At 69.2% G+C, this 215,198-nt stretch carries 240 protein-coding genes, 2 tRNA genes and 2 pseudogenes (2 of these 244 cut by a window edge); 104 read left to right on the top strand and 140 right to left on the bottom strand.

Features of this window, described 5'->3' with window-relative positions:
* The 5 genes from NKG96_RS14140 to NKG96_RS14120 all read right to left on the bottom strand — a co-directional run.
* Positions 1 to 1,554, bottom strand: the 5' portion of a protein-coding gene (locus tag NKG96_RS14140) for a S8 family peptidase (RefSeq protein ID WP_254535629.1). Its footprint begins 315 nt before the window's first position; only the first 1,554 of its 1,869 coding nucleotides appear in the window; it begins with the start codon at positions 1,552 to 1,554; its stop codon lies beyond the left edge, outside the window.
* A 203-nt stretch (positions 1,555 to 1,757) separates the two neighbouring features.
* Entirely contained in the window at positions 1,758 to 2,447 is a 690-nt protein-coding gene (locus NKG96_RS14135; RefSeq protein ID WP_254535627.1) for a hypothetical protein, read from the bottom strand.
* 153 nt (positions 2,448 to 2,600) lie between these two features.
* Positions 2,601 to 2,855 (bottom strand): DUF7513 family protein, encoded by a 255-nt coding sequence (locus tag NKG96_RS14130; protein ID WP_254535626.1) that lies wholly within the window; start codon positions 2,853 to 2,855, stop codon positions 2,601 to 2,603.
* Positions 2,852 to 4,414, bottom strand: a complete 1,563-nt coding sequence (locus tag NKG96_RS14125; RefSeq protein ID WP_254535625.1) for a Na+/H+ antiporter NhaC family protein — start codon at positions 4,412 to 4,414, stop codon at positions 2,852 to 2,854. The genes NKG96_RS14130 and NKG96_RS14125 overlap by 4 nt, the downstream gene beginning before the upstream one ends.
* Before the next feature lie 86 nt (positions 4,415 to 4,500).
* A complete protein-coding gene (locus NKG96_RS14120) occupies positions 4,501 to 5,022 on the bottom strand; it encodes a DoxX family membrane protein (RefSeq protein ID WP_254535624.1) in 522 nt (173 codons plus the stop codon).
* 359 nt (positions 5,023 to 5,381) lie between these two features.
* Between NKG96_RS14120 and NKG96_RS14115 the strand changes: the two genes are divergently transcribed.
* From NKG96_RS14115 to NKG96_RS14100, 4 genes are all read left to right on the top strand, one after another.
* Positions 5,382 to 6,305: a helix-turn-helix transcriptional regulator gene (locus NKG96_RS14115; protein WP_254535623.1), complete on the top strand. Its 924-nt coding sequence runs from the start codon at positions 5,382 to 5,384 to the stop codon at positions 6,303 to 6,305.
* Positions 6,302 to 6,898 (top strand): response regulator, encoded by a 597-nt coding sequence (locus tag NKG96_RS14110; protein ID WP_254535622.1) that lies wholly within the window; start codon positions 6,302 to 6,304, stop codon positions 6,896 to 6,898. The genes NKG96_RS14115 and NKG96_RS14110 overlap by 4 nt, the downstream gene beginning before the upstream one ends.
* Positions 6,891 to 8,048 (top strand): sensor histidine kinase, encoded by a 1,158-nt coding sequence (locus NKG96_RS14105; protein WP_254535621.1) that lies wholly within the window; start codon positions 6,891 to 6,893, stop codon positions 8,046 to 8,048. The genes NKG96_RS14110 and NKG96_RS14105 overlap by 8 nt, the downstream gene beginning before the upstream one ends.
* Positions 8,049 to 8,352: 304 nt before the next feature.
* Complete coding sequence (locus NKG96_RS14100; protein ID WP_254535620.1) at positions 8,353 to 9,486, top strand: CopD family protein; 1,134 nt, start codon at positions 8,353 to 8,355, stop codon at positions 9,484 to 9,486.
* A 10-nt stretch (positions 9,487 to 9,496) separates the two neighbouring features.
* On the opposite strand, the gene arcD is transcribed toward NKG96_RS14100, so the two are convergent.
* Positions 9,497 to 10,963: an arginine/ornithine antiporter ArcD gene (gene arcD, locus NKG96_RS14095; RefSeq protein ID WP_254535619.1), complete on the bottom strand. Its 1,467-nt coding sequence runs from the start codon at positions 10,961 to 10,963 to the stop codon at positions 9,497 to 9,499.
* Between the two features lie 171 nt (positions 10,964 to 11,134).
* A complete protein-coding gene (locus tag NKG96_RS14090; protein WP_254535618.1) occupies positions 11,135 to 11,629 on the bottom strand; it encodes a DUF892 family protein in 495 nt (164 codons plus the stop codon).
* Positions 11,630 to 11,882: 253 nt separating this feature from the next.
* Here NKG96_RS14090 and NKG96_RS14085 point away from each other — a divergent pair, with 253 nt between their 5' ends.
* On the top strand, positions 11,883 to 12,314 hold the full coding sequence (locus tag NKG96_RS14085) for a hypothetical protein (protein WP_254535617.1): 432 nt from the start codon (positions 11,883 to 11,885) through the stop codon (positions 12,312 to 12,314).
* Positions 12,315 to 12,363: 49 nt separating this feature from the next.
* Here the strand turns inward: NKG96_RS14085 and NKG96_RS14080 are convergent, their stop codons facing one another.
* Positions 12,364 to 13,587, bottom strand: coding sequence for a sulfite oxidase (locus NKG96_RS14080; RefSeq protein ID WP_254535616.1), 1,224 nt, complete (start codon positions 13,585 to 13,587; stop codon positions 12,364 to 12,366).
* Between the two features lie 129 nt (positions 13,588 to 13,716).
* On the opposite strand from NKG96_RS14080, the gene eif1A reads away from it, so the two are divergent.
* A complete protein-coding gene (gene eif1A, locus NKG96_RS14075) occupies positions 13,717 to 14,001 on the top strand; it encodes a translation initiation factor eIF-1A (protein WP_256558090.1) in 285 nt (94 codons plus the stop codon).
* Positions 14,002 to 14,206: 205 nt separating this feature from the next.
* On the opposite strand, the gene NKG96_RS14065 is transcribed toward eif1A, so the two are convergent.
* On the bottom strand, positions 14,207 to 14,428 hold the full coding sequence (locus tag NKG96_RS14065; RefSeq protein ID WP_254535613.1) for a hypothetical protein: 222 nt from the start codon (positions 14,426 to 14,428) through the stop codon (positions 14,207 to 14,209).
* A 207-nt stretch (positions 14,429 to 14,635) separates the two neighbouring features.
* A complete protein-coding gene (locus tag NKG96_RS14060) occupies positions 14,636 to 15,595 on the bottom strand; it encodes a transcription initiation factor IIB (RefSeq protein ID WP_254535612.1) in 960 nt (319 codons plus the stop codon).
* Between the two features lie 424 nt (positions 15,596 to 16,019).
* Here NKG96_RS14060 and NKG96_RS14055 point away from each other — a divergent pair, with 424 nt between their 5' ends.
* The 4 genes from NKG96_RS14055 to NKG96_RS14040 are packed head-to-tail and all read left to right on the top strand — an operon-like array spanning position 16,020 to position 20,596.
* Positions 16,020 to 17,441: an extracellular solute-binding protein gene (locus NKG96_RS14055; protein ID WP_254535611.1), complete on the top strand. Its 1,422-nt coding sequence runs from the start codon at positions 16,020 to 16,022 to the stop codon at positions 17,439 to 17,441.
* 3 nt (positions 17,442 to 17,444) lie between these two features.
* Complete coding sequence (locus NKG96_RS14050; protein WP_254535610.1) at positions 17,445 to 18,419, top strand: carbohydrate ABC transporter permease; 975 nt, start codon at positions 17,445 to 17,447, stop codon at positions 18,417 to 18,419.
* A 1-nt stretch (position 18,420) separates the two neighbouring features.
* A complete protein-coding gene (locus tag NKG96_RS14045) occupies positions 18,421 to 19,401 on the top strand; it encodes a carbohydrate ABC transporter permease (RefSeq protein WP_254535609.1) in 981 nt (326 codons plus the stop codon).
* A 4-nt stretch (positions 19,402 to 19,405) separates the two neighbouring features.
* The gene (locus tag NKG96_RS14040) at positions 19,406 to 20,596 is read left to right on the top strand and encodes an ABC transporter ATP-binding protein (RefSeq protein ID WP_254535608.1); all 1,191 of its coding nucleotides are present in this window, start codon (positions 19,406 to 19,408) and stop codon (positions 20,594 to 20,596) included.
* Between the two features lie 15 nt (positions 20,597 to 20,611).
* On the opposite strand, the gene fer is transcribed toward NKG96_RS14040, so the two are convergent.
* Positions 20,612 to 21,304, bottom strand: coding sequence for a ferredoxin Fer (gene fer / locus NKG96_RS14035; RefSeq protein ID WP_254535607.1), 693 nt, complete (start codon positions 21,302 to 21,304; stop codon positions 20,612 to 20,614).
* A 94-nt stretch (positions 21,305 to 21,398) separates the two neighbouring features.
* Here fer and NKG96_RS14030 point away from each other — a divergent pair, with 94 nt between their 5' ends.
* The gene (locus NKG96_RS14030) at positions 21,399 to 22,508 is read left to right on the top strand and encodes an NAD(P)/FAD-dependent oxidoreductase (RefSeq protein WP_254535606.1); all 1,110 of its coding nucleotides are present in this window, start codon (positions 21,399 to 21,401) and stop codon (positions 22,506 to 22,508) included.
* Between the two features lie 59 nt (positions 22,509 to 22,567).
* On the top strand, positions 22,568 to 23,296 hold the full coding sequence (locus tag NKG96_RS14025; RefSeq protein ID WP_254535605.1) for a GIY-YIG domain-containing protein: 729 nt from the start codon (positions 22,568 to 22,570) through the stop codon (positions 23,294 to 23,296).
* Positions 23,297 to 23,335: 39 nt separating this feature from the next.
* On the opposite strand, the gene NKG96_RS14020 is transcribed toward NKG96_RS14025, so the two are convergent.
* Together NKG96_RS14020 and NKG96_RS14015 are read right to left on the bottom strand one after the other, a co-directional pair.
* Entirely contained in the window at positions 23,336 to 24,610 is a 1,275-nt protein-coding gene (locus NKG96_RS14020) for an MFS transporter (RefSeq protein ID WP_254535604.1), read from the bottom strand.
* Positions 24,611 to 24,974: 364 nt separating this feature from the next.
* The gene (locus NKG96_RS14015; RefSeq protein WP_254535603.1) at positions 24,975 to 25,121 is read right to left on the bottom strand and encodes a C2H2-type zinc finger protein; all 147 of its coding nucleotides are present in this window, start codon (positions 25,119 to 25,121) and stop codon (positions 24,975 to 24,977) included.
* A gap of 282 nt (positions 25,122 to 25,403) precedes the next feature.
* Between NKG96_RS14015 and NKG96_RS14010 the strand changes: the two genes are divergently transcribed.
* Both NKG96_RS14010 and NKG96_RS14005 read left to right on the top strand, forming a co-directional pair.
* Positions 25,404 to 25,841 carry a hypothetical protein gene (locus NKG96_RS14010; protein WP_254535602.1) on the top strand — a complete coding sequence of 146 codons (438 nt, stop codon included), beginning with the start codon at positions 25,404 to 25,406 and terminating at the stop codon, positions 25,839 to 25,841.
* Complete coding sequence (locus NKG96_RS14005) at positions 25,834 to 26,766, top strand: alpha/beta fold hydrolase (RefSeq protein ID WP_254535601.1); 933 nt, start codon at positions 25,834 to 25,836, stop codon at positions 26,764 to 26,766. Before NKG96_RS14010 ends, NKG96_RS14005 begins: the two co-directional genes overlap by 8 nt.
* Positions 26,767 to 26,988: 222 nt before the next feature.
* Here the strand turns inward: NKG96_RS14005 and NKG96_RS14000 are convergent, their stop codons facing one another.
* A complete protein-coding gene (locus NKG96_RS14000) occupies positions 26,989 to 28,149 on the bottom strand; it encodes a deoxyhypusine synthase (RefSeq protein WP_254535600.1) in 1,161 nt (386 codons plus the stop codon).
* 49 nt (positions 28,150 to 28,198) lie between these two features.
* Positions 28,199 to 28,612 (bottom strand): hypothetical protein, encoded by a 414-nt coding sequence (locus tag NKG96_RS13995; protein WP_254535599.1) that lies wholly within the window; start codon positions 28,610 to 28,612, stop codon positions 28,199 to 28,201.
* Positions 28,613 to 28,997: 385 nt separating this feature from the next.
* Here NKG96_RS13995 and NKG96_RS13990 point away from each other — a divergent pair, with 385 nt between their 5' ends.
* Complete coding sequence (locus NKG96_RS13990; protein WP_254535598.1) at positions 28,998 to 29,252, top strand: hypothetical protein; 255 nt, start codon at positions 28,998 to 29,000, stop codon at positions 29,250 to 29,252.
* A gap of 95 nt (positions 29,253 to 29,347) precedes the next feature.
* Here the strand turns inward: NKG96_RS13990 and NKG96_RS13985 are convergent, their stop codons facing one another.
* The 12 genes from NKG96_RS13985 to NKG96_RS13930 all read right to left on the bottom strand — a co-directional run bounded on the left by NKG96_RS13985 (position 29,348) and on the right by NKG96_RS13930 (position 41,506).
* The gene (locus NKG96_RS13985; protein ID WP_254535597.1) at positions 29,348 to 29,890 is read right to left on the bottom strand and encodes a DUF7504 family protein; all 543 of its coding nucleotides are present in this window, start codon (positions 29,888 to 29,890) and stop codon (positions 29,348 to 29,350) included.
* A gap of 1 nt (position 29,891) precedes the next feature.
* Positions 29,892 to 30,776: a GAF domain-containing protein gene (locus NKG96_RS13980; RefSeq protein WP_254535596.1), complete on the bottom strand. Its 885-nt coding sequence runs from the start codon at positions 30,774 to 30,776 to the stop codon at positions 29,892 to 29,894.
* Between the two features lie 130 nt (positions 30,777 to 30,906).
* On the bottom strand, positions 30,907 to 31,668 hold the full coding sequence (locus NKG96_RS13975) for a Nif3-like dinuclear metal center hexameric protein (RefSeq protein ID WP_254535595.1): 762 nt from the start codon (positions 31,666 to 31,668) through the stop codon (positions 30,907 to 30,909).
* 234 nt (positions 31,669 to 31,902) lie between these two features.
* On the bottom strand, positions 31,903 to 32,721 hold the full coding sequence (gene speB, locus NKG96_RS13970) for an agmatinase (protein WP_254535594.1): 819 nt from the start codon (positions 32,719 to 32,721) through the stop codon (positions 31,903 to 31,905).
* A 1-nt stretch (position 32,722) separates the two neighbouring features.
* Positions 32,723 to 33,097: a translation initiation factor IF-5A gene (locus tag NKG96_RS13965; RefSeq protein ID WP_254535593.1), complete on the bottom strand. Its 375-nt coding sequence runs from the start codon at positions 33,095 to 33,097 to the stop codon at positions 32,723 to 32,725.
* A 373-nt stretch (positions 33,098 to 33,470) separates the two neighbouring features.
* Complete coding sequence (locus tag NKG96_RS13960) at positions 33,471 to 33,644, bottom strand: hypothetical protein (protein WP_254535592.1); 174 nt, start codon at positions 33,642 to 33,644, stop codon at positions 33,471 to 33,473.
* Between the two features lie 114 nt (positions 33,645 to 33,758).
* Positions 33,759 to 34,826, bottom strand: coding sequence for an aminotransferase class I/II-fold pyridoxal phosphate-dependent enzyme (locus NKG96_RS13955; protein ID WP_254535591.1), 1,068 nt, complete (start codon positions 34,824 to 34,826; stop codon positions 33,759 to 33,761).
* A 41-nt stretch (positions 34,827 to 34,867) separates the two neighbouring features.
* On the bottom strand, positions 34,868 to 36,622 hold the full coding sequence (locus NKG96_RS13950) for an ABC1 kinase family protein (RefSeq protein ID WP_254535590.1): 1,755 nt from the start codon (positions 36,620 to 36,622) through the stop codon (positions 34,868 to 34,870).
* A 143-nt stretch (positions 36,623 to 36,765) separates the two neighbouring features.
* Positions 36,766 to 37,128, bottom strand: a complete 363-nt coding sequence (locus NKG96_RS13945; protein WP_254535589.1) for an Hsp20/alpha crystallin family protein — start codon at positions 37,126 to 37,128, stop codon at positions 36,766 to 36,768.
* Positions 37,129 to 37,225: 97 nt separating this feature from the next.
* Complete coding sequence (locus NKG96_RS13940) at positions 37,226 to 38,032, bottom strand: E3 ubiquitin ligase family protein (protein ID WP_254535588.1); 807 nt, start codon at positions 38,030 to 38,032, stop codon at positions 37,226 to 37,228.
* An 83-nt stretch (positions 38,033 to 38,115) separates the two neighbouring features.
* Positions 38,116 to 40,176, bottom strand: a complete 2,061-nt coding sequence (locus tag NKG96_RS13935; protein WP_254535587.1) for a bifunctional metallophosphatase/5'-nucleotidase — start codon at positions 40,174 to 40,176, stop codon at positions 38,116 to 38,118.
* Between the two features lie 130 nt (positions 40,177 to 40,306).
* Positions 40,307 to 41,506: a cytochrome P450 gene (locus NKG96_RS13930; RefSeq protein WP_254535586.1), complete on the bottom strand. Its 1,200-nt coding sequence runs from the start codon at positions 41,504 to 41,506 to the stop codon at positions 40,307 to 40,309.
* 84 nt (positions 41,507 to 41,590) lie between these two features.
* Between NKG96_RS13930 and NKG96_RS13925 the strand changes: the two genes are divergently transcribed.
* From NKG96_RS13925 to NKG96_RS13915, 3 genes are all read left to right on the top strand, one after another.
* Positions 41,591 to 42,823, top strand: coding sequence for a molybdopterin molybdotransferase MoeA (locus NKG96_RS13925; protein WP_254535585.1), 1,233 nt, complete (start codon positions 41,591 to 41,593; stop codon positions 42,821 to 42,823).
* A 171-nt stretch (positions 42,824 to 42,994) separates the two neighbouring features.
* Positions 42,995 to 44,923, top strand: a complete 1,929-nt coding sequence (locus NKG96_RS13920; protein WP_254535584.1) for a molybdopterin biosynthesis protein — start codon at positions 42,995 to 42,997, stop codon at positions 44,921 to 44,923.
* A gap of 60 nt (positions 44,924 to 44,983) precedes the next feature.
* Positions 44,984 to 45,196, top strand: a complete 213-nt coding sequence (locus NKG96_RS13915; protein ID WP_254535583.1) for a hypothetical protein — start codon at positions 44,984 to 44,986, stop codon at positions 45,194 to 45,196.
* A 12-nt stretch (positions 45,197 to 45,208) separates the two neighbouring features.
* On the opposite strand, the gene NKG96_RS13910 is transcribed toward NKG96_RS13915, so the two are convergent.
* The 6 genes from NKG96_RS13910 to NKG96_RS13885 form a co-directional block, all read right to left on the bottom strand.
* On the bottom strand, positions 45,209 to 45,859 hold the full coding sequence (locus NKG96_RS13910) for an HAD family hydrolase (protein ID WP_254535582.1): 651 nt from the start codon (positions 45,857 to 45,859) through the stop codon (positions 45,209 to 45,211).
* 27 nt (positions 45,860 to 45,886) lie between these two features.
* On the bottom strand, positions 45,887 to 46,354 hold the full coding sequence (gene lwrS / locus NKG96_RS13905) for an LWR-salt protein (protein ID WP_254535581.1): 468 nt from the start codon (positions 46,352 to 46,354) through the stop codon (positions 45,887 to 45,889).
* Between the two features lie 4 nt (positions 46,355 to 46,358).
* Positions 46,359 to 46,637, bottom strand: a complete 279-nt coding sequence (locus NKG96_RS13900; protein ID WP_254535580.1) for a 4a-hydroxytetrahydrobiopterin dehydratase — start codon at positions 46,635 to 46,637, stop codon at positions 46,359 to 46,361.
* Between the two features lie 223 nt (positions 46,638 to 46,860).
* Positions 46,861 to 48,396, bottom strand: coding sequence for a sodium:solute symporter family protein (locus NKG96_RS13895; protein ID WP_254535579.1), 1,536 nt, complete (start codon positions 48,394 to 48,396; stop codon positions 46,861 to 46,863).
* On the bottom strand, positions 48,393 to 48,629 hold the full coding sequence (locus NKG96_RS13890; protein ID WP_254535578.1) for a DUF3311 domain-containing protein: 237 nt from the start codon (positions 48,627 to 48,629) through the stop codon (positions 48,393 to 48,395). The genes NKG96_RS13895 and NKG96_RS13890 overlap by 4 nt, the downstream gene beginning before the upstream one ends.
* 122 nt (positions 48,630 to 48,751) lie before the next feature.
* The gene (locus NKG96_RS13885) at positions 48,752 to 49,096 is read right to left on the bottom strand and encodes a tRNA-binding protein (protein ID WP_254535577.1); all 345 of its coding nucleotides are present in this window, start codon (positions 49,094 to 49,096) and stop codon (positions 48,752 to 48,754) included.
* A gap of 197 nt (positions 49,097 to 49,293) precedes the next feature.
* On the opposite strand from NKG96_RS13885, the gene dnaG reads away from it, so the two are divergent.
* The gene (gene dnaG, locus NKG96_RS13880) at positions 49,294 to 50,700 is read left to right on the top strand and encodes a DNA primase DnaG (RefSeq protein WP_254535576.1); all 1,407 of its coding nucleotides are present in this window, start codon (positions 49,294 to 49,296) and stop codon (positions 50,698 to 50,700) included.
* A gap of 158 nt (positions 50,701 to 50,858) precedes the next feature.
* Here dnaG and NKG96_RS13875 read toward each other — a convergent pair whose 3' ends face one another.
* The 3 genes from NKG96_RS13875 to NKG96_RS13865 all read right to left on the bottom strand — a co-directional run bounded on the left by NKG96_RS13875 (position 50,859) and on the right by NKG96_RS13865 (position 54,098).
* The gene (locus tag NKG96_RS13875) at positions 50,859 to 51,464 is read right to left on the bottom strand and encodes a hypothetical protein (protein WP_254535575.1); all 606 of its coding nucleotides are present in this window, start codon (positions 51,462 to 51,464) and stop codon (positions 50,859 to 50,861) included.
* 182 nt (positions 51,465 to 51,646) lie between these two features.
* Complete coding sequence (locus NKG96_RS13870; RefSeq protein ID WP_254535574.1) at positions 51,647 to 52,693, bottom strand: FAD-dependent oxidoreductase; 1,047 nt, start codon at positions 52,691 to 52,693, stop codon at positions 51,647 to 51,649.
* Positions 52,694 to 52,757: 64 nt separating this feature from the next.
* Complete coding sequence (locus NKG96_RS13865; protein WP_254535573.1) at positions 52,758 to 54,098, bottom strand: DUF92 domain-containing protein; 1,341 nt, start codon at positions 54,096 to 54,098, stop codon at positions 52,758 to 52,760.
* 128 nt (positions 54,099 to 54,226) lie between these two features.
* Here NKG96_RS13865 and NKG96_RS13860 point away from each other — a divergent pair, with 128 nt between their 5' ends.
* On the top strand, positions 54,227 to 54,835 hold the full coding sequence (locus tag NKG96_RS13860) for an undecaprenyl diphosphate synthase family protein (protein ID WP_254535572.1): 609 nt from the start codon (positions 54,227 to 54,229) through the stop codon (positions 54,833 to 54,835).
* Between the two features lie 73 nt (positions 54,836 to 54,908).
* On the opposite strand, the gene uppS is transcribed toward NKG96_RS13860, so the two are convergent.
* Positions 54,909 to 55,832: a polyprenyl diphosphate synthase gene (gene uppS / locus NKG96_RS13855; RefSeq protein ID WP_254535571.1), complete on the bottom strand. Its 924-nt coding sequence runs from the start codon at positions 55,830 to 55,832 to the stop codon at positions 54,909 to 54,911.
* 107 nt (positions 55,833 to 55,939) lie between these two features.
* Here uppS and NKG96_RS13850 point away from each other — a divergent pair, with 107 nt between their 5' ends.
* From NKG96_RS13850 to NKG96_RS13810, 9 genes are all read left to right on the top strand, one after another.
* Positions 55,940 to 56,134, top strand: coding sequence for a cold-shock protein (locus NKG96_RS13850; protein ID WP_254535570.1), 195 nt, complete (start codon positions 55,940 to 55,942; stop codon positions 56,132 to 56,134).
* 2 nt (positions 56,135 to 56,136) lie between these two features.
* Complete coding sequence (locus NKG96_RS13845) at positions 56,137 to 56,331, top strand: cold-shock protein (RefSeq protein ID WP_254535569.1); 195 nt, start codon at positions 56,137 to 56,139, stop codon at positions 56,329 to 56,331.
* An 84-nt stretch (positions 56,332 to 56,415) separates the two neighbouring features.
* On the top strand, positions 56,416 to 56,859 hold the full coding sequence (locus NKG96_RS13840; protein WP_254535568.1) for a DUF5778 family protein: 444 nt from the start codon (positions 56,416 to 56,418) through the stop codon (positions 56,857 to 56,859).
* A gap of 130 nt (positions 56,860 to 56,989) precedes the next feature.
* Positions 56,990 to 57,349, top strand: a complete 360-nt coding sequence (locus tag NKG96_RS13835; protein ID WP_254535567.1) for a DUF7344 domain-containing protein — start codon at positions 56,990 to 56,992, stop codon at positions 57,347 to 57,349.
* A 69-nt stretch (positions 57,350 to 57,418) separates the two neighbouring features.
* Positions 57,419 to 58,477: a siroheme decarboxylase subunit beta gene (gene ahbB / locus NKG96_RS13830; RefSeq protein WP_254535566.1), complete on the top strand. Its 1,059-nt coding sequence runs from the start codon at positions 57,419 to 57,421 to the stop codon at positions 58,475 to 58,477.
* Between the two features lie 12 nt (positions 58,478 to 58,489).
* Positions 58,490 to 59,131, top strand: a complete 642-nt coding sequence (locus tag NKG96_RS13825; protein ID WP_254535565.1) for a precorrin-2 dehydrogenase/sirohydrochlorin ferrochelatase family protein — start codon at positions 58,490 to 58,492, stop codon at positions 59,129 to 59,131.
* A complete protein-coding gene (hemA, locus tag NKG96_RS13820) occupies positions 59,125 to 60,474 on the top strand; it encodes a glutamyl-tRNA reductase (protein WP_254535564.1) in 1,350 nt (449 codons plus the stop codon). Before NKG96_RS13825 ends, hemA begins: the two co-directional genes overlap by 7 nt.
* 196 nt (positions 60,475 to 60,670) lie before the next feature.
* Positions 60,671 to 61,732, top strand: coding sequence for a methyltransferase (locus NKG96_RS13815; RefSeq protein WP_254535563.1), 1,062 nt, complete (start codon positions 60,671 to 60,673; stop codon positions 61,730 to 61,732).
* 69 nt (positions 61,733 to 61,801) lie between these two features.
* Positions 61,802 to 63,055, top strand: a complete 1,254-nt coding sequence (locus NKG96_RS13810) for a DNA double-strand break repair nuclease NurA (protein WP_254535562.1) — start codon at positions 61,802 to 61,804, stop codon at positions 63,053 to 63,055.
* Between the two features lie 19 nt (positions 63,056 to 63,074).
* Here the strand turns inward: NKG96_RS13810 and NKG96_RS13805 are convergent, their stop codons facing one another.
* Positions 63,075 to 63,416, bottom strand: a complete 342-nt coding sequence (locus NKG96_RS13805) for a DUF7113 family protein (RefSeq protein ID WP_254535561.1) — start codon at positions 63,414 to 63,416, stop codon at positions 63,075 to 63,077.
* Between the two features lie 45 nt (positions 63,417 to 63,461).
* Positions 63,462 to 64,235 carry an inositol monophosphatase family protein gene (locus tag NKG96_RS13800; protein ID WP_254535560.1) on the bottom strand — a complete coding sequence of 258 codons (774 nt, stop codon included), beginning with the start codon at positions 64,233 to 64,235 and terminating at the stop codon, positions 63,462 to 63,464.
* 93 nt (positions 64,236 to 64,328) lie between these two features.
* Here NKG96_RS13800 and NKG96_RS13795 point away from each other — a divergent pair, with 93 nt between their 5' ends.
* The 5 genes from NKG96_RS13795 to NKG96_RS13775 all read left to right on the top strand — a co-directional run bounded on the left by NKG96_RS13795 (position 64,329) and on the right by NKG96_RS13775 (position 68,700).
* Positions 64,329 to 66,227 carry an ATP-binding protein gene (locus NKG96_RS13795; RefSeq protein ID WP_254535559.1) on the top strand — a complete coding sequence of 633 codons (1,899 nt, stop codon included), beginning with the start codon at positions 64,329 to 64,331 and terminating at the stop codon, positions 66,225 to 66,227.
* Positions 66,228 to 66,299: 72 nt separating this feature from the next.
* Positions 66,300 to 66,779 (top strand): universal stress protein, encoded by a 480-nt coding sequence (locus NKG96_RS13790; RefSeq protein WP_254535558.1) that lies wholly within the window; start codon positions 66,300 to 66,302, stop codon positions 66,777 to 66,779.
* Positions 66,780 to 66,850: 71 nt separating this feature from the next.
* Positions 66,851 to 67,267 (top strand): MoaD/ThiS family protein, encoded by a 417-nt coding sequence (locus NKG96_RS13785; RefSeq protein ID WP_254535557.1) that lies wholly within the window; start codon positions 66,851 to 66,853, stop codon positions 67,265 to 67,267.
* Positions 67,268 to 67,327: 60 nt separating this feature from the next.
* Positions 67,328 to 67,951: a helix-turn-helix domain-containing protein gene (locus NKG96_RS13780; RefSeq protein WP_254535556.1), complete on the top strand. Its 624-nt coding sequence runs from the start codon at positions 67,328 to 67,330 to the stop codon at positions 67,949 to 67,951.
* A gap of 74 nt (positions 67,952 to 68,025) precedes the next feature.
* On the top strand, positions 68,026 to 68,700 hold the full coding sequence (locus NKG96_RS13775) for a nitroreductase family protein (RefSeq protein WP_254535555.1): 675 nt from the start codon (positions 68,026 to 68,028) through the stop codon (positions 68,698 to 68,700).
* Between the two features lie 10 nt (positions 68,701 to 68,710).
* Here NKG96_RS13775 and NKG96_RS13770 read toward each other — a convergent pair whose 3' ends face one another.
* On the bottom strand, positions 68,711 to 69,643 hold the full coding sequence (locus NKG96_RS13770) for a DMT family transporter (RefSeq protein ID WP_254535554.1): 933 nt from the start codon (positions 69,641 to 69,643) through the stop codon (positions 68,711 to 68,713).
* 174 nt (positions 69,644 to 69,817) lie between these two features.
* On the opposite strand from NKG96_RS13770, the gene NKG96_RS13765 reads away from it, so the two are divergent.
* Entirely contained in the window at positions 69,818 to 70,459 is a 642-nt protein-coding gene (locus NKG96_RS13765; protein ID WP_254535553.1) for a ribonuclease H family protein, read from the top strand.
* Here the strand turns inward: NKG96_RS13765 and NKG96_RS13760 are convergent, their stop codons facing one another.
* The 5 genes from NKG96_RS13760 to NKG96_RS13740 all read right to left on the bottom strand — a co-directional run bounded on the left by NKG96_RS13760 (position 70,460) and on the right by NKG96_RS13740 (position 74,738).
* Entirely contained in the window at positions 70,460 to 70,732 is a 273-nt protein-coding gene (locus NKG96_RS13760) for a hypothetical protein (protein WP_254535552.1), read from the bottom strand.
* A 36-nt stretch (positions 70,733 to 70,768) separates the two neighbouring features.
* Entirely contained in the window at positions 70,769 to 71,728 is a 960-nt protein-coding gene (locus NKG96_RS13755) for a beta-ribofuranosylaminobenzene 5'-phosphate synthase family protein (RefSeq protein WP_254535551.1), read from the bottom strand.
* A gap of 66 nt (positions 71,729 to 71,794) precedes the next feature.
* Positions 71,795 to 72,490 carry a glycosyltransferase family 2 protein gene (locus NKG96_RS13750; protein ID WP_254535550.1) on the bottom strand — a complete coding sequence of 232 codons (696 nt, stop codon included), beginning with the start codon at positions 72,488 to 72,490 and terminating at the stop codon, positions 71,795 to 71,797.
* A gap of 67 nt (positions 72,491 to 72,557) precedes the next feature.
* Complete coding sequence (locus NKG96_RS13745; RefSeq protein ID WP_254535549.1) at positions 72,558 to 73,667, bottom strand: AI-2E family transporter; 1,110 nt, start codon at positions 73,665 to 73,667, stop codon at positions 72,558 to 72,560.
* 801 nt (positions 73,668 to 74,468) lie between these two features.
* Complete coding sequence (locus tag NKG96_RS13740) at positions 74,469 to 74,738, bottom strand: DUF7520 family protein (RefSeq protein ID WP_254535548.1); 270 nt, start codon at positions 74,736 to 74,738, stop codon at positions 74,469 to 74,471.
* Between the two features lie 257 nt (positions 74,739 to 74,995).
* Here NKG96_RS13740 and NKG96_RS13735 point away from each other — a divergent pair, with 257 nt between their 5' ends.
* Positions 74,996 to 76,234, top strand: a complete 1,239-nt coding sequence (locus NKG96_RS13735) for an MFS transporter (RefSeq protein ID WP_254535547.1) — start codon at positions 74,996 to 74,998, stop codon at positions 76,232 to 76,234.
* A 137-nt stretch (positions 76,235 to 76,371) separates the two neighbouring features.
* Here the strand turns inward: NKG96_RS13735 and NKG96_RS13730 are convergent.
* From NKG96_RS13730 to NKG96_RS13705, 6 genes are all read right to left on the bottom strand, one after another.
* Positions 76,372 to 76,444 (bottom strand) — tRNA-Pro (locus tag NKG96_RS13730).
* A 74-nt stretch (positions 76,445 to 76,518) separates the two neighbouring features.
* On the bottom strand, positions 76,519 to 77,616 hold the full coding sequence (locus NKG96_RS13725) for a succinylglutamate desuccinylase/aspartoacylase family protein (RefSeq protein ID WP_254535546.1): 1,098 nt from the start codon (positions 77,614 to 77,616) through the stop codon (positions 76,519 to 76,521).
* A 45-nt stretch (positions 77,617 to 77,661) separates the two neighbouring features.
* The gene (locus tag NKG96_RS13720; RefSeq protein ID WP_254535545.1) at positions 77,662 to 78,579 is read right to left on the bottom strand and encodes an RNA-guided pseudouridylation complex pseudouridine synthase subunit Cbf5; all 918 of its coding nucleotides are present in this window, start codon (positions 78,577 to 78,579) and stop codon (positions 77,662 to 77,664) included.
* Positions 78,579 to 79,157 (bottom strand): (d)CMP kinase, encoded by a 579-nt coding sequence (gene cmk, locus NKG96_RS13715; protein ID WP_254535544.1) that lies wholly within the window; start codon positions 79,155 to 79,157, stop codon positions 78,579 to 78,581. The genes NKG96_RS13720 and cmk overlap by 1 nt, the downstream gene beginning before the upstream one ends.
* A 36-nt stretch (positions 79,158 to 79,193) precedes the next feature.
* The gene (locus tag NKG96_RS13710; protein ID WP_254535543.1) at positions 79,194 to 80,105 is read right to left on the bottom strand and encodes a DUF106 domain-containing protein; all 912 of its coding nucleotides are present in this window, start codon (positions 80,103 to 80,105) and stop codon (positions 79,194 to 79,196) included.
* Positions 80,106 to 80,201: 96 nt separating this feature from the next.
* Complete coding sequence (locus NKG96_RS13705; RefSeq protein WP_254535542.1) at positions 80,202 to 80,834, bottom strand: adenylate kinase; 633 nt, start codon at positions 80,832 to 80,834, stop codon at positions 80,202 to 80,204.
* Between the two features lie 58 nt (positions 80,835 to 80,892).
* On the opposite strand from NKG96_RS13705, the gene NKG96_RS13700 reads away from it, so the two are divergent.
* From NKG96_RS13700 to NKG96_RS13685, 4 genes are all read left to right on the top strand, one after another.
* Entirely contained in the window at positions 80,893 to 81,486 is a 594-nt protein-coding gene (locus NKG96_RS13700) for a class I SAM-dependent methyltransferase (protein WP_254535541.1), read from the top strand.
* A gap of 103 nt (positions 81,487 to 81,589) precedes the next feature.
* Positions 81,590 to 81,952 (top strand): DUF7975 family protein, encoded by a 363-nt coding sequence (locus tag NKG96_RS13695; RefSeq protein ID WP_254535540.1) that lies wholly within the window; start codon positions 81,590 to 81,592, stop codon positions 81,950 to 81,952.
* Positions 81,953 to 81,989: 37 nt separating this feature from the next.
* Positions 81,990 to 82,694, top strand: coding sequence for a potassium channel family protein (locus tag NKG96_RS13690; RefSeq protein ID WP_254535539.1), 705 nt, complete (start codon positions 81,990 to 81,992; stop codon positions 82,692 to 82,694).
* Positions 82,694 to 84,376, top strand: a complete 1,683-nt coding sequence (locus NKG96_RS13685; protein ID WP_254535538.1) for a TrkH family potassium uptake protein — start codon at positions 82,694 to 82,696, stop codon at positions 84,374 to 84,376. The genes NKG96_RS13690 and NKG96_RS13685 overlap by 1 nt, the downstream gene beginning before the upstream one ends.
* Before the next feature lie 20 nt (positions 84,377 to 84,396).
* On the opposite strand, the gene NKG96_RS13680 is transcribed toward NKG96_RS13685, so the two are convergent.
* From NKG96_RS13680 to trkA, 4 genes and pseudogenes are all read right to left on the bottom strand, one after another.
* Entirely contained in the window at positions 84,397 to 84,531 is a 135-nt protein-coding gene (locus NKG96_RS13680; protein WP_254535537.1) for a transporter, read from the bottom strand.
* 193 nt (positions 84,532 to 84,724) lie between these two features.
* On the bottom strand, positions 84,725 to 86,263 hold the full coding sequence (locus tag NKG96_RS13675; RefSeq protein WP_254535536.1) for a TrkH family potassium uptake protein: 1,539 nt from the start codon (positions 86,261 to 86,263) through the stop codon (positions 84,725 to 84,727).
* A gap of 71 nt (positions 86,264 to 86,334) precedes the next feature.
* A pseudogene (locus NKG96_RS13670) lies at positions 86,335 to 86,517 on the bottom strand (TrkH family potassium uptake protein); the annotation flags it as partial.
* Positions 86,518 to 86,605: 88 nt separating this feature from the next.
* Positions 86,606 to 87,937, bottom strand: coding sequence for a Trk system potassium transporter TrkA (gene trkA / locus NKG96_RS13665; protein ID WP_254535535.1), 1,332 nt, complete (start codon positions 87,935 to 87,937; stop codon positions 86,606 to 86,608).
* A 148-nt stretch (positions 87,938 to 88,085) separates the two neighbouring features.
* On the opposite strand from trkA, the gene NKG96_RS13660 reads away from it, so the two are divergent.
* The 4 genes from NKG96_RS13660 (at position 88,086) to NKG96_RS13645 (ending at position 93,961) form a co-directional block, all read left to right on the top strand.
* Positions 88,086 to 88,499 (top strand): universal stress protein, encoded by a 414-nt coding sequence (locus NKG96_RS13660; RefSeq protein ID WP_254535534.1) that lies wholly within the window; start codon positions 88,086 to 88,088, stop codon positions 88,497 to 88,499.
* Between the two features lie 57 nt (positions 88,500 to 88,556).
* Positions 88,557 to 90,824, top strand: coding sequence for an amino acid permease (locus tag NKG96_RS13655; RefSeq protein WP_254535533.1), 2,268 nt, complete (start codon positions 88,557 to 88,559; stop codon positions 90,822 to 90,824).
* Positions 90,825 to 91,205: 381 nt separating this feature from the next.
* Entirely contained in the window at positions 91,206 to 91,748 is a 543-nt protein-coding gene (locus tag NKG96_RS13650) for an LUD domain-containing protein (protein ID WP_254535532.1), read from the top strand.
* Positions 91,745 to 93,961: an LUD domain-containing protein gene (locus NKG96_RS13645; RefSeq protein ID WP_254535531.1), complete on the top strand. Its 2,217-nt coding sequence runs from the start codon at positions 91,745 to 91,747 to the stop codon at positions 93,959 to 93,961. The genes NKG96_RS13650 and NKG96_RS13645 overlap by 4 nt, the downstream gene beginning before the upstream one ends.
* 7 nt (positions 93,962 to 93,968) lie before the next feature.
* On the opposite strand, the gene NKG96_RS13640 is transcribed toward NKG96_RS13645, so the two are convergent.
* Positions 93,969 to 95,219 carry a ComEC/Rec2 family competence protein gene (locus tag NKG96_RS13640; RefSeq protein WP_254535530.1) on the bottom strand — a complete coding sequence of 417 codons (1,251 nt, stop codon included), beginning with the start codon at positions 95,217 to 95,219 and terminating at the stop codon, positions 93,969 to 93,971.
* Positions 95,220 to 95,467: 248 nt separating this feature from the next.
* Between NKG96_RS13640 and NKG96_RS13635 the strand changes: the two genes are divergently transcribed.
* Positions 95,468 to 96,484 (top strand): FkbM family methyltransferase, encoded by a 1,017-nt coding sequence (locus NKG96_RS13635; RefSeq protein WP_254535529.1) that lies wholly within the window; start codon positions 95,468 to 95,470, stop codon positions 96,482 to 96,484.
* Between the two features lie 18 nt (positions 96,485 to 96,502).
* On the opposite strand, the gene NKG96_RS13630 is transcribed toward NKG96_RS13635, so the two are convergent.
* Both NKG96_RS13630 and NKG96_RS13625 read right to left on the bottom strand, forming a co-directional pair.
* Complete coding sequence (locus NKG96_RS13630) at positions 96,503 to 97,996, bottom strand: lipopolysaccharide biosynthesis protein (protein ID WP_254535528.1); 1,494 nt, start codon at positions 97,994 to 97,996, stop codon at positions 96,503 to 96,505.
* Complete coding sequence (locus NKG96_RS13625) at positions 97,993 to 99,891, bottom strand: asparagine synthase-related protein (protein WP_254535527.1); 1,899 nt, start codon at positions 99,889 to 99,891, stop codon at positions 97,993 to 97,995. The genes NKG96_RS13630 and NKG96_RS13625 overlap by 4 nt, the downstream gene beginning before the upstream one ends.
* 233 nt (positions 99,892 to 100,124) lie before the next feature.
* Here NKG96_RS13625 and NKG96_RS13620 point away from each other — a divergent pair, with 233 nt between their 5' ends.
* The 3 genes from NKG96_RS13620 to NKG96_RS13610 are packed head-to-tail and all read left to right on the top strand — an operon-like array spanning position 100,125 to position 101,303.
* A complete protein-coding gene (locus tag NKG96_RS13620; RefSeq protein ID WP_254535526.1) occupies positions 100,125 to 100,331 on the top strand; it encodes a hypothetical protein in 207 nt (68 codons plus the stop codon).
* Positions 100,318 to 100,560 carry a hypothetical protein gene (locus NKG96_RS13615; protein WP_254535525.1) on the top strand — a complete coding sequence of 81 codons (243 nt, stop codon included), beginning with the start codon at positions 100,318 to 100,320 and terminating at the stop codon, positions 100,558 to 100,560. The genes NKG96_RS13620 and NKG96_RS13615 overlap by 14 nt, the downstream gene beginning before the upstream one ends.
* Complete coding sequence (locus NKG96_RS13610) at positions 100,560 to 101,303, top strand: hypothetical protein (protein ID WP_254535524.1); 744 nt, start codon at positions 100,560 to 100,562, stop codon at positions 101,301 to 101,303. Before NKG96_RS13615 ends, NKG96_RS13610 begins: the two co-directional genes overlap by 1 nt.
* Positions 101,304 to 101,348: 45 nt before the next feature.
* Here the strand turns inward: NKG96_RS13610 and NKG96_RS13605 are convergent, their stop codons facing one another.
* Positions 101,349 to 101,612 carry a hypothetical protein gene (locus NKG96_RS13605; protein WP_254535523.1) on the bottom strand — a complete coding sequence of 88 codons (264 nt, stop codon included), beginning with the start codon at positions 101,610 to 101,612 and terminating at the stop codon, positions 101,349 to 101,351.
* A gap of 274 nt (positions 101,613 to 101,886) precedes the next feature.
* Here NKG96_RS13605 and NKG96_RS13600 point away from each other — a divergent pair, with 274 nt between their 5' ends.
* The 5 genes from NKG96_RS13600 (at position 101,887) to fdhF (ending at position 108,239) form a co-directional block, all read left to right on the top strand.
* Entirely contained in the window at positions 101,887 to 102,303 is a 417-nt protein-coding gene (locus NKG96_RS13600) for a hypothetical protein (RefSeq protein WP_254535522.1), read from the top strand.
* Positions 102,304 to 102,375: 72 nt separating this feature from the next.
* Positions 102,376 to 102,696, top strand: a complete 321-nt coding sequence (locus NKG96_RS13595) for a zinc ribbon domain-containing protein (protein ID WP_254535521.1) — start codon at positions 102,376 to 102,378, stop codon at positions 102,694 to 102,696.
* A 46-nt stretch (positions 102,697 to 102,742) separates the two neighbouring features.
* Positions 102,743 to 103,348: a TorD/DmsD family molecular chaperone gene (locus NKG96_RS13590; RefSeq protein ID WP_254535520.1), complete on the top strand. Its 606-nt coding sequence runs from the start codon at positions 102,743 to 102,745 to the stop codon at positions 103,346 to 103,348.
* A gap of 113 nt (positions 103,349 to 103,461) precedes the next feature.
* On the top strand, positions 103,462 to 105,012 hold the full coding sequence (locus NKG96_RS13585; protein ID WP_254535519.1) for an NADH-ubiquinone oxidoreductase-F iron-sulfur binding region domain-containing protein: 1,551 nt from the start codon (positions 103,462 to 103,464) through the stop codon (positions 105,010 to 105,012).
* Positions 105,009 to 108,239: a formate dehydrogenase subunit alpha gene (gene fdhF, locus NKG96_RS13580; RefSeq protein WP_254535518.1), complete on the top strand. Its 3,231-nt coding sequence runs from the start codon at positions 105,009 to 105,011 to the stop codon at positions 108,237 to 108,239. Before NKG96_RS13585 ends, fdhF begins: the two co-directional genes overlap by 4 nt.
* Here fdhF and NKG96_RS13575 read toward each other — a convergent pair whose 3' ends face one another.
* Both NKG96_RS13575 and NKG96_RS13570 read right to left on the bottom strand, forming a co-directional pair.
* Positions 108,240 to 108,743, bottom strand: a complete 504-nt coding sequence (locus tag NKG96_RS13575) for an SHOCT domain-containing protein (protein WP_254535517.1) — start codon at positions 108,741 to 108,743, stop codon at positions 108,240 to 108,242.
* 128 nt (positions 108,744 to 108,871) lie between these two features.
* Positions 108,872 to 109,150 carry a PadR family transcriptional regulator gene (locus tag NKG96_RS13570; RefSeq protein WP_254538150.1) on the bottom strand — a complete coding sequence of 93 codons (279 nt, stop codon included), beginning with the start codon at positions 109,148 to 109,150 and terminating at the stop codon, positions 108,872 to 108,874.
* A 614-nt stretch (positions 109,151 to 109,764) separates the two neighbouring features.
* Here NKG96_RS13570 and NKG96_RS13565 point away from each other — a divergent pair.
* Positions 109,765 to 110,469, top strand: a complete 705-nt coding sequence (locus NKG96_RS13565; protein ID WP_254535516.1) for a CPBP family intramembrane glutamic endopeptidase — start codon at positions 109,765 to 109,767, stop codon at positions 110,467 to 110,469.
* Positions 110,470 to 110,598: 129 nt separating this feature from the next.
* Here NKG96_RS13565 and secY read toward each other — a convergent pair whose 3' ends face one another.
* From secY to NKG96_RS13440, 26 genes and pseudogenes are all read right to left on the bottom strand, one after another.
* Positions 110,599 to 112,083: a preprotein translocase subunit SecY gene (secY, locus tag NKG96_RS13560; RefSeq protein ID WP_254535515.1), complete on the bottom strand. Its 1,485-nt coding sequence runs from the start codon at positions 112,081 to 112,083 to the stop codon at positions 110,599 to 110,601.
* Positions 112,084 to 112,253: 170 nt separating this feature from the next.
* A complete protein-coding gene (locus NKG96_RS13555; RefSeq protein ID WP_254535514.1) occupies positions 112,254 to 112,751 on the bottom strand; it encodes an uL15m family ribosomal protein in 498 nt (165 codons plus the stop codon).
* Positions 112,748 to 113,212 (bottom strand): 50S ribosomal protein L30, encoded by a 465-nt coding sequence (locus tag NKG96_RS13550; RefSeq protein ID WP_254535513.1) that lies wholly within the window; start codon positions 113,210 to 113,212, stop codon positions 112,748 to 112,750. The genes NKG96_RS13555 and NKG96_RS13550 overlap by 4 nt, the downstream gene beginning before the upstream one ends.
* Positions 113,212 to 113,847 (bottom strand): 30S ribosomal protein S5, encoded by a 636-nt coding sequence (locus tag NKG96_RS13545; RefSeq protein ID WP_254535512.1) that lies wholly within the window; start codon positions 113,845 to 113,847, stop codon positions 113,212 to 113,214. The genes NKG96_RS13550 and NKG96_RS13545 overlap by 1 nt, the downstream gene beginning before the upstream one ends.
* Positions 113,844 to 114,398 (bottom strand): 50S ribosomal protein L18, encoded by a 555-nt coding sequence (locus NKG96_RS13540; protein ID WP_254535511.1) that lies wholly within the window; start codon positions 114,396 to 114,398, stop codon positions 113,844 to 113,846. Before NKG96_RS13540 ends, NKG96_RS13545 begins: the two co-directional genes overlap by 4 nt.
* A 2-nt stretch (positions 114,399 to 114,400) precedes the next feature.
* Positions 114,401 to 114,844, bottom strand: coding sequence for a 50S ribosomal protein L19e (locus NKG96_RS13535; RefSeq protein ID WP_254535510.1), 444 nt, complete (start codon positions 114,842 to 114,844; stop codon positions 114,401 to 114,403).
* Positions 114,837 to 115,601, bottom strand: coding sequence for a 50S ribosomal protein L32e (locus NKG96_RS13530; protein WP_368409312.1), 765 nt, complete (start codon positions 115,599 to 115,601; stop codon positions 114,837 to 114,839). The genes NKG96_RS13535 and NKG96_RS13530 overlap by 8 nt, the downstream gene beginning before the upstream one ends.
* Positions 115,602 to 115,616: 15 nt before the next feature.
* A pseudogene (locus NKG96_RS21075) lies at positions 115,617 to 115,784 on the bottom strand (helix-hairpin-helix domain-containing protein); the annotation flags it as partial.
* A complete protein-coding gene (locus NKG96_RS13525; RefSeq protein ID WP_254535508.1) occupies positions 115,784 to 116,362 on the bottom strand; it encodes a 50S ribosomal protein L6 in 579 nt (192 codons plus the stop codon). The pseudogene NKG96_RS21075 and the gene NKG96_RS13525, both read right to left, overlap by 1 nt.
* The gene (locus tag NKG96_RS13520; protein WP_254535507.1) at positions 116,362 to 116,754 is read right to left on the bottom strand and encodes a 30S ribosomal protein S8; all 393 of its coding nucleotides are present in this window, start codon (positions 116,752 to 116,754) and stop codon (positions 116,362 to 116,364) included. Before NKG96_RS13520 ends, NKG96_RS13525 begins: the two co-directional genes overlap by 1 nt.
* Positions 116,755 to 116,756: 2 nt before the next feature.
* Positions 116,757 to 116,933, bottom strand: coding sequence for a 30S ribosomal protein S14 (locus NKG96_RS13515; RefSeq protein ID WP_254535506.1), 177 nt, complete (start codon positions 116,931 to 116,933; stop codon positions 116,757 to 116,759).
* A complete protein-coding gene (locus NKG96_RS13510; protein ID WP_254535505.1) occupies positions 116,933 to 117,451 on the bottom strand; it encodes a 50S ribosomal protein L5 in 519 nt (172 codons plus the stop codon). The genes NKG96_RS13515 and NKG96_RS13510 overlap by 1 nt, the downstream gene beginning before the upstream one ends.
* On the bottom strand, positions 117,448 to 118,224 hold the full coding sequence (locus NKG96_RS13505; RefSeq protein WP_254535504.1) for a 30S ribosomal protein S4e: 777 nt from the start codon (positions 118,222 to 118,224) through the stop codon (positions 117,448 to 117,450). Before NKG96_RS13505 ends, NKG96_RS13510 begins: the two co-directional genes overlap by 4 nt.
* On the bottom strand, positions 118,217 to 118,582 hold the full coding sequence (gene rplX, locus NKG96_RS13500) for a 50S ribosomal protein L24 (RefSeq protein ID WP_254535503.1): 366 nt from the start codon (positions 118,580 to 118,582) through the stop codon (positions 118,217 to 118,219). The genes NKG96_RS13505 and rplX overlap by 8 nt, the downstream gene beginning before the upstream one ends.
* Positions 118,583 to 118,585: 3 nt before the next feature.
* Positions 118,586 to 118,984, bottom strand: a complete 399-nt coding sequence (locus tag NKG96_RS13495) for a 50S ribosomal protein L14 (RefSeq protein ID WP_254535502.1) — start codon at positions 118,982 to 118,984, stop codon at positions 118,586 to 118,588.
* Positions 118,984 to 119,412, bottom strand: coding sequence for a 30S ribosomal protein S17 (locus NKG96_RS13490; protein WP_368409260.1), 429 nt, complete (start codon positions 119,410 to 119,412; stop codon positions 118,984 to 118,986). The genes NKG96_RS13495 and NKG96_RS13490 overlap by 1 nt, the downstream gene beginning before the upstream one ends.
* On the bottom strand, positions 119,403 to 119,711 hold the full coding sequence (locus NKG96_RS13485) for a ribonuclease P protein component 1 (protein ID WP_254535501.1): 309 nt from the start codon (positions 119,709 to 119,711) through the stop codon (positions 119,403 to 119,405). Before NKG96_RS13485 ends, NKG96_RS13490 begins: the two co-directional genes overlap by 10 nt.
* Position 119,712: 1 nt before the next feature.
* Positions 119,713 to 119,931: a 50S ribosomal protein L29 gene (gene rpmC / locus NKG96_RS13480; protein WP_254535500.1), complete on the bottom strand. Its 219-nt coding sequence runs from the start codon at positions 119,929 to 119,931 to the stop codon at positions 119,713 to 119,715.
* A complete protein-coding gene (locus tag NKG96_RS13475; protein WP_254535499.1) occupies positions 119,931 to 121,001 on the bottom strand; it encodes a 30S ribosomal protein S3 in 1,071 nt (356 codons plus the stop codon). Before NKG96_RS13475 ends, rpmC begins: the two co-directional genes overlap by 1 nt.
* Positions 121,001 to 121,462 carry a 50S ribosomal protein L22 gene (locus tag NKG96_RS13470; protein WP_254535498.1) on the bottom strand — a complete coding sequence of 154 codons (462 nt, stop codon included), beginning with the start codon at positions 121,460 to 121,462 and terminating at the stop codon, positions 121,001 to 121,003. Before NKG96_RS13470 ends, NKG96_RS13475 begins: the two co-directional genes overlap by 1 nt.
* 1 nt (position 121,463) lies before the next feature.
* Entirely contained in the window at positions 121,464 to 121,892 is a 429-nt protein-coding gene (locus NKG96_RS13465; RefSeq protein WP_254535497.1) for a 30S ribosomal protein S19, read from the bottom strand.
* Complete coding sequence (locus NKG96_RS13460; protein ID WP_254535496.1) at positions 121,889 to 122,623, bottom strand: 50S ribosomal protein L2; 735 nt, start codon at positions 122,621 to 122,623, stop codon at positions 121,889 to 121,891. Before NKG96_RS13460 ends, NKG96_RS13465 begins: the two co-directional genes overlap by 4 nt.
* A 1-nt stretch (position 122,624) precedes the next feature.
* A complete protein-coding gene (locus NKG96_RS13455; protein ID WP_368409259.1) occupies positions 122,625 to 122,876 on the bottom strand; it encodes a 50S ribosomal protein L23 in 252 nt (83 codons plus the stop codon).
* Positions 122,877 to 122,934: 58 nt separating this feature from the next.
* Positions 122,935 to 123,678, bottom strand: a complete 744-nt coding sequence (rpl4p, locus tag NKG96_RS13450; RefSeq protein WP_254535495.1) for a 50S ribosomal protein L4 — start codon at positions 123,676 to 123,678, stop codon at positions 122,935 to 122,937.
* On the bottom strand, positions 123,675 to 124,682 hold the full coding sequence (locus NKG96_RS13445; RefSeq protein ID WP_254535494.1) for a 50S ribosomal protein L3: 1,008 nt from the start codon (positions 124,680 to 124,682) through the stop codon (positions 123,675 to 123,677). The genes rpl4p and NKG96_RS13445 overlap by 4 nt, the downstream gene beginning before the upstream one ends.
* A gap of 4 nt (positions 124,683 to 124,686) precedes the next feature.
* Complete coding sequence (locus NKG96_RS13440) at positions 124,687 to 125,562, bottom strand: putative RNA uridine N3 methyltransferase (RefSeq protein WP_254535493.1); 876 nt, start codon at positions 125,560 to 125,562, stop codon at positions 124,687 to 124,689.
* A gap of 204 nt (positions 125,563 to 125,766) precedes the next feature.
* Here NKG96_RS13440 and NKG96_RS13435 point away from each other — a divergent pair.
* Both NKG96_RS13435 and NKG96_RS13430 read left to right on the top strand, forming a co-directional pair.
* Positions 125,767 to 125,837: transfer RNA gene (locus tag NKG96_RS13435), tRNA-Gly, on the top strand.
* 384 nt (positions 125,838 to 126,221) lie between these two features.
* On the top strand, positions 126,222 to 126,392 hold the full coding sequence (locus NKG96_RS13430; RefSeq protein ID WP_254535492.1) for a hypothetical protein: 171 nt from the start codon (positions 126,222 to 126,224) through the stop codon (positions 126,390 to 126,392).
* Between the two features lie 6 nt (positions 126,393 to 126,398).
* Here the strand turns inward: NKG96_RS13430 and NKG96_RS13425 are convergent, their stop codons facing one another.
* On the bottom strand, positions 126,399 to 126,605 hold the full coding sequence (locus NKG96_RS13425; protein ID WP_254535491.1) for a hypothetical protein: 207 nt from the start codon (positions 126,603 to 126,605) through the stop codon (positions 126,399 to 126,401).
* Positions 126,606 to 126,742: 137 nt separating this feature from the next.
* Here NKG96_RS13425 and NKG96_RS13420 point away from each other — a divergent pair, with 137 nt between their 5' ends.
* Together NKG96_RS13420 and NKG96_RS13415 are read left to right on the top strand one after the other, a co-directional pair.
* Positions 126,743 to 127,057, top strand: coding sequence for a hypothetical protein (locus NKG96_RS13420; protein WP_254535490.1), 315 nt, complete (start codon positions 126,743 to 126,745; stop codon positions 127,055 to 127,057).
* 619 nt (positions 127,058 to 127,676) lie between these two features.
* Positions 127,677 to 128,453: a helix-turn-helix transcriptional regulator gene (locus NKG96_RS13415; RefSeq protein WP_254535489.1), complete on the top strand. Its 777-nt coding sequence runs from the start codon at positions 127,677 to 127,679 to the stop codon at positions 128,451 to 128,453.
* Between the two features lie 13 nt (positions 128,454 to 128,466).
* Here the strand turns inward: NKG96_RS13415 and NKG96_RS13410 are convergent, their stop codons facing one another.
* The 3 genes from NKG96_RS13410 to NKG96_RS13400 are packed head-to-tail and all read right to left on the bottom strand — an operon-like array spanning position 128,467 to position 130,455.
* A complete protein-coding gene (locus NKG96_RS13410; protein WP_254535488.1) occupies positions 128,467 to 129,261 on the bottom strand; it encodes a helix-turn-helix transcriptional regulator in 795 nt (264 codons plus the stop codon).
* 27 nt (positions 129,262 to 129,288) lie between these two features.
* A complete protein-coding gene (locus tag NKG96_RS13405) occupies positions 129,289 to 129,759 on the bottom strand; it encodes a hypothetical protein (RefSeq protein WP_254535487.1) in 471 nt (156 codons plus the stop codon).
* A gap of 54 nt (positions 129,760 to 129,813) precedes the next feature.
* Positions 129,814 to 130,455 carry a DUF7344 domain-containing protein gene (locus tag NKG96_RS13400; protein WP_254535486.1) on the bottom strand — a complete coding sequence of 214 codons (642 nt, stop codon included), beginning with the start codon at positions 130,453 to 130,455 and terminating at the stop codon, positions 129,814 to 129,816.
* 309 nt (positions 130,456 to 130,764) lie between these two features.
* Between NKG96_RS13400 and NKG96_RS13395 the strand changes: the two genes are divergently transcribed.
* The gene (locus NKG96_RS13395; RefSeq protein WP_254535485.1) at positions 130,765 to 131,598 is read left to right on the top strand and encodes a GNAT family N-acetyltransferase; all 834 of its coding nucleotides are present in this window, start codon (positions 130,765 to 130,767) and stop codon (positions 131,596 to 131,598) included.
* Between the two features lie 12 nt (positions 131,599 to 131,610).
* Here NKG96_RS13395 and NKG96_RS13390 read toward each other — a convergent pair whose 3' ends face one another.
* From NKG96_RS13390 to NKG96_RS13375, 4 genes are all read right to left on the bottom strand, one after another.
* Positions 131,611 to 132,549 carry a hypothetical protein gene (locus NKG96_RS13390; RefSeq protein ID WP_254535484.1) on the bottom strand — a complete coding sequence of 313 codons (939 nt, stop codon included), beginning with the start codon at positions 132,547 to 132,549 and terminating at the stop codon, positions 131,611 to 131,613.
* Positions 132,550 to 132,727: 178 nt separating this feature from the next.
* The gene (locus NKG96_RS13385) at positions 132,728 to 133,825 is read right to left on the bottom strand and encodes a YihY/virulence factor BrkB family protein (RefSeq protein WP_254535483.1); all 1,098 of its coding nucleotides are present in this window, start codon (positions 133,823 to 133,825) and stop codon (positions 132,728 to 132,730) included.
* Between the two features lie 46 nt (positions 133,826 to 133,871).
* Positions 133,872 to 134,714, bottom strand: coding sequence for an alpha/beta fold hydrolase (locus NKG96_RS13380; protein WP_254535482.1), 843 nt, complete (start codon positions 134,712 to 134,714; stop codon positions 133,872 to 133,874).
* A 47-nt stretch (positions 134,715 to 134,761) separates the two neighbouring features.
* Entirely contained in the window at positions 134,762 to 135,658 is an 897-nt protein-coding gene (locus NKG96_RS13375) for a DUF4349 domain-containing protein (RefSeq protein ID WP_254535481.1), read from the bottom strand.
* Between the two features lie 123 nt (positions 135,659 to 135,781).
* Here NKG96_RS13375 and NKG96_RS13370 point away from each other — a divergent pair, with 123 nt between their 5' ends.
* From NKG96_RS13370 to NKG96_RS13360, 3 genes are read left to right on the top strand one after another with little or no spacing between them, the layout of a single operon-like run.
* A complete protein-coding gene (locus NKG96_RS13370) occupies positions 135,782 to 136,093 on the top strand; it encodes an MTH1187 family thiamine-binding protein (RefSeq protein WP_254535480.1) in 312 nt (103 codons plus the stop codon).
* Between the two features lie 45 nt (positions 136,094 to 136,138).
* On the top strand, positions 136,139 to 137,674 hold the full coding sequence (gene gpmI, locus NKG96_RS13365) for a 2,3-bisphosphoglycerate-independent phosphoglycerate mutase (RefSeq protein WP_254535479.1): 1,536 nt from the start codon (positions 136,139 to 136,141) through the stop codon (positions 137,672 to 137,674).
* Positions 137,675 to 137,719: 45 nt separating this feature from the next.
* Complete coding sequence (locus NKG96_RS13360) at positions 137,720 to 138,106, top strand: hypothetical protein (RefSeq protein WP_254535478.1); 387 nt, start codon at positions 137,720 to 137,722, stop codon at positions 138,104 to 138,106.
* 50 nt (positions 138,107 to 138,156) lie between these two features.
* Here NKG96_RS13360 and NKG96_RS13355 read toward each other — a convergent pair whose 3' ends face one another.
* Genes NKG96_RS13355 through NKG96_RS13345 form a run of 3 tightly spaced genes read right to left on the bottom strand, consistent with a single transcriptional unit; the run spans position 138,157 to position 140,211 of the window.
* On the bottom strand, positions 138,157 to 138,345 hold the full coding sequence (locus NKG96_RS13355) for a DUF8143 family protein (protein WP_254535477.1): 189 nt from the start codon (positions 138,343 to 138,345) through the stop codon (positions 138,157 to 138,159).
* Positions 138,346 to 138,369: 24 nt separating this feature from the next.
* Positions 138,370 to 139,929 carry an amidohydrolase gene (locus NKG96_RS13350; protein ID WP_254535476.1) on the bottom strand — a complete coding sequence of 520 codons (1,560 nt, stop codon included), beginning with the start codon at positions 139,927 to 139,929 and terminating at the stop codon, positions 138,370 to 138,372.
* A 57-nt stretch (positions 139,930 to 139,986) separates the two neighbouring features.
* The gene (locus tag NKG96_RS13345) at positions 139,987 to 140,211 is read right to left on the bottom strand and encodes a hypothetical protein (protein ID WP_254535475.1); all 225 of its coding nucleotides are present in this window, start codon (positions 140,209 to 140,211) and stop codon (positions 139,987 to 139,989) included.
* Positions 140,212 to 140,285: 74 nt separating this feature from the next.
* Here NKG96_RS13345 and NKG96_RS13340 point away from each other — a divergent pair, with 74 nt between their 5' ends.
* Both NKG96_RS13340 and hmgA read left to right on the top strand, forming a co-directional pair.
* Positions 140,286 to 140,834: a GNAT family N-acetyltransferase gene (locus tag NKG96_RS13340; RefSeq protein ID WP_254535474.1), complete on the top strand. Its 549-nt coding sequence runs from the start codon at positions 140,286 to 140,288 to the stop codon at positions 140,832 to 140,834.
* A 31-nt stretch (positions 140,835 to 140,865) separates the two neighbouring features.
* Positions 140,866 to 142,098, top strand: coding sequence for a hydroxymethylglutaryl-CoA reductase (NADPH) (hmgA, locus tag NKG96_RS13335; protein ID WP_254535473.1), 1,233 nt, complete (start codon positions 140,866 to 140,868; stop codon positions 142,096 to 142,098).
* Positions 142,099 to 142,116: 18 nt separating this feature from the next.
* Here hmgA and NKG96_RS13330 read toward each other — a convergent pair whose 3' ends face one another.
* The 4 genes from NKG96_RS13330 to NKG96_RS13315 all read right to left on the bottom strand — a co-directional run bounded on the left by NKG96_RS13330 (position 142,117) and on the right by NKG96_RS13315 (position 144,480).
* A complete protein-coding gene (locus NKG96_RS13330; protein ID WP_254535472.1) occupies positions 142,117 to 142,545 on the bottom strand; it encodes a hypothetical protein in 429 nt (142 codons plus the stop codon).
* A gap of 106 nt (positions 142,546 to 142,651) precedes the next feature.
* Positions 142,652 to 143,446 (bottom strand): enoyl-CoA hydratase/isomerase family protein, encoded by a 795-nt coding sequence (locus tag NKG96_RS13325; protein ID WP_254535471.1) that lies wholly within the window; start codon positions 143,444 to 143,446, stop codon positions 142,652 to 142,654.
* A gap of 60 nt (positions 143,447 to 143,506) precedes the next feature.
* Positions 143,507 to 143,959 (bottom strand): hypothetical protein, encoded by a 453-nt coding sequence (locus NKG96_RS13320; RefSeq protein ID WP_254535470.1) that lies wholly within the window; start codon positions 143,957 to 143,959, stop codon positions 143,507 to 143,509.
* The gene (locus NKG96_RS13315) at positions 143,956 to 144,480 is read right to left on the bottom strand and encodes a DUF5817 domain-containing protein (protein ID WP_254535469.1); all 525 of its coding nucleotides are present in this window, start codon (positions 144,478 to 144,480) and stop codon (positions 143,956 to 143,958) included. Before NKG96_RS13315 ends, NKG96_RS13320 begins: the two co-directional genes overlap by 4 nt.
* Before the next feature lie 69 nt (positions 144,481 to 144,549).
* Here NKG96_RS13315 and NKG96_RS13310 point away from each other — a divergent pair, with 69 nt between their 5' ends.
* Both NKG96_RS13310 and NKG96_RS13305 read left to right on the top strand, forming a co-directional pair.
* Positions 144,550 to 144,888 carry a cupin domain-containing protein gene (locus tag NKG96_RS13310; protein WP_254535468.1) on the top strand — a complete coding sequence of 113 codons (339 nt, stop codon included), beginning with the start codon at positions 144,550 to 144,552 and terminating at the stop codon, positions 144,886 to 144,888.
* Between the two features lies 1 nt (position 144,889).
* On the top strand, positions 144,890 to 145,801 hold the full coding sequence (locus NKG96_RS13305; protein WP_254535467.1) for a hypothetical protein: 912 nt from the start codon (positions 144,890 to 144,892) through the stop codon (positions 145,799 to 145,801).
* A gap of 67 nt (positions 145,802 to 145,868) precedes the next feature.
* Here NKG96_RS13305 and icd read toward each other — a convergent pair whose 3' ends face one another.
* Positions 145,869 to 147,131: an isocitrate dehydrogenase (NADP(+)) gene (gene icd, locus NKG96_RS13300; RefSeq protein ID WP_254535466.1), complete on the bottom strand. Its 1,263-nt coding sequence runs from the start codon at positions 147,129 to 147,131 to the stop codon at positions 145,869 to 145,871.
* A gap of 128 nt (positions 147,132 to 147,259) precedes the next feature.
* Between icd and NKG96_RS13295 the strand changes: the two genes are divergently transcribed.
* A complete protein-coding gene (locus NKG96_RS13295; RefSeq protein ID WP_254535465.1) occupies positions 147,260 to 148,150 on the top strand; it encodes an isoaspartyl peptidase/L-asparaginase in 891 nt (296 codons plus the stop codon).
* Between the two features lie 270 nt (positions 148,151 to 148,420).
* Here NKG96_RS13295 and NKG96_RS13290 read toward each other — a convergent pair whose 3' ends face one another.
* The gene (locus tag NKG96_RS13290) at positions 148,421 to 148,846 is read right to left on the bottom strand and encodes a hypothetical protein (RefSeq protein ID WP_254535464.1); all 426 of its coding nucleotides are present in this window, start codon (positions 148,844 to 148,846) and stop codon (positions 148,421 to 148,423) included.
* A 161-nt stretch (positions 148,847 to 149,007) separates the two neighbouring features.
* On the opposite strand from NKG96_RS13290, the gene map reads away from it, so the two are divergent.
* On the top strand, positions 149,008 to 149,904 hold the full coding sequence (gene map, locus NKG96_RS13285) for a type II methionyl aminopeptidase (protein ID WP_254535463.1): 897 nt from the start codon (positions 149,008 to 149,010) through the stop codon (positions 149,902 to 149,904).
* A gap of 84 nt (positions 149,905 to 149,988) precedes the next feature.
* On the opposite strand, the gene NKG96_RS13280 is transcribed toward map, so the two are convergent.
* A complete protein-coding gene (locus NKG96_RS13280) occupies positions 149,989 to 150,189 on the bottom strand; it encodes a DUF7835 family putative zinc beta-ribbon protein (protein ID WP_254538175.1) in 201 nt (66 codons plus the stop codon).
* Positions 150,190 to 150,427: 238 nt separating this feature from the next.
* Here NKG96_RS13280 and NKG96_RS13275 point away from each other — a divergent pair, with 238 nt between their 5' ends.
* Positions 150,428 to 150,973, top strand: coding sequence for an HIT family protein (locus tag NKG96_RS13275; RefSeq protein WP_254535461.1), 546 nt, complete (start codon positions 150,428 to 150,430; stop codon positions 150,971 to 150,973).
* 94 nt (positions 150,974 to 151,067) lie between these two features.
* Positions 151,068 to 152,036: a cation diffusion facilitator family transporter gene (locus NKG96_RS13270; RefSeq protein WP_254535460.1), complete on the top strand. Its 969-nt coding sequence runs from the start codon at positions 151,068 to 151,070 to the stop codon at positions 152,034 to 152,036.
* Between the two features lie 11 nt (positions 152,037 to 152,047).
* On the opposite strand, the gene NKG96_RS13265 is transcribed toward NKG96_RS13270, so the two are convergent.
* The 4 genes from NKG96_RS13265 to NKG96_RS13250 form a co-directional block, all read right to left on the bottom strand.
* Positions 152,048 to 153,076: a DUF7972 family membrane protein gene (locus tag NKG96_RS13265; RefSeq protein WP_254535459.1), complete on the bottom strand. Its 1,029-nt coding sequence runs from the start codon at positions 153,074 to 153,076 to the stop codon at positions 152,048 to 152,050.
* A 70-nt stretch (positions 153,077 to 153,146) separates the two neighbouring features.
* Positions 153,147 to 153,662: a hypothetical protein gene (locus NKG96_RS13260; RefSeq protein WP_254535457.1), complete on the bottom strand. Its 516-nt coding sequence runs from the start codon at positions 153,660 to 153,662 to the stop codon at positions 153,147 to 153,149.
* 7 nt (positions 153,663 to 153,669) lie between these two features.
* Complete coding sequence (locus NKG96_RS13255) at positions 153,670 to 154,623, bottom strand: acetamidase/formamidase family protein (RefSeq protein ID WP_254535456.1); 954 nt, start codon at positions 154,621 to 154,623, stop codon at positions 153,670 to 153,672.
* Positions 154,624 to 154,680: 57 nt separating this feature from the next.
* Positions 154,681 to 155,931 carry a tRNA (N(6)-L-threonylcarbamoyladenosine(37)-C(2))-methylthiotransferase gene (locus NKG96_RS13250; protein WP_254535455.1) on the bottom strand — a complete coding sequence of 417 codons (1,251 nt, stop codon included), beginning with the start codon at positions 155,929 to 155,931 and terminating at the stop codon, positions 154,681 to 154,683.
* A 103-nt stretch (positions 155,932 to 156,034) separates the two neighbouring features.
* Here NKG96_RS13250 and NKG96_RS13245 point away from each other — a divergent pair, with 103 nt between their 5' ends.
* Positions 156,035 to 157,201: an outer membrane protein assembly factor BamB family protein gene (locus tag NKG96_RS13245; protein WP_254535454.1), complete on the top strand. Its 1,167-nt coding sequence runs from the start codon at positions 156,035 to 156,037 to the stop codon at positions 157,199 to 157,201.
* 13 nt (positions 157,202 to 157,214) lie between these two features.
* Here the strand turns inward: NKG96_RS13245 and deoC are convergent, their stop codons facing one another.
* Together deoC and NKG96_RS13235 are read right to left on the bottom strand one after the other, a co-directional pair.
* A complete protein-coding gene (gene deoC / locus NKG96_RS13240) occupies positions 157,215 to 157,850 on the bottom strand; it encodes a deoxyribose-phosphate aldolase (RefSeq protein WP_254535452.1) in 636 nt (211 codons plus the stop codon).
* 94 nt (positions 157,851 to 157,944) lie between these two features.
* Positions 157,945 to 158,946: an orotate phosphoribosyltransferase gene (locus NKG96_RS13235; protein WP_254535451.1), complete on the bottom strand. Its 1,002-nt coding sequence runs from the start codon at positions 158,944 to 158,946 to the stop codon at positions 157,945 to 157,947.
* 159 nt (positions 158,947 to 159,105) lie between these two features.
* Here NKG96_RS13235 and NKG96_RS13230 point away from each other — a divergent pair, with 159 nt between their 5' ends.
* From NKG96_RS13230 to NKG96_RS13205, 6 genes are all read left to right on the top strand, one after another.
* Positions 159,106 to 159,972, top strand: coding sequence for a DUF63 family protein (locus NKG96_RS13230; protein WP_254535450.1), 867 nt, complete (start codon positions 159,106 to 159,108; stop codon positions 159,970 to 159,972).
* Positions 159,969 to 160,478: a hypothetical protein gene (locus NKG96_RS13225; RefSeq protein ID WP_254535449.1), complete on the top strand. Its 510-nt coding sequence runs from the start codon at positions 159,969 to 159,971 to the stop codon at positions 160,476 to 160,478. The genes NKG96_RS13230 and NKG96_RS13225 overlap by 4 nt, the downstream gene beginning before the upstream one ends.
* Before the next feature lie 50 nt (positions 160,479 to 160,528).
* Positions 160,529 to 161,173 carry an HAD family hydrolase gene (locus NKG96_RS13220; RefSeq protein WP_254535448.1) on the top strand — a complete coding sequence of 215 codons (645 nt, stop codon included), beginning with the start codon at positions 160,529 to 160,531 and terminating at the stop codon, positions 161,171 to 161,173.
* Between the two features lie 65 nt (positions 161,174 to 161,238).
* The gene (locus NKG96_RS13215) at positions 161,239 to 161,964 is read left to right on the top strand and encodes a guanosine phosphorylase (RefSeq protein ID WP_254535447.1); all 726 of its coding nucleotides are present in this window, start codon (positions 161,239 to 161,241) and stop codon (positions 161,962 to 161,964) included.
* Between the two features lie 73 nt (positions 161,965 to 162,037).
* On the top strand, positions 162,038 to 163,549 hold the full coding sequence (locus NKG96_RS13210; protein ID WP_254535446.1) for an HPP family protein: 1,512 nt from the start codon (positions 162,038 to 162,040) through the stop codon (positions 163,547 to 163,549).
* A gap of 81 nt (positions 163,550 to 163,630) precedes the next feature.
* Complete coding sequence (locus NKG96_RS13205) at positions 163,631 to 164,233, top strand: hypothetical protein (protein ID WP_254535445.1); 603 nt, start codon at positions 163,631 to 163,633, stop codon at positions 164,231 to 164,233.
* A 6-nt stretch (positions 164,234 to 164,239) separates the two neighbouring features.
* Here NKG96_RS13205 and NKG96_RS13200 read toward each other — a convergent pair whose 3' ends face one another.
* Positions 164,240 to 165,460 (bottom strand): NAD-binding protein, encoded by a 1,221-nt coding sequence (locus NKG96_RS13200; protein ID WP_254535444.1) that lies wholly within the window; start codon positions 165,458 to 165,460, stop codon positions 164,240 to 164,242.
* Between the two features lie 103 nt (positions 165,461 to 165,563).
* Here NKG96_RS13200 and NKG96_RS13195 point away from each other — a divergent pair, with 103 nt between their 5' ends.
* The 4 genes from NKG96_RS13195 to NKG96_RS13180 are packed head-to-tail and all read left to right on the top strand — an operon-like array spanning position 165,564 to position 168,820.
* The gene (locus tag NKG96_RS13195; RefSeq protein WP_254535443.1) at positions 165,564 to 166,805 is read left to right on the top strand and encodes a TrkA C-terminal domain-containing protein; all 1,242 of its coding nucleotides are present in this window, start codon (positions 165,564 to 165,566) and stop codon (positions 166,803 to 166,805) included.
* Positions 166,802 to 167,965, top strand: coding sequence for a DUF8167 domain-containing protein (locus tag NKG96_RS13190; RefSeq protein WP_254535442.1), 1,164 nt, complete (start codon positions 166,802 to 166,804; stop codon positions 167,963 to 167,965). Before NKG96_RS13195 ends, NKG96_RS13190 begins: the two co-directional genes overlap by 4 nt.
* A 54-nt stretch (positions 167,966 to 168,019) precedes the next feature.
* Positions 168,020 to 168,301: a ubiquitin-like small modifier protein 1 gene (locus NKG96_RS13185; protein ID WP_254535440.1), complete on the top strand. Its 282-nt coding sequence runs from the start codon at positions 168,020 to 168,022 to the stop codon at positions 168,299 to 168,301.
* Between the two features lie 42 nt (positions 168,302 to 168,343).
* Positions 168,344 to 168,820: a hypothetical protein gene (locus NKG96_RS13180; protein ID WP_254535439.1), complete on the top strand. Its 477-nt coding sequence runs from the start codon at positions 168,344 to 168,346 to the stop codon at positions 168,818 to 168,820.
* 3 nt (positions 168,821 to 168,823) lie between these two features.
* Here NKG96_RS13180 and NKG96_RS13175 read toward each other — a convergent pair whose 3' ends face one another.
* Complete coding sequence (locus NKG96_RS13175; protein WP_254535438.1) at positions 168,824 to 169,741, bottom strand: GNAT family N-acetyltransferase; 918 nt, start codon at positions 169,739 to 169,741, stop codon at positions 168,824 to 168,826.
* Complete coding sequence (gatD, locus tag NKG96_RS13170) at positions 169,738 to 170,979, bottom strand: Glu-tRNA(Gln) amidotransferase subunit GatD (RefSeq protein WP_254535437.1); 1,242 nt, start codon at positions 170,977 to 170,979, stop codon at positions 169,738 to 169,740. Before gatD ends, NKG96_RS13175 begins: the two co-directional genes overlap by 4 nt.
* A gap of 103 nt (positions 170,980 to 171,082) precedes the next feature.
* Here gatD and NKG96_RS13165 point away from each other — a divergent pair, with 103 nt between their 5' ends.
* Positions 171,083 to 171,568, top strand: coding sequence for a DUF8526 domain-containing protein (locus NKG96_RS13165; RefSeq protein ID WP_254535436.1), 486 nt, complete (start codon positions 171,083 to 171,085; stop codon positions 171,566 to 171,568).
* Positions 171,569 to 171,763: 195 nt separating this feature from the next.
* Here the strand turns inward: NKG96_RS13165 and NKG96_RS13160 are convergent, their stop codons facing one another.
* The 3 genes from NKG96_RS13160 to NKG96_RS13150 form a co-directional block, all read right to left on the bottom strand.
* Positions 171,764 to 172,444, bottom strand: a complete 681-nt coding sequence (locus NKG96_RS13160; protein WP_254535435.1) for a metalloregulator ArsR/SmtB family transcription factor — start codon at positions 172,442 to 172,444, stop codon at positions 171,764 to 171,766.
* A gap of 42 nt (positions 172,445 to 172,486) precedes the next feature.
* Positions 172,487 to 173,515, bottom strand: a complete 1,029-nt coding sequence (locus NKG96_RS13155) for a hypothetical protein (RefSeq protein ID WP_254535434.1) — start codon at positions 173,513 to 173,515, stop codon at positions 172,487 to 172,489.
* Positions 173,516 to 173,611: 96 nt separating this feature from the next.
* On the bottom strand, positions 173,612 to 174,298 hold the full coding sequence (locus NKG96_RS13150; RefSeq protein WP_254535433.1) for a DUF1405 domain-containing protein: 687 nt from the start codon (positions 174,296 to 174,298) through the stop codon (positions 173,612 to 173,614).
* A 147-nt stretch (positions 174,299 to 174,445) separates the two neighbouring features.
* Here NKG96_RS13150 and NKG96_RS13145 point away from each other — a divergent pair, with 147 nt between their 5' ends.
* From NKG96_RS13145 to thrS, 7 genes are all read left to right on the top strand, one after another.
* On the top strand, positions 174,446 to 174,787 hold the full coding sequence (locus NKG96_RS13145) for a DUF5802 family protein (protein WP_254535432.1): 342 nt from the start codon (positions 174,446 to 174,448) through the stop codon (positions 174,785 to 174,787).
* Positions 174,788 to 174,810: 23 nt separating this feature from the next.
* On the top strand, positions 174,811 to 175,695 hold the full coding sequence (locus NKG96_RS13140; RefSeq protein WP_254535431.1) for a Vms1/Ankzf1 family peptidyl-tRNA hydrolase: 885 nt from the start codon (positions 174,811 to 174,813) through the stop codon (positions 175,693 to 175,695).
* 44 nt (positions 175,696 to 175,739) lie between these two features.
* A complete protein-coding gene (locus NKG96_RS13135) occupies positions 175,740 to 176,210 on the top strand; it encodes a universal stress protein (RefSeq protein WP_254535430.1) in 471 nt (156 codons plus the stop codon).
* 38 nt (positions 176,211 to 176,248) lie between these two features.
* Positions 176,249 to 177,274, top strand: a complete 1,026-nt coding sequence (locus NKG96_RS13130; RefSeq protein WP_254535428.1) for an N-acetyltransferase DgcN family protein — start codon at positions 176,249 to 176,251, stop codon at positions 177,272 to 177,274.
* Complete coding sequence (locus NKG96_RS13125; protein WP_254535427.1) at positions 177,271 to 178,320, top strand: dipeptide epimerase; 1,050 nt, start codon at positions 177,271 to 177,273, stop codon at positions 178,318 to 178,320. The genes NKG96_RS13130 and NKG96_RS13125 overlap by 4 nt, the downstream gene beginning before the upstream one ends.
* A 227-nt stretch (positions 178,321 to 178,547) precedes the next feature.
* The gene (locus tag NKG96_RS13120) at positions 178,548 to 179,030 is read left to right on the top strand and encodes an HTH domain-containing protein (RefSeq protein ID WP_254535426.1); all 483 of its coding nucleotides are present in this window, start codon (positions 178,548 to 178,550) and stop codon (positions 179,028 to 179,030) included.
* Positions 179,031 to 179,105: 75 nt separating this feature from the next.
* A complete protein-coding gene (thrS, locus tag NKG96_RS13115; protein WP_254535425.1) occupies positions 179,106 to 181,040 on the top strand; it encodes a threonine--tRNA ligase in 1,935 nt (644 codons plus the stop codon).
* A 27-nt stretch (positions 181,041 to 181,067) separates the two neighbouring features.
* On the opposite strand, the gene NKG96_RS13110 is transcribed toward thrS, so the two are convergent.
* Together NKG96_RS13110 and NKG96_RS13105 are read right to left on the bottom strand one after the other, a co-directional pair.
* Complete coding sequence (locus NKG96_RS13110; RefSeq protein ID WP_254535424.1) at positions 181,068 to 182,120, bottom strand: DUF7972 family membrane protein; 1,053 nt, start codon at positions 182,118 to 182,120, stop codon at positions 181,068 to 181,070.
* 52 nt (positions 182,121 to 182,172) lie between these two features.
* Entirely contained in the window at positions 182,173 to 183,009 is an 837-nt protein-coding gene (locus tag NKG96_RS13105; protein ID WP_254535423.1) for a PspA/IM30 family protein, read from the bottom strand.
* A gap of 164 nt (positions 183,010 to 183,173) precedes the next feature.
* On the opposite strand from NKG96_RS13105, the gene NKG96_RS13100 reads away from it, so the two are divergent.
* From NKG96_RS13100 to NKG96_RS13075, 6 genes are all read left to right on the top strand, one after another.
* The gene (locus NKG96_RS13100; protein WP_254535422.1) at positions 183,174 to 183,701 is read left to right on the top strand and encodes an HTH domain-containing protein; all 528 of its coding nucleotides are present in this window, start codon (positions 183,174 to 183,176) and stop codon (positions 183,699 to 183,701) included.
* Positions 183,702 to 183,746: 45 nt separating this feature from the next.
* Complete coding sequence (locus NKG96_RS13095) at positions 183,747 to 184,340, top strand: dienelactone hydrolase family protein (protein WP_254535421.1); 594 nt, start codon at positions 183,747 to 183,749, stop codon at positions 184,338 to 184,340.
* A 144-nt stretch (positions 184,341 to 184,484) separates the two neighbouring features.
* Positions 184,485 to 186,128, top strand: a complete 1,644-nt coding sequence (gene pyrG, locus NKG96_RS13090; protein WP_254535419.1) for a glutamine hydrolyzing CTP synthase — start codon at positions 184,485 to 184,487, stop codon at positions 186,126 to 186,128.
* The gene (gene guaA, locus NKG96_RS13085) at positions 186,128 to 187,045 is read left to right on the top strand and encodes a glutamine-hydrolyzing GMP synthase (RefSeq protein WP_254535418.1); all 918 of its coding nucleotides are present in this window, start codon (positions 186,128 to 186,130) and stop codon (positions 187,043 to 187,045) included. The genes pyrG and guaA overlap by 1 nt, the downstream gene beginning before the upstream one ends.
* Positions 187,042 to 187,368 (top strand): DUF7126 family protein, encoded by a 327-nt coding sequence (locus tag NKG96_RS13080; protein WP_368409258.1) that lies wholly within the window; start codon positions 187,042 to 187,044, stop codon positions 187,366 to 187,368. The genes guaA and NKG96_RS13080 overlap by 4 nt, the downstream gene beginning before the upstream one ends.
* 154 nt (positions 187,369 to 187,522) lie before the next feature.
* On the top strand, positions 187,523 to 188,194 hold the full coding sequence (locus NKG96_RS13075; RefSeq protein WP_254535417.1) for a helix-turn-helix domain-containing protein: 672 nt from the start codon (positions 187,523 to 187,525) through the stop codon (positions 188,192 to 188,194).
* 6 nt (positions 188,195 to 188,200) lie between these two features.
* On the opposite strand, the gene NKG96_RS13070 is transcribed toward NKG96_RS13075, so the two are convergent.
* The 3 genes from NKG96_RS13070 to NKG96_RS13060 all read right to left on the bottom strand — a co-directional run bounded on the left by NKG96_RS13070 (position 188,201) and on the right by NKG96_RS13060 (position 190,227).
* The gene (locus tag NKG96_RS13070) at positions 188,201 to 188,551 is read right to left on the bottom strand and encodes a hypothetical protein (protein WP_254535416.1); all 351 of its coding nucleotides are present in this window, start codon (positions 188,549 to 188,551) and stop codon (positions 188,201 to 188,203) included.
* 79 nt (positions 188,552 to 188,630) lie between these two features.
* On the bottom strand, positions 188,631 to 189,347 hold the full coding sequence (locus NKG96_RS13065; protein ID WP_254535415.1) for an MBL fold metallo-hydrolase: 717 nt from the start codon (positions 189,345 to 189,347) through the stop codon (positions 188,631 to 188,633).
* Positions 189,348 to 189,408: 61 nt separating this feature from the next.
* Positions 189,409 to 190,227, bottom strand: coding sequence for an aldo/keto reductase (locus NKG96_RS13060; protein ID WP_254535414.1), 819 nt, complete (start codon positions 190,225 to 190,227; stop codon positions 189,409 to 189,411).
* Positions 190,228 to 190,317: 90 nt separating this feature from the next.
* On the opposite strand from NKG96_RS13060, the gene NKG96_RS13055 reads away from it, so the two are divergent.
* Together NKG96_RS13055 and NKG96_RS13050 are read left to right on the top strand one after the other, a co-directional pair.
* Positions 190,318 to 190,632: a cupin domain-containing protein gene (locus NKG96_RS13055; RefSeq protein WP_254535413.1), complete on the top strand. Its 315-nt coding sequence runs from the start codon at positions 190,318 to 190,320 to the stop codon at positions 190,630 to 190,632.
* Between the two features lie 66 nt (positions 190,633 to 190,698).
* Positions 190,699 to 191,109 carry a hypothetical protein gene (locus tag NKG96_RS13050; RefSeq protein WP_254535412.1) on the top strand — a complete coding sequence of 137 codons (411 nt, stop codon included), beginning with the start codon at positions 190,699 to 190,701 and terminating at the stop codon, positions 191,107 to 191,109.
* Here the strand turns inward: NKG96_RS13050 and NKG96_RS13045 are convergent.
* Positions 191,075 to 191,911: a sugar nucleotide-binding protein gene (locus tag NKG96_RS13045; RefSeq protein WP_254535411.1), complete on the bottom strand. Its 837-nt coding sequence runs from the start codon at positions 191,909 to 191,911 to the stop codon at positions 191,075 to 191,077. The two genes, NKG96_RS13050 and NKG96_RS13045, sit on opposite strands and share 35 nt — an antisense overlap.
* A 4-nt stretch (positions 191,912 to 191,915) precedes the next feature.
* Positions 191,916 to 192,527: a MogA/MoaB family molybdenum cofactor biosynthesis protein gene (locus NKG96_RS13040; protein ID WP_254535410.1), complete on the bottom strand. Its 612-nt coding sequence runs from the start codon at positions 192,525 to 192,527 to the stop codon at positions 191,916 to 191,918.
* 102 nt (positions 192,528 to 192,629) lie between these two features.
* Between NKG96_RS13040 and NKG96_RS13035 the strand changes: the two genes are divergently transcribed.
* From NKG96_RS13035 to NKG96_RS13025, 3 genes are all read left to right on the top strand, one after another.
* Positions 192,630 to 193,676, top strand: a complete 1,047-nt coding sequence (locus NKG96_RS13035) for a zinc-binding dehydrogenase (RefSeq protein WP_254535409.1) — start codon at positions 192,630 to 192,632, stop codon at positions 193,674 to 193,676.
* Entirely contained in the window at positions 193,669 to 194,049 is a 381-nt protein-coding gene (locus NKG96_RS13030; protein WP_254535408.1) for a DUF7977 family protein, read from the top strand. Before NKG96_RS13035 ends, NKG96_RS13030 begins: the two co-directional genes overlap by 8 nt.
* Positions 194,050 to 194,120: 71 nt before the next feature.
* Entirely contained in the window at positions 194,121 to 194,627 is a 507-nt protein-coding gene (locus tag NKG96_RS13025) for an amphi-Trp domain-containing protein (RefSeq protein ID WP_254535407.1), read from the top strand.
* Positions 194,628 to 194,632: 5 nt separating this feature from the next.
* Here NKG96_RS13025 and NKG96_RS13020 read toward each other — a convergent pair whose 3' ends face one another.
* A complete protein-coding gene (locus NKG96_RS13020) occupies positions 194,633 to 196,222 on the bottom strand; it encodes an acetolactate synthase large subunit (protein ID WP_254535405.1) in 1,590 nt (529 codons plus the stop codon).
* A 120-nt stretch (positions 196,223 to 196,342) separates the two neighbouring features.
* Here NKG96_RS13020 and NKG96_RS21185 point away from each other — a divergent pair, with 120 nt between their 5' ends.
* Positions 196,343 to 196,453, top strand: a complete 111-nt coding sequence (locus NKG96_RS21185; RefSeq protein ID WP_438267355.1) for a DUF7129 domain-containing putative zinc-binding protein — start codon at positions 196,343 to 196,345, stop codon at positions 196,451 to 196,453.
* Positions 196,454 to 196,521: 68 nt separating this feature from the next.
* Here NKG96_RS21185 and NKG96_RS13015 read toward each other — a convergent pair whose 3' ends face one another.
* The 5 genes from NKG96_RS13015 to NKG96_RS12995 form a co-directional block, all read right to left on the bottom strand.
* Positions 196,522 to 197,898, bottom strand: a complete 1,377-nt coding sequence (locus tag NKG96_RS13015; RefSeq protein ID WP_254535404.1) for an NAD-dependent succinate-semialdehyde dehydrogenase — start codon at positions 197,896 to 197,898, stop codon at positions 196,522 to 196,524.
* Between the two features lie 256 nt (positions 197,899 to 198,154).
* Positions 198,155 to 198,862, bottom strand: a complete 708-nt coding sequence (locus NKG96_RS13010) for an SDR family NAD(P)-dependent oxidoreductase (protein WP_254535403.1) — start codon at positions 198,860 to 198,862, stop codon at positions 198,155 to 198,157.
* 51 nt (positions 198,863 to 198,913) lie between these two features.
* Positions 198,914 to 199,525: an NUDIX hydrolase gene (locus NKG96_RS13005; RefSeq protein ID WP_254535402.1), complete on the bottom strand. Its 612-nt coding sequence runs from the start codon at positions 199,523 to 199,525 to the stop codon at positions 198,914 to 198,916.
* A gap of 23 nt (positions 199,526 to 199,548) precedes the next feature.
* Complete coding sequence (locus tag NKG96_RS13000; protein WP_254535401.1) at positions 199,549 to 200,496, bottom strand: diacylglycerol/lipid kinase family protein; 948 nt, start codon at positions 200,494 to 200,496, stop codon at positions 199,549 to 199,551.
* A gap of 55 nt (positions 200,497 to 200,551) precedes the next feature.
* A complete protein-coding gene (locus NKG96_RS12995; protein WP_254535400.1) occupies positions 200,552 to 201,469 on the bottom strand; it encodes a diacylglycerol/lipid kinase family protein in 918 nt (305 codons plus the stop codon).
* 52 nt (positions 201,470 to 201,521) lie between these two features.
* On the opposite strand from NKG96_RS12995, the gene NKG96_RS12990 reads away from it, so the two are divergent.
* The gene (locus NKG96_RS12990) at positions 201,522 to 202,232 is read left to right on the top strand and encodes a CehA/McbA family metallohydrolase (protein WP_254535399.1); all 711 of its coding nucleotides are present in this window, start codon (positions 201,522 to 201,524) and stop codon (positions 202,230 to 202,232) included.
* A gap of 2 nt (positions 202,233 to 202,234) precedes the next feature.
* Here the strand turns inward: NKG96_RS12990 and NKG96_RS12985 are convergent, their stop codons facing one another.
* Positions 202,235 to 202,648, bottom strand: a complete 414-nt coding sequence (locus tag NKG96_RS12985; protein WP_254535398.1) for an Lrp/AsnC family transcriptional regulator — start codon at positions 202,646 to 202,648, stop codon at positions 202,235 to 202,237.
* Between the two features lie 104 nt (positions 202,649 to 202,752).
* Here NKG96_RS12985 and carA point away from each other — a divergent pair, with 104 nt between their 5' ends.
* Positions 202,753 to 203,823, top strand: a complete 1,071-nt coding sequence (carA, locus tag NKG96_RS12980; RefSeq protein ID WP_254535397.1) for a glutamine-hydrolyzing carbamoyl-phosphate synthase small subunit — start codon at positions 202,753 to 202,755, stop codon at positions 203,821 to 203,823.
* 54 nt (positions 203,824 to 203,877) lie between these two features.
* Here carA and NKG96_RS12975 read toward each other — a convergent pair whose 3' ends face one another.
* The 4 genes from NKG96_RS12975 to carB all read right to left on the bottom strand — a co-directional run bounded on the left by NKG96_RS12975 (position 203,878) and on the right by carB (position 209,759).
* The gene (locus NKG96_RS12975; protein ID WP_254535396.1) at positions 203,878 to 205,002 is read right to left on the bottom strand and encodes a carbon-nitrogen hydrolase family protein; all 1,125 of its coding nucleotides are present in this window, start codon (positions 205,000 to 205,002) and stop codon (positions 203,878 to 203,880) included.
* A 54-nt stretch (positions 205,003 to 205,056) separates the two neighbouring features.
* The gene (locus tag NKG96_RS12970; RefSeq protein WP_254535395.1) at positions 205,057 to 205,779 is read right to left on the bottom strand and encodes an SDR family oxidoreductase; all 723 of its coding nucleotides are present in this window, start codon (positions 205,777 to 205,779) and stop codon (positions 205,057 to 205,059) included.
* A 121-nt stretch (positions 205,780 to 205,900) separates the two neighbouring features.
* Positions 205,901 to 206,467 (bottom strand): HD domain-containing protein, encoded by a 567-nt coding sequence (locus NKG96_RS12965; RefSeq protein ID WP_254535393.1) that lies wholly within the window; start codon positions 206,465 to 206,467, stop codon positions 205,901 to 205,903.
* A gap of 130 nt (positions 206,468 to 206,597) precedes the next feature.
* Entirely contained in the window at positions 206,598 to 209,759 is a 3,162-nt protein-coding gene (gene carB, locus NKG96_RS12960) for a carbamoyl-phosphate synthase large subunit (protein WP_254535392.1), read from the bottom strand.
* Between the two features lie 158 nt (positions 209,760 to 209,917).
* Between carB and NKG96_RS12955 the strand changes: the two genes are divergently transcribed.
* Positions 209,918 to 210,250 carry a VOC family protein gene (locus tag NKG96_RS12955; protein ID WP_254535391.1) on the top strand — a complete coding sequence of 111 codons (333 nt, stop codon included), beginning with the start codon at positions 209,918 to 209,920 and terminating at the stop codon, positions 210,248 to 210,250.
* Here the strand turns inward: NKG96_RS12955 and NKG96_RS12950 are convergent.
* The 5 genes in view from NKG96_RS12950 to NKG96_RS12930 are tightly spaced (at most 23 nt apart) and all read right to left on the bottom strand, a layout consistent with a single transcriptional unit that may run on beyond the window.
* Complete coding sequence (locus NKG96_RS12950) at positions 210,247 to 211,317, bottom strand: ABC transporter ATP-binding protein (protein WP_254535390.1); 1,071 nt, start codon at positions 211,315 to 211,317, stop codon at positions 210,247 to 210,249. The genes NKG96_RS12955 and NKG96_RS12950 overlap by 4 nt on opposite strands.
* Positions 211,310 to 212,530: an ABC transporter ATP-binding protein gene (locus tag NKG96_RS12945; protein ID WP_254535388.1), complete on the bottom strand. Its 1,221-nt coding sequence runs from the start codon at positions 212,528 to 212,530 to the stop codon at positions 211,310 to 211,312. Before NKG96_RS12945 ends, NKG96_RS12950 begins: the two co-directional genes overlap by 8 nt.
* Positions 212,527 to 213,543, bottom strand: a complete 1,017-nt coding sequence (locus NKG96_RS12940; RefSeq protein WP_254535387.1) for an ABC transporter permease — start codon at positions 213,541 to 213,543, stop codon at positions 212,527 to 212,529. The genes NKG96_RS12945 and NKG96_RS12940 overlap by 4 nt, the downstream gene beginning before the upstream one ends.
* Complete coding sequence (locus NKG96_RS12935) at positions 213,540 to 214,523, bottom strand: ABC transporter permease (RefSeq protein WP_254535386.1); 984 nt, start codon at positions 214,521 to 214,523, stop codon at positions 213,540 to 213,542. Before NKG96_RS12935 ends, NKG96_RS12940 begins: the two co-directional genes overlap by 4 nt.
* Positions 214,524 to 214,546: 23 nt before the next feature.
* Positions 214,547 to 215,198 carry the end of an ABC transporter substrate-binding protein gene (locus tag NKG96_RS12930; RefSeq protein WP_254535384.1) on the bottom strand. 1,076 nt of this gene lie beyond the right edge of the window, so 652 of the gene's 1,728 nt are visible here — the last part of the coding sequence; the start codon falls outside the window, past its right edge; the stop codon is at positions 214,547 to 214,549.

Raw genomic sequence — 215,198 nt, 5'->3', positions numbered from 1 at the left:
GTTCGGCTCGTCCGGTTCGTCGGGGTCGTCGGGGTCGTCGGGCTGGTCGCCGCCGTCCCCGCCGGTGGTGAACGTCCGGGCCTCGCCGCGGTCCTGGCTGTCGTCGTCGCCGACGGCGGCGGCGTTGAACACGTAGGTGACGTTCGCCTCCAGCCCGTCGACGTCGAGGCTGAACGGCCCCGGCTCGTCGAGCTGGTCGGCCTTGACCGTCTCCTTCGAGTCCTCGTCGCCCTGCGGCCAGTACTCGAAGCCGACGGCGGCCTCGCTCGCGCTGCCGAGGCTCGTGAGTTCGCCGGGGAGGGTCGCCCCCTCCTCGGTGACCGCGGTGGCCTCGCCGGTCGTGACGCTGAGGCCCTGCGGCGGCTCGTCCGGTTCGTCCGGTTCGTCGGGGTCGTCCGGCCGGTCGCCGTCGTCGGCGCCGACGGCCTTCGCCACGTCGAGCAGGCCGTAGCCCTGCTGGGTGTCGCGCAGGCCGACGTCCTCTGCGGTGTCCCGGAGTCGCTGGCGGGCCTCGCTGTTAGAGAGGCCGTTGCCCATGAGGACCCCGACGGCCCCGGCGACGTGCGGCGTCGCCATCGAGGTGCCGGAGTACCGGCGGTAGGCGCCGCCGACGACCGTCGAGAGTACGTCGCTACCCGGTGCGGCGAGTTCCACCTCCTCGCCGACCGACGAGAACCCCGCGAGGCCGTCGTCGTCGTCCGTCGCGCTGACGGCGATGACCTCGGGGTACTTCGCCGGGTAGCGGACGCAGTCAACGCAGGGACCGCTGTTGCCCGCCGCGGCGACGATGACGGCACCCTTCTCCCAGGCGTACTGCACCGCGTCCCGGATGACCGACGACGAGGAGTCCCCGCCGAGGCTCATGCTGATGACGTCGTGGCCCTGGTCTGCGGCCCACGTGATGCCCTCGGCGACGCCCGAGGCGGACCCGCTCCCCTCCCCAGTGAGTACCTTCACCGAGTGGAGCGTCGCGCCCGTCGAGACGCCGACGACGCCCCGCGAGTTGTCCACGGCGTCGGCGATGCCGGCGCAGTGAGTGCCGTGGCTGTGGTCGTCGTCCCAGTCGCTCGTACAGTCGGGCCCGTCGCACTCCTCGACGGCGTAGCCCTCCCCGACGTTCGCGCGCAGGTCGGGGTGGTCGGCGTCGATGCCGGTGTCGAGAATCGCGATGTGCGCCCCGCCGCCCGTCGCCCCCTTCGCGTGGGCGGCGAGCGCGCCGACCCGGTCGACCCCCCACGGCTCCGACTCGGCGAACGCCTGCACCTCGTAGTCCGGTTCGACGTATCGGACGTTCGGGTCGGCTTCGAGTGCCCGCGCGTCCGAATCGGAGAACTGCCCGGCGACTGCACCCCCCTCCTCGCCGAAGTCGATCTCCCTGTCGACGTTCTGTGCGTTGTGCTTTGCGGCGAGCGCCCCGCGGCGCGCTGCCGTCCCCACTACGTACCGTTCCCCGTCGACCCGACCCGACGCCTGCCCAGCGGCGAGTCCGACCCCGACGGCACCGACACCGACGGTGCGCAGTAGTCTCCGTCGCGATATGTTTCCGCTTGCCATACCTCCGGTCGGGGTCTCGGTGTCATTGTATATTAAAGCATCGTATTTTTACGGCAAAACGGCTCCAAAAACATCCAAATAGGCTATAATATGGCTAGATTTCGTGAGATTGTATTCGAAAAGGTCGTCCTACACGTTTCTATCACAATCTGACCCGTCCGGCGGCGGGTCGGTCAGTCTCGATGTCCGAACCGACTGGACTATCAGGTCACGCGGCGGGCGTCGAAGTCCCGGGTCCGGCGGTCGAACTCCAGGTCGAGCAGTCGACTCCGACAGCGGAACCTGCGGGCGTCGGACCTGAAGCGAACCTCGCCGTCCCGGAAGTCCACGTCGTCGCGCCCGTTGAAGTCGAAGCGGAGCGCCCCCCGAACGCGGATGCGCCGGTCGCGCCGCAAGTCGAGGGTGAACGTCCGACCGCGGTACTGGATGCTGTCGCGTTCGCCCTGCCCCTCGTCTTCGACCTGCGTGCTGCCGCCCTCGACCGAGAAGTCGTGGCGCAGGCCGTCGAAGTCGTTGTCGACGCGTTCGCCGCCGATGTCGGTCCGGAACCGGAATCGCGGGTCGCGGCGCTGGAACCGGACCGTGTCGGGGAGCCCCGGCAGGTTGCGGCGCGTGAAGTCACCGCGGAGGCGATCCGGTCGCTCGCGACAGCGCACGCCCACGTCGTCGAAGTCGAGGTCGTCGCCGCGCGTCTCGAATCGCGTCCCCGTCCGCGGGTCGACGAACGTGATGTCGTCGTTCTCGTCGCGTTCGTACTCGAGGAACCGCGAGTCGGACTGGACGACCTGCCCCGTGACACCGCCCGCGGGGATGCCCGAAGCACCCACGGATACCGGCAGGAGCACCGCGGCCGACCCGACTGCGGTCAGGTAGTGTCGTCGTGAGAGACCCATGATTCGTCACCGCGTGAAGTAATGACTCGGAGGGAGATAGGTCGTCCCTGACCCCGGTGTGACCCGACGACGGGCCGGTAGGAGCCTTACCAGACGAAGGGAGACGACTGGTCGGTGCCCGGGACGTGTCGGAACGAAAGAACTCGGAGGCGGTCAGAACGCGCCGTCACCCTCGACGCCGAGGAGGTCGGCCTCGCCCTCGTGGGTGGACGCATCGAAGCGCGTGACGCGGATCCGGACACGGGTGTCCGGGTCGACGGACTCGCCGGGGAGGTACAGGACGCTGTCGCCGACGCGAATCAGCGGCGTCCCGCCGTCGTGTCCCGTGACGAACGCGCTCATCTCCTCGCCCTCCTCGAAGGTGGGCGTACTCGTCCGGAAGCGGATACCCGCGAGGAACTTCCTCATACGCGGCTCACCTCCTCACTCTCGCGGTCGGGGACGTACTCCAGGCCGAACCCGGTGACCGCGGCGAACACGAACACGAAGAACAGGAACCAGCCGTGGAAGACGAACGGCCAGACCTCGACGGGCGAGACGACCATCGACTCGCTGAACCACTGGAAGGTGTCCGGCAGGTCCTGAATCTGCGTGTAGCCGACGAGGACGCCGCCGGCCCACGGGAAGATGTACCCGAGCGCCGAGGTGTTCGCGTCGAGGATGTTCGCCCGGCGGTAGCCGTTGATGTTGAAGCGCTGGCCGATGCGAGCGATGTAGGGTGCGATGGCGATCTCGGCGGCGGTGTTGATGGTGATCATCGCGTTGACCATCGCCGTGCCGAGGACCATCGTCAGTTCTGCCCGGCGGACGCCCGTCGCCACCCGGTTCAACAGGAAGTCCTGGATGGCGGCGAAGCCGCCGCCGCGAATCATCACCTGCGCGCCCGCGACGATGAGCAGCGTCAGGACGATGAGCGGGAAGAAGCCGACGGCTCCGGAGTACAGCGACCCGCCGGCGGTGCCGACGAGGTCGGCGTTCTCCGGGACGACGACGAACGGGAGGCCGGTGAAGCCGCTCCCCTCACTGACGTAGAAGACTATCATGTCGCTGACCGGTGCCCCCGCGTCGACGGGCAGGGCGTCGAGGACGACGTTGAAGACGAACGCGACGATGAGGCCCCACGAGATGGCCTCGATGATGTGCCGTCCCGCCACGGCGGTGACGATGACGACGAACATCGAGATGACGTGGACCAGACCGAACGGGTCGGCCTCCTCGACGAGGAGGCCGCCGGCGCCCTGCAGGGGTTCGCCGGCGAGGGCGCTCCCCGCGACGAGGTAGGCGACGAGTGCGAGGCTCGCCGCGACGAGCGCGTACTTGAGCCGTGAGGCGACGACGCCGCCGATGTCGGAGTCCTGCGTGACGGCGCTCACGATGGTCGTGTCCGAGACGGGCGCGAGGTTGTCGCCGAAGACGGCCCCCGAGAGGATGGCCCCAAACAGGAGGACGGGGTCCGCGCCGAGGGCCACCCCGGCGGGGAAGAACAGCGCGGAGAACGCGACGGTGGTCCCGTAGCCGGTGCCGATGCCCGTCGCGAGCAGCCCCGCGAGCAGGAAGGTGGCGGCGGGGAACAGTGCCGCGCCGACGTTGAAGGTGTCCGCGGCCCAGACGAGGCCGCCGACGAACCCGCCCGCGCGGATGGTGGCGGCGAACATGCCGGCCCAGAGCCACGCGACGATGGCCGTCGCCGCGACGCGCTGGGTCATCCCCTCGAAGATGACGTCCGCGTACTGCTTCCAGTTACCCTTCACGAACAGCATCCCGACGGTGAGCGAGACGAGCATCCCGGCGACGAGGCCGGAGGTGTCGCCCACGCGCAGGACGCCGGACTGGAAGATGGCCCAGACGATGAACAGGGCGATGGGGAGCGCGCTCACCAGTCGCCCCCCACGGAACGTCAACTCGGGCGTGTCGCCGCCGATACCGGGGTCGAGGTCCGCCGGCGGGTCGGTGTCTTGGTCGCTCATGGATAGCTCTCGTACGAGCGAACCGGATTCGTCCGCATAAAGACGACGCTTCGTGCCCACCGTCGGCGGGAGAAAGGGACGTGTGGTCAGCCGAGGAGGTACCGCAACCGCGGATAGCGCTCGACGAGGCTCGAAGACTCGATGAAGGCGTCCACGCCGGCGACGCGGCCCGCACCGAGCGCCGCCAGCCCGGCGAGTGCGGCGATGTAGATGATGTGGTTGTCGACGAGAATCGCCCGTTCGAGCGGGAGACTGCTCGCCCAGAACATCAGCATCATGAACGACGCCCAAAAGGCGTTCCAGCGGACCAGTCCGCCGACCATCAGCCCGAGGCCCGTCAGCAGCAGGCCCCACTGGACCAGCACGTCGATGAGGGGCACGCTCGCCAGCATCGGCCACACGGACGCGAAGGGGTTCGTGGGGGCCACGGCGTTCTGGAGGTACCCGGAGGCCGTCCAGGTCGGGTCCATGACCTTGGTCACCCCCGAGTAGAAGAACGACCACCCGAGGACGACGCGGAGGGCCACCACCGCGGCGGTGGTGACGCTGGAGACGTTCGTGGCGGCCTCGTGGGCGAAGTTCGTCGCGCTTGAGGTCTTACTCGACACGCGCGCTCACCTCCTCACCACTGGCTTCGTCGGTCGGTTCGATACGGTCGGTTGTCCGGTCGCGAGTTGCGTTCATACGTGTTCGTCGGGGCCAGCCATCCCACTGTCTGCGCCCCTCACCTCCCCGTCGGGTCGGAGATGTTCTTACTTTCGCGGCGGAGAAACAATCGGATCGACTGGACGCGTCTCGGCACCCCGGACGGCTGTCATGACGGCGGACGTCGTTCGCACGCTCGGACACGTCTCGCGCGCTCGGACGTGTCCCGAACGGGCAGTGTTCGGGTTCTTCGGTGGGGAATTGTACACGTCCCGTGCGCGCGAGCGTGAGATTCTAGAGTTTATTACTAGCAATCATATTTATGGTCGTCGGGAACACAACCCTGCTAATCACGATGGAAGGAACCGGGGAACGGACGAATCCGTGGGACCGTATCGATGGGGCGGGCACCCCCGACCCGTCGGGGGGAGACGACGGCGCGACCAGTCCGGAGGCGTCAGTCGACCCGAGGGAGGCCATCGACATCGTCGCCCGGCGCTTCGACTTCCTCATGGCGATGGTCGACGGGCCGGTCCACCGACCGGTGTTGCAGGAGGAACTCGACATCTCCCGCTCGACGGCGTACAAGGGCATCCGCGAACTGGAGGGGCTCCGACTGGTCGAACGGACTGACCGGGGCTACCGGCTCAGTCTCCTCGGAACGCTGTTGCTCGACCAGTACGACCAGTTCCGGACGAACGTCGACGCGGTCTGTACGAAGGGGCCGCTGCTCTCTGAACTCGCCGCCGACTGCGACCTCGACGTGGCCGTCCTGCGCGGCGCGGAGGTCATCTACGCCGAGCGACACGCCCCCCACCACCCGCTGCGCGCGCTGGAGGCGATGCTCGAGGAGGCCGACACGCTCTACGGGATGACCCCCGTCGTCCTGCCGAGCTACATCGAGATGTTCCACGAACGGCTGACGGTCGACGAACTGGTCGCGGACCTCGTCATGACGCGGCCGGTCGTCGAGTGGCTCGTCACCCACCAGCGCGAGGCCTTCGAGGACGTCCTCCGGACGGGGAACCTCGTGGCCCGCCGCACCGAGGAGTGGCTCCCGTTCGGTCTCGTCTTCTCCGACGACCCGACCACGCAGGTGGGGGTCCTCGTGTACGACTCGAAGGGCGACCTGCGCGGGTTCGTCGTCAACGACACCGAGGACGCACTGGAGTGGGCCGAGAGGACGTGGGACCAGTACCACGCCGACTCGTCGGTCGTCTCGATGGAGGTCGTTCGGGAGCCATGACCCCGGAGCGACCGACCGTCCTCGTCGTCGAGGACAACGAGGAACTCGCGGACATGTACTCCGAGTGGCTCACCGAGACGTACACGGTCCTCACGGCCTACGACGGCGACGAGGCGCTGGCGCTCCTCGGCGACGAGGTGGACGTCGTGTTGCTCGACCGCCTCATGCCCGACTGCTCCGGCGACGAGGTGCTGGCACGGCTCGTCGACGAGGGTATCGACTGCCGGGTCGCCCTCGTGACGGCTGTCGAACCGGACCTCGACATCGTCGACATGGCCTTCGACGAGTACCTCACGAAGCCCGTCAGGAAGGGCGACCTCTACCACGTCGTCGAGAGCCTCCTCACGCGCGGGACCTACACCGAGTCCTACCGGCAGTACCACGCGCTCACCGAGAAGCGCTCGCTGCTCGAAGAGGAGGTCCCCTCCGAACGCCTCGCGGCCAGCGAGGAGTACGACCAGCTGGTCTCGGTGCTCGACTCGCTGCGCGAGTACGTCGACCACGCGGGGTCACGCTGGCGCGGGCGCGAGGAGGGGTCGACGGTGTTCCGGCGGCTCGCACACCACCTGCGCTCGCCCCGGAAGGATGACTGACCGCTTCGCCGCCCGGCACCCCGGCGTCGCCCCGGCGCTCATCAGCGGGCTGGGCGTCGCGATGGCCGCCGTCGAACTCGAACACGTCTCGCAGATGGACACCACCATCGGGATGACCCTCGAGGCGGGCGTCCCGCTGGCCCTCGCCTGCCTCCTGGTGGTCGCGGGGGGCTGGCTCGCGCGCAGCGGGTTCGACCCCGAGGGGACCTTCCGCATCCTCTCGTGGGTCGTCGTCGGGACCATCGGGATGTTGCTCGTGACGGTGTGGGTCATCGGCCACCAGCTCATCCGCGGCGAGACGTTCCACCACACCACGTTCGTCCTGACGAACACGGCCATCGTCGGCAGCGTCACCGGGTTCGTCATCGGCGTCTACGACGCACAGAGCAAGCGCCGTCGGGCGGCGCTCGTCGAGGAACGCCGCAAGCTCACCCGCGAGCGCGAACGGATGTCCTTTCTCAACCACCTGCTGCGCCACAACGTCCTCAACGGGATGAACGTCGTCCTCGGGCGAGCGGACTCGCTCCGGAACGAGGTGTCCGACGAGGGGCGCGGCCACCTCGACGCCATCCACCGCTGTAGCGAGGACGTCGTCGACCTCATCCGGGACGTCAGCACGCTCACCCACGTCGCGAGCGAACAGCGCGACGCCCAGTTCGGACCCGTCGACCTCGCGTCCATCCTCGACCGGCAGGTCGAGGGACTCCGGGTCGCGTTCGACGACGTCGTCGTCGAGACCGACGTGCCCGCGGGCGTCTCGGTCTGCGGCGACGACCTGCTCTCGGAGGTGTTCGAGAACGTCCTCTACAACGCCGTCCAGCACAACGAGGGCGTCGCACACGTCACCGTCGACGCCGATCTGGCCCCCGACGGCGAGACGGTCACCGTCTCCATCGCCGACGACGGCCCCGGCATCCCCCCGGAGCAGCGCGACCGCCTGTTCCGCGTCACCGAGGCCGACGTGGGTCGCGACGGCCACGGCATCGGCCTCGTCATCGCCCGCGTGCTCGTGACCCGCTACGGGGGCGACATCCGCGTCAGGGACAACGAGCCGTCCGGCACGGTCTTCGACATCGAACTCCCCACCGCCTGCGCCGCCACCGTCGACACCCCCGACCCGGTCGTCCAGCGCCCGACGTCGACCCGGTGAGGGCCGGTCGGTCGCCTGTCTTCGCCGACGACAGTCCCCGAGCCGTGCCTGTCCGAGCCGCTCGGACGGCGTTCGCCCGCCGACACTGATCCGCCGGCGGACGACGCGCACACGGCCCGGAGAGCGGTGTTGCGAGGAACAGTAAGGGCTCGCGACCGCCGTGTGGAACCTGTATGCACACGAGTCGACACACAGAGTCCGGCGGGTCCGTCGGGTCGCCGACGGACCGCCGGTCCGGCCACGTCCCGCCCGCGGGAGGCAGAGTGGGAGCGCAGCCAGACGCGGTACCGGAGGTGCGTCGAGAGTGACGCCCGTCGAACCCCTCCTGCGCGGCGTCCTCGTCACTGCGCTCATGGTCCTCGTCGGCGCGCCCCCGGTCTTCGGGTTCGCCGTCTTCCCCGAACTGGCCCGCCGGGGGCTGGATACGGCCCCCGCCGCCCGCGTGGCGCGGGGGGCCCTCGTCTGGACGCTGCTGGTCGCCCTCGCGTCGGGCGCCGGCCTCGCCGCCGTCCGCGCGGGCGGCATCGGCGCGCTCGGCGGGTGGTCGGTCGGCACCGCCGCCGGAGGGGCGTGGGTGGCGCTCACCGCCGTCGGCGTCGGCCTCATCGCCGTCACCGTGGCCCGGCGGAGCGCCCCGGACGCGCTCTCGCGCCGCCGGTGGCTCTGTACGGTCCTCGTCGGCGGGTCGGCGATGCTCCTCGCGTTCTGCTGGACGCGCTACTCGTCGGCCGTCGACAGCGCCGCCCTCGCCATCAGCGTGAAGTTCCTGCACATGCTCAGTGCGGCCGTCTGGGTCGGCGGTCTGGGCGTGCTCGCGGCGCTGCCGCGACTCGTCCCGGGGGAAGGGGGCGACGACGCGGCGAGCGTCGCGGCGGCGCTCGTCCGCCGGTTCTCGCTGCTCGCCGTCGCGGCCGTCACCGTCGCGTTCGTCACGGGCGTGCTCATCGTCACCTGGCACGTCCCCTCGGCCGTCGCGCTGGTGACGACGCCGTACGGTCTCGCGCTCTCGCTGAAGGTCCTCCTCGTCCTCGGCGCGGCGGGTCTCGGCGGGTTCAACCGCTTCGTCGTCCACCAGCACCTCCAGCACGCGGGCCGCGAGGGCGGCGCGCTCCCGGGGCTTGCGGTGTTCGCGGCGCTCCACGGCGAGGGGGACGCGGTGGCGTCGCTCGTCCGCGCGGTGCGGCTCGAACTCGCCGTCCTGCTTGCGGTGGTGGCGGTGTCCGTCCTGCTCACCTCGACGTTCGCGCCCTCCTACGAGGCGCTCTCGGTGCCCGCGCCGACGGCCGGGGCACTGCTCGACGTCGGGCGACAGACCACGGACGCGGCGTTCGACGCCGTCTTCCGGTCGGCACTCGAGTTCGGGGCCATCGGCATCGCCCTGCTCGGGTCGCTGACGCTCGGCTACGAACTTGGGGAGTTCTCGGTCCGCAGGCAGTAGGGAGTGCGCCTCAGTCGGCGCTCCCCGGCGTCCCCGAGCGTCCCGGCCCGGGGGTGGGGAGGCCGACGCCGGTGGCCGCGACGGCGAACAGCACCAGCGGCGAGAGGAAGCCGAAGAGGTAGTACGGCGCGTACCCGCTCAGCAACGCCCCGAAGTCCCACGGGGTGACGCCGGTCACCTCGGCCATGTACACCGCGCCGGCGTGCCACGGGACGAGCGCGCCCGTCGGGGTGCCCGCCGCCTCGATGGACGAGGAGAGGTCCTCGGTGTCGAGGCCGTACTCGTCGTAGACGTCCCGGAGGGTCATCCCGGGGACGACGATGCTCATGTACTGCTGGGCAGTGAGGACGTTCGTGAGGATGGCCGCCGCGCCGGTGCCGGCGACGAGGCCGCCGACGCTCCGCACCGAGCGGGCGAGCGTGTCCGCGAGTACGGCCAGCACGCCCACCTTCTCTAGCAACCCGCCGAGTGAGAGGGCGGCGACGACGACGGTGATGGTCCACGCCGACCCGGTGAGGCCGCCGCTCGCCAGCAGGCCGTCCACGAGTTGGCTCCCCGTCTCGGGGGCCGTCCCGGACATGAACACCTCCCACGCGGCGACGAACCCCGTCCCCTGCAGGAAGAGGGTAGTGAGGACGCCCGCGAAGACGCCCGCGACGAGCGTCGGGAGCGCCGGGTACCGCCGGAAGGCGAGGCCGAACGTGACGAGGAGCGGGGCGAACGCCAGCGGCGAGAGGGAGTACGTGCCCGCGAGCGCCGTCTGTATCTCGGCGACGCTCCCGCCCGCGCCGCCCGCCGCCCGCAGGCCGAGGATAGCGTAGGCGACGAGGGCGAGGCCGAACGCGACCAGCGTGCTCGCGCGCATCGCCCGGATGTGCGCGTAGAGGTCGGTGTTGGTCACCGCCGCGGCGAGGTTCGTCGTGTCCGAGAGCGGGGACTGCTTGTCGCCGGCGTACGCCCCCGAGAGCACCGCGCCGACGGTCATCGGCGCGGGGATGCCGAGGCCCGCCCCGATGCCGACGAACGCGACGCCGAGGGTGCCCACCGTCGTCCACGACGACCCGATGGAGAAGGCGACGGTGAACGCCAGCAGGGCCGCGACGGGCAAGTACACCGCCGGACTCAGTAGTTCCAGCCCGTAGTACATCAGCGCGGGGATGGTGCCCGCACTGACCCACGTCGCGATGAGCGCGTAGATGACGAAGATGATGAACAGCGCCTGCCGGCCCATCAGCAACCCGCGCGCGAGGCCGTCGCCGATGGCCTCCCACGACCGGTCGAGTCCGTAGCGCGCCAGCAGTCCCACGGCGACGATGCTCCACAGCAGGGGGACGTGCGGGTCGAGTCCGAGGACGGCGGACCCGACGCCGAGGAACAGGACGACGGCGAGGACGGGCAACAGCGCCATCCCGACCGACGGCCGGTGCTCCGGGGCGACGTCCTCCAGCGACAGCGGCGTGATATCGAGCGTTCCCATTCACCGCTGTGTATTCTCGTGGCGCATAAGTATGTGGTGAAATATGCGCGATTTGTATGTCGGCCGGTGACGGGTGACGTGGGGGGCGGTGGCTCGTGAGACAGTCACACGGCGGCGAGCGCCGCCGCTGGCTGGTCGACGGTCGAAAGAAGTGGGGGTTCGGTGGGCGGCTTACTTGCGCGCGACCGACTCGAAGTCGTAGTTCTCGGCGAGTTGCGAGAGTTCGTCGAGCGTCTCCTCCTCCTCGCGGAGGTTCTTCTCGAGGAGGTCGGCGGCGTCGTCGTGGCCCAGTTCCGCGGCGAGCAGGGTGGTGTTCCCGTAGGCGGCTATCTCGTAGTGCTCGGTCTTCTGGGCCGACGCGAGGTTGAACAGTTCGAGGACCTCTGTGTCGGGGTCCTCCTCTGCGAACTCCTCCTGTTCCTCGATGAGGCCCTGGATGCCCTCGCACTCCTCTTTCTCGGGGGGTTCGCCGACCATCTCGAAGACCTCCTCGAGACGCTCGATGTGCTCTTCGGTCTCCTCGCGGTGCTCCTCGAAGGCGCTCTGGATCTCCTCGGTCTCGACCTGACTCGCGAGGTTCCCGAGCGCCTCGTGGAGTTCGTGTTCCGCGTGGTAGATGTCTTCGAGTTCGTGCTCGAACAGTTCTTCGAGGTTGGATGCTGCCATCTGTGTAACCCTCACCCGGAGCCACTCCCGGTACGTCGGTAAGTAGTCGGCCGTCGGAGGCAGGCCGCCCGCGCTCGCGGACGGTACCCACGGCCGGGACGACGCCCTGCGACTGCCGGGGTCGCCCCGCGGAGGCGCGACAGGGGGACGGACGGGTCGCGAGGACGGGCCGTCCCCTCGCAAGCCACGCTCCCATCCGTCCGCCGGCGCAATCCCCGGCCATGACGAACCTGACTATCCGGAGGCGGTCGCGATGAGCGACGAGGGCACGGACGACGCGGGCGGCGCACTGGACAGCGTGGAGTCCGGACTCGACGCCCTGACGCTCGTCGAGGTGGCCGCCGACATCCTGGAGGCCATCGACGTGGAGGCACTGCAGGGCGACGCGCCCATCACCGAGGCGATAGACGAGGAGCGACTCCGGGCGGCCCTCGGCGGCCCCGCGGGCCGCATCGTCGCCCGCGAACTCGCCGACCGGGTGACCGGCGGCGGCGTCACCGGCCTCGTCGGTCGAGAACTCGCCGGCCGAGTCGGGGCGAACCTCGTCGAAGCCGTCGTCGACAACGTCGACTCGGCGTCGGTCGCCGAGACGCTGGAGGAGATGGACGCGGAGTCCTTCGCCGACGCCGGTACCGACACTGGTGGCGACGACGGAACGGTCATCGACATCGACGACGAGGAGTGAGCGAGCGGCCGGCCGACGTCTCTTCTTCGGCTTCGTGGACGCTCTCCCATCAGCCGTCGGTTCGGCGCTCGACGGTGACGCTGGCGGCGTAGCTCCGGAACGCGTTGTTCCCGTAGCCCTTCCGGTTCCACGGGTAGGTCTCCCCGGTGAGTTCCAGACCACCCTCGTTGGGGGCTGCGACCCGGGAAGGCTGTGTCCGGCCCGCCCCGTCGGTGGCGCGCGTCACGAGGACGTGGCTGCCCGGTTCGGCGTCCCACCGGTACCGGAACCGACGCCACGCGTGGCGGCCGAGTGCCCCCGCACCGAGCGTCGCCTTTTGCCACGTCTCCCCGCCGTCGGTCGAGAGGTCGACCCGCTCGACGGGGTCCTCGCCGGCCCACGCGACTCCCTCGACGGTCACCGCTCCGGGTTCGAGCGACGCCCCGTCGGCGGGCGACCCGACCAGCGACTTCGGTAACTGGTCGAGGAGGTAGGGGTTGTGGACGGCATCGCCGTTCATCTGTGCCTGCGTGTCCGTCTCCCCCAGCGTCCGGTGGTACGTCGGGTCGTCCTCGCCCTCCGCGAGCAACCGGTAGGACTCCTGCTGGTAGTGAGCGTGGCCCGCGGGGAGTTCCTCGCCGGTCACCATCGAGTCCATGACGTGGAGCCTGTCGACCCACTTCACGCTGTTGTTGCCGAACCAGCCGGGAACGAGCAGTCGAACCGGCGCACCGTGTTCGGGCGTCAGCGGCAGGCCGTTCATCTCGTAGGCCAGCAGGCAGTCCTCGCGGACCTTCCCCATCGGAACCGACCGGCAGTAGGCGTCCTCGTCGGCCGGCGCATCGGCCCCGACGACGGAGAGCCACAGGTCACCGTCGGTCCCGGCCCCGTAGTCGTCGAGGACGGCGTCCAGTGGCGCGCCCGTCCAGACGGCCGTTCCGAGGGCACCCTCGGTCCACTGGTGGCCCTCCGCGTCCGGGTCGAACGACGACCGGCCGTTGCCGGAACACTCCATCGTGTGCGCACGCGAGACGGACGGGAAGTCCTCGCGGAGTGCCTCGACCGTGACCTCCCCCACGCGTTCGACCTGCCCGGTCACGGCGATAGCGTGGTCTCCGGCCTCGATGTCGGGGGTCGGGTAGTGGCTCCTGACGTAGTGGTGCGGGCGCGGCGTGAGCAGGTGGGTCGGTCGGCGCGACTGTTCGGCGTTCGCGGGCGACTCCTCGAGGACGGTCAACCCCTCGAACCGGGACTCGAGCGAGGCGTCCGTCGTCCGGGCGGGGCGTTCGGACATGCCCGGCGGTTCGTCGTTCGCACGGTTCGGTGCTGTCCCTGCACGGGACGGGCTATCGACGTACGAGGCCGTGTATCACGGTAGCACGTGTACCCGATGACTTAACCGTGTCCACCAGATAGATAACCCGTGAGTGAAGAGAGCGGGCGTCGAAACCTTCGAATGCCCAACGACGACGAACTGTTCGCCGTTGTCACGGAACACAACGGTGGGAACCACGTTCGCGTCCGCTGTGAGGACGGCAAGAACCGGATGGGCCGCATCCCCGGCCGCATGAAGTACCGCACCTGGATCAACGAGGGCGACGTCGTCCTCGTCGAACCGTGGGACTGGCAGGACGAGAAGGCCAACATCGAGTGGCGCTACTCGGGGCAGGACGCCGACCAGTTGCGCCGCGAAGGCCACATCGAGTAACTCGGTACGCCGCGACGCCGTCCGACGAGCGGAGCGCGTGTTTTCGACCCGATTCGACCCGGAGAGTGACGACGCCGTCAGTCGACGTCGGCCCCGCAGGCCGGACACTCGCCGCCGGCGTCGAGGTCGGTTTCAGTTCCGGTCCAGCCACAGATGGGGCACAGACAGGTCTCGGCCATCGGCTAGGGTGACTGCGGCCAGTCAGTTAACGGTGGTCCCGCGATTCCGCCTCGTCTTCGGGCATGGCGAACCAGTTCTCCTCGTCGGCGAGGTTGTGCAGGCGACCGGTCGAGCGCGCGTCGAACTGCGACTGACAGCGGGCGACCCACGCCGCGTGGGCGCCGGGGTCGGTGTCGGCGGGGGCGGTCCGGGTGGTCGGTCGGGGTGTCGGTGCGGTCGAGTCGGCCGTCGGTTGTTGGATGCTCACGTGTCTGGAAGTCGGGGGTGGTCGTACGGCGATACTGGTCGGAAGAGGGGGTCACCGAAGTACGCGTACGACGAGCATGGTACCCACTGCGCCCCGGTTGTTAATGAACGTTACTGAAGGAACGAGCGTTGCCGCCTGCCGGGGGGACCCGTCGCTGTGAGGGTGGCGACGCGAGAAGTGGGCGTCCGCGGAGTGAGAGCTCGGGAGTTACTGGAGGCCCATCGCTTCGATCTGCTCCTGATAGCGGTTGCGGATGGTGACCTCGGTGACCTGCGCGACGGCGGCGACCTCTCGCTGGGTCTTTTTCTCGTTGCAGAGCAGGGAGGCGGCGTAGATGGCCGCGGCGGCGTACCCCGTCGGGGACTTGCCCGAGAGCAGACCCTTCTCTGCGGTGACCTCGATGATCTCCTTCGTCTTCGCCTGCACCTCCTCCGAGAGGCCGAGTTCCGAGCAGAACCGGGGGACGTACTTCTGGGGGTCGACGGGCCGCATCTCGAGACCGAGGCTCTGCGAGATGTAGCGATACGTTCGACCGATCTCCTTTCGCTCGACGCGGGAGACCTCCGAGATCTCCTCCAGCGAGCGGGGGATGCCCTCTTTCCGACAGGCAGCGTAGAGGCAGGCCGTCGCGACGCCCTCGATGGAGCGTCCGCGGATGAGGTCCTCCTTGAGGGCGCGCCGGTAGATGACCGACGCCACCTCGCGCACCGATCGGGGCACGCCGAGTGCGCTCGCCATGCGGTCGGTCTCACTGAGCGCGAACTGGAGGTTGCGCTCGCCGGCGTCCTTGGTGCGGATGCGCTCTTGCCACTTGCGCAGGCGGTGCATCTGACTGCGCTTCTCCGAGGAGAGCGACCGCCCGTAGGCGTCCTTGTTCTTCCAGTCGATCTGGGTCGTCAGCCCCTTGTCGTGCATCGTCTGGGTCGTCGGCGCGCCGACCCGCGACTTGCTCTGGCGCTCCGAGTGGTTGAACGCCCGCCACTCGGGACCACGGTCGATGTTCGTATCCTCGACGATGAGGCCACACTCGTCGCAGACCAGTTCGCCCTGGTCGTCGCTCTTGACGAGCGTTCCCGTCTCACACTCCGCGCACACCCGCTTGCTGGATTCCTGCGCTTGCTCCTCCGACTCCTGCTCGCGCTCGCGCTCACGGGTGGGGTTCTTCATCGTGTACCGATAACGTCTTTCCGTCCCCTTAAGCCCTCGCTCCTGTTCCCCCGTACCGAGGTAGGTATTCGGCGGAAATCTATTGAAATTAGCGAAATTTTTATATACCGCGTCGGTCGAGGGTGTAGGTCTTTCTCCTTTACCTCGGTGCGTGCAGGTCGGTGCCACTCCGGCACTTCCCGCGCCACCCACGCGGCCGCGTCCTCGAACGCGTCTGTTCGGCGCCCTCGGCCGTCGACGCCGGTGCGCTTTCACCTGCAAGGCTAACGATTAATCAGATATGTGGAGTCGAATCCAAGGACATGTCGTCAGTTCCGAGCGCACGGGCGGCCGACGAGGCTGAGACCGGGAGCCCCGGTCGTGACCGTCTCTGCCGCGTCGGTCGCGGCGTGCAGCGAGTTCGTCGTACGAGCGTCGAGGAACCGTGACCCGGCGTCCGACTCGTCGGCGCTTCGTCGCGGGGGCCGCCACGGCGGGTCTCGCCGGCCTCGCGGGATGTACCCTCGGCCAGGTGGACACCGCCGGCGGGACCACCGTCCAGTTCGTCGCGGACTCTGCGGCGAAGGACGCCCAGCCGAAGATCAACCGCGCGCTCCACGAGGCCGGCCTGCCCGAGGACATCACGCTGGACATCCTCGCCGTCCCCTCCGGGACGGCCCAGCAGCAGTTCTCCCAGTGGCTCTCGGCGGGCCTCGAACAGCCCTCGTTGCTCCGGATGGACAACGGGTGGACGCTCCCGTTCATCGTCCGCGAGCAACTCGTGAACCTGAGCGAGGAGCTTCCGGACGTCGCCTCGTCGGTCAAGGAGAACTACTTCCAGGCCAGCGTCGACACGGCGACTGGCCCCGAGGGGGGGCTGTACGGGATACCGCTGTTCTCGGACTTCGGCCTCATGCTCTACCGGAAGGACCTCGTCGAGCAGGCGGGCTTCGACCCGAACGGGTGGGCCACCGAACCACTGACGTGGAAGAAGTTCGCGCAGGTCACGAAACAGACCAGAGACCAGACCAATACGACCTACGGGTTCTCGTTCCAGGCACCGGTCGCGGAGGCACTCGCGTGCTGTACGTTCAACGAGTTCATGACCTCGTGGGGCGGGTCGTACTTCGGCCCGCGCGAGAAACTCCTCGGGCACGCGGGCAACCGCCCGGTCACCGTCGATACTGAGCCGGTGGTTCAGGCGGCGAAGATGGCCCGGACGTTCATCCAGGGGGCCGACGACCCCCACGCACTGGAGGGGATGCCCGGCAACATCGCCCCGAAGGCGGTCCTCGGGTGGGGCCATCAGGCCTCGCTCAGCGCGTTCACGAACGAGAACGCGGTGATGCACCGCAACTGGCCGTACTCCGTCCTCGCGAGCGGTAGCGAGAAGGCCCTCGGAGAGCGCCTCGGGGTGATGCCGATGCCCTACAGCGTCCCCGAGTCCGAGGCGAGGTTCTCGGGCATGGGCGGGTCGCGCTCCGCCCTCGGCGGCTACCACGTCACCCTCAACCCCAACGGGAAGCACAAGGAGGCCGCGTTGCAGGTGCTGGAGGCGATGACCGCCGACAGCTTCTACCTCATGTTGATGGAGGAGATCGGCTACGTCCCGCCGAAACCGGCCCTCCTCGACTCACAGCAGGCACAGAACATCGACGTGGTGAGCCGGTATCTGGAGACGCTGAAGTTCGTCGGCCAGCGGGCGGTTCCCCGGCCGGTGAGCGTGGTCTGGCCCCGCGAGTCGCCGCGCATCTCCCAGAGCGTGAGCGCGGTGCTGAGCGCCACGCAGGCCCCCGAACCGGCGATGGCCGAACTGAAGGAGCGACTGGTACAGATCGAACAGACCGCGACGAAGTCGAGGCAGTGACAGATGTCGACCGACACAGGAACACGCAGTCGAACCGGGGTCGTACAGTCCGGGAGCCGGTGGATCGAGAACCTGAGCGAGGCGCAGTTCGCCTACCTCCTGCTCTCGCCGATGCTCCTGTTGATGGCGGTCATCGCGTTCTGGCCGCTCGCGCGGACGTTCACGATGTCCCTGCACGCAGACGCCCTCTACGGCGGAGACCCGCTGGGACGGTTCGTCGGGTTCGACCACTACGTCGCCCTCCTGACGGGGGCCATCGACGCCGAACTCACCCGGCCGTTCTTCGACCTGAGCCAGCCCTTCACGAGCGCGCTCACCGTGACGCTCATCTTCACCGTCGTGAGCGTCGTCTTCGAGACGCTCATCGGGTTCGGACAGGCGCTCGTCCTCGACCAGGAGTTCCGCGGGCGGCGGTGGGTGCGCGTCGCCATCATCCTCCCGTGGGCCATCCCCATCGTCATCCAGGGGATGATCTTCTTCCTGCTCTTCCAGCCGGGAATCAGCTTCCTCGTCGACCCGCTGCAGTCGCTGGGTATCGTCTCGGCGACGCCGACGGTCAACAGCGTGGACTCGATGCTCATCATCATCGTCGCCGACGTGTGGAAAACGTCCGCGTTCATGGCCCTGCTCATCCTCGCGGGCCTCCAGAGCGTCGACCGGAGCCTCTACGACGTGGCGCGCGTCGAGGGGGCGTCGACGCTCCAGCGCTTCCGGATGGTCACGCTGCCCATCGTCCTGCCGACGGTCATCATCGCGATGCTCTTCCGGACCATCCAGTCGATGCGGGTGTACGGGCTCATCGAGACGGTGTCGTCGTGTTCGACGGTGCCGTCGCTGTCCTGTCTCGTCGTCTCGACGTTCAGCGCACGTCAGTACGGGACCTCGGCGACCATCGCGTTCGTGACCGCGGCGGTCATCGCGCTGGTCGTCTCCGTCTACATCATCAAGTACGCCGACACCGACAGCGGGGGGTTCTGAGATGAGCACCGACACGAGAGACGAGACGGGGACCGACACGGGCGGCGGGGGCGACTCGGGGTCCGACTCCGACAGCCCCTTCCAGCGCTGGGTGGCCGACTCCATCAAGAACCCGCGGAAGGTGTACCGCGCGATGTTCGTCGTCGCCGCGGGCTTCTTCCTCGTGACGACGCTCTTCCCGCTGTACTGGCTGGTCGTCCTCGCGCTCACGCCCGCGGACGCCATGTCGAACGTGGGGTTGCTCCCCAACGGGTTCAATCCGACCGCCTTCATCACCGTCTTCGAGAAGGTGCCGTTCCACATCTACGTGTTCAACAGCGTCGTGCTGGGCCTCCTGACGACAGCCGTCGTCCTCCTGCTGGCGAGCATCGCAGGCTACGTCTTCGGGCGACTGGAGTTCCCCGGCCGAGCACCACTCATGTTGCTGTTGCTGGCGGTGTCGTACTTTCCGCCAGCGGCGTTCCTGCTGCCGCTCTTCCGTCTGTTCACGGCGAACGTCACCTTCCTGACGCTCCCCGGCGGCGAGGCGGTGACGAGTCCGATGCTGTTCAACACGCCGGGCGCACTCGTCCTGCCGTACAGCGCCCTCTTTCTCCCGCTGTCCATCTTCATCCTGACGACGTTCTACAGCCAGATTCCGGACGGACTGGAGAAGGCCGCCCGCGTCGAGGGGACGACGCGACTCGGGGCGCTCTTCCGCGTCATCATGCCGCTGTCGGCCCCCGGCGTGGCCACGGCGGGCGTGCTGACGTTCATCGCCGTCTACAACGAGTTCTTCTTCGGCTACCTGATGACCGACGGGCAGGCCCAGAACTGGGCGCCCGTCATCTGGGGTATCCTGAAGTTCCAGGGGCAGTACGCCGACCTGTACAACCTGATGGCGGCGGCGAGCATCATCGGTGTCATCCCCATCGCCATCCTCGTCGTCGTCGCACAGGAGAAGATCGTGAGCGGACTGACCGCGGGCGCACTCAAGGAGTAATCCAATGGGCAACGTAACACTCGACAGTCTGGTGAAACGCTACGAAGACGTGACCGCGGTCGACGGCGTCGACCTCGCCATCGAGGACGGCGAGTTCGTCACGCTGGTCGGCCCCTCGGGGTGCGGGAAGTCGACGACGTTGGAGATGGTCGCCGGCCTCACGACGCCCAGCGAGGGCACGGTCGAAATCGCGGGCCGGGACGTGACGAACCTCCCGCCGAAGGACCGGGAGATAGCGATGGTGTTCCAGAACATCGCGCTGTTCCCGCACATGGACGTCCACGACAACATCAGCTTTGGCCTCCGCCTGCGCGACTACGACGACGAGGAGATAGAGAGCCGCGTCGAACGCGCCGCCGAGACCGTCCAGATGTCCGGGATGACCGACCGGATGCCAGACGAACTCTCGGGGGGCCAGCGCCAGCGAATCGCCATCGCGCGGGCCATCGTCCGCGAACCTGAGGTGTTCCTGATGGACGAACCGCTGGCGAACCTGGACGCGGCGCTCCGGGTCCACATGCGGACGGAACTCCAGCGACTCCACAAGCAACTGGAGACGACCATCGTCTACGTCACCCACGACCAGGAGGAGGCGATGACGATGTCGAACCGCCTCGCCGTGATGAACGGGGGGCAGGTCCAGCAGTTCGCCAGCCCCCTCGTCTGCTACAACGAACCGGCCAACAAGTTCGTCGCCGGCTTCATCGGATCGCCGAGCATGAACTTCTTCGAGGCGGAGGTCACCGAGGACGGCGTCGAGACGAACTTCTTCGACGTGTCGTTCGACCCCAGCGCGTTCGACGTCCGCCCCGGCCAGTCAGTCACACTCGGCGTCCGGCCCGAGGACGTGGCGATAGAAGACAGCACGGAGAACCTCACGGACCCGACGGACGCCTTCGGGGCGACGGTGGACGTCGTCGAACCGGTCGGCGACGAGGTGTTCGTCTACTACCGCCTCGACGACGGGTCGGGCGGGGCGACGCCGACCGGCAAGGAGACCGGCGGGGAGTCCCAACTGCTGATGAGCGCTCCGCCGGACCCCGAACTCGCGGGGGGTATCGAGGGCGAGGACCACCGCGTCCAACTGGACCGCGCGGCGATTCACCTCTTCGACGAGTCCGGGGACGCACTCGTCCACGGCCTCGCCGGGCAGGAGTCCCCCCACCCGGAAGCGCGGGAGGTCGAGTCGAACTGAGCACGCCTCGGTCGGCTAATCGTTGAACCGCGCCTTGTCGAACCGACTGGGCGGCAGGCGGAGTTCGTCCAGTCCCGGCAGGTGCTTGACGTTGTAGACCACCTTCAGTTCGTCCGAGACTGGCTGGGTCACACACGACAGGCGGATGCCCTGGTCGATCATCCCCTGCGGGAGGATGTGGTTCGCCGGCGGGGGGAGTTCACCCTCGACGACGGCGACGGCGCAGTTCGTACACGCCCCGCCCCGGCAGGCGTACGGCCAGAGGTTGCCGTCGGCCTCCGCGGCTTCGAGGACCGACTCGCGCGGGCCGACCGTGAACTGCCCGTGGTCGTCCGGGTCGAGGTTCGCCGCCGCGGCTTTCTCGAAGAGGTCCTCGTCGTTGAGTTCCCAGCCGTGGTCCGCGAGGACGTCGTAGTTGAGGAACTCCGTCGGGACGCCGTCCGGTTCGGCGTCGTCGACCTCGCCGTTGCTCTCCGGGTCGTCGGCGTCGACGCCCGCGTCCCCGGCGTCCTCGCTCTCGAACTCGTCGGCCTCCTCGGGGTCGTACCCCGACTGGATGCGCTCGTAGGCCCGGCGGACTTGCTGGAACTCGCTCGCGGTGCCGCCGTGGTCCGGGTGTGCCTCCAGCACGCGCTGTCTGTAGGCGCGTTCCACCTCGTCGTCGTCGGCGTCCGAATCGACCGCGAGGACGTCGAACGGGGACTCCACACCGACCGGTTGGGGTCGCGGCGGGTAAAACCCTCTTTCTCCGGTAACATCGGTCGGGGGTAGCGTTATGCCCCCGTTGCTACTCCGTCGACACATGGACCCCGTCGTCGTGGTCGGCGGTGGTATCGTCGGGACGAGCGTCGCCGCCCACTTCGCCGAGGCGGGCCTCCCGGTCGCCTGTTACGAACGCGACTCGCTCGGCGGCGGGACGACGGCGGCCTCGGTCGCGATGTTCGTCTGGCACCAGTCGTCGCCCGACCCGACCGCCCACGCCCTCCGGGAACGCTCGTGGGAGACCTACGGGCCCCTCGTCGAAGCGGGGACACTCGATTTCGACCGCATCGGCGGCCTCTACCTCGAAGAACGCCCCGAGACGTGCGAGACCCACCGGACGACCGCGAGCGACCTCGAATCGCTCGGCGTCCGGACCGAACTGCTCGCCCCCGCCGACCTGGAGCGCTTCGGCCTCGCCACCGACCACCTCCACGGTGCGCTGTCGGTCCCCGACGAGGGCTACCTCGACCCGAACGAGGTCGTCCAGCACTTCGTCGGCGAGGTCCGGGACGCCGGCGGCACGGTGGAGACGGGTGCGGCGGTGACGGACGTGGTCGTCGAAGGGGGTCGGGCGGTCGGCGTCGACGTCGAAGGCGACCGCGTGGACGCCAGCGCGGTCGTGAACGCGGCGGGTCCGTGGGCCCCCGCCGTGGACGCGATGGCGGGCGTCTCCCACCCCCTGCGGAACAACCGCGGGCAGATACTGGTTCTCGACCACGGCACGGACCCGCCGCTCCCGTTCGTGGAGTTCGAAGACGGCCACTACGTGCGCGGGGAGGGGACGCGGCAGGTGTTCGCGGGCGGGTACGGCGCGCGCTACGAGGACGCCGCCCGCCTCGACCCGGACGCCGCCCGGAGCGTCGACGAGTCGTTCTCGCTCGCCGCCGTCGAACGCTTCGAGCGGTTCCTCCCGGCCCTCGTGGACGCCCGCGTCGCCACCGACTGGGTCGGCCTTCGGACCATCACCCCCGACGGCAACCCGCTGGTCGGAGCGACCGACCGCGAGGGCTACTACGTCGCGACCGGGCTGAGCGGCCTCGGCGTGACCCTCGCGCCCGCCGTCGGGAGCGTGCTCGCGGACGTCGTCGCACCCGACCGCGAGTGTGACCCCGCCGTCCGCGCGTTCCTGTCGCCGACCCGCTTCGGCTGAGCGGGTCGGAAGTCCGGGGACGAAACGCTTTGTGTGACGGGATGACCAGTACCACCGAGATGGCACGACGCGACGACGTCGACCGGTTCTACGCCCTGCTGGACCGTCTCGCGAGGCGGGTCGGCGGTCCTCGGCGGCTCAAACGCTGTACCGGGCGGATGGGCTGGCCCGACAGGGGCGTCTACTTCTTCCTCGAACCGGGCGAGACCCGGGCGTCGACCGACCAGCCACGGGTGACGCGAGTCGGGACGCACGCCGTCTCCGAGGGCAGTAGCTCGACGCTCTGGCAGCGGCTCAAACAGCACTACGGCACCGGAAGCCGGAGCTCCGACCACCCTCACGGCGGCAACCACCGGGGTTCGGTCTACCGCAAGCGCGTCGGCGAGGCCATCGTCGAGCGGTACGGCCTGCACGACGAGTACCCCGACTGGGACGCGCGCTGGTCGGCCATCGACCGCGACCGGTCGGTCGTCCGCGACGAGGAGTACCCCCTCGAACGTCGCGTGAGCGCCTACCTCCGCGAGCAGCCCGTCCTCTGGGTCGAACTCGACGACGAGCCGAGCGCCGACAGCGACCGGGCGTACGTCGAACGGAACGCCATCGCCCTCCTCGGCAACGTCGGGAGGGACCCGCTCGACCCGCGTCCACCCACGTGGCTCGGGCAGGACAGTCGCAGTCGGGCGATTCGCGAGTCGGGGCTGTGGAACGTCGACCACGTCGAGGAGGGGTACGACCCGGCGTTTCTCGACAGACTCGCCGAGGCGGTGGACGGGACCGACCCGCCGTGAGTGTGGAGGCCCACTGTTCGCCCGACCGGCGGGTTCCGTTCAGTCGTCCGCCGCGGCGGTCGCTCGCCGCTCGCCCGCGAACTCCGCGACGACGAGCGCCGTGACCGCCGTCGCCAGCACGCCCACGCCGGCGACGGCGAAGAAGGCCGTCTGGACGCCTGCCCGTTCGATGAGGTAGCCGAAGGCGGGCGGGGCGATTGCGCTCCCGAGCATGATGCCGATGGTGACGACGGCGAAGCTCTTCGCGACGGTGCCACGGGCGGCCAGCCGTTCGGTGAGTTCGTCGCGGGCGGGCCCCGCCATGCTCCGGACGCCGCCGAGTGCGAGAAAGAGGCCGACGGCGACGGCGGCGGGGACGACCTGTGCGGCGATGAGTCCCACGAGCGCCGTGAAGCCGACGAAACTGCCGAGCAGGACGGGGCTGCTCCCGAAGCGGTCGGTGAGCGAGCCGCCGACGAGGATGGCCACGGCGCCGACGACGAACAGGCCGGTGAGCGTGAGGTTCGCCGCGCCGAGCGAGAGGCCGTAGGCGTCGGTGAGGAAGACGACGGCGTAGGCGGTCACCCCCCAGTTCGCCGTCGACGCGAACAGCGCGAGCACCGCCAGCGCGAGGATACCGGGTTCGGCGACGAGCGCACGCAGGCCAGAGCGGACGCGGGCGGGAAGCGGGTCCGTGCTCGCCACGCGCTCGACGTTCGGCCCGGTGACGGCGTCGTCGACCCGCCACGCGAACACGGCGGTGACGACCACGGCGTAGAGCAGACCGACCGCACCGAGGAGGCCGACGGCGTGTCGCCAGTTCAGCCCCTCGACGGCGACGACGGCGGTGACGACGACGGGCGGCGTCGCGAAGCCGAGGCTCCCGCCGAAGTTGTAGACGGCGAACGCCCGCCCGCGCACGTCTTCGGCCGTGACGTCCGTCAGCAGCGGGTAGTGGGAGGGGTGGTGTCCCGCGACGCCGATACCGAGGACGACCTGTCCGGCGACCAGCGTCGGGAAGTCGGGCGCGAGGGCGGTGAGGAGCGCACCGACCGCGCCCAGCACCGACGAGAGACCGAGCGCGATGGTCCGGTCGTAGTGGTCCGCGAGGTAGCCGAACGGGAGCTGGAAGAGGGTGTTGACGAGCGCCCCCGCGCCGAGCGCGAGTCCGAGCAACGCGAGCGAGACGTCGAGGTCACGCGAGAGGACGGGCAGGATGGGCGGCAGAAGCACGAGGAAGGCGTGGTTGACGAACTGCGACCCGCTGACGAGGCCGACGACCAGCGCCGTCTCCCCCGGGACCGACTCGACGCCCTCGCGGATTCGTGTCGTCACGGCTCGTGGACACCTCCTCGACGGGGACCCGCATCGGTCTTTCGACCGGCGCACGCGTACCGTGTGACGGACTGCCCGTACGGGGTGGGAGCGGGGACGGAGACGGTCACTCGGAGAGCGGTGAGAGAATGTCGAGGTCGTACCGCACGGCGACTTCGGTCAGCGCCGCCACGTCGGGTTCCTCCCGTGGCGGGACGGCGAGCGACTCGGCCGGTCGGCCCGCCTCGACGGTGACTCTCCGAGACTACAGACGGTGCTACGCGGCTCACACTCGAAAGAGCGTACAGGAGGGACGACCGAACGCTCGGTAGCCCGAGCGGCCGTCCACGTCGTGGCCGCGTTACTCGTTTCCCGTTCGACGTTCCTACGGCTGGTGGGACTCCCGGTCGCCCTCTTCGTGTTCTTCGACCCCGTGCTCTTCCAGCGCCTGCTGGCTCTCGAACGTCTCGCCGCACAGCTGGCACTGGAACTCGTCCTCTTCCTCGACCTCGCTCTCGTCCCTGTGGGACATATATGGTACGTCGAACCCTACCTCACTAAAGGCGATGCAGGTGTGCGCAGGGCCCGTGACGATGCGGTTCCCACGATGGGGGGAGAACCGACGCGTAGGATCAGAGCCCCATCGTCCGAGAATACCGTCTGTACGCCTTCTCCCTGCATTCTGGGGGCGTTTGCGGGTGCAGGCCACACATCTACCCCTGCGCCGCCGGAGTCCAAACACGGACCGACCGACGCACGGCGCGACCGGCGTTCGGCCGGGTCGGCGTCGGTTCGATGGTTCGGAGAGCTACTCATGACCGAGGCAGAACTCGCTTCGAACGACTGGTGGGAGGAGTACAAAGCGGTCGTCAATCAGGACGACGAGATGCACGTCCGCGGTCACGACACGTTCGACGAGAACTTCTACGTCGAAATCGGGGACGAACGGTTCCTCATCGAGATGGACGAGGGTACCGTTGACGAGATCGTTTCGGACCCGGGAATGAACCATGCGTGGTCGTTCGGTGTCGAAGGTGACCGCGAGGCGTGGGAGGAGTTCGTACAGGAGGTGCCGCCGGCGTTCAACCACGAGGTCATCGCCTCTCATTACCGCACGGCAGTGAAGGACGACCCCGGCCACCTCCAGCTGACAGGGAACAACAAGAAGATATTCCAGAACCTGCGGGCGTTCCAACGAGCACTCGACCTGATGCGCACGACGCACAACGACGGGGTGAACTCCGATGAGTGAACACGAACACGGTGACATCGAGGAGATCGACGGACAGTACGTCCACGTGGACGTCGATGGTGTGGACCACCGGATATACTTCGAGGAGAGCGGCCCCGAAGACGGCAAGCCGCTGCTCCTCCAGCACACCGCCGGCTGCAACAACCAAGAGTGGAGACACGTCCTCGCAGACGACGAAATCACCGAGGACTACCGGGTGATAGCCTACGACCTCCCATTCCACGGCAAGTCCGTCCCGCCGACGAGTGAGGTGTGGTGGGACGAGGACTACACGCTGACCGCCGAGCGGTTCGCCGAGACGATCGTCAGCATCGCGGACGCCCTCGACCTCGAGGACCCCATCTACATGGGGTCGAGCATGGGCGGGAACATCACACTCGAACTGGGCGACTGGTACCCCGACCGGTTCCGCGCGCTCATCGGTCTCGAGACGGGAGCGCACAGCCCGGGGTTCTACATCGACTGGCTCGACCACGCCCACGTCAACACGACGGAGGTCAACGCGTACTCGTGTTGGGGGTTGATGGCCACACAGAGTCCCGAACCCGCACGCCGGGAGACGATGTACCTCTACGAACAGGGGGCGACGGGCGTGTTCAAGGGCGACCTCTACTACTACTCGGTCGACCACGACTACCGGGACGACCTCGACCAGGTCGACGCCGAAGAGTGCCCGCTGTACGTCGTCAACGGCGAGTACGACTACCTGACCGACCCGGAGATGGGGCGGGAGGTCGCGGACGGTGTCGGCGACGGAGCGACCGCAGTCGAGACCGCAGACATCGGGCACTTCCCGATGAGCGAGAACCCCGAACTGTTCAACGCCTACCTCAAGGAGATTCTCGCGGATATCGAGGGTGACCGCGAAGAACCACTCCCCGACGTCCTCTCCGGCGAGGACGTCGGCGTGGACGTCTCACGATAGGCACCCCTCCCTCCACCGCACTCTGCGAGACACTTCTGGTCCGTGTCGGTGGGGGTCCTCCCTGGTCGTACCTGTCTGCTGCCGAAGTATGCGAGGGAAACGGTGGCCTCGGCACTCATAGGGTTCCGCATCACCGGGTGCCTAGTCCGGTTCGGGACGGGTGCCTCGTCATCGGCCACCCGACGGTACTCCCGGTGGGCGTATGGACGCTTCGGGACGCCCTCACTCGGCGAGTCGGTCCAGCGCGCCCGCGACCACCAGCGGGAGGGTGATGGTCGCGTCGGCGTACACCGAGACGTTCCGGGCTTCCTTCTCCAGTTTCCCCCACGAGCGCGCCTCGTCCAGCGTCGCGCCCGAGAGCCCGCCGGTCTGGGGCGGGTCCATCGTCAACTGGACGGCGTAGTCGTACGCGCCGGGCGTGACGAGCATCGTCTGGAGGACGTAGTTCTTCGGGACGCCCCCGCCGACGACGAACGCGCCCGTCCGGTCGGCCTCGTAGGCGAGGTCGTTCAGCTCCGACATGTCCGCCAGTGCGTCGAGGCCGAACGGCGACACCTGCGAGCGGAGCCACGCCTGCAGGCCGAGGACGGAGTCCTGGATGGCGGGACAGTAGATGGGGACGTCGTGTTCGTAGGCGGCGGCCGCGATGCCGGCGTCCTCTTCGATGCCCTCGCGGTCGTTCACCTCCGCGTTCGCCCGGCCGAGTTCGCGGGTGAACGCGGCGATGCTCACGGTGCCCTCGCCGTCCTCGATGGGCGGGAAGACTTCGTCGAGGAGGTGTCCCTCGAAGGCGGCGAAGTGCTCCTGCGGGAGGTAGACGTTGTAGATGCGGTCGACCTGTTCGTCGCGCAACTGCTCGTCGTGCTCGCGGGCGGTCTTGCCCTCCGCCTCGTCCCGACCGTGTTCACGCGAGTCCTCGGACGAGTGTGAGCAGGGAGCGCCGGGTCGCTCCTCGTGTGGTCCGGCGCGACCGTGGTGGTGCTTCCCGCCGATGGCCTCGATGGCGTCGTGGGTGAGGTTCGCCCCCGTCGTGACCAGCGCGTCGACGTGGCCCTCGCGGACGAGGTCGGTGACGAGCGCTCGCATCCCGGTGGGGACCATCGCGCCCGCGAGGCCCATGAAGCAGGTCACGTCCTCGTCGAACATCGCGGCGGTGACGTCGACGGCCTCGTGGAGGTCGGCGGCCCCGATGCCCGCCCGCCCGTACTGCTCGACGAGGTCGGCGACGCTCATCCCCGCCCCGACGCTGGCGTGACCGACCGGGTCGTGACGGAACTCCTCGCGGCGTGGTGTCGCCTCGGCACCCTCCCCGTCTCCGTGGTCCGCGTGGTCGTCGTGGTCTCCCCGGTCCTCGTGGTCCTCGCGGTCGGCGTCGTCGCTCATACCCGCCGCTGGTCGGGACGGGATTTGAAGGCTCGGAAAGGCCGCCCGGTCAGTCGGATTTCAGTTTGAACACGCGGTACACCTCGCCGTCGTACCGGACGTACCAGGCGCTCGCGTCCTCGTACCGGGGGAGGCTCCGGAGGGCCTCGTCGACCGAGGCCGTCGCGTTCTCGCCGCGCACCTCGAGGCTGGCGTAGCCGTCACCGGACGACCCCGCCTTCTCCAGGACGGACTGTATCTGGCTCGCGTTCGCGAGTCGCTCGTCGTCCGCGTCGACGACTGTCGCGTCGCTCGGCACCTGTTCGACCGCCTCGGCACCCAGCGTCGTGCCGGGCGCGGGGTTGAGGTTCACGATGTCTCCCGCACCGCCGAGGTCGAGTCCCATACATCCGGACGACGCCGCGAGCGTGGCCACCGCGAGGACGACCGCCACCCGTCGGACCGAACTGTCTCCTTCGCTCATCGTGATTGTTGCGTGGAACGATGCCTGTGTATATACTTAGCCGTCCCCTACGGCCGCTCAGCGTGTCGATTCTCGTCCGAGTACCCCCTGCAAGCGGCCGCTAACCGCCCTCTCCGGTGTCCGGCACAGTCAGGTGTACCACCAGAGCGCCCCGAGGAGGACGACCGACGAGGCGAACAGCGCGCCGAGGACGACCACGAGTTTCCCCGACTGGACCATCCCGACGCCGAGGAGGGCGACGACCACCGTGAGGGCGACGCGCCGACCCCCACCACTCGAGAAGGTGGGCTGCTCGGTGAGCGGTGCGTAGACGAACTCGACGTCCTCGAAGCCGTGTCGACTCGCCGTGTGGTGGCGCTCTACGAGTCGCCAGCGGTCGGCGTGCTTGGGCGAAGCCGTAGAGGTAGACGAGGAGGTAGTCGTACACCGCGGCGTAGCCGTCGATGTCCCGCCCGAGGTTGGTCGTGCCGCCCTGACTGAACTGCCGGACGACGACGATGTCGATGTTCCCGTTGACGACGAGGTCGACGTCGCCCGTCGCGTACCCTCGTTCGACGATGTCGCGGTTCCAGGGGAGCCGTTGTTCCGGTTGAGCGCCCGGTTCAGGGCGACGCGTGTCTGGTCCGTGATGGGGACGTGACCGAACGACTCGACGTCCCACCGGTCGACGACGTCGACGACTCGCTCGAAGCACTCCGCCGACGGGTCGGCGGACCGATTTAGATCGGCCGGTGCTCATCCCACCGAGGACAGCGGAACGGGGTCGCCCGGCGGGACACTGCGGGCGTCGGCGACGTAGTCGAACACGCGCCGGTAGACGTTCAGGGACTTCGCGTCACGCCGGGCGCCGTCGAGGCCGAACACGCCGACGGCCCCGGTCCGGGCGACGGTCTCGGCGACGACGTGGAAGAACCGGTAGACGGTCTGGACGTCGACGCCGCGGAGCAACCTGCCGACGTCGTAGACGGCCAGACGGACCGGTCGGTCCGCGACGTCGAGCGACCGACAGACGCGAACGCCGACCTCGCGGAGGTCGCCCCGCGGGTCCGCCACCTCACTCCGACCGGGGGAGCGACAGTCGACGCTTCCCCCGTCGGCGGCCACTTCGGGGACGACGCCGTCCGTCACGGTGACGGGGTGGTCGTCGCAGTCACTCGGGCCGGCGAGGAACCGGTCGACGACCGCACGCTGTCTGTCGATGCCCGCGAGGAGGAGTATCGTCGTCCCCGCCGGGAGCGCGGACGGGTGAAACGCCTCGACGTCGTACGTATCGGTCATCTCAATTTCCCCCGACGAGGTCCCATTCGAGGTGACTGTTCTCCCTCAGGCTCTCGCGGAGGGCGCGTTCCGCAGTCGCAGCGGCTTCCCAGAGGGCCGTCCGCTCGTCGTCGGTGAACAGGCGCGGTTCCGTGTCGACGACACAGACGGCCCCCACCGGCATCCCGGACGGACACCGGATGGGGACGCCCGCGTAGGCACGAATCCCGGCTTCGACGAATTGCCCCGTCGCGAACATCGGGTGGGTCGTCAGGTCTTCGACGACGAACGAGTCGTTTCCAAGGAGCGTGTACGAACACACGGTGTCCTGCCTGTCGTACTTCAGCGGGTCGATCGGCTCGGTGAACGCGAGAAAGTGCTCCATGTGGGCGCCCATCAGCGAGACACCGGCGAACGGCGCCCCGACGGCCTCCGCGAGGTCCTCGGCAACCGTCTCCAGCCGAGGGTCCCCCACGAGCGACTCCACGTCGAACCGGCCGACGGATTCGAGACGTCGCTTCTCGTTCTCCGGGAGCGGGTAGGCCACGTGCGTCCGTTCGGTGACGGCGTACACGACGCGTTCGGTGAGCGTCGCCGTCGGCTCGGAGTCGGGGACGTACTCGTAGATGGGCGTCTCCGGGTCGGGTGCGGGGAGGGCGTCCGCGTAGAGGAAGCACGCGACGTCGGGCCACCGCTCGCGATACGGGCCGAAGAGCCGACCCACCGCCTCCGGTTCCGTCAGCACGACGGCCTCGTAGTAGGGCCACCGCCCGGCGGATTCGACGCGTTCGAGAGCTTCCTCGACCGATTCGGTTGCTGTCGTCGTCAGGGAGGAATTGTGATGTTCGAGGTGGCGGGCAACGTCGCGGGCACCTCGGCCGACGACGGAGACGGAAACCACGTTCATGAATTTTAAAATGAATTACTCTAATATAATAGTTTACTCATTTTGGACAACAGGAGATGGTCGCAGTCGCAGTGACGAAGGTCGGGTCGACGGGCGCGTAACCGTCGGCCCGCCCGGGCCGCTCCCGACGTTACAACCCCGTCGGGTGGTCGAGGAACGTCGTCTCGACGCCCCACGAGTCGACGAGGTCGCGGAGCGCCCGCACGCCGAACGTCTCCGTGGCGTAGTGACCCGCGAGGAACGCGTGGACGCCCGCCTCGCGCGCCTCGTGGTAGAGTTGCTGTTTCCCCTCGCCGGTGACGAGGGCGTCCGCGCCCACCGCCTCGGCCTCGGCCAGCCAGTCGGCCCCGCTCCCGGTGACGACGGCCACCTCCTCGATTCGGTCGGGGCCGAACTCGAGGTGCTGGACCGTCTCGCCCCCCGTGTCGAGCGACGAGAGCGCGTCGGCGAGGTCGTGGGGGGCGACGGGGTCGGTCCGGCCGCGCTGGCCGATGTACTCCCCCCCGTACTCGCCGAACGGTTCGCGCTTCTCCAGACCGAGGTGGTCCGCGAGACCGGCCGCATTGCCCAGTTCCTGGTGTCCGTCGAGCGGGAGGTGCGAGACGTACAGCGCGACGCCCTCGCGCACCAGCGGGGCGATGCGCTCGTAGTCCCGCCCGGTGAGGCGGTCGAACCCGCCCCACGAGAGGCCGTGGTGGACGACGAGGCAGTCCGCGCCCCGGTCGATGGCGGTCTCGATGGTCGCGCTCGCGGCGTCGACGGCGAACGCGGCGTGGTCGACCGTCCCCTCGTCCGGTCCGACCTGCAGGCCGTTGGCGCTGGCGTCGACGTCGGCGTAGGCGTCGGTTCGGAGGCGGTCGTCCAGTCGCGCACAGAACGTCGTGAGGTCCATGTCGGGTCGATGGCCGCCAGCGTTATGAACTCGGGTGGAGTATCGAGCCATCACCTGCTTCGGCAGGTGCGAGCGACCAACGACACGGTGATTCCAATGGGTAAGTTCAGGAAAGCCATGTTCGCTTGGCGACGACTGCCGCGCGGCGTAAAGCGCAGTATCAAACGCAAGGTGCGGCGTGTCTTCGGGCGGTAACCCCCGCCTCTGCTCGTTTTGCGGCCGAACCCCGACCGGTCAGCGCCCGCTGTCGTCTCCACCGGCCGCGTGCGCGAAGACGAACGCCCGCAGGAGCTTTCCGGCCAGTGTCGCCGCCTGCCCGTCGTCCCGGTCGTTGACCTCCACGACGTCGAACCCGACGCAGTGAGAGGCGACGGCTCTGACGACGCGGTGCATCTCGCGGGGGAAGAGACCGAACGGCTCCATCGTCCCCGTCCCCGGCGCGAACGCGGGGTCCGCACCGTCGACGTCCACGCTCAGGTAAACCGATCGGTCCCCGAAGTCGGGCGTCCACTCCCCCACCTCGCCGGGCGGGACGACGGTCACGTCCGCCTCGCTCGCCCGGTCCCACTCGGCCTCGCTCCCCGTCCGCGCCCCGAGGACAACGGCCTCCTCGGCCACGTCGAGGGCGTGACGGGTGACGGTGGCGTGGCTCAGCGGGTTGCCGTCGTACTCCTCGCGCAGGTCGAGGTGGGCGTCGAGACAGACGAACACGTCGGGGTCGCAGGCACGAACGCCCGCGACCGTGACGGTGTGTTCGCCGCCGAGCAACAGGGGGACCGCCCCGTCGCTCCGGGCGTCGCCGACCATCCCCTCCAGGAAGTCGAGGTACTCGCGGGCGTCGTCCCACGCCCGCAGGTCGCCGCCGTCGTGGACCGCGAGGTCGGTGAAGTGACTCCGCGTGTGGTGGTCGAAGTCGTCGAACGTCCGGGCGAACCGCCGGACCCGATCGGGGCCGAAGCGGGTGCCCGGCTGAAACGTCGTCGAGATGTCGAGGGGCGCGCCGAGGAGGACGTAGCGCGCGTCCTCGCGGTCCGCGACGGCCCCGGGGAACACGTTATACGATCTTCCGCTGGTCCTCGTACTGGAGGAACTCGATCTCGTCCTCGTTGGCGGCGTCGACGCCGTCGGGGACGCGCATCGTGAACGTCTCGTACGTCTCGAGGTCCATCACCTGCATCTCGCCGTTGTTGGCGGAGACGACCTGACCCTGCTTGCGGTCGATGATGGGGACCCACACCTTCGCGTCGACCGGCTGCGTGAAGTTGCGCTTCTTGCTGTCGAAGACGCCCTTGCCCTCGACGCGGGCCTTCGCGCTGCCGTGCTTGCCCGGCTTCGCCGTGCTGTAAGAGTTGATGACGCAGGGGACGTCCTCGATCATGACGTAGCTCCCCTCCTGCAGGTCGCGGACCTCGGTCTGCTGTTTCGCCATACGTCCGGGTTTCAACCCTGTCCAGATAAACGGTACGGAACCACTTTTTTCGTCGTCGGGTGTCCCCGCGGACGCCTCCGGCGTCCGATGTGGACACCACTCCTCGAAAAACCGCACTCAGTAAGCGCGCGGGACCGCCGGTCCCGCTGGCAACCAGGACGCGGAGCGTTCTGGTAACGAGGCTTCTGGGAGCCAGCGAGACGCGAAGCGTCTCGCAATGGGACTAAAAAGGCCGGACGTTCACTCGCGTTCGCTCGCTCACGTCCGGGGAATCGCGCCGCTTCGCGGCGCGAACGTCACCCTCACCAGTCGAGAGCCTCGGAGGCAACTCACTTCTCGTCTGTCCCGCCACGTCGTGCGTGTGACCGCTCGCCTACTGCGCTTCGGTCAGGTCCACGCAGTCGTCCGGGTGGATGCGAATCCACGCGCCCGACGCCTCCGTGTCCTCGCCCGGCCGTACGTCGTAGATGACGATGTCACCCGTGTCGGTCTGGAACGCCGCGAACTCGCCTTCCTCCTCCCCGTCGTCGATTTCTGGTGCGCTCATTTATCTCTCCTCTGTATGAATGTCTCTCTTCTATTGGTTTTGTTATCGGTGGGCTGATTGGCCGGTTCGCCGGTGGTAGGGACCGACTAGCGGGTCGTCTGGTGGACCGACGATTCAGCCGTGACGCGCGAGGAGGGCGTCCACGCGGGCGAGTCCCGCCTCCAGTTCGTCGGTGGCGAGGCCGAACCCGATGCGGAAGCGGTCGGGGTGGCCGAACGCCTCCCCGGGCGCGAGGACGACGCCCGTCTCCTCGACGACGTGCCGACAGAACGACTCGCCCGAGTCGAACCCCTCGGGGACGGTGACGAACCCGTTGACCCCGACGGGATCGAACCACGAGAGGTCGTGTCGTTCGACCCACTCGCGGGTGATGGCGCGGTTCTCGGCGGCGAGTTCGCGGTTGACCGCGAGGATGTCGTTCTCGCTCTCTATCGCCTGCCGGGCGAGGTGCTGGCCGAACTGCGAGGGCGAGATGGTCGTGTAGTCCTTCCAGTTCCACGCGGCGTCGACCACCTCCCGCGGCCCCGCCAGCCACCCGAACCGGAGTCCCGCCAGTCCGTACGACTTGGTCACGCTGGAGGTGGAGACGCCGAACTCGCCGAGCGAGGCGACCGGCGGGAGGGGCGCTTCCGCGAGCAGGCGGTACACCTCGTCACAGAGGAGGTACGCGCCCGCGTCGGCCGCGACGTCGTAGACGGCCTCCACGGTCGATTCGTCGAGGTACTTGCCGGTGGGGTTGTTCGGGTTGTTGAGGACGACGACGCCCGTCTCCGGGCGAATCGCCTCCTTCACCGCCTCGACGTCGAGGTCCCACTCGGGCGGGGTGAGGTCGACGGTGGTCACCTCCCCGAACGCGGCGGGGAGACTCACGAGCGACTGGTAGGTGGGCGTGACGACGACGGCGTGGTCGCCCCGCCCGACGAGTGCGAGGAAGGCGAGCAGGTTCGCCTCCTGCGCCCCGCAGGTGAACAGCACCTCGTCGGCGGGCCGGTCGTAGCGGTCGCCTATCGTCTCGCGGAAGGCGGGGTCGCCGTTCGTCGGGATGACGTAACCCAGTTCGCCGGGGTCGCGGTCGAACCGGGCGGCGTCCAGACTGCGGATGCCGCTCTCGGCGAGCATGATGTCGGCGTCGTGTTCGAACCGGGCGAACCACCGTTCGAGGGCGAAGGGTTCGACGTCCATGTCACCCGGTCGGCCCGCCCCGGGTTAACTGTGGCCGGCGGCTACGGGGCGTCCTCGCCGCCGACTCGCCCCGTCGGCGAGGCGGGCGGGGCGTCGTCCCCGTCGGAGCCGGTGGGGGTCACGTCGCCCGCGACCCCCGCCTCGTCCTGTCGCTCGCGCATCGCCTGCCGGGTGAACTGTGGCTGGGCGCGGATGCCCTTCTTCTCGCGGAACGAGCGATAGAGCAAGAACAGGCCGACGAGGGAGAGGGCCCCGGCGATGGCCGTCGCGTCGGGCTTCTCGAACGCCCACAGCAGGGCCGTCGAGAGGACCGTCGCGGCCACCAGCGCACCGAGGATGAGTCGCCTCGCGAGTCGTTCGGCGACCCCGTTGGCGTCGCTGATACGCGCCTGCACCGAGAGGTTGTCGCGCGTGACGGTGTCGAGGGTGTCCTCGAACTTCGGGAGGACGCGCACCGAGGACTGGACCGCCTGCCCCACCTCGTCCAGTCGGTCCTCGATAAACTCCTCGATGCCACGCTCGATGTGCCCCTCCTCCTGTAGGTAGCCGGTCGCTACCTCGATGAAGTCGAAGTCGGGGTCGAGGGTGACACAGACCCCCTCGACCACCGTCGCCACGCGCAGGACGAGCGCGAGGTTCGGCGGGAGTCGGAGGGGGAACTCGTAGATGGTGTCCTCGACCTGCGAGACGATCTGCTGGACGCGGTACTGCTCGATGTTCTCCCCGCGGGCGTCCGCGATGGCGAGTTCCATCACGTCGGCCATCGTCTGGCGGTCGGCCTGCGGGCTGAGGGTGCCCATCTCGACGAGGGCATCGAGGATGTCATCGATGTCCTGCCGGGCGATGGCACCGTAGAACTGGACGATCTTGTCCTGGATGAAGGGGTCGACGCGCCCGGACATCCCGAAGTCGTAGAAGACGAGGGTGCCGTCGTCCTGCACCGCGAGGTTGCCCGGGTGCGGGTCGGCGTGGAACACCCCGTCGTCGATGATCATCTGGAGGTACACCCGCTGGAGGTGTTCGGCGAGTTCCGAGCGGTCGACCCCGAGGTCGTCGAGGTCGTCGATGTCCGATATCTTCGTCCCGGGGACGTACTCCATCGTCAGGACGCGCCCCGTCGAGCGTTCGTCGACGACTTCGGGGATGCGGATGCGCCGGTCGTCGGCGAAATTCGAGCGGATCTCCTTCAGCATCGACGCCTCTCGGGCGTAGTCCATCTCCTGGCGGATGACGGTGGCGAACTCGTCGGCCAGCGTCTCCAGCGAGAACGACTGGGCCTCGCCCACGAAGCGCATCAGGAGCGGGATGGAGAACTTGATGACCCGGAGGTCGGCCTCCACCAGCGACTCGATGTTCGGGCGGCGGACCTTCACGGCAACTTTTCGGCCGTCGTACTCCGCGAGGTAGACCTGTCCGAGGCTCGCCCCGCTGATTGCCTGCGGGTCGAAGGCGGCGAACGCGTCGTCGATGGAGCCGAGTTCCGCGCGGACGACCTGTTCGGCCTCCGCCCACGGAGCGGCGGGGACGCTGTCCTGTAGCTGGGAGAACTCCTCGATGTACTCCGGCGGGAGGATGTCCGGTCGCGTCGAGAGCAGTTGGCCCAGTTTGATGAACGTGGGCCCGAGCGTGAGCATCGAGTCGAGGAGCTTGCGGGCGCGGTCCCGTCTGGTCGCACTCGACACCTGCCGGGGGCCGCCGAACAGCAGGAAGCGCCGCCGGTCGCGGGCGTACGCCAGCAGGATGGGCAGGAACTGGTAGGCGACGACGAAAAAGCGTCGGTACGCACGTACGTTCACGCGAAGCACCCCCGGTGCTGAGCGTGAGCGGGGAGCCACCCTGCTGCGACCGCGTTCACGCCCAGTGCCCCGCGATGCCGCTGTCGGCGCCTCGTTTCGCGCGGTGCCGGGGTCGGCTGACGGTGCGCGTCACGGGGCCGCGGTCACGCCTCGTCGTCGCTGATGGGAATCGACTCGTCGCCGGCCGCACTCGTCTTCGGCAGGCGGAGTTCGAGCACCCCTCGCTTCATCGTCGCCTCGGCGTCCTTGCCGGTGGCGTCCGGCGGGAGGGGCAGTTCGACGTCGAGGAACAGCGAGCGGTCCTCCTGCCGGTAGCGGAACTCCGGCGGCAGGTCCTTCTCGCGCTGGGCCTCCAGTCGGAGGCGACCGTTGTCGACGCGGGCGTCGACCGTCTCCGCGCTCGCGCCGGGCAGGTCCACGACGACGAGGTACGCCTCGTCCGACTCGAGGAGGTCCGCGAACACCGCGTCCGGCAGGTCCCGCAACGCATCGCGAAGGGCAGACATACTCCGACGTACTCCTGCGAGGGCGAAAAAGCCCCCGGTAGCGGCTCCGCTCACTCACTGTGCTTCGGTACCGATGCACACACCAACCGCCCCGCCCTCACAGGCCGGGGAGTCCGTTCACCCAGCCGAGGGAGAACCCGAAGAACAGCGCGAACCCGACGAAGAGGACGCCGATGACGAGCGGAATCAGCGCGCTCCGGACGAACCAGCGGACGACCCCCGAGTCGGTGGTGTCCGAGACGATGAACCGCCCGTCGCCGGGTTCCATCGTCGCGTTCACCTGTCCAACCGCGTCCCCGACGCCGGGGGAGTAGACCGGCGTCCCGTAGACGTACACCGGTTCGTCGGGGTCGAGGCGGGACTCGTAGTACCGGCGGTCGTCGCCCGTCGTGATGGAGAGCGGGCCGATGTCGAAGCTGGTGTCCTCCGGCCCGACGTCCCCGTTCGAGTCGATGAACCGCTGGATTCGCTCGGGCGGGCGCTTCCCGCCGTCGACGCGGATGGGCGACTCGTTCGCCAGTCTGAGGTCGACGCCGGCCGGGTAGACGAGGACGTTCGCGGTGTCGTCCTCGACGCGGAAGGGTACCGCCTCGGACCCGGAGGCGACGGTGACCCAGTGGGTGCCGTCGTCGTCGTGGCGTTCCTCCTCGACGCGCCACTCGCAGGCGAGACAGGGCGTCCCGGTGAACGGCGACTCGAACGTCTCCTCGTGGACGAGCGCCCGTCCCTCGATTTCGACGGGGCCGGAGACGTTCGGCAGGTCCGCGACGGGCGTCGGGTCCATCCGCGAGAGGCGGTAGGCGACGAACAGGTCGCGGCCGGCGTAGGCGACGAGCGCCAGGCCGACGAGGGCGAAGACGCCGACGAACAGCAGGCCGAACGTCTGGAGGGGGAGCGGGACCATGACCGGTACCGCGTCGTCGGACGTGATAAACGGTCGGGGGCGGCGCACGCTCGTCGGCGAGAAAAACAGGAGTTCCGGGTCGATTACGCGGCGACCGCGGCGAGCGACGCGCCGGTCAGCGCCTCCGCGTCGTCGGTCGATTCCTCTTCTCCGCCTTCTTCGTCTTCCTCGTCGCTCTCACCGTCGCCCTCGCTGTCCGCACCCGCGTCCTCGCTGGGCGCGTAGGTGAACACGTCGGCGTTCAGGCGGGCACCGTCGAAGTAGACGAAGTCGTACTCGGTGGTGGCGTACTCGCCGTACAACTGGAGTTCGGCGAACTCGCTGTCGACGAGCGACCGCACCTCCCCGTCGTCGAAGCGGACCGTCAGGCGGTTCCCGTTGGCGATCACCTGCTCGGCCTCGACGGTCTCACCGGCACCGTTGGCGAGGACGAACGTGCCCTCGCTGACGTTCTGGAGGCCGGCCGGGGCGTCGAACGTCAGCACGGCCTTCCCGTTGCCGTCCGCGAGGAGGAGTCGGCTGTCGAGGGTGGCGTCCACGCGCTGCATCCGACCCTCGACGGTCGGCGAGATGGTCTCCCGCGGGTCGACGTAGTCGACGACCGCCTCCGCGAGCAACTGGTCCGTCTCGCTGACGACCGTCGCGTTCTCGAGGGGGTAGCTGCTGCCGCCGCTGGCCATGTAGCTGTTGACCGCGACGGTGTACGTCGCCTCCTCGTCGAGGCGGACCCAGTTCGGGTCCTCGCGGGGGGCGTTGCGGTTCACGTACACGTCACGGATGGGGTCGCTGGCGTTCTCGTGGGGCACCCACTCGAAGCGGACGCCGGAGACCTGCTGGCTGACCTCCTCGCCGTACTGCTGGCCCGTCTCGCTCTCCAGCGTGACGAGTTGGCTCGCGAGCACCTCCTTCAGTTCCGCGCCCGTCAGTTCGACCGTGACGAGGGTGTTCGCGAACGGGAGCGTGCTGAAGACGTCGCCGCCCGTGATGGGGCCGGGACCGTACACCGCGTTCGAGCGAATGCCGCCGGCGTTCGTGATGGCCACCGTCGCGTTGCCCTCGGCGCGCATCGCGTCGGTGACGAGGTTGCCGTAGTTCGACTCCTCGTGGTAGTTCGTCGCGAACCGGGCGTCGAGCGCCACCGTCGAGTTCGTGAGGTTCTTGTCGAGGCTGGCGTTCGCGCGGTAGCCCTCGACGAGTCGCGAGGCCGTCTCGTCCTTCGGCAGGTCGTCGGTGACGTTGATGAGGCGGCCGTTCCACGCCGTCACGTCGCCGTTCTCCACCGTGAGGTTGAGTTCGCCGAGGAACTCCGCGCGGGCGACGGCCTCCGTGATGACGGTGTCGGACGTCTCCTGCGGCGGGTACTTCACCTCGTCGTCGCCGACTGCGATGACGTCGATGGCACCGGCGTCGGCCTCCGCGAGGTCCTTCGCCTCGGGGACGCCCGTGTGTGCCAGCGCGACGACCACGTCGACGTCCTTCTCTTCTTTCAGCATCTCAGCCGTCCGGGGACCGACCTCGCGGAAGTCCTCGACGGTGACGTTGCGCCCGGCGAAGTCGATGGTCGTCTTGCCGTACGTCGCGCCCTCGTCGACGAGGCCGATGAAGCCCACGCGGACGCCGTCCTTCTCGACGATCTCGTAGGACTCCGTGCCGTCGAAGGGTTCGCCGGAGGCGTTCTTGACGACGTTCGTCGCCAGCCACGGGAAGCGGGAGGCGTCCGTGACGTTCGAGATGGCCTCGTAGCCGTAGTCGAACTCGTGGTTCCCGATGACGTCGGCCGCGGGGTCCATCTGGTTCAGCACCGCGACGGGGAGTCGCCACTGACTCACCGGCGAGAGCGGGTGGGGTCCGATCTGGTCCCCTGCGCCCGCGACCACCACCGGATTGTCGATGGCGGCCCGGCGCTGTTCGACCAGTTCGACCAGTCGCGGGAAGTTCCCGTCCCGCGCCGCCGCGGTCTGGACGTCGTTGTACGTCAGGAGCGTGACCGTCGTGGAGTTGTTGGCGGCGTCCTGCGAGAGTGCCGGTGTCGATGTCGATGTCGATGCGTCAGTCGCCGAGTCGGCGGCCGCGAGGCCGACCGCCGGGACCGCACCGGCGGTGACCAGACAGCACACCAGGAGTAGGTGGAGTAAGCGTCGCATCCGTCGGAACGCTCGAACGCTCGTGTTTTAATGCTGTCTAATCCCGCGATGGTGGAGGACGTATCTCACGGGAGTCCAACGCCGTCCTTGGGCGAAAGATGTCGTACTGGAGGGCGACTCGTCTGCGGACCTACCGCTCGGTCAGACGGACCGGGAGCGACTCGACGCCGTAGATGAACGAACTCCTGACGGGCCGGAGTTCGTCCCACGCCGGGGTCACCTCGAAGCGCCCGAGCAGTTCCCGGAGGGCCACCGTCGCCTCCAGTCGGGCCAGTGGCGCGCCGAGGCAGTAGTGCGTGCCGTAGCCGAACCCGAGGTGCTGGTTCGGTCGCCGGTCCGGGACGAATGCGTCCGCGTCGGCGAACTGCGCGCCGTCGCGGTTGGCCGACCCGAGCCAGCAGACGAGGGTGTCGCCCTCCTCGACTCGCTGGCCCGCGAGGGTGACGTCCTCCCTGGCCACGCGGGTCATCGCCTGCACGGGCGAACGGTAGCGAAGCGCCTCCTCGACGGTCGTCTCCAGTCCCGACCGGGGCCAGTGGTCGGCGTCGGCGAAACAACGCACTGTGTTCGCCACGAGGTTCGTCGTCGTCACGTTGCCCGCGACGAGCAACAGCATACAGAAACCGAGCAGTTCCGTCTCGGTCATGTCCGCGTCCGCCTGCACGATTCGCGTCACGAGGTCCTCACGGGGGTCATCGCGCCGGTCCGCGATGAGGTCGCGGAAGTAGTTCGCCAGTTCCATCCCCGCCTCCATCTGTCGCTGCTGGAGGGCCTCCGCGTCGCCCTCCCCGTCACCTGCCGTCCCCTCGACGATGGTATCGGACCACTGCTTGAACTGCGCGCGGTCCTCGGCCGGGACGCCGAGCATCTTCGCGATGACGATGACCGGAATCGGGTAGGCGAGCGCCTCCACGAGGTCGACCTCGCCGCCGTCGGCGTCCGCCATGGCCTCGTCCAGCAGGCGGTTCGTCTCCGCCTCGACGAACGGTTCGAGGGACTTCACCGCGCTCGGGCGGAAGAACTCGTCGACCACGTCGCGGGTCCGGTCGTGTTTCGGTGGGTCCTGGAACAGCATCGTCTCCAGCATGAACGCCTCCTCGCCCCGTGCCTGGAACCCGGTCGCGTTACGCGGGTCCGTCGAGAACGTCTCGTCGTCGCCGAGAACCGCCTTCACGTCGGCGTACGAGAAGACGTCCCAGCACCCGCGGTCCGGGTCGCGGCGGACGGGCGACGTCGCACGCATCTCGGCGTACCAGTCGAACGGGTCGAGCCACGCGTCGCGAGAGGAGAGCGCGTCCGGGAACGTCTGCAGGGGGCCTGCGGAACTCACAGTATGTGAGTAGCTTCCTACTGACAAAACGGTGTCGGCCGCCCTGTCCCGCCCGTTTTTACCCGCCGAGACGAAGGACCGCCCATGACAGACGTCAGCGACTCCGGGTTCAAGGCCGTAACGCGGGTCGCGGAGGCACGGCAGCGCCTCCTCGACGCCGTGACGCCCCACGACCGGACCGCACGCGTTCCCCTCGAACAGGCCACGGACCGGGTACTCGCCGAACGGGTCGCCGCCCGGCGGAACGTCCCCCACTACGCCCGCGCCGCGATGGACGGGTACGCGGTCCGCGCCGAGGACACCTTCGGCGCGAGCGACCGCTCCCCGACCGTCCTCAGAGAGGGGGAGGCGATGGAACCCGGGACCGCCGTCCGCGTCCACACGGGGAGCGCCCTTCCCGACGGCGCGGACGCGGTGGTAATGGTGGAGTACACCGACCGCATCGGGGGCGAACTGGAGGTGTTCGACGCCGTCGCGGAGGGCGAGAACGTCGCCCCCGTCGGCGAGGACGTCGACGAGGGACAGACGCTGTACGACCCCGGCCACCGCCTGCGCCCCTCCGACCTCGGTCTCCTGAAGTCGACGGGCGTGACGGGAGTCGAGACGTACGACCGCCCCACAGTGGGCGTGATTCCGACCGGCGAGGAACTCGTGCAGGCTGACCCCACGCCGGGCGAAGTGATCGAGACGAACGGTCTCACCGTCTCCGAGTACGTCCGGCGCTGGGGCGGGGTCCCCACCTACCGCGACGTGGTGACGGACGACGAGGCGGCCCTCCGGGCGGCCATCCAGCGCGACCTGACGAAGGACGTCGTCGTCACCACCGGCGGGTCCTCCGTCGGTGAACGCGACCTCGTCCCCGACGTGGTCGAGGAACTGGGCGAGGTACTCGTCCACGGCGTGGCGCTCAAACCCGGCCACCCCTGTGCGCTGGGCGTCGTCGAGGACACCCCCGTCGTCATGCTGCCGGGCTACCCCGTCGCCTGCATCGTCAACGCCGTCCAGTTCCTCCGACCCCTCCTCAAGCACGTCGGCCACCTGCCCGCGGTTCCGCACCCCACGAGGCAGGCCCGCCTCGCCCGCAAGGTCCGGAGCGAACCCGGCGTCCGGACGTTCGTCCGCGTCTCCGTCGAGGAGTCGGGGGACGGCGCTCCCGAGGACGGCGCGCACCCCGAGGCCACCCCCACGCGGGCGGGCGGGTCGGGCGTCCTCTCGTCGGTCGCCCTCGCCGACGGGTGGGTCGTCGTCCCCGAGGCGCGCGAGGGCATCCCCGAGGGCGAGACGGTGCCCGTCGAGGACTGGGAGTACGCGCCGTGACGACCGCCGCGTCGGGGGTCCCGTCCTCGACGGGTCGGCGCGAGCGGGGGCGACGGCCCCCGCGAAGACACAAGTAGCGCCCGCGACGACTCGGGGACATGACGACTCGTCCCCCCGCGCACGCCGTCGCGGGAACGCGTGCCAGCCCCCGACCACCCCGACGGAGGGACCATGGCCGAGCGTAAGGAGTTCCGCGACCTCGCGACCCCCGAGGCCGCTCACGAGGCCATCGCCTCGCTGGACCTGACGGGCGACCCCGAGATGGTCCCTCTGCGGGAGGCGCGCGGGCGCGTCCTCGCGGAACGGGTGGACGCGACCATCGACGTCCCCGGGTTCGACCGGGCGAGCGTGGACGGCTACGCCCTCCGCGCCGAGGACACGTTCGGGGCGGACGAGGTCGACCCCGCCGTCCTCGAACTCGCCGGCGAGGTCCACGCGGGGACCGAACCCGCCGTCACCGTCGAACCGGGCACCTGCGCCGAGATATCGACCGGTGCGGTGGTCCCCGACGGGGCGGACGCCGTCGTGATGGTCGAGCGGACGGACGCCGTCGAGGAGGACGGGACGACGCGAATCCAGATACGGACGGGCGTCGCGCCCGGCGACCGCATCATGTTCGCCGGGGCGGACGTCGCCGCCGGGGAACGGGCGCTCGGACCGGGAACGCGACTCACGGCCCGCGAAATCGGCCTCCTGAGCGCGCTCGGCGTCGACGAGGTGTCCGTTCGGGGTCGCCCCCGCGTCGGCATCGTCTCGACCGGCGACGAACTCGTCCGGCCCGGAGAGGCCGTCGACAGCGGGGCCGGACAGATCTACGACGTGAACAGCTATACCGTCGCGGCGGGCGTCGAGGAGGCGGGCGGCGAGGCCGTCCTCTACCCCCACGCCGGGGACGACTACGACGCGATGGAGGACATCCTGCTCGAAGCGGCCGACGAGTGCGACCTCGTGCTCTCCTCGGGGTCCACCAGCGCCAGCGCCGTGGACGTCATCTACCGGGTCATCGAGGACCGCGGGGAGTTGTTGTTACACGGCGTCGCGGTCAAACCGGGCAAGCCGATGCTGGTCGGCCGACTGGACGACTCGGCGTACGTCGGCCTCCCCGGCTACCCCGTCAGCGCGCTCACCATCTTCCGGACGTTCGTCGCACCCGCCGTCCGTCGGGCGTCGGGCCTCCCGGAACCCCGAACCGCCACCGTCGAGGGACGGATGGCGACCGAGGAGCGCTACGCCGAGGGGCGACTGCGCCTGATGCCGGTCGGCCTCGTGGAGGCCGGTCCCGACGAGGAACTCGCCGGGCAGGACGTGGGTGGCGAGACGCTCGTCTACCCCGTCGACAAGGGGTCGGGCGCGACGACGAGTCTCGTCGAGGCCGACGGCATCGTCGAGATGCACCCGGACACCGAGCGACTGGACGCCGGCGAGCGAGTCGAGGTGCGCCTGTTCTCGCCGGACGTGCGCGCCCCGACGCTGTTCGCCGTCGGCGAGGACGACCCGGCGCTCTCGCGCCTCCTCGACCGCCTCGACCGACCTCGGTTCCTCGGTCTCGGGAGCCGCGAGGGCCTCCGCAGACTCCGGAACGGCGTCCCGGACGCCGCCGTGACGACCACCGGCGGCGACACCGAGTTCCCGGCCACCGACCTCGGCGCGTGGACCCGCGAGTGGGGCCTCGTCGTCCCCGAGGGCAACCCGGAGGGAGTCGAGGGGATCGACGACCTCGTGGACCGCGACCTGCGGTTCGTCAACCGCACCTCAGCGTCCGGCCTCCGGGCGAGTTTGACGGACGCGCTCGCCGAACTGGCCGAGGAGCGCGGCGAGACGCGCCACGACCTCGTCTCGGCCGTCGACGGCTTCGAGGTGGCCGTGCGGGCACACGAGAGCCCCGCCCGGAAGGTGCTCGCTGGCGACGCTGACGCGGGTCTCGGCCTGCGAGCCACCGCCGACCGCCTCGGACTCGGGTTCGCCCCCGTCGGCACCGAGACGGTGCGCGTCCTCGGGAACCCGGACCGAGCGGAGACGTCGGGCGTGCTCGCGCTGAGGAGCGCGCTCACGGCGATGGACGACGTGCTGGCGGACCTGCCGGGGTACGGCCGTCCCTGAGTGTCGCCGGCAAAGGCTTGAAACGGCGGGACTGCCTCCGCTCCGTATGGTGATGCCCCGATGAGTTGCGACCACGAACTCGACGCCGAGTTCCTCTACCCCTCCGACGCCGCCGTCCTCGACCTCTTCGAGGAGGACGACGACATCCACATTCGGTTTGCGGTCCCCTGCCCGGAGTGCGACCTGGCTCTGGAGCTGACCGCTCGCGTCGAAGAGATGGACGAGGCAGCACTCAGCCTACCGCTCGACGACGCCGAGGACGTCTACGACTGACGGCGCTCGCGCTCAGTCGCTCGCGGAGGCGCCGGTCCCGAGCAGGTCGTCGAAGCTCGTGACGCGGCGGTCCCCGAGGACGCAGGACCCTCGGCGCTCGTGGCCGTGGCGCTCGACGTGGATGCCGTCGAGACCGGCGTTCCACGCCGCACCCACGTCCTGCGGGCCGTCGCCGACGAGGACGCCCCGGTGGTCGGGGCCGACGCCGAGGTTCGTCATGGCCAACTGGACCGGCGCGGGGTCGGGCTTCCAGCCCAGTTCGTCGTCGCAGCAGACGACCGTGTCGAACCAGTCGCTGATGTCGAGAGCGTCGAGCGCCGCGTCCGCGAGACGCTGCTGTGAGTGGGTCACCAGCCCCGTCGGGCGGTCGAGGTTGGCGACGGACGCCGCGTCGTCGTAGACGAACGAGTGCTCGGCGCGGGCGATGGGGTCCTCGACGGCGTGGAACGTCGCCCAGAACTCGGTCGGCTCGAACCCCCAGCGGCGGAGGAGTTCGTCGCGCGACCCGCCGAGGCCGTGCCAGAGCAGTTCGGCCTCGCGTTCGGTGAACGGCCGACCGATTCGGTCACCGACCTCCCGCATCACCTCGTGGACGTAGTCCGGTTCCACGTCGATGAGGGTACCGTCGAGGTCCAGCAACCAGAAGTCGTAGGCAGTTCGCATTCGAGGGGCTCTCTAGTCCCTCTGGAATCAAGAACGTTCCGGGCGGACGTGGATGGAACTCCCGAGGTAGTTCTTCAGCACCTCGTCGGCGCTCCTCGCGTTCCCGAAGGTGCCGCCGTCAGCGTCGAGTTCGTCGCCGATGGCCGCCTCGAGTGCGTCGAGGTACGCCTCGGAGGTCCGGAGTTCGCTGAACGAGACCGACTCGACGGTGATGCCGCTCCCCTCACCGGTCGGGCGGGTGCGCGCACCGCGACCCCCGAGGGCCTCCTCCGCGAGGTCCCTGACGTGGGTAGCGTCATTCGCCTCGCCGCGCCAGAGGTTGTCCCGGAAGAAGAGCCACCCCTCCTCGCCGGGCGGGTCGGCGGCCCGTTCGAGCGTCGTCTCGAAGGTGTTCGGCGAGAGGCTGACGCCGGAGGCGGCCGGGTCGAGGCGGAAGCGCACCCGGAAGACGTAGGCGGCGTCGCCGGGGGCGCGCTCCTCGGTTCCGTCGGTCATCGTCCTACTCGCTGATGTCGTCGAAGCGCTCGGCGAGGTCGATGTCCTTGTCGGTGACGCCGCCCTCCTCGTGACTCGTCAGGCGCACCTCGACTTCCTTGTACCCGATGGTGATGGTCGGGTGGTGAAAGGCGTCCTGCGCGACGCCGCCCGCACCGGCGGCGAAGCCGACGCCCCCGAGGTAGCTGTCGAACTCGTAGGTGCGGACGATCTCGTCGCCCTCCCGTTCCCACCCGTCGGGCAACCGCTCGGAAATCTCGTCGTCGGACAGTAGGTCTGCCATGTCCGGCGGGACGCGCGCCGGTCGGATAAAGGTAGTCGCGGCGACGAGTGCCGCCGCTTCTCCGAAGTTGTGGCGAGCAGGCGACACGCCGCGGACCCACGGGCCGTCGTGTCGCGCTCCGGTCGCGGGGGACGCCCGCTCGCGGTCCGGGGTCGCCCCCGCGGCCCGGCCCGTGGCGTGGGTCAGGACACGGCGGGGGTGCCCCCGGCATCGTATATAAACCTCAGTCCGCCCGGAGGCTCTCGAAGTAGACCGCCCGTTCCTCGCTGCTCGCCGGGGAGGTGACGGCGCTGACCCCAACGGTGAGGAGGAGCGAGAGGGCCATCCCGACGAGTTGCGGTGCCCACCCGAGGTAGAAGGCGGCCCCGAGGCTCGCGAGGCTGGCCTCGCCGGCCAGCCCGAACAGGTCGCGGACGAGGGGAATCGTGACCGCGACGTGCGCGAGGTAAAAGGCCTGACTCCCGAGGACGCCCGCGAGCATCCCCGCCTTGGTCGTCCGCCGCCAGTAGAGGGCGACGATCACGGGGAGCGCGAGCTGTGCGAAGCCGCCGAAGGCCGTCTCGCCGATGACTCTGAGGGTGGCGCCGGTCGTGAGGCTGAGCGCGTAGGCGACCAGTGCGAACGCGGCGACGCCGAGACGGGCGACGAGTGCCTCGCGGTCCGGGCGGCCGAACAGCGGGCGGTAGACGTCCCGCGTGAGGTACGACGCCCCCGAGAGGAGCATCGAGTCCGAGGAGGACATCATGGCCGCGAGCGCGCCCGCGATGACGAGCGCCGCGAACCACGTCGGCGTGAACGCCTCCAGGAGGATGGGGAGGACGTTCTCCCCGGCGGGCACCTCGACGCCGAGGCCGCGCGCCCACGCGCCGAGCATGAACGCTGGGACGAACAGCAGGAGGACCAGCACGGGCCAGAGCGCGAACGTGCGCTTGAGGGTCTCCTTCGACCCGGCGGCGAAGAAGCGCTGGTTGATCTGCGGGAACATAGTGACGCCGAAGGCGATGTAGATGGCGGTCGAGATGACGTACTGCGGGGTGTAGAGACCTCCGCCGAGGCCGAGGAACTCGGGGGCGACGTCGCCGAGGCGGGCCGTCGCCGCGCCCGCACCGCCCACGGAGGAGAGGACCCAGAGCACGGCGATCCAGACGACCGAGAGCATGAACGCGCCCTGCAGGGTGTCGGTCCACGCCACCCCGCGCATCCCCGAGATGGCGACGTACAGTATCATGAACACGGTGATGGCCCCCGCGCCGGCCCACACCGGGACGGCGCCGTTCGTGAGGCCGCTGAGTGCGAGGCCCGCGCCGCGTTGCTGGAGCATCACGTACGGCAGGAGCCAGAACAGGGCGATGCCGGCGACGGCCATCCGCAGGGCCGTAGAGCCGAAGCGGTCGCCGAGCATCTCGCCGAGGGTGACGTACCCTCGCGCCCGCCCGACGAGCCACTGCTTGTAGCCGATGACGTACCAGAGGACGGCGAAGACGACGCCGTCCATCACGCCCATGACCAGTATCCACTCGGGTCCGGCGTTGTAGGCGATGTTCGGCCCGGCGAAGAACGTGAACGCCGAGAGGAGCGTCGCGAACGTCGTGAAGAGGAGGACGACGGTGCCGAGGGTGCGACTCGCGAGGTAGTAGTCCTCGGCGGTGTTGTCGGTGAGGCGGTAGGCGACGACGCCCACCGCGAGGGCGACGAGGAGGTACGCGCCGACGACGCCCAACTGGAGGGCGAGGTCGGACTGGAGCGGGAAGGGTGTCACGCCCGGTCACCTCCGACTCCCGACTCGGCGGGCGCTTCGATACCGACCCCCCACGCACGTGAGGCGAAGACGGCGAAGACGCCCGCGGTCACCACCATCCACCCGACGTGCCACCAGAGCCACACCGGGAGGCCGAACGCCACCGTCGCGTCCCCCCAGAGGAACCACGGGACCGAGAACACGACGAGAATCGTGAAGACGGCCGCCCAGCCCAGCGCGTGTCGACTGACCATTACCAGCTCGAATAGTATTCACAGCACCTAAAGATTACTGTCATTGCCAACGGTCGTCAGTATTGGAGAAGAAAGTTCTTCGAAAAGCGCGAGTGAGTGGCGGATGTCGGTCGATATCCGTCTCAGTACACCCGCGTCCCGTTCTCCACCTCGCGCTCGGGTTGGAGGTGGACGACGCCCTCCGGTCCATCGACGCCCGTGACGAGACATTGGCTCTCGAAGCCCGCGACGTTCACCGTCCCGAGGTTGACGACGGCCACCACCTGCCGCCCGACGAGTTCGTCCGGCCGGTAGCAGTCGGTCAGGCCCGCTGCCGACTGCCGCCGTTCGGACCCGAAGTCCACGACAAGCTTGTAGACGTCCTTGCGCGCCTCGGGGAACGGCTCCGCGGAGACGATCTCGCCGATCCGCATCTCGACGTCGTTCAGGAAGCGTCCGGGGTCGATGTCGGCCTCGTCGATACCCATGGCGGGCGCTCACACGCGTCGGGTATAGTCGTTCCTGCGCCGCGGATGGGCGACGGGACGACGGCGGGCCGCCTCGCGTCCGGCGCGGCCCGTACGACGTGGTCCGCATCCTTTATACATCGACCGGTACCATTTTATACCGTAGCCATGCGTCCGCGCGTGGCATTCACCATCACGCCCACACGGGCACTCACATCATGCAAGACACCGCGAAATACCTCATCCACGCCGACATCACCGCCGAGGGGGTGGTCGAACGCTCGGACGTCGTCGGCGCCATCTTCGGGCAGACCGAGGGGTTACTGGGGGACGACCTCGACCTTCGGGACCTGCAGGACTCCTCGAAGGTGGGCCGCATCGACGTCGAGATCGCCTCCGAGAACGGCCAGTCGTTCGGCACCGTCACCATCGCCAGCGGCCTCGACCAGGTGGAGACGGCCATCCTCGCCGCCGCCCTGGAGACCATCGAACGCGTCGGCCCCTGCCGTGCCACCCTCGAGGTCGCCCGCATCGAGGACGTCCGCGCCGCGAAGCGCCGGGCCATCGTCGACCGCGCGAAGAGCCTCCTCGGCGAGGCCTTCGACGGGTCGATGCTCACGAGTCAGGAACTCATCGAGGAGGTCCGCCGCTCCATCCGCATCGAGGACATCACCGAGTACGAGGGCTTCCCCGCCGGTCCGCGCGTCGCCGACTCCGACGCCATCATCGTCGTCGAGGGCCGGGCGGACGTCCTGACGCTCCTCCGATACGGCATCAAGAACGCCGTCGCCGTCGAGGGAACGAACGTCCCGCAGGCCGTCGCCGACCTGACGAGAGACCGGACCGTCACCGCCTTCCTCGACGGGGACCGGGGGGGCGACCTCATCCTGAAGGAACTCGCGCAGGTCGGGGACGTGGACTACGTCGCCATCGCCCCCGCGGGCCACAGCGTCGAGGACCTCGACCGCGCCGCCGTGATGCGTGCCCTCCGCGAGAAGGTGCCCTACGAGTCCATCGAGGGGGCCAACACGCCGCGCGAAGCCGTCGCCGCCACCGACGGGAGCGCCCGCCCCGCACCGCCGGAGACGACGGCCGAACCGGAGCCAGAAACGCCCGATGCCGGGACGGCCACGCCCGACTCGCCCGCCGGTGAGTCGGGGGACGCCGCGTCGGACGGTCCCGTCGTCACCGAGGTCCGGGAGTCAGTCGAGGACCGCGCGGAGACCGCCACGGACGAGGCGGCCGACGCCGAGAGCGAGGACGCGGAGACAGCCCCGGAGGACGCCCCGCCCCGCGACCCCGAGTCGCTCCGCGGGCACGTCGAACAGGTCGTCGACGGGGAGACTGGCCTCGCGCGCCTCCTCGACGACGAGGCCGCCACCCTCGTCGAGGGGGCCGCGGGAGAGGCGTTCGACCTCGTCCGCGACGCCGGGACCGTCCCCGACGCCGTCGTCGTGGACGGCGAGGTGACCCAGCGACTGCTCGACGTCTGCGCGCAGCGGGGGGTCGACCAGGTCGTCGGGCGCTCGCTCGGGGAGTTCGTCAAGCGGCCCACGAGCGTCCGGGTGCGGACCGCGGACCAGTTGCTCCGCCCGGAGACGGGCGCCGAGTCCGACGCCGACTGAGCCCCGAACCGTAGCCGCCCTCCGCTCGCGTCCGGGCGACCCGTCTAGCTGGCCGGTCGTTCGCCGACCGATACGGCGTGAGTTCCCACTCCGGCATCCTCAGCGACGTATCGGGGGCGTCTCCGAGACGGAGCGAGCCCGTCGCGCGACGGCGTCGGTCAGAGCGCGTACCCCTCCTTTCGGAGCGCGTCCTCGGCCGTCTGGTCGAACCGCTCTCGGAGGGCGGGTTCGAACGCTTCGGCGCGTTTGTCGGACTCCACCAGTTCGACGCGCTGGCCGTCGCCGTCGGTCCCGACACCGGTGACGCGGTACGTCTGGGTGAACTTCCGGCCGTCGCTCCCGTAGAGGATCACGACGACCGATTCCCTGCTCATCTCCCCCTCGTGGTCCGCGGTTTTCGTCCCCCCGACGACGTTCGTCCGCTCGAAGTCCGTGAGGGTCGTGCTGAGTCCGCCGGTCGCGAGTTGCCGTTCGAGCGAGTCGCGCTCCCACTCGCGTCGCTCACCCGTCTCCTCGTCCGTCCCGACGACCGTCTTCCGCCCGATTCGTTCTACCGTCCACCTCTTGAGGGTCGAGGAGTCGAGCTCCTTCTCCGCTCGCGAGCGGACGTCTCCTTCCCGGATGACGTCGCCCTCTCCGACGCGGATGTACTGCGGGGTCTCGGCGGGTACGTCGATGAATATCTCCCCCGATTCGGTGTTGACGAGTGCTTCGACCCCGTCGATGGTCCGGGAGATCAGTTTCCGGACGCTGTTGGTGCTCATTGGTATCAGCCATACCCATTGGTTCGGTAGCTATCTAAGGGTGGCGGCGCACGGCCCTCAACCGGGCCGAACCGGCACGGCACGACCGGACGGAGTCGAGACCGCTCGATGAGCGGCCCGCCGACGGACTGAACTCGGGTCGGTCGTTCGAGACACCGTGGACGGCTCCGCGTCCGGTTCCGTCACCCGTACCCTTCCACGTGGACGTGGCGCCCCGAGACGCCGATGCTCTCGGCGACGTCAACGAGGCCGTAGGCCATCGCGCTGAGGCCGCAGGCGTACACCTCCATCGTCGACGGGTCGAGGCGGCGGTCCCGGTCGGCGACGGGGTCCATCGCCGCGAACTCCCGCAGTTCCACGGGGGCGTCGTCGGCGAGTTCGCTCTCGTCGACGTACTTCATCAGCGTGTGCTGGACGTAGTCCGTCTCCCCGTCCCACTTCGAGAGGTACTCCTCGCGGCTGAGCGTGGGCACGAAGTGGAAGTTCTCGCGCTCGGCGTCGTACTCGCGGAAGGCCTCGCGGTAGGGCAGGTCGTCCTCCCACGCACACCCGAGGAAGAGCCACACGTCGCGTTCCTCGTCCTCGAAGACGTCGCGGCCCTCCTCGAAGGTGTAGTCGATCATCGACTTGAACGGCGCGACGCCCGTCCCCGTCGCGAGGAAGACGATATCGCGCGAGGAGGGCGATTCGAGGAGGAACTCCCCGTTCGGGCCGCGAATCTCCAGTTCGTGGCCGGGGTCGGCGTCCACGAGCATCGGGGTCAGCGTCCCGTCGGGGACGTGCCGGATGGCGAGGGCGGTGTCCTCGGCGGTGGGCGAACTGGCGATGGAGTAGGGCCGTGAGACGTCCTCGTAGCGAACGGTGACGTACTGGCCGGGCTGGAACTCGAAGCCCCCCTCGGTCTCGAAGCGGAGGTCGACCAGCATGGGATAGGGCCGTTCGTCGCGGTCACGGAGGCTCTCGACCTTCCGCTCGAGCGTGCTGCCGGACGCCGGGTCGAGCGCCGCCTCAACCTGTGGCCAGTCGATGGGGTCCGGGCCCCACTCCCCCGATTCGAGCAGGTGGTCCTCGTCGTGAGCGTCGAGGAGCGTCGCGACGGCGTCCGCCACGTCGGCGTGGCGACGGCGGTCCATCGGTTCGACGCTCGTCACCCGTGCCGTCTCGGAGATGAGCGGGAGCGACTCGGCGGCCTCCTGTTGGTTGTGCGGCTTGACCTCGATGCCCTCCATGCCCGGAGACGCGCGTGCCTCCCACATGAGGACTAGCCCCGTTTCGCTTCGGACCGTCCCCGACTCAGACCACGACCAGTCCCGTCGCGACGGCGAGTGCGCCCCCGACGAACGCGGCGGCCGTCGTCGCGGCGAAGTTGACCCCCTTGTTGTCGACGTAGACGCCCTCGACGGTCGCACCGAGGAGGCTGTCGACGGTCATCCCGGCGACGCCGGCGGCGACGACGACCACGACGCCCAGCGGCGAGAGCGAGAAGGCGACGACGGCGATGACGGCGACGACGGCCGCCCCCGCGATGCCGGCGAGTTCCCCCTGCCACGTGACCCCGCCGTCGGTTCCGGGGGGCACCCGCTGGAGGGTTGTGATGAGGCGCGGGTCGTCGTAGAGGCCGCCGATTTCGCTGGAGAGGGTGTCGCTCATCGCGGCGGCGACGCTCCCGACGAACGCGAAGAGGAACAGCCGCGAGGGGAGACCGAGCATGGGGCTGGCGGCGGCGGCGACGAGGGCGACCAGCGCCGCCGCGCTGTTGGCGAGGACGTTTCCGCTGCCGCGCGCGCCCTCGTTGTCCTCGGCGATGCCGCGCTCGCGTTTCTCCTCGTAGCGGAACTTCGTGGAGAGGCCGCCCACCGCGAAGAAGGAAATGAGGACGGCGAACCAGCCGAAGTCGCCGAGCACGACGCTGAGGAGGGCGAGCAACACGCCCGCGAGCATCCCCGTCACCGACGCCGTCTCCAGCGCGTAGGAGACGTAGCCGAGGGCGACGCTCACCCCCACGCCCGCGAGCACCCCCGTCGCCGTCAGCTCCAGCGGGAGGGTGGTGAACAGCCAGAGGACGAGCGCCACGGAGGCCATCACCAGCGGGTCGTCGCGCTCGAACAGCATCGAGCGCAACAGCGCGGCCAGCAACGCGCCGCTGGCGGCGAGGAAGACCGCCTGCGGGGGGTCGAACGCGCCGCCCGAGAGCAAGGCGCTCGCGAACTGGGCGAGGACGCCCGCACCGAAGCCGGCGGCGGCGAACGCCGAGATGGCGAGAAAGCGGTCGCCGACCACGTCCAGCGTCCCCTTCTGGGCGAGGTCGCCGTACGCGAGGACGAACACGCTGGTGACGAACACCGCGACCGGCATCCCGAACCGGAGGGCCACGATGGCGAGGCCCGCGGCGGCGAGCGAGAAGCCCGCCAGCCCGTAGAGGCGGCCCTCCTCGAAGTCGCCGGGCCGGGCGAACACGTCGAAGAGGTAGCCCTCGTCGTCGGCGAGGAGGGCGTAGAGGGCGACCAGCGCGAAGGGGACGGCGGCGAGTGCGGCCTCGACTCGCGGCTCGAAGCGGCCCTCGAGCGGGGGGGCGACCAGCGCGAGGAGGGCGACGACGCCGAACGCGCCCGCGCGTCGGACCGTGATAGACACGTGCCCCGATACCTTCGATGACCACTTAATCCCCTCGGGACGCGTCTACGGCCGGTTCGGCAGCGTACTCGCCGCGTTCGGGGGACCCTCCCGTGAACCTTACGTTCCCCCGCCGAGGAGAGTGGCCCGTGGGACTGTACGACCGATACCTCGCGGCGCGCATCCGGCGGAGTTCGGCGGCCGCGCCGCGGACCATCGCGCTGGTCATCACCGAACGCGACCTGCTCGAACACGACGCCTATCGGCGACTGGAGTCGTTCCTCGGGTGGGCGTTCGACGGCGGCGCCGAGCGCGTGATGGTGTACGTCTCGGTGCTCGACGAGGCGGCCGTCCCGACGCTCCGGCGGACCCTCGCCGACCTCGACGCGCCCCGCCCGTTGGCGGTCCGCGGTCCGGACGACGAGGAACGCGCCGACGCGCCCGTGCAGGTCAGCATCGGCCTCGGCGGGAAGGCGGAGTTCGCCAACGCGGTCCGCTCGGTCACCGAGGCCGTCGAGTCCGGGGAGTTACGGAGCGAGGACATCGACGAGAGCCACATCGAGTCGGCGCTCGTCTTCCCGACGGCCCCCGACCTCGTCATCAAGACGGGGGCCGAACGCCTCTCCGATTTCATGATCTGGCAGTCGGTCTACTCGGAACTGTACTTCACCGACGTGAACTGGCGGGACTTCAGGAAACGGGACTACCTCCGGGCGGTGCGGGACTATCAGGACCGACAGCGCAGATTCGGGCGGTAGGTCGAAGGGACGGTCGAACGGAACGGTGTGGTGCTCGCAGATGCTCGCCTCACAGAAGTCCGGTCGAGAGCGGTCAGTCGGCCAGCAGTTCCGACTCCGCCTCCTCGCCCTCCGCCTCCACGTCGACTTCCAGTTCCGGCAGGTCGCCGACCTTCTCGGTGAGTCTGCGGACGAGCGGTCGGTCCGCGCCGACGGCGCTGGCGAGTGCGAGTGCGCGTTCGCTCCGGGTGCGCCGCCAGGACTCCTGTCTGGACTGGTAGGTGCGGATGGCCCGCAGGAAGTCCACGCGCGAGAACTCTGGCCAGTAGGGGGCACAGAAGAAGACGGCGGCCTCGTTGCCGTTGGCGTGCCACGGGAGGAAGTTCGAGGTGCGCTCGTCGCCCCCGGTGCGGATGATGAGGTCGACGGCGCGGGCGGGTCGTTCGGCGAGGCGGGCCTCGACGGCGGCCACGTCGATGTCGTCGCTGGCGAGGCGGCCGTCCTCGATGGCCCCCGCGAGGTCGCGGGCCGCCCCGAGCAGTTGCGCGCGGCCGCCGTAGGCCAGCGCGACGTTCAGGTACTGGCTGTCGTAGTCGGCGGTCCGGGTCTCGGCGTACTCGATGGCCTCGCGGACCCGGGCGGGGAGCAGGTCCAGTTGGCCGATGGCGCGGATGCGCACCTCGTCCTCGTGGACCTTCTCGTCGTCGGCGAACTGGTAGAGTTTGTCCTCGATGAGGTCGAACAGTTCCTCGCGCTCCTCGGGGGGGCGCTCGAAGTTCTCCGTCGAGAAGGCGTACAGCGTCAGTTCCTCGATGCCGAGTTCCGCACACCAGTCGAGCATCGCCTCCGTCGTCTCCGCGCCCGCGCGGTGGCCGACCGCCGTTCCCGCGCCCTTTCGGTCCGCGTAGCGCCGGTTGCCGTCCTGGATGACCGCGACGTGGGCGGGGACGCCACCGAGTTCCCGTTCGAGTACCCGCTCGTAGAGCCGACGTGCCAGTCGACGGACCCGCCGTACCATGCCCGGGGGGAATCAGTCCGAAGTCATAGGTCTTGCGTCATCGCTGATAGTCTCTCCCCGAGACGCCCGGAGGGTTTTAATACGGTCGCGACGAAGAGAGGATTGCAATGGCGACCGGTACGGTTGATTTCTTCAACGACACAGGCGGTTACGGGTTCATCAAGACCGATGAGTCCGACGACGACGTGTTCTTCCACATGGAGGACGTCGGTGGCCCCGACCTCGAGGAGGGCCAGGAAGTGGAGTTCGACATCGAGCAGGCCGACAAGGGCCCGCGTGCGAAGAACCTGAAGAGGCTCTGACGATGGCGAAAGGAAAAGTGGCGTTCTTCAACGACACTGGCGGTTACGGATTCATCGAGACCGACGAGGCCGACGACGACGTGTTCTTCCACATGGAAGACGTCGGCGGTCCGGACCTCGAAGAGGGGCAGGAGGTCGAGTTCGACATCGAACAGGCCGACAAGGGCCCTCGCGCCAAGAACCTCCAGCGCCTGTAACACGGCACCTGACGGTTCGAGTTTTTTCAGGCACCCGTCCACGGAGACCGTGAGGTGTATGTCCGCTCGTGGAGAGGCACCTACATGGACACGGTCGACAGCGACCTCTACGAACGGACCAGAGCGCTCCTCGAACCCGGTGACATCGAACTGAACGGCCTCATCGTCCACACCGAGTTCGGGGGCGACGACGAGGCGCGCCTCCACCAGACGACCCTCGACGTGGGCGACGTCATCGCCGACCACGCCGGGAAGGGCGAGACGTACGTCTACTCGGGCAACGACGACTCCCGGTTCGGCCTGAACCAGCATCAGGGCCTGACCCTGAAAGGGGACGAGTTCGTCTGGGAGTGCCAGCAACTCGTCCGCGACGGGACGTTCGACGTGGTGTTCTACTACGAGGCGGACGCCGACCAGGACGCCATCGTCGCGGACGTGGAGGCCCTCGACGCCCCACTGCGCGTGACGAGCGTCCTCGGCGATCACGACCGTGACGGCACCGAAGGTCCCGACGACCGCGACGACTGACGGGGCCACCGGCGAAACCGGCGCGGTCCGCGGCACTCGTCGCCCAACTCGGGTCGCCCGCGCCCGAACATGATGGTAAGTATTATTGTCCACCCCCCTGCAACGGAACGACAGCGGACGGTGACGTGACGTGAGTGAAACGCGGGAATCAGACGACGGGCGTGTATCGTTTACAGACCAGCGTCGGCCGACCGATCCGACGACCACCGACGAGGCGTTCGAACTGCTCGGCGACTACCGGCGTCGGCAGGTTGTCACGTGGCTTCAGGAGGCGGAGCGGCCGGTGGCCGTCGCCGAACTCGCGAGGGGTGTCACCCAGCACGGCGGCGACACCACCCGAGTCAGGCTGGAACTCGACCAGCACCACCTGCCGAAACTCGACGAGGCGCTCGTCGTCGAGTACGACCGCGAGGCCGGAACCGTCCACGCGGGCGAGCGTCTCGGCGACCTCTCCGAACTCGTCGAGGCGGCGCTCGGGGCGCTCGAGTAGCCCACCGCCTCGCGGGGGTGCGACCGAGCGAACGCGGCCCTTATGCCCCGGTGGCCCCGATCCCTCGCCATGAACACGACCGAGGGGCTGGACCGCATCGACCGGGCGATTCTCAACGCCTTCCAGGGCGGGTTCCCGGTCGTCGAGCGGCCCTTCGAGCCCGCGGCGGCGGCCCTGCGCGAACGCGGGGTGGACGTCACGAGTGAGGAACTCCTCGACCGGGTCAGGAGGATGGACGAGGAGGGCGTCCTCTCGCGGTTCGGCGCACTCGTCAACGCACAGGAGATCGGCGGGACCGCGACGCTCGTCGCCATGCACGCCCCCGAGGAGCGGTTCGACGAGGTCGCAGAGCAGGTCAACGCCCACCGCGAGGTGGCCCACAACTACGAGCGCGAACACCCGCACCTGAACATGTGGTTCGTCGTCTCGGTGGCCGACGAATCGGAGGTCGAACGCGTCCTCGCGGACATCGAGGCGGAGACGGGCCAGCCGACGTACAACCTCCCGAAGGTCCGGGAGTTCCGCGTGGAGGCGAAGTTCCTCCTCGACGGCCCCGTCCCGGAGGGGGACGTGGACCTCTCGGACCATGGGCCGGACGTCGAACCCACCGACGAGACGGCCCTCACGCCCGCCGAACGCGACCTGGTTCTGGAGATTCAAGGCGGCCTCCCGGTGACGGCGACGCCCTACGCGGACGTGGCGGCCGCAATCGGGCAGGACGTCGAGTGGGTCGTCCGCACGCTCAAGCGCTTCGACCGCGAGGGGAAGATACGCCGGGTGGGCGTCATCCCGAACCACTACGCGCTCGGGTACACGGAGAACGGGATGACGGTCTGGAACGTCCCCGACGAACTCGTCGAGGAGGTCGGCCCCGCGATAGCCTCGCTCGACTTCGTCACCCACTGCTACCAGCGCCCGCGCCACGAGGGGGTGTGGCCGTACAACTTCTTCGCGATGACCCACGGGCGCACCGAGGCCGAGTCCCGCGAACGCGTCGAGCAGGTCCGCGAGCGCATGAGCGAGTTCTGGGACGTGGGTGACGAGGACTGGGACACGCTGTTCTCGACGCGCATCCTGAAGAAGACGGGCATCCGACTGGACGAGCGCGCGAGCGCGAACACCCGGTGAGGGCGTGAGCGCGTGATTCCGCTCCTCCACGACCTCCGGGGCGAACGCGTCCTCGTCTTCGGCGGCGGGCCCGTCGGCGCGCGGCGGGCGCGGACGTTCGCCGAGGAGGCGGCCGTCGTCGTCGTCAGCCCCGCGTTCGCCGACCGGTCGTTCGGGGACGCTTCGCTCGTCCGTGCCCGCCCCGCCCCCGAGGACGTCGCGGGGTGGGTCGGCCGGGTCGCCCCGGCGCTGGTCGTCGCCGCGACGGACGACGAGGCGGTCAACGACGCCGCGGCGAGCGCCGCCCGCGAACGCGGTCTGCCGTACAACCGGGCGGACCGCTCGGGCGGGCGCGACCACCGGAACGTCGCGGTCCCCTCCATCGTCCGGGACGGCGACGTCGTGGTCGGCCTCTCGACGGGGTCGCCCGCCCTCACGAGGGAACTCAGGAAGCGCGTCGAAGGCGAGGTGGAGGGGGCCGGCGAGTTGGCGTCGCTCACGGCTCGGCTCCGCGAGGATTTGCGGGAGGAGTACGGCCCCGAGGAGCGGCGAGAAGCGCTTAGGGCGGTCGTCTCCTCCGAGCGTGTTTGGAAGGCTTTAGGTTCCGGAGACGCTAAGGCGAAGCAGATAGTGGTCGAAATCGTCTCAGCACAGCTCGGGGACTCTCCATGGTAGGCACCAGCGTCATCGGCGGGGTCAGCGTCGCACACGAGCACGCGGACCTCGACGCCATCGAGGCGGCCTGCGGCGAGGGGCAGACCGAGACTGTCCAGTCCCTCCTCAGGCGGACGGACGTCACGGAAGCGTTCGCCCTCCAGACGTGTAACCGCGCGGAGGCGTACGTCGTCACCGACACCGAGGAGACAGGTCGGGCGGCGCTCGACCCCCTCGTCGCGGCCGTCGACGACGACGCAGTCGAGTGGTTCGACCACGAGGCCTCGCTCAGACACCTCATGCGCGTCGCCTGCGGGCTGGAGTCGCTCGTCGTCGGCGAGGACCAGATCCTCGGCCAGCTCCGCGACGCCTACGCCACCGCCCGCGAGAACGGAGGCGTCGGGCCCATCCTCGACGACGCGCTCACGAAGGCGCTCCACGTCGGCGAGCGCGCCCGCACCGAGACGGCCATCAACGAGGGGGCCGTCTCGCTCGGGAGCGCCGCCGTCAGGCTCGCCGCCCGCCGACTCGACCTCGCGGACGCGACGGCGCTCGTCGTCGGAACGGGCGAGATGGGAACGCTCGCCGCCCGCGCCCTCGCCGAGGAGGTGGACTCGCTCGTCGTCGCCAACCGAACGCTCGCCCGCGCCGAACACGTCGCGGACACGCTCGTCTGTGAGGCGGAGGCGGAGACCACCGCCGTCGGCCTCGCCGCCCTCCCGACGGCACTGGAGACGGCGGACCTCGTCGTCACGGCGACCGGTGCCGACGGCGCCGTCATCGACGCCGACACCGTCGCCACTGCCGGCGAGACGCTCCTCATCGACCTCGCCCAGCCACGCGACGTGGCCCCGGGGACGGAGGACATGGCGGGCGTCACCGTCCGCGATCTGGACGCGCTCCAGTCGGTCACCGACGAGACGGCCGAACGCCGGGCCGCGGCCGCCCGCGAGGTGGAGGACATCGTCGACGCCGAGTTCGAGCACCTCCTCTCGCAGTACAAGCGAAAGCGCGCCGACGAGGTCATCGGCGCGATGTACGAGGGCGCGGAGGGCGTCAAGCGCCGCGAGGTGGCCCGCGCCGTCTCGCAACTGGAGGCCGCCGGCGACCTGACCGACGAACAGCGAGAGGTCGTCGAGTCGCTCGCGGACTCGCTGGTCGGGCAGTTGCTCGCCGCTCCCACGAAGAGCCTCCGGGACGCCGCCGAGCGTGACGACTGGTCGACCATCCAGACGGCCATCCGCCTGTTCGACCCCAACTCGAACGGCACCGGCCCGCTGATGGCCACCGGCGTCTCCCCCGAGGACATCCCCGACGCGCGCGAGAGGATGCCACAGGCCGTCCTCGAACAGCTAGACGACTGAGCGCTCGCCCGAGTCCGTCACCTCACTCCGCGCCCTCCGCTTTCCGCGCCGTCCACTTTCCGCGCCCTCTCCGGCACTGTCTCTCCGGCCAGCACAACGCTCAAACGCTGAGCCGTCGTCTAGACGGCGATTCGACAGAATCGAAGACCATGATGTTCCCCTTCCGAACCGCCTTGACGCGGGCGGGTGAGTGCTGATGCCGGTCGTCCCGAACACGGTAGAGCGCCTCGCGATGCTGCGCCTGAACCGCGGGCCGGGTCCCGTCCTCGACCTGGTGAGCGCCGGCGCCTTCCACGCGGCCGCCCTCGCGGTGGACATCGGCCTGTTCGACGCACTCGCGGACGGCCCCCGGTCGGCGAGCGCACTGGCCCGCGACCTCGGGGCCGACGAGGCCGGCCTGGACCGCCTGCTCGCGTTCCTCGACGCGGCCGGGTACGTCGCGGACCACGACGGGCGCTACCGGAACACCGACATGACGACCCGATGGCTCACGGACCGCGACCCGAACGGGACGGACATCGGCGACTACCTCCTCGCGTGGGAGCGCGCGGTCTTCCCGTTCTGGGCGGCCAACATCGAGACGGCGGTCCGCGAGGGGCGGCCCCTCCGGACCATCTACGAGTGGCTGGACGACGACCCAGAACTGGCCCGCGTCGTCCAGCGCGGCTTCCTCGCGGTGGGTCGACTGGTCGTCGAGGACGTAGTCGAGGCTGTCGAGTTGCCGGACGGTGCGACGCGTATTCTCGACGTGGGCGGCGGCCACGGCCTCTACAGCGCGGCGCTCTGTCGCGCCCATCCCGGACTGGAGGCAACGGTGTTCGACCGGCCCGACGTGGAACCCGTCACGGCGGAGGTACTGGCCGAGGAGGGGATGGCCCACCGCGTCTCGTTCGTCGGCGGCGACTACCTCGTCGACGACCTCGGGACGGGCTACGACGCCGCCCTCCTGTTCAACGTCGTCCACGCGCACACCCCCGAGGAGGTGCGCGCGCTTCTCGACCGCGTGGCGGGGTCGCTCCGGATGGGCGGCCTCGTCGCCGTCATCGACCAGTTCGAGGGGTCGGCGCGCACCCCGGCGTGGCACGCGGCGCTCCAGTTCGTCTCGCTCAACTACCTCGCGACCATCGGCGCGTCGATTCACGAGTACGCGGACCTCGCCGAGTGGCTCTCCGAGGCGGGGTTCGCGAACGTCCGCCGAGAGACGGTCGGGCCGGGGACGAGCATCGTCCTCGCGGAGCGGGTTCCCCACGCTGGGTGAGGGGACCCGTCTGCCGTCGCACGCGGGCACCCCGACGGCTTTTTCTCTCGCGGCGCGCCGAGTCGTACCATGACCCTCGACCCGGTGCACTTCGACGGCATCACGCGCCTCGCCGGGCGGATTCAGCAGGACGTGGACGCGAGCGACCACCGGGCGTTCGCGGAGACAGTCTGGGAGGGGTGGCTCTCCCCACTGCGCGACGGGGACGACGTCATCGTCGAACCCCTCGGCGAACGGCGCCGCCGGCGTATCGACATCGAGGGCGCCGCCCTGATGGAGTCGCCCTTCGAGACCCAGCACGGGCTGGACTCGGGGACGGTCAACCCGACGACGTTCAAGAACGGCGTCGTCCTCGACGTGGCGCAGGCCGCGATGAGCGCCGTCCCCTCCGACCTCGACCTCCACCGGGCGCGCACCGTCGTCGCCACCGTCCACACCAACGACGCCGCCGTCACCCTCAACGAGGACTGGACGATGTTCGACGAGGGGTACACCCGCGGGCGCATCCTCCACGCTCCCCGGGTGTCGCGATACGAGACGGCCGTGGTCCACGAACTCGCCCTCTACCTCGCCGAGAGCGAACACGCCCGCACGCAGGCCGAGGTGGTGGAGGACCTGCTGGTGATGGACGGCCCCATCTACCCGAAGGGGTTGCTCAACTGGGCGAACCGGGAACCGGAACTCGCGGACCTGCTGGCGGAGGACGAACGCCCGCGCGACGTCATCGAGAACTACGTCCGCCTCGTGGAGTCGTTCGTCTCGCGGGAGGTGCCCCTCGTGGGCTTCGTGAAGTCGCCCATCACGCGCGCCATCACCCGGACGGTGCGCAACGAACGCGGGAACGCGCCGTGGGTCAACGACGCCTCGTTCTTCTCGCAGGTGCTCGAACGCCGCGAGGAGCGCGAGGAGGGCTTCGAGCGCCTCACGAACGAGTTGACGTTCACGAACTGGTTCGTCTCGCGCGGCGGCGCGGACCGTGCGCTCTCGACGCTGGGTGACGCCTTCGGCATCGACCGTCGCCTCGACCCCGAGGCCTACGAGGTCACGTTCGCGGCCATCTACGACCCCCGGACTGACCTCGTCTACCGCGTCGAGGCCCCCGCCGTCTTCACCCGCGACGAGGACCTGCGCGAACGCCTCCTGATGCAACTCCTGCAGGGCGTCGCCGTCCAGCGCGGGCCGCCGCCCGCCGTCCAGAAGGCCGACGACCTCGCCCGAATCGGCCGGGCGGAGACCAGCGCCCTCCAGACGGCGCTCGAACGGACCTTCGACACGGAGCGCGACACGGACTACAACGACGAGCGCTGGGGCGTGATGGACTGAGAGTGGTCCCGTCGCTCGACTACTGCGTGCCCGGTTCGGTCTTGATGACCTCGATCTCCACGTCGGCCTCGCGGACGCCGACGCGAGCGAACTGCGTGCGGATGTGCTCTTTCGCCGCCTCGACGGCCTGCTCTCGGGTCTCGAAGCCGCGGGGCATCGGGGTGTCGAACGCGATGTTCACGTCCTTCCCGTCGATTCGCTGGACCTGACCGCCGCTGTCCACCTCGTAGAACTCGTCGCAGACCCAGACGTAGGGGGCGTCCTCGTCGGGCGCACCCTTGAACTCGGGGGCGCGTTCGCCACGCTCGTAGAGTGTCCCCGTGAGCGCGGTCCCCCCGCCGTGTCCGCGGATGAGTAGCATAGGGGAACTACGGCAGGAAGCCGTAAAAGGGTGCGCAAACGGGAACTACTGGTCCTCGCCACTGTCTGCCGCTTGCCAACACGAATCACACAGCGACTCGTTCGCGGCGAACACCCCCAGCGGGCCGTCCTCGCGGGCCACCGCGCCCGCCTCGCGCGCCAGCAGTTCCCCCGCGTACTGCTCCTCCCGGTCGGGGGAGAGGGAGACCATCGCGTCGATGCGCCCGCGGGCGAGCAACCCCCAGTGGACCGTCGGCGACCAGGACTCGACGACCCGCTTGCACCGGTCTTCGAGGGCCGTCCGTACCGCGTGCGCCCGTTCGGCGCGGTCCGGGTCCAGTTTCACCCCGTGGCCGACGACGAACCCGACGGTGGCCTCGCTCGGGGCGCGGTCGCTTCCCGTCTCGACCGTCTCGCCGTCGTACTCGACCCCTCCACCCCACCGGGCGACGTACAGGTCGTCCGCGACGGGCGCGTAGACGCTGGCGACGACTGGGTCGCCCGAATCGAGCACCGTGGCGGCCGAGGCGAACGAGGGCATCCCGGCGACGAAGTTGTTCGTCCCGTCGAGTGGGTCGACGATCCACCGGTAGTCGCCCTCGCCACCGCCTTCGCCGCGTTCCTCGCTGTAGACGGCGTGGTCGGGGAACGCCTCCTCGACGACGCCCAGCATCCGCTCCTCGCTGGCGCGGTCGGCGGCGGCTTTCACGTCGTGGGCGGAGAACTCGCCGTCGGCGTCGTTCGCGCGGAACCGTTCGCCGAGGTGGCGGCCGCCGGCGAGGGTCGCTCTGACGGCCGTGTGTTCGATGGTGGGGAGCACGACCCGAACTCCCCCTCGACCGACAAGTCGATTTCCCTTCGACGGAGAGCGCCCGAGGGAAACGGGTTTGCCCCTCCGGTCCGAGGACCGTCCATGACCGACCTCGGGGACTTCTCGAACTTCTCGCGGGAGCAGGCGGACGCGGACGAGGGGGCCGACGCCGACACCGTCGCCGAGACGGGCGCGGACGCCGGGACCGACGCCGCCGCCGACTCGACCACGAACAACGGCACGGGGTCGACCGACGACTTCGAACGCGTCTCCGTGGACGACGTGGGCCGCGACCGGGGCATCGGGACGCTCTCCGCATCGGCGGGCCTGATGGTCAGCGAGGACGAACGCGACACCTGCCTGAAGGCGTACGTCACCGTCTCCAACCGGACGGACGTGCGCATCGGGTCCTACCTCGTCGCGCAGTATCCCGACGGGGCGGCGGGAGCCGCCAATCAGGAGCGTACCAGCGGGCACGCGGACGGGGAGCGTCTGTTCTGTCGCATCACGGCGCTGGAGTACGCCCAGGAGTTCCAGTCCGACGACGCCACCGAGATTCACGCCCGGCGGGCCATGCGCTCGCGGGGCATCGACGAACAGGACTACAAGTTCATGGCGACGCTCGACCCCGTCGCGGTGCTGTACGAACAGGACGGCGAACTGCGACGGCGGATGACCGACCGCGTCCCGAAACCCGAGACGGTCGTCAGGCAGGCCACCGACGCCACGGAGATAAAGACGGGCCTGAAGATGCCCGAGGAGGGCGTCTTCCTCGGGCACCTCGCCGTCGGAGGCCAGAAAGTACGGACGGCGGCCGAACCGCCGACCATCGACTACCGCCTGAAGGACGACTACGACTCGGGCGACCCCCTCGTGTTCCGCCACACCCTCGTCGCGGGGGGCACCGGGTCGGGGAAGACCCACGCCGCGAAGAACGTCCTCCGGCAGTACCTCGGGCGGACCTACGAGATGAGCGACGGGCGCTCTCCCGCCACTGCCGTCGTGCAGTTCGACCCGCAGGACGAGTACGCCCAGATGCACGACGACAACCCGGACGTCACCGCGGAGGACGAGACTCGCTACGAGCGAGAGGGCATCAGACACGGCGGGTACGACGACACCGTCGCGTTCGTCCCGAAGGTGGGGGACGCGACGTACGCCGCCAGCCACCACCGCGCCCGACAGGTGGAGTTCACCGTCCCGTTCTCGATGGTCCGGGACAACCCGTGGCTGGTCGCGGGGTCGAGTCTCAACGACAACCAGTACGGCGCGCTGATGGAACTGCTCAACCGGTTCTTCCGCCAGCACGGGGATTCGGGCACCTACCGGGAGTTCACGTCGTTCCTCGACGACCCGGGCCTGAAGGAGGAACTCGACGAGTCCGGGCGGGTCCACGAGGCCACCTACGACGCCGTCAAGCGCCGCGTCTTCGGGTTCAACGACGTGTTCGACCAGGACGCACCCGCCCTCACCGACCAGATACACGAGTTCGTCCGGCCGGGCGGCCTCACGGTGGTCCCGACGTACCACATCAGCAGTGCGCGAGCGAAGGAGGCCGTCGTCCTCGCCGCCTCCAGCCTCCTCATCGACCAGAAACTGTCGAACGACCCGCGCTACGACCGCATCAAGGACACGCCACTCGTCGTCGGGATGGACGAGGCGCACAACTTCCTCACGGACGCCGAGAGCGTGCAGGCCCGCAAGGTCATCTCGAAGTTCACCGAGGCGGCCAAACAGGGCCGCAAGGAGCGTCTCGGTCTCTTCCTCATCACGCAGGACCCACAGGACATCGCGGACCCCGTCTTCAAGCAGGTGAACACCACCGTCGTCCTCAACCTCGGCGACGAGGACGCCATCCGGTCGGTGAACATCCCCGCGACGCTGGAGTCGAAGGTGCCCTACATGGAGAAGGGCCAGATGGTCGTCTACTCGCCGGACAACTCTGAACCCGTCGAGATCATCGGCCTCTCGAACTGCCTGACCCGCCACGGACGGGACTGACCCGCTCCCCGACACCACCGCTCCCTCGCCCCCGCCCGAACCGTTTTGCCTCGTCGTGACATACTGTGACACATGACGAACGTCCTCGTCCCGCACGACGGGTCCGAGCAGGCCGACCGGGCGCTCTCGCACGCCATGGAGGTGTTTCCCCACGCCCGCCTGACGCTCCTGACTGTCATCGACCCGGCGATGGGCTTTACGGGCCCGAACGCGCCGGGGACGGCGGAGGTGTGGTACGAGTCCGCCCAGAAGCGGGCGGCCGAGTGGCTCGAAGCCGCCCGCGAGACCGCCGAGGCCGACGGGATGAACGTCGAGACGGTCGTCGAGACGGGCCGCCCCGCCCGCGTCATCATCGAGTACGCCGAGACCCACCCCGTCGACCACGTCGTGATGGGGAGTCAGGGGCGCGAGGGCGTCTCGCGGCTCCTGCTCGGGAGCGTCGCGGAGACGGTGGTCCGGCGCTCGCCCGTTCCCGTCACCGTCGTGCGGTGTACGATGCCGGTGGACGAACGGCGGGTCGGCGAGACCGACCCCTCGCCCGCGAAGCAGTGAGGAGGGGGCCCCGCCCCGTCCCGAACCTGTTCGGGGTATCGTTCACTCCCGTAGAGCGCGGAGGGTGAGCTATGCGTACCGACACCCCGGCCCCGCCGACGGCGGCAGACGAGGAGGAGTCCGAACAGCAGACGACCGTCGAGGTGCGGGCGACGGGACACGTCCGCAGGGAACTGGGGACCGGACGGTCGACGTACACGTTCGAGGGGACGACGCTCCGAGAGTTCCTCGCGGCCTTCTTCGACGACCACGAGGGACTGGAGGACCTCCTCATCGCCGAGACGGAGGCGGAGGCGACCGCCCACGGGTGGGCGCGCGTCGCCGACCCTCCGGGTGTGTGGCGCAAGAACCCTGAAGGCGAACAGACGCGAGCCTACGCCCGTATCATGATAAACGGGCGGTTCAACGAGCATCTCGGCGGGTTCGACGCCGAACTGACCGACGGCGACCGAGTCGCGCTGGTCTACCCGTTCATGTTCTGTTGCTGACCGGGCGTGTCGAGCGAGCGCGCGCCGGGAACTAAGTCGCTACCTCCCGACGGAGGAGGTATGCCACGGGCCCGGCTCCGTGTCGACCTCTCACCCGATACGTGGGTCCACGCCGTCTCGACGGCCCACCCCGAGGCGACGCTCCGTGTCCTCGCGGCCCTCTCCGAGGGGCGGACGGGCGTCGGGTTGCTCGACGTTCTCGGCGTCACGGACGCCCTCCTCGACGCGATGCGCGACCAGCGGGGGGTGACCGCACTCGACGTCCTCGCTCGCGACGACGAGCGCGCACTCCTGCGGTTCGAGACGTCCCAACCGCTCCTCCTCCAGTCCGCTCACGCCTCGGGCGTCCCCCTCGAACTCCCGGTGACGGTCCGTGACGGGACGGCGACGCTCCGAGTGACCGCCCCGCGCGAACGACTGCGCGCCCTCCGCGACCAGTTCGAACGGGACGGACTCGCGCCGCGGGTCGAGGCCGTCTCGCCGTCGACGCCGGACGGGTCGGTCCTGACCGACCGCCAGCGGGAGATTCTCGAACGGGCCGTCGAACTGGGCTACTACGAGACCCCCCGTCGCGTGACGCTCTCGGACCTCGCTGCCGACCTCGGCGTCGCCAAGTCCACGCTCAGCGAGACGCTCCACCGCGCCGAGAGCACCCTCGTCCGCCGGCACCTCGACGTCAGGTAGGCGGTAGCACACCCCTCTCGGAAGCGTTCGCCGGTGGTCCCGGGTTCATCCGTCTCGCGGCCCTCCTCCCGGGTATGGCAACGTCACAGTCGGAGATGGACGAGACGCGCCCCGACGAGTTCGAGACGGTCGTCCGCGACCGACGGTCGGTCCACGACTACAGCGACGAGGACGTGAGCGAGGAGACCCTGCGCGAGGTGTTCGACCTCGTCCGGTACACCCCTTCGGGGTACAACCTCCAGCCGTGGGAGTTCGTCGTCCTGACCGACGAGGACGACCGGGCGGCCCTCCAGGAGTGCGCCGGCGGACAGGAACACGTCACCGACGCGCCCGTCGCCGTCGTCGTCCTCGGCAACAAGGACCCGGCGGCGCACGCCGACCGCGTCTTCGACGACTGGCTGGACAAGGGCTACCTCCCCGACGAGGAGACCCGTGACGGCCTCGTCGACACCATCGAGGGCTGGCGCGACCGCTCGGAGGAACAGAACACGCTCTGGACGACGCGCTCGACCTCACTAGCCGCGATGACGCTCATGCACGCCGCCCGGAGCAAGGGCCTCTCGACGTGCCCGATGGAGGGATTCGACGACGGCGCTGTCCGCGACACGTTCGACGTCCCCGAGCAGTTCGAACCCGTCATGCTGGTGACGATGGGCTACGCCGCCGAGGACGCCAACGACCGGGAGAACGAGCGGAAGTTCCGCCGCTCGGTCGACGAGATAACCCACTTCGGCGGCTTCGAGCAGTAAGCAGCCCCGGCTAGTCGTCGCCGGGCACCCCTCGCGTCCGCAACGACCGCACCTCCGTCCTGATGGCCTCCCACTTGATGAGGACGAACCCCGCGACAATGACGAGGAACCCCCCCGCAGTGGCCGCGTCGATGACCTCGCCCAGCAGGGCGAACCCGACGACGGCGGCGACGATTGGCGCGACGTACGAGACGAGGTTGATCTCGATGGGGCCGAGGCGGTCCAGCAGGCGGAAGTAGACGAGGAAGCCGAGGGCACTCGCCACCAGCGAGAGGTAGGCGACCGACGCCAGCAGCCCGGGGGTGAGGTCGAGACCCGCCGCCGACTCCCCGAGGCCGAGACTGAGGCCGTGCATCAGGAGCGCACCGGCGAGCATCGACCACGCTTCCAGCGACTCGATGGCGATGCCCGAGTCGATGCGGCGGTTGAGGACGCTCCCGAGGGCGAACGAGAGCGCCGCCCCGAAGACGAGACCCTTCGCCACCACGTCGGCCGTCAGCAGGTCGTTCGGGTCCGGCCTGACGAGGAGGCCGACGCCGACGAGACCGAGGAGGAGGCCGAGAACGCCCAGCACGCTCAACCGCTCGCGGGGCAGGACCGCCCGCGCGATGGCCGTCGTCAGGACGGGCGACAGCGAGACGATGACGGCGGCGGCGGCACTCGTCGTGTTCCCCTCGCCGACGAAGAGGAGGGCGTGGTAGCCCGCGATGATGAACACCGCGCTCACCGCGACATCCGCGAGTTCTCGTCGGGTACGGGGGAACGGGTCGTCGAGGACGGAGAACGCGTAGGCGAGCATCAGGAGGCCCGCGACGTCGTACCTGACGGCGGCGAACAGCACCGGCGGGAACCCGTAGTCGAGACCGGCCTTGATTGCGACGAACGCGGATCCCCACATGACCGCGAGCGCGAGAAACAACAGCAGGTTCCGGTGGCGTGACACGGTGGGGGTGGTGTCGCGCCGCGCCTCAAGGTTGCGGTGTCGTCGTGTGTGGCTCGGTACCGAGTGGACCGCTGCGGGCCGCGATTGTGGCCTATCGAGCACTCCCAGGGAAATTTCGGCGTGGAACGCACACTCCGCCCGCAGATTTAAGTCCGATGGGGGGAAGATATCGATATGGCCGCATACGGCCGGCCGACCCTGCGAGACCTGTTCGACGAGTCCCCGACGCCGCACATCGCGCACCCGCCGCGCACCCACCACCGAGACTACTACATCGCGAGCGACGGCTCGTTCCGCGAGTCCGGCACCGGTGGCCTCGGCGTCGTCATCGAGACGCGCGACGGTGAGACCGTCGCGCGGCGCTCACTCCCCGACAGCGTCCCGGACAACAACGTCGCGGAGTACCGGGCACTCCACCTCGGACTCGACCTCCTCGCCGCGCGCGCGCCGCCGACCGCCCGCGTCGGCGTCCTCATCGATCACGACGACCTGGCGGCGAACGTCAACCGCGCCGCCATCGCCGCGCGCCAACCCGCCCTCGGCCCGCCCCACCCCTATCGCGTTCCACACACCTCCCGGAACCACTGGCGGGGGATCCGCGCCCGCATCTCCGGGTTCAACGAACTCAGGGCGGCGCGCATCGACAGCGCCGAGAACCCGGCGCACTGTCTCGCCAACGCTCCCGACCAGTACTCGTTCGTCAACCGCGAACCGGACCGCTGCGTGCTCCCGCCGCTCGGCGTCGAGGAGCGCAACCCCCAGTACCCGCCGCCGTCGCGGGCGAACCGCCACAGCGCGGGCAACGCGAGCGACTGACTACCCCAGTCGCTCGGCCACGAACGCCCGCAGGCGGTCGGACTCGGGGCCTCCCTCGGTTAGCCGTGCCGCGGCGACCGGGAGTTCCCACGCGCGTACCTGTCTCGTCGTCACCACCGTCAGGCGACAGTACTCGGAGAGATACCACCGGCGGAACGCTCGCCGGAGGGCCGCCGCCGCGACACTCGGGTCGCCCCCGACCCGGAGCAGGAGGCTCGTCCGGGCGAACACGTCCGCGATGTGGCCGCGTACGAGTGGCCGGTCGGTTCGCATGCTCCTTCGGTGGCCTCCGACCGGAAAACCGTTCGCTCACTCCACGACGCGCGCCCCGGCGTTCCGGGGTGCGACGACGCTGACCTCGCCGGCGACGCCGACGGTGTCGAGGGCGTCCTCGGCCGCCTCGCGCGCCGCCGCGGCGTCCCGTTCGTCGGTGACGCCGTACACCGTCGGCCCCCACGAGGACTGCCCGACGCCCGAGACGACGCGCGCGCCCCGGAGCGTCTCGATGAGTTCGCCCGCCGGGGGGCGGTAGACGCCGCCCTGTTCGTCGGCGTACCACGCTCCGTTGAGGCGGCCGAACTCGCCGACCGCGGCCCCGAAGCGCTCCCGGTCGCCCGTCGCGACGGCGGGGAGCACCCCGCGCAGGAGGAGCGCCGCCGCCTCGTCGGCGATGGCGGGGTCCGCGCGTTCGACCACCGCCCGCATGCTCTCGTCCTCGTCGTCCCCGTGTTTCCCCGTTCCCTCCGGGACGACGAGGAGGAACCGCCAGTCGGCGGGCACGTCGTGACGTGCGAGGACGGGCGGAACCGTCCACTCGCCTTTCGGGGGCGGTGCCGTGGTGAACCGCTCGGTGGGGTGGCCTGCGTCGACGACGAACCCTCCCGACTCGAAGCCCGCGACGCCGACGCCGCTCCGTCCACCCCGTCCGAGTGCGGGTGCGCGCTCGCGGACGCACGGGTCATAGTCGTAGGCGCGAGCGACGGCGGCGAGCGTCGTCAGCGCGTGCTGGGTGCCGCTCCCGAGGCCGACGTGCCGGGGGAGGCCCGCGACGAGGCGGACGCGGACGCCCGGCAGGTCGAGGAGGTCCACGGCGCGCGCCGCGGTCTCGCGCAGTTCCGGGTCGGCGTCGAGTTCGTCCGAGGGGGTCGCCTCCACGACCACCCGCGGCTCGGCGAGCGTGACCCCGACGCCCCCGTAGAGGCGTTCGTGGGCCAGCGAGAGGTTCTGGAAGCCGAAGTGCACGCGGGCACCCGTCTCGACGCGGACCATCTACGAGAGGGTTCAGCGGGGCCGTACAAGCGGGTTTCGCCACCGGAGAGACGTGCCTGTGTGGGGTTACCAGTCGCGGAAGTAGCCCTCGCCGGGGTCCTTCCCGCGGGCGTAGCGGGCGTAGCCGAGCGCGTAGGTGAGAAAGAGACCGAGGTAGCCCTCCTCCCGCTGGCGGCGGACGGACGTCTCGACCCACGCGTGGCGGTCGTACACCACGTCGCCGTACGCGCGCATCCGCAGCGAGCAGTCGGTGTCCTCCATGAACGGCAGGTCCTCGTCGAACCCGCCCGCGTCGAGGAACGCCTCCCGGCGGTACGAGCAGTTGTTCCCGCTGGCCTGGACGAAGCCCGCAGGCCACGAGACGCGGTACCACCAGTCCGAGAGCACCCGGAACAGCACCTCGTCGGTCCAGTCGCCGTCGAGGGCGCGGAGCGGGCCGCCGACGCCGACCACGCCCCGGTCGTGGTAGTGCGCGCGGTGGCGGGCGACCCACCCCGGGCCGACGACGGTGTCGGCGTCGGTGAAACAGACCACCTCGCACTCCGTCGCGCGTGCGCCCCGGTTGCGGGCGGCGGCGGGGCCGTCCTCGCGGTCGTCGCGCAGGACGCGGTCAGCGGCGGAGTGCGCGCGGGCGACGTCCTCGGTCCCGTCGTCGCCCCCGACGACGACGACCACCTCGGCGTCCTGCCCGGCGAGGGCGGAGAGCGCGCGCTCGATGCCCTCGCGCTCGTTGTACGCCGGGACGACGACGGCCGCATCCATGTCCGAGCGCACCCGGAGCGGGGGCAAAACGCTGGTGATTCGCGAGCGAGTCGCGGGCCCGAAGGACTCACTCGTCGGGGACGGGGTCGGACCCGGCGTCCCGCGCCGCGGTGGGTCGCGCGTGGACGTCCTCGCCGCGCAGGAGGTCGGAGACGACGTACCGGGCGAAGTGGAACGCGGCCACGACCAGCAGCGGCCCGAGGAAGATGCCGTACCAGCCGAACAGGAGCGGGCCGCCGATGTACGCGAACAGCATCAGCCCCCGGTGGAGGGTCCGCCCGGCGATGTACGGCAGGACGAACGTGAGCGGGATGAGGTCGAGGAGGAGGAACGCGCCGACGGTGAACGCGACGGGGTAGACGAGGAGGCTCTCGGGCGCGCGGAGCGCGTTGGCGAACAGGAACACCGCGATGGGGACGTAGACGATCTTCCCGACGACGATGGGGACGATGCTGGCGACGCCCGTCAGCACGCCGAGGACGATGGGAAGCGGGATGCCGACGGTGCTCGGCGCGAGGGCGTTGTAGAGCGTGTAGCCGACGACGGAGAGGACGGCGACCACCGTCATCAGGAGGATGTTGCTGAAGTAGACGGAGCTGAGGTCCTCGTCGACGGCCGCCACGTAGGCGTGGGCCGTGCTCTCCCCGCCGACCGACTCGCGGAACCAGTTCGCGATTCGCTCGTCGTCGCGCAGCAGGTAGTAGACCAGCGTCACCATCAGGAAGAAGTGGATGAGGGCGGTCCCGATGGACCCGAGGACGCCGAGCGCCTGCGAGACGACGCTCGGGACGCCCCCCTCCCGGAGTCGCTGGAGTATCTGGCGGGGGCTCTGGAGGAGTTCCGAGAGGTCCGAGAGCCGTTCGGGGTTCACGTAGGGCTGGAGGACGGTCGGGTCGAGGGTGCTGACCTGCTGGATGCCGACGGCGAGGACGTACCCGACGAGCGCGAGCAACGGGAGGACGACCACCACCATCGTCAGCGCCGCCGCGCGCCCCGACGACGAGACGTACCCCTCGAGTCGCCGGTTGACCGGGCGCACCGCGTAGTAGAGGAAGAGACCGGTGGCGAGCGTGCCGACGAAGACGTAGCCGACGAAGAGGAGGAGGAAGACGAACGCGACGACGGCCGCCCACCACGCCCGTCGCCGCCGGTCGCTCGGGAGGAGTGGCGACATCATCGACCCCCGTCCGCCCGGGCCGAGGGTGTCGACGGTCGAGTGGGTACTCGTTGGTGGTCCATACAGGGGCGACTCGCCCACCGTACTTCAGTCCGGGGCCTCTCCCTCGCGGGTCGAGACGTGGCAGTCGCTTCGGAGGTGTCGACTCGGATGCAGGCGACGTGGGGTGGTGGGCCCCACCGCCGTCCGCCACAGGTGGTAGTTCCCGACTTCGTCGGGGGCGTGCCCCCTCGCTCGCGTACTGAGAGGCAGCCACCTGTACAGAGCACTCTCTGTATGTTAGTTCGTGACGGGTTACAGCGAGAATTTCACGTATGGGTGACGTTTGCACGCTCGGGTCGCTCGCACGAAACAGTTGCTCGCGGTGTCCGAAACGCCCCGAAGCGGCGATGTGACGCGAAATCTCCTCGTGATGGGTCGCCGGACGCTGTAAGGCCCTCCTTAGCCCGCCGCGTCCCCGGCGTCTGCCGGGTGTCGACCGTGAGGTTCGGCCGGCGGGCGTCCGCGGACGCCGTCCCGCGGACGAAACCGGCCGGGGACCGGGGGCGCGCCGCGACCCGGATAGGTACCATCGGTGTTGCACCCATGGGGTGAACTATACCTGTCGGGCGCTTCGACTCGGCCGAATCCGGTCGCGCGGCCGGTCTTCCCCCTCTCGCCGGCCGCGCCCTACACCGGATTCGACCGTCGATTCGCAGGTTCTCGACGGTCCGTGGCGCGGGCCACTCCCCCTCCCCGGCCCGTGTCTCAGTCCACACGCCGCGAGCGACTGCACCCCTCGCCTCCGGGAGTGGAGTGCCGTCAGCGGGCGTCGGTGTCGAACCGGGAGACGACGTGGACGAGCGCGAAGAGCACGCCCAGTGCGGCCGCCGTCGCGAGCGCGCCGTAGGTCGCGAACCCGCTCGGGGTCGGACTGAACAGCGTGGTCCCGGCGAGTTCGATCTGGCCGAACACGCCCGGCGCGACGAGGCCGATGACGTACCCGAACACGGCACCGATGACGACGGCGACGACGGCGATGACGAGCAGTATCTTTCGCCCGGAGCGCCGTTCGTTCGGTCGGCTCACCATGGACTGGCTAGGGACGCCATCGGTATGACCGCTTCGTTACGCGGGACAGGGCGGTGCTCGCGCCGCCGTGACTCGAACGGAACTCTCCGAGTGCGCATGTGGTCACCACAGTCGGGACACAGATTCGGGGTCGAATCCCCGACGGCGTGTCCATCGCCGAACCTGTCGGCGTATCCCGTCGGGTTCCGAACCGGGAGTCGATGGACACGGCAAACTGTTTCGTACTGCGCGGTCAGGTTTGCGCTACCGACTGAAGGATGTCTGAACGGATACCCGGAGACGACCGACCGAGACGGTCCCCGAGCATCGGCGAATCGAGGGGGACGGCGCGATGGGGGCTCGTCGTCGGGGCGAGTCTGATATCGACCGGACTCGCCGCCTACGAGATCGCCCCAGCGAGCGTGACGACGGTCATCAGTGACTCGCTGGGCATCAGCGCGACTGCAGCGGGCCTCCTCGTCGGCGTGATGTTCGGAACCGCGGTGGTCACGAGCCTCCCTGCCGGCGCGGTGCTCGACCGAGCGAGCACGCGCGGTTCGATGGCTGCCGCCGTTCTCACGCTGTTCGTCGCGGGCCTCTGGGGCTGGCAGGCCGGGCGGAACGGCGACTACTGGGGGGTCATCGCGTCGCGAGCGGTCGGCGGCATCGCGTACGTCGTCGTCTGGAACGCGGGCATCGACATCGTGAGCCGAGCCGTGGACGCTTCGACGCGGGCGACCGCCGTCGGGATATTCACCGCCAGCGGACCCATCGGGTTCGCACTCGGGCAGGGGGCCGGGCCGCTGATCACGGCCCGGTTCGGCTGGCCGGCCATCTTCCTCGCGTTCAACGGTCTCGCGCTGGTCGGACTGGTCCTGTTCTGGCCGACGAGTCGGGGCCTCGGACACAGCGAGGGCAGCGCACCGACGCTCGGGGAGTTCGGGGACGTCCTGCGGAACCGGGACGTCTGGCTCGTCGGCGGTCTGGGCTTCCTCGGGTACTCGCTGTACCTGTTCGTCAACAGCTGGGGATCGGCGTACCTCACCAACGAGGTCGGCCTCTCGCTGAGCCTCAGTGGGCTACTCGTCGCGCTGTTCCCCGCCGTCGGAATCCTGTCACGGGTCAGCAGTGGAGCGCTCTCCGACCGCCTGTTCGACGGGCGGCGGCGGCCGGTCGTCCTCGGGTCGTTCCTCGTCGCGGCTCCCGTAGTGGCTGCCCTCCCCCGGTTTCGGTCGGTCGCCCTGCTCGTCGGGATGCTCCTCCTCGCGGGGTTCGCAGTCCAGCTCACGCTCGGGCTGTCGTTCACGTATGTCCGGGAGTTGGTGGACCCGCGCGTCGCGGCGACGGCTGTCGCGTTCCAGACGAGCGTCGGACTCTCCGGAGCGTTCCTCGCGCCGATCGCCGGCGGGGCCCTCGTGGAGGCGACGGGGTTCGACGCGGCGTTTCTCGCGGCGGGACTCCTCGCAGCGTGTGGCGTGGCGCTCGCGTGGAGAGCACCCGAACCGGCGACCTGGTAGCCATGTCGGTGAGCGCGGACCGAGAGTCGGACTGCGGTTGGACCGTCGAGAGTCGAACTCGGTCGCTCGCTGTTCGGAATCTCACCGGTCGTCTTCGCTACTTGCGGCGCTCGAACGTGAGCGCCGCGAGAAATCAATGGGACCGTTGAGATTCGAACTCAAGTCCGACGGACCCCATCCGCCGAGGATACCAGGCTACCCCACGGTCCCGCGCTGCGTATCATCCGAGGGTAGTCCCCGGATTAAGCGCTTCGCTTCTCTCGCGTCCGTGACACTGACTCGCGCTACTCCCTCCCGCTCCGCGAGACGACTAACTCGCCCTCGTCGCGCACCGCGAGGCTCGCCAGCGGGTCGTTCTCGTACACCGCGACGCCACCCTGCCGGGCGAGGACGTACCCCTCGCGGTCGACGGTGACGCTGGCGCGGTGCTCACCGGTCGGTGCGACAACGTCCGCGACCACCGTCCCCGACTCCACGACGTCCCCGGCGGCGACGCGGTGGCGGGCGATACCGACGGTCTCGGCGTGCGGCCCGACGTACCGGCGGACGGGGTAGTCGACGGGCGCCTCGACGTCCGGGGCGGCCGTTTCCACCTTCTCGGGGACCGATTCGAGCATCTCGAAGGCGACGAGCGCCCGACAGACGCCGGCGACACCTGCCGCGCGGTTGCCCTCCTCGACGACGCTCCTGCTCCCCAACTCGACCGTGCAGGCGGGGATGCCGGCGGCGTTGAGGGCGCTCCCGGCGAGCGAGCGCTGGAGGTTCCGCTCGGTGTACTCGACGGCCTCGAACTCGGTGACGACGGGGAGGGTGATGGCGTCGGCGAGCCGTTCGAGGTCGTCCGCGAGAGCGTGGGCCGCCTCCTCGTCGCGCTGTGAGCCGTAGAGCACGCGGTCGCGGATGGTGAAAGGCATCGAGCCGACCTGCGCGGTGTGGAGGTCGACCAGCAGGTCGGCCCGCGGGGCCTCGCCCTTCCCGACGAACGCCTCGTACAGTCGCCAGGCGATTCGCTCCTGGACGCGGGGCGGGCGCGAGGAGTCGCTGGCCGGGTCCGGGAAGTGGCGGTTCGGGTCGTCGCCGTGGTAGTAGGAGGTGCGCTCGGTCTGTCGAAGCCCGGCGGGGTTCACACAGGGGAGACAGACGACACACCCTACGAGCGAGTCGGGGTCGAGTGCGGCGCAGGCGTCCTGTGCGGCGGCCACGCCCGTCACCTCGTCCCCGTGGACGCCCGCCGTGAGCCACGCGGTCGGTCCCGCCTCGCTGCCGTTGACGACGACGACGGGGAGCCGTTCGGGGGTCCCCGTCGGGAGCGTCGTCGCGTCCCAGTAGCCCCGCGCACGCTCCCCCGGGGAGGCGCTCGCGGTGCCGAACTCGACTGTCATACCTCTCGACGGGACCCTCCCGACAAAAACCCGTAGGGCGGGAGGTCAGACGAGGACGCGTTCGAGTTCGACGACGGTCCCCGAATCGGCGTCGACGTCCCCGACGAGGTGCCCCAGACAGACCGCCGCCCCGTTCGGCGTGTAGCAAACGACGAGCGACCCACGTGCGGCGTCCGCCGCTGGGTCGGGGCGCAGGCCGTCGAAATCGACCGACTCCGGGGCCGTACCGTCGATGACGCCCGGCGCGTACACGGGGGCGCCCTCCGCGACCTGTTCGGCGGCGCTCGGCGCCACGGTCAGGCCGGGCAGGTGAACCAGTGCGCGTTCGGCGGGCGCGATACACTCGCGGAGGAGCGACTCGTCGCCCGACTCGGCCTCCGCGAGGGCGTCGGTCACGTCGTGCATCGTCACCAGCGACCGGTCGTCGAAGGGGTACGTCTCCACGCGCCGGAGCGCACCCATGTTCGCGCCCGTCCCGAGTGCGAGTCCGAGGTCGTGACAGAGCTTCCGGACGTACGTTCCGCTCTCACAGCGGATGCGCAGGAGCGCCCGACGGTCCTCGCGTTCGAGGACCTCCAGTTCGTGAACCGTCCGCGTCCGGAGGCGCCGGCTGACGGCGCTCTTGCGGGGTGGTTTCTGGAGGAGCGGCCCCTCGAACTCCGCGACGACGGCCTCGAAGTCGGCGGGTGCGGGGCGGTGGAGTTCCAGCACCGCGACGTACCCCTTGACGCTGTCGTCGAACACCTGCGCGGCGCGGGTGGCGTCCCCGAGCAAGACGGGGAGACAGCCCGTCACCTTCGGGTCGAGGGTGCCGGCGTGGGCCGCCCGATCGACGCCGGCGAGGTCGCGGAGCCACGCTGCCACCTGGTGGGAGGACGGGCCGGGCGGCTTGTCGAGGTTGACGACGCCGAACTCGCGGAGGTCGGAGAGCGTGCGGTCGGTCGGCGGGCCACGGAGCGCCATCAGAACTCGTAGCGCACGTGTTCGACGGGTGCCTTCCCCTCGTCGAGCGCCGGGTCGTACGCCTCGACGAACGCCAGCAGGGTCTCGACGACGCCCTCCGGACCGAGGCGGGCGGTGTTGAGCGCGAGATCGTAGATGGTGCGGTCGTCGATGTCGATGTTGTAGTACTCGTGGTACCGACCGGCCTCGCTGGTGGCGCGCGCCTCGGTCTCCTCGCGGGCCGCCTCGGCGGGTTTCTCCTCGCGGTCGGCGATGCGGGCCGCGCGGACGTCGAGGGGGGCGTCGAGCCAGATACGCACGTCGGCGTACTCGCCGGCCATCCACCCCGCCAGCCGCGATTCGAGGACCACGTCGTCGCGGTCGCGGGCGATGTCCCTGAGTCGGCGGTCCAGGTCGCGGTCGATCTGGTCGTCGTCCTCCGCCAACTGGTTGAACTCGACGAGCGAGACGCCGCGTTCGTCGGCCAGCGAGCGGAAGATGTCACCACCGCTGACGTGGTCGTAGCCGAGCGTCTCTGCGAGGGCCGCCGCAGCGGTGCTCTTGCCACTGCCGGCGGGGCCGGAGACGGTAATCAACATGTCCCCACTCACCGAGGGGGAGTAAAAGAGGTTGTCTTACGACGTCGTCGGCGACGTCGAGATGTTCAGCGCCTTGCGGATGATCTGGGTGAACCCCATCGAGCAGACGAAGTACCAGAGGATCCACGCCGGGAAGACGAACGTGGACGCCGTCCAGTCGACCTGCCCGATGAGCGGCATCGTGACCGTCCCCAGGTCGCCCGGGTTCTCGAGGATCATCCAGTAGAGCCAGAGGAACACGGGGATGGTCAGGAGCATGATCCACACCATCGGGCGGAACTGCTCTTTCATCATGCCCATCTGGTCGCCCATGGCGTCCATGCGCTCCTCGTTGATGCGTTCGACCTCGCTCTCGTCGCCGGACTCCTTGGCCGCCTTGTAGCGGTCCTGGATGTCCTTCATGCGCTCCTGATACTCGCCCATCTTCTCGGTGTCCATCAGGTTCGCCTGCAGGAGCGTCGAGTAGAGGCCGGTCACCATCGCGAGGACGAGGATGACGGCGTAGAAGGGCAGCGCGGCCTCGATGGGGCCGAGGACGACGTCGAGGGCGCTCCCGACGGCGTTCCGGACCTGCCCCACCGAGTAACCCAGAAAGAGTCCGAGGGCACCGAGGCCGGCCATCTTGTCGTAGGTAGACCAGCCCTTCCCCCCGTCGTCCGCGTCGGAACTCCCGGTCGCACTCGTCGACGACCCGGACCCGGTGTCGCCATCGAGCGCCGCGCGGACGGCCGCCGGGTCGCGGACCTCGAACCCGTCGCCGCTCGCGCTCCGCAGGACGCCCTTCTCGATGAGTCGGCCCCACTGGCCGCTCGAGAGGTCGTCGTCGACGTCCGCCCACTCGACCGTGCCGCCGTTTGCCTCGGCGCGGTCGAGGACGACCTCGAGGGCGTTTCGCATGGCGGGGTCCTCGCTGACGAGGTCCTCCACCTTCTGAGCAGTGCGTGGCATTGCACCGGAGTAGGAAACGGGTGGTTATCAACCCTGTGACCCGCAGTCGGGCGACAGGGGCGGTACGGGCCGGAGCGCGGGTCGAGGGGGACCGCCCTACTCGTCGTCCGCGACGGCGCCCTCGATGGCCACACGGAGGTCCTCCCAGACCTCGTCGGGCGTCTGGTCCCCCTCGATTCGCTCCAGCAGGCCGCGCTCCTCGTAGAACTCGATGAGCGGCTTCGTGTTCTCGTCGTAGACGTCGAGGCGGTCCCTGACCGTCTCCTCGGTGTCGTCGTCGCGCTGGACGAGGCGGTCCGCAATCGCGTCGTCCTCGGGCATGTCGTACTCGACGTGGTAGTTGTCGCCCGTCTCGGGGTCGACGCGCCGGCCCGTGAGGCGCTTGATGAGTTCCTCGCGGCCCACGTCGAGGAACGCGACGATGTCGAGGTCGGCGTGCTCGTCGAGGAACTCGGCCTGCGACATGTTGCGCGGGTAGCCGTCGAGGACGAACCCGTCGGCGTCCGCGAGTGCGGCGGTCACGATCTCGTTGACCACGGGGTCCGGGACGAGGTCGCCGGCCTCCATGAACTCGCGGGGCTTGCCGTACTCCGTCTCCATGTCCTTGTTCGCGCGCAGGGCGTCGCCCGTCGTGATGTGCTCGACGCCGTAGGTGTCGACGATGTTCTTGCTCTGCGTGCCCTTGCCGGCCCCCGGCGGACCGAGCAACAGGATGCGTGGGTTGCTCATACCGGGTCCACAGGGGCCGGAGTAAAAGGCTTGTAGGAAGCGTCCCCGCTTGCCAGACGTGCCCGAAGACCCCGTCAAACGGACGCTCGCAACCTACGAGACCGTCGCCGAGGAGTACCGCGACCGACACGCCGACCGCTCCGTCGTCGCCCACCTGGTCGACCGGTTCGACGCGTCCCTCGCACCCGGGAGCCGTGTCCTCGACGTCGGTTGTGGCCCGGGGTGGGAGTCCGCCACCCTCCTCGAACGGGGCCACGACGTGACCGCCATCGACCTATCGGCGTCGTTCCTCCGGGCCGCGGGTGAGGTGGCCCCGGACGCGGCCCGCTCCCGGATGGACATGCGCGAACTCGCCGTCGCGGACGGGCGTTTCGACGGCGTCTGGGCGCTCGCCTCGTTCCTCCACGTCCCCCGTGAGGACGCCCCGTCCACCCTCCGGGAGTTCGCCCGCGTCCTCGACGAGGGCGGAGTGCTGTTCTGCGGAGTCAAGCGCGGGTCGGGGGAGTGTCTGGGACGGGCGTACGATGGGGACGACCGACGGTTCACGCTGTACGAACCGGAGGAGTTCCGGGGACTCGTAGAGCGCGCCGGGTTCGACGTGTCGTCGCTCCAGTCGGAGGACGGCTGGTTGCAGGTGCTCGCACGGGTCTGAGACGTCCCGTCTACCGGCGAGACGCCCGCTCGGGGGCGGGGGCCGTGCCGACGTCGCCCGCGTCCGCAACCCATTGATTACCCCTCGCCCCTTCGTCCCCGTCATGACCCGCTTCGAGGCCAGCGACCCCCGCGAGCGACTCGGACTCGTCGTCGACGCCATCACGGCCCACCGCAAACGCGACAGCGAGGGCGTCGTCCTCGAATCCGACGGGGGGCGCGTCGAGTACGCCGACCGGACGCTGACGCTGACGCTCACCGACGACCAGCGAGGGCGTCTCGACGACCTGCTCTCCGAGTTCCCGGTGTTCAAAGTCGAACAACCGGCGACGCGGAAGGCCCCCGAGGGAGTGGTCCACGTCGCGGCCATCGCTGACCCCAAACACGCCGCCGACTTCGTCGAGGCGTGCTTTCGGCAGGTGTTCGGTGCGGACGAGGGCTACCAGTTACGCGTCGTCCGGGTATAGGTACATTTTCAACGGTGCCAGGGGTAGCCGGACGCAGATGTACATCGTCATCGTCGGGGCGGGAGATATCGGCAGACCCCTCACGGAGATCGCCACGCGGGGCGGCAACGAGGTGGTCATCATCGAACGCGACGAGGCACGGGCCGACGACGCGGCCACGGCGTTCGACTGTCTCGTCATCAACGCCGACGCGACGGTAAAGGAGACGCTCGTGGACGCCGGCGCGGACCGGGCAGACGCGCTCATCTCGACGACGGACCGGGACGCCACGAACATCATGGTCTGCCTGCTGGCACAGGAACTGACGGTCCCGGACATCGTCTCGGTGGTCCACGACCCCGAGCACATGGCGTTGTTCGAGCGCATCGGCGTCAACACCATCGAGAACCCCCAACGGCTCATCGCCGAGTACCTCTACCGCGCGGTCAAACGCCCGAGCATCGTCGACTACATGCCCGTCGGCGAGTCGGCCGAGGTGTTCGAGATCCGGGTCAGCGAGGACGCCCCCGTCGTCGGGAAGACCCTCCAGGGAGCCGCCGAGGAGGGACAATTCACCGACGACATGCTGGTCGTCGCCATCGAACGTGACGGGAACGGCGAACCCATCACTCCCCGCGGTGATACCACCATCGAGGTGGGCGACATCCTCACCGTCTACTCCGCCATCGGGGTGACCCCCGAGATCACCGACGTGTTCGGTCACTTCGAGGACCACGAGGGGACCCACCCCGACGTGCGCTGATGGCCCGGCGCCAGACTATCGGCGGTCTCCGTACCGACCTCGCCATCGTCCTCCGAGACGTCGGGTCGCTCGTCCTCATGGAGTCGGGACTGATAACGCTCTCGGCGACCCTCGCGCTCGCATTCGGCGAGTGGTACGTCGCCCTCGCCTTCCTCACCGCCGGGGGAATCACCGCGGCCGCCGGTGCGTTCGTACACCGCCGGTTCGACGCCGCCCCCGCTCCACGGATAAAACACGGGATGGTCATCGCGGCAGGTGGGTGGTTCTCCGTCGCCGTCTTCGGGGCACTTCCGTTTCTCCTGAGTGCGTACTTCGTCCCTCCCGACGTGATGGCGACGTACGTTCCCGCGACCGGAACCGAGGGGTGGGAGCCGATACGGGTCGGGTCGTCGACGACGCTGTCGAGCCTTGCGTACTTCCGGTCGCCCCTGCACGCCCTCTTCGAGTCGATGAGCGGGTGGACCGGGTCGGGCCTGACGATGGCCGTCCACGAACCCTCGCTTCCCCGGACCGTCCAGTGGTGGCGCTCGCTCATGCAGTGGGTCGGGGGCGTCGGCGTCATCGTCCTGACCGTCTCCATCCTCGCCCGTCCGGGGTCGGGGAGTTACGCCCTCTACCGCAGCGAGACGAGAGAGGAGAAGATACACCCGAGCGTCGTCTCGACGGTACGGACCGTCTGGAAGATATTCCTGCTGTACACGGTCCTCTCGGTCTTCGTCCTCTTCCTCGCGCTCCTGTTCAGCCCGAGCGCATACGCGGGGTCGCTCGCGCCGGGGGAGGCGTTCTGGCAGGCGCTCAACCACGCCATGACTGCCCTCTCGACGGGCGGATTCTCCGTCACCGACGGGTCCATCGGGACGTACAACTCACCGCTCGTCGAGACGCTCCTCCTGCCCATCATGACCCTCGGGGCCATCGCCTTCCCGATTCACTACGGCGTCCTGCGGAACCGCGACTTCGGTGTGCTCGTGAGCGACCTCCAGACGCGCTGGCTGTTCGTGCTGTTTGCCGTCGGCTCGACGCTGCTGGCGCTTCAACTCGGCTTCACGGTCGGTCCGGCGGGCTTCGGCGAGGTGGTCGCAGTCTCTAGTCTCGGCCTCTCGACCGGGCAGGTCGACGCCGTGCGCGACGCCGTCTTCCAGTTCGTCAGCGCCCTCTCGTGTACCGGGTTCCAGTCCTCACCCATCGGCGAGTGGGCCGACGGCGGGAAGCTCCTGCTCTCGGGCGCGATGGTACTCGGCGGGGCCGCCGGGTCCACCGTGGGCGGCATCAAGATCATCCGGGGCTACACCGTCGCCCGCGGTATCGGATGGCAGTTCTCACGCGTGTTCCTTCCGGCCAGCGCCATCGTCACCACCCGTATCGGCGACCGGACACTCAGACGCGAGGAGATGGAACGGGAGTTCTCCGAGGCGGCCATCGTCAGCCTGCTGTGGGTGCTCTTGCTCGTCGCCTCCAGTCTCCTCCTCGTGAACGTCGTGCCCGCGGAGTTCGGCTACGCCGACGCGCTGTTCGAGGTGGCGAGCGCACAGGGGAACGTCGGCCTCTCGACGGGTATCACCGGTCCGACGATGCACCCCGTCGCCGAGGGAATGTTCGTCCTGAACATGTGGGTCGGCCGCCTCGAGATCATCCCCATCCTCGTGTTCGCCCGGTCGGTCCTCTACGGGTTCGACCCCTGAGAGGGTGGGACGCTAGGTCGTCAGCTACTCGTAAAGAACCGCAGGCCCAGTCCGAGGGCCAACAGGACGAGACCGATGATGGTCGCCACAGGCGGGATGGGGATGAACAGGAACACGACTCCGGCGAGTATCACGAACGTCGACTTTCGAACCATGCGCTCTCTGCTCCCGGACACCAGATAGGACTGGTGCTTGTCTCGGTCGTCCAAGGGTCCGGTCGGGGACGAACTCACGAAGAAGGACCCGTCTAGACCCGAGGACGTACACTCGCAGGTCCGCGGTGTCTCCGTCGATGTGACCGCTTCGGCGCCCTGTTCGAACCGGCGACGCTCGAGCGTCCCGACCGTCTCAGGACCGCCAGTATGCGCCCGTCAACAGGACGAGGACAGGGAATATCTCCAGCCGACCGACCCACATGAAAAAAACCATCAGGAGCTTCGAGGTGGCCGGGAACCCTTGGTAGCTCCCGAACGGGCCGAGCGACCCGAACCCCGGCCCGACGTTGCCGAGCGTCGAGGCGGTGGCGCTCATCGCTTCGAGGACGTCGATGGGGTAGCCCACCCGTCCCGCGTCCACGATGACGATGATCGTCCCGACGAAGAAGAGGACGAAGTAGAGGAGCGTGAAGGCGTATATCCCTCGGATGGCCCGTTCGTCGATGACGGTGCCCGCGATGCGGACCGGGCGGACGGCCTCGGGGTGGACGGTGGTGAACAGTTCCCGGCGGAGGGCCTTCACGATGACCACCCAGCGGATGATCTTGATCGCGCCACCGGTGGACCCGCCGGACCCGCCGATGAACATGGCGAACAGGAGGAGGTACTTCGCGCCCTCGCCCCACTGGGCGAAGTCGCTGGTGGCGTACCCCGTCGTCGTCACCACCGAGACGACCTGGAAGGTCGCCTGTCGCAGCGAGTTCTCCGCGACGCCCTGCGTGGCCCCCCCGAGGTCGAGGACGGGTGCGCTCCCGGTGAACAGCAGACCGGTCAACACGGCGGTGATGACGGCCATGACGCCGAGGTACGCCCGGAACTCCGTGTCTCGAACGAGTCGCCGCGGGTTGCGGTCGACGAGTTGCCAGAACAGCGCGAAGTTGGTCCCAGCGACGACCATGAACGGGATGACGACCCACTGAACGGCCGCCGAGAACGCCGCGATGCTGTCGGCCTCCGGGGAGAACCCACCGGTGGGCATCGTCGTCAGGGCGTGGGCGACGGCGTTGTAGAACGTCATGTTCGGGGCCATCCCGACGAGGTGGAGCCCGTAGAGGAGGAGGACCTGGAGGACGGTGAAGCCCAGATACACCAGCCAGAGGACGCGGGCCGTCTCCGCGATGCGCGGCGTGAGTTTCTCGATGCCGGGGCCGGGCGCCTCCGCGTCCATCAGTTGCGCACCGCCCACGGAGAGTTCGGGGAGGATGGCGACGGCGAGGACGACGATACCCATGCCGCCGAGCCACTGCGTCAGCTGTCGCCACATCAGGAGCGCGCGCGAGTGGGTGTCGAACGAGATGTCGCCCATCACCGTCGCGCCGGTGGTGGTGAAGCCGCTCATCGACTCGAACAGCGCGTAGATCGGGTCGGCGAGCGTCGACTCGCTCCCGATCCCCGCCAGCAGGTAGGGGACGGTGCCGACGACGGCGACGAGCAACCACGTCAGCGCGACCATCAGAAACCCCTCGCGGGGGCCGAGGTCCGGGTCCTCGTCGAGCGATTCGAGGGCGAGACCGACGACGACGGTGAGTGCGATGGTCGCGACGAACACCTCGATGTCGTCGCCGTAGTAGACCGCGACGGCGAGCGGGAAGGCGAGCGCCACCGAGAGGTAGCGCAGGACGGTTCCGACGAGACTGAGGCTGGCCCGCCAGTCGACGCGGACCCTACTCATCGATGTCCCTCGAAATCACATCGGATGCACCCACGGCGACGACATGAATCCTCCGTCTCGCGGTCGGGGCAGGAGCGCCAGAACGCCACCGTGAGGAGGTTCAGGACGGGGAATATCTCGATACGCCCGATCCACATCATCACGACCATCACGAGTTTCGTCGAGTCGGGAAACGGCTCGTAGCTCCCGTAGGGGCCCGCGAAGTCGAAGGCCGGGCCGATGTTGAAGAAGGTGGAGGCGGCCGCACCCATCGCGCCGAGCAAGCGGGAGTGCCAGAATCTGGAGGATGGTCCCGAGGATGCTCGCGCTGGTCCGCCAGTCGACTCGAAGCCGCATCGCCGCTTACACCCGCGCCGCGATGTCGTCGATGTCCTCCGTCCGGGCGAACAGGACGACGTGGTCGCCGGCCTCGATGACCGTCTCCCCGCGCGGGGTGATGAGTTCGCCGTCCCGGGTGATGGCCCCGATGACCGTCCCCTCCGGGAGGTCCGCCACCGTCTCCTGGATGGGCCGCCCCGTGAGCGCGCTGTCGGCGTCGACGGTGAGTTCGAGCACCTCCGCCTGGTCGCCCTCGATGATGGCGACGTTCTCGGCGCGCTGTTCCCGGGTGAATCGCGTTATCTCCTCTGCGGCCACCTCGCGGGGGTTGACGGCCACGTCCAGTCCGACCGCCTCGAACAGTTCGACGTATTCGCCCGTCTCGGTGAGCGCGACGGCACGCCCCGCGCCGAGCCGTTTCGTGAGCAGGCCGGCGAGCAGGTTCTTCTCGTCGCTCTCCAGCGTGGCGACCACGGTGTCGGCCTCGCCAACGTTCTCGCGTTCGAGGAACGCCCGGTCGGTCGCGTCGGACTCCATCACCGTCGTCTTCGGCAATGCTTCGGCGAGTTCGCGCGCCCGCTCGGGGTCGCGCTCGATGAGTCGCGGGCGGAAGTCCCTCGCCTCCAGCAGGCGGGCGACCTGATAGCCCACCTCGCTCCCGCCGACGATGACGATGTCGCGCGGGCCGGCGTCGTCGGGCGAGATGTCCGCGCCGAACTCCCGGACGCTCTCGGGACTGCCGATGACGACGAGTTCGTCCCCCGAGTTGATGACGGTGTCACCTGACGGGATGATTATCTCGCCGTTCCGGATGATGGCGGCGAACGTCAGCGACGGGAACCGGTCGGCCTGGGCGACGGTCTGGTTGGCGACGGGGCTGTCCGCGGGAACCTCGAACTGGGCCATCCTGACCGCGCCGTTGGCGAAGGCGTCGACGTCCTGTGCGGCGGGCAGGCCGATGAGGCGGACGATGGTCTGGGCGGCGAGCAGGACCGTACAGACCATGAAGTCGATGCCCAAGGCCCCCTCGGTGCCCCGCCACGTGTCGAGGTACTGCTTGTCCTTCACGCGGGCGATGGTGAACGCGTCGCTGACGGTTTTGGCCGTCCCGCAGGTGACGATGTTCGTCTCGTCGTCGTCCGTACTCGCGATGAGCAGGTCGGCCTCCTCGATGCCCGCCTCGCGGAGCGTCTCGAGGTTGCCGCCGTCGCCCTGCACCGCGAGGACGTCGATGTCGTACGTGAGCGACCCCACCCGTTCGGAGTCGATGTCGACGACCACCACCTCGTGGCTCTGACACAGCGAGGCGGCGATGCTCGACCCGACCTCGCCAGCACCGACGACGATTACGCGCACGGCGACCCTCGCGTCATACCACGCAGGTGGACCGACGGGGCTAAATCCGTTTTCATCATCCGGTTCCGAGAACGAAGCGTTATGCGGGTACCGCTCATCGGTCGGTGCATATGCACTCGAGCGACGCCACTGGAGGGGTACCGCTACGATGAGCGGCCTGCTCGCGAACGTCCTCGTTCCGGTCGCGAACGTCGAGGACGCGCGGTCGACGGCCGCGGCACTCGCCCGCTACGACCCCGACCGCGTCACCGTCATCCACGTCGTCGAGAAGGGGGGCGGCGCGCCGGACAAGACGCCCGTCGAGCAGAGCGAGGGCATCGCCGCGGAGTCGTTCGATGCCTTCCGCGAGACGTTTCCGGACGCGGCGACCGAGATGCGCTACGACGACGACATCGTCGGCGCCGTCTTCGACGCGGCCCGCGAGATGGACGCCAGCGCCGTGGTCTTCCTCCCACGCGGGGGGAGCCGGTGGGTCCAGTTGCTCTCGGGCGACCGGACGCTCGCGCTGGTCACCGAGACGGACCGCCCGGTCGTAGCCCTGCCCGGAGGTGCGGATGCGTAAGCCACGACGCACCCGGTCCGGTCGTCCCGTAGCAGCCACTCGGTTCGAGTCACGACGATGAGCGACCAGGAACTCGCGAAGGACCTCGGCCCCCTCGCGGCGCTGACCATCGGCATCGGCACGATGATCGGTGCGGGTATCTTCGTCCTGCCGGGACAAGCCGCCGCCGCCGCGGGACCCGCCGTCGCACTTTCGTTCGTCGCTGGCGGAGTCATCTCACTGTTCACCGCGATGTCGGCGAGCGAACTCGGTACCGCGATGCCGAAAGCTGGCGGCAGCTACTACTACGTCAACCACGCGCTCGGTCCGCTGTTCGGTTCCATCGCCGGGTGGGGCAACTGGATGGGGCTGGCGTTCGCCAGCGCCTTCTACACGCTCGGTTTCGGGGAGTACCTCGCCACCTTCCTCCCGATTCCCGACCTCACCTTCTCGCTAGGTTCGGTAGGAACCGTTGGTCTCTCCTCGTTCCAGGTCGGGGCCCTCGTCGCCGGACTCGTGTTCATCGGTGTCAACTACGTCGGGGCCAAAGAGACCGGCCGTCTCCAGACCATCATCGTCGTCCTCCTCGTGGCGATCCTCTCAGTATTCTCGATTCTCGGGCTCCTACAGGCGAACTTCTCGACCCTTCGACCGTTCTTTCCGCCGGAGACCGGAGGTGCGAGCGCCATCCTTCCAGGGACCGCGCTGGTGTTCGTCTCGTTCCTCGGCTTCGCGAAGATCACGACGGTCGCCGAGGAACTCAAAAACCCTGGGCGGAACCTCCCGTTAGCAGTCATCGGGAGTGTCGTCATCGTGACGACGATGTACGCGATCATCATGGTCGTCCTGATGGGCGTCATCAACTGGAAACAACTGGCACCGGAATTCACGACGACGCCAGTACTCGACGTCGCGGAAGTCGCCTTCGGTGCGTTCGGTCTCGCGGCCGTCGGTGTCGGACTGTTGACGTTCGCCGGACTGCTCGCGACGGCCTCCAGTGCGAACGCCTCCATCCTCGCGTCCTCGCGCATCAACTTCGCGATGGGCCGGGACAAGTTAGTCAGTGCAGCACTCAACGACGTTCACCCGCGGTTCGCGACCCCCTATCGATCTATCGCAGTGACGGGCGTCATCATCGTCGCGTTCATCGTTCTCGGTGACGTGAAGACCCTGGCGAAGGCGGGAAGCGTCCTCCACCTCATCGTCTACGGACTGCTGAACGTCGCGCTCATCGTCATGCGTCAGGCGGATACTCCCGAGTACCAGCCAGCGTACCGGGTCCCGCTGTACCCGGTCGTTCCCGTCCTCGGCGCGCTCACGTCGTTCGGGCTCATCGCGTTCATGAACCCCATCGAAATCGCCCTCGCGGTTGGGTTCGTTGCCTTCGGAGTCGTCTGGTTCTTCGCGTACGCCCGCTCGCGGACCAGCGAGGGCGGCGTGCTGGGCGACTACATCCTCTCGCGGGCCGACGAGATGCCCGACCGTGCGGTGTCGGCGGCCGCCACCGTCCAGCCGGACGGCGGGGAGTACCGCGTGATGGTCCCCCTCGCGAATCCGGCCAACGAGACGGACCTCATCACGCTGGCGAGCGCCATCGCCAAACAGCGCGGCGGGACCGTCGAGGCGGTCCACATCGTCACCGTCCCCGACCAGACGGCGCTCCAGTACGGAGCGGACCACGTGGACAAACTCGATGCGGAGTCCGAACACCTGCTCGAATCCGCCCGGAAGGACGCCGAGACGTTCGGCGTCCCCGTCGAGACGCACACCATCATCTCCCACCGGAGCTTCGACGAGGTGTTCGAGACGGCGAAGAACCACAAGGCCGACCTCGTCGTGATGGGCTGGGGCGAGGACACCCACGGCTCGCCGGGGCGCGTCGAGAGCGCGATGGACGACGTGACCAGCGACCCGCCGTGTGACTTCCTCGTGCTCAAGGACCGCGGGTTCGACCCCGAACGCATCCTCGTGCCCACGGCGGGCGGCCCGGACTCCGAACTCAGCGCCGCCGTCGCCAAACTCCTCCAGCAGGAGTACGGCAGCGAGGTCACCCTGCTCAACGTCGACGACGACGAGGAGGCGGGGCGGGCCTTCCTCGCCGACTGGGCCGAGGACCAGGACCTCACGGACGTGGAACTCCGCGTCGAGTCGGGGGAGGTCGAGACCGCAATCGAACGGGCCTCGCGCGACGCCACCATGGTCATCATCGGCGCGACGGAACGCGGCCTGCTCAAGCGCCTCGTCTCCAGTTCCCTCGTCATGGACGTGGTCGACGACGTGGACTGCTCGATGCTGCTGGCGGAGAAACGGCGGACCCGGACCCTCCGCGAACGACTGTTCGGGTGACCGGCCCCGCCGGGCGCCCAGCAGAGTTGGCAAGCCGACCCCCACGGGAACGCATATAAAAGGCCAACTATCGTTGGCGTGATATTCATGTGTCGGTGTGGAGACACGCGAACGCTGTCTGTCAGAGGCACATTACGTGTCGTCCGGTCCTCGCCCCGCGTCGTGACCGTTCTCCTCCTCGAACAGTCGGGTTCTCTCTTAGAGCCGTCTCTCCGAACCGAACGGTGACGGCGCTCCATCCCGTTCGCCGCCCCGAACGTCGGAGGGTTCGGCGAACGGGTCGTCCCGGCCCCGGGGTTCCGCTTGCCCATCCGGTCCCCGCGTCGTGTCTCGATTGCGGGACTCGCAACCCTCTTGTCCCGCCGGTGAGGATGCCATCTCATGTCAAGCAGCCCGGTCTCCGCGTTCCAGTCCTCGCTGGACGGACTGGACGTGGGGTGGACGGAGACGGACGCCGCGGGGTTCCCCGCGGCGCTGGACGCGGTTCTCGACTCGCCGGCCGTCGGCGCCCCCCTGCCGTTCGAGGGGGTCGAACTGCCCGACTCGGTGGACACCGACCCGACGCCCGCCGCCCTGCGCGAGGCGGCCACCGGCGTCACGCCGGTCGAGTTCGCCATCGCCGACTACGGGAGCGTCGTCATCCGGGCCGAGGGGAACGTCGAACCCGTGAGCCTCTACGCCGACACGCACGTCGCGGTCCTCGACGAACGCGACGTCCTCCCCGACATGCCCGCCGCCTTCGAGCGGTTCGGGCCGCTCCTCCGGGACGGCGAGAGCGCCATCGTCGCGACGGGACCGAGCGCCACCGCCGACATGGGCGACCTCGTCCGCGGCGCGCACGGCCCGAAGGACGTCCACGTCGTCGTCCTCACGAGCGGTGACGAGGCGGGGACGGACGGGGACGAGGGAGGTGCGGACCGATGAGCGCCGACCGCGACACGAAGGCGGCCCACATCCGCCACCTGCTGGCGACGGAGGGGCCGGCCGTCTCCCGCGGGACGCGGGGGTTCAACGAGGGGCGCTACGAGTCCGTCGCGAAACTGGAGGACTACGAGGCGCTGAAGGAGGAGGCCCGCGGCATCAAGGAGGACGCCATCGACCGCCTGCCGGACCTCATCGAGGAACTGCGCGAGGCCGTCGAATCGCGCGGGGGGCACCTCTACATCGCCGACGACGCCGCGGACGCAAACGAGTACGTCGCGGAGGTCTGCGAGTCGAAGTCCGCCGACCGCCTCGTGAAGTCCAAGTCGATGACCAGCGAGGAGATCGAGGTCAACGACTACCTGCAGGAACGCGGCGTGGACGTCGTCGAAACCGACCTCGGGGAGTGGGTCCTGCAGGTGGCCGACGAGGCTCCCTCCCACATCGTCGCGCCCGCCATCCACAAGTCCCGCGAGGGCATCGCCGACCTGTTCAACCACCAGTTCGACCCCGAGGAACCGCTGGAGACGGCCGAGGAACTGACGATGTTCGCCCGCGAGCGACTGGGCGACCTCATCACCGACGCGGACGTGGGGATGACGGGCGCGAATTTCGTCACCGCCGACTCGGGGTCCATCGCGCTGGTGACGAGCGAGGGCAACGCCCGGAAGAGCGCGCTCGTCCCCGACACGCACGTCGCCGTCGCGGGCGTCGAGAAGGTGATTCCGGCCGTCGAGGACCTCCAGCCGTTCGTCGAACTCATCGGGCGCTCGGGGACGGGACAGGACATCACCTCCTACGTCTCGCTGTTCACGCCGCCGACGCCCTCGCCCGTCGTGGCGTTCGACGACCCCGACTCCCCGCTCGACCCCGAGAGCGCCGAGGACCGGGAGTTCCACCTCGTGCTCATCGACAACGGGCGGATGGCGATGCGCGAGGACGAGCAGTTGAAAGAGACGCTGTACTGCATCCGGTGTGGCGCGTGTTCGAACGTCTGTGCCAACTTCCAGAGCGTCGGCGGCCACGCCTTCGGCGGCGAGACGTACTCGGGGGGCATCGCCACCGGGTGGGAGGCCGGCATCGAGGGTCTCGACACCGCCGCCGAGTTCAACGACCTCTGTACCGGCTGTTCGCGCTGCACCGAAGCCTGTCCGGTCGGCATCGACATCCCGTGGATAAACACGGTCGTCCGCGACCGGGTCAACCGCGGCGAGGACGCGGAGTTCGACTGGCTGGTCGAGGGATTGACCCCCGACGAGGAACCCGGCGGGATGAGCCTCCAGAAGCGCTTCTTCGGCAACTTCGACACGATAGCGAAGGTCGGGAGCGCGACGGCCCCCATCTCGAACCTGCTCGCGGACGCCCGCCCGGCGCGCTGGCTCATGGAGCGGACCCTCGGCGTGGACCGCCGCCGGGACCTCCCCGAGTTCCAGCGCGAGACGCTCGTCGACTGGTTCGCCGCCCGCGAGGAACCGCCCGCCCCGAGTCGGGACGACGCGGACGACTCCCGGCGCGAGGCAGTAGTGTACGCCGACACCTACACCAACCACGTCCACGTCGAACGCGGGAAGGCGGCCGTGCGCGCCCTCGAAGCCCTCGGCGTCGACGTGGTCGTCCCCGAGGTGCCCGACAGCGGCCGCCCGCCGCTCTCGCAGGGGATGATCGCCACCGCGAAGCGGAGCGCAGAGCGCGTGACGGAGACGCTCGGACCGCACGTCGAGGCGGGCCGGGACGTGGTGGTCGTCGAACCGAGCGACCTCGCGATGTTCCGCGGCGAGTACGAGAAGCTCCTGCCGGACGACGAGTTCGAGGCGCTGGCCGACAACAGCTACGAGGTGCTGGAGTACGTCTACGGCCTCCTCGACAACGGGGCCGACGGGTCGCGACTGCGCGACGCTCGCGGCGAGGAACTCGCGTACCACAGCCACTGCCAGCAGCGCACACTCGGCCTCGAACCGTACACCGTCGCCGTCCTCGAGGGACTGGGGTACGACGTGGTCACCTCCGAGACGGAGTGCTGCGGGATGGCCGGGAGCTTCGGCTACAAGGAGGAGTACTACGAACTCAGCGTCGACGTGGGCGAACGCCTGCGCGGACAGTTCACCACGCCCGACACCCGCGACCGGGCCGTCGTTGCCAGCGGTACCTCCTGCTGTGACCAGCTAGCGGACCTGCTGACCCGACCGGTCCGCCACCCGGTCGAACTGCTGGTCTGAGGCGGAATCATCGTCGGGCGGCGAACAAGACCGCGACCAACCCGACGACAACGACGCCCACCAGGGGCACGTTGGCCGGCACGCCAAACCGCGGCCCCGTCGGCGGGCTTGGCGAGCCTGCCGACACTGTCACGGTCGACCTCGACCCCTCCGGCGAGGGTTCCGTCGCCGTCTCGGTGGGTGTTGCCGTTTCGGTGGGAATCGCCGTCCCGGTTGGAACCACCGTTTCAGTGGGTGTCGGCGCCTCGGTAGGCATCGGAGTCGTCGTCTGGGTCGGTGTCTGCGTCGGCGGCGGAGTCTCTACGGCGGTTTCGATCGGAGCGTCACCCTGTCCGTCGCCGTCTAAGACGGTGCTGGTGATCGCCGGGTCGCGGTCGACGTCGGGTGATATCGGTGCGGCCGCCCGGAGGTCGCCGGGGTCGGTCGGCGCATCCGTCTGTGTCGCCACTGTCACCTGCTCGCCGTCGGTGCGGACGACCGTGTCCCCATGGACCGCATTCCAGTATGTCGGGACGTCACGCTCGTCGAATCGGTCGAGTACGGACTCGTGCGGCCGGTCCGGATCGCCCTGGGTGCCGCCGACGACGACCGCCGCCGGGTCGACGACGTCGAGGAATGCCCCTGTCGTCCCGTCGCGGCTCCCCTCCTTGCTGACCTGCAGGACGGTGGCGTCGACGGCGTCCGCGTGCTTCTTGACGAGGTACCGTTCGGCGGCCTCGCCCGCATCACCCGTCAACAGGACGCTCGTCTCGCCGAACTCGATCCGGAGGACGAGGCTGTTCTCGTTGTATACGTTGGTGCTCTCTGGGTCGAGGGCCCGGTCCGGTGGCGAGAGTACCGTTACCTCGACGCCGTCGAGCGGGATGGAATCGCCCGCTCGGAGCTGCTCGCGAGGGACGTCGTGAGCCGACAGCGCGTCGAGATACGCCCTGTAGGCGGGCGTCCCGCGGTCGATGCCCGAATCGTAGGCCGTCCCGACCCCACCCTCGATGACCCGTGGGTGGCCCGCGATGTGGTCGCCGTGGGCGTGGCTGGCGACTAGGTGGTCGACCGTCCCGACGTCGTGTTCCCGCAGGTACGCGAGCACCTGGTCCTCCCCGCCGTGGGCTGCGGTGTCGTAGAGGAGCGTCTCGCCGGTCGGCCCGACGACGAGCACCGAGGTACCGGCGCCGGTGTGGATGAAGTGGACGGCGACCGTTCCCGGGTCACCGGAGCCTACCGGCGCACCGCCCGACCCGACGGCGATACCCGCGAGCAAGATGAGTGCGACGAGGACGACGGGGACGCCGCGACGGAGGGGGGGCATTGCGGGAAACCTACACCCACCAACACTTTGTTAATCACATGTATACGTCTTGACACCGGGGAGAGCCCCTCGGGAGGGGCCACGCGCCACCCGTACGTAGCCCGTATCGGCCCCCTTAACCAGCGTCCGCCCGCCACTTCGGTCCGTATCCACACTATAGTCAAAGGGACCGCTCCCCAACGCCCCTATCGACGCACCTCATGACTCTCACCAGGCGATTCCGGTCGGTCACGAGGGCACCCGCTCGGGTTCCCACTGCTGTCGGACTGGTTGCGCGCAAGTTCTATCGGCTCCTCTCGGCCGGCCGCTTCGCTCAGGCCGCCGGATACGCGAGCGAGTTCGTCGGCGGCGAGAACCGCTACTGGCGGCGGTACGCCGACCGGACCGACGGGCGATACGTCGTCGCCCCCGTTCACGACTACCGGATGTGGCTCGACACCGCCGACCCCGGCATCTCGCGGACGCTACTCGCGTTCGGGATCCACGAGTACGCCTCCTCGCGGGCGTTCCGCCGCGAACTCGAACGGCTGGCGGGGGAGACCGACCGGCCTGTCGCCCTCGAGATCGGTGCGAACATCGGCTACTTCAGCCTTCTGGAGGCGGCGGCGCTCGGTCCGTCGGCCCACGTCTACGCCGTCGAGCCGACCCCCGAGAACGCGGACCTCCTCGAACGGAACCTCCGGCTGAACGGCTTCGAGGACCGGACGACGGTTGCCCGCTGTGCCGTCGGCGACGTCACCGGTCCGGCGACGCTCTACCTCAGCGACCTCTCGAACCAACACTCGGTCCGACCGGAAGGGGGCGACGGTCGCGCTCACGAAGGGGGGTCGGTGTCGGTCGAGATGCTGAGCGCCGCCGATCTCCTCGGCCGCTTCGGCCTCGCACCCGAGGAGGTGAACGTCGTCCGCATGGACCTGGAGGGATACGAAACCGTCGTCCTCGACCAGCTTCGCCCGGTGCTCGAATCGGCCGGTCCGACCGTGGTGTACGTCGAGCTCCACCCCCTGAACCTCAGCGACGAGGAACTGCGTGCCGTCGTCTCCCTGTTCCGCGACAACGGCTTCGAGCCCGCGTCGACGGTCGTCCACGAGACGGCCGCGGGGCTCAACGACTGGAAGAGCTGGCACGGCCACCGCCTCAACCTTCCCGACATGGATGCCGTCGAGGCGTACCTCCTCCGGGCGGGCCACGCCGTCGAACTCATCGCGCGGAAGTAGCGGGTCAGTCGCCTCCGCTCACATCGAGGCGACGACCCGCCGCAGGAGTCCCCCGACACCGTACCCCGAGCCCCTGTCGACGAGCAGCATCGCGGCGACGTAGACGACGACTCCCGTCGGGACCAACACGGCGAGTTCCACCAGGGGGTTCGTCGTCGGGAGCGCGGACGCGAGCGAGACAACCGTCGCTCCCATCATCGCGCTCCCGAGAACTGGGAAGCCCAGCAGGCTGATGATGCTGCGCGCACGCGCACCCGTGAGCCGAAGGGCGAGGACGTGGGCGGCGGGAAGCGCGAGCACCTCCGTACCGACGACGACGAGCGCGACACCGGTCAGCCCCGCCTGGTCGGCCGCGGGGTAGATACACGCGGCGAGTAGGAGGAGCTTGCCGGTCTGGAGCTTCGCGAGCAGGTCCGGCCGCCCCACGGACTTGAACAGAGGCGTGGTCGGAGAACGACACGACCGGAGAATCCCGTAGAGCGTCAGCACCTGCAGCGGACGGACCATCGGCTCCCACTGTTCGCCGAAGACGGCGACGAACTGTGGGGTGACCGCGATGAGACCGACCCCGAACGGAATGGAGACGAACGTCGTCAGCTGGACCGTCGTGAGGAACCCCCGTCGAAGTCGCTCGATGTCGTCCTGTACCTTCGAGTAGGCGGGGAACATCACCCGGGAGACGAGCTGTGCCACCTCGGTCGCGGGGGCGTTCGAGACGCGATACGCGACCTGGTAGAGGCCGAGCGACGCGACGCCGAGGAACACACCGACGAAGGCGTCGTCACCCTCGCTGTAGAGGAAGTTGACGACGCCCGAGCCGAGTATCCACTTCCCGTAGCCGAACAGGTCGCTGGCGTGGCCGCGGTCGAATCCCGGTCGGGGTCGGTAGTCGTGGATGACGTAGGAGACGACCAGCATGACGGCGTTCGAAGCGATGAACCCCGCGACGAGCGCCCACACCGTCGGCGAGACGAGCGCCCACCCGATGGAGACGGTGACACGCGTGAGCGTCCCCGAGGCAGTGTAGACGAACTGGCGGTGGAAGGCGAGGTCCTTCCGCAGGTACACCATTCCGGGGTTCCGGAACGCGAGGATAGCGGGTGCGAGCGCGACGACGCGGACGAGGTCGACCGCCGCCGGCTCGTCGAAGAGGGTGCCGAGGAGAGGCGCGGCGAGGATGGCGACGGCCGCGATAGCCAGTCCCCGGACAACCTGTATCGTCCACGCCGTGTCGAGCATGTGGTCGACGTCGTCTTCGATTCGCTGGACGAGGGCATCCTCGAAGCCGATCTGGGAGAACCGCTGGAGCGCCGAGAGCGCGAGCAGGGCGACGCCCATCAGCCCGAAGGCGGCGGGCCCGAGCAGTCGCGCCAGTACGATAACCATCAGCAACTGGAGCACACGGTCGGAGACGTTGATCGCGCCGACCCAGATGCCGCTCTTGACGGTCCGTTCGCCAACGTCACCATCGGGGGTGAGTCGGGCGAGCAACCGCCTGACGACCCCAATCACGGTCTGCTGGTCAGCTCCTCTTCGACGACGGTGCTGGCGCTGACGAGGTGGTCGGTCAGGGGCATGGCGAGGAACGTCAGGAGGGAGTAGAGGTGCTGTGTGCGGTCCGCTCCATCGAGGTGTTCCCGGTACGTTCGGTAGATGCCGTCGACGTCGAGTTCGGCCATCTGCTCGGCGATCGCCTCGTGGGACGACAGCGCGTCCTCGACGAAACTGTGCGTCCGGATGAGGGCCGCGTTGTCGGGCCACGGCCCGTTCGAGAGGTGTGGCTCCGGCGGTGTGTCGGTCGGGAGGTACGTCCGCCGGACGTGTGTCCACAGCTTCCCCACGTAGTGGAGCAGGAAGGGATGACGCGGATCGACCCCCGTGTTGTTGTCGGGCACGTGGCCGAGTTCGGGCGCTAGTAGGCGCATCGCGCCCCCGATGAGGTTCCCCGAGACGAGGTACCGGCGGGGAATCTGCAGGTGGAGGTCGACGAGCCGGTTGTCCATGAACGGCTTTCGGAGAGGAAGGTACTGTTCGGTCGTGTACTCGAAGAACGGTTTCGCGTTCGAGCGTGGGTAGTACTGATCACAGAGGACGGCGTCGGCGACCGACCGATAGTGGACGCCGTGGTGGTCGATGCCGTCGTCGGTGTCGACGACGTTTCGTTCGAGTACCTCTCGCGGGATGGGGACGTCCTCGCTGAGGTACGGGGGAGCGGGCAGTTCCCGCTGGTCGATGAACTCCTCGATAGTCTCGACGTCGGCGGGAATCGGGAGGTCGAACGAGCCGAAGCCCGGGAGCGGAACCGACTGGGACTTGCGGGGGAGGTAGTTCGCCGCGAACAGCGTGTCCGAGAGGTGTCCGGAGAGCATCACGTCGACCTCCTGTCTGACCTGTTCGAGGAACCCGGTCGCGTGTCCCTCGTCGAACCCACCGATGTAGTTCGAGACGAACGGCGTCCGTTCGAGCGCACGTGCCTGGTAGTCCCGGTCGCGCCACAGTGGTCGGAACGGCCACCCGGCCAAGCGCGCCACCTCGCGAGCGGTCCTCGTCTCCTCGCTCTCCCACCCCGTGAGGTGGTAGGCGACGCCCGGCGACCCGACACCGACGAGCAGTCGCGAGTCGACTCCGCCGCTCAACATGACGCCGTAGTCCACACGATCGGCCATTCGGTCCGCCATCGCGGCCCGGAAGCGTCGTGCGAGTTCCCGCACGAAGTACTCCCGCGGGACGTTCTTGGGGGCGTACTCCGGATACCAGTACCGCTCGGTCTCGGTCGCCCCGGTCGCCGTGTGGATGGTGAGGACCGACCCGGGCGGTACCTTCTCGACGCCGGCCAGTGGTGTCTTCGTCCCGAACGCGCGTTCGTACGTGAGGTACTCCACGAGATAGTCCGTCTCGAACTCGAGGTCGAGGCGCTCGTCAAGCGCGAGCGACTGGATCGCGGTCGAGAACACCGTCGAACCGTCGTCGGCCGTCGCGTAGAAGACGGCCCGAGACCCGAGGCGATCGGTGACCAGTGAGACGGTTCCGGCGTCGTAGACGGCAGCGGCGAACTCGCCGTTCAACCCGGCGAGACAGCCGAACCCGTAGCGTGTGTACAGCGAGGCGAGATACTCGGCGGTCGTCGCTGTCGGGTGGCTCTCACGACGGGGGACGTACCGCCCGTCGCGTTCGTGGCCGTATAGGTCACCCCAGACCAACACCTCGACATCACCAGCGGCGCCGGGTCGGTCGCTGGTCCCCGGCCGCGTCTGGTGTTCAACGCTGTAGGCGTCCACATGCTGCCGGTGCAGCCCCGTGATGAGTTCGTCACCTCGGTAGGCGATTGATTGGGCGCTCAGGAGGGCATTCGATTCGGTCCGTCCGATAGTACCACAGAGGCCGACCATGTCTCTCGGTAGAAACATCTTACCATAGTTAGTGACCAAATGTAAAATCATTGATATTATGATGGTCACGAGCAAAGGAGGATTGAAAACCTCAAAGGACTGTTATATAATTCAACGAGTTGGGAAATTCTCCTCTAATTATATGTTATCTGGCTGATCATGAGAGGTCGAAGTATCACTATCACGTGGTCGCCGTTGCTGGTCCCGTAACGGGCAGAATTACTATTCGTTCGAAAGTGGTGTCGGTGTTCGTGAACGTATTCGCCTACCCCCTCGTTCGGGACGAGGTTGACCCCGCACCGGACAAGACGCCGACAAAGTTCGTCGTCGACGACAACATCGGCGAGGCCGTCCACCTCCATCTCAGGAACTTCCGCCTGGAGATGCGCGTCGAAGACTTCGAGACACTGACCGAGAACATGGCCGACGCACTGGAGGCGCTCGATGGGAATCGTTGAGGAGGAACTGGCGGCCTTCGAGTTCTCGACCGGGACCGCCCATCGCGTCGAGTACAACGCCGGCGGCACCATCCACTGGCACCTTGGCGACGTCCGCATGGACATGTCCGAAGAGGAGTTCCGGCACTTCGTTACCGTCCTGCTGGCCGCCCGCGACCGACTTCGGGAGGTGAAAGACCCCGACGGCAGCATCACGGACCCCGACGACATCCCGACAGAGGTGTGGTGATGGGTGACGAGTCTCGGACACTTCGGCGACTGTTCCGGGCGTTGGAGGCGGCCGACGTCGAGTACGTCGTCGGGCGGAAATTCGAGGACCTCCCGGACACCGTCAGAGGAGACGTCGACATCTACGCGCCACCCGGTGATTTCGCGACGATGCTCGACGTGTGTTCCTCCCTCGGGTTCGACGACGGGAACGGCTCGACCGTCCACAACGTCGCACAGATGGCCGTGCGCGCGGCCCGCCACCCGCGTGAGGCGGCTGCCATCGCCATCGCCAACCCGGAGCTGGTCGTCCGTCGGGGGAAGGGGGAACCGGCCTACAAACACGGGTATCGGAACGTCAAACGGTACCGCGGCGACCTGATGCTCGACCTGCGGAACCACCTCGCGTACGTCTCGCCGTCCAGCGGCGAACGCGTTCGCGCCCACCCCGACGTCGAGGCACAGTTCTTCGACCGCCGCCGGCGCTACGGGAACGACGGCTTCTGGGTCCCGGCTCGTCCCGACGAACTCGTCCACGTCGTCGCACACTGCGTGTTCGACAAGAGTGGGACATTCTCCACGTACTACGTCGACCGCTGTAACGACCTCTTCGAGGTGGTATCGGCGGATCCCGAGGCCGATGCGGCGTTGCGAGACCTGCTCACGGACACGTTCTTCGGAGCGAGCGCCCTCGTCTACGAGTCAATCGCCGAAGGCCGGTACGACGGTCTGCGTCGTCGGTTGTTCCAGTTCCGCAACTACTGAGGCGGTCGACGACGATTCACTCGTGGCCGGTCGCCAAGTGTCCGGTTACCGGGAGATGTCGTTCCCCTCGCAGTACTTCCCGCGGATGCCGTCGTAGTACGGGTTGGTCTCGTAGGTCCGGCAGTAGCCGTTGCCGGGCGACGAGGAGAGGACGACCATCCGCCGGAGGACGTAGTGCTTCCCGTTTCGCTTCGCGTAGAGCGGGTAGCTCCCCTTGTTCTGCTCGTCGACGTACTTGTGCTGGTTGCCGTCGCAGTCGACGTAGAAGCCCCACACCGTCTCGGCGTGGCTCTGCTTCAGGTTGCGCACCTTCGCCCGGTTCTTGTCCCGCTTGAACTCGAAGGTGGGCTTCTTCCGGGGCGTCTTCTCCCAGACGCACTCGCAGATGTCCTTATTGGCTGTGAAACATGACTGAAGTAGATTAGAGATTGTCCTAGAATTGGGCGTGACACGTCCCGCCGACTGCGACCGGTCAGCGGGTGGCTTAACGAATCGTTTGGCGCCGGTTTCGCACCGGTCGTGGAGGGGTCGGTTCCGGGGGACGAAGCCAAGGGTTATCGCGCCGCCGCGAGTCCCCCTGTGCATGCGAGAGACCGAAAGCGCCGACAGGCGGTTGTCCCGTCGCGCAGTCCTCGCGGGCGTGGCCGCGGCGAGCGCCGGCCTCGGCGGGTGTATCACGGTGAACCCGCGCGTCGAGGCCGACCTCTCGGGGTCGAACGTGTTCACGGACGTCTCGGTCAGCGAACCGTGGGTCAACGGACTCGTCGAGGCGAGCGTCTCGCTGACCCGGGAGTCGACCCGACAGGGGGCCATCCGCGAACTCGTCGTCACCTCCCAGAGCGGGAGCGGCGTCTGGGCGGGGAGGGTGGACCCGACCCAGACGACCGTCTCGGGCGTCCTCTTCCCCCAGCGGGGCACCGCGACGCTCGCCGCGGCCGACAACAACGGGAAGTTCGTCGAGGCGGTCACGGTCCGCGTCTCGGGGACGCGCGTCCCCTGACCGGTGGCTGTCCGATCCGAAGAAATACAAATTTCCCGAACATTCAATACGTCGGGCGTGTGTCTGACACTCATGTCGCGGCTCCCCTGCGTCGCGTGCGACGAACCCATCGGTCCCGACGTGTCGAACTGCCCGTACTGCGGGCAGCGCCAGCTCACGCGGGGGACGGCGGTCAGTTACATCACCGCGTCGCTCCCCGTCCTCGTCTTCGGGTCGGCGGGGCTCGTGCAGGTGTTCCTCCCCGACGTCGTCGCGTCGACGGTCGGGCTGGCGGGACTGGTGGCCGCGGCCGCCGCCGTCTACGTCCTCGCGTCGCTCACCTTCTGGTACGCCTACCAGCGGCGGCGGGCGGCGCTCGGCGACCGCACGGCGGACGAGGGGGCGACCGACTGACGGTCGGGCGCAAGCGCTTTCCCCGCCCCGCGGGTCGTCCCTCCCCATGGACGACCAGGTGTACGCCGGCCGCATCGACCTGCTCGAGTTCCTCTCCGCCCTGCTCGACGGCCCGCCCGACGAACGGTTCGTCCAGGGGCTGTTCGCGGGGGAGGTCGCCGGTCCCGCGCCGAGCGTCAACGAGTCGCTCGACCGGGGGTTCGACCTGCTGGCGACGTTCCACGACGACGAGGCGGGTTCCGACCCGAGCGCCGTCGCGGAGCGCGTCGGCGCGGAGTACGCCAGCCTGTTCGAGTCGGGGGCGGTGTCGACGCGCGAGTCCGCCTACCGGGAGCCCGACGCCGATGCCGACCGCGAACTCGCGGCGGCCTACGCCGCTGCCGACTGGTCGGCCCCCGACGGCCACCGGGACGCTCTCGGGACGGAACTCGCCTTCCTGCGCCACCTCGTCGCCCGCCAGCGGGCGGGCCACGCGGCCGCCCTCGAACAGGAACGGGCGTTCGTCGACGAACACCTCTCGCGGTGGGTCGACCCGTTCGCCCGCGACCTCGCGGAGGCGGCCGACTCGACGCTCTACCGGGGCGTCGCACACCTCCTGCGGGGCGTCGTCGAGTTCGAGGACGCACTCGTGACGACACAGCTCCTCGAGTGAGCGGCGACCGGGAGGCGTCCCCGAGCTACCGGGGTGGACTCCCGGCGCGTTCGACCTCCGGGTGAGTGTTTTTACCCGTCGGCCCTGTTGGTCAGGGTACTCCATCACATACCATGACACACGATCCTCCGACCCCACCGACGGTCCGCGTCTCGGGCGGCGAGACGGCGCGGACGCGGGCGGTCCTGAGCGCGGCGCGGGAGGCGGCCACCGACGCGACGGTCCTGTCGACCGGCCCAACGGGCCTCGCGGCGCTCACGCCGCTGGTCGCGCTGACGGACGAGGCGTGGACGGCCTACCTCGCCGACCCGACGCCGGAGGCGACGGCAGACGCCGTCGCTTCCCTCGAATCGGGCGACCGGCCGGCCGACGCCCATGCCGTCGTCCCGCACGAGGACCCGCCGACCGTACTCCCGGCCCCCGACGAGGGACCGCTCTCGGTCGGACGGCGGCGCGTCCTCGCGCGCTGTGGCTGGACCGACCCGACCGCCCCGACGACCGAGGCGAGCGCCGATGCCGACCCCGACGAGACGCTCGCGCGGGCGAGCGACCTCGGCCTCCTCGGACGGGGACGCGGCGACGCCAGCACGGACCGCCCCGTCGCGACCGACTGGGAGACCGCCCACGAGACGGACGGTGAGAGCGTCGTCGTCGTCAACGCCGCCGAGGCCGACCCGCACGCCGACGCCGACCGGACGCTCCTCGCGGGCGTCCCCGGCGAGGTGCTCGACGGTGCGCTCGCCGTCGCGGGCGCGGTCGGTGCCGAGGAGTGCGTCGTCGCGGTCAACGAGGCCCACGAGACGGCAACTCGCCGCGTCGAGGACGCCGTCGCCGCACTCGACGTCGACGGTCGGGTGCAGGTCGTCTCCACGCCCGACGAGTACACGGTCGGCGAACCGACGATGACCCTCGAGTCGCTGGAGGGGGCAGACCGCATCGAGGCGCGTCGCTCCCCGCCCGGCCCTGCCACGTACGGCCTCCACGGGCAGCCCACCGTGGTCCACACGCCCCGGACGCTCGCGCAGGTGCGCGAGGCCCTCCTGCGCCCCGAGTCGTTCGACGCGGACGACGCCGACCCCGGCACGCGCCTCGTGACGGTGGCGGGCGACGTTGCCGCCCCCGCGACGGTCGAACTCCCGACGAGCGGGTCGCTCGACACCGCACTCGACGCCGTTGACCCGACCGGCCGGCCGAGAGCCTACTGCGTCGGCGGCCGGTTCGGCGGCCTCACCCGCTCGCTGGACGTGCTCCCCTCGGCCCCCGCGCTGGCGGGTGCGCGCTTCGGGACGAACGGCGTCGTGGAACTGCTCGACGACACGCGGTGCGTGGTGGCGTTCGCGGGCCGGCGCTCCCGGTTCGCACAGGAGACGAACTGCGGGCGCTGCGGTCCCTGCCGCGAGGGGTCGAAACAGCTGACCGAACTCCTCCGGGACGTGTACGACGGCGACTACCAGACCGACATGTTACGAGAACTGACACGCGTGATGCGCCGGACCAGCCTCTGTGGCTTCGGGCGCGACGCGTCCCGACCGGTGACGACCGGGATGGACGAGTTCGACGGCGAGTTCCGCGCCCACGCCGAGGGGCGCTGTCCCAGCGGTGCCTGCGGGTCCGGGGCCAATCACGACCGCGAGGCGACCATCCGCCGGGGTGAGGAGGCGTGAGTTCCCACTCGGACCCGCCGAACCCGCTCCCCCGCGTCCCCGACCTGACGGACCCGCAACACGAGACGCCGCTGACCGAGGACTTCGAACCCGGCACGGCGAACGACCCGCCCGCCGGCAGTACGGCCGAGGCGACGGTGACCGTCGACGGCGAACCCGTCACCGTCCCGCCGGGGTCGACGCTCCTCGACGCACTGGAGGACGTGGAGACGGCGGGGAACGTCCCCGCGCTCTGTAGTTACGACCGGGAGACGGAGACGGGCGACCTCGTCGGCCCGCGGTCGATGTGCCGGACGTGCATGGTCGAGACGGACGACCACGGCCTCGTCCCATCCTGTAGCTTCCCGGCGGAGGACGGCCTCTCGGTGCGGACGGACGACCCCGAGGCGACGGAGGCCCGCGACGTCAACCTCGACCTGATCCTCTCGAATCACAACCTGCGCTGTACCACCTGCGGGAAGAACGGCCGCTGTGAACTGCAGGACACCTCCATCGAGAACGACGTCGAGGAGCCACGCTACGGCGTCTTCGAGGAGCGAAGCGAGTACGCCCCCCTCGACGACACCTCCTCGGTCATCCAGATCGACCGCAACAAGTGCATCCTCTGTAACCGCTGCGTGGAGGCCTGCAACGACGTGCAGGTTGCGGGCGTCCTCCGGATGAAGGGTCAGGGCGAGGACACCCACATCGGCTTCCAGAACGGCGCGGAGACGATGGCCGACTCGACGTGTATCTCGTGTGGTCACTGCGCGACGGTCTGTCCGACGGGCAGTCTCGTCGAGAAGGGCCTCACCGACAGCACCACCATCCCGGTCCCCGGGTTCAACCAGAAGAACTCCATCGGGACGGTCATCGAGTACGAACCCGCCGAGACGGCGGACGTGGCGGCGAAGCCGAACCGCGACGTGGACGACGAGGAACCATCGGGCGTCGCGGGATTCATGGCGCGGGCCAAGCGGCGAGCGACCGGCGCGGGGAGGCAGTTCACCAGCGACGCGCTCAAACCCGTCGAGCACGCGGCCGAGAAGGTGGCGAGCGAGACGTTCTCCATCGGCCACCTCTTCGACATCGCGACGACGCTCGCGGACGTCCGCCTCGCGCAGGTGGAAGTCGAGGACACCACCTGCGGGTACTGCGCCGTCGGCTGCCGGTTCGACCTCTACGGGAAGGACGGCGAGGTGCTCGGGGCGCGCGCCACCGACCCCGCGAAGGCCCCCGCCAACGACTTCTCGACGTGCGTGAAGGGGAAGTTCGCCTACGACTACCTCACGGCGGAGGACCGTCTGGAGACGCCACTCATCAAGGAGGACGGCGAGTTCCGCGAGGCGACGTGGGACGAGGCGCTCACGCGCGTCCACGACGAACTCTCGCGCATCCAGGCCGAACACGGCGAGCACTCGGTGGCCATGACCGCCTCCTCGAAGTGCACGAACGAGGAGGTGTTCCTCACCCAGAAGTTCGCCCGGCAGGTGCTGGGGACGCCGCACATCGACAACTGCGCGCGCCTCTGTCACTCCTCGACGGTCGCGGCGCTCAAACAGACCGTCGGCTACGGCGCGATGACCAACCGCATCGAGGACATCGCCAACGCCGACTGCATCCTCGTGTCGGGGTCGAACACCACCGAGAGCCACCCCGTTCTGGCCACACAACTGGTCCAGAACGTGCGTGACGGAGCGGAACTCATCGTCTTCGACCCCCGGAAGGTCGAAATCGCCGAACACGCCGACCAGTACGTCCGCACCGACGTCTCCAGCGACGTGATGTGGATCAACGGGATGATGCGCCACATCATCGAGGAGGACCTCCACGACCGGGAGTTCATCGAGGAACGCACGAAGGGCTTCGACGAACTGAAAGAGAAGGTACAGTCGTTCACGCCCGAGCGCGTCGAGGAGGTGGCGGGTGTCCCGCCCGAGGAACTGAAGCGGGCCGCCGAGTCGGTCGCCACCGCCGACACCTGCATCTTCGGGTGGGCGATGGGCCTCTCACAGCACGCCCACGGCACGCAGATGATAACCGCGATGGCGGACCTCGCGCTCATCACGGGCAACCTCGGCAAGCCCAACGCCGGCCTCTCCCCCCTCCGAGGCCAGAACAACGTGCAGGGCGGTGGCGGGGACATGGGCCCCGCCCCGCACAACCTGCCGGGCTATCAGGACCCCGAGGACGACGCCGTCCTCGACAAGTTCGAGGACATCTGGGGCACCCGCCCGCCGGGGGAGATCGGCCTCTACATTACCGAGATGTTCGGTGAGATCGGCGAGAACCTCCACGGGATGTACGTCGTCGGGGAAAACCCTGTCATCTCCGAACCCGACGCCAGGAACGTCGAGAAGCACATCGAGGACCTGGAGTTCCTCGTCGTGCAGGACCTCTTCGTCACCGAGACGGCGGAGTACGCAGACGTGGTCCTGCCCGCCGCGGCCGCCCCCGAGACGTACGGGACGTTCACCAACACCGAACGGCGCATCCAACTGGTGAAGCCGGTCGTCGACCCGCCGGGGAAGGCCCGCACGGACATGGACATCCTCACGGACCTCGCCGGTCGCTTCGGCGTCGAGTGGGAGTACGACTCGCCCGCCGAGGTGATGGACGAGATAAACGAACTGGTGCCCATCTACGCCGGTGTCACCCACGACCGACTTCACGCGAAAGGCGACGGCCTGCAGTGGCCCGTCGAGGACACCGACGACCCCGGCACGCCGTTCCTCTACGAGGAGGCGTTCAACTTCGACGACGGCCTCGCGCGCCTCGTCCCGGCGGACTACGGTGACCCGCCGGAGATGCCCGACGAGGAGTACCCGCTCGGTCTCACGACCGGACGGGTGCTCTACCACTGGCACACGGGGTCGATGACCCGCCGCGTGCAGGCGTCGATGCACCACGTCGGCGAGAGCTTCGTCGAGATCCACCCCGAGACGGCCGCGAAACTCGACGTGACGGACGGCGAGTACGTCCGCGTCGAGTCCCGGCGCGGCGACATCGTCGTCAAGGCGCAAGTCACCGACCGCGTCGCCCCCGGCACCGTGTTCATCCCGATGCACTTCGCCGAGGGCGCGGTCAACGAACTCACGCAGGAGGAACTGGACCCGACGAGTCGCATCCCCGAGTACAAACTGTCGAGCGTCCGCATCGAACCGGTCGGGCCAGACCCCGAGACGGAGACGCTGGGCGACGAAACGCCCGACCACGACGTGCCCGACGACGCGTTCGCGGACGACTGACTACTCGTACTCGCGGGTCCGGCCCCGGACCCGGTCACGCTCGCGCTGGGCGCGGGCCTCGCTCACGTCGTCGGTTTCCAGCAACCTGCCGAGGCGTCGCTCGAACTCCTCGTCGCTCACCTCGCCATCCGCGTAGCGTCGTTTCAGGGTGTCGAGTGCGTCCTCGCGCTTGCGCTCTGCCGAGGGTTCGAGCGCCGAGGAGAGCCCCAGCGACCGGGCCAGCGTGTTGTGTTTCTCCACCTGCTCTGCGAGCAGATGCAGTCGGCCGCCGCGTCCGCGCACGCTCAGGTCCGCCCGCTTGACGAGGAGGTAGGCGACGCCCGCCAACAGGGCGAACTCGACGACGCCGAGAACCGCAGCGCCGACGGCCCACGGGAGGACGTTCACGAGGAACTCCTGGAACGGTGCCCCGATGGAGAGCAGCGCGGTCCACGCGCCGATTCCCACGACGGCGACCAGCAGGCAGGTCACGAGGACCACTCCGACGACCAGTGCCCAGAGCATACCCACCCGTAGGCGGATGGGACTGGTATATCCTCCGCTGGGACGCGGAACGGGGTACTGTCGCGGTCGCTACCGGGTCGGGCCCGCGACTCGCCCCCACCGAACTGTCCGGGTCGACGAACGGGCGGTTACTGGCTCGGCAGTTGGTCGCTGCCCCACTGGTGGTACCGGTGGAGTGCGTCGACGCCGTGGTCGGTCGCGGCGTAGTAGTTGGTTCGACGGTCGATTTCGCCCTTCTCGACGAACTCGTTGGTCACGAGGACGTCGAGGTTCGGGTAGAGTCGCCCGTGCGTGATGTCGCGTCCGGTCCGCTTCTCCAGACGCTCTTTGATGTCCTGTCCCGACGGGCGCTCCAGTCCCGTGATGACGTACAGGAGGTCGCGCTGGAACCCGGTCAACTGGTGGATGTCTCTGTGCACGCCTTCGGACTCGCCGGCTTCTCCCTCTGTTGTGGATTTCGAACTCATGGCCGTTGGCTACGCTCACTGATGGACTGTGCGATGTTTGTTATGTGTTGAATTGTGGATGGAACAGTACGCAACAATCACCGTTTTGCCGGACTCACAGCCCGTCCGTCCTGGAATCCAGCGACGACCGTCGATAGGGAGAGCCGAACGGTCTGACACGTCCTGAGAGTCCGCTTCGCGTGTGAATTGCGCCATCCGAACGGTTCACAGAACGGACTGCTTACTTCCGATAGGTCCGGTTAAGGAGAGCCACACGACCCCTGAAAAAGTCATCATAGCGTGAGAGTCCGGGGTCGTCTGTCCGGGGGAACGCGGACCGCGTCGGTCCGCCGATGTGTATATCTCTCGCACGGCCGATTGTGTCCATGATCGGGCATGGCCTTCTCGACAGTTCGTCTCGCGGGACGAACTACCGCTCTTCTTCCTCGTCACCTTCGTGCTATCGTGGGGTGTGTAGTCGATCGAGGTGTTCGAATCGTGGGGGTTCGTCTCGAATCCCGCACCACCGGCCCTCACACGACTCTTCGGGGCGTTCTGGGCCGACTCTCGCAGCAGTGCTCCTCACAGCGGTACTGCGCGGTCGTGGCGGGCTTCGAACACTCGGAGGCAGGGTGCCTCGGTGGAGCGTCCCGCTTCGATGGTACGTGTTCGCGCTCTTCCCCCGGGGTATCGCGCTCCTCGCCACAGCGATTTCGGTTCTGCTGGGGTCTCCCCTGCCCAATTTCTCGCCACCACCCCTGCTGACTCTGTACCCGCTTCCGGAGGACGTACCTGCCGCCGGGCTTCCGGTCGCCATTGCGATCGTATTCGTCCAGGCGCTCCTCGTCGGGTCACCGTTGGCCGAGGAACTCGGCTGGCGTGGGTTCGCACTCCCCCGCCTCCAGTCGACGCACTCGGCGTTCCGAGCCAGTCTGGTCGTCGGAGTCATCTGGGGACTGTGGCATCTACCCCTGTATCTCGTCCCCGGAAACCCCATCTCCGAGGTGTCCGCTGGCGTGTTGCTGTTCGGAATCGTCGCCGATTCGGTGCTGCTCACGTGGCTGTTCAATAGTACGCGAGGCAGCCTCCTGTTAGCGCCGGTCTTTCACGCTTCGATCGCAGTCACCGAACTCGCCCTCGGTTCCGAGGAAGCGTTCCCCGCGATGACCCAAGTTCTCACGTGGGGCGTCGTACTGCTCGTCGCCGCCCATTTTGGAGTAGCGACACTCTCGTCCAACCGAAAGAAGGTGGTCACCCGGATGCGTTCCGTTCGCGGGTAGGGCCGCCGCTCGACATCGTCGGGAATCCGTCGTCCTAACCGTCCGTTTCGCTCGCCGGAGTCTCTCAGAGTCGGTCGAGCGCGAACGCTCGGGATCGTCGGTGGCTCCGGGAAAACGCGGGGCGACCGGTCAGTCGCTCGACTGGCCAAACATCTGGCGCATCATCGGGTGCATCTCCATCAACTGCTCTTCGGCGATCTCCTCGTAGAGCTTGTAGGTGATGGACACCGTCAGCAGCAGGCCCGTCCCGGAGACGGTGCCGATGGTACCGAGCATGTTCGCCGCGACGGCCAGCAGGCCGACGAGCGCGCCGCCGATGACCGTCACCTGCGGGATGTAGCGTTCGAGCACCTTCTCGATGACCCCCGGCGACTTCCGGAAGCCCGGAATCTGCATCCCGGAGTTCTGAATCTGCTTCGCGGTGGCGTCGGGACCCATCCCCGTCGTCTCCACCCAGAAGATGGCGAAGATGGCCCCGCCGGCAACCATGAACGTCAGGTCGACGCCGATGCGCAGGAGGATGTCGAGCGGGCGCGTGCCGAGCGCACCGAGCCAGTCCTGCGGCGAGTAGATGGGCGCGAGGTAGTAGAACAGCCCGCCCACCGGCTGGGCGACCCCCTGCTGGACGACGTACTCGCCGAGCCACCCGGGCATCCCGTCACCGAGCTGGGAGTGCAGGATGCGCCCGAGGAACTGCAGGTTCGCCTGCAGGGCGCGGACGAGGATCATCGGCAGAACGCTCGCGTAGATGAGCTTCACGGGGAAGCGCCCGCGTGCACCCTTCACCCGCGAGTGGCTGAGGGGAATCTCGACGCGGACGGACTCCGCGTAGACGACGATGAAGAAGATGAGCAGCGTCGTGATGAGCGGGATGATGGCCCCGGCCCCGAGCAGGAGGTCCTGGAGGCCGGTCAGCGTCAGCGGCGACCCGATGGGAACCGAGCCCGTGATGATACCGAACCAGGTCACGAAGAAGCCGTCTGTCGCCCCCTCCGAGAGACCGCTCCAAGAGAAGAACCCGCCGATGAGCCGCTGGCTCACGCCGGCGACGATGAACAGCCCGATACCGCTCCCGACACCCCACTTCGAGATGACCTCGTCCATGAACAGGACGAGAATGGCGCCGACCGCTATCTGCCCGAAGATGATCCACGAGAGGCCCCACGTGGGGATGCCCAGCTGCTGGGCGACCTGCGGGTCCGTCGGGAGGAAGTTCCCGAGGAACACCATCGGCAGGCCGGTCAGGAAGATCATCACGACCACCAGCAGCTTCTGGAGGCCCTGATAGAGCACCTGGTCGCGGGGGTCGTTCGTGTCGAGTCCCAGCAGGTCCGCCCCGCCGAGCAACTGCAGGACGATGCTCGCCGTGACGATGGGACCGATACCTAACTGGAGGATGCTCCCCTGACCACCCGCGAGGATGGACCGGAACTGCCCGTAGATGTCTCCGCCCCCCGTCCCGACGCCGTACAGCAGTACGTTCGTCAGGAAGAAGTACAGCACGAGGACGCCACCCGTCCACGCCAGTTTCCGGCGGAAGGGCACGTGGCCCTCCGGCCGGGTGACGCTGGGCATCCGCGTGAGTACCGGTGCGGCGGTCTCCTTCCAACTCATTCTGATTCGGCTTACCTTCGGGGGAAGGTAGTTCCTTCGACTCGCATGTTAGCCCGGCGGCGCGTGAACGCATCACATCGCCCGACGGCGCGGCCGTCGCTCCCGGGGAAAAGGTTCACTGATCGGTCGCTAATCGGCCGCTAAACCGCGGGTGAAGAGGGTGCGCTCGACTACTCGTCCGACTCGTCTTCGTCCTCGCTCTCCTCGAGCGCGGCGAGTCGTTCCTCGCCCTTCTCGGTGAGGACGGCCTCCCCGCCCTCGCCCTCGATGAGTTCGCGAGCGCTGTCGCTGAAGATGTCCGCGGTGATCTCCAGCTGGTTGAACAGCTGACTCGCGCCGAGGACCTTCACGTAGTCGACCTTGCTGGTCGTCTCCGCGAGGTCCCGGGCGTCCACCGCGTAGCCGTCGTCGGTCTCCTCTGCGACCCCCTCCTTGACGAGGACGGCGATGTCCTCGTCGAGCTTCTGGAGGTCGACCGTGGCGACGGTCGCCTGTGCCTTCTCCGGCCGGTTGAAGCCGTGTTTGCCGAGCGGTTCGTAGTTGTGGAACTCGTGTTTCGCGCGCCCTGCGCGACCACGGCCACCGCGGTTACCGGCACCGCGACGGTTCTTGTGCGTTCCACCGCCGTGCGTGCGAGAGCCACGCTGTCGTCGTTTCTTGCTCGTCATCGCATATCGTGGAGGAGTTCGTCTATCTCCTCTGTCGTGTGCTTGCCGAGCTGGCCGCCCTCCACCGCGGAGTGCTTGAGCCCCCGGTGGCCGCCACGCGGGGGGTGGAGACGCAGGACCGGGGAGAGCCCCTGCTCGCGCAGGGTCGTCTCCTCGGCCACCAGCGCCGAAGCCAGCGCGTCGATGCTGTCGTAGTCGGTGTTCTCCGAGACCCACTCGTCGGTGAGGTCCTCGCGACCCTCGGCAGCCTCGCCGCGGGTCCGCAGGAGTTTGGCCACGACGTCCTCGCTGGGCTCGCCGTGGGCGACCCAGTCGTTGACTTTCGTGATCATGCCGCGGTAGGTGTCGGTCTCGGGGACGAACACGCAGTGGTTCACCCGTCCGAGGTTGAGCATGTCAATGGTGTCTTGCACCTCGTAGCTCATGTCCACCTCGCCGCGAAGCTGAACGAGCGCCTGCATCACTCGATCACCTCTCGCTGTTCGGCGGCGCGCTCGGGCACCCGTGCCTCCGCCGTGTTGCGAAGCGCGTTGAACGTCGCCTTCGCGAAGTTGACGGTGGTGCGCGTGTTCCCGCTGGAGCGCGTCCAGATGTCCTCGATACCGGCGAGTTCGAGCACCGAGCGCACGGTCTCACCGGCGGCGAGACCCAGCCCACGCGGGGCCGGGCGGAGTTCGACCTCGACGCTGCCGGCCTTGCCCGTGGTGCGGAGCGCGACGGTGTGGGGTCGCCCACAGCCACACTCCCACGAGCCACAGCCACGCGAGACGTCGATGATGTTCTGCTTCGCGACACCGATGGCCTTCTGGATGGCACCGCCGACCTGGTCGTCACGCCCCTCGGCGTAGCCGACGAAGCCGTCGCGGTTGCCGACGACGACCGAGCAACGGAACTTCACCCGTCGCCCGGAGTCGGTCATCCGCTGGACCATGTTGATGTCCAGTACGTTGTCCTCGAGGTCCGGGATGAGGCGGTCGACGACCTCCTCCTCCTTCAGCGGGAGACCCGAGTCGAGGGCCTCGCGCATCGTCGTGATCTCTCCTTCGAGGACCTGTCGTCCGAGCCGTGTCTTCGGCTCCCAGCCGTTGTTACTCATAGTTCGTCCTCCAGTCGCTGTCGTACGTCGTCGAAGTGCTCGGGGAGCGTCGTCGCGTCGAAGTCGCCGCTGTACAGCGGTTCGTCGCGCTGTTCGGCGTACTCGGCGATGTCGCCACCGCGGGTGCGCTCCCAGTCGGCGAACACGCTCTCGTTGTGCGGGACGTCGAGGCCCGCGTCGATAGCGCCCTCCTGGACGGCGAACACCTTGCTGCCCGGCGTCGCCGTGTTCAGACCGATGTCGAGGACGGCCTCTTCGAGGCCCGCCTCGATGGCGCGCTTCCCCGCGAGGAAGCCGGTGAGGTACGCCGCGGGCAGGTTGCCCGTCGGTGCCTCCCAGCCGAACTCGCGCAGGTCACTGGAGTGCGCGCTCGCCAGCGTCTGGTCGCCCTGTTCGCCCATAGTCACCAGCTGCGCCCTGACGTGTTTGTTGCTCGTCCGAGCAACCAGGCGTGGCTTGCCGGATTTCAGCAGGCGCAACCGCTGATGGTAGTCCGTACGTGCCTCGCGGCGACGCCGCATCGGCACTTTGTATCGTGGTCCGGATGCCATTATCAGTAGTTGTTGTCGATGTACCGCTGCAGGTCGGCGACACTGTCGAACTCGCCACCGCTGGCCTTGCCGTAGAGGTCACGGTAGTCCGAGCGGTCGAGGTCACCCTCGTCGCGGAGTTCGCGCAGTCGTTCGCGCTGTGCGCGAATCCGACTCTGCCACTTCTTCTTCGATGCTTCCCGGGCGCCCTTCTTCCCCTTGCGGGAACCGGGGCCCTTCCGGTGGCCGTAGGCGCGCTTCTCGTTGCGCTCGCGGGCCCGTCCACGCGAGTTGCCGCGCTTCTCGGACTTGACGTCGATGACGCCGTCGTCGACGAGTCCACGGATGTCCTCGCGCGTGATGGCGTCCGCGATTTCGCTCTGCGCCTCCGGGTCGAACCAGACGCGGTTCTTGCCCACGTCCAGCACGTCCGCGGCCAGTCGCTTCTGTGCTTTCAGGTCACTCACTGTCGGTCACCTCGACTTCCACGTAGGTGGGGTTGAGGACGCGAATCCCGGCGTCCTCGGCTTCCTCCTCGATGGCCTCGCGCTTGCGCCCGCCGACCGTCGAGGCGATGCGCACCGCCTGCCGGTCGCCGTCGACGCCCTCCAGGTCGTCCAGGTTGTGGACGCGGACCTCCTCGAAGCCGCTCGGGTGGAGTCCCCGAACCGCTTCGGGCGTCCGGTAGCCGGCCTGCACCTTCGGGCCCTTGCCCTTGATGCCACGGCGCTGCTTCGAGAGCTGCCCACGGGGGCGACGCCACGACTCGGGCGTGCGCTTCTTCTTGTGGTAGTCCTGGCGGCGGAAGGCGGGTTTGCCCTCGCCCTTTCGCTGGGCCAGGAGTCGCTCGGTGTTCTCGTCGAGGTCGGGGGTCTTGTCGACGAGGCCGCGAGGCTGGAGTTCCGTCTCGACGTCCTCCCGCTCCTCGGTTTCCTCCTCGTCGGCTTCGACCTCCGCCTCGGTCTCCTCTTCTTCCTTGATCTCGAGGCCGCCGACGTCCGCCTTGATGCGGGCCGCCAGCGCGTTCCCGATGCCCGAGACCTCCGCGAGGTCGGACTGCGAGGCGCGTCGAACGTCCTCGACGGTCTCGTAGCCGGCCTCGCGCAGAGCCTCTGCCTTGCTCGGACCGACACCGCTGATGTCCTCGATGTCCTCGGGACCCGCCTCGGCGTCGTCGACCTCGACGTCCTCGTCCTCGTCGAGTTCCTCCGAGACGCCGCTCACGTCGGCCACGATGCGGGCGGCCAGCGACTCGCTGATGCCCTCGACCTCGGTGAGTTCCTCGGCGGTCGCTCCACGGACGTCCTCGATGGACTCGTAGCCGGCCTCGCGCAGGGCCTCTGCCTTGCTCGGACCGACACCGTCGATGTCTTCGAGTTCCTCGATCTCCTGTTCGTCGTCGGCCATCAGGCCTCACCTCGTTCCGGTTTCTGCGTGATGTACACGCCGTCCTGGAAGACGCGGGTGTCCTTGTCGGTCACGCGCGTCAGCTGTTCGATGTCGGCGGCGGTCTGCCCGACGTCCTCGATGTTCGGGCCGCTCAGGGTGAGCTCCTCGCCGTCGACCTGTACCTGCGTGTCGCCCCGGATGGGGGTGCGACGCGGCGACTTCTCCCCGAGGAAGTTCGAGATGACGACCTCGTCGCTCTCGACTTTCACCTGCATCGGGAAGTGGGAGTAGAACACTCCCATCTGGTACTCCCAGCCGTCGGTGACGCCGTGAACCATGTTGCGCACGTGGCTCGCGAACGTCCCGACCGTCGCGCTGGCTTTTCGGTTGGGGTCGTCGGTGGCGACGACGACGGCCTCGACCTCTCGGTCGTCCTCGTCCTCGTCGCCTTCGATGGTGACTTCCTCGACCGTGACCGTCACGTTCGGGTACCACAGCTTCCGCGTCACGGAGCCGTTGGGCCCCTCGACCGTCAGGTCGAGGTGGTCCAGGGAGGCGTCCACGTCGTCCGGAAGTTCGATTTCGGTTCGGGTCATTAGTAGACGTATGCGATTACCTGGCCACCGACGCCCGCCTCGCGGGCCTCGTAGTGGCTCATGATGCCCTCCGAGGTGGAGACGATGAGGGTCCCGTAGTCGCGTGCGGGGAGGAACCGCTTCTCCCACTTCTCGTACTCGCCGGCTCGGGCGGAGTACCGCGGCTTGACGGGGCCACACTCGTTGATGGCACCTTTCAGTTCGACCTCGAACTTCCCGGCTCGACCGTCCTCCACGAACTGGAAGCCGTCGATGTACCCGCGGTCGTAGAAGACCTCGAGTACGGAGCCGATGATGTTCGAGGCGGGCGATACCGTCTGACTCAGATGTCCGACGCTCTCGGCATTGTTGAGCCCCGAGAGTGCACTGGACAGGGGGTCGTTGTCCACCATGGTTAGCTGTACTTCTTGAATCCCATACCGCGGGCGATCTCGCGGAAGCACTGCCGACACAGCCAGATGTCGTACTTGCCGACGAGGCCCTGCTTGCGCCCGCAGCGCTGGCAGTCCTCGAGCTGGCCGGTTCGCTTCGCGGCGTGTTCGCCCGCGTCTTCGGTCTCGCTTTCGCTCATTATTGGACCTCCACGTCGAACTCCGATTCGAGGAACGCGATGGCGTCCTCGACGGTCAGTCGGTGTCGCGACGGGATCTGCTGGTTGGCCACGTCGCGCTTGTGGACGCGGTAGCCGGGGCGGACGAGGTTGACCGTGACGTCCAGCCCGTAGATACCGACGTTCGGGTCGTACTCCTGGCTCGGGAACTCGGTGTGTTCGTCGACACCGAAGCTGAAGTTCCCCGTCTGGTCGAACTGCTTGCGCCGAATCTCGACCAGCGGCAGGGCCGTCGCGAGGAACTCGCGGGCGAGGTCGCCACGGAGGGTGACCTTCGCGCCGATGGGGTCGCCCTCGCGGATGTTGAACTCGGGGACGGTGCGCTTTGCGACCGTCCGGACGGGTTCCTGCCCCGCGACCTCTTCGAGGATCTCCTCGGCGTTCGCGAGTTCGCGCCCGCCCTCGCCGACGCCCATGTGGACGACGACCTTCTCGACGACGGGTTCGCGCATCTCGTGGATCTCCTGTGTGGAGCTCATTCCTCGGTCACCTCCTCGTGTTCGTCGGTCTCGGCGTCGGCCTCGGACGTCTCGTCCTGAATCTCCGTCGCCTCGATGGCGTTGTCGCCGGTGAAGTTCTCGTCGATGACGACGACGTACTCCTCGATGGTCTCGTAGGAGTCGTCGTCCTGCGAGACGAGGACGTTGTTCGGGCCGCTGCCCGGCGTCTTCGTGATGGTGTCGACGGTGCCGATCTCGCCCGCGTGCTGGCCGCGGACGGCCGTCACGAGCGCACCCTCCTCGTAGGCGAAGTGCGCGACGACGTCGGCGTCCTCGTTGCCGACGACGACCGAGTCGTTACAGCGGATGGACTCGTCGTCGGTCAGCAGTGTCTGGCCGTCGTGCAGCGTGAGCTGCGTCCGGCCGCCGGCGACCTGCTGTTTGCCGACGACCTTGCCGAGCTTCGAGTCGGCGGCGTCGGCGTCGATGGGCGTCAGGGCGAGTCGACCGCCCTCGCCGGGGAAGACGCGGTAGTACTCGTCGCGCTCGACGAACGCCAGGATGTCGAACATCCCGATGGGGCGGCGCGCGTCGACGGACGAATCGCCGTTGACGAGCACGGAGCCCTGTTCGAGCGCGTAACGCGCCTCCTTCTTCGAGTCGACGTAGCCGAGGACGTCGCGCAGCAAGACGAGCAGGGGGACCCCCGCCTCGCCGTGCGGCCCGGCGCCTGCCTTGACGGTGTAGACGCGGGTCTTGCGCTCGACCGGCCACGAGTTCGGTACTGCGAGTCGCTTCTGGTGCTTACTCATCGTTCTCCTCCGTGGATTCGAGTCGCGCCTCGCGCCGCTCGTCCTCGAGGTCGAGGTCGGTCACGCGGACGTTCGAGGCGTCGAGGGCCTTGGGAATCTCCTCCCCGTCAGCCTTCTCGACGACGACGCCCTCCACGAAGATGACGGCATCCGAGAGGTCCACCCGCTGGACCTCGCCGGTCTCGCCCGCGAAGTCGCCACGGAGCACCTCGACGGTGTCCCCGGCGTTGACGCGGACGCTTCGCTGGCCGTACTCCTCGCGGAGGTCACCCGAGAGGGTCGCACGGACCTGATTGTGCCGCTCGTGAAGCGGTGCGCGAGCGCGGCGGTTGCGCTGTTTGCGTGGTTGTTTGCTCATTGGTTAGACGATCATGGTCGCCGTGCTGGCGATGCTCCCGAAGCGCTCTGCGACCTCGCGAGCGATGGGACCCTTGATCTCGGTCCCGCGGGGGTCCTCGTTCTCGTCGACGATGACCGCCGCGTTGTCCTCGAACTTGACGCGCGTCCCGTCCGGACGGCGGATCGACTTCCGCTGGCGGACGATGACGGCTTCGAGCACCTGACGGCGCATCTCCGGGGTCCCCTTGGTCACCGAGACGGTGACCTTGTCACCGAGTCCCGCCTTCGGGTGGCGGTTCTTGGTGCCGTGGTAGCCCGAGACGCTGATGACCTTGAGTTCGCGCGCGCCGGTGTTGTCGGCGCAGTTGATGAGCGAACCCTTCTCCAGGCCCTGGGTGACGTCGGCGTTGAGCGCCTGCATCAGTTCTCACCCTCCGTGCTGCGGTCGTCGGATGCGCCCTCGGTCACTGCACCCGAGGTGTTCTCTGCGGCCTCCGTGGAGGGGGCGGTGATGCCACCCGACACTTCGGCCTCCTCGACGAGCTCGACGACCACGTGCGATTTGGTCTTCGAGAGCGGTCGAGTCTCTGCGATACGAACCGTGTCGCCCTCCGAGAGGTCGAGACAGTCCGGGTGGTGCGCGGAGATGCGCGACCGTCGCTTCATGAGACGGTCGTACTTGGGCACCCGAACGTCGTACTCTCGCTCGACGACGACGGTCTTGTCCATGGATGTGGAGGCGACGCGCCCCTCGACCAGCTGGCCGCGCACGGAGAGCGTTCCGTGGAACGGGCAGTTGGGGTCGGAGCAGGTCTCCTCCGGTTCCGGTACGTTCAGTCCTATTGCCATCGTGAATCACCTGTGTGCTCGGTCCGTCGGGCCGGTCGCGCGACGAGTCGCTCGCCCTCGACGACGACGTACTCCGTGTCGCCGTCCTCCGAGGGGAGTTCGAACTCGAACGTCGCGACGGCCTTCGGCACCTGCACGAGCCGAGACCCCGTCTCGCCCTCGCGGGCGACCGAGAGGGTCTTGGTCGTCTCGTCGACGACCTCGCCCTCGACCCCGACGAGCGTCGGGTCCGACGACTCGACGACCCGCACGCGCAGGCCGGCGAGTTCGTGTCGAGTGAGGGTCTCGGCGGTCAGCATGCTATTCGTCGTCCTCCTCGTTGTCGCCTTCCTCGCCCTGAATCGTCTTGATCCGGGCGATGGTCCGGCGAAGCTCCGTGATGCGACCCGGATCCTCCGGGGCACCACCCGCCGCCTGCACCGCGTTGGCGTTGAGCAGTTCCGTCTCGAGCTCCTCGAGTTCGGCCTGCCGTTCGGCGGGCGTCATGTCGCGAATCTCGTCGACGTGCAGGATGGCCATTACTCCTCCACCTCCTCGTCGTCGTCGGACTCGTCGTCCGCCTCGTCGGCGGATTCGTCCTTGACGTCGGTGGTGGGGGCGTCGGCCTCCTCGTCGGCGCCGCCGGCGGACTCGTCGTCACCCTCGACCGTCTCCTCGACGGGGGCTTCCTCGGTGTCCTCGGCCTCCATCTCCTCCATGAGGTCCTCGGCCGCTGCCTCGGTGTCCTCGGAGAGTTCGCCCTCGACGGCCTCTTCGAGGTCGTCGAGTTCCTCCTCGATGTCCTCGTCGCCCTCGGGGGTCGCGATCTCCTGCTCTTCGTCGAGGACCTCCTCCTCGACGACCTCCTCTTCGGCCGTCGGGGGTGCGTCCTCGTCGACCTCCGCCTCGGTGACCGGTTCGGTCTCCTCGGCGTCGGCCTCGCCGGGTTCGGACTCGAGGAGTTCCTCGACGCCCTCGCCCTCCTCGGGCTCGACGATGAGCTCCGAGATGTCCGCGTCTTCCTGGATCCGGAAGTCGTCGGGGAGTTCGGCCTCCGGCGGGATGATCTTGACCGTCACGCCGATGGTCCCGAGTTTCATCACGGCGACGCCTTGCCCCTCGTCCACGATGGACTCGGCGGGTTCGCCGTTGTGCTTGATGTAGCCCCGGTTGAACTTCTCGACGCGCGAGCGCGCGCCCGTGACCTTCCCGCTCAGGACGATCTCGGCGCCCAGCGCGCCGGCGTCCATGATGCGGTCGATGGTCGTGTGACCCGCCTTGCGGAAGTACCAGCCACGCTCCAGTGCGTTGGCCAGTCGGTCCGCGACGATCTGTGCGTTGAGGTCGGGTTCGTCGACCTCCTGCACGTCGATCTGCGGGTCGTCCAGGTCGAAGCGGCTCTCCAGTTCGGACGTGATCTTGCGGATGTTCTTCCCGCCCTTGCCGATGACCATCCCGGGCTTCTCGGCCTTGAGGACGATCTGAACGCCCATCGGGGTCTTGGCGACCTCCATGCCGCCGTAGCCCGCGCGGGCGAGTTCGTCGCCGAAGAACTCGTCGATCTGGGTCCGCTGCAGACCGTTCTCGATGAACTCGTGTTCGTCGGCCATCAGTTCTCGACCTCCTGGAGGATCATCTCGACGTCCACCTGCGGCGTGTTCCACGCCGTCGCGCGACCGAACGCGCGGGGCTTTCGCCCGGGGGACTCGCCGACCTTGTGGGCGGCGACGTGCATGATCTCCATCGAGTCGCCGTCGAACCCCTGGTGGTCGGCGTTCGAGACGACGTTCTCGATGAGGTCGAGGAACGCCTTCGTCGCCTTCTCGGGGTACCGTCCGGCGTCCCAGCCGTCGATGTCGGAGCGGTGTCCGACGCCGGAGTTGTGGGACTTGAACGGGACCGAGCGCTCGCCGTCGAGCACCGCTTCGAGGTACTCGACTGCGTCCGCCGTGGTCATCCCCTTGATGGCGCGGGCGATCTCCTTGCTGTGCTTGTGGGACATGTGACGCTCCCGGAGCATGGCTTTCGCCGTCGTGTCCGGGTCGGCGTCGACGCTGTAACTGATTCCCATATTATTTGAGTGGGACGAACTTCGAGGAGCGCGTCGCCCCGATGCCCGCCTGACCGTGCTCGACGGACGTGCGCGTGAGGACGAACTCGCCGAGGTAGTGCCCGAGCATCTCGGGCTCGATTCGGACGCGTTCGAACTCCTGCCCACTGTAGACGGCGAACGTCTTCTCGACGAACGCCGGAACGACGGGCATGTCGCGCAGGTGCGTGCGAATCGGATTGTTCGCGGACGTCTGCGCGTCGCGCTTGTCAGCCTTCTCGAGCAGTTTCTCCTGCTCTGCGGTCAGGCCGCGCTCGATGGTTCGCCGCTTGCGGGCGGGAAGCAGTTCCGCGAACTCCGCGAGGTCCATCTCGCGCAGTTCCTCCAGGGTGTGGCCGCGGTACGTGAACTCCTCGTCCTTGTCGCGACCGAGCTGGTAGTCCGTGCTCATTTGTCCCTTCCTCCTTTACCCCCGCGGCCGGTCCGGCGGGACGCGATGTCACCGACCTTCCGGCCGGGCGGGGCGTTTCGCGAGACGCTCTTCGGCTTGCCGGGGTGCTGGCGGCCGCCGCCACCGAACGGGTGGTCGACGGCGTTCATCGCCACACCGCGGACGCGCGGCCACTTCGTCCCGCGGGCGCGCATCTTGTGGTGCTTGTTCCCGGCCTTGACGAACGGCTTCTCCGTCCGACCGCCACCGGCGACGACGCCGATGGTCGCCCGGCAGTCCGGGCTGAGGCGGCGAATCTCGCCGCTCGGTAGCTGGACGACCGCGGCCTTGCGGTCGTGGGTCAGCAGCGTGGCCGAAACGCCCGACGAACGGGCGAACTTCCCGCCGTCGCCGGGCTGGCGCTCGACGTTACAGACGGGGACGCCCTCGGGGATCTCCCGCAGTGGGAGCGTGTTCCCGCGAGCGATTTCGGCGCTCACGCCGACCTGAATCTGGTCGCCGACCGCGATGCCCTCGGGCGCGAGGACGAGACGCTGGTCGCCGTCGTCGAACTCGACCGCGGCGACGGGCGCGCTGCGGGCGGGGTCGTGTTCGATGTCCACGACGGTCCCGCTGACCACGTCGGCGTCCTCGACGTTCCGGTGGGACAGGTTAGCCTTGTAGCGGTGCGACGGTGCACGGAACGTCGGCGTCCCGCGACCACGTCGCTGGCCCTGGATTCGGCGTCCCATCTCAGAACACCCCGATGCGGGAGGCCACTTCCTGTGCGTCGTCGTCCTCCGACAGGCGCACGGTGGCCTTCTTGGTCCCTCTCGGCGTGACCTGCGTGTTCACGCTGACGATGCTGATGTCGAACTGCTCTTCCAACGCCTCCCGAATCTCGGGCTTGTGGGCGTCGGCGGCGACGACGAACTCGAGTTTGTTCTCGAAGTCCATGCCGTTCATCGCCTTCTCCGTGACGTTGGGGTACTTGATGATGCTCATCAGTTCTCACCTCCGGTGGACGTGATGAGTAGAGAGCGCGCGGAGCGTGCTCGCGTACTCATCGGTTTGCGACCTCCTCGAGTGCAGACTCGGTGAAGACGGTCAGGCGACCCGCGTGGGTGCCCGGCGCGAGGTCCTCCGCGTTGACCTCGCGTGCGGTGGCGACGTCGACCCCCGCGAGGTTGCGGGCGGCCTTCGACGGCTCGCCGCTGGTCACGAAGAGGATGGACTTGGGGCGCTTGTACTTGCGGCCGCGGGTCGTCCCGCGCCCAGCACGTACCTTCTTTCCGTCGTCCGCGCGCTCGATGTCGGCGTAGACGCCGAGCTCCTCGAGCAGGGAGACGACCTCCTTCGTCTTGACGAGGTCCTCGAAGTCGTCGGAGACGACCAGCGGCAGTTCGAGCTCGTCGTCGAACTGGTGGCCGCGCTCGCGGACGAGTTCGGGGTCCGCGGTGGCCGCGATGGCCGAGCGGACGGCGAGCTTGCGCTCCTTCTTGTTGACCTTCTCCGTGCGGTCCTTCTCGGCTTTCGGCGGGTGGGCGCGGCGCCCCTTCACCGTCTGGGGGACGCGGCGGCCCTGCCCGTTCTCACGGGGGACGTGGGCCATGCCGCGCCCGCTGCCGAACGATTCCGCGGGGGTCCGGAACCCGGCGAAGGGGTCCGACCCGTAGTCCTGCTTGCGGTTGGCCTGGGCGGCACGAACGGCCCGCCGGATGAGGTCCGGGCGGTACGGCGTCTCGAAGACCTCCGGGAGGTCCACGTCGCCTGCCTCGCCGCCGTCCAGGTCGTGTACTCGTGTCATCCTTGGTTACTCTCCGTGGAGACGTAGCGCACCTCGGGGTCGAGGCGCGGCTGCTCGTTCGGCCGGACGGCCGGGCGGAAGCGCAGGAGGCGCTTGTCGGGCCCCGGCAGGGAGCCCTTCACGAGCATGTACGGCCCACCGACCTCGCCGTAGTTGACGAAGCCGCCCGACGGCGAGACGTCCTCGTCGCCGATGGCGATGATGCGCTTGTTGAGCTCGGTGCGCTGGTGGTAGCCGGTCTGCCCCTGCTGGGGGACCGTCGAGCGCACGCGCGAGGGGTTCCACGGGCCGAGGTTACCGATGCGGCGCCGCCAGCCCTGACGGGCGTGTTTGCCCTTGCGCTTCTGGACGCCCCAGCGCTTGACGGGACCCTGCGTCCCCTTCCCTGAGGTGACGCCGGCGACGTCGACGAACTCGCCGGCCCGGAACACGTCCGAGGCCGAGTGTTCGCCGCCCTCGCCGACGAGGTCGAAGGCGTGGTCGACGCGCTCTTGCAGCGACCCGCCGCCGACGCGCGTCTCCATCACGTCCGGTTTCTTCTTCGGGATGCCGGGCACCTCGCTCGGGACGGTGTGCGTGATGAGACGCACGTCCCCGAGGTCGCCGGATTCCGCCGCATCCCTGATGAGCTGTTCCTGGCCGTCGCCCTGCTCGGGGAGGTCGATGGCCCGTTCGAGGTCCTCGTGGAACTCGTCGGTCCAGACCTCCGTCAGCGGTCGCAGGCCGTACGGCGTGTCTTCGTAGGCTCGAAGGGCCACCGCCCGCATCGGCGGGGTCTCGACGACCGTGACAGGGACGGTCTCCTCCATCCCCTCGCGGGGCGAGTTGGGCTCGTCGTTGATGAGAACGACGTGGGACATCCCGGCCTTGTAGCCGGCGAAGCCCTGAACCCCCGATTGTCCGTCGTCGTCGGGCCAGGTGCTGATCCGTGGCACCTCGCTCGACGCACGGACGCGCGGGCTAAAGCCCATCGAGCCTTTGCGTGGTCTGCTTGGTTGTGGCATTGTGTTACTCCAGGTTGAGCGGCGAGAGCGTGGCGAACAGAGCCTCCTCCGTTCGTATCACCTCGCTGCCCTGGTGTGGAACCGTATTCAGCCAGAGGTCGAACCCATCTGTGGGTTCGTCAGACCGCGGTGTCGCGGTTGCGTCGTCGCTGGCGTCGTCCCCTGTCGGTGCGGACACCGACTCCGGGGTGACGCCGAGTATCTCCGGCAACCCGCGCTCGGGGGCCCCGAACGTCGCGGTGAACCCGTCGCGCACGCGCGGAGCGAGTTCGCCCAGTCGCGCGACGCTCAACGGCTCACCGTGACGCGACGCGGCGATTCGGACGCCCGCGTCGGGCCACGAGAGCGCAGTCGCCAACTCCGCCTCCCGCACCGACACGCCCGGAACGGGCGCGTCCACGATGCGAGCGCGGAGCGGTTCTCGCGAAGATACCCTGATGGTAACGCGCTCTCCCTCCTCGACCACCATCTCCGGTGGGACGTTGAGGGAGATTGGGTGTTGCATGCCGCAATTGACCCGGACGCGCCCGTCAGGTCCGACCTCGGTCACGATTCCCTGTCTTAACGACCCCGAATCGTCCGATCCGGAGCCGGTCTCCGTGACAGCACGGAGCGGCGGCAGCACGCCGACGTACTCTAGCTCGTCGCGCCGACCCCACGCGTCCTTTCGGAGGTAGGGTGGTGTGGCCGCGTAGGCCAACACGGTGCGAACGAACCCGCCGCCCCACCTGCGTTCGCCATCCCGGTCGGGATAGACGACGAGGCGGTCGACCCGGAATATCGTCGCCGCGCGGGCGACGTAGCCCAACTTGCGTGTGGCCTCCCGTTTGTCACGGGACTCCCGGACCAGCGACGACGGCACGAGTACGGTTCGTGTCATGCCGTAACGCTTCCTCGCTGTACACGAGACTGTGCCGCTTCTTTCCGACGCGCCCGTAAAAGGGTAGCGTTCCGCTACTCGACTGAGAGGGCCTCACACGAGGGTTCCTGGTGCGAGAGTGTCCCATGCGACGAGGGGACGAAGAGGGCACGACTCCGGTACGTTTTTATTCCTCACCACCCTCGAATCGAATGCGAAGGACGCGCACTGATAGTGTAGTGGTATCACGTGACCTTGCCATGGTCACAACCTGGGTTCAAATCCCAGTCAGTGCACTTCTCTCAAACCCACCCGACGCGGAGTTCCATCTCCGCGTCACTCACGGGTTTGTGTGTCTGCACTCTGGATTTGAACAGCGAGCGAACGCAGTGAGCGAGTGAGTTCAAATCCCAGTCAGTGCACTTCTCCGACTTCACGACCGCGCCGAGTTTCATCTCGGCGCGGAACGCTGTCACGACTACGTGTACTCTGGATTTGAAGCAGGGAGCGACTGGAAGGAGCGACCGAGGTTCAAATCCCAGTCAGTGCACTTCTCTCGAAACAACTCGCCAAGCGGCGCATATCGGTTTCTTCGCGTGCACGCGCCCCCGCGAGAGGAGCGCACCGCACCCGCACAGTCAGGCCCAGCGTTCACCTGTCTCCCGCGTCTCCCCTCTCGTATGGCACAACTCGTCCAGCGGATGGCGACGGCGATAGACGACATGTGGCGGTCCATCTGGCACGACTCCAGTACGGCCGAGAAGGTACTCGTCGCCGTCTTCCTCCTCGTGACGGGGCTTGCGATACCCGTAATCCCCATCGTCTGGATCGCTCGGTTCGTCGCCCGGTAGGCCGAACTACTGGCTCACCGCGTCCGTCGGAACCGCGTAGGGCTGGCCACAGCCGTGTATCTCCAGCGTGCAGTCGGGACAGGCGGTGTGCTTCCGGCGGCGGTGGGCCACCGACTGCCGCCCGCGGTCCGGGTCGGCCTCCAGTCGCTCGCGCAGGTCGTCGGGCAGTTCCGCGAACGGGACGAGGTCGTCGCCGCAGTTCGGACAGTCCATACGCCCGCGTGGGGCGCGTCGAGGAAAAGCGGTCGTGGTCGGAGGCGCTCCGAGGGGCGGGTTACTGCTGGTCCTCGCCCACCGCCTCGAGGAGCGACGTGAGCGGGATGCCGTCGACTATCCCGAGGTCGACGACGATGCCGACGTTCCCGGTCAGCGTGGCCGCGAGGCCGCCGTCGGTCGAGACGGCGAGGAAGACGGCGGGTCGGTCCCCCGTCGCCGGCGTCCGCGACGCCGTCCACGCCGTCCATCGAGACAGTCCAGGTGCGGGACTCCGACTCGACGACCATGCTCGGTCGGGTGGGCACCTCGATGACGTGGACGTCGAAGTGGCGGACCTGTCCGCCCGCCGCGGGTTCGTCGGGGACGGTCCCGGTAGCTGGGCTGAACGGGTCCTCGGTGCGGAGAACTGGCCCGCGCCGAACACCGACGGGGCGACACCCCGGCCTTGAGGACGTCGCGTCGTGACGTCTCCAGGCCCTCTAGCGCCCCCTCCTTCGATCCGGGGGCGTACTGACTCGTCGGAAGCGACGCCCTCTCGTCGGGGGAATCTTCGCTACTCATCCGACACCTGCCGTCGGCCGGTCACGGGCCGGCGGATCCGCGGACGAACCCGTCGTACAGTTCTCTGGACTGTCATCGAGTGAGGAGCCAACTCATCGTCAGTTAGCTATTAACGGTGTTGGGGATTCTAACGGTAGCCTGAGATACTTTTTAATATGTCTAATGTCTTATCCTCGGCGACGCGCTCGACGGGTGGTTCGCTCGAGCCGTCGAGCACCCGTCTAACGACCGATTCAGCGCCGTAATCGTCCTGTTATTTTGCAGAGAGGTCGGCGGTAGCGCTCGTCCCCGATCCCCGGAGGACACTCGCGACGAACCGGATATCAGATGGAATTGAGGAACCGTTTAGTCCCCCGCCACGTCGTCTGACGACCTCTCGGGGTCTGGTTCTCGGGAGGACGACTCCCCATTCCCAAGGCCCGACGGTCGGTGTTCGTTTCGACCGACACGTCCCGAAACGCGGCGGTACAGCTATCTGTCGCGCGACGAACGCGTCGTCCACAGACGATGTCGAACTCCGACGTGGCGCGCGCCGTCGTCCGGACCGTCCGTCGCCGCGAGGCCCTCGTCGAGTGTCTCCTCGACGGACGACGCGACAAACGACAGCTCACGACCGACCTCGGCGTCTCGCGGTCGACCGTCGATCGTGGAATCCGTGATCTGGAGCGACACGGCCTCGTCGACTACGAGGACGGCGAATACGGCCTCACGCCGCTGGGCCGAACGGTCGCGGACGGCTACTCGGTCTTCGTCGAGCGAGTAGCCGTCGCGGAGCGACTGGAACCGTTCCTCAGCGTCGCGCCCCCGGCGCTCGACGTCGACCCCCTCCACCTCTCGGACGCCACCCTCGCCGTCTCGAAGCCGAGCGACCCGCACGCGATGATCAACCTGCACGTCGAACGGCTCCGTGAGACCGACGACCACCGCCTGCTCCTGCCCGTGACGGGCCTCCACGCCTACGAGGTCGGCCACGAGACGGTCGTCGACGGCGGCGCGCGGGCAGAGTCGGTGGTCACGCCGGGGGTCGCAGACCTCTACCGGGGCGACACCCCGTACCGCCCGCTGTACGAGGCGATGACCGCGACCGGCCGGTACGAGTGTCGTGTTACCGAGGAGCCGATTCCGTTCTACCTCGGCGTCCTCGACGACACCGTCCAGGTCGGCGTCACCCGGGAAAACGAACCGCACGCGGTCTTGGAGACGCGGAACCCCGCGGTCAGGCGGTGGGCGAAGGCGACCTATCGGGAGTTCCGTGAGTCGGCCCGACCGCTCGGGACCGAGTGAGGTATCGCCCGACTCAGAATTCGATGGGTTCGGCGACCTCGCGGTACTCCCGGTAGGTTTCCTCGGCCCACTCGCGGGCGGCGGGCGAGTCGGACTCGAGCATGGCCCGCGGTTCGTCGCTGTCGTGGACGATTATCTGGACCACTTCCTCGTCAAAGACGTGGACCGCGTACGGGACGTGCGTCCCTCGTGGCGTGACGAGCAGTCGAAACCGCTCGCTCTCGATCATCTTCCCCATGGTGTCGGCGTATCCAGAAGACCGCTGCGTCGCAGCCACATCGTGGGTCACCACTAGCTCGGCCCGTGCGCCGTTCTCGAGGACGGCTTCGCCGCCCGCCTCCGTCGCGTGCTGACCGGTCGCGGGGATGACGCCGCGATAGGTGTCCATCTCCCGTATCGTCTCGACGTGCCGGTTGATGGGCGCGTAGGGGTCTCCCGGTCGCGGCACGTACACGTCGGCGTCCGCGAGCAGTCGCGGGTCGACGTCGAAGTCCTCTGGCGACACCCACCGGTAGATGGGTTCGAGCCTCCAGCTCACGTCGATGGTCTCTTCGAGCCGTGCGTACGCCTCCGCGACGACTTCCCCGAACGGGGCCACCGCGTACGCCCCGTCGACGAACTCGACGATTCCGGCGGTCTCGAGTTCCCGCATCGCGCGGTCCACGGTCGACCGCGAGACCCCCAGTTCGTCGGTCATCGCCCGCTTCTCCAGCGGTCGCTCGCGGAGACACCTCACGAACTCGTGTCTACGGACGAGCAGGTCGATGGTCTCCTCGACCCCCGCGGTCGCTCCCTCTCGGCGGCTCATGGGTCTATGTGAGTCAGACGCACGATATTACTGACTGATATTTTCACCGGCGTGAGCCGATGTACGAACGTGGGCATCGGCGGCCGTCAGGGGGTGGAGTCGCCCCCCGACCGCGGCCACACGGAGGACGACCCGGCCGACGAGTCGGTCGCCCGGGACCGTCGCCCGCTCTCCACCCGCCGTCCGGAACCTGATTCGGCCCTCGCGGCCGAGCACGGCTTCGACCCTGGCCGTCGCTACCCGCGCGTCGCCGTCGGCCCCGGCGACCCGGTACGCGATGGAGTCGCCGACGTGGACGGCCTCGGGCGGGACCCGGTCGACGAGGACCACGTCGGCCACGTCGACGCCCGGTCCGCTCCCGGGTCGCACGAGGTACCCCTCGTCGACCCCGAAGGCCTCCGGGACGGCCACGCCGACGAGTGGGAGGGCGACGGCCACCACCACCAGGAGCGCGCCGAGTTCGAGCGTCCGCCGGCGCGTCCGTCGTCGAACGCCCATCCATCCACCCGGCGGGTCACCGCTTCGGACTCGGTCTCGGCGGGGCCGGGCGAGTCATCGCCTGACCTCCGGCGGGGGACCGTCCGCGCCGAGTCGGCGCTGTCGACTGTGGTAGCCGTGTCCCACCGCGGAGGCACCGACCACCGCGACGACGACCGCCGCCCACCCCAGCGGGGGAACGAGGCCGAACGGCGGGACGCCGGCCCACGCGAGTCCCACGACGACCCCGCAGAGCACGGACAGTCCGAGGTAGTAGCCGCTCCACGGGAGGTCACCGCCCGCGACGACGTCGAGATAGCACTCGAGGTCCGACGCGGCGGGGGCGGGACGGACCCGCCCGAGGCGGGCGTCGTACTCGACGACGCCCACGTCGTCCATCTTCGGCAGGTGGAACTGGTGGAGCGCCGTCTTGACCCGTTTTCGCTCCCGCCGGTCGAGGTCCCGGACCGCCGAGTCGTACTCCCACGCGGCGACCTGTTCGGCCAGGTCCCGCAGTTCGACCGTCCCGCCTCGCTGTTTCAGGTAGTGGAGCGCGTATCGCCGCCGCCGGTTGCTGAGCAGGTCGAACAGGTCGTCCTCGTCCGGTTCTTCTGCCGCGTCCGCCGCCTCCGTCGTCTCCGTCTCCGCGACGTCGCTCTCGTCCACCTCCCCCGGCGACGCCGTGACCACCGGGTCCGCGCTCCGGGTCTGGCTCATCGTCCGACCCCGCCCCCCTCCGCCCCCGGTCCGCGGTCGGTCCGTCCCCCGTCGGTCGCCCCTCGCTGTCCCCCGAACATGACTGACAGCGAGGACGAAAGCGGCTTTACCTCACCCATCGGGACGATGCCCGCGAGCTGAGAACTCCTACTTACCTCTTTCCCCGCGTTCGGGCCGATTCTCGTGGCGGCCGCCACCCGGTCGGGGGAGGCCTGCAATTGCAGGGGCCTCCCCTATCCGTCCGACGCGTCTACGCCACGATGTACTGCGACCGTCGAACCACGAGTCGCAACTCACCGTACCTCTACCATGACCGACACCACAACAGTCAGAGAGCCGTCCGACGGAGACGTAGCGCGCATCCGAGAGATCGCCGACAGCACCCTGACGGCGTCGTACGCCCTGAGCCCGCAGCAACTCGACGGCATCGTCGAGGCGCGGTTCGGCGAGGACCAGATCCGCGAGTGGATCGGCCGGGACGACGTCGTCGCCCTCGTCGCCGAGGTGGAGGGGCCGGACGGCGACCGGCGCGTCGCCGGCGTCGTCGAGGGGACCGTCGACGGCGACACCGGGACCGTCCGGTGGCTGTTCGTCGACCCGGAACTGCAGGGGCGCGGGGCGGGGACGGCGCTGTTCGAGGCCGTCCGGGAGCACCTGCGCGACAGGGGCGTCGACCGCGTGCGCGCCAACACGCTGGAGGCGAACACCGAAGGTCACCAGTTCTTCGAGTCCTTCGACTTCGAGCAGGTGAGCGAACGCGACCTCACCATCGGCGAGGAGGAGTTCGTCGAGTACGTCTACGGCGAGGCCGACGAGGAGGCCGAGACGGACGCCGACACCGACGCGAGGGACGACGAGACCACCTCGTTCCCCGACACCGAGCGGACCGACGGGACGCGCCGGGCGACCACCGAGGACGGCGAGACGGTGTTCGTCGACGACGAGGACGGCCGGTCGGGGACCGTGGGTGCGTTCTTCCCCGCCTACAGCGACGAGTCGTTCGATGAACGCTTCGGGTTCTACTGTAGCAACTGCGGGTCGCTCCAGACCGCGATGGACAACGAGGAGCGCGTCGAGTGCACCGAGTGCGGGAACACCCACGAACCGCGCTCGAGCGAGGCGTACGACGACGCCTACCTCTGAGTCGGCGGCCGGTCAGGGGAACAGCGTCGCGACGAAGTCACGCACGTTGAGGCCGCCGGTGACCCGGACGGTCCGCCCGTCGGCGGCGACGGCCACGTCCTCCACGTCGTCGAACGACTCGCCCGTCCCTCGGTTGTCCTCGACGAACGCCCGGACGGCGTCGGTCGGGACCGCCCGCTCGCCGTCGAAGACGTAGAGGCGGAGGAACGCCACTCGCTCCTCCTCCTCCTCCTCCGGGACCGTAAACCGCAGGCCCGAGGCGACCTGCCCCTCGAACCGGCCCGCCTCCGTGTCGCGTCCGGGGAGGCCGCTCGCGCGCGCACCGAACAGGACCGTCCCGTCTCCGAGCGACCGGGTCAGCGTCCGGACGGTGGAACTCGCGTCGACGTACCGCGGCACCTCACCGGCCTGGGTCTCGACGAGTCGCTCGACGGCCGCCCGCGGGTCCGGTCCTCCCTCGGCGAACGCGAGATACGAGTCGGCGACGCCCACGACCCGGTCGCCCTCCGGCGGGAGGTAGACGCCGACGCTCTCTGTCTCGCCGACCCGCCGGAAGTCGTCGTACCCCAGTTCCGCGCGGACGTCCTCCCGGTCGTACTCCCCCTGTAGGACTACTGACGAGCGATCCGCACCGACGAACAGCAGCGAGTCCACGGCCTCGAAGTCGACGTCGACGAGGTCGAGAAATGACTCCCCGACCCGGCGCACACGCTCGTACGCGAGCGGGCCGATGTCCTCCGCGCGCTCCGCGAGGGCGGCCGGTCGCAGGAGCGTGAACCCGTAGTCCCCGACGCCGGCCTCGTCGGGCGCGTAGAGCCAGTCGGTGTACTGGGGGTCGGGGGTCGCCCCGACGAAGGGCAGGGAGCTACAGCCCGCGAGTCCACCGACTCCCACCAGCGCGCCGCCCACCCGGAGCGCCGCCCGCCGGGACAGCGCGTTCCTGTCGTCCATTCCAAACGTGAAAGCGGCCCGCGAGCAAGAGCGTTTCTCCGCGTCCACCTCGCCCGGGACCGTCGGGCGGGCCGACTGCTCGGTCGCGTCGGCTCCCGCTCGCTCGGCACACGAGGACTCCGTTCGCTCCGAACACTCCCCCTCTGCTCGCGGTTTCACCGCTCGCTCTGCGAGACGCTCACTCGCTTCGCTCCGTTCGCATCTCGCGTGGCGTCCACCGCAACTCGACCGACACCGCGTCGTCTCCGAACCCGAACTCCGGGGACTCGTCGACGGTCAGCGACTGGGGCGGGTGGAGGGCCACCTCCTCGCCGTCCACGACCACGGTGACCGACTCGGGGTCGTCGTCCAGCAGGCGGGCGAGGCGGTCCAGTTCGCGGACCAGCGTCTCCCGGTCGGCCAGCGGTCGGTCGTGGCCGCGCGGGACGCCCCCGAACACGGGGTCGATGCTCACGTCCCGACTCCGGTTCGAGAGGACGGCGTTGACCGCCACGCCGAGCAGGATGACCAGCCCCGAGAAGTAGAGCCACGTCAACAGGAGGACGACGTTGGCGACGACGTTCGAACTCGACCCCTGACTGGAGAACTCGACGTAGTACTGGAACAGCGTGGCGAACGTCGTCAGGCCGACGGCGGCGACCAGCACCCCCGGCAGCACCTCCACGACGCTCACGTCCGTGTCGGGGAAGACGTAGTACATCGGGAAGAACGTCACCGCGAGGCCGACGACGAGAATCGCCTGCCGGAGCGCGACGGCAGGGAGTCCCGCGCCGTAGACGGGGAGGCGACCGCCGACGTAGCTGGCGGCGACGATGGCCACCGCGAACGTCCCGAGGACGACGAGGCCGTCCGCGAACTGGTCGAGGGCGGTGTTCTCGGCCTCCGACTCGTAGATGTCCGAGAAGGCGGTGTCGAGACCGCGGAAGATGCGGAGCGTCCCCCACAGGAGCACGAGGCCGCCGAGCGCCGAGAGGCCCGCCGACTGCTCGGAACTCGTTATCTGCTCGACCAGCGCCGTCCCCGCCTCCTCGGTGAGCATCGCGCGGGTGAGCGAGGCGATGCCCGCCTCCAGCGAGATGCCGAACGAGGAGAAGACGGCGATGAGGAGGACGAGCAGAGGGAGCAGGGAGACGAAGGCGTGGTAGGCGATGCTGCCCGCCATGAAGGTGAGTTTCTCCGCGCGGGCCTCCCGGACGATGGCGCGGAGCACCTCCTCGATTCGTGCGAGGCGGGCGCTCCGGGCCCCCTCGTCCGACCCCGGCACGACGTCGTTCATACCACCGAGTCGTGAGATGTGGACATATAGCCGCCGCACGTCCGACTCACGCGAGCCAGTCCAGCACCTCCGCTGCGACCACGTCGGGGCGTTCGCGGTGCAGGAAGTGCCCCGCCTCCCGCACCCGCGCGACCCGGCGCTCGCCCGTGAACGCCTCGCCCGCCCCCGCGAACAGTTCGGGGCCGATGCAGCCGTCGTCGGCACCGTGGAGGACCAGCGCGCTCGTATCGAAGCGCGCTGGCGGCCCACCGGCGCGAAACGGCGGCGACTGCCGGTAGTACTCCAGGGCGGCCGTCGTACTCCCCGGCGTTCGGAGGGTGTCCCGGACCGCGTCGAGGCGCGCCTCGGGGTAATCCCACCCCGGCGACCACGTCGACCAGAGGAACTCCACCAGCGCGTAGTCGGCCATCCGCAGGAGGCGCTCGCTCCCGGGGAACTGGAAGGCCGCCATGTACCACGACCGGAGCCACTGGCGGGGATGCTCGCGGAGGCGGTGGCCGAAGTTGGGCGGGACGGCGAGTGTGACGAGCGACCCGACCGCCGAGGGGTCGAGGGCGGCCGCGACGTAACACGCCGCGGCCCCCCAGTCGTGGCCGAGGAGCACCGTCTCGTCCGTCCCGTCGAGTTCGGAGACGAGCGCGAGGGCGTCACGTCCCAGCGCGAGCGCCGAGTAGTCGCCGTCCGGGGCGCGGTCGGTGGGGCCGTAGCCCCGCATGTACGGTGCGACGGCGTGGTAGCCCGCGTCGGCCAGTCGGTTGAGGAGCGGGTCGAACGTCCCCGCGTCGTCGGGGAATCCGTGGAGGCAGAGCGCGAGTCGGCCGTCGGGGTCGCCCGCGTGGCGGTACTCGAAGGTCAACCCGTTGGCAGTCACCCTGCGCACGTCGGTCATAGCACCCAGTCGCCCGCCCGGGGCAAGAACGTTCCCGCGCGACGGACCTACCGGAACCGCCGGACCGCGAGGAGGCCGCCGACGAGCGGGAGGCCCACCACCAGCAGGTACGGGAGCGCGTACGCGAGGCCGACAACCGTCGCCCGGAGGAGCGTCCCCACCCCGCCGACCGAGGAGACGAACGCGTCGACGACCGCCGTGTCGTACCACGAGGCCTGCGGTTCGGTCGCCGGTTCGGGTCTGGGTTCGCGCAGTTCGACGGTGACCGTCGAGAGCGCGACGCGACCCTCGAGCGCCCGGAGGCGCGCTTCGAGGCGCTCGATGGTCTCCTGTACGTCGGAGAGCTTCTCGCTCACCGCGAGGACGTCCTCGGTGTCGCTCGCGTTCTCGTAGAGCGCGCGCAACCGGTCGCGCTGGGCGCGTTCGTTGGCGAGGCGGGCCTCGATGTCGACGAGTTGGTCGGTGACGTCCTCGGTGGTCGTTGTCGCCGACAGCACCTCGCCCTCGGCCGTCACCGCGTCGAAGAACGCCGTGAAGTTCTCCGACGGGACGCGGAACACGACGGTGCCCGTCGTAAACGAGTCGTTGCCCACCTCGTGGGAGCGCTCCTTCGAGTCGGCGACGAACCCGCCCATCGCCGTCGCGGCCGCCGTCAGGTTCGCCCGCGCCGCGTCGTAGTCCGAGACGTTCAGATTAGCCGTCCCGGTCCGTATCAGCGCCTGCGAGGCGGCGACCTGTCCGACTGACCCACCCGTCTCCGCCTCGCCCTGCGCGGGCGCGCCGCCGCCGTCACCGCCGCTACTCCCACTTCCGGGACCGTCTCCGGCCTGCCGTTCCTGGGCGCCGTCGCCGGCCCCGCCGTCGCCACCCATCCCCGAACAGCCGGCGAGGACCAGACAGCAGACGAGGGCCACCACCGCGAGGGTTCGACCTGTCGTGCGCATGGTCATTTCTCGTCTCGGGCTGATAAGTGTGCTACCGAGCGACAAATCGCCGTTTCACCCATCTGAGTCCTCGGGCACGCCGACCACCCCCACGGTTTTGCCCCCGACCGGCGTACCCCGTCCATGACAGTCATCGCGATGCTGAGCGTGGCGCCCGTGGTCGAAGGGAGCATGAGCGAGGAGGTGGCGAAGGCCGTCGCCGCCCTCGACGACTTCGACGTGAGCTACGAGACGAACCCGATGGGGACGGTCATCGAGGCCGACACCATCGGCGAACTCCTCGACGCGGTGGAGGCAGCCCACACCGCCGTCGACGGCGACCGGGTGAGCACGTTCCTGAAGATAGATGACAAGCGCACGAGCGACCAGCGTGCGAGGGACAAGGTCGACGCCGTCGAGAAGCACCTCGGACGGGAGGCGAAGCGGGAGCGCTGAGTCGACCTCCGAACGCTCTTTACCTCGGCCGGACTCCCCTCGACAATGAGAGCGGCCCTCGTGATTCTGGACGGGTGGGGTCTGGGCGTCGACGACGAGTACGGTCCCGGGACGGGCGGGCGCGACGCCGTGAGCGCGGCCGACACACCGACGGTCGACGACTACCGCGAGTCCGGGGCGTTCACCACCCTCTCGACGCACGGCCGATGGGTCGGCCTCCCCGACGGCCAGATGGGCAACAGCGAGGTGGGCCACCTCACCATCGGCGCCGGCCGGGTGGTGAAACAGGACTCGACGCGCATCTCCGACGCCATCGAGTCGGGCGACATCGCCGAAAACGAAGCGCTCGGGGGGGCGTTCGACCACGCCCGCGAGCACGGGGGGCAGGTTCACTTCATGGGCCTCGTCAGCGACGGCGGCGTCCACTCCCTCCAGACGCACCTCCACGCACTCGTCGAACTCGCCGCCGACCGGGGAATAGAGGCCGTCACCCACGCGTTCACCGACGGCCGGGACACCGCCCCGAAGGGCGGCACGGGCTACCTCCGCGAACTGGAGGCCGTCGCCGAGGACCACGGGACGGGGCACGTGGCGACCGTCTGCGGGCGCTACTACGCGATGGACCGCGACACGAACTGGGAGCGCACGAAACGGGCCTACGACGCCATCGTCCACCGCGAGGCACCACACGAGGCCGCGAGCGCCGTCGAGGCGGTCGAGTCGTCGTACGAACGGGGGGAGACGGACGAGTTCGTCGAACCGACGCTGGTCGCGGGCGGGCCCGCGCTGGACGATGGCGATTCGATCGTCTTCGTCAACTTCCGGTCGGACCGCGCCCGCCAACTGGTGCGAATGCTCGGCGACGTCCGCCCCGAGTGGGAGTTCGAGACCGACCCACCGGACGTCCACCTCGTGACGATGACCGAGTACGACGAGACGTTTACCTTCCCCGTCGCGTTCCCGCCGACCCAACCAGCGGACACCCTCGGTGAAGTCGTCGCCGGGCGAGGGTGGACGCAGGCCCGCCTCGCCGAGTCCGAGAAGTACGCCCACGTCACCTACTTCCTCAACGGCGGCCGGGAGGTGGAGTTCGACGGCGAACGCCGGCGCATCGTGGAGAGTCCCGACGTGCCGACCTACGACCAACAGCCCGAGATGAGCGCGCCGAAACTCACCGACACGGCCATCGAGGTGGTCGAGACCGAGGACCCGGACCTCCTCGTGCTCAACTACGCGAACGCGGACATGGTGGGTCACACGGGCGACTTCGACGCCGCCGTCGCGGCCTGTGAGGCGGTGGACGAACAGGTGGGCCGCCTCGTCCCCGCGCTCCGCGAGGCGGGCGCGGCCGTCATGTTGACCGCCGACCACGGCAACGCCGACGACATGGGGACACCCGACGACCCGCACACGGCACACACGACGAACCCCGTGCCCGCCGTCCTCCTCGGGTCCGCGGAGGGGCAGCGAGAGTACGCACTCCGCGACGACGCGGGACTGGCCGCCATCGCCCCCACCCTCCTCGAACTGCTGGACATCGAGACGCCCGAGGCGATGACCGGCGAGTCGATGCTGTCCTGATCGTCCGCCGAAACTGCCTTTCGCCCCCGGTCACACCGTGCCGACGTGTCCCGTGCAGACTGGCTGCTCGTCCCTCTCACCTTGCTGGCCGCACTCCCGGCGGCGTACCTCCTCTCGCTGTTTCTCGCACCCGACCCGACGAACACCCTCGCGTTCACGCTCGCCGTCGAGGCAGTCGTCGCCCTCCTCGTCGGTGCGGCCGTCGCGCTCGACTTCGGCGTCGGCGGACTGTGGCACGTCTCGCTGTGGTTCCTCGCGTTCGCGGCGGTGGACTTCGTCGGCATCGTCGTCGCCGACGAGGTGTTCCCCGGCGGGGGGACGGCCTCGTTCGTCACGCGAGTCGCCGCCCTCCTCCTCGGACTCGTGGCGGCCCGGGTCGCCACGCGCCGGTTCTCCCTCGAACGGGTCCGGCGGGTCGTCGACGGTCGGTAAACGCTACGCTCGGACGCACCCCCACCGTCACCCGACAGGTACTGGTCGAGTCACTCGACCCGGCGTCGGTCGTCACGTCCCTCTCGGGTGTCCTTCCGGGCGGCGCGCTCGGCGTTCTCCCAGTCGGTCGACTCGACGGTCCGCCGCGACTGCTCGTCGCGGACGAGGGCGTAGAGGACCAGCGGTGCGCCGACGGCGAAGGCGGCGAACAGCGCGAAGAGGAGGGCTTCTTCGGCCATACACCACGTCGAACGCCCGACAGGTTAGTCGTTCCGCCGGTGGACGACCCGCCCGTCGACGACGGTGTGGGTCACGTCGACGTCGCCGATTCGCTCGGAGGGCACCTCCCACGGCGACTCGGCGAGGACGGTGAAGTCGGTGCGCTTTCCCACCTCGACGGTCCCCGCCTCGTCCTCCTCGAAGGCGGCGTAGGCCGCGCCGCGGGTGTACGCCCGCAGTGCCTCGCTCACGGTGAGGCGCTGGCACTCCCCGGGCGCGGTGACGGCCTGTTCGACGCCGAGGAGGGGGTCCATCGGCATGCAGTCGCTCCCGAACGCGAGGGGCACGCCCGCGTCGAGGAGGTCCCGGTAGCGGTTGGTCGCCCGCGTCCGCTCGCGCCCGAGTCGGTCCTCGTAGAGGCCGTCCTCGCGCGCCCACTTGAGGAAGTTCGGCTGGACGGAGGCGACGACGTCGAGGTCGGCGAATCGCCCGACCGCCTCGTCGGTGAGCAGTTCGGCGTGTTCGACGCGGTGGCGTGCGCCTGCCGGGTCCGCCGTGTCGGCGTAGGCGTCGAGGACCGTCTCGATGGCGTCGTCGCCGATGGCGTGGGCGGTGAACTGCAGGCCGGCGTCGTCGGCCCGCGCGACGAACTCGCGGAGTTCGTCGGGGTCGACGACCCACTGGCCGTCCTCGTCGGTCCCCTCGTAGGGGGACGAGAGCTTCGCGGTCCGCGCCCCGAAACTCCCGTCGGTGAAGCTCTTGACCGCGCCGACGCGGACGAACCCGGTCCCGTGGTTCGTCCGCACCCCGAGGTCGACGAGCGAGTCGAGGTGGTCGGTCCAGTAGTTGAGTCGCACCCGGAGGTCGAGTTCCCCCGCGGCGTCCAGTTCCCGGTAGACCTGCGGCGCGGCGGAGTTCCGAACCATGTCGTGGACGCCCGTGACGCCGAGTTCGTGCGCCCGGTCCCGCGCGGCGACGACGAGGTCACGCATCCCTTCGGCGTCGGGGTCCGTCGCGGCGAAGACGGGGTCGACGGCCGCCTCGACGACCACGCCTGTCGCCTCGCCGCCCTCCCGTTTCACGTCGCCCTCGGGCATCGAGTCGGCGAGGCGGTCGAGGGCCACGCTGTTCAGACTCGCCGTGTGCATGTCCTCGCGGAAGGCGGCCACCGGTCTGTCCTCGCTCACCCCGTCCAGGTCCTCGCGGGTGAGGTAGCGCGACTCGTCCCACGAACTCTCGTCGTAACCGTAGCCGAGTATCCACTCGCGGTCGTCGCGGGCGGACTCGCGCAGGAGGGCCACGGCGTCGTCGGGCGACTCCGCCGTCGAGAGGTCGGCGTGGACCAGCGACCGCCCGACCATCGGCAGGTGCGTGTGGGCGTCGACGAACCCCGGCAGGAGGACGCCGCCCGCGAGGTCGACCACGTCCGTCCCGACGCCTTCGAGGAAGGCCACCTCGTAGGCCGACCCGATGCGGACGATACGCCCGTCGCGGACGGCGACGGCCTCCGCGTCCGCTTCGCCCGCCTGCTCTCCGTCCCCGTCGTCTCCCGCCAGCGTGTGGACCGCCGCGTTCGTGAAGATGCGGTCCGCGGGTGCAGTCATACCGGGTGCGCGTGGCGCGTGGGCAAAAGGGTAGCCACTCCCCACGCCTCCTCCCGGCTACGCCTCCTCTCCGTCCTCGGACTCCGCGTCGCCCTCGTCGACGACGAACCGGTAGTGGTGGGGCACCATGTAGTACTCGTTGCCGCAGTGCTTCGCCATGTACGTCGTCCCGTCGATATCGAGGTTCACCTGCCACTCGACGGCCGCGCCGCACTCGGGACAGCGGGCGTCCTCCAGTGCCTCCACGAACGACACGACCGCATCGTCCTCGATTCTCACCATACCCGACCGTGACGGCGACGGGACTTCAAACCCGCTTGCGTGCGATTGATGTGCCGACTGCGCGACCCACGACCATGCCCGGACCCGCCTTCGCCGAGGGGACGCGCGTCTCCCTCCACCCCGTCGCCGACGAGGACCACGATGCGATTCAGCGCGACATGAACGACCCCGCGGTTCGCATCCCCGGCGGGGGACCGGCCGGCCCGTTCACCGGCGAGGACGTCGCGTCTTTCCTCGACGGGTTCGGCGAGGGCGGGGACGTCGCCCTCGTCGCCGTGAGGGAGGGCGAGTACGCCGGCCTGCTCACCCTCCGGACGGACTCCCAGACCGAGGTGGGCACTCTCGGCGTGTGGGTCACGCCCCGTGCGCAGGGCGCGGGCGTCGCCCGCGAGGCCTGTTCGCTCCTGTTCGACTGGGCGTTCGACCACCTGGGGGTACACAAGGTGGCGGCCCGGGTGTTCGCGTTCAACGACGCCTCGCGCGCCCTCGTCGACTCCCTCGGGTTGTCCGAGGAGGGCGTCCACCGCGAGGAACGCTACGCCGACGGCGCGTACCACGACGCCCACTACTTCGGCCTGCTGGCGGGCGAGTGGCGTGCCCGGCGAGGCGACGGCGATGCGTAACGGTTAGTCCCCCGCGCGCCGAGGCCCGCGTATGACCGACAGCGACGCCGACGGGACCAGCGCCGAGGCCCTCGCGGACCGCGTCCTCGACGGTGACCTCAGACTGCACGAACTCGAGGACCACGCCGACGCCGACACCGCCGCCGAGGCCCGCCGGATCCTCCTCTCCCGTGAGACGGGCGCGGACCTGGACGCCGTGGGGAACTACGCCTTCGACGCCGCGGAGGCCAACTCGAACATCGAGAACATGGTCGGGGCCGCACAGGTGCCGATGGGCGTCGTCGGGCCCGTCCCGGTGAACGGCGGGGCCGCCTCGGGCACCCACTACCTCCCGATGGCGACCACCGAGGGCGCACTCCTCGCCTCCGTCAACCGGGGCTGTTCTGCCATCCGGGCCGCCGGCGGGTCGACGGCGCGCGTCCTCAAGTCGAAGATGACCCGCGCGCCCGTCTTTCGCGTGGCCGACGTGGCCGAGGCGAGCGAGGTGGTCTCGTGGGTCCGGGCCAACGAGGAGACCCTGCGCGAGACGGCGGAGTCGACGACCAGCCACGGCGAACTGCGCGACGTCACCCCCTACGTCGTCGGGGACAACGTCTTCCTCCGGTTCGGCTACGACACGAAGGACGCGATGGGAATGAACATGGCCACCATCGCGACGCAGGCCGCCTGCGAAGTCGTGGCGGCGGAGACGCCCGCCGCCCTCGTCGCCCTCTCGGGCAACCTCTGTACGGACAAGAAACCCGCCGCAATCAACGCCATCGAGGGGCGCGGGCGCACCGTCAGCGCGGACGTCCTGCTCTCGCGCGAACAGGTCGAAGAGCGCTTCAAGACCACGCCGGAAGCCATCGCGGAGGCGAACACGCGGAAGAACCACGTCGGGTCCGCGAAGGCCGGTGCCCTCGGGTTCAACGCGCAGGCCGCGAACGTCGTCGCCGCCGCCTTCCTCGCCCTCGGACAGGACCCCGCGCAGGTCGTGGAGGGCGCAAACACCATCACCACCGCCGACGTGCGCGACGGCGACCTCTACGCGAGCGTCACGCTCGCCTCGCTCGAGGTGGGGACGGTCGGCGGCGGGACGAAACTCGCCACCCAGCGCGAGGCGCTGGACGTCCTCGGCGTCCGCGGCGGCGGCGACCCGCCCGGGACGAACGCCGACGCCCTCGCGGAAGTCATCGCCGTCGGCACGCTCGCCGGAGAACTCTCCCTGCTCGGGGCGCTCGCCGCCTCCCACCTCGCCAGCGCCCACGAGGAACTCGGGCGCTGAGCGGCCGTCCCGGCCGATTCAGCCGTCGGCGCCGGCGTCGTCGTCACTCTTCGTCTCGTTCGGCTCGCTCGTCTCGTCCGATTCCGTCGGCTCCGGTCGGTCCCCCATCCTCGCGGTTCTGAGGTACGCCTGTACGAGGACGGGCGCGAGGACGAGTGCGGCCCCGAGGGCGCTCACCGCGAGGCCGAGGTCGGCGAGTGTCCCGACGAGCACCACCGTGAACCCGATGGCGGCAGTCACCTGCAGTGCCGCCTGCCTGCGCTTGCCGACGACGAGGCTCCCGGCGGCGGCGACGACGAAGGCGAGACCGTAGATTGCGACGCCGAGCGTCGTCGGGTCCTGCCCGGCGAGGCTGGAGAGGCCGAACCCCTCCGAGAGGAAGAAGACGGCCCCGACGACCAGCAACACCCCCTGTACCAGCGTAGTCTGCTCTTCGATTCGCTCCATGGAACGGCCTTGGTCGTCGCCCCGTATGTACGAACCGGCCGCCGGTTATCAGGTTCTCGCCGGGGAGGGACCGACCGGGAGCGGTCCGACCCGGCGCCCGCCCGCGTCAGGGCTTGTCCGTCCCGTGCATCCACTCCAGAGCCGCCTCCAGCCCCTCCTCGTCGCGTATCTCGCGGAAGCGCTTCGCCGTCCCCGACTCCATGGTCAGCGCCCCGACGTACTCCTCGACCCGCCCGTAGCGCCGATAGCCCCCCGTCTCCTGCACGTCGTTTACCATGTCCTTCGCGATGGCGACGGCGGTGCTCGGCGTCTTGCGGATGTGGGCCAGTTCCTCCTCCACGGCGTCGGTCAGTCCCCCGTCGAGGACGACGTGGTTGACCAGCCCCATCCGTTCGGCCTCGCGCGCGTCGACAGTCTTCCCCGAGTACAGCAGTTCGCGGGCGTGTTTCAGCGAGTTCGTCACGAACGGGAGGACGAAGTTCGGCGGCGGTTCCCCGAAGTGCATGTCCGGGTAGCCGAACGTCGAGCGCTCGGTGGCGAACGTGAGGTCACAGCAGACGGCGAGGTTGCACCCTCCGGCCACCGCGGGGCCGTCGACGGCGGCGACGACGGGCAGTCGCGCGGAGAAGATGGCTTCGAGGTGCGTCCGCTGGTGGAGTATCTGGTCGTCCACCGAGCGGTGGGCCTCCTCCGCCCCGATGTCGTAGCCGGCGCTGAACGCCCGGCCCCGTCCAGTGAGGACCACCGCGCGGACGCCGTCCTCGTCCTCCGCGCGACCGATGGCTTCCTCCAGTTCGTCGAGGAGCGTCGGGTTCAGCGCGTTCAGCGAGTCGGGGCGGTCCATCGTCACCCACGCCGCCCCGTCCTCGACGCGGTACTCCAGACAGTCGTAGTCGGGCATGAGCGTGGCATCGTGACGCACTCACATATAGCGTCGGGGGCGAGGCCGGGAAGGGTCGAATCAGTCGAGTCGACGGGACTCGCCCGCGAGGAAGAGGGCGCCGCCGACGAGGGCGGCGATGCCGAGCCACAGCGCCACGACGCCGACGCCCGAGGCGACGAACAGGAAGCCAAAGCCCACCGCGCCGACGGCGTGCCCGATGCCGACGAGACGCTTCCCTCGTCGGAGGTACACGAGCGCACCGAGGGCGAACCCCGCCGAGAGGACGCCCGTCGAGAGGAGGAACGCCGGGAGGCGGACGCCCCCGAGGGCGACCCGTCCGAGGACCGGTTGGCCGAGCATCAGCAGGCCCGCGCAGGCGACGAACGCGCCGACGACGAGGGGCCACGGGTCGAGCGTCGAGAGGTCCGCGAGGCTGGTCGGCGGTCCCGGCTCCGCCCCGTCGGGGTCGAACTCCGCGTGTGGGTCGGGGTCCGGGTCCACGGTCCGACCCGCGGAGTCGCTCGCGCTCACAGCAGTCGGTAGCGCCCGCCCGTCTCGCTCACCTCCCCCCGGTGGCGGAGTTTCTCCAGCGCCGTCCGCACGTAGTCGGCGGGGACGCCGTTCTCCTCGGCGTGTTCGACCACCTCCGCCTCGGTGGGTCGGTCGAGGGCACGCAGGGCGTCGAGGACGCGGTCCTTCCTGCTCCCCGAGGACCCCCGTCCCCGTCCCGCGCGCTCCCCTGCGGCGGCCACCTCGTCGGCGTCCAGCCCCGCGCGTTCGAGGTACTCCTCGTCGTCCATCCCGGCCTCGTCGGCCGCCTCGTCGATGTCCGCGAACGACCCCACCTCGTTGTACGCCGCCTCGTTGCCCCCGCGCTGGGCCAGCAGGCGCGCCCGCGCCTCGCGGGCCGCGTCGACGTCCTCGCTCCGGTAGAACGCGCGGAGCTTCTTGAACTGCGAGCGCCGGCCACACCGCGGACAGCGCGTCGTCTCGGGCCGTCCCTCGACGAGTTTCAGCGCACCGCAGTCCCGACAGCCCACCACCGTGTACATACCCGGACTACCGGTCGGACGGCCCTGAATCCACCGAAGGCTTAGGGTGTTGCCGAGAGACACGGTGCCATGGACGTGTTCACACGCGCGGACCGGGAGGTAGTCGAAGTGACCGACGGCGTCTACCTCGCACAACTGGTGTCGGGCGAGGCGATGAGCGCCCAGTACTTCCGACTCGAACCCGGCGCCAGCCTGCCCGAACACAGCCACGAACACGAACAGACGGGCTACGTCACGACGGGCGTCCTCACTCTCGTCGTCAACGGCGAGGAACGACGCGTCGGCGCCGACGACGCCTACCTCATCCCCGGCGACGAACCCCACGCCGCCGAGAACCGCACCGACGGGCTGGTCGAGGGGGTCGACGTGTTCTCGCCGCCGCGGGACCCCTCGGACCACCCGGTCTGAGATGACCACCCCCGCCCGCCGCGGACGGCGGGCGCTCCTCGTCGCCCTGGCCCTGACACTGACCGTCGTCCTTGCGGGGTGTAGCGCACCCCTGGGGTCTGACCCGGGAGGTGATCCCCCGACGGTCACGCCCGCGTCCGTCCCCTCGGACGTCCCGGGCGGGCCGAGTCGGGCGATGGAACTCGTCCCCGGCCTGACGAGCGAGGGCGTCGCCAGCCCCGTCAGACTCGCCGAGGCCCACCGCGAGCGACTGGCGGGGACGACGTTCACCCGCCGGGTCACCGAGACCATCACCGGTCCGTCGGGACCGCTCCGGACGACGAACGTGACTGTCCGGGCGAACCTGGCCGACTTCGCGTTCCGCTACGTCCGGACCCAGCGGGCCGCCCCCGGGTACCCCGTCCGCGCCTCGACGCCGCTCCTCGACGTCTGGAGCAACGGGAGCCACACGCTGAGCAGGGTCGGCATCGGCGACGACGCCCGCTACCGCTCCGAGCGCGGACTGGCCTACGGCGAGGCGGTGACGGGTATCACGGGCAACGAGGCGGTCATCTCGACGCTGTCCGCCTTCGAGGTGCGCGTCGAGGCGGTCGACGGCGGGTACCGGCTCACCGCGTCGGGGGCGACCCGACCGGACGGCCTCCGCCCGCCGACGCTCACCCGGAACCTGACGAACGCGACGCTGTCGGCGTTCGTCACGGGCGAGGGGCTGGTGCGGTCGTACCGGGTCGAGTACGACGTGGCCCTCGACGGCCGGCGGCTACACGTCGTCGAGACCAGTCGCATCACGGGCGTGGGGTCGACGTGCGTCGACCGGCCGGAGTGGGCGACGGAGGCGGCGAGAAACGGGAGTGGCGGTCGCGACGTGCCGGGCCGGGGGGACCCACTCGGCGTGCGCGTCGGCGACCCGTAGCCGAGCGCGGCCGCTCGGGGCAGGTGGCGCGAAAGAGAGAGGTGTCGAAGGCGGAGACGGGGTTCGCTTACGCGTTGTTGCGGATGTGCTCTGCGACCTTCTCGGCGAACTCGCTGGTGGCGAGTTTCTCGCCGCCGTCGATCTGGCGCTCGATGTCGTAGGTGACCTGCTTCGAGGAGATGGTCGCCTCGAGGGCGTCGCGGACGAGGTCCGCGGCGTCGGTCCAGCCCATGTACTCGAGCATGATGCGCCCCGAGAGGATCATCGCGCTGGGGTTGACCTTGTCCTGCCCGGCGTACTTGGGTGCCGAACCGTGGACGGGTTCGGCGAGGATGCGACCGTCGCCGATGTTGGCGCCGGGTGCGATGCCGAGGCCGCCGATCTGTGCGCCGGCGGCGTCCGAGAGGTAGTCGCCGTTGAGGTTGGGCATCGCGAGCACGTCGTACTGCGAGGTGCGCGTGAGGAGCTGCTGGAGCATGTTGTCCGCGATGCGGTCGTTGACGACGACGGTGTCCTCGGGGGCGTCACCGTCGCGCTCCTCCCAGAGGGTGTCTTCGGTGATGACCTCGTCGCCGTACTCCTCCTCTGCGACCTCGTAGCCCCAGTCTCGGAAGGCGCCCTCGGTGAACTTCATGATGTTGCCCTTGTGGACGAGGGTGACCGAGTCGCGGTCGTTCTCGAGGGCGTAGTCGATGGCCTTGCGGACCAGCCGTTTGGTGCCGAACTCGGTGATGGGCTTGATGCCGATGCCGACCGGGCCGTCGTGGATGGTCGAGTCGAAGCCCATGTCCTCCTCGATGAACTCGCGGACCTGCTCGACGCCCTCGCTGCCGGCCTCCCACTCGATGCCGGCGTACACGTCTTCCGTGTTCTCACGGAAGTTGACCATGTCCATGGCCTCGGGGTTCTTGACCGGCGAGGGGACGCCGTCGAGGTGGTAGGTCGGCCGCATGTTCGTGTAGAGGTCGAGCTTCTTGCGAAGCGCGACGTTGAGGCTGCGGAAGCCCGCGCCGACGGGCGTCGTCAGGGGGCCCTTGATGGCGACGTTGAACTCCTTGATGGCCTCGACGGTGTCGTCGGGGAGGTTCTCGTCGTACTTCTCGCGTGCGCTCTCACCGGCGTAGAGGCGCATCCAGTGAATCTCGCGGCCGGTCGCCTCGGCGGCCGCCTGGAGGACGGTCTGGGCGGCGGGACCGACGTCCTGCCCGATACCGTCACCGTAGATGATGGGGATGATGGGATTGTCGGGGACCTCCAGTTCGTCGTTCTCGGCGTCGGCTACCGTTATTCGCTCGCCCTCCTCCGGTACCTCCACTTTCTCGTAAGACATAGGTGGAAATCCCAGCGTCACGCTAAAAGGTCTGCCGTTATCCGACAGTCCGCAAGTATTGCGGCACCGTCGAGCGGTACCGAGGGGACTCACCGGGAGTTAAGCCGGCACCCCGACTCGCCCGTATCATGTACGTCATCGCACACGGCGGCGCGGGCGGCCCCGTCGAGGAACCCGAGTCGCAACAGGCGGTGCTCGACGAAGCCGTCGCGGCGGGCGAGTCGGCGGCGACGCCCGTCGAGGGCGTGGTGGCGACCGTACGCGTCCTCGAATCCTCCCCCCGGTTCAACGCCGGCGTCGGCGGGTCCGTCCAGTCCGACGGTATCGTCCGCACGGACGCGGGGATGATGACCGATGACCGGCGGGTGGGGGCGGCCTGCTCCATGCCCGGCGTCGAACACGCCTGCGAGGTGGCCCGCCTCGTCATGGAGGAGACGCCCCACGTCTGCGTCTCGGGCGTCCACGCCGTCGACCTCGCGGACGCCTTCGGTGTCGAGGTGGGCCGCGATCTCCTGAGCGACCGCACCCGCGAGCAGTGGGCCGACGAGGACCCGCCCGCCCGCGACGATATCCGCGCCCAGTTGGAGTGGCTCCGAGAGGACTTCGGGGGCGCGCCGGAGGGCGACGGGGCCGAACACGACCACGACACCGTCGGCGCAGTCGCCACGGACGGCGACACCGTCGCCGCGTGTACCTCCACGGGCGGGCGCTGGCGTGCCCTCGCCGGGCGCGTCGGCGACGTCCCGCAGGTCGGCTCCGGGTTCTTCTGTACGCACGCCGGCGGGGCGAGTGCGACGGGGGCCGGCGAGGACATCGTCCGGGTCACCCTCTCGCGTCGGGCCGTCGACCACCTCGAACTCGGTCGGGACCCGCAGACGGCCGCCGACCTCGCCATCGAGGAGTTCGAGGACATCACCGACTCGTCGGCGGGGGTCGTCGTCATGGACAACGAGGGACGCGCCGGGAGCGCGTTCAACTCCGAGGCGATGCAGACCGGCCGCGCCGCGCGGTCGGAGTAACCGACGCCGACGGAAGCGAACTGGTCATCAGACTCTCGAACGGCGACGGCGTCTGGGTCGGTCAGCCAGCGTTCGTGCGCGAGAACCACGCCATGGCCGTCGCGGACGCCGTCGCTGCCGTCGCGAACCGCCGCGTCTGAGACGGAATCGAGGGCGCTCAGTCCTCGTCTTCGTCCCGCACGTCGTCCGCCCGGACCGCGTGTCCCGACACCACCACCGGGCGATACCGGTCGTCGGATCCGGTCGCCCCGGAGAGGCGGTCGGCGGCGGTCATCGCTCGTCCGCCTCGTCGGCCACCGACCCCTCGTAGTCGAGTGGGTCGCTCTCGAACGGGCGGTCGGGCGCTCGCTCGCGGGCACGGCGCATCAGTTCCCCGTGGGTGTTGCGCGCCGCCCTCTCGGCGGGACGACACTGCTCGTAGGTGGCGTCGGGGTGCAGCGTCCAGCGCTTGCAGTCGTCAGCGAGCATCACGTCGCTCGGGTCCAGTTCGTCGAGGAGCGCCCGCGGGCGGTCGTAACATCCGTGGACGTCGCCGACGACGTAGATGTCCTCCCACGCGCTCGCGTCGACGGGGTGGTGGTGCGCGGCGACCTCGGTGTGGAGGTCCGCGTCCGAGGCGCCCCGTTGGGACGGGGGTCCCCCCGACTGCCGTTCGTGCGCGGTGACGGCACCGGCCGAGGTACGGTCCGTGTCCATTCACCCCCTCGAGGCGTCGCGGGAGATACTCTGTTGCTAAGTGCTCTCTGGAGCGCTATGTACCCGTCGTGTGACGCCCCGTCGCACGACACGGCGCGGGGGCCCGCGCGGACCCGCGCACCGAGCAAAACCCATAACCCCCGGTCGGTCCGAGAGGCACCATGAGCAGCGTGGACCTCACCGACGAACAGTACGAGAAACACCGCGAGGCGGGCGAGATTCTGGCAGAGGTGCGCGACGACGCGGCCGAGATGGTCGAGGTCGGTGCCTCCCATCTGGAGGTCGCCGAGTGGGCGGAAGAGCGCATCCGCGAACTGGGCGGCGAACCCGCCTTCCCGGTCAACATCAGCATCGACCACGAGGCGGCCCACGCCACTCCGAGCGTCGGCGACGAGTCCACCTTCGGCGAGGAGATGATCAACCTCGACATCGGCGTCCACGTCGACGGCTGGCTGGCGGACACGGCCGTCACGGTCGACCTCTCGGGCCACGACGACCTCGCGGAGGCCAGCGCGGAGGCCCTCGACGCCGCCCTCGACGTGGTCGAACCGGGCGTCCACACGGGCGAGATTGGTGCCGAGATCGAGGACGTCATCGACGGCTACGGCTACAACCCCGTCGTCAACCTGACGGGTCACGGACTGGGCCACTGGCAACAGCACATCCCGCCGAACATCCCCAACCGCGCCGTCGAATCGGGGACCGAACTGGAGGTGGGCGACGTCGTCGCCATCGAACCGTTCGCGACCGACGGTGGCGGGAAGGTCGGCGAGGGAGCGACCGAGGAGATCTTCGCGCTCGAACGCGAGCGCTCGGTGCGCAACCGACAGGCCCGCGAGGCCCTCGAACAGATCACCGAGGAGTTCCGCACGCTCCCGTTCGCAACGCGGTGGCTGGACGTCGACCGCGCCGAGATGACCGTCCGCCGCCTGAAACAGCAGGGTGTCCTCCACGGCTACCCCGTCCTGCAGGAGGAGGAGGGTCGCCTCGTCAGCCAGAAGGAACACACCGTCATCGTCACCGAGGACGGCTGTGAAGTGACGACGCGTTCGCGGTAGGACCCGCCCGTCCTCGCGTCCGTCCCCACCCGACCGGTGAGCGACGCCACTCGACGGGTGGCGAGTGTCGAAAAACCGGTCCGCTCAGGCGTTGTTCATCCGCTGGCTCGTCTCGGACCCACAGACGCGGCAGCTACTGACCCGGTACGGCTCACGCGAGAACTGCGCGTTCTCTTTTTTCGTACTCTCGGTCAGTATCTGGAGGGACACCGAGTGGGGCGTCTCACGGCCACAGTCCGGGCAGTGTTCGTCCATGTCGTTTGACCGGTTCCGTGTCGCTTCCATCGCTCTCCGCTACCGACTACGGGGGTATAAAAACCCCATTCCGTTGAGATGCGTTCTCCGGCGAAATCGGCCGGTGTGAACGGTTTCCGTGTAGAATACGCGCATCTCCCGTGGAACCGTTCACAACAGTTGCTCCGACCGTTTCGGCCCGAAATCGGCGTCGAACGGCCACGTCAGTTAAGTAGGGGTCGACGGTCCGATGAACACGCTTACGCGGGCGGCCCGCGGCCCTCGGACCATGGACAGACTGTTCGCCCCGTGGCGCATCGATTGGGTCGAACGCGACGGCGAGGATGGTCCCGAACCGGGGGAACCCGACTGCGTGTTCTGTCGACTCCCCGAACGGACCGAGGACCGCGAGTCCCGCCTCGTCGCCCGAAGCGACCACGCGTTCGTCCTCCTGAACAACTACCCCTACAACCCCGGCCACGCGATGGTCATCCCGTACGACCACACGGGCGACTACCGCGACCTGTCGGACGAGGTGCTCCTCGACCACGCGCGCCTGAAACAGCGCACGTTCGACGCCGTCGAGGACGCCCTCTCCCCGCAGGCGTTCAACGCGGGCTTGAACCTCGGTGGTCCCGCCGGGGGGTCCATCGAGGACCACCTCCACACGCACGTCGTCCCGCGGTGGGGCGGCGACACCAACTTCATGCCCGTCGTCGCGGACACGAAGGTCATCGTCGAGGCGGTGGCGGACACCTACGACCGCATCCACGAGGCGTTCGCCGCACAGGCGGGGACGACGGTGGCCGACTCGGGGGCCGTCCGGGTGGAGTAGACGCGACTCGAATCGAGGTTTCGAGGCGTCTAACGCCCGCATTCGACGGATAAACGCCGAAGCGACTTTAGGGGCCAGTCGCATAGGAGGGGTCATGGACCGCGTCTCCGCCCTGCGTCGCGTCGGCCTCGTCGTCCTCGGGGTCAACGTCGTCCTCGCACTGGCGAAAGGCGCGGTGTACCTCTCGACGGGCAGTCTCGCCGTCGGGAGCGAGGCGGTCAACAGCATCGCCGACGGGGTGTACAGCCTCGTCATCGTCGTCGGCCTCTACCTTACGACCCAGCCGCCGGACACGGACCACCCGCACGGCCACGAGCGAATCGAACCGTTCGTCGCCCTGTTCGTCGCCGTCGGCGTGTTCGCCGCGGGTGGGGCGGTGCTCTGGCAGGCGGCGCAGGCCGTGCTCTCGGGCGGGACGACGCGGGCCGGCCCCGTCGCGATGGCCGTCCTCGCCGGGTCGGCGGCCGCGAAGTACCTCCTCTTTCGCTACTGTGCCCGGATGGCCGAGACCTACCACTCGCCGGCGCTCCGGGCGACGGCCCTCGACAACCGCGCGGACATCCTCACGGCGGGTGCGGCGCTCGTCGGTGTCGTCGGCGCGTCTCTCGGGGTTTCCGTCCTCGACCCTCTCGCGGGTGGCGTCGTCGCCCTCGGCATCCTCTACACGGGCGTCGAAATCGCCCGCGACAACGTGGGCTACCTCGTCGGACGCGCGCCCTCCGAGGAACTCACCGACGACATCGTCGAACGCGCGCTCGCCCACCCCGAGGTGAAGGGCGTCCACGACGTCGTCGCCCACCACGTCGGCCCCGAGGTGGACGTGAGCCTCCACATCGAGATAGAGGGCGAGCGGACGCTCAACGAGGCCCACGACATCGAGACGGACGTCGTGCGGCGCATCCGCGAGATTCGGGAGGTCGACGACGTGTTCGTCCACCTCGACCCGCGGGAACTCGGGGAGTGGAAGGAGGGTGACGAGGGGGGCGTCCCTCGGGGTCCAGACGGGCAGGGACAGCCCCCGAGGGCACCCCCGCACTCGCGCTCGAACAGTGGGCGCAACTGACCGCCCCCGTCTCACTCGGTCCTGACGGTGAACGCACTCGACCCGAGCGAGCGCTTCGAGACGGTGAGTATCCGGAGGATGTACGACGACAGCAGGACGTACGGCGAGAGGGCGACGACGTACGCCACGCTCACCCAGAGCAGTCGCGGCGCGATGCCGGGCACCGTCAGCGCGGGGAACTGGCCCGCGTCGATGGCCAGCAGGGTGTAGGAGGTGAACACGATGGTCGGCAGGGAGACGACCAGCAGGCCGAACGACAGGTTCCGCACCTCGCGCTTGAAGTAGAGCGTGGTGAAGTACTCGCGGCCGGTGGCGAAGAACGTCAGCAGTTCCGTGAGGTTCTCGAGGGCGGTCCGCTCGACCGACCTCAACTCCTCCTCGTAGTCGTACTGGATGCGACGGGCGGTGTATATCTGGTGGGCGTAGTCGTAGTCGAGGCCCGCCAGCAGGACGTTCGAGACCATCCCCTGGACGCCACGGACTCGCTCCTCGACGAGGTCGGCTTCGGCTTCGATGCCGTCGACGAAGGCCAGTATCTCCCCGTGGTGGTCGCCCGTGTCGGTCCCGGTGGCCGCCCGGAGTCTCGTCGCCTCCGTCCTGAGTGCCCGCAGGACGAACAGGAAGAACTCCCCGAGTTCGGCGGGGCTGACGCCCGTCTCGACGAACGCCTCCAGTTCGGACTGGAAGGCCAGCGACTCCTCTATCTGCTCCTGTTTGGTCCGGAGCGGGCCGAACTCCTGTGCGAGGACGGCGATGTTGATGGAGAGGACGACGGAGACGAAGAGGATGATCCCGCCGAGGAAGGTGTTGAACAACGTCTGGACGGCCCGCGTCTCGGAGACGAGTCGTTCCATCTCCAGTTCCCATACCGTCCCGGCCACGACGAGGACGACGAGGACCACGAACGAGAGGGAGAGGGCGACGACCCGCCGGTCACCGTCGAGCAGGAACCACCGCACCACCGGATGGTCGGTACCGTTCGCCGTCGTGGGGGCGGGGCGCGTCGGGGCCGCGGAGTCCGGTATCGTCGTCGTTGCCATTCGTGAGACGGTTCAGTTGGACGGCAGCGCGCCTAACCGCGCGGGCCGCAGGTGCAAGGCCGACGGGGTCTCAGTCGCTCTCCTCGTCCGTGGCGTTCGACGCGTTCGTCCCGTTCTCGGCACTGCCGACGGGGACCGTGAACTCCCGGCGGCCAGCGTTGGTCGTCAGCGAGAACGCCACCTCCTCGCCGGTCGTGACCTCGTCGCCGACCGCGTGTGCGGCGGTCCCCGACTCGCCGGCGGGCACGTCGAGGTCGACGGCGGTGGTCGACGCCGTGGGGGCGGTGACGTTGAGGCCCCCGAGGAGGCGCCCGTCCGTCGAGGACTCGTTGGCGACGGTGACGCGAACCTCGAAGGACCCGCCGGAGGGGACGCGGTCGGGGTAGTCGACCGCCTCGTAGGCGAGCGAGGGGACGGGGTCGGCGAGTGCGTCGCCGGTCTCCTGCGGGACGGCCCAGCCCGTTCCCGTGTCGCCGAGGGCGATGGCCGCACCCTGTATCGGGACGCCGCCGGGACCGGTGAACGCCACCCAGCCGTCGGACCGGGTGCCCCGAACGCTTTGTGTAGGATGAGATGTCTCTTTCACCGTCAGCTCACGGGAACAGCGACTCAGGGAGGTAGGCGGAGACCACCCAGTTGGGCGCGTCGACCACTTCGCTCACCTTGCAGTCTACCGCCACCGAACAGAGCATGTAGGCCTCCGCGCGGGTGAGGCCGCGGTCGGTGTGCAGGTGGTCGACCATGTGGCTGACGGCGAGGCGCGTCGCCTCCAGGAGGTCGTCGGCCACCCCGGTCGTCCCGTACATCGGTTCGTCGCGCCCGGTCGGGGTGAAGGGGCCGGTCGTCCGGAACTCGGGGTGTTCGACGGACCGGTCCGAACGGACGTCGAACCGGACAGTCACGTCCATCGGCGCCTCGATGCCCGTCACGCACACCTCGCCGTCGCCCTGTGCGCCGTGACAGTCCCCGATGGAGAACAGGGCACCCGGACACTCGACGGGCAGAGAGAGCGTCGCCCCCTCGGTGAGGTGTTTCACGTCGAGGTTGCCGCCGACCCGACGCGGGGGCGTCGTGCTGTGCGCACCCGTTTCGGCGGGCGCACACCCGAGGTTGCCCGGGAACGGGTCGAGGGGCACCTCGATTCCCTCGACGAACCTCCCGACGCCCCCGTCGAGGTCCCACCAGTGCATCCCGCCCTCGGGGAACTCCTCGGGGAGGAGGCCCATCCCGCGGTCGCCGGGGTAGAAGTACGTCACCCCCCAGCCGTGGTGCTCGAAGTCCAGTAGTTCGACTTCGAGGACGTCGCCCGGTTCGGCACCCCGGACCGCGACGGGACCCGTGAGGGGGTGGCCGGGGAACTCGCGGGACGTGAGATCGTCGACGGTCGAGTCGGGACCGAACGCGCCGTCGGCGGCGTCCCGGCACACGAACTCGACCACCTCGCCGGGGTCGACGGTGAGGACGGGGTCGAGCGAGTTGTCCCACTCGTAGTGGACGTGCGCGTCGCTGGCGTCGAGAGTGTGGTCCGGCGCGGGCGTGCCACTCATGCCCACGCTGGGCGGGGAGTGGTGATAAAAGCGAGTTCCGCGGCCGCGGACGCCGGTTCAGACCGGGTCGCCGAAACAGTAGACCCGTTCCGCGCTCGTGATTTCGACCTTCAGGAAGTCACCGGGTTCGACGCCGCGTTCCTCGGCGTTCGTGACGACGACCTGCCGGTAGGCCTCGTCGTAACACTTCACGGAGTCGCCTGTGCCCTGTTCGACACAGAGCACCTCGTGGGTCTCGCCGACCATCGACTCGTGGGCTGCCCCCACGACGTCCATCTTGAGTTCGACCATCTCCTTCGAGCGCTCTTTCTTCAGCGTCCCGCCGAGGCCCTTCATCTTCGCGGCGTCCGTGCCGGGGCGCTTCGAGAAGCGCGTGACGTTGACCTTCTCGGGACGGGTCTCCCTGAACAGCGCGAGGCTCTGTGCGTGGTCCTCGTCGGTCTCGGTGGGGAAGCCGACGATGAAGTCCGTCGAGAGCGTCCAGTGATCCAGTGCGTCGTCGAACGTCTCGACGACCTCCACGAACTCCCGGACCTGGTGCTGTCGGCGCATGTCCCCGAGGACGTCGTCGCTCCCCGACTGGACGGGGATATGGAGAAAGTTGTAGAGCTTCTCGTTCTCGGTGAACACCTCGGCGAGTTCCTCGCGGATGCCGTGGACGCCCTTCGGGTTCGCCATCCCGACGCGCACCCGGAAGTCGCCCTCGATGTCGCAGACCCGGTCGAGCAGTTCGTGGAGCTTTCGCTCTCCCGTGTCCCACCCGTAGACGCCGGTGTCCTGCCCGGTGATGCGTATCTCCTTCGCGCCCGCGTGGACCAGCGCGCGGGCCTTCTCGACGTTCTCCTCGACCGGCGGGGAGTCTATTTTCCCGGTCGCCTTCTTGGTGATGCAGTACGAGCAGTCGCTCATACACCCGCGGGCGATAGGGAGGATACCCACCACGCCGTCGAGGACGGGTTCGGAGTCCGGCGTCGGCGTCGGGCACTCGCCGTTCAACACCGCGTTCGGCACGTCGTCCCAGTGGAGGACCTGTGCGTCGACGCCCGCCTCGCGGAACTCCTCGCCCTGCGCGAGGGCCATACAGCCGGTGACGATGAGGTCCGCCGTCTCCTCCTCCAACTCCTTGGCCCGCGTGAGCATGTTGCGCTCCGTCTTCTCGACCACGGTGCAGGTGTTGAGGATGGCGACGTCCGCCTCCTCGACGCCGCCGGCGGGGTGGTGGCCGCCGTCTCGAAGCGCCTGCTCGATGTGGCGACTCTCACCCCGGTTGGCAGTGCACCCGTAGGTCTCGATGTGGTACCGGGCCATCGTTGGCCGAACTGGGTGGTCGGCGGGCAAAAGCGCGGCGTTCCGCGCGCCCGAGATGACGACGAACCGAACGTATTTGCGTTCAGATACGAATGCTCGAACGATGCCCTCCAGACGACGGTTCCTCGCGGCCACGGGAGCGACCGTGACGACGCTCGCGGGCTGCCTCGGCTCCGACGACCTCCCCGACTACACGATGCCCGACAGACACGGCCCGCCGCCGGACCCCGGGAAGCACGTCTTCGGGAGCGACGGGCGGTGGTCGAGTCGCGGCTTCGACGCCGCCAACACCCGCTGGGACTACGCGGGGACCGGCCCCGTCGACGACGCGGCGGTGCGCTGGCGACACCCCATCGCGCAGGTGGGGCGGCGCGCACCCACCGTGAGCGACGACCGACTGTTCCTCCCGGACGGCGACCGACTGGTCGCCCTCGACGCCGGGGACGCCGACGAACTGTGGACCGCGTCCGGAACCGCCCCACCCCTCGGGAAACCCCTCGTCAGGGAGGGCGTGGTGTACGCGGCCCTCGGCGACGACCTGCGGGCGCTGGACGCCGGGACGGGCGAGGTGCGGTGGTCGCGGTCGTTCGACGGACCGCTCACCGCTCCGGCCACCGTCGCCGGACGGGACCTCGTCGTCGGGGACGGCGAACGGGTACGCGTCCTCGACGCCGAGACGGGCGAGGAACGGTGGTCGCGACGGCTGTTCGGGGCGGTGAACTACCCGGCGCTGGCGGTCGCCGACTATCCGGTAGTGTCCACGGAGGCGGGCGAGGTGTGCGCGCTCGGCCACGACGGGAGGGGCGGCTGGCGGCGCTCCCTCCGGACGACGACCACCGCGCCCGTGACGATGGGCCGTGACCACGTCTACGTGGCGGGCGACGACGGCACGGTCCGAGCGCTCTCGTTCGGTGGGAAGACGGAGTGGGTCGCCCGAGGCGTCGAGGCGGGGCGGTTCGGCGTCGCCTACACCGACAGTTACGTGTACGCTATCGACGGCGATACGCTCCACGCACTCGGCAGCGAATCGGGCGACCGCCACTGGACGTTCGACCTCGGGGCGACGACTGGCGCCCCCACCGTCGTGGGCCACTCGGTGTACGCTGGCGGTGACCGACTGTACGGCCACCACCCCGAGGGCGACGGCCCGCGGTTCTCGCTGGACCTCGGCGGGACCGTCGGCCCCGACGTGACGTTCGGCGACGGCATCGTCTACGCCCCGGTGTCGACGGGGGACGGGGCGGAACTGGTCGCCGTCGAACCGCGCTGACTCACCCGACGGGTCAGCCCTCGCCCTCGGGGAACCCCTCAACGATGTCGACGCCCGAGGACGCCCCGATGCGGACCGCGCCAGCGTCGAACATCGCCGTCGCCTCCTCGTAGCTTCCGACGCCGCCACTCGCCTTGACGGGGAGATACTCGCTCATCAGTTCGACGTCCTCGACGGTGGCGCCCCCCTCGGCGAATCCGGTGGAGGTCTTGACCATGTCGGCGTCGGCGTCGGCGGCCGCCTGACACGCGCGGTGCTTCTCGTCGTCGGTCAGGAGCGCCGTCTCGATGATGACCTTCACCGGACAGGGGGTGGCGGCGACGACTTCCTCGATGTCCTCGCGCACCCGTTCGTCCTGTCCGGCCTTCAGGCGGCCGACGTTGACGACGAGGTCGAGTTCGTCGGCCCCGTCGCGCCAGACCTTCTCGGCCTCGCTCCGTTTGGCGTTGGTGGCGTTCTGGCCGTGCGGGAACCCGATTACGGTGGCGACCGTCGCCTCGGTGTCCACGTCGGCGACGTAACACGGCGGGATGCAGACGTTCATGCCGTGGGTCTCCGCCTCCTCGACGCACTGCTCGACGTCGGCGGGGGTCGTCTCGGGTCCGAGGACCGTGTGGTCGATGCGGGCGGCGAACTCGTCGCGGTTCATACCTCTCCCTGTGAGTCCTCCCACAAAAGGGGGGACGGTCGCGCCCGCCACGCGTCGCCGTGCCGAACTGCTCGCCGTCCGCGAGTCGTTCGCGTCAGTCGCTCCCGCGCCCGCGCTCGCTCGTGAGGCGGTTCAGGCCGTGCCACCCGCGCTGGGCGACGTACCGCCCGGCGCGAATCGAGAACCCGACGGGTTCGGCGGCGAACTTCGCGGCGTAGCTCCGACTCTTCGCTTCGACCTGCGCCAGCGTGTCGGGCGTGAGCAGTTCGTTGGTGTCGTAACAGTACACCGGCTTGCCCGTCTCCTCGACGATTTCGACGGACTGCCAGTGGGAACTCTCGACGAAGAGATTGGCGTCGGTCGAGGCGTACACCTCGGCCTTGTACTGGCCGTGGTCGCCCGCCTCCCGGCGGGCCTCGGCGCTCGGGTGGTCCATCATGACGAGTTCGTCGTACTCGATGCCGTGTTCCGCCAGCCACGCCTCCGTCTCCTCGCGGTACTGTTCGAGTCGGCTGGTGACGAGCCAGCCGATGCGCTTGCTTGGGACGACCTGCGGGTCGACGGTCCTGACGAACTCCCGGTAGCGCTCCCCATCGTCGTTCTCCTCGTCGGTCGGGTCGCGACAGAGCACGCCGTCGATGTCCACACAGAAGTTCTGCAGGAGGGGGTGGTGCATCAGGTTCCACTCGAAGACGCGCTTGCGCTCGACGACGGCTCCCCAGTGGTCGACGTGCTGGTAGCCCTCGGGGGAGATGTAGATGGCCGCGTACTCGATGTCGTACGGCAGGTCCTCGTCGCGGATGCGGCCCTTCGTGTCGCGCATCTGCCGGCCGCTGGCGACCGAGTCGTCGATGACGAGGACGCGGTCGACGTCCGCGAGGCGCTGGCCCGCCTCGAATCGGTAGCCGGACTTCAGGATTCGACCCTCGACGAGCCCGTCCACGTCGGTCATCGGGCGGTCGAGGTGGAGGCAGAGCAGGTTCGCGGCCAGCAGGCCGCTCCGGGGGATGCCCACTACCAGGTCGATGTCCTTCGGGAGCCGGTGCGCCAACCGACGCGCCTCGGCGTTCAGATCGGCGACACTTCGGTAGTTCATTGTCCCCTCTGACGGCCGGTAGCCCTATTGGTATGGCCTGATTTCGAGGGGTTTCCTCGGAATAACACGGAGTTTCGCACCGACTAATGGCGATTCAATGATACCACGACACGGCGGTGAAACACACACGCCTTTGGGGCGGCACCGCGAGTCACCGGTATGCTCCTGCAGGTCCTGCCGGAGGGGTTCGCGCTCCCGCCCCTGCCGTACCTCCTGATCGTCCTCGGCGCGGCGGGTCTGGCGGTGCTCGCACTCGTCCTCGCCGACCCGTCCGTGACGGAGGTGACCGTCGTCGCCTTCGCGCCGTGGATGGTCGCCGGGGCGACCCTCTACGCGCTCAACCAGGTCGGCGTCGTGGTGGACGTCCTCGCCCCCCTGTTCGGGTCGCCGACAGTGTACGTCACCACGTTCTCGCTCATGGGGTTCCTCTGGGGGGTGGCGTCGCTCGTCGGGCGCGACCCCCGGTTCTCGACGGTGGTCCTCCTGCTCGGCGGCATCGGCCTGATGAGTTCGGTCCTCGGTCTCGCGCTCGTCGTCGGCCTCTCGCGGCCGCCCTTCCGCGTCCTCTGGCCCGCCATCGGGTTCGCGGTCGCCGTCGCCCTGACGGGCGTCGCGTGGATGGTCCTTGGGGCGCTCCGACCGCGTGCCACCTCCATCACGGGGATGGCGGGTCTGCTCGCCGTCTTCGGCCACACCCTCGACGGCGTCTCGACCGCCGTCGGCGTGGACGTACTGCACTTCGGCGAGCAGACCCCCCTCTCGGCGGCCATCATCGAGGTCGGCGCCTCGCTCCCCACCGCCCCCTATCTCGGGACGGTGTGGCTGTTCGTCCTCGTGAAGGTGGCGCTGGCGATGGGCGTCGTCGTCCTCATGGCCGACTACGTGGAGGAAGCCCCCCGCGAGGGGTTCCTCCTGCTGGCGGGCGTCGCCGCGGTGGGCCTCGGCCCCGGCGCCCACAACCTCGTGCTGTTCTCCATCGCACAGACCGCCGAACCGTCCCTCCTCGCCCCCCTGCTCTCTCGATGACCCTCCTCCTGCACGCCGGTCATATCACCGCTCCGCCGCCGGTCGTCCGCGTCGCCATCGCCATGGTCGCGGGGTTCGTCGCCAGCGTGGTGATGGGCCTCCCCATGCGTCGCCTCTCCGAGGGGATGGTCCCGCCGTACACCGCGGCCTCCATCCTCTACGGCAAGCCGCCGGCGAACCTCTCGGACGTGGAGGCGCGCTCCGCCCACTACGCCGCCGGCATCCTCGCGGGCGTCCTGTTCGTCCTCCTCGCCGTCGCCGCCGAGGCCGTCGTCCCGCCGGTCCGGGTCCTGCAGGGCGGCCTCCCCCTCTCCTCGCACCTGCTGGCTGGCGTCGGCGTGTTCGCCGTCCTCTACGGCTTCTTCGGCCACGTCGTCCTCCCGCGGTTCGGTCGCGAGAAGCGCGAGGTGGCGGGGACGGTCCGGCGCCACTGGGCGGTGTCGGCGGCCGTCTACGTCCTCGCCCTGTGGGTCCTCGTCGTCGTGGTGACGGTGCTGGTGTACTGATTCGTCGTCCCGCCGAAACACCCAACCCGCCCTCGCGCGTGAGAGCGGACGTGCAGACGGCCCTCCTCTTCGACCTCGACCTGACGCTGGTCGAGTACGACCCCGCAATCCCCGGCATCTTCGCCACGACGTGCGAGAGCCTCGACCTGCCGGCCGACGAATCGACGCTGGCGCGTTTCGGGAAACGCGTCGGCGCTCGGTTCACCGCGTTCCGAGGCGACCCCTTCGCCGCCGCGGTCCGCGAACTCGCCAACGAGTTCGGGTGGTCGGTCCGCCCCGAACGCTTCGCCGCGCGCCTGAAGCGGGCGGAACTCGACGCGATGTACGTCTCCGAGGGCGTCCACGACGCACTGGGGACGCTCGCCGCGGACCACCCAATAGCGGTCGTCACCAACGGCTACGGCCCGGTTCAGCGCCGAAAGCTCGACTACGCGGGCCTCTCGCGGTTCGTTGACGTGGTCGTCACGCCCACGGAAGTCGGCGTCGGAAAGCCCGACCCGCGACTGCTCCGAGCGGGGGCCGACGCCCTCCCCGCGGACCGGTACGTCGTCGTGGGTGACAGCGTCCGCGGTGACCTCGACCCCGCCTGCGAACTCGGCTTCGAGTGCGTCCTCGTCGGGAACGCCGACGACCGGGCGGTGGCCCGTCTCGACGGTCCCTCCGACCTCCACCGTCTGTCCGGCCTGCTCGACTGACCCCGCTCCCCGAGCGCCCGCCGCGAACCCGAGGGACTTTTCCTCACGCTGGCAGACCCCGACGTATGGCCAAACAGCCCCACATCCTCGCCGAGGAGGGCGACGTGAACGACATCGCGCTCATCCCCGGCGACCCGGGCCGCGTCGACCGCATCGCGAAGCACTGTGACGACGTCGAGACGGTCGCGGAGAACCGCGAGTACAAACTCGTCAACGCCACCTTCGAGGGCCGCGACCTCACCATCTGCTCGACGGGTATCGGCTGTCCCTCCGCCGCCATCGCCGTCGAGGAACTCTCGCGCGTCGGCGTCGAGACGTTCATCCGCGTCGGTACGACGGGCGCGCTCCAGTCGGACATCGACATCGGCGACATGGTCGTCGCGACGGGCGCGGCGAAGAACGAGGGCACCTCGAAGCGCTACGAGGCCGTCGAGTACCCCGCCGTCCCGGACTTCGACGTGCTCACGCAACTGGTCGAGAGCGCGGAGGAGAATGGAGAAGACGTGCACGTCGGCCCCATCGCCTCCGACGACGCCTACTACGCCGAGACGGACGCCTACGTCGAGGACTGGGAGGACGCGGGCATCCTCTCGGTGGAGATGGAGGCCGCCACCGTGTTCACCCTCGCCCGGCGCAAGGGCCTGCGCGCGGGGGCCATCTGTACGGTGGACGGGAACCTCGTCGAGGGGACCCAGAAGGGCGAGACGGAAGACGAGGAACTCCCCGAGAAGGCCCGCGACAACGTCGAGCGCGCCATCCGCATCGCGCTGACCGCAACGACCCACCTGTAGGCGGGTCCGGCGGGCCGTCGGCACCTCACCCCCGAGACGAAACGCCCATTGCCGCCGGACGTGGCCCTCGTGTATGTGCGGCAGGCGGGTGCGCGAGGCGTTCAGGCGACTCCGTCGCATCGAGCGACGCGAGGTGCGGGAGTTCCGCGTGTGGCTCGAACACACGCGCAACCTCGTCCACCTCTCGGTCCTGCTGTTCGTCCCGCTGCTCATCGCGCTGGTGACGGCCATCTCGAACGCCGTCCCCGCGTTCTCGTTCCTGCTGTTCCCGCCGCTCGCCTCCGGTACCTACACCCTCTTCGCCAACCCGTCGGGGCGCTACTCCTCGCCGACGCGGTTCGTCGCGGGCCTCACCGTCGGGGCGGCCTGTGGTTGGGTCGCCTTCGAGGTGGGGCGGGCGTTCTCCCCCGTCGCGCCGATGAGCGTCGACGTGGCGGGGGCAGCCCTGTCGGTGTTCCTCACCGCCGTCGTCACCTGGGGATTCGACATCGAGGAACCGGCGGCGTTCTCCAGCGCACTGCTGGTCCTCGTCGCCGACATCCCCGGGGACGCCCCCCAACCGTTCGGCGTGTCGGGACGCTCCATCTACGTGCTCAGCATCGCGGCGTCGAGCGCCCTCATCGCGGCGGCGTTCGTCCTCTGGCGTCGGAAGTTCTACCGGGAGCGCGCCCGCTACCTCTACCAGTCGACGAAGGGCGACGACCACGTCCTCGTCCCGTTGCGCGGCCCCGATCCGGACGAGACGGCGATGCTCGCCGCCCGCCTCGCGGCGGCCCACGACGCGGGGAAGGTGGTCCTCATGGACCTCGTGAGCGAGGAGACCATCGACGAGGCGAGTCGGGTGGCCGAGGGCCGGACGGACCCGGACGGCGAGGCGGTCGCGTCGGACGGCGGCATCCCGTCCGACGCGGGGGGCGACGTGGAGACGGTCGACGAGGCCGAACGGGAGGCGGCCGCCATCGTCGCCGACGACCTCGAGTCGCGGGCGGCGGCCATCCGGTCGAAGGTGGGCGTCCCCTGCGAGGTGGTCGTCGCCACCGAGGGGGCGAACCCCGCGGACACCGTCGTCAGGACCGCCCACGAGACCAACTGCGACCTCATCGCGGCCGCCTACGAGACCGAGGACGACCACCTCTCGGGGTTCCTCCGGGCACTGTTCGGGGGGGACGTCGACGTGGTCGTCCACCGCTCCAGCGGCGGCCGCCAGCGCTGGAAGCGCGTTCTCGTCCCCGTCCGGAAGGCGGGCGACACCGCCCACGAGATGGTGGACTTCGCCACCCGTCTGGCCGGACGCACCGGTCGGGTCGCGGTCTGTCACTGCATCGACAGCGAGTCCCGCCGCCGGGACGCCGAGGGGATGCTGGCGGACATCGTCGAGACGGTCAGCGCCGCCTGCGAGACGCGCGTCTCCCGGCAGGACATCGCGGACTTCCTCGATTCGAACGCGCCGAGTTACGACCTCGTCATCATCGGTTCGAGCGGCGACCGGACCGCCGCCTCGCGGTTCATCTCCCGCCCCACCTTCGAGCGCGTCCAGAACCTCGAGTGCGACGTGGTCATCCTCGACCGGAACTACCGGGGCTGAGCGGCGCGTCGCGCGCGCCGTGTCAGCATAGCTGTCTGTGCGGCGATACGTTCATCTCCTCGGGCGTCCTCTCACCCTTCCATGAACCGCACCGCCCGAGGAGCGGCCGCGCTGGTGCTCGCGGCCCTCGTCGTCTTCGCCGGGGTCGCCGTCACGTCGGTCGACTTCGCCGCCATGGAGAGTCAGACCGAGGCCCGATCGACCGTCGCCGCGAGCGCGACGAACGGCTCCGGTGCCGCCCTCGACGACACCCTCTCGCTCTACGTCGCCGAGGAGGGGCCGTTCGCTGACGCCGTCGCGGACGCCCTCGTCGCCGCGTTCGCCGCCGAGGGCGTCACCGCCACCCGCGTCGACTCGCTCGCGGGACTCGACGGCCCCGTCCTCGCCGTCGCCGTCCCCGACTACGGGTTCGACTACACGCCGTGGTCCTCGGAGGGGGCCGCGACGGTCCGGTTCGTCTACTCGTCGGTCGGCAACACGACGGCCTTCGAGGCGCACCTCGCGGGCGAGAACGGCGTCGTCGGCGACGAGTCGAACCCCTACGTGATGCTCGGCGACGTGTCGCTGACCGACCGCTCGACGGGGCTGATGTCGCTGCCGGCGTACGACCGCCACGTGACGGCCGCCACCGCAGACGAGACGGTCACCCGGTTCCTCGCAGAGGCCCGCGCGTCCCCGCGCTGACCCGGTTCACTCTCTCGGGTCGCCCCCGTCGTCCTCGCTCAGGAGGCGGTCGGCGAGGTCCTCCATCTCCCCGTCGCCCAGCGCGCTCCGGACGAGGAGGTGCCCGCCGATGACCGCGGGGCTGATGACGGAGTCCGCCCCCGCCCGCCGGAGTTTCTTGGTGTTCTCGCGGTCGGTCGCGCCCGCGACGATGCGGATGTCCGGGTTGAGTTCGCGGGCGGTGAGGATGGCGAGTGCGTCCTGTGCGTCGTCGTCGGTGGCCGCGACGAGCGCCCGGGCGCGTTCGATGCCGACGCGTCTGAGGGGTTCCTCGTCGCTCGGGTCGCCCGTGAACACCTCGAAGCCGCGATCGCGAAGTTCGACCGCGCGGTCCGTCGACCGGGTGACGATGACGGTGTCGACGGAGTCGGCACCGAGTTCTTCCAGTATCGGTTCGGTCAGGTCACCGAAGCCGACGACGATGACGTGGTTCTCGAGGAGGTCGATATCTGTGTCGCTCATGGTTCCGAGTGCTTTCTCGAAGCGCGCTTCGATGGCCGGGCCGAGCAGCGTCCCCAGTGCGATGGCGAAACTCGCCGTCCCGACGATGAGGTAACTGAGGCCGAACAGCCGTCCGACGGGGCTGGTTGGCGTCACGTCCCCGTAGCCGACGGTGCTCGCGGTGACGACGGCGTACCAGAGGGCGTCGATGGGGTTCGTGATGGCCCCCTCCGGGAACTCCTCGCGCAGGACCCACGACCCGGCGGTACCGTAGACGAGGCTGCCGACGAGTGCCCCCAGCGCGGCGAGTTGCCCCGTCGTCAACTGCGTCTCCCGGGTGAACACGCGGCGGTTGGCGAGGACGGCCGGAAAGCTCACCAGCGAGAGGACGACCAGCGGGAGCGAGAACTGACTCGCCTGCAGGACGCCCTGTATCGCCGTCACCGGCAGCAGTACGACCGTCATGTACCACCCGGTTCGCAGCCCCTGCCGGAGCGCGTACGCGCCGACGAGCATCAGGAAGCCCGTCATCGTCCCGGTGAACCCCGCGGTCTGCTGGATGGACTGGGGGACGACACCCGCCAGCGGACCCGGCAGGTCGAAGCCCGTCGCCGCGATGTTGACGACGCCCGTCGCGAACGAGAGCAGGGCGACGAGGGCGGTCAGGAGGACGGCGACGCGCGCACGCAGGAGGCGTGGCCGGTCGCCACCCCCGGTCGACTGTCGTCGTCCTCCCCGGTGTGCCATACCTCTCCCTGTGGTCCCCGGGGAGAAAAAACGGCTTCTTTCGGTCGATACCGGGACCCAATGCGTTCGGTACGCCTTTGTACGCAGATTCCCACCGCGGAACATGGCATCGTTCCCGCTCGAACTCGTCTACGGTCTCTATCTCGGCCTGCTGACGGGCGTCATCCCCGCCCTCGTCTCGTGGGTGCTGGGGTTCGTCGTCCGCTACCTCACGGGGGTGACCATCCCCGGGTTCGGCGTGGTCGTCCTCGGCCTCGCCATCGCGGGCGTCAATGGCGGGTTGCTCGCGCTCTCGGACCCGACGGTCATCGGGTCGGTCGGCACGGGCGTCCCCGTCATCGTCGGCATCGTCGTCATCGTGATGATGTCGCTGTACGCCCACGCGAAGGGCGACGCGATGGGGGCGTCGTTCCCCAAGCGCGTCTCGCTTCGCTCGATTCGCGAGCGCACCCTCTCTGCGGACGTCGTGGACCTCGTCGGCGGTCGCGGCGAGGTGACCGTCCGCGTCACGGGCGACGTCGGCGACATCGAGGGCTACCCGTCGCTCTCGCCCGACCTGCGGGCCTCGGTCCGGGGGGCGGAACTCACCCTCCCCGCCGACCTCCCGCTCTCGGAACTGGAGACGCGCTTCGCCGACCGACTGCGCGCCGACTTCGACCTCTCGGAGGTGGTCGTTCGCATCGACGAGCGCGGGCGGGCCACCGCCAGCGCCGCCCCGCCGCTCTCCGGCGTCTCGAAGCGCGTCCCGGAGGGAAAGCGGGCCGTCTCGGTCGAGACGCTCGTCCCCACCGGGGTGGCCCGGGGGGACGAGGTCACGCTCCTCACCCCGGGAGAGCGCGTCACCGGGACCGTCGTGAGCGTCGGGGAGGCCGCCGCCGGGGGTGACGCACCGGTCCCCGAGGCCACGACCGAGGCGGTCACCGATGGCGGCGAGGAGGGCGACGCGCCGCCCGCCCCCGCCCGCGTCGTCACGGCGACGGGCGGGGAGGGCCGACTCACCGTCGCCGTCGCCCGCCCCGACGCCCGCACCCTGCTCGGCGTCGAGACCGACCCCGTGGTCCTCGTGACTGCCCGCGGCACCCGTCGGGAGTTCGAACTGCTCTCGCTCCTACGGCGGGCGGGCCGACGCGTCAGGCGACTCCCCGTCGGCGAGGGGGTCCTCGACGGCGTGACGCTCGGGAGCGTCGGGGTCCGCGAGGCCTACGGCGTGGCCGTCATCGCGGTCCGCCACGGGGGGACCTGGCGGTTCGTCCCGCACGGCGACACCAGCCTTGAGGCCGGCGACGAGGTGCTGGCGGTCGGGACGGGCGGCGACCTCGAGACGTTCCGGGGGGCCATCGCGTGAGCGTCCTCCAGTCCACCCCGCTGGCCGAGACGCTGCTGGTCCAGGGGGTGCGCGTCCTCGGCATCGCGCTGCTCTCGGGAGCCACCGCGGGCGTCGTCGGCGTCCTCCACCGGGGGTACGCCCGCTCGCGCATCCCCGAGGGGCTCGCGGTCCTCGCGGGCGTGAGCGCCGTCGCCCTCGTCTTGAACACCAGCGCGGTCCTCGAGGGCGTCATCAACGAACCGGGCGCCGGAACGCCCGAAGCGGGGGCGATGCTCGCGAACGTCGTCACCTTCCTCGCCGCCGGACTGGCCGCGAGCGCCGGTGGCCGCGCGGGCGACGGCGTCGGCCACTCGCTGTTCTCGGAGGGGCCGGACGTCCGCCGCATCGTCGACACCGTGGGTCGGCAGGTGACGGTGACGCTCCCCGAGACCCTCGCGACCATCGAGGACCACGACCCCATCCCGCCGGAGACGAACGAGCGACTCGCGGGCGCGTCGCTGTCGTTCCCCCGGCGACTGACCGTCGAGGAACTCCACGACCGACTCGTCGCCCGCCTGAAGACGGACTACGGCGTGGGCTACGTCGACCTCGAACTGGCGGACGACGGGACGGTGGAGTACCTCGCCGTCGGCGGGCGGGTGGCGGGCCTCGGCCCGACGCTCCCGCCGGGGACGACGGCCGTCGCGGTCCGGGCCGACCCCGCGGGGACCGCCAGTCCGGGCGACCTCGTGCAGGTGTGGGACGAGGGGCCGGAACTCGTCACCACCGCCGAACTCCGCGGCGTCGCGGGGGACGTGGTGACGCTCGCCGTCGACGAGGGCGACGCGACCGACCTGTCGCACACGACGACCTACCGACTGCTGACGCTCCCCTCGCAGGCGCGCAACGACCGCGAGTTCGCCGCGCTCTTCCGCGCCGCCGAGGAGACGATGGCCGTCGTCACGGTCGCCGAGGGGAGCGCCCTCGACGGGATGGCGGTCGGGGCGCTCTCCCCCACCGTCGTCGCCATCCGGGTCGACGGCGCGTCGTCGGTCGAACCGACGCCGTCGCGCACCCGGACGCTCGCGGCGGGCGAGACGCTGTACGTCATCGGCCGCCCCGCCGTCCTCCGACGACTGGAGGCGGCGGCCGCCGGCGACGGCACCCCGCCCACGGTGGAACCGACGCCCGGCGACTGACTCCCGGCGGCCCTCGTGAGGTAGGTTCTTTTCGCCGGAGCCAGTACCCCCGGTATGCGCTGGAAACTCTTCGCGAACCTCGCAGAGACGGCCGGTGAGCGTGAGGTGGACGTGGACGTCGAACCGGGCGCGACGTTCGGCGACGCGATGGACGCTCTCTTCGACGCCCACCCGGAACTCCGCGCGGAGGTACTCGACGACGACGGCGAACTCCGCGAGCACATCCGCGTCCTCCGCAACTCCAAGAATCCCTTCGTCTCGAACGAGGGCTACGAGACCACGCTGGAGGCGGGCGACGAACTCGCCATGTTCCCGCCGGTCAGCGGCGGTTCCTGACGGGTCGATAACGATTTGTGGGGCGGGGTCGACCGTCGGGGTATGTCCTGGGTCGCCCGCACCTCCACCCAGCGACCCTCCGTGGTCGTCTGGGTCCTGTTTTGCTTCTGGGTGAACGGCTGGCTCGCCACGTTCGCCCTCACGCTCCTCGCCGGTCCGGACGGCCCCCTCCCGCAGTTCCTCCCCGGACAGGGGCTCCCGCGAGCGCTCGTCGGGAACGTCGTCAGCGTCTTCGCCCTCGCGTTCGTCCTCGCGGTCACCGCCGCGGAGGTCCGACTCGTCGTGCGATACCTCCCCGCGCTCGACACGGGGTCCGACACGCCCACGAGTCGCCGTCGGACCGCCCTCCTCACCGCACTCGGTCTCCCCGTGCTGGTGGCCGTCCTCACCGGCGAGACGGGCGTGGACCCCTTCACGGCCGTCGTGCTGGGGCTGCCGCTGCTGGCGCTCGCAGTCGAGTTCGTCGTCCTCGGCGTCTCCGGGGGCGCGCAGTCGGGTCCGACGGCGGACGGCGAGTGACTCCTATCGCCGGTCGGTGAGGTCCGCCGCCAGCACGAAGTCGGGTTCGTCGCTGATGTCGGTGCGCGTGTAGGCGACGTCGCTGACGTGCCAGACCGTCTCCGGAATCAGAACTCTCGTCTTCTCGGCGTCGCACGCGGCGGCGTCGGCGGCGATGGCCGCGAACAGCGAGCGGGCGACCTCGACGTCCGACCACCCGGCCGCACCGTACTCCGCCCACGTGGTCGGGTCGCCGTCCTCGTTCAGCCGTTCGTACATCCGGGTGCGGTAGGCCATCCCGCGGACGCCCTCGTCGTGGACAGCGAAGGTCCGCTGTTCGTCCGCGGCCCTGTGCAGGCGGTCACGGGTGACCTCCGAGAGCGCCCACGATTCGTCCATGTCGAGGCCGAGGCCCGCGAGGTGTTCGCGGGCGGGGCTGTCGGTCCAGAAGCGCCACGCGGCGGTCGGGTCGTTCGTCACGGGCAGGTTGGGGTCGGCGTTCGGGTCCGGGTCGGGGTGCGCCCAGCGGAACTCCGTCTCGGGGGCGAACCCCGTCGCCCGCGACTGGCCGAGGCCCGCGATGTTCCACGAGAACACCATGTTGCGACAGACCGTCGCGCCCTCCCCCGCCGCCCAGTCGAAGACGGCGTGTGAGAGGTCCAGACTGACCCCGCGCCCGCGGTAATCGGGGTTGACGCGCATCCCCTGTGCCCACGCCTCGTCCTCACTGAGGAGGACGCCCTGACAGATGCCGGCGACGTCGCGACCCGCGTCGAGGACGAACGTCATCTGCCCGTCCCCGTCGTTCGCTATCCAGTCGTCGAAGACGTGCGGGATGTAGTCGCTCCCGCCGCGGTCGGCCCACGTCTCGCTCGTGAAGTCGACGACGGCCTCCTTGTCCTCGGGGCGGACGGGGCGGACCTCGATGTCCCCGCCGCTCATGCCCACGGAACCGAGCGGTCCGTAATCTCCCCGGCGAGCGAGGTGCGCATGGTCTCCTCGACGGACTGCGCGTTCGCCAGCGCCCACATGAGTTTCACCTTCGCGGTGCCGGGGAGGGTGTCCTCGGCCTCCACGACGCCCGCGTCGATGAGGTCGCGCCCGGTGTCGTAGACGCGGTCACAGACCCGCCCCTCCAGACACTGGCTGGTCATGACGACGGTGGTGCCGTCCTCGACCAGTTCCTCGATTCGGTCGATGAAGTCGGTGTGGACGTGTCCGAGACCGGTCCCCTCGACGACGACGCCCGACTTCCCCTCGCAGACGTCGAAGAACGCGGGGTCCATGCCCGGCGTGAACTTCAGCAACTCGACGTCCGTCGCGAGGTCTGCGTCGATGGCGAGTTCGCGTTCCCCGCGGGGGACGTACTCGCGGACGAACGAGACGTCCTCCGTCTCGTAGTCGACGGTTCCGAGTGGCGTGTTGCCGACCGTCTCGAAGGCGTCCCGACGGGAGGTGTGATTCTTGCGCACGCGCGTGCCCCGGTGGAGCGCACAGCGGTCGTCCGACTCGGAGGCGTGCATACAGACGAGCACCTCCGCGCAGTCGCTCTTGGCGGCCTCGACGGCGCAGACGGCGTTCATCACGTTGTCCGAGGAGGGCCGGTCCGCCGAGCGCTGACTGCCAGTGAAGACGACCGGGACTGGCGTGTCGAGCATGAACGCGAGGGCGCTGGCGGAGTACTGCATCGTGTCGGTGCCGTGCATGACGACGACGCCGTCCGCGCCGTTCTCGATCTCCTCGTGGACCGCCCGCGCGAGGTCCTGCCAGACGTCGGGGGTCATGTTCTCCGAGAGGATGTTCGCGACGACCCTCCCGCGATAGTTCGCCCGACCCGCGAGGTCCGGGACCGCTCGGAGGACGTCCTCGGCGTCGAACTGCGCGGTGACCGCGCCGGTGCGGTAGTCGACGGTCGAGGCGATGGTCCCGCCCGTCGAGATGAGGGCGACGGTCGGGAGGTCCTCGTCGAACTCGACTTCGCTCGCGCTCTCGGTGTCGGACTCGCCGACGGCGTACACGTCGGATTCGAGCACCTCACAGTCGCTGTCGGCGCGGTCGAGGCCGACGTTGTAGCCCCCGTCGAGTTTCACGACGACCTCGTCGGCCGTGGTCGAGGGCATCAGGATGCCCTCGTAGGCCGTGTCGCCGCGCTCGACGCGGACGCGGTCTCCGGGGTTCATACCCCTGCGTTACCGGCGACTGGACTTGAAAGCATCTCATCGACCCGCGCTCTCCCGACCCGGGCGGGGAAAGACCCATGCTCGCCGGGGAGACATGTCCACTATGTCGCAGACCGACGAACTCCTCGAGGAGTACTCCGAGTACTCCACCTCCCGGACGACCGACGGGGAGTCGAGCGACGGCGGACGCGGCGGGGGTCGGAGCCGTCTCGGGCGACTCCGCGGGCGGTCGGTGCGTCTGTTCTCGCCGCGGCACTTCCTCCTCGCACTCGCCCTGACCGTCGGCGGCCTCCTCCTCGGCGGCCTCGTCCCCCTGATCCCCGGCATCGGCATCCTCGGCGTCGCCCTCGCCGGGTTCGTCATGGGTCTGCTCTCCGAGCGACGGCGCTACCTCGAGGTGGGCGCGGCGGGGGCCGTCGCCGCCGGCCTCGGCCTCGTGCTCTCCAGCCTGAACCTCGTCCTCCTGGCGGGCCTGCGCGGACAGGCCCCCGAACTCGCCGCCGTCGGTGCGGGCGCGGGCGTCGTCGTCGCCCTCGTCGGCCACTACTTCGGACGCGACCTGCGCGACGGCCTGACGCGGGACATCTGACGAAGAACGTTCGAGGAAGAACGTCCGATGGGAGGGCCCTGACCGTGCGGGCGGGGGCTCTCACTCCCCCGGCACGCCGACCCGTCCGACTCCTCGAACACGACGAATCGAAGCGCGAGGACAGCGAGCACGCGACGGTGGGGTGTGTGACACGGCGGCCGCTCAGGTCGGTCGAGATTCCCCGCGAGGGCGAGGTCAGCCGTCGAGGTGGTAGGTCCCCTGTCGGCGGGTGACGACGCCCTGGTCGACGAGGCGCGCGAGGGCGTCCTCGACGAGTTCCGGGGGCGCGTCGGCCCGTCGGGCGACCGCCTCGACGGTCTCCGCGCCGTTCGCCAGTGCCGAGACCACCTCCGCGTAGAAGCGGGCGTCCGTCCCGTCGGGCGCGCCGAGCGTCGGCGTCTCGCGCACCCGGTCGGAGATACCGTCCATGACCTCCGTGAGGCGGCCCTGCACCCACCGCTGGGCCATCGATAGCTCGCTGGCGAGTCGCTCCAGTCGCGCCAGTTCGCGACCCAGTTCGGCCAGTTCCGCCGCCTCGTCGGGGTTCGTGAGGTCGATGGTGAGGTAGCGACAGCGCGTCATGTCGAGGCCGCGACTGGCGGGGTACGCCGACTTCGCGCCGAAACCGTACGGCGAGACGTTCACCTCCAGTCTGAGGTTCCGGGCGATGGAGAAGTACTTGCGGCGCTGGTCGTCGACGCGCGACTCCACGAGGCCGTGTTCCTCCAGTTTGCGGAGGTGGTCGATGACCGCCTTCGGACTCACGCCGAGGTACTCGCTGATCTCGGTGACGTAACAGGGTTTCCGGGCGAGGAGACGGAGGATGCGCCGTCGGTTCTCGTTGCCGAGGAGGTCGAGCAGCGCGGCGGAGTCCATTACCTCAGGGTAGGCACCGGCAGGGAAAACGGTGGCGGGACGCTACGCGCCGGGAGGACCCGTGTCACCGCCGCCGTTGGTGCCGTTGCCGGTGTTTCCGCTTCCGTTGCCCGCACCGTCGTTCCCGCTTCCGTTCCCAGTACCGCCGTCACCGGTGCTCCCGTTGCCGTTTCCGCTTCCATTACCCGCACCGTCGTTCCCGCTTGCGTTCCCGTTGTCGCTGGCGTTGCCCTCGTCGCCGCCGTCACCGTCGTGGGAGGCACCGTTCCCCGTGTCGGCACCCTGACCCGGGGCCCCCGCGCTGGTTCCGTTTTCTGGGGCCGACTCGCGCGGGTCGTCCGGGACGGCATCGGGGGCGTCGCCGTCACGGACCGGGTTCGACGTCGCGTTCTCGGGTCGGTCGCTGGCGTTCTCGGCCACGCCCGTAGCGTTCCCCGGCGGCCCGGTCTCGCTGTCGGGGTCGGCGGTGGCCGAGTTTCCGCCGCCCGACGCGTTCCCGTTCGGCCCGCGCGGGGGTCGCCGGTCGTCGGCGACGCCTGCACCGGGGACAGACGGGGCCGGCGGGGCGTCGAGTCCGCGGGCGCGTTCCCTGAGTTCGTCGAGTCCGGACACCCGGGACTCGTTGTCGACTACCTCGACGGTCGACTCGACGGTCGCCCTGAGCGTCTCCGCCTCGGCGGCGAGGACGACGGTGCGGACGAGCGAGGTCGGTCCCGCAGCGCTGGCGTCGTCCGCCAGTCGCGCTTCGAGGGCGTCGAGTCGACCGTCGAGGGTCTCGAGTCGCTGGGCGAGCAGGCGTGCCTTCGTCTTCTCGGAGGTCGCACGCCGGTAGGCGGCGCGCCACATCCCCCGGTCGAGAGCGCTCGCCGTCTCCACCGTGCTGACCTGCATGAACGAGGTGACGCTCTCGCCGAGGGTGCTGTTGTTCGTCCCGGCCTCCTGTGCGTCCCCGGGGAGCGTGTCGGGGGCGGTCGCGCCGCTCGCCACGAGGGTCCCGCCGCCAGGGAGGGGGGTGGCGAGGGCGAGGACCACCAGCACACACAGCGCGGCCGCGACCGACTGTCGTCGCATCTACCACCCCCTTCGGGGTGGGGGCACAAAAACGGCGACATCCGTTCGAACCGTTCACGACGGGTCAACGACGGATTAACCGGGCGTTTCCCGGCGTTACCGGGGTCGACGACCCCCGGGCGCGTCGAGGCGGTCGAAGACCACCGCCGCGAGCGCGACGCACGCGACCGAGAGGCAGACGGTCAGGACGGGAAGCGCGAGTCCGGGGTCGTAGCGCAGCGGGGGGTAGAGGTCGCACCGTCCCTCCGGCGACCCGAGGACACAGCCCACCGTCCCCGCGAGCCAGTAGTCGACGAAGTCGTTGAGCAGGAGCGCCCCGAGCGAGAACGCCAGCGCCCCCCGCGTCGTCGCGCCGTAGTGGGGCAGGAGGAACGCCTCGCCGACGAACGCGAGGTGGGTGAGCAGGATGCCGAAGTACGCCCACACCTCCGGGAAGTACAGCGAGAACCGCAGGTTGAGCGCGAGGAACGTCCAGACGGCGTACTTCACCAGCCAGACGAACGCGAGCGTGTGGAGGTAGGCGAGCGGGCGGTTCAGCGGTGCCTCGCGCACCCGCTTGCCGAGATGGGGGAGGAGCGTCGCGAGCGAGAGGAGGCCGAGAAAGACGGCCGTGGGAGAGTCGCCGTACAGCGGCCACGCGAACGTGGACACGTCGGGCATCGTCTCGACGTAGTACCTGACGCCGACGAGGACGGCGACGATGTTCGCCAGCAGCAACCAGACGAGACTCGGCGCGTTCCCGAGGTAGTACTGCGCCCAGCGCTCGGGGATGGGACTGTACACGCCCCGTCATCGCGCGCCGCGGGGCAAAGCGATACCGACTGGAATCGTGGCACCGACTGGTGCCGACCAGAACCCGCTGAAAGCGGGTCCGTAAATAGTATCGCGGTAACGCTTATGTGTGTCAATGACAAACTCACATTCGTACCGATGTTCGAACAGTTCTCGGGCGGATACTACCTCGGACGACTGTACGTCGAGCCGTACGACGGCGAGCGGCCGGCGATGCACGACGGGCAACACGAGCACGTCAACAGACAACTGTACGCGACCGGCGAGGGAATCGAGCGCCTCGACGCGCCCCTCGTGATGAAACTCGGGCGGCGACACCTCGCGGTCCACGGGGAGGCGGGCGTCCCCGAACGGACCCTCGCGGTGCCCTACGACCTCCTCGAAGACGAGAACGGCCTCCCCGACCTGCGGGAAGTACTGCTGGCGAAGGCCGACCGGGCCGCACAGCTCATGGACCTCGGTACTCCAGTCGGTATTTAACCCCACCTCCCATCGGTGGGGGCATGCTCGACCGGGTACTCGGCCGCGCCGACCTGAAGGCGCGCATCGAGGAACTCGAATCGGAGAAGCACCACCTCGCGCGCCAGCTCGCGGCCGAACAGGAACGACGGTCGGAGGCCGCCACCGCCAGACAGGAGGCCGAAGAGCAGGTCAACCGACTGGAGGACCGCCTCGCCGGACTGGAGGGCGAACTCGACGCCGACGAGTCCACGTCCGTCGACCCCCGGAGACGCGAAGCCCTGCGCGGGGTACGCCTCCGAGAGACGCTCTCCCGCCTCGCCTCGTACGACACCGGCCCCGAGGGGGCGCTCTCGGCGATGGTCTGCGACGACGTCCCCGAGGGACTCGCCGACTTGCTGGGCGACCACGCCGGCCTCGTGGGCCGGGCCGCGCCCTGTCTCGTCTACGCCGACGACGCCGGAGTGGTGAGCGTGGCGCTCTCGCCGCCGCGCGCGCCCGACCCCTTCTGCGAGTGGGGCGAGGGGTTCCGCCTCGACCGGTCGTGGTTCCGCCCGGGGTCCGAGGAGGAGTACGTCCTCGCGCTCGTGCGCGCGGACACGTTCGCTATGGGCCGATACGAGGGCGACGAGCGCGTGGACTACTCGGGCTTCCGGAGCGACGTGAAAGAACAGCACTCGAAGGGCGGGTTCTCGCAGGGACGCTTCGAACGCATCCGCGACGGGCAGATAGACGCCCACCTCGACCGGTGTCGCCGGTCGCTCGCGGGCATCGAGGTTCCCCTCTACCTCGTCGGGGAGCGGGCCGTCCTCGACCGGGTGGCAGACCGGGCGGACCTGACGCGGACCGTCGACGCCACCGGGTCGCCGGAGGACGCCCTCGCGGACGCCCACCGGGAGTTCTGGACGACGCGACTCGTCGCGCTCTGAGCCTCGGGGGACGGCTTTTGGTGCCGCCCGACCAACCTGCTCCCGTGTACCGACGAATCCTCTTTCCCACGGACGGCAGCGACGGCGCGCGGGCGGCGCTCGACCACGCACTCGACCTCGCGGACCGCCACGACGCGACGCTCCACGTTCTCAACGTCGTCTCGGACGCCCGCTGGACGATGGTCGGCGACGAGGGGGGCATGTCCGGCGTCGACGTGGGCGCGATACAGGAGAACCTCGAGAAGCGCGGGACGGGCATCGTCGAGGAGGCGGCGACCGCGGCGGCCGACCACGACGTTGACTGCGTCACCGACGTGGTGACCGGCGGGCCGCCCCACCGCGCCATCCTCGAGTACGTCGACGAGAACGACGTCGACCTCGTCGTGATGGGGACCCACGGCCGTCGCGGGTTCGACCGCCTGCTGATGGGCAGCGTCGCCGAGAAGGTCGTCCGGTCCTCGTCGGTGCCCGTCCTGACGGTGAAGATGGACGACCCCGGCGCGGTCGAGGAATAGGGAGGGGGATTAAGACGGTCCCCATCCCGTAGGCGGGTATGCGCATCGCCGTACTCGCACACGGGAAGTTCCCCGACGAGGCCAAGACCGCGGTCGGACTGCTCAGATACGGCCCCCACGAGGTCGTCGCGGTACTGGATAGAGACACCGCCGGCGACCGGGTCAACGACCACATCCCGGACGTGCGCGACGCGCCGATCGTCGAAGGGATCGACGAGGTGCCCGACATCGACGCGTTCGTCATCGGCATCGCCCCCATCGGCGGCGGGTTCGACGAGTCGTGGCGACCCGACGTTCGGGGCGCACTCGGCCGGGGCGTCGAGGTGTGGTCGGGACTCCACTACTTCCTCACCGAGGACGACGAGTTCGTCCGCCTCGCCGAGGAACACGACGCCGACCTCTGGGACGTGCGAAAGCCCCCCGGGGACCTCACGGTGAGCGAGGGCGTCGCCCGCGACTTGGACGCCGAAATCGTCCTCACCGTCGGGTCGGACTGCTCGACGGGCAAGATGACGGCCTCCTACGAACTGATGGAGGCCGCCCGCGACCGGGGCATCGACGCCGGGTTCATCCCGACCGGGCAGACGGGTATCATGATCGAGGGGTGGGGCGTCCCCATCGACCGCACCATCTCCGATTTCACCGCGGGCGCGGTCGAACGGATGCTGGTCGAACGGAGCGAGGAGTACGACGTGCTGTTCGTGGAGGGACAGGGTTCCATCGTCCATCCGGCGTACTCGGGGGTCACCTGCGGCATCCTCCACGGCGCGATGCCCGACCACCTCGTGTTCTGTCACGTCGCGGGCCGCGAGCAGATACACGGCTACGAGTCGTTCGACATCCCGGACCTCGGCGATATGCGGAGCCTCTACGAGGACCTCGGGAGTTCGGTCGCCCCGACCGACGTCGTCGCCGGGTCGCTCAACACCGCCCATCTGGACGAGGAGGCGGCGCGCGAGGCAGTCGACGAGTTCGGCGCGGAACTGGGCATCCCCGCGACGGACGTCGTGCGCTTCGACTGTGACGAGATTCTCGACGAACTCGACCTCGAACGCGACCCATGAGTTCGCCCCTCGCCACCGAGTTCGAACGCGTCTCCCTCCCCCTCGAACACGCCTTCACCATCGCCCGGGGGACACAGGAGACGGCCGAGAACGTCGTCGTCCGAATCGAGGACGGCGAGCACACGGGCGTCGGGGCCGCCGCCCCGTCCGGCCACTACGGCGAGACGCCCGCGACGGTCGAGGCCGTCCTGCCGGACCTCCTCGCGGAAGTCGAGGCGGTGGGCGACCCCCTCGCGTTCGACGCCGTCGACGCCCGCCTCGACCGGGTCGTCAACGACAACCCGGCCGCGAAGGCCGCCGTCAGAATCGCGCTCCACGACCTCGCCGCGAAGCGACTCGACGTGCCCCTCTACCGACTGCTCGGTCTCGACCCCGCCCGGACGGTCACCTCCTCGTTTACCATCGGCCTCGACGACACCCCCACGATGCGCGAGAAGACCCGCGAGGCCGTCGAGGCGGGGTATCCGGTGTTGAAGACGAAACTCGGCACCGACCGCGACGCCGAAATCGTCCGCGCGGTCCGCGAGGAGGCCCCCGACGCGCGCATCCGCGTCGACGCCAACGAGGCGTGGTCGCCACGCGAGGCCGTCGAGATGTGCGAGGTGCTCGCCGACCACGACGTGGAGTTCTGCGAGCAACCCGTCCCGGCCGAACACCCGGAGGGCCTGCGCTACGTCTACGAGCGCGCGCCCCTCCCCATCGCCGCCGACGAGTCGTGTGTCACCCTCGAAGACGTGCCCCGAATCGCCGACGCGTGCGACATCGCGAACCTGAAACTGATGAAGTGCGGCGGCCCCCGGCAGGCCGTCGAGATGGTCCACGCCGCGCGCGCGCACGGCCTCGACGTCATGCTCGGGTGCATGGTCGAGACGAACGCCGCCATCGCGGCCGCCTGCCACCTCGCGCCCCTCCTCGACTACGCCGACCTCGACGGGTCGCTCCTCCTCGCCGAGGACCCCTACGACGGCGTCCCCCTCCCCGCGGGCGAGGTGGACCTCTCGGACGTCGACCGACCGGGCACGGGCGCACGCCCGACCGGACGCTGATCGGGTCCGTCCCACCCCCGGTACGCTCCCGTCTCTGGACGAGTCTCCTGACAGTCACACCCACGCGAAGCGCCGAACCCATTCGCGAGAGCCCCTGAGGCGCGATTCGGTGTTCGTGGTTCGTGCTAGCTAGCACACAATTAAGGTCAACATATGCCTACGTGGTCATAATGACACTCCCCAAGCAACGCTTTAGTACATGAACTCCTTGTCCTCACCCAAGCAACATGTCCCACCCCACCCCTACCGTCGAAGTCTACGTCCGGTCGCTGGCCGCTGGCGACAACCAGGCGCGCATCAGCGACACCCTGTCCCGACTCGCCGACCTCTCCGCGGAGGACGTCATCGAGGGCTACGAGGTCCACGTCTGGGGCGAGGGCGTCAGCCTCGATCCCGAGATCACGGGCACCGAAGCCGGGTCGTTCATCCGTGAGACCGCCGCGGCGTTCCGCGAGTGGGCCCACGAGACCGGCCGCGACCTCTCCGGGTTCGAGACGGAGACGACCCACTCCGCGATGACGGGTCGCACCCACCGCAACCTCTCGGTCCCGACGATGGCCATCTGCGAGAAGGTCGACGACGAGGTCACGTGGGTCGCCCCCTGCACCGACGGCGACTCGGTCCACACCGTCTCCGACTACGTCGACACCCTCGAACGCGAGGGGGAACCCGCCGCCCGCGAGGAACTCGCCGTCCGCGCGGACGACTGAGTCGGTTCCACACGACCGCTCGACGGCTTCGCACGCTCTCAACAAACTTATCTCGCGCCCTCGGCTTGTCCGGGTATGGGCGATATCTCCGTTACGCTACCGGACGGCTCCGAACTCTCCGTCGAGGAGGGGGCGACCGTCGAGGACGTCGCCTTCGCCATCGGTCCCGGTCTCGGTCGGGACACGGTGGCGGGCGTCCTCGACGGCGACCTCGTCGACAAGGCCACCCCCGTCTACGACGGGGTGCGCATCGAGATCGTCACCGATGGGAGTGACGAGTACGTCGACGTTCTCCGGCACTCCGCGGCCCACGTCTTCGCGCAGGCACTCCAGCGACTCCACCCCGAGGCGAAACTCACCATCGGCCCGTGGACGGACGAGGGCTTCTACTACGACGTGACGGGCGTCGACCTCGACCAGGGGGACCTCCGCGAGATAGAGTCGGAGATGGCCGCCGTCGTCGAGGAGGACCTCGACATCGAACGGTTCGAACTGTCCCGCGAGGAGGCCATGGAGAAGTACGCGGACAACCCCTTCAAGCGCGACATCCTCGAGACCGAGGCCGCGGGCGAGGACCCCGTCTCCTTCTACCGGCAGGGCGAGTTCGAGGACCTCTGTAAGGGCCCGCACGTCGAGTCGACGGGCGACGTCGGCGCGTTCAAACTGCTCGACATCTCCGCCGCCTACTGGCGCGGCGACGAGGCCAACGAGTCCCTCACGCGGGTGTACGGGACGGCCTTCGCCAGCGAGTCAGAACTGGAGGAGTTCCTCGAACGCCGTCAGGAGGCAAAAGAGCGCGACCACCGGAAGATCGGCCGCGAGATGGACCTCTTCTCTATCCCCGCCCACTCGCCGGGGTGTCCCCACTACCACCCCAACGGGATGACCATCCGCCGGGAACTGGAAGACTACATCCGGACGCAAAACGACCGCCTCGGCTACGAGGAGGTCTGGACGCCCGAACTCAACAAGGCCGACCTCTGGAAGCCGACGGGCCACTACGACAACTTCACCGCCGAGGGGGAGATGTTCAACTGGGAACAGGACGACACCGAGTACGGCCTGAAGCCCATGAACTGCGCGAACCACGCGTACATCTACGGGCGCGAGAAGCGTTCGTATCGTGACCTCCCGATTCGCTTCTCCGAGTTCGGCACGGTGTACCGCAACGAGCAGTCCGGCGAACTCTCCGGGTTGCTCCGCGTCCGCGGGATGACGCAGGACGACGGTCACGCGTTCATCCGGAAGGACCAGATTCAGGGCGAAATCGTCGACGTCCTCGACGCCATCGAGGACATCCTCGGGCACTTCGAGTTCGACATGGTGTACGTCCTCGAGACGCAGGGCGACAACGCCGTCGGCAGCGACGACATCTGGGAGGAGGCGACGGGCGCCCTGCGCGACGCCCTCGAATCCGAGGGGCTGGAGTACGAGGTCCACGAGGGCGAGGCCGCCTTCTACGGGCCGAAAATCGGTATCAACGCCGTCGACGCCATCGGCCGGGAGTGGACCATCGGGACGGTCCAACTGGACTTCAACATCCCCGAGCGCCTCGACCTCACCTACATCGGGCGGGACAACGAGGAACACCGCCCGGTGATGGTCCACCGCGCCCTCCTCGGGACGTTCGAGCGGTTCATGGGCGTCATGATCGAGCACTTCAACGGGAGGTTCCCCCTGTGGCTCGCACCCGAACAGGTCCGCGTCCTCCCCATCACGGACGACAACGTGGCGTACGCCGAGAGCGTCGCCGCCGAACTCGGCGAGTTCAGAGTTGAAGTCGAGGACCGGTCGTGGACCGTCGGCCGGAAGATTCAGCAGGCACACGACGACCGGGTGCCGTACATGCTCGTCGTCGGCGACAACGAGGAGGAGTCGGGCACCGTCTCGGTGCGCGACCGGATGGAGCGCGAGCGACAGGACGTCCCCGTCGAGGCGTTCCGCGACCACCTGGAACGCGAACGCGACGAGAAACGCGTCGAGGCGAACTTCCTCGCAGACGAGGAGTAGTCGGTCTTCCCTCGTTCAGCGGCGACCCTATCCCCAGTCGATGTCGTCGTCGCGGTCGGTGTCCCGCAGGATGAACGGCCCGATGGAGAGCGTGCGTTTGGTCACCGTCGCGATTCGCAGGACGTACGACAGGAGGACGACGAACGGCATGACCGCGATGGCGGAGGTGACGGCGACGAGGACGCCCAGCAGGTTGACGCCGAAGAAGTTTCCACCCAGTACGGAGGCGTCGTAGTAGACGAGCGTGGCGATGGAGATGACGAGCGCGGGGATGGCGGTGAAGATGATGCCCCGCGAGAGGTCGATGAGTTCCCACTGGAAGTACAGCGTCTTGAAGTGCTCGCGGGCGGGGCCGAACAGCCTGAGTACCTCCTCGAGTCCGTCGAGCGCCTCGTCGGCCTCGTCGTTCAGTTCGTCGGCGAAGTCGTTGTGGATGCGGCGCGCGGCGTAGAGCTTCCACGAGTAGTTGAAGTTGAGCGCCGCCGAGAGGACGCTGTACTGGCCGAACTTCTCGCCTTCGAGGCTCTCCGAGACCTGATTCGCGTTACCCGTCGTCGACGCGACCAGCGAGTCGACGTACTCTCTGAGTTCGTCGTCGTTCGTGTCGAGGACCTCGCCGAGTCGCTCGGCCCGGTCACCGGCGACGTCGACCAGCGCCCGGAGGAACGCCGAGGGGTCGGCGGGGCTGACGGGGGCTTCGAGGACGTCCTCGACCTCCTCGCGGAAGTCCATCGCCTCCGCCATCCGTTCGCGCTGGTCGCCCACCGCTCCGAGTTCCTGCGAGAGGACGAGCTGGTTGAGCGTCAGCACGATGGTCACGCCCGTGATGGTCGCGGAGATGAGGGCGTTGAACAGCGTCTCGACGGTGTCGCCCTCCCTGAGTACGCTGGCCGTCGCGGGGAAGGCGATGCCGACGACGACGAGCGAGAGGAGGATGAGGGCGAAGAGTCCGGCGGCGAACGTCCGACGGTCCGTCTCCAGTAGCAGTCGGAGGACGAACGTGCTCCGTTCGGAGCGCTGGCGCATCTTGTCCTCGGGCTGGTCGCCCTCCCCGGCGTTCGACCCGCTCCCGTTACTCATCGTCGTAGCTACTCACCCCCGGGCGAAAATACCCCCGGGACTCGGCAGCCGGTCAGTTCGACTCCTCGTCTTGCAGTTCCTCGAGTTCCTGCTCGACGGCCTCGTCGTCCACGTCCGTCTCCATCTCCTCGACGGCGGCGTCGACGTCCTCCTCGCTGACGGACTCCGCCTCGGCCTCCGGTTCGGGTTTCCCCTTGCCCATCTCCGAGCGGAGCGTGTCGAGTTCGGCCTCGATTTCGCTGTCCGAGGAGAGCTGTTCCAGTTCGCGGTCCAGCGAGTCCTTGTCCGAGAGGGCGTCCTCGAACGCGCCCGTCTCCTGCAGTTCGTCGAGGGCGGCGGCGCGCGCCTCCATGTCCTCGGTGCGCTCCTCGGCGCGTTCGATGGAGCGGTTGAGGTCGGCCATGTCGTCGCCAGCGCCGGTCATCGCCTCGCTGACGCGGGCGCTGGCCTCGGCGGCCTCGTAGCGGGCCTTCATCGACTCCTTTTTCGTGCGGAACTCCTCGATGCGGCTCTCGAGGGTGTCCTTCTTCTCGACCAGCGAGTCCTGCGTGTTCTGGAGGTCGGCGATCTGCGCCTCCAGTTCCTCGATCTGGGTCATCTTCTGTTTCTTCTTCTCCAGGGCCTTCCGGGCGAGGTCCTCGCGGTCCTGTCGGACGGCCTCGCGCGCCTGCTCGTTGTGCTTGGAGATGTTCTCCTCCAGTCGGCGCTTCTGAATCTCGAGGCGCTTCTTCTGGGTGGTGAGGTCGGCGATGCCGCGTTTGACGTCCTGTAGTTGGTCGCGCAGTTGCTCGTAGGAGTAATCGAGCGTCTCGTTCGGGTCCTCCATCCGGCCCAGAATGGCGTTGATCTTCGACCGGATGACGTAGGAGGTGCGCGAGAGGATTCCCATAGCCCCAGTTACGGGGCCGGACTCTTAAACGCACAGGACGTTGACACGGGGAGGGGTGTCCCGTCGATGGCACTCGTCGGCCCGCCGGTCGACCCCTCGACGGCTAAATACTGCATGAGCAGTCAACCTTCGATGCTACGCACGTCGAATCCCGAGGGTCGAGTATGAGCACGCTGAGAGCGGACGGCGAGGCGGTGCACGCCGAACTGTTCGTGCGGTCGCTGACGGGGGGGTCGGCACACGGCATCCAGCAAGAGGTCGTCGAACGGCTGTCGGCGCTGGCGGCGTCCGGTCGCCTCGACGGGTTCGACCTGCACGTGTGGGGCCGCGAACTCCCGCACGATTCGGCGGCGGCGCGCAGCGAGACGGGCCGGTTCGTCGCCGACCGCCTCGCGGCCTTCCGGCAGTGGGCGCGCGACAACGACCTCTCGCTCCCCGCGGTGACGACGACGGACCGCGCTTCCGCCATCACCGAGGAGGCGTACACCGCGACGACGCTCCCGCGCATCGCCCTCGCGGAGTACGTCGACGGGGAGTTGCGCCACGTCGCCCCCTGCGAGGGGCCGGAGTGTCACACCGCCGTCGCGGACCGCGTCGCGGCACTGGAGGCGGGTCGCGACGAACCCGACGACATCACGCGCGTCCCCGTCGCGCCGGGCGTGGCCGCCGGGGACGGTCCCGCCGCCGACTGACGCCTCGACCGGCAGGCATAGGCCGCCGGGTCCGCATCCACGCCCATGAGCGATAGCGACTCCGAACAGGTCGTCGTCCCCGGCGCACGGGACGTGCGGGCGACCCTCGACGCGCCCGACGCCGACGCCTGCGTCGTCGCCTGCCCGCCCCACCCGCAGATGGGTGGGCGGCGGACGGACGGCCGACTCACCGCCGTCAGCGCGTCCCTCGCACCGGACGTGGCCTGCCTGCGGTTCGACTACGGCCCGTGGGACGAGGGGCGCGGCGAGCGAACCGACGCGACGAACGCCCTCGCGTGGGCCGGCGAGCGCTTCGACCGGGTGGGACTGTTCGGGTTCAGCTTCGGCGGCGGGGTCGCCCTGCTTGCGGCGGCGGAGACGACGCCCGCGTGCGTGAGCGCGCTCGCACCCGCCTCGCGACTCGGTGACCTCGACGCGGCCGCCGCCCTCGACGACGTCGACTGTCCGGTGCAGGTCGTCTACGGCGAACGCGACACTACGGCGGAGTGGGAACCGGTCGTCTCCCGCGCACGCGAACTCGGTCACCGGGTGGAGGCGATGCCCGCCGACCACTTCTTCGTCGGGCAGACCGGGAAGGTGGGCGAACGGGTCGCGGCGTTCCTGCGCGAGCACCGCTGACTGCCACGGGTGCGTCGGGGGACGGTCCCGAACGGAGCTGTCAGCGAGTGTGGACGGCGTTCACGCCGAATGCGGGCGTGCTAGCCGCTCTCGAACGCCTGCCGCTCCCGAAACCGTTTTCCCCCGCACCTCCACACCCACAGTATGCCGACAGCGCCTACGGGGTACGACCCGAGCCTCGGGGAGAAGTTCATTTTCGTCACCGGCGGGGTCATGAGCGGCCTCGGAAAGGGCATCACGGCGGCGTCGACGGGCCGCCTGCTGTCCAACGCCGGGTTCGACGTGACGGCGGTGAAGATCGACCCCTACCTCAACGTGGACGCGGGGACGATGAACCCGTTCCAGCACGGCGAGGTGTACGTCCTCAAGGACGGCGGTGAGGTCGACCTCGATCTCGGGAACTACGAGCGCTTCCTCGACATCGACATGACGTCTGACCACAACGTCACGACGGGGAAGACCTACCAGCACGTCATCGAGAAGGAACGCGCGGGCGACTACCTCGGGAAGACGGTCCAGATCATCCCGCACATCACCGACGACATCAAGCGGCGCATCCGCGAGGCCGCACAGGGCCACGACGTCTGCATCGTCGAGGTGGGCGGCACGGTGGGCGACATCGAGGGGATGCCGTTCCTCGAAGCGCTCCGCCAGTTCGTCCACGAACAGGACGAGGGGGACTTCCTGCTGACCCACGTCACGCTCGTCCCCTACTCGAAGAACGGCGAACAGAAGACGAAACCCACCCAGCACAGCGTGAAGGAACTGCGCTCCATCGGCCTCCAGCCCGACATCCTCGTCGGGCGCGCCGACGACGAACTCGACCCGGAGACCAAGCGCAAGATCGCGCTGTTCTGTGACGTCCCCACGGACGCCGTGTTCTCGAACCCGGACGTCGAGGACATCTACCACGTCCCGCTGACCGTCGAGGAGGAGGGCCTCGACCAGTACGTTATGGAGCAGTTGAACCTCTCGGACCGGGCGCTCCCGGCCGACGAACGCGACAACCGCTGGCGCGAACTCGTGACCCAGGAGACGAGCGGGTCGCTCGACGTCGCCCTCGTCGGGAAGTACGCGCTGGAGGATGCCTACCTCTCGGTCCACGAGGCGCTGAAGCACGCCGGCCTCGAACGCGGCGTGGACGTGAACGTCCTGTGGGTGGACGCGGAGGAGATGACCGCCGACGACCGGGGTCGCCTGAAGGGCGCGGACGCCGTCATCGTCCCGGGCGGGTTCGGCGTGCGCGGCACGCAGGGCAAGATAGACGCCATCCGCTACGCCCGCGAAGAGGGCACCCCCTTCCTCGGGCTCTGTCTGGGCTTCCAGCTCGCCGTCGTGGAGTTCGCACGGAACGTCGCGGGACTCGAGGGCGCGTACTCCAGCGAGTTCGACGAGGCCGCCGACCACCCCGTCGTCGCGCTCCTGCCCGAACAGTACGAGGTGGAGGACATGGGCGGGACGATGCGCCTCGGCGCCTACGAGACGGACATCGAACCGGACAGCCTCGCCGCCGAACTGTACGGCGGCACCTCCTGTACCGAGCGCCACCGCCACCGCTACGAGGTCAACCCCGAGTACATCGACAGACTGGAGGACGCGGGCCTCGTCTTCTCCGGGAAGGTCAACAACCGCATGGAGATACTCGAACTACCCGACCACCCGTACTTCGTCGGAACGCAGTTCCACCCCGAGTTCCGCTCGCGGCCCGGCCGCGCGAGTCCGCCGTTCCTCGGCCTGCTCGACGCCGCCCTCGACGCCGAGGTGCGGTCCCCGGAGGTGGACGCCTGATGGTCGACGCCGACCGGTTCATCCAGGAGGCGATCGAGGAGATTCACGAGGAGGTGGGCGGCGCGAACGCCGTCATCGCCCTCTCGGGCGGGGTGGACTCCTCCGTCGCGGCCGCCCTCGCCTACGAGGCGCTGGGCGACCGCCTCACGCCCGTCTACGTCGACACCGGCCTGATGCGAAAGGGCGAGACCGACCAGATTCGCGAGACGTTCGACTACATGCACTCGCTGCGGGTCGTCGAGGCGAAAGACCGGTTCCTCGACGCACTCGACGGTATCACCGACCCCGAGGCGAAGCGTCACGCCATCGGCGAGCAGTTCATCCGCGAGTTCGAACGCGAGGCGAAGGAGACGGACGCCGACTACCTCGTGCAGGGGACCATCTACCCCGACCGCATCGAGAGCGAGGGCAACATCAAGTCCCACCACAACGTCGGCGGCCTGCCGGACGTCGTGGACTTCGAGGGCATCGTCGAACCCGTCCGCGACCTCTACAAGGACGAGGTGCGCGACGTGGCCCGCGAACTGGGACTGGACGAACTCGTCGCCGAACGGATGCCGTTCCCCGGTCCCGGCCTCGCGGTGCGCATCGTCGGCGAGGTGACCGAGGAGAAGTTGGAGGTGGCCCGCGAGGCCACCTACGTCGTCGAGGAGGAGCTAGAGGAGTACGACCCGTGGCAGGCGTTCGCCGCCGTCCTCGGGAAGGCGACGGGCGTGAAGGGCGACAACCGCGTCCACGGCCACGTCGTGGCCATCCGGTCGGTCGAGTCGCGCGACGGAATGACCGCCCGCGCACAGGAACTCGACTGGTCGACCCTCCAGCGCATCCAGTCGCGCATCACGGGCGAACTGCCGAATGTGGCGCGCGTCCTCTACGACGTCACTCATAAACCCCCGGCGACAATCGAGTACGAATGAGCACGATGCGCGCGATTATCGTCGGCGACGATCCGGACGGCGTCGGAGACGCACTCGAAGACCACGGCGTGGAGGTCACCCACGCGACGGGCACCGGCAACCGCGACGCCCTGACGGACGCGGGCGTGGTCGACGCGGACCTGTTGATCGTGACGGACGTCGGCCTCGCCACCTCTATCCCCGTGGCCCGCGAGGACAACGGGGACATCCGCGTGGTGGTCTACTCGCGGGACTCCATCCCGGAGTTCGCCCGCACGAGCGCCGAACTCATCCTCGACCCCGAGTTGATGGACCCCGAGACGGTCGCCGAGGAACTGGCTTGAGGCGAGGGCCGCACGGGACGCGTGGAGCGACCGACAGGGCGGCCGTGCGGGTCGCCACTCCTCGAACCCGCTGTTTTGACTTCAGTAACAGTTATTAGCGCCGACAGATACGTTCCCATATGAAGGCGAGGGTCCCTGACTGGTGGTCGCCGTGATGGTGCGGTTCACGCTCGACCACCCGACGCTCCGGGAGACGCTCACCGCAGTTCCCTCGACGCGAATCGTCTGGGAGGAATCGGACAGGACCGACAACGGCGAGATGCTCCTGTTGCTGTGGGTGGAGTCCGAGGACTTCGAGGCGTTCGAGGAGGCCACGCACGCCGACCCGACGGTGACCGCCCCCCGGTGTCTGACGGAACTCGGCGACCGACGGCTCTACCAGATCGAACAGACCGGCGAGGGACGGGCGCGCCGGATTCACACGGAACTGGTCGCCGTCGGCGGTATCATCCACGAGTGCGTCGGGACCGACGGCAGGTGGTCCCTCGAAGTCGAGTTTCCGGACCAGGACGCTCTCAAACACTTCCACTCGGTCTGTGAGGAGTTCGACCTCGACTTCCGACTCGTCCAGAAGTACGAGCAGTCGGGCGGGAAGGGGTCGAGCGGCGACTTCGGACTGACCGAGAAGCAGCGCCACGCGCTCTCGCTGGCCTGCGAGATGGGGTACTTCGAGGTCCCCCGCGGGTCCGACCTCGGCACCATCGCCGAAGAACTGGACATCTCACACCAGGCGGCCTCGGAACGCGTCAGGCGTGCCGTCGACGTCCTCGTCCGCCACACCATCCGGGTGGACGATACGCCCATGCGGGAACAGGAGGCGGACTGACGGGCCCTACTCCGCGTCCCCTCCTTCCTCGACGCGCCGGATGGCCTCCTCGACGTCCTTCTCACGGTTGTACGCCGCCATGAACTCGCGGGCCAGCGAGAGCGCCGCCTCCCGCCCCTCCGCCGTCAGCGAGTCGATCCCCTCGTTCGGGTCCGGGTCGGTCACCGACCGGTCGGTCGCGTCGACCTGCCAGCGCGCCGAATCGTCCTCCGGGTCGTTTCCCGGGGCGGGGTGGACGGACACCTGTACGTCGCCGGACTCGTAGGTGACCGGCCGGCGGGGGTCGTACTTGTCCCCGACGTGCGGGTCGTCGTCGGCCTCGCTCCACCCGGTCGGCGGTGACTCGCTGTCGCTCATGGGCGAGGTACGTGCGCCACGGGAGAAAAGGGACGGGAGGCGGAGGGAATCACCCCCTTCACGGCTCCCGACCGGTCGGTTACTCGATTGTCTGTCCGAGGCGAGCGAGGCGGACGCTCCCGTCGCGGAGGAACGGGACGCCGTGGCCCATTCCGAGTACCTCGACGGCGGGTTCGCGGTCGGCGAGGTCGTGGATGCTCTCGCGGACCGCCTCGGTGTCGTAGCTCAGCACCCACGGCGAGGGGTGGAGGTCGCCGTCCTTCTCCATCACGAGGTCGCCGACGAACGCCAGCGAGAGCGTGTCGCTGACGTAGGCCATGTGGCCCTGCGTGTGGCCGGGGGTGTGGTAGACGGTGAAACTGCCCACCCGGTCGTCGTCGCGGACGGTCTCGATGGTGAGTCCCGGTGCGTCGAGGAGCGGGGCGAACGCCCGCTGGAGCGCTCCCTTGTGGGCGCGGGTCGGGGGGCGCTTCCGCCCGGTGAGGTAGTCCGCGTCGGGTCCGCCCATGTACACCGTCGCGTCCAGGGCGAGACGCGAGAGGGCCCCGACGTGGTCCACGTCGTAGTGGGTGACCAGCACGCGCTCGATTTCCGAGAGCGAGTGGCCCGTCTCCGCTACCGCCCGCTTCAGGCGGCCCGCGTCGAGGGGCGTCCCGGCGTCCACGAGCGTCAGGACGTACTCCTCCGGGTCGGCCTCGTGGGGGTCGTCGACCCCGTCGGGCAGGTCGGCTACGAGGTAGGCGTTCACCCCGCGCAGTTCCACCAGCCAGCAGCGGTCGGTGAGTCGGGTCGGCATGGGTGACAGTAGGGCGGGGGTGGGGAAAAATACCAACCACCCAACGGGAGAGGGTCGCGGTTCAGAACGGGAGGCGCGAGCGGACGAGTCCCGCGACGGTCCGCACCTTCGAGGGGCGGCGGATGCGCGCTACCTCCTCGTCGGTGAGTTCGAAGTCGAAGACGTCGAGGTTGGCTTCGATGTGCTCGCGACTCGTCGCCTTGGGGATGGCGACGACGTTCTCGTGTTGGAGTGCCCACCGCAGGGCGACCTGCGCGGGCGACTTCCCGTGGGCGTCTGCCACCTCCCGGACGACGGTATCGGTGAGGACGCCGCCGTGTCCGAGGGGGCTGTAGGCGGTCAGCAGGACGTCGTGGATGGCACAGTAGTCGAGGAGGTCGGTCTGGTCCCAGAAGGGGTGGAACTGCACCTGGTCGGTGAAGATGGGCGCGTCGGCGAGCGAGCGCGCCTCGTCTAGCCTGTCGACGCCGAAGTTGCTCACCCCGACGTGGCGCACCGTCCCGTCCTCGACGAGTTCGTCCATCGCGTCCAGCGTCTCCGCGAGTGGCACGCGCCGATTCGGGTTGTGTATCAACAGGAGGTCCAGATAGCTCGTTCCGAGTTTCGCGAGGCTGCCCTGCACCGAGCGCATCACGTCGTCGTACGCGCGGTTCCCCCCCGAGAGCTTCGTCGTCAGGAAGACGTCTTCGCGGTCGACGTCGCTCGCCCGGACGGCCTCGCCGACCTGTCGCTCGTTCCCGTAGGCCTGCGCGGTGTCGAGGTGGCGATACCCGGCGTCGAGTGCGGTCGAGACCGCCTCGAAGCAGGCGTCACCGGTCAGTCGCCACGTCCCGAGGCCGACGGCGGGCACCGACTCGCCCTGCACGCTGACGTACTCCATACGCGACCCGACGACGGGCGCGGGGGAATAGCTTGTCGCCTCGGCGCGAGTCGGCACAGGGACTAAACCCCCTCGTGGCGATCCTCCCCCATGCTCGACCGCTTCGACTTCGAGGAACCGGGAGAGGGCGAACGCACCAGCGGCGAACTCGTCGTCACCGACGACGTCCTCGTGAAGTGCTTCGCGCTCGGCCCCGACGCGGAACTGCCCGCGCACGAACACGACGACGCGACGAACGTCTTCCACGTCCTCCAGGGCACCGTGACCGTGATTCAGGGCGAGGAGGAGGAGTCCGTAGAGGCTCCGGGCGTCGTTCTCCACGAACGCGGCGTCCCCCACGGCGCGCGCAACGACACCGACGAGGTGGCCGTGTTCACCGCCTCGCTGTGTCCACTCCCGTCGTGACGGGGACATAAACGACCGCACGGATTCGCGTCAACGCTCATCCGGGAGCGGGACGAACCCACCCGTATGAGCCCTCCCCGCTCGCTCGTCCGGTCGATAGCCGACGGTGTCGTCGTCTGGGCGGCACTCGCCCTGTCGGTCCTGAGCGTCGAACTGGCGCTCGGGACGTGGTCGCTCGCGGACGTCGCCCCGCTGACCGACTCGGACGACCTGGTCTCGTTCGTCGTCACCACCGCGGTGACGTTCGGCCTCGTCGTCGGCTGTGTGGCCTCCTATCGTCGGTGGCGGCTCGTCGCACCGCTCGCGGTTCTCGCCCTCTACCTCGGGTACTTCGCCGTCCTCGGCGTCAGCGTCGGCGCGGCGGGTTGGCCGTTCGTGGCCGCGCTCTACTCGCCGCTGGTCGTGCCCGTCCTCGCGCTCTCCGGGGGACTCGAGTACCTGTTCAGGCGGCGTCGGGGTCGGCCGTCGCCCGCATAGCGCGGGCCACGGACCGCGGCCTGAACCCCACCAGCGCCCCGAAGCGCTCCGAGTCGAGCGAGGTGTCCCGGTGGAGCGACGGGTCCTCGGGCATCGGTTCGGCCGCGATTCGCCGGTACGGGAGGCCCATCGCGGCGGCGGCCGCGCGGTGGAAGGCGGCGACGCTCGTCCGCGGCGTCGGGACGTGGACGACGCCCCGCGCTCCCCCCTCGACGAGTCGCGCCACGGCCCGCGCCGCGTCGCCCACCGCGACCGGACTCTTGTACATGTCCCCGTAGTAGCCGACCCGCTCGCCCGCGCGGAGTCGTATCGCCGTCTCGGCGAGGCGGGGGTCCAGGTCCCCGCGCGACCGGCCGTAGAGGTAGTCCGTGCGGAGAATACCCGAATCCCGGAGTCCCCCGATCCGACGCTCGAACGCACGGAGGCGCTCGCCGTAGCGCGATTTGGGCGAGGGGTCGTCGGACTCGACGTACCCTCCCGACGCTCCGTCGAAGACGCCCGCGCTGGAGACGTACAGGAGTCGCGCTCCCGCGTCGTCGCAGGCGTCGACGAACCGCCCCGCGGCCGCCTCGAACCGCTCTCGGGAATGGTCGGTGCGTTCGACGTGGGCGGCGAACACCACCGTCCCACACTCCTCGAACGGGAGGTCGGCGGGGTCGTCCGCGAAGAGGTCGAACGGCACGCGAGCGCCCTCGCGCGGGGTGGCGTGGTAGGTCCCGCGGGTCCCGTGGCCGTGGCTGCGGAGTCGGTCCACGACGCTCCGCCCGAGGAAGCCGCTCGCCCCGACGACGAGGACGCTCACCCTCTCACCGCCGCGCCAGTCCCGCGAGGTGCGGGGCCTCCTCGACGATTATCTCGCGTACGCCGAGGCGGGCGGCGTTCTCGCTCCCGGGGAGACAGAAGACGGGGACGCCGTCCCCGCTCTCGGGCGGACGGACGATGCCAGCGGTGGCGCGCGTGCCGACGACGCGGGTGCCGACCTCGTCGCGCGAGAGCTGACGGAACAGTTCGCCGAAGCCGGGCAGGTCCTTCACGAACAGCCCCTCGACGGCCTCGATGGTCACGTCGTCGGGGGTGACGCCCGTCCCGCCGGTGGTGACGACGGCGTCCACGGCGTCGTCCGCCACGGCGTCGGCGACGGCCGCGTGGACGGCCTCGAAGTCGTCGGGGACGACCTCGCGCACCTCGACGGTGTGGTCCGCGTCGGTCACGAGTGATTCGATGGCGTCGCCCGCGGCGTCCTCGTCCAGCGTGCGCGAGGAGGAGACGGTGAACACCGCGAACCCGAGGCGGTCGATGTCGTGGTGGTGGTGGTCGTGCGTGCCCGCCTCGCCGTGTTCGTGCCCGTGGTCGTGGTCGTGGTCCGCGCCCAGTTCGTGCTCGTCCCGGCCGCGAAGGGGTTCGTCGCCGTCGGTCATGGTCGCGGCTTCGGCGGCCCGGTTGATAAATTCGGGCCGCCGGAGGGGGCCCGTCTTGCAGTCATCGGCAGGGTTTTGCGCCATGCCCTCTCAGCCCATGCCATGAAAGCAGTCCAGTTCGAGGAGCACGGCGATTCGAGCGTGCTGGAGTACGACGAATTCGAGGACCCCGACATCGCGGACGACGAGGTGCTCGTCGACGTGAAGGCGGGCGCACTCAACCACCTCGACGTCTGGACTCGCCGGGGGCTGCCCGGCGTGGAACTCGATATGCCGCACATCCCCGGCAGCGACGCGGCGGGCGTCGTCAGCGAGGTGGGCGCGGACGTGACGCGCTTCGAGGAGGGCGACCACGTCGCCGTCTGCGCCGGGCGCTACTGCGGCAAGTGCGAGTTCTGCCGCGACGGGCAGGAGTCGGAGTGTGAGAGCTACCACATCATGGGCGAACACGTCCGGGGGGTCCACGCCGAACAGGCCGCCGTCCCCGAGGAGAACCTCGTCCCGGTGCCGGACGACGTCGACTGGCACACCGCCGCCGCCTCCTCGCTGGTCTTCCAGACGGCGTGGCGGATGCTCGTCACCCGCGCGGAACTCGGCCCGAGCGAGAAGGTGCTGGTCCTCGGTGCGTCCGGTGGCGTCGGCCACGCCGCCGTCCAGATCGCCGACTACCTCGGCGCCGAGGTGTACGCCACCGCGAGCACCGACGAGAAACTCGAGTACGCCCGCGAGTGCGGCGCGGACCACGTCATCAACTACGAGGAGTCCTCGTTCAAAGACGAGATTCGCGACCTGACCGACGGACGGGGCGTCGACGTCGTCGTCGATCACATCGGCCCCGCGACGTGGGAAGACTCCCAGAAGGCCCTCGCGAAGGGCGGACGCATCGTCACCTGCGGGGCGACCACCGGCCCGAAGGCCGAGACGAACATCAACCGCGTCTTCTGGAACCAGCTGGAGATTCTCGGTTCCACGATGGCGACGCCCGGCGAGATAGACGACGTGCTCCCCCTCGTCTGGGACGGCACCTTCGAGGTCCACGTCCGCGACGTCCTCCCCATGAGCGAGGCACAGCGCGCCCACGAGATGCTGGAGGAGCGCGAGGGATTCGGCAAGGTCGTCGTCGTGCCCGACAGCGAGTACGATGGGTGAAAACGGCGGGAACGAACACACAGAGGGGTCGGAGGGCTACGTCCACGACCCCGAACGGTTCCGCAGGCGCGAGAAGTCGGACAGCGACCGCGATAGCGACGGCCCGCGGACGACACGGGCGTACGTCCACGACGACGCGGCCCGCGACACCGCGAACAACGAGTTCGGCGCGCGCGGGTGGGGCCTCGTCGCCGCCCTCCTCGTCGCGTTCGTCGCCGTCCCGGCGACCATCCTCTACATCCCGTACTCGGGGGACGTCATCGCGTCGCTCGGTCTGACCTACCGGGACGCCTACCTCGTCCTCCCGCTGCTGCCGGCGCTCGGCCTCGGCGCGCTGGCCGTCTGGGTGGCCGTCGGGAGCCTCTCGCGGTAGAGACCGTCCCGCGACTGGTCCCTGCAGGCGCAGGCATCGTACGGATTCCTTTCCGACCGCTCCTGAAGGTCATGTCCGAACTCGAAATCGAACGGGAGTTGACCCGACAGGAAGTCGCCGACTACCTCCGGGAGTTCGCCGACAAACTCGCCGACGACCGCCGGGGGGAGGGTCGTGTGAACCGCGACGCGGACGGCTCGAACGGGGGTCCCGAGGGGGTTCGGGCACCGGGTCGTCGCGACGAGTTCGACGATACGACCGGGAGTGGGACCGACGCTGCGAACACCACGTCGTCCCACGCTGCCGACAGCGCGGCCCACGGGACGGCGGACGACACGCGCGGCTCACACGAGTCAGACGAGCGGACGACCGACCGCGTCCGCCCCAACAACGGCAAGATAACGCTCCTCGTCGGCAACGACAGCGCGACGGTGAACCCGCCCGAGCGCGTCCTGTTCGGCGTGGAGGTCGGACGGGACTCCTCGCTGATGGGCGGCGGGAAGGGGGAGGTCGTCGAGTTCCGCCTGCACTGGAACGCCGACGACGTCCCCGAGGACGACGAACTCAGCATCCAGTAAGGCGCCTACCGGACGGGTTCGAGCGGGACCTCCACCAGCGTGACGCCGTCCCCGCCGACCGCGTCGTCCAGCACCTCGCCCAGTTCGTCCCACGTCTCGGGGCGGTGGGCGTCGATGCCGAAGCTCTCGGCGAACGTCACGAAGTCCGGGTTGCCGAGGCCCGTCCCGAACGCCTCGTCCCGGTGGTCTCGCTGTTTCTCGCTGATGAGGCCGTAGTCGTCGTCCCGGAAGACGACGACGGTGAACGAGCAGTCGAGGCGGGTCGCCGTCTCCAGTTCCGCGGCGTTCATCAGGAACCCCCCGTCGCCCGTGACGGCGACGACGTCCTCCTCGACGGCGATGTCGGCGGCCACCGCGCCGGGCACCGCGATGCCCATCGTCGCGAGGCCGTTCGAGATGATGCAGGTGTTCGGGTCGTACGTCGGGAAGTGCTTCGCGATGGCCATCTTGTGGCTCCCGACGTCCGAAATCAGCACGTCCTCGTCGGCCATCGCCTCGCGCAGGAGGGGCAGGGCGTTCTTGACGGTCACGTCGTCGTCCTCGGTCGGCGCGCCCGTCACCTCCTCGACGAGGTCCTCGCGGAGGTCGGCGTACCAGTCCGTGTCCGTCCCCCCGATGTCGGCCCCGCAGAGGGCTTCGATGCCGTGGGCGATGTCACAGACCACCTCCACGTCCGGGACGTAGTGTTCGTACACCTCGGCGGGTTCGAAGTCGAGGTGGACGACGCGCTTCTCGCCGTCGGGGTTCCAGTTCTCCGGGTCGTGTTCGGCGATGTCGTAGCCGACGGCGAGGATGGTGTCCGCCCGGTCGATGACGCGTTCGGCCTGGTCTTCCGACCCGGAGTCGAGGGTCATCAGCGAGTGGTCGTCGGCGTCCGACACCGCCCCCTTGCCCATGTAGGTGGCGACGGCCGGGATGTCGGTCATCTCGACGAGCGAGCGCAGTTGCTCGGCGGCGCGGGTCCGCACTGCGCCGTTGCCCGCCAGCACGAGGGGGCGGTCCGCCTCGCGCAGGACCTCGACGGCGCGGTCGATGGCCTCGCCGTCTGGACTGGGCCGGCGAATCTCTCGTTCACCGGGGTCGAGGGGTCGGGAGTCCGTCTCCTCCCCCGCCACGTCTTCGGGGATCTCGAGGTGCGTCGCGCCGGGTTTCTCGTGTTCGGCGAGTTTGAACGCCTTGCGGACCGACTCGTGGATGGCATCGGGGTAGTCCATCCGCGTGTTCCACTTCGTGATGGGTTCGAACATGTCCACGACGTCGAGCATCTGGTGGCTCTCCTGGTGGAGGCGTTCGCGCCCGCCCTGCCCCGTGATGGCCACCAGCGGGGACTTGTCGAGGTGGGCGTCCGCGACGCCCGTCAGCAGGTTCGTCGCGCCGGGACCGAGCGTGGAGAGACAGACGCCTGCCTCGCCCGTGAGACGACCGTGGACGTCGGCCATGAACGCCGCGCCCTGTTCGTGGCGCACCGGGATGAACTGCACCTCGGAGTCGCGAATCGAGAAGAGGAGGTCCTCGAGTTCCTCGCCGGGGAGGCCGAAGACGTACTCCACGCCCTCGGCTTCGAGACAGGACACCAGCAGGTCAGAGGCTTGCATACCAGGGGGACTCGTGGGAGACACATCAAACCCCGGCGCGCCCCTGCCTACTCCCGAATCGTGTCAGTATCTCTCTGGTTACGCCGCGACGCTCAAATACACTCCATGCCTATCTGTGACATGGCGTACTACGAGTGTACCTCCTGTCGCCGACGGTTCATCAGTGCGGGGGGGATGACCTGCGTGCACTGCGGCGGGCGACTCCGCGACCTCACGCTCGTCCACGCGTGACCGAGAGAGTGGGTCGGCGGCGTCCAGTCCCGTGAGCGGACGCTCCCGGCCGTTCTCCCCGCCCCCGTTCACTGGTCGGCCGCCGACTGCACCCACACCGTCTTCTCGTTGACGAACTCCTTGATGCCGTTCTCGCTCAGTTCGCGGCCGTACCCGGAGTTCTTCACGCCGCCGAAGGGGATTCGCGGGTCCGACTTCGTGAGTTCGTTGACGAACACGCACCCGGATTCGACCCGCCGGGCCATCTCCCGGCCCCGGTCCAGGTCCTCGGTCCAGACGGACCCGCCCAGACCGAAGTCCGAGTCGTTGGCCACCTCGATTGCCTCGTCCTCGCTCTCGACGCGGAAGACGGCCGCCGCGGGGCCGAACACCTCCTCGGTCGCCATCGTCGAGTCCCGGGGGACGTCGGTCACGACCGTCGGCGGGTAGAAGAAGCCCTCGCGGTCCAGCGGTTCCCCTCCGGTCTGCAGGGTCGCGCCCGCGTCGAGCGTGTCCTGTACCTGCTCGTGCAGGTCCTCCATGAGGTCCTCGCGGGCCTGCGGGCCGATGTCGGTGTCCTCGTCGGTCGGGTCGCCGATTTCGAGGGACTCCATCTCCGCGACGAACGCGTCCAGGAACTCGTCGTACACGTCGTCGTGGACGATGAACCGTTTGGCGGCGATGCAGGACTGCCCGGAACTGAGCGTCCGCGCCTGCGTCCCCACCTCCGCCGCCGTCTCCAGGTCCGCGTCGTCCATGACGATGAACGGGTCGGAGCCGCCGAGTTCGAGAACAGTGGGTTTGAGTTCCTTGCCCGCCGTCTCCGCGACGGCCCGGCCCGCGGGTTCGCTCCCGGTGAGCGTCGCCGCCTGGACTCGCTCGTCCTCGATGATACCGTCTATCTTGTCCGACCCCACCACGAGCGTCTGGAAGACGCCCTCGGGGAACCCGGCTTCGAGGAACACCTCCTCGATGGCGCGGGCCGTCTCGGGGACGTTCGAGGCGTGCTTGAGGAGCCCCGTGTTGCCCGCCGTGAGGTTCGGCGCGGCGAAACGGAACACCTGCCAGAAGGGGTAATTCCACGGCATCACGGCGAGGACCGGCCCCAGCGGTTCGTAGGAGACGAACGCCTCCGCCTCGGGGGAACTCTGTCGGTGGTCGTCCTCCAGATAGTGGCCCGCGTACTCGGCGTAGTGCTCGCAGACCCACGCGCACTTCTCTATCTCGGAACGAGCGCCCTCGATGGGTTTCCCCATCTCCTTCGTGATTATCCGGGCGTACTCCTCCTGGTTCTCCCGGAGGACGTCCGCGGCGTCGTCCATCAACTGGCGACGCTCCTCCATGCGACGGTCGCTCCACTCGGGGAACACCTCGTCGGCGAGTGCGAGGGCGTCCTCGACGTCCGACTCGCCGTCCTCCTCGACCGGTTCGAGTGACTCCTCCGTGGCCGGGTTGGTGCGCTCCATGCGTCGGGAGACGGGCGGCGGGCGGTTAGTCGTTCGGCCCGCGGTGGACTGGTGTGGAAGCCTACTAGTCGATTACCTCCCTGTCCCGCCAGAACTTCCCGCCCACCTTTTTACTGCGAGGGGTGTGCTCCCTCGCGGCGCTCGGTCGCCCACCCCCGCTTGCAAAAAGCTGGAGCAAAAACCGCCGCTCGCTTCCGACGTTCACGGCTTCGCCGTTCGCGTCGTTCGTTCGCAGCCGGGCTCCGGGACCGCGGTGCTACCAGCTGATTATCTCCCCGTCCCGCCAGAACTTCCCGCCCGGCCCGTCGCGGAACCGCGCCAGCCAGACGGGCGTCTCCGCGCCCTTCTCGACCGACCGGGAGGCGGACTCGCCGCCCATGTCGGTGCGGACCCACCCCGGACAGACGGAGTTGGCGACGAGTTTGGGGCCGTACTCGCCGTGGAGGTAGGCCGTGAGACCGTTGATGCCCGCCTTCGAGACGCGGTAGGCCGCCGCGCCGCCGTCCATCCCCTCCAGTGCGCCCATGCCGGACGAGAGGTTGACGACGCGCGGGGCGTCCGTCTGCAACAGGAGGGGCAACGCGTACTTCGTGAGGACCATCGGCCCCTGTACGTTCGTCGTCAGCGTCCGCTCGATGACGTCGACGGGCATCTCGTGGAGGGGTTCACGGGTGTCCATCACGCCCGCATTATTGACCAGAACGTCGAGGCGACCCTGCTCGTCCTCGATTCGGTCGAGCGCCGCCTCGGCGTGCGTCGGGTCGGTCACGTCCAGTCTGAGCACCCGCTGGTCCTCCGGCGGGTCGAACGACTCGGGGTCGCGCACCCCGGCGTACACCGTCGCGCCGTGGCCGACGAGTTCCGCGGCGATTCGCTTCCCGATGCCGCGGTTCGCGCCCGTCACGAGCGCGACCTGGCCGTCGAGCGAGTCGAACAGTTCGACGGTGTCCGGGTCTGTGTCCATGCCCGGGAGGAGGGGCGGACCGCGCAAAAAGCGTCCGTCCGGGCTACCCGGTCACTCGAAGTCCCGGCGCATGGCGATTTCGAACCACGGGCAGAGGCGGAGTTGTCGGTAGAGCTTCGGGTGGTCGTGGAGGTGTTCGTAGTCCACCCACAGGTGGCCGCCGACCTCCTCGGGGTCGGGGTCCATCGAGATATCGGTGAGCGTACACTTGAGGACGGCGCAGACCTCCCACTCCAGCCCCTCGTTCATGTAGTAGCGCTTGTACTCGAACTTGTCCGTCACGCGGAGGTTCTCGTACTGGTCGGGCGTGATGCCGAGTTCCTCCTCCAGTCGCTGCTGGGTGGCGTCCTCCTGACTCTGCCCCTGCACGGGGTGGGAGGCGACGGTGCCGTCCCAGTAGGTGTCCCAGAGGCGCTTGTCGGGGCTGCGCTGGGCAAGCAGGACTCGGTCCTCCTCGTCGAAGACCAGCACCGTGAACGCGCGGTGTCGCCGCCCGTCGCCCGTGTGGGCGTCCAGTCGGTTGACCAGTTCCTCCTCGTTGTCGTCCTCGTCCACCGCGACGACCTGCTGTCTCGCGTTCTTGTGTTCGACCGTCCCGTCGGTGCTCCCGTCCGTCTCCGCGTCCGCTCCCGACTCCCGTCGGGCGGCGTCGTCCGTGCTCATACCAGCACAGTCGGAGACGTCTCTTAAGGCCTCTTCGGGTCGTCGGACGGGTCCTCGGGCGGGTGCGGGCGGTAGTTCGCCCCGACGTGGAAGCGCATGGCCCCCGGGAGACAGCGCGCGACGACGTGTTCGTGGCTGACGAGTTCGCCGTCGAGGCTGAACGTCACCGGCCCACCCGCGTGCCGGACGGACAGTTGCGGCACGCGCACCCGCGTCAGGTGCGACGCGCCGCGCCGGAGGAGTCGGTCCGCGGCCCCCTGCGCGAGGTAGTCGAGGGCGGGCGCCCGCTCGATGATGACGACGTTCAGCAGGCCGTCCTCCACGTTCGCCGGGCGACGCCGTTCGCCCGGAAACCGCCGGGCGTTCCCGACGAGGACCATCAGCGCCCGGCCCGACCAGAGCGGGTCCTCGCGCGGGCCCGCGCGCACATCGAGTTCCAGCCCCTCGAAGCTCCGGGACTCCGCGAACGTCGTCAGGACGTACGCGAGCACCCCCAGTCGGCGCTTCCGGTCGGGCGTCGCCCGGGCGCTGGCGTTCGCCGTCAGCCCGCCGACGCAGGAGTTACAGAACGGTCGGACCGGGCCGTCCTCGCCGCCTCGCTCCTCGACGGTCCCGAGGTCGAGTCGCCGCGCCGGGCCGTCGAGGGCGTCGAACGCCGCCCCGACCGACGTGATGCCGATGTTGTCCGCGAAGTCGTTGCCCGTCCCGCCGGGGACGACGCCGAGTCGCGTCCGGGCCAGCGCGTCCGCCTCGTACACCCCTCGGACCACCTCGTTGAGGGTGCCGTCGCCCCCGCAGGCGACGACCAGTTCCGCCCCGCCCGTCGCTGCCTCGCGTGCGAGCGTCCGCGTCTCGCCGCGGCCCGCGCTCTCGCGGACGGCGAACCCCCGGTCGGTCGCGAGACGGACGGCTCGACGACCGGCGCGTCGGTTCCCGCTCGCCGGGTTGTAGACGAGGACGCGGTCGTTCATCGTCCACCGGTTCGCGGCCGCCGGCAAAGACACTGCAGTCGGGCCTTTCGGTCGGTCACACGGGGTTGGGGTCGTAGGCCCCGCCCACCGGGAGGCACAGGCGAGCCTCGGCGACCGAGACGTCCAGTCGGTGGGTAGTGACCATCTCGCCGTCGAGGCTGAACGTGACGGGGTCGTCGTCACGGACGGCGATCTCCAGGTGGGGCGTCACCAGTCGCGTCACCCACTCGGGGTCCCGACCGAGCAACTGGACGAGCGCGGCCCCGCTCGCGAGGTCGACGGTCGGTTGACGCTCGACGATGGTCACGTCGAGCAGGCCGTCCTCCACGTTCGCCTGCGTCGCCCGCTCGCCCGGGAACCGCCGGGCGTTGCCCACGAGCACCATCGCCGCCGGCCCGTGCCACGGGTCGCCCTCGCCGCGGGGCGTCACCGACAGTTCGAGGCCGTCGAACGTCGCCATCTCCCGGAGGCTGCTGAGGACGTACGCGAGGACGCCGAGGCGCTCTTTCTGTTCCGGGGCGGTGTTCGCGCTGGCGTTGGCCGTCAGTCCGCAGATACAGGAGTTGAGAAAGGGCAACGGGTCGCCGCCGTCGGCCCGGACCACTCCGAGGTCGATGGTTCGACGCTCGCCGCTCGCGATGGCCGCGAACGCCAGTTCGACGCTCGTGATGCCGATGTTGTCCGCGAAGTCGTTGCCCGTCCCGCCGGGGACGACGCCGAACTCCACCTCGGGGAGGGCGTCCGCCAGCCAGAGCCCCCGGACCACCTCGTTGAGGGTGCCGTCGCCCCCGCAGGCGACGACTCGGTCGGCACCGTCCTCGGCCGCGTCGCGGGCGAACCCTACCGCGTCGCCCGACCGCTCGGTCTCGCGGACGGAGAAGCCGTGTTCCGCGGCGAGTTCCCGGACGCGAGCGGCGTGGTTGGCGCGCCCGCTGACCGGGTTCAACACGAGGACCGTCTCCGGATCTGTCATCCCTTCCCCTAGCAATCCGAAGGACAAAGGCGTGTAGCCTGCTACTATCGGTGTGCTCTCGCTCGACCTGCACACACACACGCGCTTCTTCCACGGGTTCCCCGGCCGACCCACCCCCTACGACCCGGTCGGCGCCCGACTGCTCGGAGCGATGGCTCGCTGGCGGGGGCTGGACGGCGTCGCTCTCACGAACCACGACTACTACGAACCGTTCGACACCGGGTCGACCGTCTCACTCTCGGGTATCGAGGTCACGACCACGCTCGGTCACGTCCTCGTCGTCGGGCCGGACCCGCCGCGCGTGACCCGTGCGGGCGAACTCACCCCCGGGGAGGTGGTCGACGCCGCGCACGACCACAGCTGTGCGGCCATCCTCGCCCACCCCTACCGGAACTCGACGGTCAGAGACAGCGACGCCGAGGTCGACGCCATCGAGGTCAACGGGAAGCACCCGCGCACGCGCGAGTGGGTCGAGCATCTCGCCGCGGACCGCGACTTGCCGCTGGTCGGCGGGAGCGACGCCCACTACCCCTTCGAGGTGGGGCGGGCGTACACCCGCGTCGACGCCGACGACCCGTCCCCCGAGAGTGTCGTCGCGGCCATCCGCGACGGTCGCGTTGAGCCAGTCGTCCGGACGAGCGGGGCGGACCGACTGTTCAGGCGGACCTACCGACGGATACACGCGGGGAAACGACAGCTCCAGACGCCGGAGTGGGCCGACGGGACGCCGGGGGTCGGCGCCCCCCCGGGGCGGGAGGAGTAGGGCTACCCGAGGCGTTCGTCGAGGATGAGTCGCGTCTTCGTCGAGATGACCTCCTCCTGTTCGCGCGCGCGGGTGATGAGGCCGTTCACCCGTCGGGTGTCGGCGGCGTCGACGACGAGCACGAGGTCCTCCTCGCCGCTGACCTGCCAGACGAAGTCGACGTCCTCCCAGTCGGCCATCCGCGCTGCGATGCCGGTGGTGTCGACGTTCACGTCGACGCCCACCTCGACCATCGCCTTCACGTTGCCCGTCCGGGTGGCGACGGTGAACCGTTCGATGACGTCCTCGCTCACGAGGCGGTCCACCCGGTTTCGCACCGTCCCCTCGCTCGTGCCGACCTGCTCCGCGATCTCCGTGTAGGGCGTGCGCGCGTCCCGCCGGAGGATGTCGAGGATGTCGCGGTCCAGACTGTCCATCGAGATACGAGGGTAGACACCATCCGCACTTACCGATTACGAATTTCGTAACTCTGTTACGAACACAACGACTATAGGGGCGTGTTCCTATGTGATTCGTAACGATGGACGCCTACGTGGCACTGGAGGGCGAGCGCGTCATCCCGGCGCGCGGTCGCGCTCCCGGCCGGACACGCGGCGAACTGGTTTTCACGACCGCATACACCGGATACGAGGAGTCCCTGACGGACCCCTCCTACGAGGAGCAGGTCCTCACGTTCTCGTACCCCCTCATCGGCAACTACGGTGTCCGAGACGAGCGCTTCGAGTCCGAGCGCATCCACCCGCGCGCGGTGCTCGCTCGCGAACTCACCGAGGACGTCGCCGAGTGGCTGACGAGCGAGGACGTCCCCGCCGTCGACCACATCGACACGCGCGACGTGGTCACGAACGTCCGCGAGGAGGGGGCGATGAAGTGCGGCATCGCCGTCGGCCCCGACGTGACCCCCGAGGACGCGCTGGACGAACTGGCGAAGTGCAAGGGCATGAGCGAACACGTCGACATCGGCAAGCAGGTGTCGGTCTCCGAGTCCGTCACCTACAACGCCGAGGGCGACGGCCCCGAGGTGGCCCTCGTCGACTGCGGCGCGAAGGGCTCCATCGTGGAGTCGCTGGTTGACCGCGACGCCACCGTCCACCGCCTCCCCTACGACGTGACCGCCGAGGAGGTCCGCGAACTGGACGCCGACGTACTGTTCATCTCGAACGGCCCCGGCGACCCGAAGAACTTCGAGGCGGCCGCCGACCTCGTCGACGAGTTCGTCGGCGACCTTCCGCTCGCCGGCATCTGTCTTGGCCAGCAGGTCATCGCGGGCGCCCTCGGCGGCGAGACGGAGAAGATGACCTTCGGCCACCGCGGCGTCAACCAACCCGTCAAGGACCTCCGCACCGGGCAGGTCGTCATGACCACGCAGAACCACGGCTACACCGTCGCCGACCCCGGCGACCAGTTGGAGGTAACGCAGATCAACGTCAACGACGACACCCCCGAGGGCCTCGAGAGCGACGAACTCGAGATCCTCACGCGCCAGTACCACCCCGAGGCCAACCCCGGCCCGCACGACACGCTCGGCTTCTTCGACGACGTGCTGGCGATGGCCGGAGACGGGAGCAAGAAACCCGCGCTCGCCGACTAGCCGCGGACGCGGACGTCGATTCTCGTACCCCACCACCCGACCGAGGAGCGACGGCTACCCCTCCAGTTCGGACGCGATTCCCTCCACCGCCTCGACGGGGACGTCGTACTCGGCGGCGAGTTCCTCCGCCCGGGCCGCCGAGAGGCCCTCGCGACTCCGCGCCCGGCCCCCGTCGTGTCCGTGGTCGTGGACCGGTTCCGCGACGGCGTCGCGCAGTTCGAGGTTGACTGCGTCCCACCGGGTGTAGTGGCCCATCGCGTCGAAGTACGCCTTCGTCGCCCGGCGCTCGTCGCGGTCGAACTCCGCGGTGAGGAGTGCCTCCTCGCCGACGACGGGGCCGGCCTTCACGATGCCCGCGGGGTTGACGAGCATGCTCCCGCCCGCCGCGACGTTGAACCCGAGTTCGTCGCCCCACTCCTCCGTGACGTCCTCGCTCATGTACGCCGAACAGGCGGCGACGAACGACTGCGTCTCGAAGGCGTACTCGCGCATCGCGGGGTAGATGTCGCAGGTGTCCATCGCGTCCGGCGACTCGGCGCGGGACTTCCGACCGGGGTGGGTGTCGACGTCCCAGAAGCCCGGCCAGACGGCGGCGTGGACCTCCTCGCCCTGCGCGCACAGCGCCGCCTTCGAGAGCGTCATGTGGTTCTCGTAGCAGACGAGACCCCCGAGCGACCCGATGTCCGTGTCGTAGGTGCGAAGGTGGGCGGGGTCACCCCGCCCCCAGATGGCACGCTCCTCGTGGGTCGGCATGAGTTTGCGGTGTCGGCCCACCAGTTCGCCCGAGCGCTCGAAGTAGAAGATGGAGTTGTAGAGCGTCTCGCTCCCGCGGCGGTCGCTGAGTTCGTTCGTCCCGAGGGCGACGTGGACGTCCGCCTCGGCCACGCACTCCTCGATGACCGTCACGGCGTCGTCCTCGACGTGGAGGCTGTTCTTCTGGAGGTCGACCATCAGGTCCGTCCAGCGCGGGATGGGGACACTCCCGCGCCAGTAGGGGTACCCCGGGAAGAACGTCTCCGGGAAGACGACGAGGTCCGCGCCCGCCGCTCCGGCGCGTTCTATCCACTCGCAGGTGATGTCGAGGGTACCCTCCTTGTCGTGGTACTCGGGTTCGACCTGCGCGGCGGCCAGCGTGAACGTCTCTTTCGGTTCCGGCGTCTCTCGGGACTGACGAGCCATGCCCTGCGATGTGCGGGCACGGTGCAAAAGCGTTCGCGGAGTGGTCGGCAGCGGTCAGTACTTCGACTCCGGGTACTGCCAGTCCACCTCGACGACGCCCTCTGCGTCCCCGCGGAGGCCCTCGCGGGACACCACCTCGAAGGTGCGGCCCTCGCTCTCGGGGGTGAACAGCGCGGCCACCAGTAGCCGGGCCACGTCCGCACGCGGGACGGACCCCGAGACGGTGTCGCCGCCCTCGCCCACCAGCAGGTCGTCCGTCGCGCGTCCACCCGTGAGGCCGCCGGGTCGGACGACGGTGTACGCGAGGTCGGAGGCCCGCAGCGCGGCCTCCGCCTCCCCCTTCGCGTCGACGATGCCGAAGAGGTTGAGGAAGCGCCGGAACAGCGCGGGCATCCCCCCGCGGGAGTCGCCGACGCCGATGGAGGTGACGAGCGCGAAGTGTTCGACGCCGGCTTCCTCGGCGGCCCGCACGAGGTTCACGGTCCCCTCGCCGTCCACGAGGGGGCCGACCAGCAGGCCGGGGCCGGGTTTCGACCCGACGGCGCAGACGACGGCGTCGACACCCTCGACGGCCCGGCGAGCGTCTTCGGGGACCAGCAGGTCCCCCACGAGCACCTCCTCGGCGCCCTGCAGTTCCAGCGTCTCCACGTTCTCGGGGGTGTTCGTGAGCGCCCGGACGCGGATGTCCGCGTCGAGCAGTACGTCCAGTATCTCGCGGCCGGTCCGGCCACTCGCTCCCGCCACCAGCACCGTCGGGTCGTCGGAGGTCAGCGTCATCGACGGACCGACACGCGGGAGGGGTATCGGCGTTTCGGCGTCCCGCCCGACGCCCCGCGCAGGCCGTCGAGAGCACGTGACGGCCACTGCCCCGCGCAGGCCGTCGAGAGCACGTGTTGAGCTACGCGTCGCGCAGGTCGTCGAGGGCGCGCAGTCGGATGGCGCTCGCGGCCACCTCGTCGGCCCGTTTGATTATCTCGGCCTCCAGCGTCGCCGGGTCGACCGTCGTCCGGCCCGTGTGCGAGAGGACGACGTGGGCGTACTCGACGGGCAGGCCCGCCCGCGAGACGACGTGGACGCCGTAGTGGGGGTGGCCGAGCAGGTCACCCACCGGCGTCTCGTCCATCCCGTCGAACTCGTACAGTTTCGAGACGTCGTGGACGAGCGCCCCCACGAGGACCGTATCGAGGTCACAGTCGACGGTCCGGCAGTCGTGGAGCGTCTCCGCCATCGCCACCGCGAGGCGGGTCACGTCCCGGACGTGGTCGACGAGGAACTCGTCGTCGATGCCCAGTCGCCGCTGGGCGGGCGGGAACCACGGCACCGACGTCAGGTCCGAACAGCCGGTGTCGGCCATCGCCGTCGTCCACGCGCGCCGCACGCCCGCCCGCAGGGCGTCGTCCTCGATTGCGGCCAGTTCGGGGAAGGCCGCCTCGACCGCACGTTCCCGGTCGTCGTCGGAGTCCATGCCCGTCCCTCTCCGGGGGTCGGCAAGAAGCTACCCCGACCCGGCGTGCCCGGCAGGAGAGACCACTCGACTGCGGACGGGTTTCGGGTGCTACGTCGATTCCCTCGCGCGCTTCGCGTTCTCCGCGCCGTTACTCCCCGCTCCCCCACCGCGCCACGCCCGACGGGCGGCGGTCGATGGGTTGGACGTCGATGGGGTCGTCCTTCGCCTCGATGGCCTCCAGGGCGGCGCGCGCCGACGCCTCCGTCGAGAAGTACGTCACCTCCTCCTCGACGGCGACCTCCAGCGGGCGGCGCTCGCGTGAGACGATGAGGTCGACCTCACCGGCGCGGATGGCGTCCGCGAAGGCGTCCGTGTCCTCAAACTCGACGAGGTTGAAGTACTCCTCGAAGCCCTCGACGGGCAGGTCGACGACGGCCGTCCCCTCGCTCGGGACGGGCTTGCCCGTCGAGTCCTGCGCCTTGTCGTAGGCCTTCCCGAAGGTCCGGGCGGTGCCCATCACCTCGCCCGTGGACTTCATCTCCGGGCCGAGGCGCGGGTCGCTGCCGGGCAGGCGGTCGAACGGCAGGACGACCTCCTTGACGCTGGTGTGTTCGGGGATGCGCTCCTCGGTGTCGAGGTCCGCGAGCGAGGCGCCCGCCATCACCTGCGCTGCGAGTTTCGCGATGGGGACGCCCGTCGCCTTCGAGACGAACGGGACAGTGCGCGAGGACCGCGGGTTGGCCTCCAGAACGTACACCTGCCCGTCCTTCACGGCTAGCTGGACGTTCAGCAGGCCGTTCGTGTCCAGCGCGCGGGCGATGTCCTCGACCACCTCACGGACCCGCCCGAGGACGTCCTCCGAGAGCGAGCGCGGGGGAATCATGCACGCGGAGTCCCCGGAGTGGACGCCCGCGCTCTCGACGTGCTCCATGATGCCGCCGATGAGGACGTCCTCGCCGTCCGCGACGGCGTCCACGTCGAGTTCCACCGCGTCGGCGAGGAACTGGTCGACGAGGATGGGCTTGTCCGGCGAGACGCGAACCGCCTCCTCGATGTACTCCTTCAGTTCGGCGTCGGAGTGGACCACGTCCATCGCGCGGCCACCGAGGACGTAGCTCGGGCGGACGAGGACCGGGTAGCCGATGCCGTTGGCGAGGTCGAGCGCCTCCGCCTCGCTGGTGGCGGAGCCGCCCTCCGGCTGGAGGATGCCGAGTTCGTCCATCAGGCGGTTGAACCGGTCGCGGTCCTCCGCGAGGTCCATCGCGTCGACGGTGGTCCCCAGAATATCGCAGTCCACGCCGCGGCGCTGCAGTTCCGCCTCGAGGGGGTGGCCGATGTTCACGGAGGTCTGCCCGCCGAACTGGACCATCACGCCGTCGGCGTCGATGGCCTCTACCACGTCGGCCACCTCCTCGGCCGTGACGGGTTCGAAGAACAGGCCGTCGGAGGTGTCGTAGTCGGTGGAGACGGTTTCCGGGTTGTTGTTCACCACGTGGGCGTCGATGCCCATCTCGCGCAGGGCGCGGACGGCGTGGACCGCACAGTAGTCGAACTCGACGCCCTGTCCGATGCGGATGGGGCCGCCCCCGACCACGACGACGCTCTCGACGTCGCGGTCGACGCGCAGTTCGCCCGCGGCGGCGTCTCCCTCGTAGGGTCCCTTGAAGAACTCGGGCTTGCGCGAGGAGTAGTAGTACGGCGTCTGGGCGGCGAACTCCCCGGCGCAGGTGTCGACCTGCTTGTAGGTGCGACCCGGGACCGACTGTTCGACCTCGCCCACGTCCGTCCCCGTCGCGGTGGCGATGGAGGCGTTCGTGTGGCCGGCGGTGGCGGCGGCGGTGAAATCGCCCTCCGCGGCGGCGGCCACGGCCGCCGTCACGTTCTCGTAGCGCTCAACGTACCACGACTCGATGCCCGTCATCTCGGTCACCTGCTCGACGGTGTAGCCGCGCTCGAACGCCTCGAACATGGCGTACGGGCGGTCGGGCGTCGGCGTCTCCAGGTAGTCCGCCTCCAGTTCCTCGTCGCTCACGTCCGCCCAGTCGACGGCGGGGTCGTACTCGCTCGACCTGAGGGCCTTCAGGAGCGACTCCTCGAAGGTGCGGCCGATGGCCATCGCCTCGCCCGTAGACTTCATCGCCGTCCCGAGGGTGAAGTCCACGTCGGTGAACTTGTCCTTGGGCCAGCGGGGGACCTTCGTGACGACGTAGTCGATGGCGGGTTCGAAGGCGGCGGTCGTCTCGCCGGTGATCTCGTTTTCTATCTCGTGGAGGCGCTTGCCGAGGGCCACCTTCGCGGTGACGCGGGCGATGGGGTAGCCCGTCGCCTTCGACGCCAGCGCCGACGAGCGCGAGACGCGCGGGTTGACCTCCACGACCCGGTACTCCCCGCCGGGGGTGCCGTCGTCGCGCCACGCGAACTGGATGTTACAGCCGCCCTGAATCCCCAACTCCCTGATGACGTCCAGCGCCGCCGTGCGCATCTCCTGGTGGCCGTCGTCGGGGATGACCTGCGAGGGGGTCACGACGACCGACTCGCCCGTGTGGATGCCCATCGGGTCGAGGTTCTCCATGTTGCAGATGATGATACAGGAGTCGTCGGCGTCGCGCATCACCTCGTACTCCAGTTCGACCCACCCCGCGATGGACTCGGTGATGAGCACCTCGGTGTTGCGCGAGAGGCGAAGCCCCTTGCGCACGCGCTCGTACAGTTCCTCGATGTCAGCGACGACACCCGAACCGCTCCCGCCGAGGGTGTAGGTCGTCCGCGAGATGACCGGGAGGCCCCCGACGGCGTCGACGGCGTCGTCGACCTGGTCACGGAGGGCCGCCTCGTCGAGGTTCGTCACCGACTCGCCCTCGTCGAGGGTGATGGTGGTCGACCGGGGGACGGGTTGGCCGATGTCCTCCATGCGCCTGCGGAAGAGGTCGCGGTCCTCCGTCGCGTAGATGGTGTCCAGCGGCGTCCCCATGATGTCGACGTCGTACTCCTCGAGGATGCCCTGTTCGGCGAGTTCGGCGGTGACGTTCAGCCCTGTCTGCCCGCCGAGGCCCGCGATGACCCCGTCGGGTTCCTCCTGGCGAATGATCTCCGAGATGGCCTCGGGGGTGATGGGTTCGATGTACACCTCGTCGGCCATCTCCGGGTCGGTCATGATGGTCGCCGGATTGGAGTTGACGAGGACGACTCGCGCCCCCTCTTCTTGCAGGGCGCGACACGCCTGCGCGCCGGAGTAGTCGAACTCGGCCGCCTGACCGATCTGGATTGGTCCACTCCCGATGAGCAGAATCGTCCGGTCCTCGTCGCTCATTACACGCGACGAGTGGGCACATCGTAATAAGCACGGCGGATTCCTGCGAATCTCGCAGACTGGTTTCGATATTCGTAACTATTGCCGCGGCCCGCCTCCGGGCCGCTGTCGGCCCGTACCGGCGGATACGCTTTCTCACCCGAAGACCTCCGGGGCGCATGGACCCGCACATCAGCCTCGTCACCCTCGGCGTGACGGACCTCGAACGCGCGATTCGCTTCTATCGCGAGGGGCTGGGTCTCCCGATGCGCGAGCGTGACCCCGACGCGGACGTGGCGTTCTTCGACCTCGCGGGGGCGTGGCTCTCGCTGTACCCCCGGGACCTGCTGGCGGACGACGCCACCGTCCCCGCCGAGGCGGCGGCCGCCGGTGGCGAGGTCGTCAAAGCCGGACAGGAGGTGTTCTGGGGCGGTTACTCGGGGTACTTCGCGGACCCCGACGGCCACCTGTGGGAGGTCGCGTGGAACCCGGGGTTCGACCTCGTCGGTTAGTCCGCCTCGCCGGTCGCCGACTCGCCCGCGGGTCCGTCCGTCGCGGCCTGCTCGATGGGTTCGGACTCCCAGTAGGGGTGGTCCTCGACGAGGCGGAAACAGGCCGCCTGCTGACCATCCCCCGCGTCGTACGCGTCCGGTTCCCGCTCGCGGCACGTCTCGCGCGCGTACGGACAGCGGGTGTGGAAGTGACACCCCGACGGCGGGTTCCGCGGGGAGGGGACGTCGCCCGCGAGGGCGTCCACCCGACGGCCGTGTTCGGCGGTGCTCGCCCGCGGGACGCTCTCCAGCAACGCCTGCGTGTAGGGGTGCTGGGGGTCCTCGAAGATGTCGTCCACCTCGCCGGTCTCGACGATCTCCCCGAGGTACATCACGGCCACGCGGTCGGAGATGTGCCGGACCACCGAGAGGTCGTGGGCGATGAACAGGTAGGTGAGACCGAGCTGGTCCTGCAGGTCCTCGAGCAGATTGAGGATCTGGGCCTGCACGCTCACGTCCAGCGCGGAGACGGGTTCGTCGAGCACGACGAACTCCGGTTCGAGCGCCAGCGCGCGGGCGATGCCGACCCGCTGACGCTGGCCGCCCGAGAACTCGTGGGGGTAGCGGTCGATCTGTCCCGCCGAGAGCCCCACGCGTTCGAGCAGGTCCTTCGCGCGCTCGCGACGCTCCTGTCGGTCCGCGATGCCGTGGATGACCAGCGGTTCGGTGATGATCTCGCCGACCGTCTGGCGCGGGTCGAGACTGGAGAAGGGGTCCTGGAAGACCACCTGCGCCCGCTTGCGGAACTCGCGGCGCTCGCCGTCGGACATGGCGAAGACGTCCTCGCCGTCGAACAGCACCCGACCCTCGGTCGCCTCGCGCAGAGCGAGGAGCGTCTCGCCGGTCGTGGACTTCCCACAGCCGGACTCGCCGACGAGCCCCAGCGTCTCACCGGGTTCGAGTTCGAAGCTCACGCCGTCGACGGCCTTCACGCTCCGCGGCTCCCGCCCGAGCATGCGGTCGATGAGCGTGTCCCGTTCGAAGTAGTACTTCTTGAGGTCCTCGACGCGCACGAGCGGGTCAGTCATCGTCGCTCACCCCCTCGGCGCGCCCGCCCTCACGGTCGGCGGGCGCGCCGGCCTCGAAGTAGTCCTCGGGGAGCGCCTCGCTCGGGTCGAACTTGTGGTCCGCGAGGACGCACTTCGCCCGGTGTTCCTCCCCGCCCGCCGGGAACTCCGGCGGCTTGTCGAGACACTCGTACATCGCCTTCGGACAGCGGTCCGCGAAGTAACAGCGGTCGCCCATCTCGCTCGCCAGCAGCGAGGGGACGTTCCCCTCGATGGGCTGGAGGCGCGGCGACGGGTCGTCGAGGTCCGGAATGGACCCGAGGAGCCCCTGCGTGTAGGGGTGGACCGGGTCGTCGAAGACGTCCTCCAGCGTCCCCCGCTCGACCACTTCACCGGCGTACATCACGCAGACTCGGTCGCACATCCGGGCGATGACGCCGAGGTCGTGCGTGATGAGGACGACGCTCATCCCGCGTTCCTCCTGCAGGTCGGACAGGAGGTTCAGAATCTGGGCCTGAATCGTCACGTCCAGCGCCGTCGTCGGTTCGTCCGCGATGAGCAGGTCCGGTTCGCCGGCCAGCGCCTGCGCGATCATCGCGCGCTGGAGCATCCCCCCCGAGAACTGGTGGGGGTACTCGTCGGCCCGGTCGGCCGGGTCCGGGATGCCCACCTGTTCGAGCAACTCCACCGCGCGGGCGTGGCTCGCCTCGTCGGTGTACCCGCGCCCGGGGACGACGCTGTCGAGGACGAGACGTCCCAGTCCGTAGCCCTGCGTCCGCGACCGGGTCGACCGGGGGTTCGACCGCGCCCGGCGCTGGACCTCCACGGCCTCGGCGATCTGCTCGCCGACCGTGATGGAGGGGTTGAAACTGCTCATCGGGTCCTGAAACACCATGCTGAACGACGGGCCTCTGAGGGCGCGTCGGACCCCCTTCGGGACCTGCCGGAGGTCCACGAAGTCGCCGTCGGCGGCGTCGGGGAACTCGCCCGCGAGGTCGGGGTTGCGGTACCACACCTCCCCGTCCCTGATGCGCCCGGGCGACTCGACGAGGTCGATGAGCGACAGCGCCGTCACCGACTTGCCGGACCCCGACTCGCCGACGATGCCGAGGATTTCGCCGTCGCGCACGTCGAAGCTCACGGACTCCACCGCGTTGACCTGTCCCTCCTCGGTGAAGAAGGACGTCGAGAGCCCCTCGACGCGCAGGAGGTCCCGCGGGCCACCGCCGGTCATGCGCCACCTCCCTCCCCCTGGATGCCGGGGTCGAGGGCGTCGCGCAACCAGTCACCGATGAGGTTGATGCCGATGACGGTGAGGACGATGGCGATACCTGGCATCGTGGCGATCCACCACGCCGTGGCGAGGTAATCACGCCCCTGGGAGATGTCGAAGCCCCACGAGAGCGTGGTGCCCGAGAACCCGAGGAACGACAGCGCGCTCTCCAGGAGGATGATGGCCGCCACCTGGATGGTCGCGAGGACGAGGATTGGCGTTGCACTGTTCGGAAGGATGTGTTTTCGGATGACGAAGCGGTCTTTCGCGCCCAGACTGCGGGCGGCTTTGACGTACTCCTCCTCGCGCACCGAGAGGGCCTCCCCCCGTGCGACGCGCGCGAACCACACCCACGTGACGAGGCCGACGACGACGATGACCGTCCCCGGGAGCGTGAACGTCGCGGGCATCTCCGGCGCGAGGCCGAAGATGACGAACGGGTCCGGGATGGGAACCGCCGCCCGCCCCCACAGCCCCACGAGGGCGATGGCGAGGACGAGCGACGGGAACGCGAGCATGACGTCCGCACTTCGCATCAGCGCGTCGTCGATTCGCCCGCGGTAGTACCCCGCGACGAGACCGATGGGGACGCCGATGAGCATCGCGAGCGTCGTCCCCAGCAGTCCCACCAGCAACGAGGTCCGCGCGCCGTAGATGACCCGCGAGAGCATGTCCTGGCCGAGCGCGTTCGTCCCGAGGGGGTGTTCCAGCGTCGCGTTGACGGTGACGTTCTCCGTGACGACCTGTACGGAGCCGTTGACGAACTCCGTCGTCGTCTGGTTCTCCGTGCCGCTGAAGCCGAGCGGTGGCAGGCGCTTCTCGTCCAGGTCCTGTGTTCGCGGGTTGTGCGGCGCGAGCAGCGGCGCGAACGTCGCCACGAGCACGACGGCGAGGACGAGGACGATGCCGGTCTTCGCCAGCGCACTCCGGCGGAGTTCGCGTTTCAGGTTTCTGAGCGTCCGCGGGGAGATCATTCGACCACCCGGGGGTTGAGATACGCGTACAGCGCGTCCACGGCGATGTTCACGACGACGAAGCCGACCCCGATGACGATGAGTGCCCCCTGGAGGACGGGCCAGTCGCGTTGGTTGATGGAATTGATGACCGTCGTTCCGAGGCCGGGCCAGTCGAAGACGGCCTCCGTGATGACCGCCCCGCCGATGAGCGTCCCCATCTGGAGGCCCACGACCGTGACGACCGGGATGAGCGTGTTCCGCAGGACGTGGCGGTACCGGACGAGCGTCTCGGGGAGCCCCTTCGCGCGTGTGGCCCGGACGTACGACCGGCCCAGTTGGTCGAGCATCCCGCTGCGCGTCAGGCGGGTGATGAGCGCCGTGAAGTACGTCCCGAGGGTGATCGCCGGGAGCGTGATGTGTGCGAGCCAGTTGACTATCCCACCCGGGTTTCCGACGAGGAGCATACCCAGCGCCGGCAGGAACCCGACGCCGCGTCCTCCGACCGGGAACACTTCGAACTGCACCCCCAACAGGAGGATGAGCATGATGCCGAGCCAGAAGTTCGGCGTCGAGATACCGAGCAGCGAGAACGTCGTCGCGCCGTAGTCTGCGGGCTGGTTGCGCCGCGTCGCGCTGACGACGCCGAGTGGTATCGATAGCACTACCGCGACGACGGTCGCGCTCGCGGCGAGTTCGACCGTCGCTGGGAGTCGGGCGAAGACGCGTGCGCTCGCCTCCGTCCGCGAGATGTACGAGTATCCCCAGTCGCCCTGGACGACGCCGAGCAGGTACTCGGTGTACTGGACGTACAGCGGCTGGTTGACGCCCAGTTCGCGGGCAATCTGTCTGCGAAGCTCGGCGCTCGCATCGAGCGGTGCGACGACATCCACGGGGCTGCCGGGCGTGATGAACCGCAACAGGAACACCACGGTGATGACCCCCCAGACGACCACGACTCCCTGGAGGAGTCGCTTCAGGAGGAACCGGCCGAACGACATCTACTGGTCCTCCGAGCGGTCCATCACTCGCCGCTCGTGTTGCCGCTGGCGTTGGCGCTGTCCGTGCTAGTCGAGTTCGACCCGCTACCCCCATCGCCGGGCGTGGTCCCGGCCATGCTCTGTGCCTGACGCATCAGCTCGTCGACGCGCTCGTTGCTGTAAGACGTCAGTACCCCGTCAGTCGTCAACAGCGGGAGGATGGTCTGGCTGGCGTCGAACGTCGCGTTCCCCCACCCGATGAGGTAGAAGGCGGGACCGGTCGAGATGTCGCCGTCGGTCAGTTCCCCGGCCAGCGTCTGGAAGTCGCGCTGCTGGACGCTACAGGAGACGTTCTCCAGTTCGTCGATCTGATTCGCCACCGCCTGTGCGATTTCGAGGTCCTTCAGGTAGCGTCCGACAGGGGTGTGTAGCGTGATACTCGCACCCGCGTAGCCGCTCTCCTCGACCAGCTGCTGGGCGCGTTCGGGATCGTAGGGGTACGGTTCGACCTCGGGGTTGTAGCCGACGAACCCCTCGAGCGTCGGCTGACCGGTCGGTGCCGCAAACGTCGCGAGGACGTTCTGGACGATGCTCTCCAGGTCGATCGCGTAGTTCATCGCCTGTCGGAACGCGACCGAGTCGAACGGCTCGCGGTTGTACACCATCGCGTTGTAGATGATGCGCGTACTCGGCTTC

It is taken from the genome of Halomarina litorea (genome assembly GCF_024227715.1).
GTDB classification, from domain to species: domain Archaea; phylum Halobacteriota; class Halobacteria; order Halobacteriales; family Haloarculaceae; genus Halomarina; species Halomarina litorea.
Note: the sequence above shows the minus strand (reverse complement) of the source record. Positions and strands in the feature narration are given on the sequence as shown.

Bases quoted from the DNA above. Each gene is read 5' to 3' on its own strand.
- NKG96_RS14135 (WP_254535627.1), bottom strand. From the start codon at position 2,447: ATGGGTCTCTCACGACGACACTACCTGACCGCAGTCGGGTCGGCCGCG.
- NKG96_RS14130 (WP_254535626.1), bottom strand. From the start codon at position 2,855: ATGAGGAAGTTCCTCGCGGGTATCCGCTTCCGGACGAGTACGCCCACC.
- NKG96_RS14125 (WP_254535625.1), bottom strand. From the start codon at position 4,414: ATGAGCGACCAAGACACCGACCCGCCGGCGGACCTCGACCCCGGTATC.
- NKG96_RS14115 (WP_254535623.1), top strand. From the start codon at position 5,382: ATGGTCGTCGGGAACACAACCCTGCTAATCACGATGGAAGGAACCGGG.
- NKG96_RS14110 (WP_254535622.1), top strand. From the start codon at position 6,302: ATGACCCCGGAGCGACCGACCGTCCTCGTCGTCGAGGACAACGAGGAA.
- NKG96_RS14105 (WP_254535621.1), top strand. From the start codon at position 6,891: ATGACTGACCGCTTCGCCGCCCGGCACCCCGGCGTCGCCCCGGCGCTC.
- arcD (WP_254535619.1), bottom strand. From the start codon at position 10,963: ATGGGAACGCTCGATATCACGCCGCTGTCGCTGGAGGACGTCGCCCCG.
- NKG96_RS14090 (WP_254535618.1), bottom strand. From the start codon at position 11,629: ATGGCAGCATCCAACCTCGAAGAACTGTTCGAGCACGAACTCGAAGAC.
- NKG96_RS14085 (WP_254535617.1), top strand. From the start codon at position 11,883: ATGAGCGACGAGGGCACGGACGACGCGGGCGGCGCACTGGACAGCGTG.
- NKG96_RS14080 (WP_254535616.1), bottom strand. From the start codon at position 13,587: ATGTCCGAACGCCCCGCCCGGACGACGGACGCCTCGCTCGAGTCCCGG.
- NKG96_RS14060 (WP_254535612.1), bottom strand. From the start codon at position 15,595: ATGAAGAACCCCACCCGTGAGCGCGAGCGCGAGCAGGAGTCGGAGGAG.
- NKG96_RS14050 (WP_254535610.1), top strand. From the start codon at position 17,445: ATGTCGACCGACACAGGAACACGCAGTCGAACCGGGGTCGTACAGTCC.
- NKG96_RS14045 (WP_254535609.1), top strand. From the start codon at position 18,421: ATGAGCACCGACACGAGAGACGAGACGGGGACCGACACGGGCGGCGGG.
- NKG96_RS14040 (WP_254535608.1), top strand. From the start codon at position 19,406: ATGGGCAACGTAACACTCGACAGTCTGGTGAAACGCTACGAAGACGTG.
- NKG96_RS14030 (WP_254535606.1), top strand. From the start codon at position 21,399: ATGGACCCCGTCGTCGTGGTCGGCGGTGGTATCGTCGGGACGAGCGTC.
- NKG96_RS14025 (WP_254535605.1), top strand. From the start codon at position 22,568: ATGGCACGACGCGACGACGTCGACCGGTTCTACGCCCTGCTGGACCGT.
- NKG96_RS14015 (WP_254535603.1), bottom strand. From the start codon at position 25,121: ATGTCCCACAGGGACGAGAGCGAGGTCGAGGAAGAGGACGAGTTCCAG.
- NKG96_RS14010 (WP_254535602.1), top strand. From the start codon at position 25,404: ATGACCGAGGCAGAACTCGCTTCGAACGACTGGTGGGAGGAGTACAAA.
- NKG96_RS14005 (WP_254535601.1), top strand. From the start codon at position 25,834: ATGAGTGAACACGAACACGGTGACATCGAGGAGATCGACGGACAGTAC.
- NKG96_RS14000 (WP_254535600.1), bottom strand. From the start codon at position 28,149: ATGAGCGACGACGCCGACCGCGAGGACCACGAGGACCGGGGAGACCAC.
- NKG96_RS13995 (WP_254535599.1), bottom strand. From the start codon at position 28,612: ATGAGCGAAGGAGACAGTTCGGTCCGACGGGTGGCGGTCGTCCTCGCG.
- NKG96_RS13985 (WP_254535597.1), bottom strand. From the start codon at position 29,890: ATGACCGATACGTACGACGTCGAGGCGTTTCACCCGTCCGCGCTCCCG.
- NKG96_RS13980 (WP_254535596.1), bottom strand. From the start codon at position 30,776: ATGAACGTGGTTTCCGTCTCCGTCGTCGGCCGAGGTGCCCGCGACGTT.
- NKG96_RS13975 (WP_254535595.1), bottom strand. From the start codon at position 31,668: ATGGACCTCACGACGTTCTGTGCGCGACTGGACGACCGCCTCCGAACC.
- NKG96_RS13965 (WP_254535593.1), bottom strand. From the start codon at position 33,097: ATGGCGAAACAGCAGACCGAGGTCCGCGACCTGCAGGAGGGGAGCTAC.
- NKG96_RS13960 (WP_254535592.1), bottom strand. From the start codon at position 33,644: ATGAGCGCACCAGAAATCGACGACGGGGAGGAGGAAGGCGAGTTCGCG.
- NKG96_RS13955 (WP_254535591.1), bottom strand. From the start codon at position 34,826: ATGGACGTCGAACCCTTCGCCCTCGAACGGTGGTTCGCCCGGTTCGAA.
- NKG96_RS13945 (WP_254535589.1), bottom strand. From the start codon at position 37,128: ATGTCTGCCCTTCGCGATGCGTTGCGGGACCTGCCGGACGCGGTGTTC.
- NKG96_RS13940 (WP_254535588.1), bottom strand. From the start codon at position 38,032: ATGGTCCCGCTCCCCCTCCAGACGTTCGGCCTGCTGTTCGTCGGCGTC.
- NKG96_RS13935 (WP_254535587.1), bottom strand. From the start codon at position 40,176: ATGCGACGCTTACTCCACCTACTCCTGGTGTGCTGTCTGGTCACCGCC.
- NKG96_RS13925 (WP_254535585.1), top strand. From the start codon at position 41,591: ATGACAGACGTCAGCGACTCCGGGTTCAAGGCCGTAACGCGGGTCGCG.
- NKG96_RS13920 (WP_254535584.1), top strand. From the start codon at position 42,995: ATGGCCGAGCGTAAGGAGTTCCGCGACCTCGCGACCCCCGAGGCCGCT.
- NKG96_RS13915 (WP_254535583.1), top strand. From the start codon at position 44,984: ATGAGTTGCGACCACGAACTCGACGCCGAGTTCCTCTACCCCTCCGAC.
- NKG96_RS13910 (WP_254535582.1), bottom strand. From the start codon at position 45,859: ATGCGAACTGCCTACGACTTCTGGTTGCTGGACCTCGACGGTACCCTC.
- lwrS (WP_254535581.1), bottom strand. From the start codon at position 46,354: ATGACCGACGGAACCGAGGAGCGCGCCCCCGGCGACGCCGCCTACGTC.
- NKG96_RS13900 (WP_254535580.1), bottom strand. From the start codon at position 46,637: ATGGCAGACCTACTGTCCGACGACGAGATTTCCGAGCGGTTGCCCGAC.
- NKG96_RS13890 (WP_254535578.1), bottom strand. From the start codon at position 48,629: ATGGTCAGTCGACACGCGCTGGGCTGGGCGGCCGTCTTCACGATTCTC.
- NKG96_RS13885 (WP_254535577.1), bottom strand. From the start codon at position 49,096: ATGGGTATCGACGAGGCCGACATCGACCCCGGACGCTTCCTGAACGAC.
- dnaG (WP_254535576.1), top strand. From the start codon at position 49,294: ATGCAAGACACCGCGAAATACCTCATCCACGCCGACATCACCGCCGAG.
- NKG96_RS13875 (WP_254535575.1), bottom strand. From the start codon at position 51,464: ATGAGCACCAACAGCGTCCGGAAACTGATCTCCCGGACCATCGACGGG.
- NKG96_RS13870 (WP_254535574.1), bottom strand. From the start codon at position 52,693: ATGGAGGGCATCGAGGTCAAGCCGCACAACCAACAGGAGGCCGCCGAG.
- uppS (WP_254535571.1), bottom strand. From the start codon at position 55,832: ATGGTACGGCGGGTCCGTCGACTGGCACGTCGGCTCTACGAGCGGGTA.
- NKG96_RS13850 (WP_254535570.1), top strand. From the start codon at position 55,940: ATGGCGACCGGTACGGTTGATTTCTTCAACGACACAGGCGGTTACGGG.
- NKG96_RS13845 (WP_254535569.1), top strand. From the start codon at position 56,137: ATGGCGAAAGGAAAAGTGGCGTTCTTCAACGACACTGGCGGTTACGGA.
- NKG96_RS13840 (WP_254535568.1), top strand. From the start codon at position 56,416: ATGGACACGGTCGACAGCGACCTCTACGAACGGACCAGAGCGCTCCTC.
- ahbB (WP_254535566.1), top strand. From the start codon at position 57,419: ATGAACACGACCGAGGGGCTGGACCGCATCGACCGGGCGATTCTCAAC.
- hemA (WP_254535564.1), top strand. From the start codon at position 59,125: ATGGTAGGCACCAGCGTCATCGGCGGGGTCAGCGTCGCACACGAGCAC.
- NKG96_RS13815 (WP_254535563.1), top strand. From the start codon at position 60,671: ATGCCGGTCGTCCCGAACACGGTAGAGCGCCTCGCGATGCTGCGCCTG.
- NKG96_RS13810 (WP_254535562.1), top strand. From the start codon at position 61,802: ATGACCCTCGACCCGGTGCACTTCGACGGCATCACGCGCCTCGCCGGG.
- NKG96_RS13805 (WP_254535561.1), bottom strand. From the start codon at position 63,416: ATGCTACTCATCCGCGGACACGGCGGGGGGACCGCGCTCACGGGGACA.
- NKG96_RS13795 (WP_254535559.1), top strand. From the start codon at position 64,329: ATGACCGACCTCGGGGACTTCTCGAACTTCTCGCGGGAGCAGGCGGAC.
- NKG96_RS13790 (WP_254535558.1), top strand. From the start codon at position 66,300: ATGACGAACGTCCTCGTCCCGCACGACGGGTCCGAGCAGGCCGACCGG.
- NKG96_RS13785 (WP_254535557.1), top strand. From the start codon at position 66,851: ATGCGTACCGACACCCCGGCCCCGCCGACGGCGGCAGACGAGGAGGAG.
- NKG96_RS13780 (WP_254535556.1), top strand. From the start codon at position 67,328: ATGCCACGGGCCCGGCTCCGTGTCGACCTCTCACCCGATACGTGGGTC.
- NKG96_RS13775 (WP_254535555.1), top strand. From the start codon at position 68,026: ATGGCAACGTCACAGTCGGAGATGGACGAGACGCGCCCCGACGAGTTC.
- NKG96_RS13765 (WP_254535553.1), top strand. From the start codon at position 69,818: ATGGCCGCATACGGCCGGCCGACCCTGCGAGACCTGTTCGACGAGTCC.
- NKG96_RS13760 (WP_254535552.1), bottom strand. From the start codon at position 70,732: ATGCGAACCGACCGGCCACTCGTACGCGGCCACATCGCGGACGTGTTC.
- NKG96_RS13755 (WP_254535551.1), bottom strand. From the start codon at position 71,728: ATGGTCCGCGTCGAGACGGGTGCCCGCGTGCACTTCGGCTTCCAGAAC.
- NKG96_RS13750 (WP_254535550.1), bottom strand. From the start codon at position 72,490: ATGGATGCGGCCGTCGTCGTCCCGGCGTACAACGAGCGCGAGGGCATC.
- NKG96_RS13745 (WP_254535549.1), bottom strand. From the start codon at position 73,667: ATGATGTCGCCACTCCTCCCGAGCGACCGGCGGCGACGGGCGTGGTGG.
- NKG96_RS13740 (WP_254535548.1), bottom strand. From the start codon at position 74,738: ATGGTGAGCCGACCGAACGAACGGCGCTCCGGGCGAAAGATACTGCTC.
- NKG96_RS13735 (WP_254535547.1), top strand. From the start codon at position 74,996: ATGTCTGAACGGATACCCGGAGACGACCGACCGAGACGGTCCCCGAGC.
- NKG96_RS13725 (WP_254535546.1), bottom strand. From the start codon at position 77,616: ATGACAGTCGAGTTCGGCACCGCGAGCGCCTCCCCGGGGGAGCGTGCG.
- NKG96_RS13720 (WP_254535545.1), bottom strand. From the start codon at position 78,579: ATGGCGCTCCGTGGCCCGCCGACCGACCGCACGCTCTCCGACCTCCGC.
- cmk (WP_254535544.1), bottom strand. From the start codon at position 79,157: ATGTTGATTACCGTCTCCGGCCCCGCCGGCAGTGGCAAGAGCACCGCT.
- NKG96_RS13710 (WP_254535543.1), bottom strand. From the start codon at position 80,105: ATGCCACGCACTGCTCAGAAGGTGGAGGACCTCGTCAGCGAGGACCCC.
- NKG96_RS13705 (WP_254535542.1), bottom strand. From the start codon at position 80,834: ATGAGCAACCCACGCATCCTGTTGCTCGGTCCGCCGGGGGCCGGCAAG.
- NKG96_RS13695 (WP_254535540.1), top strand. From the start codon at position 81,590: ATGACCCGCTTCGAGGCCAGCGACCCCCGCGAGCGACTCGGACTCGTC.
- NKG96_RS13690 (WP_254535539.1), top strand. From the start codon at position 81,990: ATGTACATCGTCATCGTCGGGGCGGGAGATATCGGCAGACCCCTCACG.
- NKG96_RS13685 (WP_254535538.1), top strand. From the start codon at position 82,694: ATGGCCCGGCGCCAGACTATCGGCGGTCTCCGTACCGACCTCGCCATC.
- NKG96_RS13680 (WP_254535537.1), bottom strand. From the start codon at position 84,531: ATGGTTCGAAAGTCGACGTTCGTGATACTCGCCGGAGTCGTGTTCCTG.
- NKG96_RS13675 (WP_254535536.1), bottom strand. From the start codon at position 86,263: ATGAGTAGGGTCCGCGTCGACTGGCGGGCCAGCCTCAGTCTCGTCGGA.
- NKG96_RS13660 (WP_254535534.1), top strand. From the start codon at position 88,086: ATGAGCGGCCTGCTCGCGAACGTCCTCGTTCCGGTCGCGAACGTCGAG.
- NKG96_RS13655 (WP_254535533.1), top strand. From the start codon at position 88,557: ATGAGCGACCAGGAACTCGCGAAGGACCTCGGCCCCCTCGCGGCGCTG.
- NKG96_RS13650 (WP_254535532.1), top strand. From the start codon at position 91,206: ATGTCAAGCAGCCCGGTCTCCGCGTTCCAGTCCTCGCTGGACGGACTG.
- NKG96_RS13645 (WP_254535531.1), top strand. From the start codon at position 91,745: ATGAGCGCCGACCGCGACACGAAGGCGGCCCACATCCGCCACCTGCTG.
- NKG96_RS13635 (WP_254535529.1), top strand. From the start codon at position 95,468: ATGACTCTCACCAGGCGATTCCGGTCGGTCACGAGGGCACCCGCTCGG.
- NKG96_RS13625 (WP_254535527.1), bottom strand. From the start codon at position 99,891: ATGTTTCTACCGAGAGACATGGTCGGCCTCTGTGGTACTATCGGACGG.
- NKG96_RS13615 (WP_254535525.1), top strand. From the start codon at position 100,318: ATGGGAATCGTTGAGGAGGAACTGGCGGCCTTCGAGTTCTCGACCGGG.
- NKG96_RS13610 (WP_254535524.1), top strand. From the start codon at position 100,560: ATGGGTGACGAGTCTCGGACACTTCGGCGACTGTTCCGGGCGTTGGAG.
- NKG96_RS13600 (WP_254535522.1), top strand. From the start codon at position 101,887: ATGCGAGAGACCGAAAGCGCCGACAGGCGGTTGTCCCGTCGCGCAGTC.
- NKG96_RS13595 (WP_254535521.1), top strand. From the start codon at position 102,376: ATGTCGCGGCTCCCCTGCGTCGCGTGCGACGAACCCATCGGTCCCGAC.
- NKG96_RS13590 (WP_254535520.1), top strand. From the start codon at position 102,743: ATGGACGACCAGGTGTACGCCGGCCGCATCGACCTGCTCGAGTTCCTC.
- NKG96_RS13585 (WP_254535519.1), top strand. From the start codon at position 103,462: ATGACACACGATCCTCCGACCCCACCGACGGTCCGCGTCTCGGGCGGC.
- NKG96_RS13575 (WP_254535517.1), bottom strand. From the start codon at position 108,743: ATGCTCTGGGCACTGGTCGTCGGAGTGGTCCTCGTGACCTGCCTGCTG.
- secY (WP_254535515.1), bottom strand. From the start codon at position 112,083: ATGAGTTGGAAGGAGACCGCCGCACCGGTACTCACGCGGATGCCCAGC.
- NKG96_RS13555 (WP_254535514.1), bottom strand. From the start codon at position 112,751: ATGACGAGCAAGAAACGACGACAGCGTGGCTCTCGCACGCACGGCGGT.
- NKG96_RS13550 (WP_254535513.1), bottom strand. From the start codon at position 113,212: ATGCAGGCGCTCGTTCAGCTTCGCGGCGAGGTGGACATGAGCTACGAG.
- NKG96_RS13545 (WP_254535512.1), bottom strand. From the start codon at position 113,847: ATGAGTAACAACGGCTGGGAGCCGAAGACACGGCTCGGACGACAGGTC.
- NKG96_RS13540 (WP_254535511.1), bottom strand. From the start codon at position 114,398: ATGGCATCCGGACCACGATACAAAGTGCCGATGCGGCGTCGCCGCGAG.
- NKG96_RS13525 (WP_254535508.1), bottom strand. From the start codon at position 116,362: ATGACCCGAACCGAAATCGAACTTCCGGACGACGTGGACGCCTCCCTG.
- NKG96_RS13520 (WP_254535507.1), bottom strand. From the start codon at position 116,754: ATGGTGGACAACGACCCCCTGTCCAGTGCACTCTCGGGGCTCAACAAT.
- NKG96_RS13515 (WP_254535506.1), bottom strand. From the start codon at position 116,933: ATGAGCGAAAGCGAGACCGAAGACGCGGGCGAACACGCCGCGAAGCGA.
- NKG96_RS13510 (WP_254535505.1), bottom strand. From the start codon at position 117,451: ATGAGCTCCACACAGGAGATCCACGAGATGCGCGAACCCGTCGTCGAG.
- NKG96_RS13505 (WP_254535504.1), bottom strand. From the start codon at position 118,224: ATGAGTAAGCACCAGAAGCGACTCGCAGTACCGAACTCGTGGCCGGTC.
- rplX (WP_254535503.1), bottom strand. From the start codon at position 118,582: ATGAGCAAACAACCACGCAAACAGCGCAACCGCCGCGCTCGCGCACCG.
- NKG96_RS13495 (WP_254535502.1), bottom strand. From the start codon at position 118,984: ATGCAGGCGCTCAACGCCGACGTCACCCAGGGCCTGGAGAAGGGTTCG.
- NKG96_RS13490 (WP_368409260.1), bottom strand. From the start codon at position 119,412: ATGGCAATAGGACTGAACGTACCGGAACCGGAGGAGACCTGCTCCGAC.
- NKG96_RS13485 (WP_254535501.1), bottom strand. From the start codon at position 119,711: ATGCTGACCGCCGAGACCCTCACTCGACACGAACTCGCCGGCCTGCGC.
- rpmC (WP_254535500.1), bottom strand. From the start codon at position 119,931: ATGGCCATCCTGCACGTCGACGAGATTCGCGACATGACGCCCGCCGAA.
- NKG96_RS13475 (WP_254535499.1), bottom strand. From the start codon at position 121,001: ATGGCCGACGAACACGAGTTCATCGAGAACGGTCTGCAGCGGACCCAG.
- NKG96_RS13470 (WP_254535498.1), bottom strand. From the start codon at position 121,462: ATGGGAATCAGTTACAGCGTCGACGCCGACCCGGACACGACGGCGAAA.
- NKG96_RS13465 (WP_254535497.1), bottom strand. From the start codon at position 121,892: ATGAGCACGGACTACCAGCTCGGTCGCGACAAGGACGAGGAGTTCACG.
- NKG96_RS13460 (WP_254535496.1), bottom strand. From the start codon at position 122,623: ATGGGACGCCGAATCCAGGGCCAGCGACGTGGTCGCGGGACGCCGACG.
- NKG96_RS13455 (WP_368409259.1), bottom strand. From the start codon at position 122,876: ATGAGCATCATCAAGTACCCCAACGTCACGGAGAAGGCGATGAACGGC.
- rpl4p (WP_254535495.1), bottom strand. From the start codon at position 123,678: ATGACACGAGTACACGACCTGGACGGCGGCGAGGCAGGCGACGTGGAC.
- NKG96_RS13445 (WP_254535494.1), bottom strand. From the start codon at position 124,682: ATGCCACAACCAAGCAGACCACGCAAAGGCTCGATGGGCTTTAGCCCG.
- NKG96_RS13440 (WP_254535493.1), bottom strand. From the start codon at position 125,562: ATGACACGAACCGTACTCGTGCCGTCGTCGCTGGTCCGGGAGTCCCGT.
- NKG96_RS13430 (WP_254535492.1), top strand. From the start codon at position 126,222: ATGGCACAACTCGTCCAGCGGATGGCGACGGCGATAGACGACATGTGG.
- NKG96_RS13425 (WP_254535491.1), bottom strand. From the start codon at position 126,605: ATGGACTGTCCGAACTGCGGCGACGACCTCGTCCCGTTCGCGGAACTG.
- NKG96_RS13420 (WP_254535490.1), top strand. From the start codon at position 126,743: ATGCCGACGTTCCCGGTCAGCGTGGCCGCGAGGCCGCCGTCGGTCGAG.
- NKG96_RS13415 (WP_254535489.1), top strand. From the start codon at position 127,677: ATGTCGAACTCCGACGTGGCGCGCGCCGTCGTCCGGACCGTCCGTCGC.
- NKG96_RS13410 (WP_254535488.1), bottom strand. From the start codon at position 129,261: ATGAGCCGCCGAGAGGGAGCGACCGCGGGGGTCGAGGAGACCATCGAC.
- NKG96_RS13405 (WP_254535487.1), bottom strand. From the start codon at position 129,759: ATGGGCGTTCGACGACGGACGCGCCGGCGGACGCTCGAACTCGGCGCG.
- NKG96_RS13400 (WP_254535486.1), bottom strand. From the start codon at position 130,455: ATGAGCCAGACCCGGAGCGCGGACCCGGTGGTCACGGCGTCGCCGGGG.
- NKG96_RS13395 (WP_254535485.1), top strand. From the start codon at position 130,765: ATGACCGACACCACAACAGTCAGAGAGCCGTCCGACGGAGACGTAGCG.
- NKG96_RS13390 (WP_254535484.1), bottom strand. From the start codon at position 132,549: ATGGACGACAGGAACGCGCTGTCCCGGCGGGCGGCGCTCCGGGTGGGC.
- NKG96_RS13385 (WP_254535483.1), bottom strand. From the start codon at position 133,825: ATGAACGACGTCGTGCCGGGGTCGGACGAGGGGGCCCGGAGCGCCCGC.
- NKG96_RS13380 (WP_254535482.1), bottom strand. From the start codon at position 134,714: ATGACCGACGTGCGCAGGGTGACTGCCAACGGGTTGACCTTCGAGTAC.
- NKG96_RS13375 (WP_254535481.1), bottom strand. From the start codon at position 135,658: ATGCGCACGACAGGTCGAACCCTCGCGGTGGTGGCCCTCGTCTGCTGT.
- NKG96_RS13370 (WP_254535480.1), top strand. From the start codon at position 135,782: ATGACAGTCATCGCGATGCTGAGCGTGGCGCCCGTGGTCGAAGGGAGC.
- gpmI (WP_254535479.1), top strand. From the start codon at position 136,139: ATGAGAGCGGCCCTCGTGATTCTGGACGGGTGGGGTCTGGGCGTCGAC.
- NKG96_RS13355 (WP_254535477.1), bottom strand. From the start codon at position 138,345: ATGGCCGAAGAAGCCCTCCTCTTCGCGCTGTTCGCCGCCTTCGCCGTC.
- NKG96_RS13350 (WP_254535476.1), bottom strand. From the start codon at position 139,929: ATGACTGCACCCGCGGACCGCATCTTCACGAACGCGGCGGTCCACACG.
- NKG96_RS13345 (WP_254535475.1), bottom strand. From the start codon at position 140,211: ATGGTGAGAATCGAGGACGATGCGGTCGTGTCGTTCGTGGAGGCACTG.
- NKG96_RS13340 (WP_254535474.1), top strand. From the start codon at position 140,286: ATGCCCGGACCCGCCTTCGCCGAGGGGACGCGCGTCTCCCTCCACCCC.
- hmgA (WP_254535473.1), top strand. From the start codon at position 140,866: ATGACCGACAGCGACGCCGACGGGACCAGCGCCGAGGCCCTCGCGGAC.
- NKG96_RS13330 (WP_254535472.1), bottom strand. From the start codon at position 142,545: ATGGAGCGAATCGAAGAGCAGACTACGCTGGTACAGGGGGTGTTGCTG.
- NKG96_RS13325 (WP_254535471.1), bottom strand. From the start codon at position 143,446: ATGCCCGACTACGACTGTCTGGAGTACCGCGTCGAGGACGGGGCGGCG.
- NKG96_RS13315 (WP_254535469.1), bottom strand. From the start codon at position 144,480: ATGTACACGGTGGTGGGCTGTCGGGACTGCGGTGCGCTGAAACTCGTC.
- NKG96_RS13310 (WP_254535468.1), top strand. From the start codon at position 144,550: ATGGACGTGTTCACACGCGCGGACCGGGAGGTAGTCGAAGTGACCGAC.
- NKG96_RS13305 (WP_254535467.1), top strand. From the start codon at position 144,890: ATGACCACCCCCGCCCGCCGCGGACGGCGGGCGCTCCTCGTCGCCCTG.
- icd (WP_254535466.1), bottom strand. From the start codon at position 147,131: ATGTCTTACGAGAAAGTGGAGGTACCGGAGGAGGGCGAGCGAATAACG.
- NKG96_RS13295 (WP_254535465.1), top strand. From the start codon at position 147,260: ATGTACGTCATCGCACACGGCGGCGCGGGCGGCCCCGTCGAGGAACCC.
- NKG96_RS13290 (WP_254535464.1), bottom strand. From the start codon at position 148,846: ATGGACACGGACCGTACCTCGGCCGGTGCCGTCACCGCGCACGAACGG.
- map (WP_254535463.1), top strand. From the start codon at position 149,008: ATGAGCAGCGTGGACCTCACCGACGAACAGTACGAGAAACACCGCGAG.
- NKG96_RS13280 (WP_254538175.1), bottom strand. From the start codon at position 150,189: ATGGAAGCGACACGGAACCGGTCAAACGACATGGACGAACACTGCCCG.
- NKG96_RS13275 (WP_254535461.1), top strand. From the start codon at position 150,428: ATGGACAGACTGTTCGCCCCGTGGCGCATCGATTGGGTCGAACGCGAC.
- NKG96_RS13270 (WP_254535460.1), top strand. From the start codon at position 151,068: ATGGACCGCGTCTCCGCCCTGCGTCGCGTCGGCCTCGTCGTCCTCGGG.
- NKG96_RS13265 (WP_254535459.1), bottom strand. From the start codon at position 153,076: ATGGCAACGACGACGATACCGGACTCCGCGGCCCCGACGCGCCCCGCC.
- NKG96_RS13255 (WP_254535456.1), bottom strand. From the start codon at position 154,623: ATGAGTGGCACGCCCGCGCCGGACCACACTCTCGACGCCAGCGACGCG.
- NKG96_RS13250 (WP_254535455.1), bottom strand. From the start codon at position 155,931: ATGGCCCGGTACCACATCGAGACCTACGGGTGCACTGCCAACCGGGGT.
- NKG96_RS13245 (WP_254535454.1), top strand. From the start codon at position 156,035: ATGCCCTCCAGACGACGGTTCCTCGCGGCCACGGGAGCGACCGTGACG.
- deoC (WP_254535452.1), bottom strand. From the start codon at position 157,850: ATGAACCGCGACGAGTTCGCCGCCCGCATCGACCACACGGTCCTCGGA.
- NKG96_RS13235 (WP_254535451.1), bottom strand. From the start codon at position 158,946: ATGAACTACCGAAGTGTCGCCGATCTGAACGCCGAGGCGCGTCGGTTG.
- NKG96_RS13230 (WP_254535450.1), top strand. From the start codon at position 159,106: ATGCTCCTGCAGGTCCTGCCGGAGGGGTTCGCGCTCCCGCCCCTGCCG.
- NKG96_RS13225 (WP_254535449.1), top strand. From the start codon at position 159,969: ATGACCCTCCTCCTGCACGCCGGTCATATCACCGCTCCGCCGCCGGTC.
- NKG96_RS13215 (WP_254535447.1), top strand. From the start codon at position 161,239: ATGGCCAAACAGCCCCACATCCTCGCCGAGGAGGGCGACGTGAACGAC.
- NKG96_RS13210 (WP_254535446.1), top strand. From the start codon at position 162,038: ATGTGCGGCAGGCGGGTGCGCGAGGCGTTCAGGCGACTCCGTCGCATC.
- NKG96_RS13205 (WP_254535445.1), top strand. From the start codon at position 163,631: ATGAACCGCACCGCCCGAGGAGCGGCCGCGCTGGTGCTCGCGGCCCTC.
- NKG96_RS13200 (WP_254535444.1), bottom strand. From the start codon at position 165,460: ATGGCACACCGGGGAGGACGACGACAGTCGACCGGGGGTGGCGACCGG.
- NKG96_RS13195 (WP_254535443.1), top strand. From the start codon at position 165,564: ATGGCATCGTTCCCGCTCGAACTCGTCTACGGTCTCTATCTCGGCCTG.
- NKG96_RS13185 (WP_254535440.1), top strand. From the start codon at position 168,020: ATGCGCTGGAAACTCTTCGCGAACCTCGCAGAGACGGCCGGTGAGCGT.
- NKG96_RS13180 (WP_254535439.1), top strand. From the start codon at position 168,344: ATGTCCTGGGTCGCCCGCACCTCCACCCAGCGACCCTCCGTGGTCGTC.
- NKG96_RS13175 (WP_254535438.1), bottom strand. From the start codon at position 169,741: ATGAGCGGCGGGGACATCGAGGTCCGCCCCGTCCGCCCCGAGGACAAG.
- gatD (WP_254535437.1), bottom strand. From the start codon at position 170,979: ATGAACCCCGGAGACCGCGTCCGCGTCGAGCGCGGCGACACGGCCTAC.
- NKG96_RS13165 (WP_254535436.1), top strand. From the start codon at position 171,083: ATGTCGCAGACCGACGAACTCCTCGAGGAGTACTCCGAGTACTCCACC.
- NKG96_RS13160 (WP_254535435.1), bottom strand. From the start codon at position 172,444: ATGGACTCCGCCGCGCTGCTCGACCTCCTCGGCAACGAGAACCGACGG.
- NKG96_RS13155 (WP_254535434.1), bottom strand. From the start codon at position 173,515: ATGCGACGACAGTCGGTCGCGGCCGCGCTGTGTGTGCTGGTGGTCCTC.
- NKG96_RS13145 (WP_254535432.1), top strand. From the start codon at position 174,446: ATGTTCGAACAGTTCTCGGGCGGATACTACCTCGGACGACTGTACGTC.
- NKG96_RS13140 (WP_254535431.1), top strand. From the start codon at position 174,811: ATGCTCGACCGGGTACTCGGCCGCGCCGACCTGAAGGCGCGCATCGAG.
- NKG96_RS13130 (WP_254535428.1), top strand. From the start codon at position 176,249: ATGCGCATCGCCGTACTCGCACACGGGAAGTTCCCCGACGAGGCCAAG.
- NKG96_RS13125 (WP_254535427.1), top strand. From the start codon at position 177,271: ATGAGTTCGCCCCTCGCCACCGAGTTCGAACGCGTCTCCCTCCCCCTC.
- NKG96_RS13120 (WP_254535426.1), top strand. From the start codon at position 178,548: ATGTCCCACCCCACCCCTACCGTCGAAGTCTACGTCCGGTCGCTGGCC.
- thrS (WP_254535425.1), top strand. From the start codon at position 179,106: ATGGGCGATATCTCCGTTACGCTACCGGACGGCTCCGAACTCTCCGTC.
- NKG96_RS13110 (WP_254535424.1), bottom strand. From the start codon at position 182,120: ATGAGTAACGGGAGCGGGTCGAACGCCGGGGAGGGCGACCAGCCCGAG.
- NKG96_RS13105 (WP_254535423.1), bottom strand. From the start codon at position 183,009: ATGGGAATCCTCTCGCGCACCTCCTACGTCATCCGGTCGAAGATCAAC.
- NKG96_RS13100 (WP_254535422.1), top strand. From the start codon at position 183,174: ATGAGCACGCTGAGAGCGGACGGCGAGGCGGTGCACGCCGAACTGTTC.
- NKG96_RS13095 (WP_254535421.1), top strand. From the start codon at position 183,747: ATGAGCGATAGCGACTCCGAACAGGTCGTCGTCCCCGGCGCACGGGAC.
- pyrG (WP_254535419.1), top strand. From the start codon at position 184,485: ATGCCGACAGCGCCTACGGGGTACGACCCGAGCCTCGGGGAGAAGTTC.
- guaA (WP_254535418.1), top strand. From the start codon at position 186,128: ATGGTCGACGCCGACCGGTTCATCCAGGAGGCGATCGAGGAGATTCAC.
- NKG96_RS13080 (WP_368409258.1), top strand. From the start codon at position 187,042: ATGAGCACGATGCGCGCGATTATCGTCGGCGACGATCCGGACGGCGTC.
- NKG96_RS13075 (WP_254535417.1), top strand. From the start codon at position 187,523: ATGGTGCGGTTCACGCTCGACCACCCGACGCTCCGGGAGACGCTCACC.
- NKG96_RS13070 (WP_254535416.1), bottom strand. From the start codon at position 188,551: ATGAGCGACAGCGAGTCACCGCCGACCGGGTGGAGCGAGGCCGACGAC.
- NKG96_RS13065 (WP_254535415.1), bottom strand. From the start codon at position 189,347: ATGCCGACCCGACTCACCGACCGCTGCTGGCTGGTGGAACTGCGCGGG.
- NKG96_RS13060 (WP_254535414.1), bottom strand. From the start codon at position 190,227: ATGGAGTACGTCAGCGTGCAGGGCGAGTCGGTGCCCGCCGTCGGCCTC.
- NKG96_RS13055 (WP_254535413.1), top strand. From the start codon at position 190,318: ATGCTCGACCGCTTCGACTTCGAGGAACCGGGAGAGGGCGAACGCACC.
- NKG96_RS13050 (WP_254535412.1), top strand. From the start codon at position 190,699: ATGAGCCCTCCCCGCTCGCTCGTCCGGTCGATAGCCGACGGTGTCGTC.
- NKG96_RS13040 (WP_254535410.1), bottom strand. From the start codon at position 192,527: ATGACCGACGGCGACGAACCCCTTCGCGGCCGGGACGAGCACGAACTG.
- NKG96_RS13035 (WP_254535409.1), top strand. From the start codon at position 192,630: ATGAAAGCAGTCCAGTTCGAGGAGCACGGCGATTCGAGCGTGCTGGAG.
- NKG96_RS13030 (WP_254535408.1), top strand. From the start codon at position 193,669: ATGGGTGAAAACGGCGGGAACGAACACACAGAGGGGTCGGAGGGCTAC.
- NKG96_RS13025 (WP_254535407.1), top strand. From the start codon at position 194,121: ATGTCCGAACTCGAAATCGAACGGGAGTTGACCCGACAGGAAGTCGCC.
- NKG96_RS13020 (WP_254535405.1), bottom strand. From the start codon at position 196,222: ATGCAAGCCTCTGACCTGCTGGTGTCCTGTCTCGAAGCCGAGGGCGTG.
- NKG96_RS21185 (WP_438267355.1), top strand. From the start codon at position 196,343: ATGGCGTACTACGAGTGTACCTCCTGTCGCCGACGGTTCATCAGTGCG.
- NKG96_RS13015 (WP_254535404.1), bottom strand. From the start codon at position 197,898: ATGGAGCGCACCAACCCGGCCACGGAGGAGTCACTCGAACCGGTCGAG.
- NKG96_RS13010 (WP_254535403.1), bottom strand. From the start codon at position 198,862: ATGGACACAGACCCGGACACCGTCGAACTGTTCGACTCGCTCGACGGC.
- NKG96_RS13005 (WP_254535402.1), bottom strand. From the start codon at position 199,525: ATGAGCACGGACGACGCCGCCCGACGGGAGTCGGGAGCGGACGCGGAG.
- NKG96_RS13000 (WP_254535401.1), bottom strand. From the start codon at position 200,496: ATGAACGACCGCGTCCTCGTCTACAACCCGGCGAGCGGGAACCGACGC.
- NKG96_RS12995 (WP_254535400.1), bottom strand. From the start codon at position 201,469: ATGACAGATCCGGAGACGGTCCTCGTGTTGAACCCGGTCAGCGGGCGC.
- NKG96_RS12985 (WP_254535398.1), bottom strand. From the start codon at position 202,648: ATGGACAGTCTGGACCGCGACATCCTCGACATCCTCCGGCGGGACGCG.
- carA (WP_254535397.1), top strand. From the start codon at position 202,753: ATGGACGCCTACGTGGCACTGGAGGGCGAGCGCGTCATCCCGGCGCGC.
- NKG96_RS12975 (WP_254535396.1), bottom strand. From the start codon at position 205,002: ATGGCTCGTCAGTCCCGAGAGACGCCGGAACCGAAAGAGACGTTCACG.
- NKG96_RS12970 (WP_254535395.1), bottom strand. From the start codon at position 205,779: ATGACGCTGACCTCCGACGACCCGACGGTGCTGGTGGCGGGAGCGAGT.
- NKG96_RS12965 (WP_254535393.1), bottom strand. From the start codon at position 206,467: ATGGACTCCGACGACGACCGGGAACGTGCGGTCGAGGCGGCCTTCCCC.
- carB (WP_254535392.1), bottom strand. From the start codon at position 209,759: ATGAGCGACGAGGACCGGACGATTCTGCTCATCGGGAGTGGACCAATC.
- NKG96_RS12955 (WP_254535391.1), top strand. From the start codon at position 209,918: ATGGACCCGCACATCAGCCTCGTCACCCTCGGCGTGACGGACCTCGAA.
- NKG96_RS12950 (WP_254535390.1), bottom strand. From the start codon at position 211,317: ATGACTGACCCGCTCGTGCGCGTCGAGGACCTCAAGAAGTACTACTTC.
- NKG96_RS12945 (WP_254535388.1), bottom strand. From the start codon at position 212,530: ATGACCGGCGGTGGCCCGCGGGACCTCCTGCGCGTCGAGGGGCTCTCG.
- NKG96_RS12940 (WP_254535387.1), bottom strand. From the start codon at position 213,543: ATGATCTCCCCGCGGACGCTCAGAAACCTGAAACGCGAACTCCGCCGG.
- NKG96_RS12935 (WP_254535386.1), bottom strand. From the start codon at position 214,523: ATGTCGTTCGGCCGGTTCCTCCTGAAGCGACTCCTCCAGGGAGTCGTG.